At 71.9% G+C, this 215243-nt stretch carries 209 protein-coding genes, 5 pseudogenes and 1 riboswitch; of the genes and pseudogenes, 106 read left to right on the top strand and 108 right to left on the bottom strand.

Annotated elements, in window-relative coordinates:
* Positions 1-600: pseudogene (locus M5362_RS02960) on the top strand (cytochrome P450); the annotation flags it as partial.
* Here M5362_RS02960 and M5362_RS33255 read toward each other — a convergent pair.
* Positions 528-689: a hypothetical protein gene (locus M5362_RS33255; RefSeq protein WP_374214397.1), complete on the bottom strand. Its 162-nt coding sequence runs from the start codon at positions 687-689 to the stop codon at positions 528-530. The pseudogene M5362_RS02960 and the gene M5362_RS33255 overlap by 73 nt on opposite strands.
* Before the next feature lie 474 nt (positions 690-1163).
* Here M5362_RS33255 and M5362_RS02955 point away from each other — a divergent pair.
* A pseudogene (locus M5362_RS02955) lies at positions 1164-1406 on the top strand (transposase family protein); the annotation flags it as partial.
* A 129-nt stretch (positions 1407-1535) separates the two neighbouring features.
* On the opposite strand, the gene M5362_RS02950 reads toward M5362_RS02955, so the two are convergent.
* From M5362_RS02950 to M5362_RS02935, 4 genes are all read right to left on the bottom strand, one after another.
* Positions 1536-2501 (bottom strand): DUF2599 domain-containing protein, encoded by a 966-nt coding sequence (locus tag M5362_RS02950; protein WP_260225665.1) that lies wholly within the window; start codon positions 2499-2501, stop codon positions 1536-1538.
* Between the two features lie 1125 nt (positions 2502-3626).
* Positions 3627-4007: a hypothetical protein gene (locus M5362_RS02945; protein WP_260225664.1), complete on the bottom strand. Its 381-nt coding sequence runs from the start codon at positions 4005-4007 to the stop codon at positions 3627-3629.
* Complete coding sequence (locus tag M5362_RS02940) at positions 4004-4591, bottom strand: TetR/AcrR family transcriptional regulator (RefSeq protein WP_260225663.1); 588 nt, start codon at positions 4589-4591, stop codon at positions 4004-4006. Before M5362_RS02940 ends, M5362_RS02945 begins: the two co-directional genes overlap by 4 nt.
* Before the next feature lie 412 nt (positions 4592-5003).
* On the bottom strand, positions 5004-5648 hold the full coding sequence (locus M5362_RS02935) for a dihydrofolate reductase family protein (protein WP_260225662.1): 645 nt from the start codon (positions 5646-5648) through the stop codon (positions 5004-5006).
* Between the two features lie 720 nt (positions 5649-6368).
* Between M5362_RS02935 and M5362_RS02930 the strand changes: the two genes are divergently transcribed.
* Positions 6369-6896 (top strand): GNAT family N-acetyltransferase, encoded by a 528-nt coding sequence (locus M5362_RS02930; RefSeq protein WP_260225661.1) that lies wholly within the window; start codon positions 6369-6371, stop codon positions 6894-6896.
* Here M5362_RS02930 and M5362_RS02925 read toward each other — a convergent pair.
* From M5362_RS02925 to M5362_RS02910, 4 genes are all read right to left on the bottom strand, one after another.
* Entirely contained in the window at positions 6893-7954 is a 1062-nt protein-coding gene (locus M5362_RS02925) for a hypothetical protein (protein WP_260225660.1), read from the bottom strand. The two genes, M5362_RS02930 and M5362_RS02925, sit on opposite strands and share 4 nt — an antisense overlap.
* Positions 7954-8532, bottom strand: a complete 579-nt coding sequence (locus M5362_RS02920; RefSeq protein WP_260225659.1) for a hypothetical protein — start codon at positions 8530-8532, stop codon at positions 7954-7956. The genes M5362_RS02925 and M5362_RS02920 overlap by 1 nt, the downstream gene beginning before the upstream one ends.
* Positions 8533-8576: 44 nt before the next feature.
* The gene (locus M5362_RS02915) at positions 8577-10958 is read right to left on the bottom strand and encodes a hypothetical protein (RefSeq protein WP_260225658.1); all 2382 of its coding nucleotides are present in this window, start codon (positions 10956-10958) and stop codon (positions 8577-8579) included.
* Between the two features lie 309 nt (positions 10959-11267).
* Positions 11268-11468, bottom strand: a complete 201-nt coding sequence (locus M5362_RS02910) for a hypothetical protein (protein WP_260225657.1) — start codon at positions 11466-11468, stop codon at positions 11268-11270.
* Positions 11469-12201: 733 nt separating this feature from the next.
* On the opposite strand from M5362_RS02910, the gene M5362_RS02905 reads away from it, so the two are divergent.
* Positions 12202-12540, top strand: coding sequence for a co-chaperone YbbN (locus M5362_RS02905; protein WP_260225656.1), 339 nt, complete (start codon positions 12202-12204; stop codon positions 12538-12540).
* A gap of 735 nt (positions 12541-13275) precedes the next feature.
* Here M5362_RS02905 and M5362_RS02900 read toward each other — a convergent pair.
* The gene (locus tag M5362_RS02900; RefSeq protein ID WP_260225655.1) at positions 13276-14283 is read right to left on the bottom strand and encodes a hypothetical protein; all 1008 of its coding nucleotides are present in this window, start codon (positions 14281-14283) and stop codon (positions 13276-13278) included.
* A 53-nt stretch (positions 14284-14336) separates the two neighbouring features.
* Positions 14337-14702, bottom strand: coding sequence for a hypothetical protein (locus tag M5362_RS02895; RefSeq protein WP_260225654.1), 366 nt, complete (start codon positions 14700-14702; stop codon positions 14337-14339).
* 994 nt (positions 14703-15696) lie between these two features.
* Here M5362_RS02895 and M5362_RS02890 point away from each other — a divergent pair.
* Positions 15697-15987, top strand: coding sequence for a cupin domain-containing protein (locus M5362_RS02890; RefSeq protein ID WP_260225653.1), 291 nt, complete (start codon positions 15697-15699; stop codon positions 15985-15987).
* A gap of 105 nt (positions 15988-16092) precedes the next feature.
* Here the strand turns inward: M5362_RS02890 and M5362_RS02885 are convergent, their stop codons facing one another.
* The 3 genes and pseudogenes from M5362_RS02885 to M5362_RS02875 form a co-directional block, all read right to left on the bottom strand.
* On the bottom strand, positions 16093-16419 hold the full coding sequence (locus M5362_RS02885) for a hypothetical protein (RefSeq protein ID WP_260225652.1): 327 nt from the start codon (positions 16417-16419) through the stop codon (positions 16093-16095).
* Positions 16420-17482: 1063 nt separating this feature from the next.
* Positions 17483-17867: pseudogene (locus M5362_RS02880) on the bottom strand (SRPBCC domain-containing protein).
* 5 nt (positions 17868-17872) lie between these two features.
* Positions 17873-18475 carry a CGNR zinc finger domain-containing protein gene (locus M5362_RS02875; RefSeq protein ID WP_260225651.1) on the bottom strand — a complete coding sequence of 201 codons (603 nt, stop codon included), beginning with the start codon at positions 18473-18475 and terminating at the stop codon, positions 17873-17875.
* A 21-nt stretch (positions 18476-18496) separates the two neighbouring features.
* On the opposite strand from M5362_RS02875, the gene M5362_RS02870 reads away from it, so the two are divergent.
* Positions 18497-18949 (top strand): VOC family protein, encoded by a 453-nt coding sequence (locus M5362_RS02870; protein ID WP_260225650.1) that lies wholly within the window; start codon positions 18497-18499, stop codon positions 18947-18949.
* A gap of 223 nt (positions 18950-19172) precedes the next feature.
* Here the strand turns inward: M5362_RS02870 and M5362_RS02865 are convergent, their stop codons facing one another.
* On the bottom strand, positions 19173-19616 hold the full coding sequence (locus M5362_RS02865) for a CBS domain-containing protein (protein WP_260225649.1): 444 nt from the start codon (positions 19614-19616) through the stop codon (positions 19173-19175).
* A gap of 338 nt (positions 19617-19954) precedes the next feature.
* The gene (locus M5362_RS02860) at positions 19955-20134 is read right to left on the bottom strand and encodes a DUF6381 family protein (RefSeq protein ID WP_260225648.1); all 180 of its coding nucleotides are present in this window, start codon (positions 20132-20134) and stop codon (positions 19955-19957) included.
* A gap of 747 nt (positions 20135-20881) precedes the next feature.
* Here M5362_RS02860 and M5362_RS02855 point away from each other — a divergent pair.
* The 3 genes from M5362_RS02855 (at position 20882) to M5362_RS02845 (ending at position 21839) form a co-directional block, all read left to right on the top strand.
* Positions 20882-21070: a hypothetical protein gene (locus tag M5362_RS02855; protein ID WP_260225647.1), complete on the top strand. Its 189-nt coding sequence runs from the start codon at positions 20882-20884 to the stop codon at positions 21068-21070.
* 463 nt (positions 21071-21533) lie between these two features.
* The gene (locus M5362_RS02850; protein WP_260225646.1) at positions 21534-21656 is read left to right on the top strand and encodes a hypothetical protein; all 123 of its coding nucleotides are present in this window, start codon (positions 21534-21536) and stop codon (positions 21654-21656) included.
* 57 nt (positions 21657-21713) lie between these two features.
* Positions 21714-21839, top strand: a complete 126-nt coding sequence (locus M5362_RS02845; protein WP_260225645.1) for a hypothetical protein — start codon at positions 21714-21716, stop codon at positions 21837-21839.
* A gap of 170 nt (positions 21840-22009) precedes the next feature.
* On the opposite strand, the gene M5362_RS02840 is transcribed toward M5362_RS02845, so the two are convergent.
* Positions 22010-22870, bottom strand: coding sequence for an SGNH/GDSL hydrolase family protein (locus tag M5362_RS02840; RefSeq protein ID WP_260225644.1), 861 nt, complete (start codon positions 22868-22870; stop codon positions 22010-22012).
* Between the two features lie 302 nt (positions 22871-23172).
* On the opposite strand from M5362_RS02840, the gene M5362_RS02835 reads away from it, so the two are divergent.
* Positions 23173-23724, top strand: coding sequence for a TetR family transcriptional regulator (locus M5362_RS02835; RefSeq protein ID WP_260225643.1), 552 nt, complete (start codon positions 23173-23175; stop codon positions 23722-23724).
* A 333-nt stretch (positions 23725-24057) separates the two neighbouring features.
* Here M5362_RS02835 and M5362_RS02830 read toward each other — a convergent pair whose 3' ends face one another.
* The gene (locus tag M5362_RS02830; protein WP_260225642.1) at positions 24058-24780 is read right to left on the bottom strand and encodes a dienelactone hydrolase family protein; all 723 of its coding nucleotides are present in this window, start codon (positions 24778-24780) and stop codon (positions 24058-24060) included.
* A gap of 321 nt (positions 24781-25101) precedes the next feature.
* On the opposite strand from M5362_RS02830, the gene M5362_RS02825 reads away from it, so the two are divergent.
* The gene (locus M5362_RS02825; RefSeq protein ID WP_260225641.1) at positions 25102-25665 is read left to right on the top strand and encodes a dihydrofolate reductase family protein; all 564 of its coding nucleotides are present in this window, start codon (positions 25102-25104) and stop codon (positions 25663-25665) included.
* Positions 25666-25721: 56 nt separating this feature from the next.
* Here the strand turns inward: M5362_RS02825 and M5362_RS02820 are convergent, their stop codons facing one another.
* The gene (locus M5362_RS02820) at positions 25722-26324 is read right to left on the bottom strand and encodes a hypothetical protein (RefSeq protein ID WP_260225640.1); all 603 of its coding nucleotides are present in this window, start codon (positions 26322-26324) and stop codon (positions 25722-25724) included.
* Between the two features lie 496 nt (positions 26325-26820).
* Between M5362_RS02820 and M5362_RS02815 the strand changes: the two genes are divergently transcribed.
* A complete protein-coding gene (locus tag M5362_RS02815; protein ID WP_260225639.1) occupies positions 26821-28062 on the top strand; it encodes a globin domain-containing protein in 1242 nt (413 codons plus the stop codon).
* Between the two features lie 78 nt (positions 28063-28140).
* Positions 28141-28812 carry a pyridoxamine 5'-phosphate oxidase family protein gene (locus M5362_RS02810; RefSeq protein WP_260225638.1) on the top strand — a complete coding sequence of 224 codons (672 nt, stop codon included), beginning with the start codon at positions 28141-28143 and terminating at the stop codon, positions 28810-28812.
* 132 nt (positions 28813-28944) lie between these two features.
* Here the strand turns inward: M5362_RS02810 and M5362_RS02805 are convergent, their stop codons facing one another.
* The 4 genes from M5362_RS02805 to M5362_RS02790 all read right to left on the bottom strand — a co-directional run bounded on the left by M5362_RS02805 (position 28945) and on the right by M5362_RS02790 (position 34780).
* Complete coding sequence (locus M5362_RS02805; protein ID WP_260225637.1) at positions 28945-30117, bottom strand: hypothetical protein; 1173 nt, start codon at positions 30115-30117, stop codon at positions 28945-28947.
* Positions 30118-30477: 360 nt separating this feature from the next.
* Complete coding sequence (locus tag M5362_RS02800) at positions 30478-31077, bottom strand: HD domain-containing protein (RefSeq protein WP_260225636.1); 600 nt, start codon at positions 31075-31077, stop codon at positions 30478-30480.
* A 52-nt stretch (positions 31078-31129) separates the two neighbouring features.
* The gene (locus M5362_RS02795; RefSeq protein ID WP_260225635.1) at positions 31130-32596 is read right to left on the bottom strand and encodes a membrane-associated oxidoreductase; all 1467 of its coding nucleotides are present in this window, start codon (positions 32594-32596) and stop codon (positions 31130-31132) included.
* A 237-nt stretch (positions 32597-32833) separates the two neighbouring features.
* Positions 32834-34780, bottom strand: a complete 1947-nt coding sequence (locus M5362_RS02790; protein WP_308354842.1) for a CAP domain-containing protein — start codon at positions 34778-34780, stop codon at positions 32834-32836.
* Positions 34781-34919: 139 nt separating this feature from the next.
* Here M5362_RS02790 and M5362_RS02785 point away from each other — a divergent pair, with 139 nt between their 5' ends.
* Positions 34920-35786: a PhzF family phenazine biosynthesis protein gene (locus M5362_RS02785; RefSeq protein ID WP_260225634.1), complete on the top strand. Its 867-nt coding sequence runs from the start codon at positions 34920-34922 to the stop codon at positions 35784-35786.
* A 16-nt stretch (positions 35787-35802) separates the two neighbouring features.
* Here M5362_RS02785 and M5362_RS02780 read toward each other — a convergent pair whose 3' ends face one another.
* Positions 35803-37551 (bottom strand): serine/threonine-protein kinase, encoded by a 1749-nt coding sequence (locus M5362_RS02780; protein WP_260225633.1) that lies wholly within the window; start codon positions 37549-37551, stop codon positions 35803-35805.
* Between the two features lie 216 nt (positions 37552-37767).
* Entirely contained in the window at positions 37768-38415 is a 648-nt protein-coding gene (locus M5362_RS02775) for an alpha-ketoglutarate-dependent dioxygenase AlkB (RefSeq protein ID WP_260225632.1), read from the bottom strand.
* A gap of 95 nt (positions 38416-38510) precedes the next feature.
* On the opposite strand from M5362_RS02775, the gene M5362_RS02770 reads away from it, so the two are divergent.
* The 6 genes from M5362_RS02770 to M5362_RS02745 all read left to right on the top strand — a co-directional run bounded on the left by M5362_RS02770 (position 38511) and on the right by M5362_RS02745 (position 44200).
* Complete coding sequence (locus M5362_RS02770; protein ID WP_260225631.1) at positions 38511-38762, top strand: antitoxin MazE7; 252 nt, start codon at positions 38511-38513, stop codon at positions 38760-38762.
* Between the two features lie 3 nt (positions 38763-38765).
* Positions 38766-39149 carry a toxin Doc gene (locus M5362_RS02765; RefSeq protein ID WP_260225630.1) on the top strand — a complete coding sequence of 128 codons (384 nt, stop codon included), beginning with the start codon at positions 38766-38768 and terminating at the stop codon, positions 39147-39149.
* Positions 39150-39247: 98 nt separating this feature from the next.
* On the top strand, positions 39248-41503 hold the full coding sequence (locus tag M5362_RS02760; protein WP_260225629.1) for an FUSC family protein: 2256 nt from the start codon (positions 39248-39250) through the stop codon (positions 41501-41503).
* Positions 41500-42033 carry an HAD domain-containing protein gene (locus M5362_RS02755; protein ID WP_260225628.1) on the top strand — a complete coding sequence of 178 codons (534 nt, stop codon included), beginning with the start codon at positions 41500-41502 and terminating at the stop codon, positions 42031-42033. The genes M5362_RS02760 and M5362_RS02755 overlap by 4 nt, the downstream gene beginning before the upstream one ends.
* 108 nt (positions 42034-42141) lie before the next feature.
* Positions 42142-43278: a PI-PLC domain-containing protein gene (locus tag M5362_RS02750; protein WP_260225627.1), complete on the top strand. Its 1137-nt coding sequence runs from the start codon at positions 42142-42144 to the stop codon at positions 43276-43278.
* A gap of 79 nt (positions 43279-43357) precedes the next feature.
* Positions 43358-44200, top strand: coding sequence for a hypothetical protein (locus M5362_RS02745; RefSeq protein WP_260225626.1), 843 nt, complete (start codon positions 43358-43360; stop codon positions 44198-44200).
* On the opposite strand, the gene M5362_RS02740 is transcribed toward M5362_RS02745, so the two are convergent.
* Both M5362_RS02740 and M5362_RS02735 read right to left on the bottom strand, forming a co-directional pair.
* Positions 44163-45662: a tetratricopeptide repeat protein gene (locus M5362_RS02740; protein WP_260225625.1), complete on the bottom strand. Its 1500-nt coding sequence runs from the start codon at positions 45660-45662 to the stop codon at positions 44163-44165. The two genes, M5362_RS02745 and M5362_RS02740, sit on opposite strands and share 38 nt — an antisense overlap.
* Before the next feature lie 111 nt (positions 45663-45773).
* Complete coding sequence (locus tag M5362_RS02735; protein ID WP_260225624.1) at positions 45774-45941, bottom strand: hypothetical protein; 168 nt, start codon at positions 45939-45941, stop codon at positions 45774-45776.
* 25 nt (positions 45942-45966) lie between these two features.
* Between M5362_RS02735 and M5362_RS02730 the strand changes: the two genes are divergently transcribed.
* Both M5362_RS02730 and M5362_RS02725 read left to right on the top strand, forming a co-directional pair.
* Complete coding sequence (locus M5362_RS02730) at positions 45967-46269, top strand: helix-turn-helix transcriptional regulator (RefSeq protein ID WP_260225623.1); 303 nt, start codon at positions 45967-45969, stop codon at positions 46267-46269.
* Positions 46266-46658 (top strand): VOC family protein, encoded by a 393-nt coding sequence (locus M5362_RS02725; protein WP_260225622.1) that lies wholly within the window; start codon positions 46266-46268, stop codon positions 46656-46658. Before M5362_RS02730 ends, M5362_RS02725 begins: the two co-directional genes overlap by 4 nt.
* A 146-nt stretch (positions 46659-46804) precedes the next feature.
* Here the strand turns inward: M5362_RS02725 and M5362_RS02720 are convergent, their stop codons facing one another.
* On the bottom strand, positions 46805-47608 hold the full coding sequence (locus M5362_RS02720) for a GNAT family N-acetyltransferase (RefSeq protein WP_260225621.1): 804 nt from the start codon (positions 47606-47608) through the stop codon (positions 46805-46807).
* 122 nt (positions 47609-47730) lie between these two features.
* On the opposite strand from M5362_RS02720, the gene M5362_RS02715 reads away from it, so the two are divergent.
* The 6 genes from M5362_RS02715 to M5362_RS02685 all read left to right on the top strand — a co-directional run bounded on the left by M5362_RS02715 (position 47731) and on the right by M5362_RS02685 (position 52752).
* Complete coding sequence (locus M5362_RS02715) at positions 47731-48201, top strand: hypothetical protein (RefSeq protein WP_260225620.1); 471 nt, start codon at positions 47731-47733, stop codon at positions 48199-48201.
* 150 nt (positions 48202-48351) lie between these two features.
* The gene (locus tag M5362_RS02710; protein WP_260225619.1) at positions 48352-48666 is read left to right on the top strand and encodes a hypothetical protein; all 315 of its coding nucleotides are present in this window, start codon (positions 48352-48354) and stop codon (positions 48664-48666) included.
* 430 nt (positions 48667-49096) lie between these two features.
* Positions 49097-49567: a cation:proton antiporter regulatory subunit gene (locus M5362_RS02700; protein WP_260225695.1), complete on the top strand. Its 471-nt coding sequence runs from the start codon at positions 49097-49099 to the stop codon at positions 49565-49567.
* 4 nt (positions 49568-49571) lie between these two features.
* Entirely contained in the window at positions 49572-50795 is a 1224-nt protein-coding gene (locus M5362_RS02695; RefSeq protein WP_260225618.1) for a cation:proton antiporter, read from the top strand.
* A gap of 228 nt (positions 50796-51023) precedes the next feature.
* A complete protein-coding gene (locus M5362_RS02690) occupies positions 51024-51167 on the top strand; it encodes a hypothetical protein (protein ID WP_260225617.1) in 144 nt (47 codons plus the stop codon).
* Positions 51168-51504: 337 nt separating this feature from the next.
* A complete protein-coding gene (locus M5362_RS02685; protein ID WP_260225616.1) occupies positions 51505-52752 on the top strand; it encodes a cation:proton antiporter in 1248 nt (415 codons plus the stop codon).
* On the opposite strand, the gene M5362_RS02680 is transcribed toward M5362_RS02685, so the two are convergent.
* Positions 52736-52942 (bottom strand): hypothetical protein, encoded by a 207-nt coding sequence (locus tag M5362_RS02680; protein ID WP_260225615.1) that lies wholly within the window; start codon positions 52940-52942, stop codon positions 52736-52738. The two genes, M5362_RS02685 and M5362_RS02680, sit on opposite strands and share 17 nt — an antisense overlap.
* Between M5362_RS02680 and M5362_RS02675 the strand changes: the two are divergent.
* Positions 52883-53439: pseudogene (locus tag M5362_RS02675) on the top strand (helix-turn-helix domain-containing protein). The gene M5362_RS02680 and the pseudogene M5362_RS02675 overlap by 60 nt on opposite strands.
* Positions 53440-53499: 60 nt before the next feature.
* On the opposite strand, the gene M5362_RS02670 reads toward M5362_RS02675, so the two are convergent.
* Positions 53500-54171, bottom strand: a complete 672-nt coding sequence (locus tag M5362_RS02670; protein ID WP_260225614.1) for a YukJ family protein — start codon at positions 54169-54171, stop codon at positions 53500-53502.
* A 363-nt stretch (positions 54172-54534) separates the two neighbouring features.
* Here M5362_RS02670 and M5362_RS02665 point away from each other — a divergent pair, with 363 nt between their 5' ends.
* The 3 genes from M5362_RS02665 to argG are packed head-to-tail and all read left to right on the top strand — an operon-like array spanning position 54535 to position 58082.
* Positions 54535-55914, top strand: coding sequence for a diacylglycerol kinase family protein (locus M5362_RS02665; protein ID WP_260225613.1), 1380 nt, complete (start codon positions 54535-54537; stop codon positions 55912-55914).
* The gene (locus M5362_RS02660; RefSeq protein ID WP_260225612.1) at positions 55911-56609 is read left to right on the top strand and encodes a phosphatase PAP2 family protein; all 699 of its coding nucleotides are present in this window, start codon (positions 55911-55913) and stop codon (positions 56607-56609) included. Before M5362_RS02665 ends, M5362_RS02660 begins: the two co-directional genes overlap by 4 nt.
* A 27-nt stretch (positions 56610-56636) precedes the next feature.
* Positions 56637-58082, top strand: a complete 1446-nt coding sequence (argG, locus tag M5362_RS02655) for an argininosuccinate synthase (protein ID WP_260225611.1) — start codon at positions 56637-56639, stop codon at positions 58080-58082.
* A gap of 95 nt (positions 58083-58177) precedes the next feature.
* Here the strand turns inward: argG and M5362_RS02650 are convergent, their stop codons facing one another.
* From M5362_RS02650 to M5362_RS02640, 3 genes are all read right to left on the bottom strand, one after another.
* Positions 58178-58660, bottom strand: coding sequence for a DUF6114 domain-containing protein (locus M5362_RS02650; protein ID WP_260225610.1), 483 nt, complete (start codon positions 58658-58660; stop codon positions 58178-58180).
* A 2-nt stretch (positions 58661-58662) separates the two neighbouring features.
* The gene (locus M5362_RS02645; RefSeq protein WP_374214391.1) at positions 58663-59334 is read right to left on the bottom strand and encodes a DUF6230 family protein; all 672 of its coding nucleotides are present in this window, start codon (positions 59332-59334) and stop codon (positions 58663-58665) included.
* 207 nt (positions 59335-59541) lie between these two features.
* Complete coding sequence (locus M5362_RS02640; RefSeq protein WP_260225609.1) at positions 59542-60243, bottom strand: TetR/AcrR family transcriptional regulator; 702 nt, start codon at positions 60241-60243, stop codon at positions 59542-59544.
* Positions 60244-60624: 381 nt separating this feature from the next.
* Between M5362_RS02640 and M5362_RS02635 the strand changes: the two genes are divergently transcribed.
* Positions 60625-61278: a Tat pathway signal sequence domain protein gene (locus tag M5362_RS02635; RefSeq protein ID WP_260225608.1), complete on the top strand. Its 654-nt coding sequence runs from the start codon at positions 60625-60627 to the stop codon at positions 61276-61278.
* A 64-nt stretch (positions 61279-61342) separates the two neighbouring features.
* Here M5362_RS02635 and M5362_RS02630 read toward each other — a convergent pair whose 3' ends face one another.
* Positions 61343-61885, bottom strand: a complete 543-nt coding sequence (locus M5362_RS02630; protein WP_260225606.1) for a hypothetical protein — start codon at positions 61883-61885, stop codon at positions 61343-61345.
* 105 nt (positions 61886-61990) lie between these two features.
* Here M5362_RS02630 and M5362_RS02625 point away from each other — a divergent pair, with 105 nt between their 5' ends.
* The 4 genes from M5362_RS02625 to M5362_RS02610 all read left to right on the top strand — a co-directional run bounded on the left by M5362_RS02625 (position 61991) and on the right by M5362_RS02610 (position 68220).
* Entirely contained in the window at positions 61991-62278 is a 288-nt protein-coding gene (locus tag M5362_RS02625; RefSeq protein WP_260225605.1) for a hypothetical protein, read from the top strand.
* 327 nt (positions 62279-62605) lie between these two features.
* Positions 62606-63589, top strand: a complete 984-nt coding sequence (locus M5362_RS02620) for a LacI family DNA-binding transcriptional regulator (RefSeq protein ID WP_260225604.1) — start codon at positions 62606-62608, stop codon at positions 63587-63589.
* 189 nt (positions 63590-63778) lie between these two features.
* Positions 63779-66838 carry a glycoside hydrolase family 3 N-terminal domain-containing protein gene (locus M5362_RS02615; protein ID WP_260225603.1) on the top strand — a complete coding sequence of 1020 codons (3060 nt, stop codon included), beginning with the start codon at positions 63779-63781 and terminating at the stop codon, positions 66836-66838.
* Between the two features lie 269 nt (positions 66839-67107).
* On the top strand, positions 67108-68220 hold the full coding sequence (locus tag M5362_RS02610; protein ID WP_260225602.1) for an ABC transporter substrate-binding protein: 1113 nt from the start codon (positions 67108-67110) through the stop codon (positions 68218-68220).
* Between the two features lie 76 nt (positions 68221-68296).
* Here M5362_RS02610 and M5362_RS02605 read toward each other — a convergent pair whose 3' ends face one another.
* The gene (locus M5362_RS02605) at positions 68297-69220 is read right to left on the bottom strand and encodes an MBL fold metallo-hydrolase (RefSeq protein WP_260225601.1); all 924 of its coding nucleotides are present in this window, start codon (positions 69218-69220) and stop codon (positions 68297-68299) included.
* A 101-nt stretch (positions 69221-69321) separates the two neighbouring features.
* Between M5362_RS02605 and M5362_RS02600 the strand changes: the two genes are divergently transcribed.
* Positions 69322-70242 carry an AraC family transcriptional regulator gene (locus tag M5362_RS02600; RefSeq protein WP_260225600.1) on the top strand — a complete coding sequence of 307 codons (921 nt, stop codon included), beginning with the start codon at positions 69322-69324 and terminating at the stop codon, positions 70240-70242.
* On the opposite strand, the gene M5362_RS02595 is transcribed toward M5362_RS02600, so the two are convergent.
* Complete coding sequence (locus tag M5362_RS02595) at positions 70229-70573, bottom strand: MerR family transcriptional regulator (RefSeq protein WP_260225599.1); 345 nt, start codon at positions 70571-70573, stop codon at positions 70229-70231. The genes M5362_RS02600 and M5362_RS02595 overlap by 14 nt on opposite strands.
* Positions 70574-70674: 101 nt before the next feature.
* On the opposite strand from M5362_RS02595, the gene M5362_RS02590 reads away from it, so the two are divergent.
* Both M5362_RS02590 and M5362_RS02585 read left to right on the top strand, forming a co-directional pair.
* Positions 70675-71304: a flavodoxin family protein gene (locus M5362_RS02590; RefSeq protein WP_260225597.1), complete on the top strand. Its 630-nt coding sequence runs from the start codon at positions 70675-70677 to the stop codon at positions 71302-71304.
* Between the two features lie 183 nt (positions 71305-71487).
* Entirely contained in the window at positions 71488-72171 is a 684-nt protein-coding gene (locus M5362_RS02585; protein ID WP_260225595.1) for an HAD family acid phosphatase, read from the top strand.
* 132 nt (positions 72172-72303) lie between these two features.
* Here the strand turns inward: M5362_RS02585 and M5362_RS33250 are convergent.
* Positions 72304-73023, bottom strand: a pseudogene (locus M5362_RS33250) (cytochrome b); the annotation flags it as partial.
* On the opposite strand from M5362_RS33250, the gene M5362_RS02575 reads away from it, so the two are divergent.
* Positions 72910-73293 carry a hypothetical protein gene (locus M5362_RS02575; RefSeq protein WP_260225592.1) on the top strand — a complete coding sequence of 128 codons (384 nt, stop codon included), beginning with the start codon at positions 72910-72912 and terminating at the stop codon, positions 73291-73293. The pseudogene M5362_RS33250 and the gene M5362_RS02575 sit on opposite strands and share 114 nt — an antisense overlap.
* A gap of 33 nt (positions 73294-73326) precedes the next feature.
* Here the strand turns inward: M5362_RS02575 and M5362_RS02570 are convergent, their stop codons facing one another.
* The 5 genes from M5362_RS02570 to M5362_RS02550 form a co-directional block, all read right to left on the bottom strand.
* The gene (locus tag M5362_RS02570) at positions 73327-74199 is read right to left on the bottom strand and encodes an endo alpha-1,4 polygalactosaminidase (RefSeq protein ID WP_374214390.1); all 873 of its coding nucleotides are present in this window, start codon (positions 74197-74199) and stop codon (positions 73327-73329) included.
* 214 nt (positions 74200-74413) lie between these two features.
* Positions 74414-74860: an SRPBCC family protein gene (locus M5362_RS02565; protein WP_260225591.1), complete on the bottom strand. Its 447-nt coding sequence runs from the start codon at positions 74858-74860 to the stop codon at positions 74414-74416.
* A gap of 138 nt (positions 74861-74998) precedes the next feature.
* Positions 74999-75427 carry a DUF5990 family protein gene (locus M5362_RS02560; RefSeq protein ID WP_260225590.1) on the bottom strand — a complete coding sequence of 143 codons (429 nt, stop codon included), beginning with the start codon at positions 75425-75427 and terminating at the stop codon, positions 74999-75001.
* Positions 75424-75753 carry a helix-turn-helix transcriptional regulator gene (locus M5362_RS02555; protein ID WP_260225589.1) on the bottom strand — a complete coding sequence of 110 codons (330 nt, stop codon included), beginning with the start codon at positions 75751-75753 and terminating at the stop codon, positions 75424-75426. The genes M5362_RS02560 and M5362_RS02555 overlap by 4 nt, the downstream gene beginning before the upstream one ends.
* Before the next feature lie 89 nt (positions 75754-75842).
* Complete coding sequence (locus M5362_RS02550; RefSeq protein WP_260225588.1) at positions 75843-77009, bottom strand: DUF2254 domain-containing protein; 1167 nt, start codon at positions 77007-77009, stop codon at positions 75843-75845.
* A 343-nt stretch (positions 77010-77352) separates the two neighbouring features.
* Between M5362_RS02550 and helR the strand changes: the two genes are divergently transcribed.
* A complete protein-coding gene (gene helR / locus M5362_RS02545) occupies positions 77353-79524 on the top strand; it encodes an RNA polymerase recycling motor ATPase HelR (RefSeq protein ID WP_260225587.1) in 2172 nt (723 codons plus the stop codon).
* Positions 79525-79674: 150 nt separating this feature from the next.
* On the opposite strand, the gene M5362_RS02540 is transcribed toward helR, so the two are convergent.
* Entirely contained in the window at positions 79675-80259 is a 585-nt protein-coding gene (locus tag M5362_RS02540) for a cysteine hydrolase family protein (protein ID WP_260225586.1), read from the bottom strand.
* A gap of 168 nt (positions 80260-80427) precedes the next feature.
* Between M5362_RS02540 and M5362_RS02535 the strand changes: the two genes are divergently transcribed.
* From M5362_RS02535 to M5362_RS02525, 3 genes are all read left to right on the top strand, one after another.
* On the top strand, positions 80428-81645 hold the full coding sequence (locus M5362_RS02535) for a cytochrome P450 (RefSeq protein WP_260225585.1): 1218 nt from the start codon (positions 80428-80430) through the stop codon (positions 81643-81645).
* A gap of 16 nt (positions 81646-81661) precedes the next feature.
* A complete protein-coding gene (locus M5362_RS02530) occupies positions 81662-81892 on the top strand; it encodes a ferredoxin (protein ID WP_260225584.1) in 231 nt (76 codons plus the stop codon).
* Positions 81893-82043: 151 nt separating this feature from the next.
* A complete protein-coding gene (locus M5362_RS02525; protein ID WP_260225583.1) occupies positions 82044-83411 on the top strand; it encodes a cytochrome P450 in 1368 nt (455 codons plus the stop codon).
* A gap of 42 nt (positions 83412-83453) precedes the next feature.
* Here M5362_RS02525 and M5362_RS02520 read toward each other — a convergent pair whose 3' ends face one another.
* Both M5362_RS02520 and M5362_RS02515 read right to left on the bottom strand, forming a co-directional pair.
* Positions 83454-84164: a permease prefix domain 1-containing protein gene (locus M5362_RS02520; RefSeq protein WP_260225582.1), complete on the bottom strand. Its 711-nt coding sequence runs from the start codon at positions 84162-84164 to the stop codon at positions 83454-83456.
* Positions 84161-84502: a PadR family transcriptional regulator gene (locus M5362_RS02515; RefSeq protein WP_260225581.1), complete on the bottom strand. Its 342-nt coding sequence runs from the start codon at positions 84500-84502 to the stop codon at positions 84161-84163. The genes M5362_RS02520 and M5362_RS02515 overlap by 4 nt, the downstream gene beginning before the upstream one ends.
* Before the next feature lie 82 nt (positions 84503-84584).
* Between M5362_RS02515 and M5362_RS02510 the strand changes: the two genes are divergently transcribed.
* The 3 genes from M5362_RS02510 to M5362_RS02500 all read left to right on the top strand — a co-directional run bounded on the left by M5362_RS02510 (position 84585) and on the right by M5362_RS02500 (position 86579).
* Positions 84585-85049 (top strand): hypothetical protein, encoded by a 465-nt coding sequence (locus tag M5362_RS02510; protein WP_260225580.1) that lies wholly within the window; start codon positions 84585-84587, stop codon positions 85047-85049.
* Positions 85050-85152: 103 nt separating this feature from the next.
* On the top strand, positions 85153-85647 hold the full coding sequence (locus M5362_RS02505; protein ID WP_260225579.1) for an NUDIX hydrolase: 495 nt from the start codon (positions 85153-85155) through the stop codon (positions 85645-85647).
* A 146-nt stretch (positions 85648-85793) separates the two neighbouring features.
* Positions 85794-86579, top strand: coding sequence for an SGNH/GDSL hydrolase family protein (locus M5362_RS02500; protein ID WP_260225578.1), 786 nt, complete (start codon positions 85794-85796; stop codon positions 86577-86579).
* Positions 86580-86619: 40 nt separating this feature from the next.
* On the opposite strand, the gene M5362_RS02495 is transcribed toward M5362_RS02500, so the two are convergent.
* Positions 86620-87024, bottom strand: coding sequence for a DUF5997 family protein (locus M5362_RS02495; RefSeq protein WP_260225577.1), 405 nt, complete (start codon positions 87022-87024; stop codon positions 86620-86622).
* A gap of 58 nt (positions 87025-87082) precedes the next feature.
* Between M5362_RS02495 and M5362_RS02490 the strand changes: the two genes are divergently transcribed.
* Together M5362_RS02490 and M5362_RS02485 are read left to right on the top strand one after the other, a co-directional pair.
* Positions 87083-87892 carry a LysR family substrate-binding domain-containing protein gene (locus M5362_RS02490; protein ID WP_260225576.1) on the top strand — a complete coding sequence of 270 codons (810 nt, stop codon included), beginning with the start codon at positions 87083-87085 and terminating at the stop codon, positions 87890-87892.
* A 70-nt stretch (positions 87893-87962) separates the two neighbouring features.
* Positions 87963-88970, top strand: a complete 1008-nt coding sequence (locus M5362_RS02485; RefSeq protein ID WP_260225575.1) for an MBL fold metallo-hydrolase — start codon at positions 87963-87965, stop codon at positions 88968-88970.
* Between the two features lie 120 nt (positions 88971-89090).
* On the opposite strand, the gene M5362_RS02480 is transcribed toward M5362_RS02485, so the two are convergent.
* From M5362_RS02480 to M5362_RS02455, 6 genes are all read right to left on the bottom strand, one after another.
* Positions 89091-90275 (bottom strand): cytochrome P450, encoded by a 1185-nt coding sequence (locus M5362_RS02480; protein ID WP_260225574.1) that lies wholly within the window; start codon positions 90273-90275, stop codon positions 89091-89093.
* Positions 90265-90972: a tRNA-dependent cyclodipeptide synthase gene (locus M5362_RS02475; RefSeq protein ID WP_260225573.1), complete on the bottom strand. Its 708-nt coding sequence runs from the start codon at positions 90970-90972 to the stop codon at positions 90265-90267. Before M5362_RS02475 ends, M5362_RS02480 begins: the two co-directional genes overlap by 11 nt.
* 205 nt (positions 90973-91177) lie before the next feature.
* A complete protein-coding gene (locus tag M5362_RS02470) occupies positions 91178-92203 on the bottom strand; it encodes a LacI family DNA-binding transcriptional regulator (RefSeq protein WP_260225572.1) in 1026 nt (341 codons plus the stop codon).
* Between the two features lie 27 nt (positions 92204-92230).
* Positions 92231-93148 (bottom strand): carbohydrate ABC transporter permease, encoded by a 918-nt coding sequence (locus tag M5362_RS02465; protein WP_260225571.1) that lies wholly within the window; start codon positions 93146-93148, stop codon positions 92231-92233.
* On the bottom strand, positions 93145-94131 hold the full coding sequence (locus tag M5362_RS02460) for a carbohydrate ABC transporter permease (protein ID WP_260225570.1): 987 nt from the start codon (positions 94129-94131) through the stop codon (positions 93145-93147). The genes M5362_RS02465 and M5362_RS02460 overlap by 4 nt, the downstream gene beginning before the upstream one ends.
* Positions 94128-95429 carry an ABC transporter substrate-binding protein gene (locus M5362_RS02455; protein WP_374214396.1) on the bottom strand — a complete coding sequence of 434 codons (1302 nt, stop codon included), beginning with the start codon at positions 95427-95429 and terminating at the stop codon, positions 94128-94130. The genes M5362_RS02460 and M5362_RS02455 overlap by 4 nt, the downstream gene beginning before the upstream one ends.
* Positions 95430-95632: 203 nt before the next feature.
* Between M5362_RS02455 and M5362_RS02450 the strand changes: the two genes are divergently transcribed.
* Entirely contained in the window at positions 95633-97654 is a 2022-nt protein-coding gene (locus M5362_RS02450) for a beta-galactosidase (protein WP_260225568.1), read from the top strand.
* A gap of 106 nt (positions 97655-97760) precedes the next feature.
* Positions 97761-99359: an arabinogalactan endo-1,4-beta-galactosidase gene (locus M5362_RS02445; RefSeq protein WP_260225567.1), complete on the top strand. Its 1599-nt coding sequence runs from the start codon at positions 97761-97763 to the stop codon at positions 99357-99359.
* A gap of 65 nt (positions 99360-99424) precedes the next feature.
* Here M5362_RS02445 and M5362_RS02440 read toward each other — a convergent pair whose 3' ends face one another.
* The 5 genes from M5362_RS02440 to M5362_RS02420 form a co-directional block, all read right to left on the bottom strand.
* A complete protein-coding gene (locus tag M5362_RS02440) occupies positions 99425-100885 on the bottom strand; it encodes a serine hydrolase (RefSeq protein WP_260225566.1) in 1461 nt (486 codons plus the stop codon).
* Positions 100886-101037: 152 nt separating this feature from the next.
* Entirely contained in the window at positions 101038-101844 is an 807-nt protein-coding gene (locus M5362_RS02435; protein WP_260225565.1) for a L,D-transpeptidase family protein, read from the bottom strand.
* Between the two features lie 132 nt (positions 101845-101976).
* Complete coding sequence (locus M5362_RS02430; RefSeq protein WP_260225564.1) at positions 101977-102321, bottom strand: hypothetical protein; 345 nt, start codon at positions 102319-102321, stop codon at positions 101977-101979.
* Between the two features lie 105 nt (positions 102322-102426).
* A complete protein-coding gene (locus tag M5362_RS02425) occupies positions 102427-103908 on the bottom strand; it encodes a carboxylesterase/lipase family protein (protein ID WP_260225563.1) in 1482 nt (493 codons plus the stop codon).
* A 112-nt stretch (positions 103909-104020) separates the two neighbouring features.
* A complete protein-coding gene (locus M5362_RS02420; protein ID WP_260225562.1) occupies positions 104021-106726 on the bottom strand; it encodes a SpoIIE family protein phosphatase in 2706 nt (901 codons plus the stop codon).
* A 177-nt stretch (positions 106727-106903) separates the two neighbouring features.
* Here M5362_RS02420 and M5362_RS02415 point away from each other — a divergent pair, with 177 nt between their 5' ends.
* On the top strand, positions 106904-108268 hold the full coding sequence (locus tag M5362_RS02415) for an NAD(P)/FAD-dependent oxidoreductase (RefSeq protein ID WP_260225560.1): 1365 nt from the start codon (positions 106904-106906) through the stop codon (positions 108266-108268).
* A gap of 4 nt (positions 108269-108272) precedes the next feature.
* On the opposite strand, the gene M5362_RS02410 is transcribed toward M5362_RS02415, so the two are convergent.
* Together M5362_RS02410 and corA are read right to left on the bottom strand one after the other, a co-directional pair.
* Positions 108273-109475, bottom strand: a complete 1203-nt coding sequence (locus M5362_RS02410) for a Cmx/CmrA family chloramphenicol efflux MFS transporter (protein WP_260225559.1) — start codon at positions 109473-109475, stop codon at positions 108273-108275.
* 317 nt (positions 109476-109792) lie between these two features.
* Positions 109793-110881, bottom strand: coding sequence for a magnesium/cobalt transporter CorA (gene corA, locus M5362_RS02405; RefSeq protein ID WP_260225558.1), 1089 nt, complete (start codon positions 110879-110881; stop codon positions 109793-109795).
* A 176-nt stretch (positions 110882-111057) separates the two neighbouring features.
* On the opposite strand from corA, the gene M5362_RS02400 reads away from it, so the two are divergent.
* Entirely contained in the window at positions 111058-112407 is a 1350-nt protein-coding gene (locus M5362_RS02400) for a serine hydrolase domain-containing protein (protein ID WP_374214389.1), read from the top strand.
* An 80-nt stretch (positions 112408-112487) separates the two neighbouring features.
* Entirely contained in the window at positions 112488-113081 is a 594-nt protein-coding gene (locus tag M5362_RS02395; protein WP_260225557.1) for a hypothetical protein, read from the top strand.
* A 24-nt stretch (positions 113082-113105) separates the two neighbouring features.
* Here M5362_RS02395 and M5362_RS02390 read toward each other — a convergent pair whose 3' ends face one another.
* From M5362_RS02390 to M5362_RS02380, 3 genes are all read right to left on the bottom strand, one after another.
* Positions 113106-114059, bottom strand: a complete 954-nt coding sequence (locus M5362_RS02390) for a tellurite resistance/C4-dicarboxylate transporter family protein (protein WP_260225556.1) — start codon at positions 114057-114059, stop codon at positions 113106-113108.
* Positions 114060-114203: 144 nt separating this feature from the next.
* Entirely contained in the window at positions 114204-115115 is a 912-nt protein-coding gene (locus M5362_RS02385; protein WP_260225555.1) for a PfkB family carbohydrate kinase, read from the bottom strand.
* 92 nt (positions 115116-115207) lie between these two features.
* A complete protein-coding gene (locus M5362_RS02380) occupies positions 115208-116509 on the bottom strand; it encodes a GDSL-type esterase/lipase family protein (protein ID WP_260225554.1) in 1302 nt (433 codons plus the stop codon).
* Positions 116510-116891: 382 nt separating this feature from the next.
* Here M5362_RS02380 and M5362_RS02375 point away from each other — a divergent pair, with 382 nt between their 5' ends.
* A complete protein-coding gene (locus tag M5362_RS02375) occupies positions 116892-117449 on the top strand; it encodes a GNAT family N-acetyltransferase (RefSeq protein ID WP_260225553.1) in 558 nt (185 codons plus the stop codon).
* 13 nt (positions 117450-117462) lie between these two features.
* On the opposite strand, the gene M5362_RS02370 is transcribed toward M5362_RS02375, so the two are convergent.
* Both M5362_RS02370 and M5362_RS02365 read right to left on the bottom strand, forming a co-directional pair.
* Positions 117463-118131, bottom strand: coding sequence for a class I SAM-dependent methyltransferase (locus tag M5362_RS02370; RefSeq protein WP_260225552.1), 669 nt, complete (start codon positions 118129-118131; stop codon positions 117463-117465).
* A 142-nt stretch (positions 118132-118273) separates the two neighbouring features.
* Entirely contained in the window at positions 118274-119251 is a 978-nt protein-coding gene (locus tag M5362_RS02365) for a teichoic acid biosynthesis protein C (RefSeq protein WP_260225551.1), read from the bottom strand.
* Positions 119252-119534: 283 nt separating this feature from the next.
* Here M5362_RS02365 and M5362_RS02360 point away from each other — a divergent pair, with 283 nt between their 5' ends.
* The 3 genes from M5362_RS02360 to M5362_RS02350 all read left to right on the top strand — a co-directional run bounded on the left by M5362_RS02360 (position 119535) and on the right by M5362_RS02350 (position 122600).
* Complete coding sequence (locus M5362_RS02360; protein ID WP_260225550.1) at positions 119535-120728, top strand: serine hydrolase; 1194 nt, start codon at positions 119535-119537, stop codon at positions 120726-120728.
* A 70-nt stretch (positions 120729-120798) separates the two neighbouring features.
* Positions 120799-121566 carry a ribonuclease H gene (locus M5362_RS02355; RefSeq protein WP_260225548.1) on the top strand — a complete coding sequence of 256 codons (768 nt, stop codon included), beginning with the start codon at positions 120799-120801 and terminating at the stop codon, positions 121564-121566.
* Between the two features lie 68 nt (positions 121567-121634).
* A complete protein-coding gene (locus tag M5362_RS02350; protein ID WP_260225547.1) occupies positions 121635-122600 on the top strand; it encodes an LLM class F420-dependent oxidoreductase in 966 nt (321 codons plus the stop codon).
* A 94-nt stretch (positions 122601-122694) separates the two neighbouring features.
* On the opposite strand, the gene M5362_RS02345 is transcribed toward M5362_RS02350, so the two are convergent.
* The 3 genes from M5362_RS02345 to M5362_RS02335 all read right to left on the bottom strand — a co-directional run bounded on the left by M5362_RS02345 (position 122695) and on the right by M5362_RS02335 (position 124996).
* Positions 122695-123003 (bottom strand): hypothetical protein, encoded by a 309-nt coding sequence (locus M5362_RS02345; RefSeq protein WP_260225546.1) that lies wholly within the window; start codon positions 123001-123003, stop codon positions 122695-122697.
* A 125-nt stretch (positions 123004-123128) separates the two neighbouring features.
* Positions 123129-123971, bottom strand: a complete 843-nt coding sequence (locus tag M5362_RS02340; protein ID WP_260225545.1) for a class II aldolase/adducin family protein — start codon at positions 123969-123971, stop codon at positions 123129-123131.
* On the bottom strand, positions 123968-124996 hold the full coding sequence (locus M5362_RS02335; RefSeq protein WP_260225544.1) for a C-terminal binding protein: 1029 nt from the start codon (positions 124994-124996) through the stop codon (positions 123968-123970). Before M5362_RS02335 ends, M5362_RS02340 begins: the two co-directional genes overlap by 4 nt.
* Positions 124997-125204: 208 nt before the next feature.
* Between M5362_RS02335 and M5362_RS02330 the strand changes: the two genes are divergently transcribed.
* Both M5362_RS02330 and M5362_RS02325 read left to right on the top strand, forming a co-directional pair.
* Positions 125205-126104: an Lrp/AsnC family transcriptional regulator gene (locus tag M5362_RS02330; protein ID WP_260225543.1), complete on the top strand. Its 900-nt coding sequence runs from the start codon at positions 125205-125207 to the stop codon at positions 126102-126104.
* Positions 126105-126146: 42 nt separating this feature from the next.
* Positions 126147-127082 (top strand): universal stress protein, encoded by a 936-nt coding sequence (locus M5362_RS02325; protein ID WP_260225542.1) that lies wholly within the window; start codon positions 126147-126149, stop codon positions 127080-127082.
* Positions 127083-127262: 180 nt separating this feature from the next.
* Here M5362_RS02325 and xylB read toward each other — a convergent pair whose 3' ends face one another.
* Positions 127263-128750 carry a xylulokinase gene (gene xylB / locus M5362_RS02320; RefSeq protein ID WP_260225541.1) on the bottom strand — a complete coding sequence of 496 codons (1488 nt, stop codon included), beginning with the start codon at positions 128748-128750 and terminating at the stop codon, positions 127263-127265.
* A 143-nt stretch (positions 128751-128893) separates the two neighbouring features.
* Between xylB and xylA the strand changes: the two genes are divergently transcribed.
* The 16 genes from xylA (at position 128894) to M5362_RS02240 (ending at position 148018) form a co-directional block, all read left to right on the top strand.
* The gene (xylA, locus tag M5362_RS02315; protein ID WP_260225540.1) at positions 128894-130078 is read left to right on the top strand and encodes a xylose isomerase; all 1185 of its coding nucleotides are present in this window, start codon (positions 128894-128896) and stop codon (positions 130076-130078) included.
* Positions 130079-130281: 203 nt separating this feature from the next.
* Positions 130282-130923, top strand: a complete 642-nt coding sequence (locus M5362_RS02310; RefSeq protein WP_260225539.1) for a GntR family transcriptional regulator — start codon at positions 130282-130284, stop codon at positions 130921-130923.
* 4 nt (positions 130924-130927) lie between these two features.
* Positions 130928-131836: a dihydrodipicolinate synthase family protein gene (locus M5362_RS02305; protein ID WP_260225538.1), complete on the top strand. Its 909-nt coding sequence runs from the start codon at positions 130928-130930 to the stop codon at positions 131834-131836.
* A gap of 86 nt (positions 131837-131922) precedes the next feature.
* Positions 131923-133638, top strand: a complete 1716-nt coding sequence (gene araD, locus M5362_RS02300; RefSeq protein WP_260225692.1) for an L-arabinonate dehydratase — start codon at positions 131923-131925, stop codon at positions 133636-133638.
* Between the two features lie 90 nt (positions 133639-133728).
* The gene (locus M5362_RS02295; RefSeq protein WP_260225537.1) at positions 133729-134682 is read left to right on the top strand and encodes a carbohydrate ABC transporter permease; all 954 of its coding nucleotides are present in this window, start codon (positions 133729-133731) and stop codon (positions 134680-134682) included.
* On the top strand, positions 134682-135605 hold the full coding sequence (locus M5362_RS02290; RefSeq protein WP_260225535.1) for a carbohydrate ABC transporter permease: 924 nt from the start codon (positions 134682-134684) through the stop codon (positions 135603-135605). Before M5362_RS02295 ends, M5362_RS02290 begins: the two co-directional genes overlap by 1 nt.
* Complete coding sequence (locus M5362_RS02285) at positions 135602-136783, top strand: Gfo/Idh/MocA family protein (RefSeq protein ID WP_260225534.1); 1182 nt, start codon at positions 135602-135604, stop codon at positions 136781-136783. The genes M5362_RS02290 and M5362_RS02285 overlap by 4 nt, the downstream gene beginning before the upstream one ends.
* The gene (locus M5362_RS02280) at positions 136780-137619 is read left to right on the top strand and encodes a PmoA family protein (RefSeq protein WP_260225533.1); all 840 of its coding nucleotides are present in this window, start codon (positions 136780-136782) and stop codon (positions 137617-137619) included. The genes M5362_RS02285 and M5362_RS02280 overlap by 4 nt, the downstream gene beginning before the upstream one ends.
* The gene (locus tag M5362_RS02275) at positions 137616-139301 is read left to right on the top strand and encodes a glycoside hydrolase 43 family protein (RefSeq protein WP_260225532.1); all 1686 of its coding nucleotides are present in this window, start codon (positions 137616-137618) and stop codon (positions 139299-139301) included. The genes M5362_RS02280 and M5362_RS02275 overlap by 4 nt, the downstream gene beginning before the upstream one ends.
* The gene (locus M5362_RS02270; protein WP_260225531.1) at positions 139298-140638 is read left to right on the top strand and encodes a sugar ABC transporter substrate-binding protein; all 1341 of its coding nucleotides are present in this window, start codon (positions 139298-139300) and stop codon (positions 140636-140638) included. Before M5362_RS02275 ends, M5362_RS02270 begins: the two co-directional genes overlap by 4 nt.
* A gap of 56 nt (positions 140639-140694) precedes the next feature.
* Entirely contained in the window at positions 140695-141468 is a 774-nt protein-coding gene (locus tag M5362_RS02265) for a rhamnogalacturonan acetylesterase (RefSeq protein WP_261365524.1), read from the top strand.
* Entirely contained in the window at positions 141465-142757 is a 1293-nt protein-coding gene (locus M5362_RS02260) for a polysaccharide lyase family 1 protein (protein ID WP_260225528.1), read from the top strand. Before M5362_RS02265 ends, M5362_RS02260 begins: the two co-directional genes overlap by 4 nt.
* Before the next feature lie 122 nt (positions 142758-142879).
* Positions 142880-143995 (top strand): pectinesterase family protein, encoded by a 1116-nt coding sequence (locus tag M5362_RS02255; protein ID WP_260225527.1) that lies wholly within the window; start codon positions 142880-142882, stop codon positions 143993-143995.
* A 387-nt stretch (positions 143996-144382) separates the two neighbouring features.
* Positions 144383-145921, top strand: a complete 1539-nt coding sequence (locus M5362_RS02250; protein WP_260225526.1) for a cellulase family glycosylhydrolase — start codon at positions 144383-144385, stop codon at positions 145919-145921.
* Entirely contained in the window at positions 145918-147657 is a 1740-nt protein-coding gene (locus M5362_RS02245; protein ID WP_260225525.1) for a glycoside hydrolase family 6 protein, read from the top strand. The genes M5362_RS02250 and M5362_RS02245 overlap by 4 nt, the downstream gene beginning before the upstream one ends.
* 148 nt (positions 147658-147805) lie before the next feature.
* Positions 147806-148018, top strand: a complete 213-nt coding sequence (locus tag M5362_RS02240; protein WP_260225524.1) for a DUF4287 domain-containing protein — start codon at positions 147806-147808, stop codon at positions 148016-148018.
* A 115-nt stretch (positions 148019-148133) separates the two neighbouring features.
* On the opposite strand, the gene M5362_RS02235 is transcribed toward M5362_RS02240, so the two are convergent.
* The 5 genes from M5362_RS02235 to M5362_RS02215 form a co-directional block, all read right to left on the bottom strand.
* Positions 148134-148400: a hypothetical protein gene (locus tag M5362_RS02235; RefSeq protein WP_260225523.1), complete on the bottom strand. Its 267-nt coding sequence runs from the start codon at positions 148398-148400 to the stop codon at positions 148134-148136.
* A 53-nt stretch (positions 148401-148453) separates the two neighbouring features.
* On the bottom strand, positions 148454-149860 hold the full coding sequence (locus tag M5362_RS02230; RefSeq protein ID WP_260225522.1) for an FAD-binding oxidoreductase: 1407 nt from the start codon (positions 149858-149860) through the stop codon (positions 148454-148456).
* A 113-nt stretch (positions 149861-149973) separates the two neighbouring features.
* Entirely contained in the window at positions 149974-150486 is a 513-nt protein-coding gene (locus tag M5362_RS02225) for a DinB family protein (RefSeq protein ID WP_260225521.1), read from the bottom strand.
* A 106-nt stretch (positions 150487-150592) separates the two neighbouring features.
* A complete protein-coding gene (locus M5362_RS02220; protein ID WP_260225520.1) occupies positions 150593-150865 on the bottom strand; it encodes a hypothetical protein in 273 nt (90 codons plus the stop codon).
* 117 nt (positions 150866-150982) lie between these two features.
* Positions 150983-151747, bottom strand: a complete 765-nt coding sequence (locus M5362_RS02215; protein WP_260225518.1) for an alpha/beta fold hydrolase — start codon at positions 151745-151747, stop codon at positions 150983-150985.
* 232 nt (positions 151748-151979) lie between these two features.
* Here M5362_RS02215 and M5362_RS02210 point away from each other — a divergent pair, with 232 nt between their 5' ends.
* Together M5362_RS02210 and M5362_RS02205 are read left to right on the top strand one after the other, a co-directional pair.
* Positions 151980-154478 carry a SpoIIE family protein phosphatase gene (locus M5362_RS02210; RefSeq protein ID WP_260225517.1) on the top strand — a complete coding sequence of 833 codons (2499 nt, stop codon included), beginning with the start codon at positions 151980-151982 and terminating at the stop codon, positions 154476-154478.
* A 153-nt stretch (positions 154479-154631) separates the two neighbouring features.
* Entirely contained in the window at positions 154632-154889 is a 258-nt protein-coding gene (locus M5362_RS02205) for a type B 50S ribosomal protein L31 (protein ID WP_260225516.1), read from the top strand.
* A gap of 119 nt (positions 154890-155008) precedes the next feature.
* Here M5362_RS02205 and M5362_RS02200 read toward each other — a convergent pair whose 3' ends face one another.
* Together M5362_RS02200 and M5362_RS02195 are read right to left on the bottom strand one after the other, a co-directional pair.
* Positions 155009-155506, bottom strand: coding sequence for a peptidylprolyl isomerase (locus tag M5362_RS02200; protein ID WP_260225515.1), 498 nt, complete (start codon positions 155504-155506; stop codon positions 155009-155011).
* 57 nt (positions 155507-155563) lie between these two features.
* Positions 155564-155782, bottom strand: a complete 219-nt coding sequence (locus M5362_RS02195; RefSeq protein ID WP_260225514.1) for a hypothetical protein — start codon at positions 155780-155782, stop codon at positions 155564-155566.
* Positions 155783-155954: 172 nt separating this feature from the next.
* On the opposite strand from M5362_RS02195, the gene M5362_RS02190 reads away from it, so the two are divergent.
* Positions 155955-156476 carry a hypothetical protein gene (locus M5362_RS02190; protein WP_260225513.1) on the top strand — a complete coding sequence of 174 codons (522 nt, stop codon included), beginning with the start codon at positions 155955-155957 and terminating at the stop codon, positions 156474-156476.
* A gap of 48 nt (positions 156477-156524) precedes the next feature.
* Here M5362_RS02190 and M5362_RS02185 read toward each other — a convergent pair whose 3' ends face one another.
* The 5 genes from M5362_RS02185 to M5362_RS02165 all read right to left on the bottom strand — a co-directional run bounded on the left by M5362_RS02185 (position 156525) and on the right by M5362_RS02165 (position 160786).
* A complete protein-coding gene (locus tag M5362_RS02185) occupies positions 156525-157025 on the bottom strand; it encodes an NUDIX domain-containing protein (protein WP_260225512.1) in 501 nt (166 codons plus the stop codon).
* Between the two features lie 148 nt (positions 157026-157173).
* A complete protein-coding gene (locus M5362_RS02180) occupies positions 157174-158055 on the bottom strand; it encodes a YihY/virulence factor BrkB family protein (RefSeq protein ID WP_260225511.1) in 882 nt (293 codons plus the stop codon).
* Positions 158056-158218: 163 nt separating this feature from the next.
* Entirely contained in the window at positions 158219-158587 is a 369-nt protein-coding gene (locus tag M5362_RS02175) for a luciferase family protein (protein ID WP_260225510.1), read from the bottom strand.
* A gap of 188 nt (positions 158588-158775) precedes the next feature.
* The gene (locus M5362_RS02170) at positions 158776-159384 is read right to left on the bottom strand and encodes an antibiotic biosynthesis monooxygenase (RefSeq protein ID WP_260225509.1); all 609 of its coding nucleotides are present in this window, start codon (positions 159382-159384) and stop codon (positions 158776-158778) included.
* A 211-nt stretch (positions 159385-159595) separates the two neighbouring features.
* Positions 159596-160786, bottom strand: a complete 1191-nt coding sequence (locus M5362_RS02165) for a PP2C family protein-serine/threonine phosphatase (RefSeq protein ID WP_260225508.1) — start codon at positions 160784-160786, stop codon at positions 159596-159598.
* Positions 160787-161141: 355 nt separating this feature from the next.
* Here M5362_RS02165 and M5362_RS02160 point away from each other — a divergent pair, with 355 nt between their 5' ends.
* From M5362_RS02160 to M5362_RS02150, 3 genes are all read left to right on the top strand, one after another.
* Positions 161142-162011: a MoxR family ATPase gene (locus M5362_RS02160; protein WP_260225507.1), complete on the top strand. Its 870-nt coding sequence runs from the start codon at positions 161142-161144 to the stop codon at positions 162009-162011.
* Positions 162008-163399 carry a VWA domain-containing protein gene (locus tag M5362_RS02155; RefSeq protein WP_260225506.1) on the top strand — a complete coding sequence of 464 codons (1392 nt, stop codon included), beginning with the start codon at positions 162008-162010 and terminating at the stop codon, positions 163397-163399. Before M5362_RS02160 ends, M5362_RS02155 begins: the two co-directional genes overlap by 4 nt.
* Positions 163400-163600: 201 nt before the next feature.
* Positions 163601-163969: a hypothetical protein gene (locus tag M5362_RS02150; RefSeq protein ID WP_260225505.1), complete on the top strand. Its 369-nt coding sequence runs from the start codon at positions 163601-163603 to the stop codon at positions 163967-163969.
* 52 nt (positions 163970-164021) lie between these two features.
* Here M5362_RS02150 and M5362_RS02145 read toward each other — a convergent pair whose 3' ends face one another.
* Positions 164022-164225, bottom strand: a complete 204-nt coding sequence (locus M5362_RS02145; RefSeq protein ID WP_260225504.1) for a cold-shock protein — start codon at positions 164223-164225, stop codon at positions 164022-164024.
* Positions 164226-164303: 78 nt separating this feature from the next.
* Here M5362_RS02145 and M5362_RS02140 point away from each other — a divergent pair, with 78 nt between their 5' ends.
* Positions 164304-164888 carry a nucleosidase gene (locus M5362_RS02140; RefSeq protein WP_260225503.1) on the top strand — a complete coding sequence of 195 codons (585 nt, stop codon included), beginning with the start codon at positions 164304-164306 and terminating at the stop codon, positions 164886-164888.
* Here M5362_RS02140 and M5362_RS02135 read toward each other — a convergent pair.
* Positions 164885-165913, bottom strand: a complete 1029-nt coding sequence (locus M5362_RS02135; protein ID WP_260225502.1) for a helix-turn-helix domain-containing protein — start codon at positions 165911-165913, stop codon at positions 164885-164887. The genes M5362_RS02140 and M5362_RS02135 overlap by 4 nt on opposite strands.
* A gap of 52 nt (positions 165914-165965) precedes the next feature.
* On the opposite strand from M5362_RS02135, the gene M5362_RS02130 reads away from it, so the two are divergent.
* Positions 165966-166379 (top strand): cupin domain-containing protein, encoded by a 414-nt coding sequence (locus M5362_RS02130; RefSeq protein WP_261365461.1) that lies wholly within the window; start codon positions 165966-165968, stop codon positions 166377-166379.
* 326 nt (positions 166380-166705) lie between these two features.
* Entirely contained in the window at positions 166706-167545 is an 840-nt protein-coding gene (locus M5362_RS02125; RefSeq protein ID WP_260225501.1) for a hypothetical protein, read from the top strand.
* Here M5362_RS02125 and M5362_RS02120 read toward each other — a convergent pair.
* From M5362_RS02120 to M5362_RS02110, 3 genes are all read right to left on the bottom strand, one after another.
* On the bottom strand, positions 167542-168651 hold the full coding sequence (locus M5362_RS02120; RefSeq protein WP_260225500.1) for a PP2C family protein-serine/threonine phosphatase: 1110 nt from the start codon (positions 168649-168651) through the stop codon (positions 167542-167544). The two genes, M5362_RS02125 and M5362_RS02120, sit on opposite strands and share 4 nt — an antisense overlap.
* 69 nt (positions 168652-168720) lie before the next feature.
* Positions 168721-170124 (bottom strand): MFS transporter, encoded by a 1404-nt coding sequence (locus tag M5362_RS02115; RefSeq protein WP_260225499.1) that lies wholly within the window; start codon positions 170122-170124, stop codon positions 168721-168723.
* A gap of 35 nt (positions 170125-170159) precedes the next feature.
* A complete protein-coding gene (locus M5362_RS02110) occupies positions 170160-170762 on the bottom strand; it encodes a TetR/AcrR family transcriptional regulator (RefSeq protein WP_260225498.1) in 603 nt (200 codons plus the stop codon).
* 366 nt (positions 170763-171128) lie between these two features.
* Here M5362_RS02110 and M5362_RS02105 point away from each other — a divergent pair, with 366 nt between their 5' ends.
* On the top strand, positions 171129-171713 hold the full coding sequence (locus M5362_RS02105; RefSeq protein ID WP_260225497.1) for a TMEM165/GDT1 family protein: 585 nt from the start codon (positions 171129-171131) through the stop codon (positions 171711-171713).
* Between the two features lie 66 nt (positions 171714-171779).
* Here the strand turns inward: M5362_RS02105 and M5362_RS02100 are convergent, their stop codons facing one another.
* The gene (locus M5362_RS02100; protein WP_260225496.1) at positions 171780-172583 is read right to left on the bottom strand and encodes a uridine kinase; all 804 of its coding nucleotides are present in this window, start codon (positions 172581-172583) and stop codon (positions 171780-171782) included.
* A 130-nt stretch (positions 172584-172713) separates the two neighbouring features.
* A complete protein-coding gene (locus M5362_RS02095) occupies positions 172714-173055 on the bottom strand; it encodes a DUF5713 family protein (protein WP_260225495.1) in 342 nt (113 codons plus the stop codon).
* A gap of 175 nt (positions 173056-173230) precedes the next feature.
* Here M5362_RS02095 and M5362_RS02090 point away from each other — a divergent pair, with 175 nt between their 5' ends.
* The gene (locus M5362_RS02090; protein ID WP_260225494.1) at positions 173231-173548 is read left to right on the top strand and encodes a cupin; all 318 of its coding nucleotides are present in this window, start codon (positions 173231-173233) and stop codon (positions 173546-173548) included.
* Positions 173549-173566: 18 nt separating this feature from the next.
* Here the strand turns inward: M5362_RS02090 and M5362_RS02085 are convergent, their stop codons facing one another.
* Positions 173567-174151 (bottom strand): tetratricopeptide repeat protein, encoded by a 585-nt coding sequence (locus tag M5362_RS02085; protein WP_260225493.1) that lies wholly within the window; start codon positions 174149-174151, stop codon positions 173567-173569.
* A 184-nt stretch (positions 174152-174335) separates the two neighbouring features.
* On the opposite strand from M5362_RS02085, the gene M5362_RS02080 reads away from it, so the two are divergent.
* Both M5362_RS02080 and M5362_RS02075 read left to right on the top strand, forming a co-directional pair.
* Positions 174336-175946, top strand: coding sequence for a PHB depolymerase family esterase (locus M5362_RS02080; RefSeq protein WP_260225492.1), 1611 nt, complete (start codon positions 174336-174338; stop codon positions 175944-175946).
* 301 nt (positions 175947-176247) lie between these two features.
* Entirely contained in the window at positions 176248-178746 is a 2499-nt protein-coding gene (locus M5362_RS02075; RefSeq protein WP_260225491.1) for an ATP-dependent Clp protease ATP-binding subunit, read from the top strand.
* A gap of 176 nt (positions 178747-178922) precedes the next feature.
* On the opposite strand, the gene M5362_RS02070 is transcribed toward M5362_RS02075, so the two are convergent.
* From M5362_RS02070 to M5362_RS02060, 3 genes are all read right to left on the bottom strand, one after another.
* A complete protein-coding gene (locus M5362_RS02070; protein WP_260225490.1) occupies positions 178923-179228 on the bottom strand; it encodes a CU044_2847 family protein in 306 nt (101 codons plus the stop codon).
* Positions 179229-179460: 232 nt separating this feature from the next.
* Entirely contained in the window at positions 179461-180024 is a 564-nt protein-coding gene (locus tag M5362_RS02065) for an MBL fold metallo-hydrolase (RefSeq protein WP_260225489.1), read from the bottom strand.
* A 212-nt stretch (positions 180025-180236) separates the two neighbouring features.
* A complete protein-coding gene (locus tag M5362_RS02060) occupies positions 180237-181031 on the bottom strand; it encodes a metalloregulator ArsR/SmtB family transcription factor (RefSeq protein ID WP_260225488.1) in 795 nt (264 codons plus the stop codon).
* Positions 181032-181367: 336 nt separating this feature from the next.
* Between M5362_RS02060 and M5362_RS02055 the strand changes: the two genes are divergently transcribed.
* The 6 genes from M5362_RS02055 (at position 181368) to M5362_RS02030 (ending at position 185791) form a co-directional block, all read left to right on the top strand.
* Positions 181368-181937 carry a PadR family transcriptional regulator gene (locus M5362_RS02055; protein ID WP_260225487.1) on the top strand — a complete coding sequence of 190 codons (570 nt, stop codon included), beginning with the start codon at positions 181368-181370 and terminating at the stop codon, positions 181935-181937.
* A gap of 95 nt (positions 181938-182032) precedes the next feature.
* Positions 182033-182488 (top strand): peroxiredoxin, encoded by a 456-nt coding sequence (locus M5362_RS02050; protein WP_260225486.1) that lies wholly within the window; start codon positions 182033-182035, stop codon positions 182486-182488.
* Positions 182489-182619: 131 nt separating this feature from the next.
* Positions 182620-183021, top strand: a complete 402-nt coding sequence (locus M5362_RS02045; RefSeq protein ID WP_260225485.1) for an SHOCT domain-containing protein — start codon at positions 182620-182622, stop codon at positions 183019-183021.
* 92 nt (positions 183022-183113) lie between these two features.
* The gene (locus M5362_RS02040) at positions 183114-183956 is read left to right on the top strand and encodes a hypothetical protein (RefSeq protein ID WP_260225484.1); all 843 of its coding nucleotides are present in this window, start codon (positions 183114-183116) and stop codon (positions 183954-183956) included.
* 73 nt (positions 183957-184029) lie between these two features.
* Positions 184030-184479, top strand: coding sequence for an Rrf2 family transcriptional regulator (locus M5362_RS02035; RefSeq protein WP_260225483.1), 450 nt, complete (start codon positions 184030-184032; stop codon positions 184477-184479).
* A gap of 124 nt (positions 184480-184603) precedes the next feature.
* The gene (locus tag M5362_RS02030) at positions 184604-185791 is read left to right on the top strand and encodes a globin domain-containing protein (protein WP_260225482.1); all 1188 of its coding nucleotides are present in this window, start codon (positions 184604-184606) and stop codon (positions 185789-185791) included.
* A gap of 31 nt (positions 185792-185822) precedes the next feature.
* Here M5362_RS02030 and M5362_RS02025 read toward each other — a convergent pair whose 3' ends face one another.
* The 5 genes from M5362_RS02025 to M5362_RS02005 all read right to left on the bottom strand — a co-directional run bounded on the left by M5362_RS02025 (position 185823) and on the right by M5362_RS02005 (position 190322).
* The gene (locus M5362_RS02025; protein WP_260225481.1) at positions 185823-187361 is read right to left on the bottom strand and encodes a helix-turn-helix domain-containing protein; all 1539 of its coding nucleotides are present in this window, start codon (positions 187359-187361) and stop codon (positions 185823-185825) included.
* A gap of 96 nt (positions 187362-187457) precedes the next feature.
* Positions 187458-187826: a peptidase inhibitor family I36 protein gene (locus M5362_RS02020; RefSeq protein WP_260225480.1), complete on the bottom strand. Its 369-nt coding sequence runs from the start codon at positions 187824-187826 to the stop codon at positions 187458-187460.
* A complete protein-coding gene (locus tag M5362_RS02015; protein WP_260225478.1) occupies positions 187823-188524 on the bottom strand; it encodes a hypothetical protein in 702 nt (233 codons plus the stop codon). Before M5362_RS02015 ends, M5362_RS02020 begins: the two co-directional genes overlap by 4 nt.
* A gap of 431 nt (positions 188525-188955) precedes the next feature.
* Positions 188956-189747 carry a polysaccharide deacetylase family protein gene (locus M5362_RS02010; protein ID WP_260225477.1) on the bottom strand — a complete coding sequence of 264 codons (792 nt, stop codon included), beginning with the start codon at positions 189745-189747 and terminating at the stop codon, positions 188956-188958.
* A gap of 206 nt (positions 189748-189953) precedes the next feature.
* Positions 189954-190322 carry a hypothetical protein gene (locus M5362_RS02005; RefSeq protein WP_260225476.1) on the bottom strand — a complete coding sequence of 123 codons (369 nt, stop codon included), beginning with the start codon at positions 190320-190322 and terminating at the stop codon, positions 189954-189956.
* A gap of 185 nt (positions 190323-190507) precedes the next feature.
* On the opposite strand from M5362_RS02005, the gene M5362_RS02000 reads away from it, so the two are divergent.
* Positions 190508-191029 carry a DUF6328 family protein gene (locus M5362_RS02000; protein WP_260225475.1) on the top strand — a complete coding sequence of 174 codons (522 nt, stop codon included), beginning with the start codon at positions 190508-190510 and terminating at the stop codon, positions 191027-191029.
* Between the two features lie 28 nt (positions 191030-191057).
* Here the strand turns inward: M5362_RS02000 and M5362_RS01995 are convergent, their stop codons facing one another.
* The 3 genes from M5362_RS01995 to M5362_RS01985 all read right to left on the bottom strand — a co-directional run bounded on the left by M5362_RS01995 (position 191058) and on the right by M5362_RS01985 (position 194393).
* Complete coding sequence (locus M5362_RS01995; protein ID WP_260225474.1) at positions 191058-192605, bottom strand: ATP-dependent DNA ligase; 1548 nt, start codon at positions 192603-192605, stop codon at positions 191058-191060.
* A gap of 232 nt (positions 192606-192837) precedes the next feature.
* The gene (locus M5362_RS01990; protein WP_260225473.1) at positions 192838-193905 is read right to left on the bottom strand and encodes a DUF6397 family protein; all 1068 of its coding nucleotides are present in this window, start codon (positions 193903-193905) and stop codon (positions 192838-192840) included.
* 83 nt (positions 193906-193988) lie between these two features.
* Positions 193989-194393, bottom strand: a complete 405-nt coding sequence (locus tag M5362_RS01985; RefSeq protein WP_260225472.1) for a roadblock/LC7 domain-containing protein — start codon at positions 194391-194393, stop codon at positions 193989-193991.
* Positions 194394-194637: 244 nt separating this feature from the next.
* Between M5362_RS01985 and M5362_RS01980 the strand changes: the two genes are divergently transcribed.
* Complete coding sequence (locus tag M5362_RS01980) at positions 194638-195063, top strand: PPOX class F420-dependent oxidoreductase (RefSeq protein WP_260225471.1); 426 nt, start codon at positions 194638-194640, stop codon at positions 195061-195063.
* A 6-nt stretch (positions 195064-195069) separates the two neighbouring features.
* Here the strand turns inward: M5362_RS01980 and M5362_RS01975 are convergent, their stop codons facing one another.
* The 5 genes from M5362_RS01975 to M5362_RS01955 form a co-directional block, all read right to left on the bottom strand.
* The gene (locus M5362_RS01975) at positions 195070-195687 is read right to left on the bottom strand and encodes an ATP/GTP-binding protein (RefSeq protein WP_260225470.1); all 618 of its coding nucleotides are present in this window, start codon (positions 195685-195687) and stop codon (positions 195070-195072) included.
* On the bottom strand, positions 195668-196084 hold the full coding sequence (locus tag M5362_RS01970) for a DUF742 domain-containing protein (RefSeq protein ID WP_260225469.1): 417 nt from the start codon (positions 196082-196084) through the stop codon (positions 195668-195670). Before M5362_RS01970 ends, M5362_RS01975 begins: the two co-directional genes overlap by 20 nt.
* Positions 196085-196097: 13 nt before the next feature.
* Complete coding sequence (locus M5362_RS01965) at positions 196098-196532, bottom strand: roadblock/LC7 domain-containing protein (protein ID WP_260225468.1); 435 nt, start codon at positions 196530-196532, stop codon at positions 196098-196100.
* Positions 196529-199432 (bottom strand): nitrate- and nitrite sensing domain-containing protein, encoded by a 2904-nt coding sequence (locus M5362_RS01960; protein ID WP_260225467.1) that lies wholly within the window; start codon positions 199430-199432, stop codon positions 196529-196531. Before M5362_RS01960 ends, M5362_RS01965 begins: the two co-directional genes overlap by 4 nt.
* Before the next feature lie 90 nt (positions 199433-199522).
* The gene (locus tag M5362_RS01955; protein WP_260225466.1) at positions 199523-200440 is read right to left on the bottom strand and encodes an MHYT domain-containing protein; all 918 of its coding nucleotides are present in this window, start codon (positions 200438-200440) and stop codon (positions 199523-199525) included.
* A 151-nt stretch (positions 200441-200591) separates the two neighbouring features.
* Between M5362_RS01955 and M5362_RS01950 the strand changes: the two genes are divergently transcribed.
* The 4 genes from M5362_RS01950 to M5362_RS01935 all read left to right on the top strand — a co-directional run bounded on the left by M5362_RS01950 (position 200592) and on the right by M5362_RS01935 (position 204207).
* Positions 200592-201194 (top strand): class I SAM-dependent methyltransferase, encoded by a 603-nt coding sequence (locus tag M5362_RS01950; RefSeq protein ID WP_260225465.1) that lies wholly within the window; start codon positions 200592-200594, stop codon positions 201192-201194.
* 182 nt (positions 201195-201376) lie between these two features.
* A complete protein-coding gene (locus M5362_RS01945) occupies positions 201377-201682 on the top strand; it encodes a hypothetical protein (protein ID WP_260225464.1) in 306 nt (101 codons plus the stop codon).
* Between the two features lie 66 nt (positions 201683-201748).
* Positions 201749-202693 (top strand): hypothetical protein, encoded by a 945-nt coding sequence (locus M5362_RS01940; protein WP_260225463.1) that lies wholly within the window; start codon positions 201749-201751, stop codon positions 202691-202693.
* A 113-nt stretch (positions 202694-202806) separates the two neighbouring features.
* Complete coding sequence (locus M5362_RS01935; RefSeq protein ID WP_260225462.1) at positions 202807-204207, top strand: tannase/feruloyl esterase family alpha/beta hydrolase; 1401 nt, start codon at positions 202807-202809, stop codon at positions 204205-204207.
* Between the two features lie 72 nt (positions 204208-204279).
* On the opposite strand, the gene M5362_RS01930 is transcribed toward M5362_RS01935, so the two are convergent.
* Entirely contained in the window at positions 204280-204459 is a 180-nt protein-coding gene (locus M5362_RS01930; RefSeq protein WP_260225461.1) for a hypothetical protein, read from the bottom strand.
* 16 nt (positions 204460-204475) lie between these two features.
* Positions 204476-205555 carry an acyl-CoA desaturase gene (locus M5362_RS01925; protein WP_260225460.1) on the bottom strand — a complete coding sequence of 360 codons (1080 nt, stop codon included), beginning with the start codon at positions 205553-205555 and terminating at the stop codon, positions 204476-204478.
* A 376-nt stretch (positions 205556-205931) separates the two neighbouring features.
* On the opposite strand from M5362_RS01925, the gene M5362_RS01920 reads away from it, so the two are divergent.
* Together M5362_RS01920 and M5362_RS01915 are read left to right on the top strand one after the other, a co-directional pair.
* On the top strand, positions 205932-208961 hold the full coding sequence (locus M5362_RS01920) for a DEAD/DEAH box helicase (protein ID WP_260225458.1): 3030 nt from the start codon (positions 205932-205934) through the stop codon (positions 208959-208961).
* Complete coding sequence (locus M5362_RS01915) at positions 208958-210253, top strand: SWF or SNF family helicase (RefSeq protein ID WP_260225457.1); 1296 nt, start codon at positions 208958-208960, stop codon at positions 210251-210253. The genes M5362_RS01920 and M5362_RS01915 overlap by 4 nt, the downstream gene beginning before the upstream one ends.
* Before the next feature lie 10 nt (positions 210254-210263).
* Here M5362_RS01915 and M5362_RS01910 read toward each other — a convergent pair whose 3' ends face one another.
* Complete coding sequence (locus M5362_RS01910; RefSeq protein ID WP_260225456.1) at positions 210264-210914, bottom strand: hypothetical protein; 651 nt, start codon at positions 210912-210914, stop codon at positions 210264-210266.
* A gap of 121 nt (positions 210915-211035) precedes the next feature.
* The gene (locus M5362_RS01905; protein ID WP_260225455.1) at positions 211036-211890 is read right to left on the bottom strand and encodes a bifunctional 5,10-methylenetetrahydrofolate dehydrogenase/5,10-methenyltetrahydrofolate cyclohydrolase; all 855 of its coding nucleotides are present in this window, start codon (positions 211888-211890) and stop codon (positions 211036-211038) included.
* A gap of 28 nt (positions 211891-211918) precedes the next feature.
* Positions 211919-212025: riboswitch (ZMP/ZTP riboswitch) on the bottom strand.
* A gap of 320 nt (positions 212026-212345) precedes the next feature.
* Here M5362_RS01905 and M5362_RS01900 point away from each other — a divergent pair.
* A complete protein-coding gene (locus M5362_RS01900; protein ID WP_260225454.1) occupies positions 212346-213626 on the top strand; it encodes a GAF domain-containing protein in 1281 nt (426 codons plus the stop codon).
* A 45-nt stretch (positions 213627-213671) separates the two neighbouring features.
* Positions 213672-215195 (top strand): aldehyde dehydrogenase family protein, encoded by a 1524-nt coding sequence (locus M5362_RS01895; protein WP_260225453.1) that lies wholly within the window; start codon positions 213672-213674, stop codon positions 215193-215195.
* Positions 215196-215243 lie beyond the last annotated feature (48 nt).

Here is a 215243-nt window from a genome sequence, read left to right as displayed (position 1 = left end):
CACCACCGACTGAACACCACCAACCACCGACCCGGTGGGTCACGATTCGACCGCCCAAACTGGGTCAGGATTAAGCCGCCGTCGACAACGCCTACCACCACGATCCGTCCCACCTATGCACGCCTGCGCGCCATGGGCGCCGTGCACCAGGTGGCTCTCCCCGATGGTTCCCCGGTCTGGCTCGTCACCACCGAGGCCGAGGGGCGTGCAGGTCTGGCGAACCCCGTGCTCTCGGTGAACAAGGACCATGCCGGTTCGGGATACAAGGGTTTCTCCCTGCCACCCGCGCTGGACGCCAAGCTCCTCAACATCGACGCCCAGGACCACCTTCGCCTCCGCAGGCTGGTATCGAAGGAATTCACCCCACGACGGGTCGAGAACCTCGGCAGCACAGTGCGGCACACCTGCGAACTGCTCGCCCGAGGCCTCATCGATCGCGTGAAGTCACGCGGTGCGGCCGACCTGGTCGCCGGCCTGGCAGCGCCCTTGCCTCTCACCGTCGTCGGCGACCTGCTCGGCGTTCCCGATCAGGATCGCGGGCCCTTCGCCTCGTGGATGACACGGACGGTCCGTCCGATCAGCCGGACGGGGACCGAGTAGCGGTTCGTCCGGAGGCAGATCTGGCTGTAGCGGTCGACCCGCGGGTGGAGAGCCGGCCAGTCTCGAACGGCCCTTCGGCAGGGCGCCAGCAGCGGCTGCTCGGCCGCGAAGTACTCGCGAATGGTGCGGGGACGGGACCGGATTCGGCGGGCGTCGTCCTCTTGGTCCCACCGGTCGATCCTTGCGTTGAGCTCAGCGAGCGCGTCGACGTCGGGGACGGGGACCAGGTGGTCGCGGCGGCACCAGCCGATCTGGCCCTCGACTCCGCCCTTTTCGTGGGCGCCGCGGATACCGGGCTGGCAGTGAGACTGCGCGCTCTGCCTGCCCGGACGATCGAGACGCTGGCCGGGGATCCGGAGCGGTATTTCCGGACCGATTCCTCCGGACGCCTGCTCCCGCTGGCGAAGTTCGCCGAATCGCTCACCACTCGACTCTGACTCGGTCAGTGAGCTCTTTCAGAGTGGCCACTGATCGGGTGACGGGCCAGCGTTCCGCAACTCACGAGGCTCCGGTGCCGTTGAGAGGGATGCTCGACGTCTCAACTCAACAGCAGAGGAGCCTCGTTGGTGCCCGGTCCTGACGCACTCGACCTGCCTCATGCTCTGGTCGAGTGGGTATCGATGCTCATCGTCACCCGTGAGGGTGACCGACGCTGCAAGCTCCCGCCCCACCAGCGCGCCCTCGTCGGCCTGGTCTACCTTCGCCAGCACGACACGCTCACGCAGATCGCCGCCGGCTTCGGCATATCCGTCGGGACCGCCCACGCCTACGTCACGGCCGTCGTCGGTCACTGGGCGGCAAGCGCTCGGCCAGAGCAGCTTTCCCTGTGTCCGGGTCCACGTGGCTGCCGTCAGGCAACCGGTCCTCGAGTCACTGGCCGCGAGAAGGGAGTCCCGCCGGCGTGCTGTCGGCGGGACTCCCCTCGGTGCTGGGTCCTACCAGTTGCACTGGGTTCGCAGAGCCTCCGCGGAGTCCCAGGGGATGTCCGCGCGCCAGGCTTCCAGGTCCCATGTCGGGCCGCCGAAGTGCCCGCCCCCGGGCTTGGGGAAGGCGAACGCGGCGTGACAGTAAAGCTGCTTGGATACGGAGTTGATCTCCCTCTGGTTGGTGTTCCGGAGGGAGGGGGTGTTCGCCCACACCTGCCGCCAGTTCTCCTGCAGGTCGTCGTCCGCGTCCTCGAACGCGGCGTCGGTCGGCGTGACGTGGACGGAACGCTTGTCGCTGGTCAAGCTCATGTACACCTCGGTCTGGACCACCCACGGCTCGTTGGTCAGACCGAGATAGCCGACGCACTCGTTGTGGCAGGTCTCGAAAGCGCTGGGCTGGCCGGGGCTCCACAGGAGGAACCGGTCGTTCTCAAAGCGCTGGCGCACGCCCGTGTTCTCGGAGAGGTTGCCTCCGACTTTCACGGCGTTGTACTCGTCCGTCACCGGGTAGCCGAAGGCGCCTCTCTCATACCCCCACTGCCCCCACAGCTCGCCGATCCGGCCGCCTACCGCGTGCGCCCCGTTCGTCTTCGTAGGGTGCCAGTAGTAGGTACCGCCCTGGAACTGTTGCCGCTTGCCCTGCCCGTCAGGGTTGGTCAGCTCGTCGCTGACGGGGTAGCCGAGCTTGCCCCTCTCCCACCCCTGGCCCGCCCAGCTGTCGCGGATCGCCCCCCACACCGGGTGCGCACCCGTCGAGGCGGTCCAGTAGATGGAGCCGCCGGCGAAGTGCTGGTACGCGCCCTGGCCGTCCGGTGTCGGGAGCTCGTCCGTGGTCGGGCAGCGGAGCGGCCCGCCTTCGCGGCCCAGCTCGATGTACTTGCCGAGGATGGCCCCACCGACGTGGCGCCCACAGATGTCGTCGGCCGCAGCCGGTCCGGCTGTCGTCATCAGCGACGCCACCGCGGCGAGCGCCACACCCAGCGCCTTGGCCAGGGCACCCCTTCGCTTTCGCGGTAATGGCCGAGTCCTTGCCGTCAAGACGCTTCCCCCTGTCTCTGCCGTGTGCGCGGCTACGCACACAGATCCGGTAGTGAGTCGCCCACTCTAAGGCGCAGTCCCGGGCTAGTTGAGAACCCGCACTTGTCCTTCACCAAATCGTCGGCCACCTCACGGAGGGACCTCCGCGGCTGCGCGCTGTGGGGCGCGTGGGCTCGGGTTGCGGCGACACCGCATGCTCCAGGGAGGCAGGCGCCGACAGCCGTGATGGCGGTGCGCCGGCCTGGCAGGCTCGATGGCATCTCCGAACGGCTTGACGGCGACGCAGCGCCGAACGATCCCATGCACGAGTACGTGACGCTCTACCCCGAGGTAGTCCGGGCGGGTTCCCTGCGGAACGCCCTGCAGGAGATGGCCGATATGCCGGCCACGGGCTGACGGTCGAGCTGACGTCCTCACCGGGCTGGCGCTGTGTGGCGGCGAAGGTGGAAGCCGACGGTCATGGGGCGAACGTCCTGATGGCCTCAGCGAGCGCTGCTTCATCGTCAGCTGCTGGATCGGCGGTGTCCGTTTGGCTTCCGGCAGCACTCCGGATCTGTCAGTGGTTGTCAGAGCGTTGCACTCGTGGCTGCAGGCTTCCAGGGACCGGGCACTCGTTACACAGTGGCCCTTCCTGGAGACCTGGGAGCTCGCCGAGGCTCATGAGCGTGGCGAGGCGGTGGCGCGGGCAGTGGCGGCGCGGTGGCGCCGGCTGCGCGAGTCTGCCGCGCGCACGCCGGATGCCCGGGCCATGCCGATCGGCGACGGCCGCTTCCGGGTGCGATTCGCCGACGGCCGACTGCGGGAGCTGAACGGTGCGGCAGAGGCCGTTGCGGTGATTATCGCGGGACTCCCCGACGACGCTGTCCCACGAACGTGAAGGTCAGCGGCGTTCCGGAATGGGTCCGACCAGATTCGTCCGGCCCTCCCCGCTCTCCGCTCCCCGCTCCCGGTGCGTCCCACGGACTGGTCGACTGGACTGGGTCGACTGGACTGGGCGACGGCTTCGAGGCCGCGGCCTCCGTGGCGGACAGCGGGGGTCGCGGAAGCTTTCCGGGCGTGCGGCTACGCGGCGCCCGCCGCTGCCAGCACCGCGACTGGAAGGAGCAGAATCCACTGCGGCATGCGCAGTAGCGGTCTGGGCCAGCCGACGGACAGCGTGACGACCAGAAAGGCTGCCGCGTACGCGATGAAGTGCGCGGCCACGAACCATGCCACCAGGCCAGTACCCGACGTACCGTCCGTCAGGGAGAGGTAGAGCAGAGCCAGTCCAGAGAGCGCCAAGTCGACGCTCACCATGTGCCACACGGCGTGCAGGACACGCTTGGGTTCGTCCGCGAGCCCGCAGGACAGCAGCGGCCGGACCACGTCGCGGTGCCCGCCGACGATGTGCACCGCGGCCACGCCGAGAGCGGTGATCCCTGCCGCGAGAAGCCAGCCGTTCACCGGACCTCGATTCCTTTGGCCACGACAGCGGCCAGCAATGCGGCCAGGTGCGGGTCAGGGTGCTCCCCGACCAGCCCGACGTGGAAGAACACGGATCCTGCCAGCGTGTCCAGGACCAGGTCCACAGGCGTTTCGGCCGCGATCTCCCCGCGCAGCACGGCGCGTTCGAAGACGACCAGCAGACGCTCCTTCGACGGGGCCAGGAAGTCGCCGCGGATGCGCGCCTTCAGCTCCGGATCGGCGGCGAAGTCGGCGAGCAGCCCGGGGAGCGCCGCCGCGGCGGCAGGCGCGCGAAACTCGTCGACCAGACCCTGCAGCAGGATGGTCAGGTCCCCGACCAGCGTTCCGGTGTCCGGGGGCGGAACATCGTCGGTGGTCGTGAAGACGGCCTCGAAGACCAGCTCCGGCTTGCCCGGCCACCGCCGGTAGATCGTGTCCTTGCCTACACCGGCCCGCGCGGCCACTGCCCCGATCGATGTAGCGGCGTAGCCGACCTCGACCATCAGCTCCGCCGTCGCGCCGATGATCGCCTCGTGCGATCGGGGATCCCTGGGACGCCCTCTGGAGGGCGGAGAGGAACTCATGTATTTACCTTACGGGACGACCCGTATGGTAATCAACAGGCTGGCCTGCCCTTCAGGACCGGAGTCGGCGGCGCTCCTCGAGGCCTGAGGTCCACCAGCGGTGAGGTCAAGGTGCGCCCCTACAGCGCGTCACCCCGCCCCTCGCGCCGGGGCGACGAGACACACGGCAGCAGGCGTGGCCGGCTGGCCCGTTGCTGCTGACGGGCCCTGTCGCGTCAGGCGACAGGGCTTGATTCCCGGTCAGGTGGTACGCGACGTCGATGCCGAAGCCGTTCCTGGCTATACGCGGAAGCGCACGTTCGTGCCTCTTCTGTTCCGTATCGGATCACGCCAGCGCTGTGGGCTCTCAGCACCCCTCGGCTGCAGCCCCGGGAGCCAAGACGGCCGGCCGGGGCTGCCCTGAGGTGACCGGCTACTTTCGCCAGAACAGGTGGTGCGTCACCCCGCTCGGGCTGGGAACGACCTCCAGGTGGAACCGGTCGAGCAGTTCATCTGGGGAATCCCAGAGGCGTACTCCGGAGCCGAGCTTCACCGGCGAGACCGCCACATGCATGGTGTCGACGAGGTTGGCGTCGAGGAACTGCCGGATGGTGGTAGCCCCGCCGCCGAGGCGGACGTCCTTACCCTGCGCCGCCTCCCGCGCCTGCTCGAGGACCGTGGCAGGGTCGCCTTCGACGAAGTGGAACGTGGTGTCGGAGAGCGTGAGCGAAGGACGCTTGTGGTGGGTCAGGACGAATACCGGGGTGCGGAACGGGGGCTCGTCCCCCCACCAGCCCTGCCACTCATGGTTGCGCCAGGGCCCGCGCTGAGGTCCGAACTTGTTCCGGCCCATGATCTCGGCGCCGATGTTGCGGGCGTAGTCCCGCGTGAAGTAGTCGTCCAGGCCCCGGCTGCCCCCGGGGTCGGTGCGCATGGGCCAGCTTGCCGTGGCGCCGGCCCAGGAGAACAGCCTCTCGGGATCGACATGGCCGAACGGCCTCTCAAGGGTCTGGTCCTCACCGGCACCGATCCCGTCACTCGAGACGTTGAAGTTCTGGACTCTCAGCAGCTGAGCCACGTGCTCCTCCTGTGTTGTCGACAACGATGGTGAGACTTGCCGGGCCTGGAAAACTCATCGCTGCGCCCGTGACCGGTCACAGACCCCGAGAACCTTGAGGCTTCAAACGTCACCTGACGCCCGAACCGATGCGTAGACACTGCCGCTTGAAGTGAACGAAGCCACTCCACTTCGGTCACACGTCGTCGTCGCCGCATGGCCACACGAGCGCCGGTCAGCTCAGGCCGGCCAGCGCATGCGGTTCATTTCGGTCGGCCGACCCTACTGTCCGCCATGGCCAAGCCGATCAGAAGGATCGCTCGGCCGTCGGCTTTGCGGTGGTGTGTCGATGGCGCGGCCACGGTCGTAGCGAAGGGTGGCCTCATCGGGGTTGACGTCCCAGACGTGGTTGCGCGGTCCTGGACATCTACGACCACAGACACAACATCCTCTTCCTCCCGTGGCGGGCGAGGGGCCGGGACGGTCGGCGGCTCTTCGGCCTAATGCGGCATCGCTGGGGCGCAGCAGAGGTCGTTCCCGGTCAGGCCAGTGAAGACGTGAACTCCCCGACGGGGGGCGTCCTGTCGGTGCATTAGCAGGAGGCGCTATCTCCCATCACTTCTCCCTCTGCGGAGCTCCAGAAGGACCGCTCGACGGCCAGCAGGCGTAGAGTGCGGCCGGCACGGACCACCTCGCATAGGCTGGCCGCCTCATCTGACGCACTGCGACGAGGATCAGCTTATGGGGAGCAGCACCAGGATCCGTCTGATCGAGCCCAGCGACGCCGCTCCGATCGCTGCGCATCGAGTGCGGGACTTCGAGGCCTTCCGACCGTGGGAACCGGCCCAGTCGGCTGACTTCTTCACCCCGGAGGGCCAGGCGGAGCGGATCGACGGCCTGCTGGCCGGATACAAGGCCGGCACGGTCTGGCCAGGTGTGGTGCTCGCCGACGACCAGGTGATCGGGCAGGTCACCGTCGGAGGCATCCTGCCGCAGCCGCACCTGCGCCGCGGCTCCGTCGGATACTGGATCGCCAGCGTCGCCCAGAATCAAGGCCACGCGGGGAACGCCGTCGGACTTGTACTCCGGGTGATGACGGACGAACTCGGGTTGCACCGCGCCGAGGCGTCCACCAATCTGGAGAATCTGCCGTCGCAGCGGGTGCTGCGACGAAACGGGTTCAGTCCGTACGGCGTCGCACACTCCTCGATCTTTCTCGACGGGCTTTGGCGGGACGGGCTGCTGTGGGAGCGCCTCCTCAGCGACTAGCTGATCATTCCAGGATGCGTTCGCTTGTCAGGCCTGGCAGTTGGCGTGGGGTGGCGGCAGAGTTGTACGGGTACCGGATGATCTTGTGCCTCAGGGCCTGTGGGAACAGGTAACCCCATCGCCGCGTACGCGGCGAGCCGGTGATGACCGTCCAGTACCGCACCGACCAGCCACCGCTCCCAGTGCCCCGCCTCCACATACCGGTCGTCGATCCAGCCCAGGACCACAGCGGCGGGCCGCTCCCCCGCCGCTATGGCGGCCGCGTGGCGGGCGACGGTCGACGGGTCGAGCGCCTCCGGCGGCTGCGAGGGCAGGATGGCGCCGTACGTGCACGGCACCCGGCCGCCCGGAACGGGCGCGGTGAGCTGGAAGTGCGCGACGCCGGGCCAGTAGTCCTCGGGACGGTCCTCGTCGTATTCGGAGTCCTCGCCGTCCCCCTCCACGCGGGCGGCCGCACGGCGGTACCACCACGACTGGGCCGGCTCGACCACCCGCTCCAGCGGGAGGTCGAGCAGGAGGGCACGGTAGTGACCGGTCTCCAACTCGCCGAGCACGGGGCTCCATTCGGCGAGCAGCGCGGCGTCGAGCCGGTCCAGGGCGGCCAGCCGCCCGCGCATACCGGCCGCGATCCGGGTCGCCTCGTCGGCCGGCCAGTCCAACAACGTCACGCCCAGCTCGCACGTGTCGCAGAACGAGCCGAGCCGGTACAGCGGCTGCCCGTCGAATGTCAGGGACCGGTTCCAGCGCGGCCAGGAGGAGCCGGGGGACGGCGGGTCGAAGGCGACCCTGATCCGGCCCGCGCCGCCGTCGACGGAGAACCGGGCCAGCGCGCCGGACTCTACGACGAGGTCCCGCACCATCGCGGGCGTGCGCTCGGTGCGGCCGTCGGCCCAGGCGGCGCGCACGGCCGCCGCGTACACCGCCCCGCTCGCCCGCTCCGGCAGGAGGGGGTCGCATCCGGTGAGCCGTTCGAGCGCGTGGTGCACGTCGTAGACGCGCTCCTCGCCGCTCTCGGCCAGCCAAAGAAGCAGGTGCGGTACGGCGGCGGGGTCGCCCATCAGCTCCAGGGCGACGGCGACGCGGTGTGGTCGAGCCCGGTCACCTCGGAGAGCCGCCCGGCGATCGGTGCCGTCCACTCGCGGGCACCGAGGCGGCTCAGCGCGAGCGCGGCGCGGCCGCGGGCTGCGTCGTCCTCGAGGAGAGCGCCGAGGCGCGGCACGAAGGACGGGTCGCCGCAGAGCCCCATGGCATCGACGAGTTCAGGTGCGGGGAAGCCGGCGTGAGCATTTCCCCACCGGGCGCCGGGGTCTCCGCCGTACCTGCGCAGCAGCTCGGCGGGGAGCCGCAGCCCGCGCTCCACGGTGGCCCTCAGCAGGTCCCGGCGGTCGTCGGCGGCGAACGCAGGCTCAGCGCACAATCGGAGCAGCACCGCGTCGCCGGGCTCGCCGAGGCTCCGCAGGTACCAGCTGAGGTGCGGGCGGAGGGCCGCCCTGTCGGCTTCCGATCGATACAGCTCCTCGACCACCTCGGCGAGGCGGCCGGGCCGGTCGGTGTGCAGCGCGTACAGCGCGGTCCACGGGTCGTCGGCACACAGAGCGGCGCGGAGACGCACCCGGATGGTGTCGTGATCCCCCATACAGGCAGTATCAGCCACGAACGGGGTGGCAGGGGCGGCGTCTGTCATGCCAGTGGGGCCGCCGGGAGCCAGTCGGCGAAGATCTCGGCGAGGCGGTCCAGTTCGGCGGCCGTTACGGTGACGAGCCGCAGCCCGGACAGGGCGGCCAGCTCCCGCTTCCGCTCCACCTTCGCCGCGTACGCCTCGCGCTCCATCAGGCCCAGCGCCTCGACGAACGTGCCGTCGGCCAGCCGCCAATCCGCACGAAGGCCCGTGGTGTTGAGCTCCGGATGGTGCGGGTAGTGCGGCTCCGGTTCGTGCACGATGCCCCGGTGGTGCAGGAAGTCGTCGATGTGCCGCTCGAAGAGCGACCGGCACAGGTGGCCGTCCGTCGCCGTGGTGACCGTACCCATCGCCGTGCGCACACCGTCGCCGAGCACCCCGGCCAGCTGGAGCCACTCCGTCCAGGTGCGGGCCCTGCGCGCCGGACGGGTGCTCAGGAGCGTCGACCCGGGGCGGGGCAGCAGGAACCGGCAGAGCAGGGCCTCGTCCACCAGCTCGGCGTCGGTGTACGGCACCGAGACCCGGCCCAGCTGCGAGAGGGACGGCGGCCCGGAGAACTCGATCTCGGCGAGCCGCCGCAGGCCGTACGTGATCGCTTCGGTCCACTCGCCGTCCGCCCCGTTGTCCCGGAGGACCCCGCCGAGTGCCAGACCGCAGCAGCGGTGGCAGTAGAAGAGGCCGGGGCTGGCGGACTGGGCGGAGCGCCCGCACAGCCGGCAGGGCCCGCGGCGGTCCGGGTCGACGGGGGCACCGAACAGCCCTTCCAGGGCGCGCCGGTAGTACGGGTTGTCCGTGGCGTCGTCGACGAGGGGCGACAGCAGGCTGCCCGGCTCCGCTTCGGCGGGCTCGACCGGCACCGCCGGCTTGGCCCCCAGCCACGTGCGGTACCGCTCGGGCAGCAGCCGCTGCGGGCCGGCCGCGACCTGGCTCGAACCGTAGAACGGGCTGATCTCCGAACGGACTGAGAATGCCCGGGAGTTGTGCCCCTCGACCTCCTCGCGCGGCGTGGCGTACGTGACGAGGAGGGGCCGCACGCCGTGCCGGCGCAGCAGCACCGTCAGCGGCTCGGCGTGGGGGCGGGCGTAGACGGTGAGGGTGCCCGAGTCGGCGTCGAACCATCCCGCCTCGGGGAGACTCGTCAGCGGGACGCCCTCCCGCACCAGCCGGATCGACCAGATGCTGTCCCGGACGACGACCGAGGCGTCGGGGAACCCGTCGAGTCCCGCCACGTGCTCTGGCGCGTCCACTTCCATCCCGTGCACCTGAAGCGCCACGAGGGCGTCGGCGCGCACCCGTTCGTCCACGAGCGTCAGCGGACCGTCGGGCAGGTGGTACTGCCCCACTTCGACCCCGGACCCGTCCAGAACCAGGACCCGGGTGTGGTGGAACACCGACCGGGTGATGGCACGCAGGCCCGTGAACCCGTGCGGGCGGGCGCGGAACGCCTCCCAGGCCGCGAGGTGCGGCAGCGACTCGGCGTCTCTGCGCAGCCGCGCCCGGTCCCGGTCGGTTTCCCTGCCCCAAGCGCCCTCGGCGGCACGGCGGCCGAGGCCTCTCCTCATCAGGACGGCGAACCGTTCCGCCAGGGCGCGCCGCAGCTGGCGCTCCACGAGCGACGGCGCCTGCGCGGTTTCCGGTCGCGGGGCGGGGTGGGTCGCCGTGACTGCCGGGGCCGTCGGGGCCGCCGTGACTGCCGGGGGCGCCGTGACTGCCAGGGCGGCCGTGACTGCCAGGGCGGCCGGCGCGCCGCTCGCACGCCGCTCCCGCTCCCGCTCCCGCAGGTGCCGATCGACGAGTGCGCGCACGGTCTCCCGGGCCGGCAGCAGGATCCGTACGCGTCCGATGTGATGGCCGAGTTCCTTCTGCTCCGCCCAGGAGAAGGGGACCTGGTGGTCGGCCGCCCAGCCCTCGTCCCCCTCTTCGTCCCTCTCCTCGTAGTAGTAGCTGTCGGGGTCGAGCCGGTTGAGCTCGATCCAGCCGTGGCAGCCCACCGGCTTCCCCGTCAGGTCGGTGAGCCTGCGGATGCTCTCGCTCGTGATGTAAAGCCCGCTGCCGTACATGTAGCCCATGTGCCGGTCGAGGACCGAACCACCGTGCGTGGGCGGTGCGGCCACGGATATCGCGCGGGCGTCGTAGTCGTTGTCGGGCCGGGGCACGAGGTTCAGCGTCACCGGGACGACGGCGTCGCAGTCCGACCGGGCGGGCGGCGGCACTCGGGGGCCGGGTGTCCGCAGCCGGCCGAGGACGAAGCTCCGAAGGGCCGGGACCGAGTCGTCGAACACCGCGAACCCCGGCGCGAAGTCCTTCGCGGGATCGCCCGGAATCATGAGCATGCCAGTGGTGGGCTCGTACTGGATCGACGCGGAGGGCGGAGAACTCGACATGGCCGGATTATGCCAACGGCATGTACAGCGGCGGGATGGCGGGTGGGCGGCAGGTAGCTCGGGCCCTCGGCAAGACGGTGCACCGCAGGCCGTTCGGGAGGCAGCTCGGCGGTGATGGTGGGTATGACGCCGCCTGTTGCCCGTCGGGAGTCGGCCCGCGGCGTACCGGGCACCCTGCCGGCCGCGGTTGGCCCCTGGCCGGGAGGGCAAGCCCGGCCCTGGCGGGGAGGGCAAGGCTGGCTCTGGCGGGGAGGGCAAGCCCACCTTCGCCACCTCGACCGCGACCGATCGCGACGGCCGCCCGCTCAGCTACGGCCGGAGGTTGTGCCGCAGGAACTCCTCCCGGCTGATGGCCCTGCTCCGGTCGGTGTCGGCGCTCATGAAGTTGCCGACGGGGCTGTTCGGCCCCTGATCGGCGTGGGGGCGCCCCAGCCACTCCCCGAGCGTGATCATGCCTTCGGCATCAGTGTCGATCTGGTCGAAGAGCTCGCTTGCTTCTTGTTCGGTCATGGCTGCGTTCCTGGTCAGCACCCTGCCGCCCACGCAATCCCTTCCGCAGCTTGTTCCGGTCGAAGCCTGGCCTACCTCGAATGCCTCGCCTGGGAAGCAGCGCAGATCCTAGGGGCTGGTTACGGGTGCAGGTGGCGGTGGCCGTAGCGCCATGGCCGCATCAGCGCCGCCGATGGCGTGCCCCCCTCTGTGTCAGCGAATGCTCAGACGTTCGGACCGCACGGGAGGCTGCTGCCCTCACAGCCCGCCTCGACTTCCGGTCCTCAAGGGAGGACTGGGCGCGCGCTGATGCTTGCTGTTCGTCCCGCGCCGAAGGCTTCGGCAACGGAGGCAAGCGCCGTACCGGCAACACCGATCAAAGCCACCAGCGTCACCGAATCCATGCATGAGGTGCGGGGCCGCGGTCATTGCACAGACGAATGACGACGGCCTTCGCCAGCGCCCACCCGACTGGCCGGTGTGCAGTGGCTTTGAGCAGCTCGCCCCGGCCGTTGCCGCCGGATCCGAACCCGGTTTCCGAATCCGGCGAAGCCGGCGTCCAGTATCCGCGGCTGCTGGACGACGGCGACTGGCGCGTCGCAGCGTATCCGTTCGCAACGGTGGCTCCTCTCCCAGGGAGCCCGCACTCCCCCAGGGACGCGACGAGGACGGCCAGTGCCGCCAGACCGACGCCTAGCGCACCGCGCGGGGGATGATGGGGAGGCAAAGACGGAACACGAGGTCAGGAGCTTCCATGGCGAAGCGGGTTCACCAACCCCGCGAGGACGCGGAGTTCGATTTCATCCTCAAGATGAGTGGAGTCCCGGTCCTCGCATACTTCACCGGGACATGGCCCAAGGCAATCGAGCCCTGCCGGGCGATGGACCTGGTCATGAGCGGCATCACCGACGAGTACACGGGGCGCCTGACAGCCGTCCGTACCGACATGACGCGCTGCCCGGCCGCAACCGAGCGATACAAGATCACTGGAGCACCGTCCTTCATCCTGCTGAAGGAGGGAGAGGTGGTGGCGCACGGCACCGGACCCACGACCACCGCCGAGCTACGTGAGCTCCTGGACAGCCACCTCTGAGTGGGTGCCGCGGCGCAGGGAGCAGTACAGCAGCGCCGAACGTCGCACGTTCCAAACCACCTTGGACGACGTCCGCGTGAATGGTGCCGCGTGAGGGAAGCCGCCTCCCCCACCGGCTGACCAGCAAGCCGGAAAGAGAGGCAGGGCACAAGCAAGGGCGCTTCTGGTGGACGGCGCGCTGGCGACCCTTAGGTGGACCCGGCCGCCTGGCCGGTGGCCGCGCCAGCGTGCCGGCCGCTGCGGCCCGGGCCCCAGATGGCGCTATGGCGCTCTGGGCCGCCCATTCGAATTCGTCGCAACCGGCGGGAACATCACGACTGCACCCAGTTCACCGCCGCGATGGAGGCGATACGAGCCCCCGCAGCGGACCCCTCCGGCCTGGGGATCGCCCCGCCCACGTCGTGGGCGACAAGGGTTACGGCTCGAAGGCGATCCGCACCTGGCTCCGTCGGCGAGGAGTCGCCCACACCATCCCCGAACGGGCCGTCAGGTCCGCAACAACCTCAGGCGCGGCAGCCGTGGTGGCCGGCCGCCGGCCTTCGACCGGGACGTCTACAACAGCGCAACATCGCGGAACGGTGCTTCAACCGCTCCAAGAAATGACGCGGTTTCGCAACCCGCTACGACAGGACCACCGAGTCCTACGGGCGGCGAAGCCTCGACACCTCCACCACACCGGAGATCGTCGCCATGATCAAGACCAACAAGTGTCAACAACGCTCGTGATCAATACGCCTAGCGCCCGAGCAGACGGTTCCAGAGGCCGGGCTTCTTCTCCTCCGCGGGGCGAGCGGGCCGGACTTCGAGCGACCAGTCGCCGTCCCCTTCGACGATCGCCAGGACCAGGGGCCCCTCGGGGAGCACCCGTGCGTCCTTCGGGCGCCGGCCCGTCTCGCTCGCCAGCGTGTCCGGGTACCGGGCGGGGGCGCCGGGGCGACGCGGCTTGTGGCCCTCGACGCGCAGCCACCCGCCCCCGTCCTCCGAGACCATCCGGGAGACCAGTTCGCCCGCGGGCCCGGTGTGGAGCAGGACGTCGGAGCCCCGCCCGTTGGCCCCCTCGCCGAGCGCGCGCACCGCGCTGAGGGGCCGGATCACGACCACCCACTCGTCCCGGCTGTCGCACCGGACGCGGAAGCGCAGGGGGTACAGGTTGTCGCACCACATCACCCTCCGGTCGAACCGGTCGGGCGGGAAGCTTCTGCCGAGGTGGACGGCCTCCCTGCCGTTCCAGTCGAGGGAGTCCATCCAGAAGATGCCCGAGCCCGTCCGGGCGACGTCGACCAGGACGTAACCGGGCGGAGGCGCCTCCTCCATGGCGAACTTGGCGTCGCCCCTGCCGACGTACACGATGTCCTCGAACTCCCCGCCGAGGATCCCGGCGGCCGCGGCCGTCCCGGCGGACGGGGCGGGCGAGGGGGCGATCAGCCCCGCCCACCGTCCTCCGTCCGCGAGGTCGATCCGGCGCGGGGGCCGCGCGCGGTCCTCCCCCTGCGTGCCGGACCCGGACCCGGCCGACGCGCCGTCCGAGGCGGATCCCGCACTCCGGTGCGTACCCGTAGCCGTGCCCGAACCCGGTCCCGCACCGGCGTCCGGCCCCGGGGCCGGACTCGACCCCGAACCCGTGTCCGACCCCGTGCCCGACGACTTGCCGACGGCTCCCTGCGGGATCTCCAGCGGGACCGGTCCGGCCTGCCCTGACTGTCCGGGGGCCGGCAGGTTCTCCCCCTTGCTGATCTGCGTCACGGCGTCATGCTGGCACGCGCCGCCCGGCCTGCCCAGGGCTTTCGACACACGCCCTAGCCGTCGTGACGGCCCTGGGACAGGTGCACGTTCGAGTCAGACCCGTTCATCCACAGAGCGGTGTCCACCTCCAGGTGGACGGTGCTGTCCACGGTGTAGCCGAAGCAGCCCCGCGTCTGTCCTGGCAGGAGGTCCTCGAACCTACAGGTGCCGTAGGACTGGCGGAGAACGCCGCCGGGCGTGTACCCGTACACCGAGACCTCGCCGCGGATGTTGGCCACCTTGGTGCCGCTGTTCTGCACCACCAGCACCCCTTGCGCATCGTTGTTCGCGTTGCGCACCACGCACGTCTTGAACTTGATGTTGTTCGAAAGTCTGTGGGGCACGTAGTCGTCGCAGTCCCAGTTCGAGTTGGTGGACACGGTCTGCCACGTTCCCGCCGCAGCCGCCGGCCCAGCAGTGAATACACCGGCCCCCGCCACCGCAGCCGCTATGCCGAACATCTTCAAAGCTCGCTTCATCGCGAAGACTTCCTCACGTGTTGATCGAAAACGTCGCGCTGAGCGTACTCACCACCGCTCGGAAGATCACCGCCGGGAGCACGCCCACCGGCTGAGGGCCTGACGTCGCCTCAGGATCGGCGGAAGCCTTGTTGTTCAGGGCGAGTTGGGAGCACGGTCAAGCCGTCCGTGCCCTCCGAGGGAGCGGGTGACGACCCTCGTGGACACCATGGGAAGGGGCCAGTCAGGCCTTGGAGTACTCCGGGCCGACCAGACCAGGGGCAGGCGCGGGGGCACGTGTCGCCAGCGGGGTCAGTGCGAGGGCGAGAGAGGCGAGGGCGAGGGAGTCGGGTGAGAGCATGAGCGGAGTCGTGATGTCGACCAGGCGGCCGGCGGCGATCTCCCGGCCCCGCTCCCACGGCGGGACCGGCCGCCTGGGGGGGGCACTGCACGGTCGGTCGGCCGGCGGCCCGGTGGCGGATGGAGGGGAGCAAGCCCGCGATGTCGTAGCCGTCGATGCCGACGGCGAATGTCGCCAGGGCCAGGGGAAGGAGTCGCGCTTTAACACGGACCGTTCCGCCTTTCGGAGTGCCCGTGTAGGTAGGTGATCGGCGCACCGCAAGCAATCCATGGACGTTTATCCATGGATCAACGAGTGGATAAGCTTCGGTCCTGGCACGGACGGAGGGGAGCGATGCGCGAGGTGTCCCAGCCGGCGACCGAGGCAATTCGGCTGGTGGAGGGTGCCGGGTGCGCTGGCCGATCCGGTGCGACTGGAGATCATCCAACGGCTCGCCACGACCGGCGAGGAGAGCTGCAATGCCATCGGCGGCGACCTGGACGTTCAAGCGAAAGGGCAGAAAATGTCTCGCCCGTCCGCGCCACCGGTGCCGCAACGACAACAAGGAGACCGGCCATGACGACGACGGCCCGCGCAAGCGTGCAGCACGAGGATGAACGGGTGCGGGTCACCCGCTGGGACTTCGAGCCCGGCCAGAGCACAGGCCGCCACGTGCACGAATACGACTACGTCGTCGTCCCCGTCACCGACGGCCTCACCGACGTCATCACCCCCGACGGCACCGTCACCTCCTCGCAGCTGCGGGCGGGGCAGTCCTACGCCCGCCCGGCCGGCGGCGAACACGAAGTCGTCAACGCCGGCACCACGCCACTGGCCTTTGTCGAGATCGAGATGAAGAACAACTAGCCGCACCCCAGGCGACGAAGCCTTACTGGTCTTATCTCCGCCAGAGGCCAGCCCACAGCCCCGGCACGAACACCGCACCGCTCGCACCGGGGCGTAGGAGATGAGTCAGCGGAAGTGCACCGAGAGACCCTTGACGTCGTCGCCAAGCGTCGCGCCAGGGTCCATCTGCACATACGCGTCGCCCTCGCAGTCGGCTGCTGCGAAGAAGGTGGCGATGCCGTTGGTCGCGTTCTGCGGGGCGTAGGCCGGCGAGGCTTCGGTGGCTTCCGGGATGTTGGTGCAGTTACTGGTCTCGGGGTCGAGCATCCTGCCTGCCGAGCCCGACCCGTACTTGTAGGCGAATTCGCCGTCGGCGGCGGATGCTGAGCCGGGGAGGGTAAGGACGAGCAGGAGTGCACCGGCCGCAGCGGCCATGGTGTGACGAATGCGCATGTGGGGCTCTCTCTTCTGTGCGGACGTCGGCCGGCGGCCGACCACCCAGCGAGCAGCATGCTCCCGAGGCGTCGGCCCACCCAGGAGGTCGTCTCGGCGCATCGAGGTGATCTTGGGGCGTACAGAAGCGAAACCACACATGCCTTGTTTCAGGCACAAGCTCCGCCATAGGGGTGTCGAGGGCTTCCGTGAAGTACCGATCCTGCCCGTTGACCGTCGGCCTTCTGCGATGTCGCCTATCGCGTGTGCTGCTTGGGCGGCTGCGACATGATTCCGGCGGGTCGGTGCGTCGGTGTGAGGGGGGAAGCAGTGGCACATGTGGGGAGAGAGGCTGTGCGTAATGAGCTTCTCGGTGGCCGTTACCGGCTGGTGCGACAGCTCGGCGAGGGCGGCATGGGGGAGGTATGGGTCGGGGGGAGAGGGGGCCCCGTCCTCCCACCTGTTCGCCTACGTTGTCGGTCCATCATTGGCCGCTGCGGCGGTCGGTGCCGTGGCCATGGCCGTACGCGCCCCGACTAGCCGTTGGTGCCGGTCAGCTGCAGCGTGGGCAGACGCCACCCCGGTCCTGCCGCCCTTGCGGCCTTCGGCCCGCACATCGATTGTTTTGACGGCGCTGGTATGCCGTCTCACGATTCTGAGCATCCCGTTCGCGACCGGCCAGGCCATCGCTGTCGGTGGGGCCTAAAGCGACTCTCGATCGGCGCAGCTGACACTGTTCGGCGTCCAGACGGCCATTCTCGCCATCGGCTTGCTGCTGCTCTTCGTGCGGAACCCGGCTGGCCGATGGCTGATCGCGACGGGCAGCGTCGGTCTGGCTTTGGAGGCATCGGGCGCCCTGTACTTCCAGGACAGCATGGGCTACGTCCCGCGCGTGGTTCTCTCAGTGGCCACCGTCGCCGCCCCTCTCCGCCGACCTGGTCGTACTATCAGTCGCCGGAAGGCCACGTCGACAACTGGGCTGAAGCCTCTTGCAGAGGGCTGTGGCTCCAGCCCCGACGCCGCCCGTTTTGCGGCGAACACCGGAGCCGGCAGGCAGCCTCCAGTCAGGTGTCGCGCGCCGTCGTCACTGTCCGTCGAGGGCGGTAGCGACCTGGTCCATGACGCGCTGCCAGTGCGCCCGTTGCCGTTCGCGCTCTTCGGCGCTTGCCAGGTGCTCCTGGTGGAAGCGGAGCATCGTCCGGGCCCCGTCGGCGGCGGGGGCCAGGGCGACCTGAACCGTGGTGGTGCCGTGGGCGACGCGGATGCAGGCTCCGGGGCGGTAGCCGCGCACCTCGCCCGTCATGCCTTCGGTCGTCCGGTAGGGGGCGCCTCGTTCCGGGGTGAGGAGCGCGCCTGGGCCGAGCCAGAGGTCGAGCCCTTCAGGGCTGCTGATGAAAGTCCCAGACGTTGGCTGCGGGATGGGTCACGCCGATCTGCCAGCCGGCGTCCTTGGTGAGTCCTGTGGACATGGTGGTCATCCTTCCTCGGTGTGACGGGCGCGCAGTGCCCTGACCTTGTGGCGGTTGCCGCAGTGCTCCATGGAGCACCAGCGGCGGCTGCCGGGCCGTGAGGTGTCGACGTAAATCAGGTGGCAGTCCTCGGCGGCGCAGGTACGGATCCGGTGCACGAAGGGGCCGGTCAACAGCTCGACGGCATCCCGGGCGACGGTGGCCGCCAGATGCGTACCGCTGGGGGATCCGGCCCACTGCCGCTGCCCGGTCGGCGTGATGGCGGGGGCCAGGGCCGGGCGGGCGGCCGCCTCATTGACGGTCTCCAGGTCGCGGGACGGGTGAGGCTCGCTGCGCGTGTGGGCGATGACCACCCGGAACAGCGCGTCGCGCAGGCCCCGCATGTCGGCCACCTCTGCTTCGGAGATCTCCAGCACGGGCGTCGGCGTCAGCCGCGAGCGCTCTGCCCAGGCAGCCAGGTCGGCGGGCTCGTGCAGGACCTCGTACCGGCTGTAGGGGCCGGGGCCGCCGGTGGTCAGCAGCTCCAGGCACAGCGCGCCGGGGTCGAACCGGTAGGCGACGCCGGTACGGGAGTGCAGCGTCAGCCCCGTGGTTGCGGAAGAGTCCATGTAACCACTATAACCAGTTACATGGCATTGAGTTGGAAACTGGTCATCGACAGTACGAACGCCACCGCCCTTGCGGACTTCTGGGCCAGGGCGCTGGAGTACGAGGTGGAAGACCCCAGCGCTCTCGTCGAGCAGCTGCTGGCCGCCGGCCAGATCGGCGGGGAGGCAGTCACCGAGCACCGCGGCCGCAAGACCTTCCGCGGCTATGCCGCGATCCGCCACCCCGAGGACCCGTTCGACGAAACCAGCGGCGTCGGCCGCGGCCGACGACTGCTCTTCCAGGACGTGCCCGAGGGCAAGAGAGGCAAGAACCGCCTGCACCTCGACATTCACAGCGAACCCGGCGGCCTCGACAAGTTGCTGGCCGGGCTGGAGGAACTGGGGGCGACTCGTGTCAGAGAGGTGAACAGGGGGCCGGCCGGGCGCTGGTGGATCATGCAGGATCCGGAGGGCAACGAGTTCTGCGTGGCGTAAGTCCCGGCCCCCCGGTCCGTTGCGGAGCATGGGCTCTCCGGGAGCGAGGGACGGGTCTCATACGCTGCTCAGGGCGCCGATCCGGCCGTACGGTGCGGCGTCGTCCGTCGGGGGCGGCGACCTCGGCCTGAACTGGGACTGAGAACGCTGGTAGACGCACGGAGGCCCGCCCCGAGGGGCGGGCCTCCGCCGGTGCCCAGCCTGCAAGCCGGAACCGCGGGCGTCAGTGGGCACCCGCGTACACACGGCTGGCGAACTCGGCGATCTGCTTGTCGGTGAGGTTCTGCGCCAGGTTGGCCTCCGAGATCATCCCGCAGAGGCGGTGGCCGTTCTGTACGTCGATCACCGGCAGGCGCTTGACCTGGTGCTCCTCCATGAGGTGCAGGGCATCGGTCGCCGACGCGTCCGCGTCGATCCAGTGCAGCTCGCCGCCGAGGGAGCCACACTCGATCCTGGCCGGGTCCTTCCCGTCGGCCACACACTCGATGACGATGTCCCGGTCGGTGATCATGCCCTGCAGCTTGTCGTCATCACCGCAGATGGGCAGCGCACCGACCTGCATTTCGCGCATCATCTTCGCCGCGTCCTGCAGAGACTCGTGCTCACCGACGCACTGTCCACCCGCCGTCATGATGTCGCGGGCCTTGAGCGGCTTGTCCTGTGCCATGATCGCTCCTCCCGTCGTGGTCACACAGTTGCCTGTAGGACCGCCTTCCCAGTCCTCCCATCGCAACACGCATGACCGCCGACCGCCACGCTGCCGCCCCTGGGACGGCAGGACTGGAGGAAGCCTCGCCGTGGCAGCGCAAGGAGCCTGCTTGAGCCGGGCCAGTGCCCGGCGAGGGGTGGCAACGCTGTCAGGACCGAGACCGTCGGGCCCACCGGTGCTCCAGCCGTCACCCCCGTCGTTCGCGGCGACCTCGACATGGCGGGGGCCGTCAGCCTGGACGGGGCCAGCGGCAGAACCTGGGCGGCCGCCGGATCTGGGCGGTCGGCGTGCCGCCGCTACATGGGGTCGATGCCCTCGCTGCTCTCCCGGTCGCTCTGCTGCTTCAGCCGGCGGGCCTTGTCCGTCAGCCGCTGACGTTCCTGCGGGTCCGTGGTCTGCTCCGCGTCCTGTTCCATCTTCTGCGCCTTGGCCCGCATCTGCCGGATGCGGTCACCAAACTCATCTGCAACGCTCATGATCCACTCGCTCTGGTATCGGGCAGCGCCTGGCTAGGCGGGTCATACCCAGCGAAACAGCACCCTCGGCTACGCGCATCCCGGGCAGGCGGGTTTCCACAGGATGGCCCGCCGGCCGCCCCGGCCTGGGCGGCCGGGACGTGCCGCAGGGAGCGACCGGCCAAGGCTGGCGGCCCAGTGACGGTCGGCTGATCCGCCCGGCATCGGGGGTGAACGCAGTGATTGCCTGACGTGGAGTGGGAGCGGCTGCGGCCGCTTCTGCGTGATCACTGGCAGGTGATCGACGGAGTTCGTGCGTGGTCAAACGGAACTCCATCCGCGCGGGCGAGGGGAACCGCTGGCCAGTTCCCCAGCGCCTGTGGAGACGTCGATGAACCGAGCACCGCGCGCCTGGCTCCTCCCGGCCGCCCTGTACGGGTTGTCCACGCCGGACAGGGCAGCCGGGGCGGGGGCCGCAGAATGCGGCAGCGAAGCTTCGCCTACGGCGGGCCCCGGGAAGGGCTGCCGGTCCTGACCGTGCTCAAGTCGCTGCCGCATCCCATGGGCCGCGAGAAGGTCGGCCTGGCTGAGATCGACCAGTCGTCGTGTGCGATCGAATCTGCATCGTCTGCCATCGGAGCCTGGGCGAGGAGAGACACTCCCGTCGCGGCGCTGCATTGCGGGTGGGCGACAGTGTCCTTCGACGGCAAGTGCCGTTAACGGATCATGAAGCGAACCCTCATCACCTCTGCCGTTCTCGCTGTCGGTATGGCTGCCATGGCCGCCGCACCCGCACACGCGGGACTCCTCGACGGCAGCCTCAACAACCTTGACCTCCTCGACCACATCTCCGTACTGGATTCCAACATCAACAGCGACCCGGAGACCGTCGAGAACAGGAACGCCAACACCCGCGCCGACGGCCTGCTCGGCAACGCCGTCGGCCTGCTCCGGTAAGGCGCTCACCACGACGACCACCGTCCGGTCTCCAGCCTGGACAGACCGGACGGTGAGGCACGATGCGCTGCGCCAGTGCCCTCTGCACTGCACTTGAGACGGCCTTGGTTCCTCGTGCATCCTCCCGCCACAGGAACTCCGCCTGCCCGGTCACGCCGCGCTGTCAGCTCTTAAGGGGTGACCGAGCGGCAGGTGTTGCTCCGGGCGGAGATGCGAGGGCGCCGCCCGGCGGTGGGCCTGGACGGGGGAGACGCACGGGTTCTGTCGTAAGAGTGGCACGGCCGACCCCGCGTACGTGCGAAGGAACGCGGGACCGGCCCACCGGCCGCACCCGTCAGGGGTGCCTGCGCCAATCGCCGACGGGTGACGGGCTACGACGCTGCCGGCGGCGCCGTGAAGGCCGTTCTGAAGACCGCGCTGAAGCCGCTGGGACTTCGGATGTGAGGAGCACACGGGTGGCGAGGTGCTCGTCACGCACGACCTGTGCGGCGACGACTGGAAGGGCGGCACCCACCGGGTCGGCCACCACGACCCTTCGACCGGCAAGGCGACTTGGCGCTGCACGACCCTCGCCACCGACGCCTGAATCGCGTCCGCCTCTCCGCTGATCGTCGGCCCCAACACCGGCCCGTACGAGCAGGATGTGCCCGACCAGCCGCACTCCCTCTCCGCCCAGGGCAAGGTCCAGGCCAGCCGGAAGGGCAAGGACATCTATGACACCGGCCGCCGGGGCCAGCACCGCCGCAGCGGGCCCATGCCTGGCGGCTGACCACCGCGCTTCACGGCCGAGGGCCGACCTCCCGTTGACGTCCGGGAGGTCGGCGCCTTCTCGCGTGCCCTGGGCCGCCCCTGACAGGCGTACAGCGCAGGTGACGGGGCCCCGCCGCTGTGCGCGTCACGGGCAGTCGGGCTGCCCGGCGTTCTCGACGCTTGCCGGCGTCAGCCGAGGCCGAGAACGCTCATCGTGCGCTCCGCCATGCGCTTCTCTCCCAGCGCGTTGGGGTGGACGGGCACGATGCTCTGTCCGAACAACAGCGGCTCGATCCACCGGGTCCCGGCCGGCTTGCACGCGTCGTGCCCCTCGGACACCTGCGAGAAGTCCACGTAGATGGCTCCGGTCTCCCGGGCCGCGCGCTCGATCGCCGAGTTGAGGTGGGCCTGGATGGAGCGCATGTAGGGGACATCGCCGGCGGCGATCGGCAGCTTCGCGAAGCAGGACGCATCGGCGGTGGCCGGCGTGATCCAGGGGTAGCCCAGGGCGGCGACTCGGGCGCCCGGTGACTTGGCCCGGATGTTCTGCAGGGCCTTCTTGAGCGCGGGGTAGGTGTTCGCCTCGATCTGGTCGTCGAAGCTGGTGCCATTCCTGTCCTTGCAGGGGCTGCCCTTACCTCCGCTCAGGAGACCCGCGGTGCCGCAGGCGGTCAGGGCGTTGATGAACGTGTTGTTGTCGTTGCCTCCCATCGTGAACGTCACCAGGTCGGTGCCGACGCTCAGCGCGTCCAGCTGCGGCGCCACCCCCGGGTACTGAGACGCGGTGAAGTCTTTGGTCTGGGCCGCTCCGCAGGTCACGTCCTTGAGTCGGGCGCCGGTCCGGGAGGCGAGGACGTGGGGGTAGTTCGCGGTCGACCGCAGACACAGCAGGTTGCTGGTGTCGACGGGCAGCACCCCCGAGCCGGCGCTGTAGCTGTCACCGAGGGCGACGTAGTCCACCGGCGACTCGGCGTGTGCGGTGGCCCCGGTGAAGCCGACCGTCAGCAATCCCGCCACCGTTGGCGCGATCATGACATTACGAGTGGGCATGGCTCTCTCTTCTCAGCAGAGTGGGGATGGGGGCCCGGCCGCAGCGACACGGTCGGGTTCCACGAGAATGAGGCGGCTCGAGCAGACAGCAGGGGGTAGGCACAGGCGCGCACCGACGCATCGGAGGACCGAAAACGGGGTTACCGCTTGGTGCTACCGATAGGTAATGTGGGGCCTCGGCGCCCCGGGGTCAACATAGTTGACAGCAGTTCTTGAAACGCCGGACGGCATGCGGCCCGCATCTGGCTCATCGGCGGTCCTGCACCGGCCGGGCATGCAGGCGGCCACTCGGGAGGAATTCGGTGCAGGGCAAACCGGGAACGAGCACACGTCAGGCCATCCACGCGGCAGCCGGTGCCCTGTTCCGTCAGCAGGGGTACGCCAAGACCACCGTCCGTCAGATCGCGGCAGCGGCCGGCAGTGACCCTGCGCTGGTCATCCGCCACTTCAAGAGCAAGGAGCTGCTGTTCCTGGAGACGATGCAACTGACCATCGACGACGAACCGCTGCTCGACGTCCCCCCGGAGCACCTGGGTGAACGGCTCGTCGACCTCGTCCTCGGCCTCGACGGCGGCGCCCGCGGCGTCTTCCTCGCTCTCGTCCACGGCAGCAACGAACCCGAGATACGCAAACGCCTGACAGACACACACGAGAAGGTCCTCATCGAACCCCTGCGCCGCCGTCTGAGCGGACCCGACGCCGACGTCCGCGCACGCCTTGCGGCCTCCGTGACAGCAGGACTCCTGTACTCCCTGTGGATCGCCCGGGACGAGACCCTCCTCGCCACCGACCGCGCCAGACTGATCGCCCGCTACGGCGCACTCATCCAGCACATCCTGACCCCCGCGGCGTAGCCGCACGGCTCGATGCCACGTGGTGTCGGCGTCGGTGTCGGCGTCACCGACTTCTTCACCTCGTGCGGCGAGGCACCGGGCGAGCCATCGCGGGATGGTGAACGCCTCGCTGCGTACCCAGCGCCCTGGCGCTGACGGTCTGTCGGTCGCCTGACCGTCGATCCGCGACGTACTGGCCAAGATCCCACTGGCGGGTGAGGGCCGCCCCGGTCGGCCCGCACCGCTGATGGGCGTTACCGGCGCGGTCGGGGCGGCTGTGTATCTGGCGGCCACCGCCGGGCGGCGTCCCGGCTGACAGCGCCTACCGGCTGCTGTCGGCCTGGCGGCCGGGTCTCACGTCAGGTGCCGGGCGAAGAACCGGTTGCCGTCCTCCACCTCGAACCACGGGGTGCCGGTGTGTCCGCCCAGGTTGGCGTGCAGCGTCTTCTCCCTGGTGCCGAAGGCGTCGAACAGGTCCAGGGCCCGCTGACGGGGGTTGCCTTCGTCGTCCCACTGCAGCAGGAACAGGAGCGGAATGGTGACCTGCCGGGCCTCCTCGCGTTGGGCGCGGGGCACGTAACCCCCGGCGAAGAAGCCGGCGGCCGCGATGCGTGGCTCGGCCACCGCGAGGCGGATGCCGACGGCGGTCCACCCCGAGTACCCGACCGGGCCGCCGATCTCGGGCAGCGAAAGGAGGGCGTCCAGGGTGGTCCGCCATTCCGGGACCGCGTTCTCGACCAGCGTACCGACGACGGATTCGAAGATCTCGTCGACCGGCTCTCCGGCCTGCATAGCCCGGCGGAGCTCGGCGCGGGCCTGCTCGTCGTCGGCGGAACGGGGCCGGTCACCGCACCCGGCGGCGTCGATGCTGGCCACCGCGTAGCCGGACGCCGCGGAGTGCCGGGCCCTGGCCACCAGCCGGGCTGCCCCCTTGGGCAGGCCGTTGTTGTGGGCCATCAGGATCAGCGGAGCCGGTACGGCGGATCCGGGCGTCCACAGGGTGCCGGGGATCTCGCCGAGAGTGAATTCACGCTCGAGGACACCGTCATCGAGGCGTTGTTCAGAAGTGAATTGCATGGTCGTGCCTTTCGGGAGTGCTCTTGACGGCGCTCCCGGACGACCTATCGCCCGACCGTGTCCCCGGAGGAGAGCACCCATGTCCATACTGTGTTCACGGGTACCACCTCCTTGTTCTCTCGCACGGCCGCCGGAAGATTAGCAGTGGCCGCCGTGGTCCGCCCAACCTTTTTTGCACCGCATTTCCGCTGCATCGGGGCACCCGCGGCGGGCATCCCGTCGCGTTGACGCGTGAATCGGCCCAGGAGGCCCGCGAGCCGCGATGATTCCTGCGGCGGCCGGCGGTCATACTGTCGAACCCGTTCCCGAGGAGGACCTCTGATGCGCAGCGTGACCTATTCGATGGGCGTCTCACTCGACGGTTACATCGTCGGCCCGGACGGCAACTTCGACTGGACGACCCCCGACGAGGATGTCTTTCGCTTCTGGATCGACGAGATCCGACAGGTCGGCGTCCATCTGTTGGGACGGCGACTGTACGAGACGATGCTGTACTGGGAGACCGCCGACGAGGATCCCACACTCGACGACGCGGCCCGCGAGTGGACCGCGCTCTGGAAGCCGCTCCCGAAAGTGGTGTTCTCCACCACACTGTCGGAGGTGCAGGGCAACGCCCGCCTTGCCTCCGGCAGCGTGGCGGAGGAGATCGAGCGGTTGCGAGCCGCTCCGGGAGAGGGCGACATCGCGATCGGCGGTGCGACTCTCGCCGCCGAGGCGGCCGAGGCGGGTCTGATCGACGAGTACCAGGCCATCGTCCACCCCGTGCTGGTCGGCGGTGGCATTCCGTTCTTTCCCCGACGCGAACGGCGGGTGGATCTCGAACTCGTTGAGACACGCACCTTCAGCTCGAAATTCATCTACCTTCGCTACCGCGTGGCGCGTTAGTCGCCTCGTCCGCCGAGTCCTGTGGAGGGAAACGCGGGCCAGTAGCTCCCAGTAGGTCAGTACTTGGCGGCGAGACTCACCTGGGTGTCGCCTCCAGCCCCTTCGAGCCGCCAGCGCAGCCACTTGCGGTCCGGCGCGTTCGTGCTCGCGGACAGCCAGTGTCCGGGGACGACGGCGCCGTGCCAGTTCTCCACCCAGAAGCATTCGTGGCCGCCCAGACAGAAGGGGCCGACGCAGATGCACTCCCACACGTCGACGAACAGGGTTCCGTTGCGCGAACCTTCCGCTCCGACCATCGCGATCCCGGTCCCGTAGCCCACGGCGTGGTCCGTGCCGCAGATCGCCCAGTCCCAGCCCTGCACACAGGCCTGGGCGCCGTTGCAGAAGTTGTTCTTGAACCAGATCTGTTCGTCCGTGGTGCGGACGGCCGCCTCGCTGTACCCGGCCGGATCACCGGCCGACTGCAATCCCGCCTCGGGCGGGGCCGCGAGGTCGCCCGGGGTGGCGGGGAGTTGGTGGACGGCCCGTCCGCCTTCCACGATCGCCCGCATTCCGGAAGGAAAGTCGAGGATCTGCAAGGCGTGGTCGTCCCCCAGATCCATGGTGGTGCTGGCTCTCGGCGGGAGCCCGCGCTTGACGCGGGTGTTGGTGCTGGTCATCTCAGCTGTCCTCCTTGTGACACCGAGAGCGCGCCGGTGAGCCGGTGACGCGTGCGGCAAAGGTGGGTGTGCTGGAGGGAATTGGGGAGATCGCTGGGGGTCCGGTCGGGGACTCTCGCCCGTACGTCTCCATTCCCCTTCAGTCTGGCACGGTGTCCGCCGACTGTCGTGTCGGCCCACGCCGTCCGTCGCTCCCCGCCGTAGCGGTCGTGGACGGCGGCGACCTCACGGACCGAGACAAGCAGGAACCATTGGGGACCCCCTGGGCAAACCGTTGCAGGTTCCCCTTTGCTACTTCTGAGTCACCTACGTGATCGGGTAGCGTCCGGAGCTGATCAGTCCGCTTCGATGTCTCCGCCCTGTCTCGAGGATCTATGCCTGCCAGTGAAGTCGACGTTCGTCGTGCCCATCGGGGGCGCCGCTCCGTCAACGCGGCCACCCAGCGGTCCTCCCCAGTGCGCCCGTCTCGAATACCTGGCGCCGGAGCTCTGGTCCCTTGAGATTCCGCATAAGACGCCCGGGCAACACCGCCGATCTTCCCCACCCGGAGGATCCGGCACCCGCCCCGGCCGTACACACCGCTGAGCCGGAGGTCGTCGAGCCGCCTCTGTCGCCCCACGAGATCGAGCTCATACGCGCCTCCGCCTCGGTGGTCGAGCCGCTCGCCGCAGACATGACGGTCTACTTCTACGCGATCCTCTTCGCCCGCTATCCCGAAGTGCGGCCGATGTTCCCGCCGGGGATGGACACCCAACGCGGCCGCCTGTTGCGTGCGCTGCTGCGCATCGTCGACCTGGTCGACGATCCGGAGAACCTGGTCCGCTTCTGCGGACACCTCGGACGCGACCACCGCAAGTTCGGTACGCTCCGCGACCACTTCCCCGCGGTGGGCGAATGCCTCCTCGCCTCCCTGGCCCGCTACGCCGGTCCCGCCTGGACCCAGGACATCGCAGCCGCATGGACCAAGGCGTACGGAGCCGTCGCCGATGCCATGATCAGCGCCGCCGAGCAGGACGCGATGACGCGGCCCGCGCTCTGGCCCGCCACGATCGTGCACCTCGCCCCCCGGGGTAACGGCATCGCCGAGGTCACCCTGCATCCCCACATGCCCTACGAACACGCCGCCGGACAGTACGTCAGTGTCGAGACCCCGTGGCATCCCAAACAGTGGCGCTACTACTCCCCCGCCAACGCGCCCCGCGAAGACGGCACCCTCACCTTCCATGTACGGGCCGTGCCTGGTGGAGCGGTCAGCAACGCGCTGGTACACCGGGCCGCGGTGGGCGACGTCGTCCACCTGGGCGCGCCGATGGGCGACATGGTGCTCGACGCCGCCGTCCACAACGACCTGCTCTGTGTCGCCGGCGGCACCGGTCTTGCCCCCATCCGTGCGCTCATCGAAGAGGTCGCCCGCCGCGGCGGCCGGCACCAGGTGGATCTCTTCCTCGGGGCCCGCACCGGTGCCGAGCTGTACGGGGTGGACGACATGCTGCGCATGGCACAGCGGCATCACTGGCTGACGGTCAGGGGCGCGGTCTCCGACGAGTACAGCCCGGGGATCCGGGGGTCTCTCCCGCAGGTCCTGGCCGAGTTCGGTCCGTGGTACCAGCACGACGCCTTCCTCAGCGGCCCCGCTCCGATGGTCGCGTCAGCCACGCAGGCGCTCACGTCGGGCGGCACGCCCCCGGACCGCATCCATCACGACCCGTTCGACACCCCCGTCCTTGCGACTCCTTGAGTCGTCGCCCGGCCGGCCGCGCGCTCGTTTTCGCTCCTTTCCCCTGTCTCCCTTTCCTCCCTGCCAGGAGAACAGTCCGTGTCTTCGCACCCGACGTCCTTCGGATCAGCCGGTGAACACCTTCTGCAGCAGCAGCTGGGCACCGCCGACCGCGCCCACAGGTTCTACGACCAGCAGGTGCGCTCCTGTCTCACCCCGCAGATGCGGGATTTCATCGCTCGCCAGTCCATGGTCTTCCTGGCCACCTCCGACTCGCGGGGGGAATGCGATGCCAGCTTCCGGGCCGGGCCGCCGGGATTCGTCCTGGTGATCGACGAACGCACCCTGGTCTATCCGGAGTTCCGGGGCAACGGGGTACTCGCCAGCGCCGGCAACATCACGGAGAACCCCCATCTCGGCATGCTCTTCGTGGACTTCACCCACGACCGCATCGGCCTTCACGTCAACGGCGTGGCACGGCTGTACACCGACACGGACCTGCGCTCACTCCACCCCGAACTGCCGTCCGACGTCGCCCCGGGGCGCGGCCCTGAGCTGTGGGTGCACCTCAGCGTCGAGGAAGCCTATATCCACTGCTCCAAGTACATACCCCACCTGGCGCAGGTCCCCCGCCGCCCTGCCCTCCATGACCCCGCGCGCCCCAAGGACGCGCAGTACTTCACCGAAAGCTCCTCCATCAAGGGCTCCTCCCCCGAGCGCGCGGACACTGATGTAGCCGTCTACAGCCCCGCCGCACATCCAGGAGAGTAGAAGGCATCCACCGCGGCCGGCTCGTCGGCCTGGGGCCGCCGCCGTCGCCGTCGGCCTCCTGGCCCCTCACCTGACCCCTGCCTGCCCCGCCCGCCCGACCGCAGCCTCGCGGCAGGGCTTGACCGGGAGGGACTACGGGGTGTCGAGGAGGGCGACGGCCTCGGCGAAGTCGGTGTACGCGGGCTCGAAGGTGCGGGCGGCGACGAGGAACATCGAGCGGTCCGTCAGGGCACGGGCGAGGCGGGCAGGGTCGTCGGGCAGGCGGCGGGCGAGCGCCACGCCCTCGTCGAAGTACGGTTCGAGCCGCTCCCTGAGCCGATAGGGGTGCTCGCCTTCGCGCAGGGCAACGCGGATGGTGATTCTGCGCTGGACATCCATGAGTTCGGGCAGTCGGCCCGCCTCGCGCAGTCGCGCCGCCTCCGTTTCGAGCACGGGCAGGTCGCCGAGAAAGGCCTTCCGCGTGTCGCTCGACCATCCGAGGTCGACGCCGAACGGCGGCATCGGGGAGTCGGCGGTCGCAGCCGGCTCGTCAGCCCGGCCGGACAGGACGAACAGGGTGACCCACCAGCCGAGGATGCAGCTCCAGTTCTTCGGCTCGCCCGTCGTCGCCAGCTCCTCCAGCACGCTCAGGGCCTCCCGTCGAGTGGCCGCTGCGTCCACCCCGCGCCCGGCGGTCTCACGCATCCGGGAGAGGTGCACCAGCTCCCAGGTGAGGATGGCCAGCGCCGTGCGCTGCCCGGCGGCCTCGCGCGCGGTGTGGTCGAGGAGTTCACCGAAGACGGCCAGTGCCTCGTCGTGCAGGCCCGCGCCCTCCAGATTCGCCGCCCACTCGACCATGTTCCAGAAGGAGTGCTCTCGTACGCCGTTCCTGACCGCCTTCTCGTTGAACTCCGCCGCCTCCCGGAACCGCCCCTCCTCAGCCAGGACGTTCGCCAGCCGCCCGCTGCTTCCGGCCTCCGCCATCTCCTCACAGACCGCGCGTCCCTCGGCTCGGCGCCCGAGGGCGAACAGGGCCGCCTGGTACACGTCCAGGGCCCTGCACAGCCGTTCGGCCCGGGCCGACCCCGCCCCTGCGATCCCCCGCGCGGCCTCGACGGCCTCGGCGCCCAGCACGAGGTCCACCTGGGGGTCCCGGCTGCTGTAGCTCATCGACAGGAGCGCGTCGACGAGCTTCGGCAGATACGCCTTCGGGCTCACCTCCGCCAGAACCCGATAGGCGTGGACCTGTTCGGCCAGGCGCAATCGGCCGGACCCCAGCAGCAGCACTCGGGCCCGCAGCACCGCGTCGTGATCGATCTTCCCCATGTTCCCCCTGCTCTCCGGGTGATTCACGAAGGAGATTGTGGGAGTCGGGACGCGGACCGGACAAGGCTCGCGAACTGTGCGTTCCGTCCTACGAAAAACGCCCCTGACCTGTCATGATGGACATGCTCTCGGCCAAGTGCCCGCCCTCGACCGGCCGGTTGCGCAGGCGGCCCGTCGACAGTCCATGGGACGCCGTGCATGGAATGAAGGTTCGGGGGCACACGGGCCGGGAGCGAATGGGACCGCTCGAACGGCCCGCCCGCGGCCTCCCCCACGCCGCGGGCCGGCGACATACGAATGGCCTGCACCCACCTGAGGTGCAGGCCATTCGCACGTGCCCGAAGAGAGGGGGAGAAGCTACTAGTCCGTGAGGGCGTGTCCGTACGACACAGCCAGATCCCTGATCTCCGGGTCGCCGAACGTCGAGCGCAGCGCTCCGAACGCCGCCACCTTGTCCTGGCCGAACCGGCCCACGTACGTCGCGTACGCGTCCGGGCCGACGAACCTCGGCGGTGTGGTCTTGCTGTGGAACTTGTCGGCGTACATCACCAGCCGCTCCTCCGGCGAGACGGCCAGATAGTCCCCCGGCGGCAGAGGCAGCCCCTGGGACAGAACGTCCTCCCTGCTCAGCCCCACCCCTGTGTGACACGAACAGAACCGGCACAGCAGGTCTGGCAGGCCCTCCCCGCGAAGGAGTTCGTGACCCAGCACTCCGTGGCGCACATAGTTCCGGGTGTCCAGCCGGCCCTCGGCGTCGTAGAGGCGGTACACGCCGATGTCGTGCAGCAGACAGCCGGCACGAACCAGCTCGGCGTCGACGTCAGAACCGGACAGAGCAATCAGACGCTCCGCTACCTTCCACACGATTTCACAGTGCGTGAAAACGAGATCGAAGGCCTCAGAGCTCGGAGCGTACTTCACGTGCAGCGCACGACTCTCATCCACCGAAGGAACATCCACGCGCCCAACCTAGCCGCCGCTCCAGCCCACCAGCGCCTCAGGCCCCCGGCGGTCATGGGCGGTTGACCGTGCGGGTCACGCCCGCGACGATCGTCGTCGCCAGGATCCAGCCGGTGATGATCAGCGTGTACGACAGCCACTGGTGCCAGCCCTCGGGGGCGAATGCCGACTCCTGGCCGAAGTTGATGACCGGCAGGAGCAGGTCGAGGGTGTAGAAGACGGGGTTGAAGTCGGGCGACTCGTCCGGCTTGATCGGGCGCGGGTGGTCCAGGCCGTACGCGAGGGAGCCGACGGCCATGAGGGACAGCAGCCAGACGGCGGCGCGCAACGGGCGGAAGCCGTAGCCGACGGTGGCGTCCTGGACGTACCCCCACAGTCGTCCGTACCAGGTGAGCGTGGTGCGCCGGCGGCGCTGTTTGGCGAGCTGGACGAGCCGGGCAGCGTCGTCGTCGCCGACGTGGCGGTAGGCGGCTGTCAACTGCTCGTAGCCGTACGGCTCGTACCGGTCGCCGTCCCGCTCCAGCATCGGAAGGCGGCTCTCGGCGGGCTCGTGCGGGCTGAGTACGGTGTATGCGAGATTGCTGAGGTACACCTCGTCCGGCAGCATCTCCGGTCCGAGGGTCAGGATCTCTATCTGAGAACGCCGCAGGTTCAGTGCGCCCTCGATGCGATCGCCACCCCGCAGCCAGAGTTCGCCGATGACACAACTGCTCGCCCGCAGCGCCGTGTCGCCCGGATGCGACAGGCGGGCGTGGAGCAGGTCGAGTCGGCCCGATATGCGCGAGCCTCGGAGCTCGACCCGGCCCTGTGTGCGGATGCACCGTGCCCGGACGTGGGCTCCGACGTTGAGGTTCTGTGCGTCCAGCGCGGTGTGGCCCGGGTTGTCGAATTCGGCGTCCTGGACGTTGATCCGCCCGGCGATGGTGGCGCCGGTGAGTCGGACCTGGCCGTGCGCGCGCATCTCCGGCGCCCACCAGTCGGCTCCGATCGTCGCCTGGTTGAGCTGTAGCACCGGCTCGGAGTCGTCCGTGGCCGTGAACCGCGCCTGCTCCATGAACAGTGCCCCGGAGATCTGCGCCCCGCCGAGCCGCACCGGCCCCCGCACCTGGCAGCCCGTCATCCGCAGCACCCCCTCGACCCTCAAGGTCGCCGAGGCCAGGCCCGGCAGGGCGGACCCGCTCAGGTTGAGCTGGCGCAGCTGGGCACCGTACAGATCGGGAACGGCATCGAAGTGGCAGTGGCTCAGTCGGATCGCGGCGTCGATCGTCGCGTACTTCAGGTCCAGTACGCCGGTGATCCGCGCCCCCGTGATCTTGAGCGCGGCAATCTCTCCCTCCTCCTGCGGAGCCTTGATCAGGAGCGCCCGCAGCACACTCGCCCGTACGGTGCGCTCAGCGCCCCAGGCGCTGCCGAGTGCCGGATCCTCGTCCTCGGCGGCGCGAAAGTCCACGGACTCGCCTCGCGGAAAGGCCCGCCATATGCGCGACTCCGTCGGTGTCAGGTCGTTGATCTCGCTCACTCCGGGACTCTGACGTGCCGGGTTCGCGCTGTCAATTGCCTTACGGAGCAAGCGATGTCGACGCGCGGCCCCGGCTCCGGGCGGGTGTCCGTCGGTGGGCCGGGACCTCGGTGGCGGCGGCCCTCGACGGGCTCCTCCCGTCGGGCTTCCGCTGGAGTCGTGGCCAAGGGCGCACGCCTGGCCCACGGCGCCCGATGGCACGTCCGTGGGAGACCGACGGGCGCCCTGGGGCCGGTGTCACCCTCGCCGTGCGCCGAACACCTGGGTCCAGTAGGGGCCGCCCTGGGAGTGGACGCCGATCCCGATCTCCTTGAAGTCGCAGTTGAGGATGTTCGCGCGGTGGCCGGGGCTGTTCATCCACGCCTCCATGACCTGCTCCGGGGTGCTCTGCCCCATGGCGATGTTCTCGCCGTACGTCGACCAGGGGTACCCGGCGGCCGTGACGCGCTCGCCCGGCCCGTCGCCGTCAGGGTTGGTGTGGTCGAAGTAGTCGCGGGCGGCCATGTCGTCGGAGTGGCCCTGGGCCGCTCTGTTCAGGGTCGAGTTCGCCGTCAGCGGGCCGCATCCGGCTTTGGCGCGCTCGGCGTTGACGAGGCTGACCACCTGGTCGGCGACCGAGCCCGAGCCGGAGTCGCCCTGCCTGCTCGCACCTGAGCCCGAGCCGCTGCCGGATCCGCTGCCGGTGCCGGTGTCGGCCCGAGTGGGCTTGGGCTTGGGCGACGCGGTGCGGGGGCTGGAGGTCTTCGTCGGATCGGGCGCCGCGGTGCGCGTCGGACGAGTGGACGTCGCGGTGGCCTTGGCGCTGGGTGACGCCGAGGCCGAGGCGGAAGCGGAGGCCGACGCGGTCGAGGGAGTCGGGGTGAGTCCGGCCGCCTCCTGCGCGGACGGCAGGTCCGGGGCAGGGGCCGCCGCGCGGTTCACTTCGAGGACCTCCCCCTCTCCCCCGCGTCCGCCGCTCAGGTAGAAGGACCCGCCGGTGAGCGCGACGACCGCCATCCCCGCGGTGACGACGACCCTGCGCCGGTTGCGCTCCCGCTCCTGGCGGCGGCGACGGCGGGCGTTCCGTGCGCCGCGCGGTCCGGGAACCGCCGCCCAGGCGGCGGCGCTCTGGGAGCCGAGAGCCGTGGGGGGCTCCTCCGGCATCACCGGGGCGTACGGTCGCGTCAGATCGACCGAACCGATGAGGTCGGACCGGTCGAGCTCGTCGGTCTGATCGCTCCAGTCGGCTCCGCCCGCCGTCGCGTACGGCCACGGGTCATCGTGCGGCGCGGGCGTCTCGTACGCGCCTTGAGCCTGAGTCGTCGCCTGCGGGGTCATGGTCGCGTGGGGCGTCATGGTCGCGTGGGGCGTCATGGTCGCCTGGGGCGTCACGGGCGTCGCCGTCAGCGCCCACGCGGCCGTCTCCCGGACGCCGGCGAGCAGCGACGCGGGCGGGGGCACCAGGGGCAGTCCCGCCAGCAGCGACTCCAGGGGGACGAGGCCCCGCCAGCGGGCGGAGCAGTGGGCGCAGCCGCCGGCGTGCCGGGCGAGGTGCTCGCGCCACGGGGCGGAGGGGCGGCCGTCCCAGGTCCCTGCCTCGTACCCGAGGGCCGGGCAGAGCGGGTTCGCCGAGAGCGCGCCGACGACGGCCCTGGCCGCGTCGAGCCGCGCCCGCAGGCTCTCCACCCGTACGGCCACGTGCTCGGCGGGCCATTGCAGAGCCGCGGCGACCTCGTACCGGGTCAGCTCGCCCGCGCACTCCAGCCACCACAGGGCCAGCAGGTCCCCGTCGTCGGGCTCGATCCAGCGGGCCGCCTCCGCGGCTTCGCGCTCCTGCCCGGACAGGTAGAGCCGTCCCACGGTCAGGTCCGCGAAGTCAGGCCCGGGCGTGGGGAGGCCACCGGCATCGCCGAGGTGCTGGGACCGCTGCGTGCGCCTGCGGACGCCGTCCACGGCGATGGCCACCAGCCAGGGCCGGAACTCGTCCGGGTCGCGGAGGCTGCCCAGTCCGTCGAGGGCGCGCAGCATCGTCTCCCGCACGAGGCCGTCGACGTCGTGGTGGCCGTTCAGCGCGCGGCCCACGACGTTGTAGACCAGGGGCACGTGGGCGGCGATCATCGGGTCCCGTGCCCACGGGTCGCCGCTCATCGCCGCCCTGACCAGCTCCCGACCCTGGGCCTGCTCCGTGCCTATGCCCTGATTCACGCTGCCTGTCCTGCCTGTTGACGATGCCGACACATGGGAGACGTCGGAGGGGACACCGGATAACGGAATCCTGACCACCCTTGACGTGACGTGGGTCACGTGACGGAACAATCCGCCGGGCAGCGCAGTTGCGCCGATCATGACGACACAGCCCGCAGTCCTGCGCTACACCGCCTTCTCCACCGATCCCGAAGGCGGAAACCCCGCCGGCGTCGTCCTGGACGCGGCCGGGCTCGGCGACGACGCCATGCTCGCCATCGCCGCGGGGCTCGGGTACAGCGAGTCGGCGTTCCTGACCTCCCCGCCCGCCGACCTCGGCGGCGAACCGGGAAGGGCTTTCACCATCCGGTACTTCAGCCCCAAGGCCGAGGTCCCGTTCTGTGGTCACGCGACCGTGGCGACGGCCGTCGCGCTCGGCGAACGCATCGGCCCCGGCGACCTGGTGTTCGCCACCCGGGCGGGAACCGTTCCGGTGAGCGTGAGGGAGGAGGCGGGCGTCATGCGGGCCATCCTCACCACCGTCGAACCGCGTGTCGAGGGGGTTGCCGACGCGGATCTCGCCGAGGCGCTCGCCGCCCTCGACTGGCCGGCCGGCGACCTCGACACCACCCTGCCCCCGCGCATCGCCTTCGCGGGCGCGCGCCACCTCGTCCTCGGTGCGGCGACCCGGGAGCGTCTCGCCGATCTCGCGTACGACTTCGCACGGCTGGAAGCGCTCATGCACCGGCTCGACCTGACCACCGTGCAGCTGGTGTGGCGCGAGTCCCCGACTGTCTTCCACGTGCGCGACCCCTTCCCGGTCGGCGGAGTCGTGGAGGACCCGGCGACGGGCGCCGCGGCCGGCGCCTTCGGCGCCTACGCCCGGGAACTCGGCCTGGTCCCGGGCGCCTCGGTCCTCACCCTCCACCAGGGCGCCGACATGGGCCGCCCGAGCCTGATCACCGTGGAACTGCGTGAGGGAGACGCCCGGGTGCGGGTGAGCGGGGCAGGGACTCGCATCGTCTGAGCGGGGCCACCCGGCGTCAGGAAGCCGGGTAACTCGACACGACCTTCCCGGAGGTGTCGGCGGCGAGGTAGCCGACAGCGCTGTACTCGTTGATGAGGTAGAACCGCAGGGTCGGGCGGTCCTCGTTGAACGTCCAGCGGTCGACGATGACGTAGCGCATCGTCGGGCTCTCCACCTTCAGTTCCTTCTCGCCACGCTTCATCAGCGCGGGAAGGCCGTCCCAGGGCATGGCGGCGGCGTCGAACGGCTGCTCGTCGGCGGCGTCGGCGTCGATGGTTCCGCCGGGGCCGGTCTTCCGGGCGATCCCGCCGCGGTACTCGTACGCGTCGTAGGTCTTCGCGCCGGGCCGGGTCGGGATGGAGGCCAGTGCATAGCCCTCGTAGATCGTCAGTTCCTTCATCGTGGTGGAACCGCTGGCTTTGCGGAACGACTCGATGACGGTGCGGACGTTGGCCGTCGTGAGGAGGGTGCCACGGGGCGCGACGGCCTTGGGCGTGGTGGTTCCGGGCTGCGTACCGCCGCCGCTTCCCGTACTCGCCCCCTGGCCCGGGGTGCGCTCCGCGCTCGTCGGGGCGTCGCCGCCCTTGGCCCCGGTGTCCGTGCCGCCGTCGGGGAGCAGTTTCACGACGCCCACGACGGCCACGGCGGCCGCCAGCGTGAGGGAGGCCGCGAGGACGGCGGTCCGGCGGCGCGGTCGGGGAGCGGCGGAGGGCTGGCCGGGCCGGACGGGCGCGCCGAACGTTCCACCGACAGCCGGGGCGGCGTAGGACGGGGCGGTGGGGGCGGACGAGGCGTGGGAGGGGACGGTGGGGGTGTGCCAGGGCTGCGACGCGGCGGGCGGAGGCCCATACGCGGGGTGGGCGTGCGGCGGACCGAACGCGCCGCGGGCCGCTTCCGCCGGGGCCTGGGTGGTGCCGGACTGCCGCGTGGCGGCGTCGGTCAGCAGCTGTTCCAGTCGTGCCGCGTCGGGTCGCGCGGACGGGTCGCGCACGAGGAGTTGGGCGAGTACGGGTGCCAGCGCGCCGGACCTGACCGGCGCCGGGATCGGGTCGTCGAGCACGGCGACCACGGTCGCGAGGCTGGTGGCCCGGCGCAGCGGGTGGTGGCCCTCCGCCGCGACGTACAGGAGCATGCCGAGCGACCACAGGTCGGAGGCCGGGTTGCCCTCCTCGCCGCGCACTCGCTCGGGGGCGATGAACTCGGGCGAGCCGATCAGGTCACCCGTGGAGGTGAGCCGTGACGTCGCCTCGCTGAGCACCGCGATGCCGAAGTCGGTCAGGACGGCGCTGCCGTCGGGGCGGAGCAGCACGTTGGCGGGCTTCACGTCGCGGTGCTGGATGCCGGCGGAGTGGGCGGCGCGCAGGGCGGACAGGACCTCCCGCCCGAGGGCGAGGACCTCGGGGACGGCCATGGGGCCTTCGGCGAGACGGTCGTACACCGAGCGTCCCTCGACGAGCTCCATGACGATCCAGGGGTGCGAACCGTCCTGGGGTTCGACGATGTGGTGGATCGTCACGACGTGCGGATTCGAGAGCCGGGCCAGGGCCCGTGCCTCGCGGACGGCCCGCTCGCGCATCTGCGCGGCGAGTCCGGGGTTCGCGTCCTCGATGGCCGGGTCGGGCGGACGGACCTCCTTGAGCGCGACATCGCGCTCCAAGGCGATGTCGCGTGCTCGCCAGACGGTGCCCATGCCGCCGCTGCCCAGCCGGGAGATCAGGTGGAAACGCCCGTCGACCAGGGGTCTTCGGTCCTCGCTCGCGCTCATGAGCGGACATCGTAGGCGGTGTCGGTGACACACCGGCCCGTGGGCCGTGCACTGTGGCCGGGGCGTGGAGGGCGGGTCGCCCACGGCGCTCCGGCGGACCGCCCGCCCCCGCGGCGTGGGGAAGGCTCCCGCGTGAGGGGACGAGCGCCGTTCACGCGCTCCCGCCGTCGGCGGCTGACGCGCCGTCCGTCCGCGCCGCCGCCGGAGGAGAGATGGTCAGCCCACGCCTCTGGGCCGGAACTGGATGCTGATGCGGGGCCCGACGGCGCGGCTCGTCTTCGGGACCGCGTGTTCCCAGGTGCGTTGGCAGGAGCCGCCCATCACCACGAGGTCGCCGTGGCCCAGAGGGAGCCGGAGGGCGACGGGGCCGCCGCCGCGAGGGCGGAGGGCGAGGTCGCGAGGGTCTCCGAGGGAGAGGATGGCGACCATGGTGTCCTGCGTGGCGGAGCGTCCGATGCGGTCGCCGTGCCAGGCGACGCTGTCGCGGCCGTCGCGGTACAGGCAGAGGCCGGCGGTGGTGAACGGTTCTCCGAGTTCGGGGGCGTAGTGGGCGCTCAGGGCCTCACGGGCTTCGACGAGGGCGGGATGCGGGAGCGGGGCGCCCTCTCGGTAGTACGCGAGGAGGCGGGGCACGGCGACCACGTTGTCGTACATCGTGCGCTCCTCGGCTTGCCACGGGACGCCTGCGGCAAGCTCCTCGAACAGCGCGTCGGCTCCGTGGAACCACCCGGGCAGATGGTCGACCCACGCTCCTTCGTCGAGCGCGATCCGCCGTACGCCGTCCAGCGGGCCCGGGCCGATGTCGGCGCCCTGGTCGAAGAGGGAGCCCTGCAAGGCGGGCATGTGGGGTCGCGTCGCGGTCATGGTTCCAGCGTAGACCAAGAACCGAACACGTGAGCGAATCACCTTCCCGTCCCAAGCGGTAGCCGCGCCGGTATACCGCGCGGCATACTCAAGGCATGGCTGACACCACCGTCAAGATCGACGAGCCGACACGGGACCGCTTCAAGGCGCTGGCCGACGGCGCGGGGATGTCCATGAAGGACTACCTCGCGCAGGTGGCCCTCGAGAAGGAGCACGAGCAGCTCCTGGACACGGCGACCGCCGCCTTCCGCCGCGCCATCGGCGCCCCGGGCGTCATGGAGATGTTCGACGCGGAGTTCGGCGGGCTTCCGCAGGTGACCAAGTCCGAGACCTCGCGGGCGGCCTGACCCGTGGAACTGCGCGTCGACCACCGATGGCTCCTGGCGCGCCAAGAGGACATCCTGCGCAAGGACCTCACCGTCAACGACCTTTCGGTGCTGGCCGGAATGTCCGCCCGCCACCGGGTGAACACCCCCCGGCTCGACCACGCCGATCCCGACGCCTTCTGGCGCGCCGCCGTGTTCCTGGAGGAGTGCGTCCTGCTGCGCCCGCTCCCGGCCCGGAACGAGCTCTACGGCTACGGCATCGCGATCTGCTACCTGGAGGCGTCCGGGCACCGGGTGGACACCTCGTTCGAGCCGTGGCGTGACCTGATCAACGAGATCCGGGCGCTGCGCCTGGACTCGTACGACATCGCCGATCGCCTGAGGTCCTGGCGCATCTCCTCGGACTGACGCCGACGGCGCACCGTCGCGCGCAGACCCCGGCCGGCCAGCCACCCGGACACCCCGCCGCCCGTGCCGGAGGGCGCGCGTCGGGTGATGCTGTTGACATGGGTCGCCTTCCCAGGGTGCGGCTGCCGGCCGCCTACGCGGCGGCGGCACGCCGGTCGGTGCGGGTCACGCTCGCCGCAAGCGCCGGTTTCTACCTGTTCCTGTACGGCTTCGACTCGGCCGTCGCCGCCACGTACGCGCTCTTCGCTGCGGTCTCGATGGCCGGCCTGTCGCACATCCCCGGAACAGGACGGCAGCGGGCCGCGGTGCTGCTGCCGTCGGTGCCCGCCTGCTGGGTGCTCGTCACGATCGGCACGTACCTCTCCGTACGCACGTGGAGCGCCGCTCTCGGCATGCTGGTCGTCGGCTTCGTGCTGGCCTTCATCGCCGCAGGCGGCCCGCGCACGGCCGGCGCCGCGCCCGGGCTGCAGCTGATGTACATCCTGCCGTCCTTCCCGCCCTACGACCCCGGCTCCCTCGGCGAACGGCTGGTGGGCGCGACGGTCGGCCTGGCCCTGCTGATCCTCGCCGAGGCGTTCCTGCTGCCCGATCGTCCGCCGACCGTCTCGTACCGGGAGCTGGCCGCCCGGGCCGCCGACTGCGCGGAGCGGTGTGCCGACGCGCTGGCCTCGCCCCCGTACGTGCTCTCCGACGCGCCGGTCCTCACTGCGGCCCGGGCCGCCGGCAAGGCGCTGAGGTCCTCGCGGGTCCCTGAGGCCGAGCGGCCGGCGGGGCCGGGCCTACGGGACCGCGCCCTGGCCCAGACCGGGCTCGGGGCGCGCACACTGCTGGCCCGGCTGGCGCTGCTGCCGCCGATGCCCGGCGGCCCCGCGTCGGAACACGCCGGGCTGGACGCGCTGCGCGCCGTGCGGGCCTGCTCGGCGGAGACCGCCGCCCGGCTGCGTGGCCGGGCGCCGACGACCGGCGCGCATGCCGAGCTGTGGCGGGTACGGCAGGCTCTGGCGACGGCTCCGGAGGAGGACACCGCGCCCGCCGTGCTGCGCCGCCATGCGGCGGTCCTGGAGGTGGCGGACGCGGCGCTCGCGATGTCCACGGCGGCGGACCTGGCCGTACGGGGCCGGGCGGCCGCGGCGACTGCGGCGGCGGGGCGGTTCTGGTACGCGGGGATGCGGGCGCCGGCGTTGTGGTGGCGACGGCTGACGGGGCACGTCGGACAGCGGTCCGTGTTCTTCCAGAACGCGGTACGCATCAGCCTGGCTCTCGCGGCGGCCCGGACGATCGCCGGGATCGACACGCTTCCGCACGGCTTCTGGCTGCTCCTCGCCACGCTCAGCCTGACCCGTACGACGGCGCGGGAGACGAGGAGCACGGTGCGGGTGGCGCTCACCGGGACCCTCGTCGGAGCGCTCGTCGCCGCCACGCTGCTGACGCTGGTCGGGACGGACATCGAGGTGTACGCGGCCGCGCTGCCTCCGCTGATGCTGGTCACCTTCGCCTTGGGGCCGGTGAAGGGCGTGGGCTGGGCGCAGGCCATGTTCACGGTGGTCGTCGCGCTGGTCTTCGCCCAGTTGGCGCCCGCGACCTGGCAGCTCGCGGAGTTCCGTCTGCTGGACGTGCTGGCCGGCAGCGCGATCGGCGCCGTGTTCGGGCTGTTCGCCTGGCCCCGGGGCGCCCATGACGAGTTGCGGCGGTCGGTGGCGACGCTGCTGCGCCACACCGCGGAGACGGTGGTGGACACGACCGCCCAGGTCGCCGATGGCGGGACGCGCGTGCCGGTCGTGACCGCCCCCGGGCACCGGTCGCTGCAGCACGCGCTCATCATGGCGGAGGCCGCGTACGCGCAGTACCAGAGCGAACCGAGAGGGCTGGCGGTGCCCTCCGGCACGTACGACTGGCAGGCCTCGCTCATGGCCGGCCACCACGCGCTGTGGGGCGCGGACCGGTTGCTCGTACCGCCCGAGCCGGCTGTCGTCCCGCCCCTGGACCAGGAGCCGACCGAGGCGCTCACCCGGATCGGCGACCGGGTGGCGGCGGGCATGCTCCTGGTCTCCGCACGCCTCGACCCGAGCGGCGACACCCCTGACACGTCCGTGCCGCTGCGCGCCCGGGCCTTCGACGACTTCTCCGCGGAGCCCCCGGGCGCGCCACGGCTGTACTACGCAACCGCGTCGTGGCTGGATTCGCTGATGACGGACCTGGAACGCATCACCGGCGAGTTCGCGGAGAGCCGGGGCAGGGTCGGGGGCGCGACCGGGCCAGGGACGGGGAGGGGAGGCGGGCCCGGGGAAGGGAGCGGGCCGGGGACCGGGAGGGGAGGCGGGAGCGGGAGCGGAGGCGCTAGCGTGGCGCCGTGACCGGCTCCGTACTCCCCCTGCTCTACCTCGACGTCGACGGACCGCTCATCCCCTTCGGAGCACCGTCGCAGGAGTATCCGACGTACCCGGCCACTCCCGGGGCGCCGGAGGCTGACGCGAACCCGCTGCTGGCCAGGATCGACCCCGGGCTCGGAACCCGGCTGGCGGCGCTGCCGTGCGAGCTGGTCTGGGCGACGACATGGATGTCCGAGGCGAACGCGTACATCGCGCCACGCCTGGGTCTGCCCCCGTTGCCCGTCGTGGACTGGCCGGATCCGACCGCTGTCGACGAGCACGACGAGTGGAGCGGCTTGCACTGGAAGACACGCGGACTGGTCGACCAGGCAGCGGGACGGTCCTTCGCCTGGGTCGACGACGAGATCACCGACACCGATCGCCACTGGGTCGCCGCACACCATCGGGGTCACGCGCTGCTTCATCGTGTCGACCCGCGTCGAGGGCTCACGGATGCCGACTTCGCCGCCCTCGGCGTGTGGCTGAGGCACGAGAGCGCGCCCGTCGGCACCTGATCTCCACTCCGCGACGGCGTCATGGCCCGTCGGATGCCGACTGTCGGATACCGGCCAGTCACGTCCGCAGGGCGGCGAATCGACGACCCGCGCGCTACCCTCCGGCGCATGATTGGCATGAACATGCAGCGGCTGGCCCGTGGGCGCCTCCGCGCCGCACCGGTATCCGGCCCGCGGACCGCTCGCGCCGCGTCCGTGCGAAGATCCGGACGGTACTCCTTCGTGCTCCTCCTCCTGGTGACCCTCCTCGGCACGCCGGCCCTCGCGACCGCCTCCGCCCCGGCCGCGGCCCCTCCCGCCGGACCCACGTCCGTCGGATCCGCATCCGCCGGAACCCCCCTCGACGCCGACTCGGCCACCGCTCGCTGGGGCGACCGCCGCCTCGACGAGGTCTCCTTCCTGACCACCCACAACGCCTTCACCAACTACGAGGACTCCCGCTGGAGTTCGGTGAACCAGTCCGAGTCCGTGCGAGCCCAGCTCGACAACGGCGTACGCGGGTTGAGCCTGGACACCCACTGGTACGAGCGCAGCACCTGGCTCTGCGTCATCAGCTTCGGCAGCGACTGCTACCCCAGCGACGTGTACCTGTGCCACGGCGAGTGCAAGACCTTCGCCGGCGCCACGTACGCGCTTCCGCGCCAGTCGTTCCACGGCACGATGCAGACCGTCGTGGACTTCCTCGCCGCGCACCCCGAGGAGGTCGTGACCGTCTTCCTCGAGGACTACGTCGGCGCCGACCAGCTAGGGAACTCCCTCAGCAGGGTCAGGGGGCTGTCCGAGCTGCTGTTCCTGCCCGACGCCTGGGACGTACGGCAGCAGGGATGGCCCAAGGTGGCCGACCTCGTCACCGTCGGGAAGCGGCTGCTGGTCTTCTCCGACCGCTCGGACCGCGAGCACCTGGGCGTCATGTACGACAGGTCCTGGACCGTCAGCAACTTCTGGAGCCTCGGGGACATGGGCAACGACCTGGCGTGCGTCAGCCGCTGGTCCGACCTGCCTCTGGACCGTCAGGAGCCCGGATTCCGGCGGCTGTTCACGATGAGTCACCACCGCAACGTGCCCACCGTCCTCACGGCGGCCCTCGACAACGGCACCAAGTTGAGGGATCGGATCGCCGAGCGATGCCGGCCCGCGGCCGGAGGCCGCGACCCGAACTTCGTCTCCGTCGACTTCCACCGGTTGGCCGACGGCAGCGGTCACACACCCGCCTCGATCGTCGCCGAGCTCAACGCGCGGTCCTGAGGCCCGGGGGCCGCACGCCCGGGGCCCTCGCACCGGGTTTCCGCCCGAAGGCCCCGACCAGGGGGTTCCAATCCCTCGAATGGACCCCTCGGCCCGCATCGCGCAATCTGGAGAGGTGAAGACCGAGGCACCCACCACGGACCGCGGTGCTGTGGCCGGATTCCTGGAGAACCCGGTCGTCGGGATGGCGCCGTGGATCGTGTTCTCGCTGCTCGTCGGACCCGGCCGGTTCGAGATCGCGGTCGCGCTCGCCCTGGCGACGACGATCGCGCTCGTCGCGGCCGGGCGGATCGTCAACCGGGGAAGTTCCTGGAAGTTGCTGGAACTCGCCGACATGGTGTTCTTCGCCGTGCTGGCCGTCGTCGGCATCCTCGCGAGCGACGGCACCCTGCGCTGGCTGGAGACGTACGCCGGGGAGGTGTCCAACCTCGCCCTCGTCCTGATCGCGTTCGGGTCCATGGCGTTCCGTATGCCCTTCACCCTCCAGTACGCACGAGAACAGGTCGAGCCGGCGTACTGGCACAAGCCCCCCTTCCTGCGGACCAACTACGTCATCACCGGGGTGTGGGGGCTGGCCTTCCTGATCGCCGCCATCGCCGGCGCGTACGGCGACCTGGTACTGCACAACGCGAACAACATCTGGACCGGGTGGATCATCCAGATCCTGGCCATCATGGCCGCCCTGCGCTTCACCGACTGGTACCCGGACGTCGTACGCGCCCGGGCCCGGCACGAGGCGGACAGCTCCGCGCCCGAACCACCGCACCTGGCAGGGATGCTGCTGCCGCTGGCCGGGCTGCTGGTCCCCATCGGAATCGCCGTCCTCATCTTCGCGAGCGATGTGTGGTGGCTGGGCGTGGCCCTGATCGTGGGTGGCGCATACCTCACCAGGGCGCTGTCGGGCCGCCAGGCAGACCGGTGACGCCAGGGCCGTTCGACGGCGGGAACGGCGGGCGCCGGTGCAGTGCCTTCGCGGCGGAGCCCTCCGCCGTGCGGGCGCGGTCACGGGCCACGGCGGCCTGGGCCGCGTCCCCCAGGGCGTCCGCGAGGTCGGCCCGGGTCAGCCAGTTGTAGGTGCTGTCGGGCCGGAGGCCGATGCGTTCGCTGATCAGGGCACGGGTCAGGTCGTGGCGGCCGGCCCGCAGCGCGGAGTCGACCAGCGTCCTCTGCACCGCGTCGCGTTGGGCGTGGCTGCCGCCGAATTCGTGGAACCGGCGGCGCAGCGGCAGGAGCAGTTCCACGACGGTCCGGTGGCGCCCGCGCGCATGGGCGATGAGGGCCTCGCAGACGGGCAGACCGATCTCGGCCGTCATCCTGTGGTTGGTGACGGAGTCCGCACCGCCCCTGCCGGCCTTCGCGAGCCACTGTCGACGGTCGGCGACGAGCCGTTCCGCGGCATCCAGCCTCCCGGAGCCCGCGTACGACATGACGGCGTGCACGTCGTTGAACGCGTAGTAGGGCGGGTCGGCCCGCGCGGCCCACGCGTCGGCCAGCGTCTCCCAGCGAGCCGCCTGGCCGATGCCGGCGAGGTGGAACCGCCACAGCAGCGCGGACGCGTCCAGCAGTTCCATCGCGAGCCCGGAGGAGGCCTCGTTGTTGATCGCGGCGTCGTAGATGCGCAGCGCCGTGCCGGTGTCACCGGCCTCCAGGGCGTACAGCGCGTAGTGCCACCAGTTGTGCACGTTGAGGTAGTTGCCGTCCGCCCAGTCGCCGAGCCGGGCGTCCAGATAGCCGATGCCGTCGGCGACACGGCCCTGCATCTCATAGGTGTGGACCACCGCGTGGATCGCCCAGACGTCGCGGGGGTTCTGTTCGACGGCGGCGAGTCCCGCCTCCTCGGCGAGGGCGTAGTGCCCCGATTCCTCCAGGCCGAAGGCGTACATGCCCAGCACCATGCCGCGATGGGGCTCGGCCGTGTCCCACTCCGACAGGGCGGCGCCGATCCTGTCGCGCAGGCGCACCGCGTCGCCGGTGAAGAAGTCGAGCTGGTGGCCGACCGCGAGGGCGAGGGCATCTCGGGGGTACATCAGGGTGAGCTCTTCGAGATGCGCGCCCGCCCGCTTCAGGTCGCCCGCCAGCCATGCGCCGGCCGCGGCCATGTGCAGCCGGTCCCGTACGGGAAGGGCCGAGCCATCGGTCCCGGTCGCGAAGTGGTGGAACCGGCGGCGCGCCTCGGCGGCCTCGCCGGGCTCGGTCCCCAGCAGCCCGAGATAGGCGGCGAACGACTGGGCCACGGGTGAGGTGGGGGCTGCCGCGACGGCATCCTCGACGGCCGGAGCCACCTCGGGGCTGAAGTGCAGCAGGGCCGCCACGGCGCGGTCCAGGTGCCCGGCCGCTTCGGGCGTGCACGCGTGCAGGGAGTTGCCGTACCGGTCCTTCGCCATCACGGATCACCTCGGCGCGGTTCTCGACGGTGTGCCGTACGCGTCGCGGCGGAGCCGTGGGGCGCCACCGGACCCGTACACCACCATGAAGCCACGCGGAGGGGGTCTCGGTCACCCGGACCGTGCCCGATCCGGCGAACTGCCATGATCCGCCATGATCCGGTACGCGGCGGGAAGGCAGGGGCGGCCGCTCGCTCCGCCTCCGGCGCTGTCGGCGACGGCGCTGGTGGCGCCGGCGTGGAAGTAGCCGCCGATGGCGAAGCCCGACTTGATAGGCAAGTGGTTGCTTGCCTATCCTGAGGTCGTGGCCGACGACCTTTTCAAAGCCTTGGCCGACTCCACCCGCCGCACCATCCTCGACGAGCTCACGGAGAAGTCCGGACAGACACTGTTCGAGATCTGCTCGCGGCTGAGCATGAGGCATCAGCTCGGCATCTCTCGCCAGGCGGTGTCCCAGCACCTGGCCGTGCTGGAGGCCGCCGGGCTCGTCGAGACCAGGCGGGAGGGCCGCTACAAGTTCCACGACCTGAACACGGCCCCGCTGCGGCAGATCGCCGAGCGATGGCTCGTGACCGACCCATCCGGACCGGAGAAGAGCACCCCATGAAGATCCATCTGACCAGCGTCTTCGTCGACGACCAGGCCAAGGCCCTGCGCTTCTACACCGAGATCCTCGGCTTCGTGAAGAAGCACGACGTCCCGCTGGGCGAGACGGACCGGTGGCTGACCGTCGTCTCGCCCGACGAGCCCGGCGGCACCGAACTCCTCCTGGAGCCCGCCGGCCACCCGGCCGTCAAGACCTACCGCGACGCGCTCACCCAGGACGGCATCCCGCTCGCCCAGTTCGCCGTCGAGGACGTGCACGCGGAGTACGAGCGCCTGAGCGGCCTCGGCGTCCTCTTCGTCCAGGAGCCCCTGGAGATGGGCCCCGTCACCACCGCGGTCTTCGACGACACCTGCGGCAACCTGATCCAGATCGCGACGGAGCCGCGGTAGGGGGTGAGGGCGCGGGTGGGCCGCGGTAGGCGGCACGGCGCGGGTGGGCCGTAGGGAGGTGGCCGCGAACGGGCTACAGGCTCTGCCTCGCCGGGCACCGAGCGCTGCCGGAGGCGTTGCCGGCGAGTTCCTGGCTGTCCGGGTGGTCAGCCGGCCGTGCCCTGCGGGAGTGCCGTGAACGTGGCCTCGGTGAACTCCGTGACCTCGGAGAAGCCGAGCCTGCGGTAGAGCCCGACGGCCGTGGCGTTGTCCGCCCGGACGTTCAGCCCGACGTGGTCCACGGTCTTTCCGAGCCGTCGGCACAACTCGGCCACGCAGGCTCCGCCCGCGCCCTGCCCGCGCACCTCGGGGTGGGTGGTGACGTTCCCGATCGCGGCGACACGGTACGTGGGCGAGTAGACGTGCACCCCCGCAACGGCGACCAGCCGTCCGTCGCGCCGGGCGCCCACGTACTGGCCGGTGTCCAGCATCCGGTCGTCGAACCAGTTGCCCGGGTACGCCACCGCGAACAGCTCCAGCAGCTCCGGCAGGTCGGCCCGGCCCAGCGGGGCGGGCTGCCACGGGCCGGCCGGGTGGGCAGCGGCGGGGCCGGGATCGGTGAGCGCCATCCGCAGCAGGACGCCGTGGCGCTGCACCTCGTACGCCGACTCCAGCACCTTGGCGGCTTCTCCGGTCAGGTGGCCGAAGAAGCGACGGGGAAGGACGGGCAGCAGCGCACCGGTCAGCTCCTCCAGCTCCGCCGCCTGGCCGGGACGGGAGAAGGCGAGCAGGGTGGGAATGTCGCCGACCGCGTAGAGCAGCGCGACCGGACCGCCCTCAGAGACCGTGTACCAGCTGGTGTGCGGCCACAGCAGATCGTCGAGGTCGCCGAGTTCCATCAGGTGCATCGCCGGGTCCCGGTCGAAGCGGTCGGCCAGGGCGGATCGGTCGTGCAGAGCGCGCAGAGTCACCCGTAGAGCGTACGGCGCCGCCGGCGCGGCCATGGGGAGGGGCCCCGCACATGATCGCGTCGGTGAGACAACCTGCCCCCGCCGTCCGCCCTCTCACAAGGCGAATCCCGAGGGAGGCTGCGATGACGACCGGTTTCGCGAGCACGGGCCCGAAGCGCCCGGGACAGATCGAGGCCGCCTGGGCGCTCACGCTGGCAGCCGTCGCGGCGGAAGTGCTGGTCTGGCTGCTGGGCGTCTTCGTGGTGCCGCCCACGGGTCTGGACGAGCTGACCGAGTTCTCCGGTCGGAGCTCGGCGGTCGGCCAACTCGCCGTGGCGGCCGCTGTGCTGGCCCTTCTCCTCGGTGCTTGGCTGGCCGTGGCGGCACGCATGCGGGCCGGACGCGGATGGGCACGGGCCGTCCTGACCTTCGCGGGCGTGCTGCTTCTGCTGTTCCGGGTCGGCGACTTCAGCATGGACGGCGTGGAGCCTGGCTGGTGGGCGGCCGTCAACTGCCTGCCCGACGTGCTGGCCGCGGCCGTCGTCGTCGCGATGTACTTCCCCGAGGCCCACGCCTACTTCTCCCGCTCGTCCCGCTTCCGCCCCACTGCCTGACCCCCGGCCGACGGATCGCCGCGGCTGTGGGGGTCGAGCTGGGCTACGAGCTGGGCGGCACGTGGGCATCCCGTCGATGGGATACGTTCGTGCGGGTCGGACCGACCCCGCCCCGTCAGGGACCGCAGCCCCGGAAGGCAGCAACTGACCGTGACAGACCGCCTCGACCAGGACACGCTCCAGCAGATCTACGCCCGCGGAGGCTCCGAGGCCGTGAAGCGCGCGCTGGAGGACTTCGCCCTCGTCGCCGGCGACGAGGAGTTGGACGCCGCCGTCGACCGGGCGTGCGCCGTGATCGCGGCGGAGACGGCGCGGATCACGGCGGTGGCCGACCAGCGCGAAGCCAGGATCGCGGAGCTCGAAGTGCAGGCTCGGGCGCTCCAGGCCGAGATCGACGCCCAGGGCGACCCGACGACCGCCCCTGCCCCGGACAGTGCCGCGCCGCAGCCGGACCGGCAGCGCTAGCGGGACCGGCCGGCGCGATGGCGCAGGCGTCGCCGTCCGGAGACGTGTTCAACCCCGTCGCCGACCGCGACCGCGCGCCCGTCCGCCGTCCGCCGGGGCGTTCCACCGTACGGCGGAGGCCTCGGCTTCACCAGGTCGGCTCGCACGGGTGGCGGTACGCGGTCGGCCGCGTGGTTGATCTGGAGCAGGGCGGCGGTGAACGTCTGACCGACCTCGTCGTGCAACTCGCGCGGTTCAGCCGTGCCTTCCCCGGCGCATCCTCGCGCGGTCGGCGGGAGTGGGTCCATCCGTGCCGACACTCATATTCCGCCCCGCCCGGCAGGTGGCACCATGGGGCCTCGCCGCGCCGGACCGTCCTCGGGTTCCGGGGCGCGCCCGTACCGTCGTACAGATCGACCATGAGAGGGATGGGCTTGTGCCTGCACCACGGATGCGTACGACGCCGCTGCCCGGCATCGGTGTCCAGTACGACCTCACCACGCGCGAGCACCGCCATCTGTCGGTGATCGCCCATCGGGACGGCACCCGGTCGGTGAATGTCTACCGGGCGGACGATCCCGACGCCTGCGCGCAGTCCCTGCATCTGACGGGTGCGGAGACGGCCTCCCTGATCGACGCGCTGATGCCCGCCCACCACAGCCCGAACGTCTTGCACACCACCGACCTGGGGCTGGTGGCCGAGAGGATCGAACTGTCCGCGCACGGCCACTGGAACGGGCGGCTGCTCGGCGAGATGCGGATGCGCACGGAGACCGGCGCGTCGATCGTCGCGGTACTGAGGCGGGCGGAGGCGATTCCCTCGCCGGCGCCGGACTTCCGTCTGGCGGGCGGGGACACCCTGATCGTCATCGGTACCCGTGAGGGTGTCGACGCCGCCGCTTCGATACTCGGACGGGAGTGACCGGGTGCATTCCGCTCTCTTTCTCATCGAGTTCGGGGCGATCATCCTCGGGCTCGGTCTGCTGGGCCGCTTCGCCGGCCGGTTCCGGTTCTCCCCCATCCCGCTCTATCTTCTGGCCGGGCTCGCGTTCGGCGAGGGCGGTCTGCTCCCGTTGGGAGCGAGCGAGGAGTTCGTCGCGATCGGCGCCGAGATCGGCGTCATTCTCCTGCTGCTGATGCTGGGGCTGGAGTACACGGCAAGCGACCTCGTCTCCAACCTGAAGACCCAGTACCCGGCCGGACTGGTCGACTTCAGTCTCAACGCGCTGCCGGGGGCCGCGGCGGCCCTGCTGATGGGCTGGGGTCCGGTCGCGGCCGTGGTCCTGGCCGGTGTCACGTGGATCTCGTCCTCCGGCGTCATCGCCAAGGTGATGGGCGACCTCGGCCGGCTCGGCAACCGTGAGACGCCGGTCATCCTGAGCATCCTGGTCCTCGAGGACCTGGCGATGGCCGTCTACCTGCCGATCATCACCGCCCTGCTGGCCGGTGTCGGTCTCGCCGCCGGCAGCCTGACCCTGGCCATCGCCCTGGGCGTGGCGGGGGCCGTGCTGTTCGTCGCGGTCCGCTACGGCAGGCTCATCTCCCGCTTCGTCTCCAGCGACGACCCCGAGAAGCTCCTGCTCGTCGTCCTCGGTCTCACCCTGCTGGTCGCGGGCATCGCGCAGCAGCTCCAGGTCTCGGCCGCGGTGGGGGCGTTCCTCGTCGGCATCGCGCTGTCCGGGGAGGTCGCCGAGGGTGCCCATGCCCTGCTGAGCCCTCTGCGCGACCTGTTCGCGGCGGTGTTCTTCGTCTTCTTCGGGCTGCACACCGACCCCGCCAGCATCCCGCCGGTGCTCCTTCCGGCCCTCGCGCTGGCGGTCGTCACCGCCCTCACGAAGATCGCGACCGGGTACTGGGCGGCCCAACGGGCGGGCGTCGGCATCAAGGGACGGTGGCGTGCGGGCGGGACACTGGTCGCGCGCGGGGAGTTCTCCATCGTCATCGCCGGACTGGCCGTCAGCGCGGGCATCGAACCGGCCATGGGACCGCTCGCCACCGCCTACGTCCTGATCCTGGTCGTCATCGGCCCGCTGTCCGCCCGCTACACCGAGCCCTTGGCAGCGCTTCTCGCCCGGCGCCGAGGTCCCCGCACACCCGCGTCCGGAAGCGACGCCCCCATGCCCGTACCCCTGGGCGGCGAGCCCCGATGAACAGGGCCTGAGGCGGAGCGTCGGCCTTGCTGAATTGCCATCCCCGGCCTCGCCGTCACCGGCCGGCCTCCCTTTTCGGCATGCATGCAACGGGTCATACGGTGAGCGGCATTTGTCATGCGCTAGAGTTCTTTACCAAGCCCTTGCGCTCTGTTGAGCGGAAAGGTGCTCAATCTTGGGGGCGAGGGGCCGTCCGATCCGGACGACAGGGGGAAGGGGAGACAGGACATGGGTCGATACCTCCACACCTCGATCCTGCGCTCCGCCCCGTCGCTGCTCCCGGGCCTCGGGCCGGCCGCCAGGACGGCGCGTATCGACAACTCGCCCCGCGACAGCGTGCCTGATACCGGCCGCACCGCTTTTCGCGTCTGACGACGCCGTCCACGCGACGCGTCGCCCCATTCCCCACGGCCTCGGCCGTAAGTCCGGCTTTCGGCGCGCCCGGAACGGCGAATTGAGCCGACTCCCCGGATTCGGGGGCGATCCACGATTCCGTTGCGCCCTCCCGTGCCGAAGGCGGGAGCACAGGCGACGCTTCGCCGGGCCGCTCCCTCAGTACCCGAGAGCCACCCGGTCACCCGTTCAGCGAACCGACCGGGCGCCGACACACGCCTGCCGCACCGCCGACCTCATCGGGCACCCGCACCGGGCCGCTCGTACCCGAGAAGGCACTGACGCCGTCACCGAACCGACCGGAGGACCGACGCCCGTGCACCACACGACCGCCCTGCTCATCGAACTCGGAGCCATCATCCTGGCCCTGGGCCTGCTCGGCCGCCTCGCCGGGCGCGTGGGGTTCTCGCCCATACCCCTGTATCTGCTGGCCGGACTCGCCTTCGGTCACGGCGGCATCCTGCCGCTCCAGGCGAGCGAGGACTTCGTCGCGACCGGCGCCGAGATAGGCGTCATCCTCCTGCTTCTCCTGCTCGGCCTGGAGTACAGCGCCTCGGAACTCGTCACCAGTCTCAAGACCCAATACCCCTCCGGCGCCGTCGACTTCGTCCTCAACACCGCACCCGGTGCCGGCGCCGCGCTGCTGCTGGGGTGGGGTCCCGTGGGCGCGGTGGCCCTCGCCGGCGTCACCTGGATCTCCTCCTCCGGCGTCATCGCCAAGGTCCTCGGCGACCTCGGCCGGCTCGGTAACCGCGAGACGCCCGTCGTCCTCGGCATCCTGGTCATCGAGGACCTCGCCATGGCCGTCTACCTGCCCATCCTCACCGCCCTGCTGGCCGGTGTGAGCCTGGCCGGGGGCGCGGTCACCCTGCTGATCTCCCTCGGGACCGTGGGCGCCGTCCTGTACGTGGCGCTGCGCCACGGACGGCTGATCAGCCGTGCCGTCTCGTCCGACAACGCCGAGATGCTGCTGCTCGTCGTCCTCGGCCTCACCCTGCTCGTCGCCGGCCTCGCGCAGGAGCTCCAGGTCTCCGCGGCGGTGGGTGCGTTCCTCGTCGGTATCGCCCTGTCAGGAGAGGTCGCCGAAGGCGCGGCCAGCCTCCTGACCCCGCTGCGGGACCTGTTCGCCGCGGTGTTCTTCGTCTTCTTCGGCCTCTCGACCGATCCGGCCGACATTCCCCCGGTCCTGCTGCCCGCCCTCCTCCTCGCCGTCGCCACCGCGCTCACCAAGGTCGCGACCGGCTGGTACGCCGCCCGCCGTGCCGGGATTCGGGGAAAGGGCCGCTGGCGAGCGGGCGGCACCCTCGTCGCCCGCGGTGAGTTCTCCATCGTGATCGCCGGACTCGCCGTCGGCGTCGAGCCGCGGATCGGGCCGCTGGCCACCGCCTACGTCCTGATCCTGGTCGTCGTCGGCCCGCTCACCGCCCGCTACACCGAGCCACTGGCCGGCCTCCTCACGCGCCGCCCGAAGTCCCGCGTCCCCGCCGCCCCCTCCCCCGCTGCTCCCTCTCCCGTTCACGCCGAGGAGGACGGCCAGTCCGTGACCGTCACCGTCGACGCCTGACACCAGCCGGCTGCGCCGCGCGCTCGGCGCCGAAGCGGCCGCGAAGGGGTACGGATGGCGCGCCCTGGTCCGCGAACACCACGCCGCCAGCCGCACGGGCCGGCCCGCCAAGGCCTCCCCCGACAGCGTTCTGAGCGTCATCGAGCAGGCTGTCGACGCCTTCGCCGACGGTGACGAGCACGCGCAGCACAGCGTCATCCGTCAGGAGGAGGCGTCCAGACGCGAGTTCATCGACGATCTCCTGCGCGGGGGCGGGCGGCCCGGGACCTCTCGCCGCACGTGCCGAACGGTTCGGACTGCGGCTCTCGCGCGCCCACGCGGTCGCCGTTGCCGAGGACCCCGCCAAGTACGACGAGGCCGACCCGGTCCCCCGCCAGGTGGAGACCGCCGTGTTCACGCGCTTCGAGAACCGCCGCATCCTGTTGCACAGCACGCTCAGCCCGCTGGAGCAGGCACGCGGGGGAGCCCAGCCGCTCCTCGACAGCCTCACCGCGTACTTTCGCGGCCGGCTGCGTGACTGCCGAAGCGGCCCGCCGACTCTCGTCGAGCGTCAGGGCGATGACGTACCGCCTGGAGCGCATCCGTACGCTCACCGGCACCGATCCCGCCCACCCGGTGCACCGGTACAGGCTCCAGACCGCCGTCATCGGAGCGCGGCTGCTGGACTGGCCGAACAGACCCCTGTGAGGCGCCGCCCCGCGCTGTGGGCCCGGTCGGTCGTGAACCGGGGCCGGCGGGCTCACGGGGTCACGCGACGGGGTGGCCCGCGCCGTCGGTCTGTGCCGACTGGCTCGAGAACTTGTTCAGGAAGACGTCGTACCGGCCGTCGGCGCGCTGGGTGATCGTCGCGCCGTCCTGCCAGATCCCGTTCTCGGCCCACCACTGGGAGCCGGCCGGGTCGCCCTGGTTCTGGTGGATGTTGTGCATGCCGAGGTCCCCCTCCGGGTCGTCGTCGAACGGCTCGCCGAACACGAGGATGCGCTGCCCGGTCACCAGGATCGCCTCCAGCTCGGCCGCGGCGTCGATGTTGGATCCGGCGTGCCACGGCCGTGAACCGAAGAGGTCGAGAAGGTCTCGCAGCCAGGACGGCGGGCGGCGCTGGAACAGGACGCCGGAGTGGTCCACCAGCGCCGGTTGGCGCAGATAGTCCACGGCTCCGGAGGCCGGCGTGCCCGCGAGGTCGTGGTAGCCCGGGGCGAGGACAGCCGCCGGGCCGAGGTCGCCGGCGTCGAGAGTGAGGGTCTTCCACTGCACCCCCACGTTGGACTTGTGGCTGTCGACGTCGACCGCGCAGTGGTAGCGCCCGGCGGGCGCGTCCACCTCCAGGTTGATGTGGAACCAGCGGCCCTGACTGTCCGGCTGGTCGCGGTGGTGACGGTACAAGGTCCCCGAAAGCACGCCGTAACGTTCGAAAGGCATGCCGTCAGTGAACCACCCATGCCCGCCCGCTTGCCCGCCCGCGCAGTCCGGCCACGGTCCCGCTGGGCCGATCGGCCGACCAGATCGGCTCGACGGGGTGAGAGGAGTGACCCGAGCGGTGTCGGGTACGTGTGCGGAGCAGTCGGACGGCGAGCCGCGGACGTTCCGGTCGGCGGCTCGCGCTCCTGGTGTCCTTGGGCATCAGGGTGGTCCGACCGGCACACTTGAGGCAGGCGTGCGGCCCTTGCGGGGCGGCGTGCGGGCGTCACCCGGACGGGTCTGTCGGGGCGTCGCCGGAGTGCCGGCGCGGGAAAGCTGACGTGATGACGATGCGGTGGCCTGGCGGCCGGTGAGGTGGGGACGATGGCTGTGGGCCGAAGTGGTGACGACGCTGCGACGCATGCGCGGTTGTGGGCCCGGTGCGCCGTGGTGGCCGTCGTGGCGGCGGTCGTCGTCCTGATCCTCGCGTTCGGCGGCGGTGGGCTGCTGATCGTCCTGAGCGGTCTGGTCGGACTGGTCGTCTCGGCTGCGGGCATGTGGTGGATACTGGCCCACCGCGGACCGCCGCGATGGCTCGGCGCCGTCCTCATGGTCGGCGCACCCGTGGGTCTGCTCGTGCTGTTCGTACGCAGCGGTCTCTGGGTGACGGCGCTCATCGCGGTCTGTCTCTGGGGTGTGGCGCTCGCCTGCGGCCGGGCGGCCCTGCGGCGGCCGCACGCGAAGCACGTCATGCGGGCAGAGCCCCGTCGGCCTCCGCGGCAGCCGGTCATTCTCATGAACCCCGCCTCGGGCGGCGGCAAGGTCGGCCAGTTCGACCTGGTGGAGAAGGCCGAACAGCTCGGTGCCCGGGTCATCCTGGTGGACGCCTCCCGCGGCTTCGACGCCACGGCCCTGGCCCGCGAGGCCGTGTCCGGGGGAGCGGACCTGCTGGGCGTCGCGGGCGGCGACGGCACGCAGGCCCATGTCGCCGCGGTCGCCGCCGAGCACGACCTGCCGTTCCTGGTCGTCCCCGCGGGCACCCGCAACCACTTCGCGATGGACCTCGGCCTGGACCGCGCCGATCCCTCCCTCGCTCTCGACGCCCTCACCGACGGCGAGGAACTCCGTGTCGACCTCGGGAGCGTGGCCGGCCGGACGTTCGTCAACACCGTGTCGTTCGGGGTGTACGCGCGGGTCGTGGAACGCCCCGAGTACCGCGACGCCAAGGCCGGGACCGCGCTGGACGCCATGCCCGACCTGCTCCACGAGTCCGGACCGCGCTTCGACGCGACCGTCGGCAGGACCCGTCTCGCCTCCCAGCAGGCGCTCCTGGTCAGCAACAACATCTACATCCGGCCGGACCCCCTCACCGGCGGCCGCAGACCGCGCCTGGACGAAGGGAAGCTGGGGGTCATCGGCGTACGCGTGGAAGGCGCGACGCAGGCGGCGGACATCGCGCTGCGCGGCTCGGCCTCCGACAGCCTGAACGTCCTGACCGCGCACCGCGTCCAGGTCACCTGCGACGACGACACCATGCCGGTCGCCGTGGACGGTGAAGCACTGACCCTTCCCCCTCCGGTGACCTGCACCGTTCGACGACGCGCCCTGCGGGTACGCGTGCCACGTGACCGACCCGGCGCGCCGCCGTTCTCCCCTCCGCTCGACTGGCGCCGCATCCTCACCCTCGCCTTCCAGGGGAAGGGGAGGGACGGGAAGGAGCGGCGGGACGGAGACGGAGTCACCAACGAAAGGAGCGGTCGATGAGCGACCCGCACGAGCAGGAACCGGGCCCGGCCGACGAGCCCCGGCGCGCCGGACGGCGGTACGCCGGCGGTCTCGCCGCCGTCTTCAGCGACCTGAGGGCCATCGACGGCGCCCTCTACGCCGCGGTCGCCGCGACACCGACACCGACCCTCGACACCGGACTGCGGCGGCTCTCCGCCGCCGCCGACCACTCCAAGATCTCCTTCGCCGTCGCCGCCGCGCTCGCGCTGGTCCCGGGCCGGCCCCGGCGCGCCGCCGCACTCGGCGTCGGCTCGATCGCCATGGCCTCGGCCGCCGCGAACCTGCTCGGCAAGCGCCTCGTACGCCGCTCCCGGCCCGACCGCGAAGCGGCCCGTGTCGTCATCGACCGGCACGTCCGGATGCCCACCTCGGCGTCCTTCCCCTCCGGGCACACGGCCTCGGCGGTGGCCTTCGCCTCCGCCGTCGGCTACGCCCTGCCCCCGGCGGCCCTGCCGCTGACCGCGCTCGCCTGCGCCGTCGGCTACTCCCGGGTCCATACCGGCGTCCACTACCCGGGCGACGTCCTGGCGGGCGCCGTCCTGGGCGCCACCACCGCCACCACCGTGCTCGCCCTCTCCCTCTCCCTCAGTGAGCGGCACAGCATCGGTGGGCTCGGTCGGCTCGGTGGGATCGGCCGGCTCGGGCGGATCGGTCGGGGAGGTGACTTTGCATGATCATGCGAGATTATGCATACTCTTCCTATGTCTAAGGTCCTCACCTCCCTTCCTGCCGGCGAGCGCGTCGGAATCGCCTTCTCGGGCGGGCTCGACACGTCGGTCGCCGTCGCGTGGATGCGCGACAAGGGCGCCGTCCCGTGCACGTACACCGCCGACATCGGCCAGTACGACGAGCCCGACATCGCCTCCGTGCCCGGTCGCGCCAAGACCTACGGCGCCGAGATCGCCCGGCTGGTCGACTGCCGCGCGGCGCTGGTCGAGGAAGGCCTGGCCGCGCTGACCTGCGGAGCGTTCCACATCCGTTCCGGCGGCCGCGGGTACTTCAACACGACGCCGCTCGGCCGCGCCGTCACGGGCACCCTCCTGGTGCGCGCGATGCTCGAGGACGACGTGCAGATCTGGGGTGACGGCTCGACCTTCAAGGGCAACGACATCGAGCGGTTCTACCGGTACGGGCTGCTCGCCAATCCGCACCTGCGGATCTACAAGCCCTGGCTCGACGCGGACTTCGTGACCGAGCTCGGCGGCCGCACGGAGATGTCCGAGTGGCTGCTCGCCCACGGTCTGCCCTACCGGGACAGCACCGAGAAGGCGTACTCCACCGACGCCAACATCTGGGGCGCCACCCACGAGGCCAAGATCCTGGAGCACCTCGACACGGGCGTGGAGACCGTGGAGCCGATCATGGGCGTCCGGTTCTGGGACCCGTCGATCGAGATCGCCGCCGAGGACGTGACGATCGGCTTCGACCAGGGCCGGCCCGTGACGATCAACGGCAAGGAGTTCCCCTCCCCCGTCAGCCTCGTGATGGAGGCCAACGCGATCGGCGGACGGCACGGCCTGGGCATGTCCGACCAGATCGAGAACCGGATCATCGAGGCCAAGAGCCGCGGCATCTACGAAGCCCCCGGCATGGCCCTGCTGCACGCGGCGTACGAACGTCTGGTCAACGCCATCCACAACGAGGACACCCTCGCGCAGTACCACAACGAGGGCCGGCGCCTCGGCCGGCTGATGTACGAGGGCCGCTGGCTGGACCCGCAGGCGCTGATGATCCGCGAGTCGCTGCAGCGCTGGGTCGGCGCGGCCGTCACCGGCGAGGTCACCCTGCGGCTGCGGCGCGGTGAGGACTACTCGATCCTCGACACCAAGGGCCCGGCGTTCAGCTACCACCCGGACAAGCTCTCCATGGAGCGCACCGAGGACTCCGCGTTCGGCCCGGTGGACCGGATCGGCCAGCTCACGATGCGCAACCTCGACATCGCCGACTCGCGCGCCAAGCTGGAGCAGTACGCCGGGCTCGGCCTGATCGGCACCGCCAACCCGGCCATCGGCGCCGCTCAGGCGGCCGCGACCGGGCTGATCGGCACCATGCCGCAGGGCGGCGCCGAGGCCATCGCCTCGCGCGGCGAGGTCTCCGCCCACGACGAGCTGCTGGACCGTGCCGCGATGGAGTCCGGCACCGACTGACCGTCCGGCGACCGGCCCCTGCGTGGCGGCCGGCCGCGGTGAGGCCGTTCCGGCGCCATCGGCGCGGGGACGGCCTCGTCGCGTGGCCGCGGGGTCTACTCCTGCGTCTCCTTTCGGCGGCGCGTACGGAAGAGGTGCCTGCGCCGGCGCGGGGGCTGGTCCGGGAGCCAGCCGAAGGCCAGCGAGCTGCCGACGAGGCCGAGGAGCATGCCGACGAAGAACCCGCCGAGGTTCGAGGTGACCCAGGTCGCGAGCGAGGCCAGGACGGCGACGATCGAGTAGAACAGGCGCTGCCGCGGGTTGAGGACGATCAGCGCCCCGCACACGATCATGATGACCGGCAGGACGTAGCCGACCAGGCTGTCCGCTCCCGCCGCGAGGATCACGGAGATGCTCGCCTGCTGGGTGAGGAGGATCTCGGCCCCGCCGAGCACGATCATGACGCCGGGGGCGAAGGGGCGGCGGTGCCGCCACCTGCCGAACGCGCGCCAGGGATGGCGTCCCCCGGCTCCGGGCCGGCCGGCCGCCGGCGAGGGCGTCGCGCGCGAAGCCGAAGTGGCCGGTGTCGCCGCGGTCACCGTCAGCAGCCCTCGGACTCGAAGCTCATGTGCAGGTCGGGCAGGGTGAAGCGGGTCGCGGTGGTGGCGTAGTTGGTCTGCCGTACGTCGGTGATGGTGACGGTGTCGGCCTGCTGGCCGAAGACGCCGAGCGGGCCCTTGACGGGGGGCTTGTCGAAGGTACTGGCGTCCCCGCCGATCTCGATGTTGTCGAAGGCGGCGAGCTTGCCGGAGATCTCGGTGGAGTCCGTGGTCAGGCCGGTGGCCTTGACCGGGGTCCCCCTGTTGCCCGCGGTGATGTGCAGATGGGTGCCGCCGATTTCCACGCTCTGGCAGAGGTTGGTGAGTTCGGCCTGCCGGATGGCGGTGACGATCACCAGGATCTGACCGCCGGTGTCACCGGCGTTGGGGCTGCCCTCGGGCATGGTGTCCAGCGCACCGAACTGCCCGAAGCCGGTGCCCTTGAGGGTGTCGGCCTTCACGGTGAACGGCATCCCGGAGATGGCGAACTGGGCGGCCAGGGCGCCCTGGGCGGTCAGGACGACGAGGGTCGCGGCGATGGCGCAGGCGGGCGCGGCCATCAGACCGGCGCGTCGGAAGCGGACCCGGCCGCGGCGCCGGAGTTCCTCACCCGGGGGTAAGGAGCGGGCGGGGGCGGGCTCTTCGGGCAGGGCGGGGCCTTCGGACAGGGCCATGAGGTGCTCCTGACAATGATGAGGAAACAGACCTGTTGGCGGCGGTGTCCTGGCGCGGACGGCTCCCCGACCCGCCCGGGGTTCTCCTCGTGTGCTGTGACGAGGCGGCCGCGTGACAGGGAACCGCCTGGAACGTAAACCCGTCGTTACTCCCCAGTCAACTACCGTGCAGTAGATAGGTGTTGGCGGGGCGCGAGGTACGGGATGTCAGGCCTCGGTCACCGTGTCGGCACCGCCACCGGCCCCCGTGAACGGTGACACCACCACGTGCACCAACGTGTCCAGCAGGCGTGGCAGCTGCCCGGTCCGGCCCTCGTCGACCGCGCGGTGCACCGCCGCGTGGACGGCCCCGACGACGGTGTCCACCAGCTCCGCCCGCTCCACACCTGGCGGGGCGGGCGGAGCGTCGACGAAGAACCGGCGGAAACTGGCCAGAAGTTCCGCCCGTGCGCGGCGCCCGGCCGGCCCCGTGGACTCGATCTCGACGACCATCCGCGCGAAGGCCGGGGTCTGCGACAGGAGCGCCAGCATCGTACGCAGTCCTGCCCGCACCGCCGTCGGCCACGAGGCCGCGCCGCCCGCCTCCTCGTACGGCCTCTGCATGGCCCGCACGACCATCTGCGTACCGCTCCGGTACGCGGCGAGAACCGCGTCCTCCTTGCCCGTGAACAGGGCGTAGAACACCGGCCGGGTCACTCCGGCGGCCCGGCAGATGTCGCTGATCCGGGCGCCGGCGTACCCGTGTGCCGCGACCATGCGGGCGACCCCGTCCAGCAGCCTCTCGCGCTGCCTCGACGCCACCTGTTCCGGCGTCAGCCGACGGGGACCGGGGCGCAGGGAGCGCTCCGGGTCGCGGCCCGTTCGCGCGCCGGGCAGCGCCTGCCACTCCTCGGTCGGACGAGCACCCATCACCGGCCACATCCCCCCAGGGCTGTTGACGTCACATACTCGAGAGGATTACAACCCTGATGGGTTTTCCTCTCGTGTGTGCGGTCGGCGGCCCGGTCCCCCGGGGACACGGACCCACCCGGCACCGCACACCGGACAGCACCGCACACAGCACCGTGTATCACGCTCTCGTCGCGTCCCGCGACACGTTGGGCCGATCCGTGGCGCCGGACCGGTCCGACAAGTGAACCCCACCGCTCTGCTCGTCCCCTTCGAGCCGCACTCTTCCCTCGCCACCGGCTGCCCCGGGCCACCCACGCGTGCCCGCACCGGGGGGTGTCCCCGCATCCCCCGGGCAGAGCCGAGTTCCGCTCCGCCACCCTGGTACGAAAGGACCCCACCATGAACAAGCGTGCCGTCTTAGCCTCCGCCGGAGCCGCCCTCGCCGCCGTCCTGGCCGTCACCCACCCGGCCACCGCGGCCGGCAGCGTCCTGACGACCGGCAGCCCCTCCGGGCCGTCCGTCGCCGTCGGCGACGTCCTCGCCGCCTCGCTCGCCTCCGGCAGCACCGCCAAGATCGCCACCACTTCCGGCGGGAGCAGCGGCATCACCTGCAACGCCTCCGCCTTCAGCGCCACCGTCACCAGCAACCCGGCCTCGCCCGGCACCGCGACCGAGACGCTCACGTCCCACACGCTGAGCACCTGCACGACCAACATCGTCGGAGCGACCGGCGTCCAGAGCATCACCGTCAACAACCTGCCCTACACCACGGCCGTGACGTCCGGCGGCACGCTCACCGTGACCGCCGGCAGCGCGGGACCCATCCAGACCACGCTGAAGATCAACACCATCCTCGGCGTGACCACCTGCGTCTACCGGGCGACGAGCCTGACGGCGACCCCCTCCAACGCCGACAACTCGCTCGCCTTCGCCAACCAGCAGTTCACCAAGGCCAGCGGACCCGGCACCTGCCCCGCCAACGGCTTCTTCACGGCCAAGTACGGCCCGGTCAAGGACTCGACCCAGGCCGGCGCGCCGGTCTTCGTCAACTGACCGGGGCAGCCTGACACCCCAAGCCCGTCCGGAAGCGCACCTGCGCTCCCGGACGGGCCTTCGGTCATCCCCCCGACGTCGGGCTCCCGTGCTTCGGCTGCCGGACCGACGGCCCGGGCAGCCGGGCGACTGCCCACCGGGCTCGGGAGGACTCGTGATCGCCGAGGTGCTCCAGTGCGCGGCTCAGCTCCCGAAGCCGGTCCGCATCCGGGCCGGTGTCGTCCAGCATGCGGATCAAGGCGGTCCTGGCGTTCTCGACGCGGTCCTGCCGCTGAGCCAGGTCGACCCAGGTGAGGTCGTTCTCGGGCCGCCGCGCCTCCTCGGCACGGGCCCACCGCACGGCCCCCGCGCTGTCGGTGATCTGCCCGGCGGTGGCCTCGCGCAGCAGCGGAACGTCGCCGTCCTGGCCGTGCGACGCCACCGGCATCGCGGCCGGCCACCGCTCCTCGTACCTCTCGGTCCGTACCGCGTTCTCGCGCTCCAGCAGGAATCGCAGCAGCGGCAGATCACCCTCGCGCCGATCGGACCGCGCCGCCCGCAGCACCCCCGAGCGCAGCACCGGATCCGCGGCCGTCTCCTCCTGCGCGGCGGATTCGCCGGAGCGCATCCGATCCAGCGCTTCCCGTCCCGGGGCGAGGACGACGTCCCGCAAGGGCTGCCGGTAGCGCTCCTCCAGCCGGTACGCGCACAGCTCCTCGGAGTTGAGCAGGAGGTGGTCCGGCTCGGTGCGCCGCGTGGCCGACTCCGACAGGGCGAAGAGCTCGACGAGCGGCCGGTCCGGGAGTCCGAGGCCTCGATCAACGCCGCCCTCTGCGCGTCCAGTTCGGGGGCGAACTCCTCCCGCGCCTCGGCGTCCCCCTCGCGTACCGCGGCGAGCAGCCCCTCCTCGTCCAGCCCGGCGGCGACGTTCTCGCACCACCAGGGCAGCCGGACGAGGATCTCCAGCGCCTCGGCGACGGTGTCGCCGAGCAAGGACGCGTACCCGTCGGAGGACGCGTGAAGCACCGCCGTTCCCCCGCTCAGGAAGTACGTGCCGCCCGTGTCGTCACCGGCGATCGCCTCCAGTGACGCGCCGGACGCCAGGTGGACCGGCTCCACGTGGTACGCCCGGTCGATGTCGAGGGCATCGAGCCGGCCGTCAAGGCCTCACGCATTCATATCCTGAACACATCAGGTGAGTTGGCGGGCCCTGAGGGGAGTTCGGGACATTGATGGCGTGAACTCTTGACGGCTGCGCGGGCTGGCGGTTGACTCGCCGCACCGTGCCCGGAACCGGTTCCGGAAACGGTTCCGACACCGATGTCACTCCCCCGACGCGGAGGCCCCGATGCGTGTCACGATCGCCGACGTCGCACGTCAGGCGGGCGTCAGCAAGACGACCGTCTCCCGCGTCCTGAACACCGGGGCCGAGGTGGACTCCACCACCGCGGCACGCGTTCGTGAAGTGATCGACGTACTCGGTTACGTCCCCAGCTCGGGAGCCGTCGGCCTGGCACGCGGCAGCAGCCGCACCATCGGCATGCTGACGCCGTCGCTCACCTGGCCGTGGATGAGCGAGGTGCTCCAGGGGGTCGTCGACACCGTCGAGGCCGCCGGCTACGGCCTGTTGCTCTTCACCTGCCACCGGGGCGCTGACTCCGTCCGCCACTTCGCCGGCCAGGTCTCGGCCCGCGCGTTCGACGGGCTGCTCGTCGTCGAGCCGGAGAACACCCTCGACACGATCACGGCGATGCACCGTCGGGGGCTGCCTGTCGTGCTGATCGACGACCGAGGCCACCAGCCGGCGTTCCCCTCGGTCGCCACCACCAACCGGGCCGGAGGCGCGGCCGCGGCGGGGCATCTGCTCGCCTCGGGCCGGGGCCGAGCGCTCGTCGTGACCGGTCGCCGCGACTTCGGCTGCGTACGCGAACGGCTGGACGGGTTCCGCGAGATCCTGCCCACCGATCTGGTCGCCGAGGGCGAGTTCACCGAGCAGACGGGCCACTTGGCCGTCCGGCGGGCGCTCGCCGAGGGCAGGGACTTCGACTGCGTCTTCGCGCACAACGACCTGATCGCGGCGGGCGTGCTACGGGCGCTGCGGGAGGCTGGTCGCCGCGTTCCCGAGGACGTGGCCGTCGTCGGCTTCGACGACATCCCCATGGCCCGGCACACCGAACCGCCGCTGACCACGATCCGCCAGCCCATGCGCCGGATGGGCGAGACCGCCGCCCGGCTTCTGCTCGCCGGGCTGGCGGGCGAGCCGATCCCGCACGAACCGGTCGTCCTGCCGACCGAACTCGTCGTACGACGCTCCGCCCCCGCACACGGATGAGCCGACTCAGGCCGCCCTTGTCCCGGAAGGCCCGGGCCCCAGACGCCCCGCACAGCCCGGGCCCCCTTCGTCCCGCCCCGCACGCCGACGCGCGCAACGCGTACCCCATCGCGACCGGAGCGCGCCCGAAGCTCCCCTGATCCCTCTCACCCCGTCCCGGCACGTCCCTGTCCCGTACAAGGAGCCGCAATGCCACGAACGACAGCGGTGATCGCCGTCACCGCTCTGCTCGGCACTCTGCTCACCGGAGCCCTGCCGAGTGCCGCCGCCGACGAGCCTCCGGGCGCGCCGGTCGCCGTCGACCGGTTCGAAGGGGAGATCCCCTTCGCGAACCCGCCCGCCGAAGGCCTCTTCACGTGGGGCAGCGACGCCGACGACCCGCCGAAGCTGCGGATCGCCGAGCGGGCCGACGCACCCGAGGGGGCGAAGGTCCTCGAAGGCGACTACGACATCAGCGGCTGGGGCGGGTTCAGCCACGACTTCGCCTTCGACAAGCCCGCCCACGACTGGACCGCCTCGAAAGGCATCCGATTCTGGTGGTACGGCCAGAACACCGCACCCCTGCCTCCCGGTTCGGGCAAGCGCATCCACTTCGAGCTCAAGGACGGCGGGGCCAACGGCGAGGCGTCCGAGCTGTGGACCACGTCGTTCACGGACGACTGGGAGGGCTGGCACCTCGTCGAGATCCCCTTCTCCGACTTCCAGTACCGCGCCGACTACCAGCCGGTGGGCGGGATCGACCAGATCCTCGGGCTCAACGAGATGTGGGGGTACGCGCTCACCCTGCCGCCCGGCTCCCCCGGCACCTTCGCCCTGGACGGGGTCGAGCTCTACGGCACGGCCGAACCGGCCCTGAACACCAAGGTCGTCACGGACGCCGCCGTGTACCCGGTCGGCGAGGGCGGCACGGCCGAGGTGAAGCTCTCCGTCGCCACGACGGGCTCCACCCCGCTCACCGAGCCGGTCACCGTCACGTACACCACCGAAGGCGGCAGCGCGCAGTCCGGCGCGGACTACACACCGGTCACCGGCTCCCTCACCTTCCCGGCCGGCACTCCCTCGGGCGCGTCCCGCTCGATCGCCGTCGCCACGAAGAAGGACCGTTCCGCCGAGTCGGCCGAGACGATCCCGCTCACGCTGGGCGTCACGGGTGCCAAGGCGCCCACGGAGAATCCGCTCGTCGTCGTGGACGCCCATGGGCTGCCGTATCTGGACGCGAGGCTTCCGGTGAAGAGGCGCGTCGCCGATCTGCTCGGGCGGATGACTCTCGCGGAGAAGGCCGGTCAGATGACACAGGCCGAGCGCAACGCGCTGCGATCGCCGGGCGACATCGCCTCCTACGACCTCGGCTCGCTGCTCTCCGGCGGCGGGTCGGTGCCCTCCCCCAACACGCCCGCGGCCTGGGCGAAGATGATCGACTCCTACCAGCTGCGCGCCCAGACGACCCGGTTCCAGATCCCGCTGATCTACGGCGTCGACGCCGTGCACGGGCACAACAACGTCATCGGCTCGACGATCATGCCGCACAACATCGGCATCGGAGCGTCGCGTGACCCGAAGACGGCCGAGCGGACCGGTGCCGTGACCGCGAAGGAGGTGCGCGCCACGGGCATCCCGTGGGACTTCGCTCCCTGCCTGTGCGTCACGCGCGACGAGCGCTGGGGACGCTCCTACGAGGCGTTCGGCGAGGACCCCGCGCTGGTGACCGCCATGGAGACCGTGATCAACGGGATGCAGGGCGCGCGTGACGGGCGTGACCTCGACCGTAACGACAAGGTGCTGACCAGCGCCAAGCACTTCGTCGGTGACGGCGGGACGGAGTTCGGCTCCTCGACCACGGGCTCGTACACGATCGACCAGGGCGTCACGAAGGTCACCCGGGACGAGCTGGAGGCGGTGCATCTCGCGCCGTTCGCCGAGGCCGTGAAGCGCGGGGCGGGCACGGTCATGCCCTCGTACTCCTCGCTGGACGTGCTGGGCGACGACCAGGGCCCGGTCAAGATGCACGCCAACGCGGAGATGATCAACGGTGTCCTCAAGGAGCGCATGGGCTTCGAGGGGTTCGTGATCAGTGACTGGCAGGCCATCGACCAGATCCCCGGCGACTACCCCAGCGACGTGCGGACGTCGGTCAACGCCGGTCTCGACATGATCATGGTGCCGACGAACTACCAGGACTTCACGCGGACCCTCAAGGACGAGGTGACGGCCGGACGCATCGGCCAGGCGCGGATCGACGACGCGGTGGCGCGGATCCTGACGCAGAAGTTCAGGCTCGGACTGTTCGAACAGCCCTACGCGGACACCTCCCACCTGGGCGAGATCGGCTCCGCCGCACACCGTGCGGTGGCGCGCGAGGCCGTCGCCAAGTCGCAGGTCCTGCTGAAGAACGAGGCGGGGATCCTGCCCCTGAAGAAGTCCCAGAAGGTGTACGTCGCCGGTTCCAACGCCGACGACATCGGCAACCAGGCGGGCGGCTGGACCATCAGCTGGCAGGGCTCGTCCGGCCGGACGACTCCGGGCACGACCATCCTCGAAGGGATGCGGAAGGCCGCGCCCGAGGCGGAGATCGCGTACTCCAAGGACGCCTCGGCCGCCACGGACGGCTTTGACGTCGGCGTGGTCGTCGTCGGCGAGACGCCGTACGCCGAGGGCTTCGGGGACGTGGGCAACGGCAACGACCTCGAACTGACCGCCGCCGACAAGACGGCCGTCGACAAGGTCTGCGCCGCGATGAAGTGCGTCGTCCTGGTGGTCTCCGGCCGGCCGCAGCTCATCGGCGACCGCCTCGGCGCGATCGACGCCCTCGTCGCCTCCTGGCTGCCGGGCACGGAGGGCGACGGTGTCGCCGACGTCCTCTACGGCGCGCGTCCGTTCACCGGGCAGCTCCCGGTCACCTGGCCGAAGTCCGAGGCGCAGCTGCCGCTCAACGTCGGTGACACCTCGTACGATCCGCAGTTCCCGTACGGCTGGGGTCTGACGACGCTCGCCGCGCCCCCGGCGGGCGGGGACACCGCCCTGCGGGCCATCGGCCTGGCCGCCAAGGTCCTCCAGGCGACGGGGCACGGCACGTCGGCCGAGGGCCGGCAGCTGGTCGCCAAGGCTCGGATCATCGTCCAGCAGAGGATCGGACAGCGCATCACGGAGGCGACGGCCAAGCCCTTCGCCGAGGCCGACCACCTGCTCCTCACGGGAGACCTGACGGGCGCGGTGGCGAAGCTGCGGACCGCGTACGGAGCAGCGGGCTGACCCCTGCCGATCCCTTCGGCGGCCGGTGCCGTGACGTGGACACCCACGTCACGGCACCGGCCGCTGGTTGGGGGGCGCAAGCGCACGAACCCGACCGGAGCGGCCCGCGTAAATGGGTTGCCCTTCGGCGATCGTGACGGATCGAATGACCGGCGTGGTCCCCCGGGCCCGCACGCCTACCACGCACCATGACGACGAGGCGGGCCGTCGGCCCGGCCGGTGTGTGACCGTCCAGCCCGCAACCACCCACCCCAAGGAGACGCCGCCCGATGTACACGCCGCCATCGCCTTCCGGAGAGGTGTCCACCGACGGTTCGCCCGTCCGGCTGGGCGCTCTCGTCCCGCTGACGCGGCCCGGCTGGGTCGAGGCGGGCCTGCACCTGCACGCCGGGCTCGAATTGGCCGTTCGCGAGGTCAACGACACCGGCGGGATCGACGGCCGGCCGCTGGAGCTGGTGGTACGGGACACGGCGGCCGATCCGGAGCGGGCGGCGGCGGCCGTGGAGGAACTGGCCGGCATGGGGGTCGCCGCCGTGGTGGGCGAGTACCACAGCGTCGTGGCCCGCGCGGCCGCCGCCAGGGCCGACGCCCTCGGCGTGCCGTTCCTCTGCTCCTCGGCGGTGCTCGACGCGCTGACCGAGTCGCCGACGGAGTGGGTCGCGCGGCTGCCCCCGGCGCAGTCGCACGGCTGGCGGATCTACGCCGACTTCCTGCTCGGCGCGGGCCGGAAGCGGGTCGCAGTGGCGTCGCAGGCGAGCGTCTACTGGGCCTCCGGGACCCGCGTGCTGCGGGAGCATCTCGCCGCCCACGGCGGCACGGTGATCGAGCTCGATGCGAACGCGCTCTCCCCCGAGGCCCTGTGCGACGCGCTCGCCGACCGGGGTGCGACGGCCCTCCTCCTGCTGGTCGGCCACCCCGAACCGGCGGTGCCCGTCGTCCGGGCCGTCCGGCGCGACCGACGGCTGGCGAACCTCCTGATCGGCGCTCCCGCCGGACAGCCCGAGTTCGCCGGATGGGCGGCGGCGCTGGGTGAGGACGGCACCGGGATCCCGTTCCTCCGCTACCTGCCCGAGCGCCTCGGCCCTCTGGGCGAACGCGTCGCGGAGCAGCTCCGCGATCGGCTCGGGGAAGCACCCTCCTTCGTCGCCTTCGAGGGCTGGGACACCGTCGCGGTCATCGCCGAAGTACTGCGCTCCCACGGCACGGGGCGGGCGGCGGTCGCCGCGTCATGGCCGCGTGTGGAGGTCGAGGGGACGCGCGGTCCGATCCGGTTCTCCCGTGCGCCGGGCATCGGGGTGTGGCAGTGGGTGTGGTCTCCGGTGAGCGTCGTCGACCGTGACCCGGCGGAACCGGGTCGGTTCCGCGTGCTCCACTCGGGCTGAGGGAAAGGCGTCTAGGGTCCGGACGCCCCAACCCGTGACACATCAAGGCGACTTGCAGCCCTGGCGGGCCCTGCCTCTAGCGGGTGCCGCCCGGCCGGGACGGCCACATGGCGGCGGTGAAGGCGTCGCCGTTCCGCCCGACCTCCAGGATGCCGGTGCCGCCGACATGGGCGGGGATCACCAGTTCCCCGACGGTGGCGGCCCTTTCGAGGATCCGTCGTCGGCTCTTCGCCGCGGAGGCGGGGTCCAGGCAGAAGCAGCTGTTGCAGGACGGCCCGAGGACCTGCACGGGGCTGTGCAGGACGTCGCCGACGAAGACGGCACGGTCGCCGCGGGACTCCAGTCGCAGCACGGCGGATCCGGGGGTGTGGCCGGGCGCCGACTCCAGGACGAGGTGCTCGTCGATCCGGTGGCCGCCGTCCCACAGCACGCTCCGGCCGGCGCGGTGCACGGGCGCGATGCTGTCCTCGTACACGAGTATGTCGTCCCCCTTCCTGCCCGCGCCCCCGGCGCTTGCCGGTCCGAAGTGGGCGTCGTCGGCTGCCGGGACGAGGTACTCGGCATGAGGGAAGGTCGGGACCCACTCCCCGTCGGCGTCGGTCGTGTTCCAGCCGACGTGGTCGGCGTGGATGTGGGTGTTGACGACGACGTCGACGTCCTCGGGCCGGATTCCGGCCCGTGCCAGGCCGCCCAGGAAGTCGCCCTGCCAGTGGTGGAACTGGGGCGAGCCGGGCCGCTCGCGCCCGTTGCCCACTCCGGTGTCGACGAGGACGGTCCGGCCCGCGCTGCGGAGGACCCAGGTCTGCAACGCCATCACGGCGTGGTCCGTGTCCGGCTCCCAGTGGTCCGGGGCGAGCCACTCCTCGTTGTCACGCCACACCTCGGCTCCGGACTCCGGAACCAGGCCTCGGGCCGGGGCGAACGCGCCCCGCCACTCGACGACCCGAATGACCTCGACGTCTCCCAGCATGATGCGCTGCGGGCTCTGTGTGTTGTTCATGCCCACGACCCTAGGAAGGTATGACTGAGGCTCTCAATGCCTGTGCTGCTCCTGTGGATACGCGGACGTCTCACTGGTGATCCCGGAGATACCCTTCCGTCGTGGATGTGGTGAGCGACGCGATCGCGACCGTACGCATGGGGCAGGCGGCCTCCGACCGGGTGCGGGTGAGCGGGAGCTGGTGTGCGCGGTTCGCCCCGTACGACGGCGCCGGCTTCCATGTGGTCCTCCAGGGCGGTTGCTGGCTGCTCCCGGACGGCGGCTCTCCGGTCTCGCTCGGCGTCGGGGACGCGGTTCTGCTGCCGCACGGCACCGGGCATGTGATCGCCGACTCCCCCGCCGACGCGGCGACCGTCGCACGGGCGACGCCGTTCGAGCAATGGAACGGTGGGCCGCCGGGCCCGCCCCGCCTCCCCCCGTCCGCCGCCGGAGGGGTGGAGCTGCTGTGCGGCAAGTACCGCCTCGACCACAGCCGTGTGCACCCGCTCATGGCGGAGCTGCCCGCCCTCGTCCATGTGCCCAACCGCAGGGGGGACCATCCCGAACTGCGCGCCGCCATCGATCTCCTGGGGGGCGAGCTGGCGGCGGGGCTCCCCGGTTCGGGCATCGCGGTCCCCAGCCTCGTCGACCTCCTCCTCGTCTACATGATCCGGGCCTGGGTGGCGCGCGACAGCGAGGGCGCGTGGTCGGCCGTCCTGGGTGACCCCGTGACGGCGGCCGCCCTGCGGGCGCTGCACGCCGATCCGGCCGCCGCCTGGACCAACGACCGGCTGGCCGCGGAGGCGGGCGTCTCCCGGCCCACTCTCGCGCGCCGCTTCACGTCCCTGGTCGGCCGGCCGCCCATGGCGTATCTCACCTGGTGGCGCCTGACCCTGGCCGCCACCGCGTTGCGCGACACCCAGGACTCCCTGACCGCGATCGCCCGCCGGGTCGGCTACGGAACCCCGTACGCGCTCTCGCACGCCTTCAGCCGCGAGTTCGGAACGACACCGGGGCGGTACCGCGCGGTCAGCTCCCGGTGAGGTAGCCGGCGAGTACCTCTCGGCCTCGGCGGAGATCGTCGATGCGTGCGTCGGTGGCGGCCAGTTCGCGGTCCAGGATCGCCCGGACGTCCACGCACCAGTCGAACTCAGGGAGTTCACCGCGCGCGCACGGCAGCACCGCCCTGATCACCTCCGTGGAAAGACCGGCGCTCAGCAGGGCACGGACCTGCCGGACGGTGGTCACGGCCTCCTCCGCGTAGTCGCGATAGCCGTTGGAGCCGCGTCCGGCTTCGAGCAGCCCCTGCTCCTCGTAGTACCGCAGCAGCCGTGCGCTCACTCCCGTACGCCGCGCCAGCTCTCCGATCAGCATGTGACCCGCCTCGCCCCTGTGCCCGCACTTGACCTTCGCATCGGTGTGAAGGCTTAACGTCCTGCCCGGGAACGAACATTCCGCACGACAGGAGAGACCGCATGACCTCGGTGACCCTTGCCGACGAGAACCCCGACGGCCTGACGGCGAGCGCCCGCTCGTTCCTCTTCGTCCTCGGCAGTTCCCGTGCGAACGGCAACACGGAGATCCTCGCGCGGGCCGCCGCCGAGCAGCTTCCGGAGGACGTCGCGCGCCGCTGGGTGAACCTGGCCGGGCTGGAGTTGCCCGATTTCCAGGACGGACGGCACGAGGCCGACGGCTGGGCCGCCGGGGAGACGGAGGAGGCGCTGCGCCGGGCGACCCTGGAGGCGAGCGACATCGTTCTCGCCTCGCCGCTGTACTGGTACTCCCTCTCGGCCCAGACCAAGCGCTACCTCGACTACTGGTCCGGCTGGCTGGCCGCGCCCGACACGGACTTCAAGGCGCGGATGGCCGGACGGACGCTCTGGGGCGTCTCGGTGATGGCGGACCGCGACGACGTCGTCGCCGGCGGGCTGGAGACCACGCTCCACCACACGGCCGCGTATCTGGGCATGCGGTTCGGTGGCCTGCTGTGCGGCAACGGGTCCCGGCCGGGGCAGGTGCGGGACGACGAGCAGGCGCTGATGCGCGCCAAGACCTTCTTCGATCGCGAGGCTCCGCTCGCGCGGTTCCCGTACGAGAGTGACTGAGCGGGGGCAGGTGCCGTGCGCGGGAAGGGAGTTGTGCGTTAACCGCGTGTGAACGAGGAATTTCCTACCGACCGGTAGACATGGCGTCGCGCAGGCCCGAATCTAGTCGCGAACATGCCAAACCGTCGTGTTCGCCCAGGCACGTCCTACCGGGCATGCCCTCGTCCACAGGAGATCCCCCACATGCATCGCCACCCTCTCGGCGTCAGAACCGCCCTGTCCGCCGCCGCGGCCGTCGGCATCCTTGTCGCTTCCCCCGCCACGGCCATGGCCGCGCCCGCAGCGCCCACTCCGGCTCCCGCCGCGACCACCGTCGCCGCCGGCACGGCGCGCACCGCCGCGCCCGCGGGCGGGGTCGCCGACCTCGCCGGTGTCGACTACGGCACCTGGCGGCGCGACGTCAGGGCGGTCGTCGACGCGGCGCGGCCGTACATCGAGCAGCGCAGCGCCGACGCCGACGGCGAGAAGCAGGCGATCGTCCTCGACATCGACAACACCTCCCTGGAGACGGACTTCCACTTCTTCCTGCACCTGCCGACCCCGGCCGTGCAGGACGTCCGCGAGCTCGCCCGCTACGCGCACTCCCGCGGCGTGGCCGTCTTCTTCGTGACGGCGCGCCCGGGCATCATCCACGCCCTCACCCAGTACAACCTGAAGTCCGTGGGCTACCCCGTCTCCGGCCTCTACGTGCGCGACCTGCCCGACCTCTTCGAAGAGGTGAGCACCTACAAGACGGCCAAGCGCGCCGAGATCGAGGCCCGCGGCTACACGATCATCGCGAACATCGGCAACCGGTCCACCGACCTGGTCGGCGGCCACGCCGAGCGGACGTTCAAGCTGCCGGACTACGACGGCAAACTCTCCTGACTCCGCCCGCGCGCCCCGGACCCGCCTGCCTTCACGGGCCCGCGGTCCGGGGCGCGCCCCTGTCCGGGGGCACAGCATCCGCCCGAGGAGCCGGTCCCGCACGGAGAACTGATGGCGCGCCACGAGCCCGACGTGGAGGGCCAGAGCGGTGAAGAACAGCACGTGTGCGGTGATGTGCACACCGGGCAGGTCGTCGCCCTGGGCGAGCAGCCAGAGCCCGGTCGCCGGCACGACGAGGGTGAGGGCGAGCAGCGCGTACTCCGTCCAGTGGGCGAGGCTCCGCTCGAACGGGGTGAGCGTCGGCGCCCACGGCGGCAGCGGCGTCGCGGCGCGCCAGCCGAGGCGGACCAGGCCCAGCGCGAGAACGGTGACGCCGAGCAGGACGTGCGCGGTGAACAGGGGATCGTCGCCGAAGGCCTCGTACTCCCCGCCCCTCCCCCGGCCGTGCCCGCTCCCCGCCCCCGGCCGCGCCCGCGCCCACGGCCGCTGGAGGCGTCCATGAGCAGGTACCCGATCGCGAACTGCGCGGCCATCGCCGCGACGGTCGACCAGTGCAGCACCTTGGTGACAAGGCCGTAGCCCCACGGGCCGTTGCGCAGCCGGGCCGGCCCCTGCGGTGGCGTCGTCATCCGCCCGGTCTGGCAGCGGCGTCGCGCACGAGGCCGCACCTGACCGTGCCCGACCCACGCGTGGCCGGTCCGGTCCGAGGGACGGTCCGGCGTGTGCCAGAGTGAGCGCATGCTCAGCTCTCTGGTCGGTGACGCCGCCTCGCCGTCGTGGTCGGTCAGGGCCGCCGCCGGACGGCGTCTGGCGGCCTACGCGGAGGACGCCGAAGTGGCCGCGGTGCTGCATCGACTGCTTCTGGACGGTCAGGACACGTTCGTCACCCAGGAGACGGCCGAGGGGCTGCTCGAACGGTGGGACGTGGTGGGCCTGCGCCTGGTCCTGGCGGCCGACGCCGTCGCCGACGACGACGCCGGCGATCATCTGCACGCCGCGCTCCTCAACGTCTGCCGTCAGTCCTTCGAGGACGAGGAGCGGCTCGAAGCGCTCTGTACGGCGTTGGCCTCCGACACCGATCCCGCCGTACGGGCGGCGGCCCGGCGCATCTTCGAAGCGTGAGCGGCACCCGGTGCGCCGACCGCGCGCCGGGCGTCAGCAGGTCGAGCGGACGTAGCCGGTCTCGCCCGCGGGGCGGACGCCGGTGTCGCGCAGGACGACGGAGAGGGTCCGGCCCCAGCCCTCGCACGCGCGCGTGAGGCCCGCGGGTTCGTACTCGATGACGAGCACCCGGTTGTCGTAGGCCGTCGCGTACGGGCCGCATTCGTCGTACTGACCGCACTCCTCGGCGACCGCGAAGTCGAAGCCGAGGCTCCGGCCCCGCGGGGCGAGGTCGGCGGCGTTCTTCTGCCCGATCGCGAGTCCGGCCGCGTGGGCGCGGTCGACGAGCAGCCGCGCGAAGGCCAGGTCGTGTTCAAGCGTGAGGCGTCCTCCGGAACGCTCGTACGAGTCGAGGTTGTCCGCCTCGACCGCCTGGTAGCCGGCGGTGGCGCAGCCGTCGATCCATGCGCCTACGACCGCGATCAGGCGCTCGCGCTTGGCCGGCGTGGAGACGTCGAACAGCGCTTCGTCCCAGTCCTCGTCGACGACCGGCTTCCCCGCGGCGTCCCTCAGGAGGAGGTCGGGGTGGTTCTCCTGCCACCAGCCGGTCGCGTCCGGTTGTGCCTGGAAGGCGTTGACGTAACAGATGTTGTAGAGCCCGTCCGCGGGCTTCGCCGTACGGTCGCGGGAGACGGCGCCCACGCCGGGGGGCGGCGGGTACGGCCCGCCGATCTGGTAGTCGAACCCGACGTGGGGTTCGGGCGGGACCACCACGCCGCCGGACGGCGGACGGGAGGTGGGAGCGGAGTCGCCGTCACCTCGTGTGTCGCCGGAGGACACGCATCCGACGGCCGTGGTGGCGAGGACGCCGACCATGGCCAGGGCCGGCAGCGCGCTGCGGAGGGGACGCGGAATGCGGGCGATCACGGTGCGGGACTCCTGGTCGTCGGTTCCTGGGCGGCGCACGACCGTCCGGCCGGGGACGGCCCGGGACCGCCGGGGACGGCCGAGGGCGGTGTGCGGCGCAGGGCCAACGGTACGGGGGCGGCCGGATCCGTTCGTGTCGGCCTGCCGGACGCCACGCGAACCGGTCGACAACACCCGCCTGGCGAGACCCGCGAAGCCCTGTCCCCCTCGGACGCTACGACGCCTCGGCCGCCGCCTTGATGCGGCTCCCGAACGCGTCCGCGTCCTTGCGGGCGGCGCTGAGCGCGAGGCCGACGAGGAGCTTGCCGAGCCCGTGGCCTTCGAGCACGTTGAAGAGCCGGACCCTGGTTCCGCCGTTCGGGAGGGGTTCCAGGTCGTAGCCCCCTTCGCGGGCCATGACGATGTTCTTCGAGACCTCGGCCCAGCGCATCCGGCGCGGTGCGTCGAACTCGGTGATGCGGAACTCGCGCGCCGTCTTCATCCCGGCGTCCTTCACCGTGCTCCGGAAGACGGTGCCCACGGCCGTCGGGCCGTCCGGGACCCGCTCGATCCTCTGCACCCGGGGGCTGAACTTCGGGTCGTTGCGGCCGTCGGCGAGGAACGCGAAGACCTCGTCGATGGGACGGTCGACGTCCGTCGTCGCCTCGAACTGTCCGGACATGCGTCTCCCTGGTGTCTTCGCTGCCGTGAGGGCGACGGTACGGGACGGGAGCGGTCCCCGCGCCGTGGCGGCGCCACTCGGGTGACGGCGGGTCAGGAGGCCCGCCCACCCTCACCTCGGACCCCGGAACCGGGGCCGTCAGGTCCAGCGGATGCGCGGCGGGCGCACCGCCGCGCAGAGCGGCATGCCGCAGGCGTCGGTCAGGCCGAGTCTGCCTTCGGCGGCGCCCCGGTCGAGGGCGGGCTCCGGGAGGTCGTCGAGGAAGAGTTTGGCCCGGCGGAACATCGTGAAGGCGCCCCCGGGCGGCAACTCGCCCCAGGTGAGGTAGAGGAAGCGCGCGCCGCGCCGCCCGTGGACGTACGCGCCCCGGAAGTCCCGCGTCCCGTCCGGTGCGCGCACCGTCTCCACGGTGAACTCCCAGACCGCCTCGGCCGCGTCCGCCGGTACGGCGCCGTCCGGCTCACGCGCGCGCTGCACCGCGACATGGACGTCCCTGTACTCGCCGCAGGCGCGTCCGGGCAGTTCGCCGCCGACGATCCGCAGGGAGAGCTCCGTACGGTCGCTCATTCCCTGCCCACCACTGCCTGGAGGAGACCGGGGAACGCCTCGTCGAACTCCTCGCGGCGCAGTCCGTTCAGGCGGGAGGTGCCGACGTAGTACTGGCGGATGAGACCGGCCTCGCGCAGGACGTGGAAGTGGTGGGTGGCGGTGGACTTGCTGACGGGGAGGTCGAACGCTCCGCAGCTGAGGTCCTGTTCCGCGGTGTGGAGCTCGCTCACGATGCGGCGGCGTACGGGGTCGACCAGGGCTTCGAGCACCTGCTGAAGGTGGATCGTACGGACGTCGGGATGGGGCGGGACCCGCTCCTGCCCGCCGCGCTGTGCTGTCACCATCGGCTGTCGACCTCCCGCGCTCATCGTAGGGCACGTCTGTCACGGTTCGACCTGGATCGAACCTCGGAGGGGGGCGGCGCGTCCAGGGGTCAGCGGACCCTCGGGGGCGACCAGATCAGCGGGTATCTGTCGCTTCCCAGCGCCTCGACCCACTGGAGCCGTTCGCGGACGATGCCCCGCCTGGGTTCGGGGCAGATCGCCAGGAGCCTGTCCAGCATCGTCCGCAGCCGCCGAAGGGACATCGGCGAGGCCGCGGCGACGACGATCAGATCGTCGACGGCCGTGGAGAGGTACTGCCCCCAGTCGGGCGCCCGGACGACGACCCGGACCGCGCCGTCCGCGTCGGCGAGGTGCCCGACGTCCAGATCACGGTCGGCGAGCCGGGTCAGCAGGTCCTCCACCTGGTCCAGGGTCTGTACGGCGGTGGCGGGGTCGTTGACGGCGGGCGAGAGGGCCCTGAGCGCGATGTCGGCGAACAGCCGGAACGCCAGTTCGGGATCCTGCTCGAAGGCCCGTTCCATCCCGGTGACGACAGCGGCGCGGAGCTCCGCCTCGGACATCTCCCCGCCGTGCACGTCCGCGACGACGCTCCCTTGCGCGAGGGTGCCTCCGATGGGGACCCTGAGCGCGACGACGCAGTCGCGGCTCCTCGCCCACTCGATGAGCGCCGAGGCGTCGATCTGCTGGAGGACGGTGGTCGGACGGGACCATCGGACGGGGGTCGCCCCGGCGGCCGTCGGCCAGGGCTTCGCCCCGGCGGCGGGGTCGAACGGCGCGACGTACAGGGCGTCGAGGACCTCGCGGGCCCGCGTGGTGATCGAGGTGAGGGCCGGCGCGAGCTGGATCGAGGTGAAGGCACGAGTCTGCAGGTCGCGCATGAGCCAGAGCGCGACCAGGGCCAGGAGCATGGCGACGGCCGGGACCGAGGTCGAGACGCGGTCCTCGATCCCGATGGACAGGGCCGCGGTGACACAGAAGATGAACACCCCGATGGCGAAGGCGAAGGCGCGCCAGACGACGGGGTCCTCGCGGAACAGGCCGAGGCGGGGCGTGAACATGGTGGAGGAGAACTGGACCACCAGGAAGAGCACCGAGTAGATGATGCTCACCAGGCTGATGACTCCGAAGCCGATGGTGAAGAGCAGGTTGACCACCTGGTCGGCCTTCGCGTCCGGCCCGGCCTCCACCAGCGGGGTCAGCAGACCGAGCAGCACGCCGAAGACCGCGCAGACGAGTTGGGCCAGTTCCCTGCGCATCGCCCGCCTCGGACGGTGGAACCGCCCACCGCCCCGGGACTGGCCTGCACGCACGGTCACTCACCACCTCGCCCACGCCGGAAGGTCGTCCTCACGCTACGGAACACCGAGCGGGTCCGCCTCTCAGGACGGCGGGCACGGCGACGCTCGCGACACGAGTGCGAGCCGGTGTCGCGAGCGGGGGTGAGAGTGCCCGAACGGTGCGGGCGAGGGGTCAAGGAGGAGTACCCACTCCTTTCCACTCTCAACTTATAGCGCACCGGGGGGCTTGCGGCAAGGCCCCTGTGAGGGCGCACAATCGCCCATCCAAGCCTGCAACCTGCGGACATAGGAGATTCACCCCGTGCGTGCGACCGCCCCGACCACCAGTGCGTTCGACCTTCCCGGCCACCTCGCTCCCAAGGCCGACCCGGCGCTGATCGGCCGTGACGAGCAGCACTTCGCGGCCATCGCGGAGAGCCTCGAGCAGACGATCGCCGAACTGTCCGACCGCCTCGACGCCGCGCGCAGGGCGCCCGGTGGCGTCGGCCGTGAGGCGATGGAGCGGGACGCCGAGATCCACCGGCTGACCGGCCGCCTGCGTACGCTGCGCCGCTTCGGCCTCGACCTCTGTCTCGGCCACGTCGTGGGCGCGGACGACCCCGAGCCCGTCTACATCGGACGGCTCGGCCTCACCGACAGCACCGGGCGCCGCCTCCTGCTCGACTGGCGCTCCCCCGCGGCCGAACCGTTCTTCGCGGCGACCCACGCCGACCCGATGGGCCTGGCGAGCCGCCGCAGGTACCGCTGGACGGGCGGCCGGATCGGCGACTACTGGGACGAGGTGTTCACCGCCGACGCGCTCGAAGGGCACGCGGCGCTCGACGACCAGTCCGCCTTCATCGCCAGCCTGGGTGCCAACCGCTCGCCCCGGATGCGGGACGTGCTCGCCACCATCCAGGCGGACCAGGACGCCATCGTCCGGGCGGGGTCCCGCGGCGCTCTCGTCGTCGACGGCGGTCCGGGCACGGGCAAGACGGTCGTCGCCCTCCACCGCACGGCCCACCTCCTCTACTCCGACCCCCGCCTCGGTCACCGTCGGGGCGGGGTGCTGTTCGTCGGCCCGCACCGGCCCTACCTGGCGTACGTCGAGGACGTCCTGCCCAGCCTCGGGGAGGAGGGTGTGCAGACCTGCACCCTGCGGGACCTCGTCGACGAGGGCGCTACGGCGGAGGCCGAGCCCGATCCGGAGGTGGCCCGTCTGAAGGCGTCCGCGGACATGGTGCGGACGGTCGAGATGGCCGTCAGGTTCTACGAGGAGCCGCCCGCCGAGGGGATGACGGTCTCGACCGACTGGGCCGACATCTGGCTGAGCGCCGACGACTGGGCCGAGGCGTTCGAGGCAGCGGGGCGGGGCACGCCCCACAACGAGGCGCGCGATCAGATCTGGGACGAGCTGGTCACGATCCTGATGGACAGGTTCGACGCCGACGTCTCGCCCGAGGCGTTCCGGAGGTCGCTCCTCGGCGACCGGGAGCTGGTCGACACCCTCCACGGCGCCTGGCCGCTGCTGGAGGCGACCGACCTGGTCGGAGACCTGTGGTCGGTCCCCGCCTACCTGCGGATGTGCGCTCCCTGGCTCGGCAAGGACGAGGTCCGGGCGCTTCAGCGGGAGGAGGCCCAGGCGTGGACCGTGTCCGATCTGCCGCTGCTGGACGCGGCCCGGCAGCGGCTCGGCGATCCGGAGGCGTCCCGGCGCAGGCGTCGGCACGACGCCGCGGTCGCCGCCGAACGCGAGCGCATGGCCCGCGTCATCGAGGAGATCGTCACGACCGCCGACATCGACTCGGCCGGCGACGACAGCGAGGGCGCGGTGCGGATGCTGCGCGGTAAGGACCTCCAGGACAGCCTGATCGACGAGTCCGCGCTTCCCTCCGCCGACCGGGACCTGCTCGCCGGGCCGTTCGCGCACATCGTCGTGGACGAGGCCCAGGAACTGACCGACGCGGAGTGGCAGATGCTGCTCCTGCGCTGCCCGTCGCGGAGCTTCACCATCGTCGGGGACCGGGCCCAGGCCCGGCACGGGTTCACGGAGTCGTGGGAGGAGCGGCTCGAACGGGCCGGGCTGAACCGCATCACGATGGCCTCCCTGAACGTCAACTACCGCACGCCGGAGGAGGTCATGACGGAGGCGGAGCCGCTCATCCGGGCCGCTCTCCCCGACGCCAACGTGCCGACGTCCATCCGCAGCAACGGCCTCCCGGTGATCCACGGTTCCGTCGCGGAGCTGCCGGCGATCCTCGACGGCTGGCTGGCCGAGCATGCCGAAGGGACCGCCTGCGTCATCGGCGATCCCGACTTCCGGGAGACCTCCCGCGTCCGGTCGTTGACCCCGGAGCTGTCGAAGGGGCTCGAGTTCGACCTGGTCGTCCTCGTCGACCCGGAGGAGTTCGGCACGGGGATCGAAGGCGCGGTCGACCGCTATGTCGCGATGACCCGCGCGACCCAGCGCCTCGTCGTCCTGAAGAGCTCCTGACGTGGGCGTTCGGTGACGTGACCGGCGCCCGGCACCCCCGGGGCGGCGGTGCGCCGTGGGGCGGTGGGGGCCCGTGGGGCGGTGGGGGCCCGTGGGGTGTCGGGGGCCCGTGGGGTGTCGGGGGCCCGTGGGGTGTCGGGGCCCCGTCGCTCAGGACGGGCGTGAGGGTGGCGCGGCGAACGTGACGGCCGAGGTGGGGGTGGTGGTCTCGGCCTCGCGACTGAGGGCCCAGGCCGCCACCCGGGAGACCGTGGCGGCCGGGACCGCCTCGCCCGCCCCGGTGCCGGCCGGGATGTCGTGGGTGGCGTGGGCGTCGGGCGGGAGGACGACGCGATAGCCCAGTTCCAGGGCCGTGCGGGCGGTCGCCTGGACGCACATCTCGGACATCATTCCGCAGACGACGAGCGCGCGTACCCCCGCGTCGGTCAACAGACCGCCCAGCGCGGTGCCTTCGAAACTGTCGTCCCTGACCTTGCGGATCACCACCTCGGCGGGACCGGGCTCGACGCGGTGGTGCAGTTCCCAGCCGGGCGTGTGCGGTTCGCAGTCCGCTCCGGGCGGTCCGTCGTTCTGCACATGGACGACCAGTGACCCGCTCTCGCGGGCCCGCGCGATCAACTCGCCGGTGCGTTCCAGGAGTCGGTCCGCCGCCGGTACGGCGCCGGGGCCGGTGACGAAGGCGGACTGGACGTCCACCACCAGCAGAGCCTCTACGGGATGCGCGCGCACGGTCATGACCTCATCTTCACCGTCAGCGCGGGGCCCCGGCACGCGATTTTGGCTCCAGCCCCGGTGGCCGAAACTCTTGCACGATGTTCAATCCAGACTTGCACGCCGTGCAAGTCTTCTTTTACGTTGTTCAAGCGCAAGGAGTTGTACACCGTTGAAGTCAGGGGGAACACCATGACCACCGACCGTTCGGCGCCGGCGTCGGAGCACGCCTCGCTGTCCACCGCCCGACCCGCCGGCTGCCCCTTCGACCCCCCGGGCGGGCTGGCGGAGCTGCGCGCGCGGCAGCCGCTGAGCCCGATGACCTATCCCGACGGGCACGAGGGCCGACTGGTCACCAGCCATGCGCTCGTACGCGCCGTCCTGGCCGACGAGCGGTTCAGCTCGCGGTACGACCTGATGCACTACCCCTTCCCCGGCGGGCCCGCCGGAACGCTGCCGCCCGCGCCCGTCGGCGACATGACGGGGATGGACGCTCCGGAACACACCCGGTTCCGGCGGCTCCTCGCGGGCCGTTTCACCGTCCGCCGGATGCGTCTCCTCACCGAGCGCGTCGAGCGGATCACCGCCGAGCACCTCGACGCGATGGAGCGTCAGGGCCCGGGGGCCGATCTCGTCGAGGCGTTCGCGCGGCCCGTCCCCGCGCTGATGATCTGCGAACTGCTCGGTGTGCCGTACGCCGACCACGAGACGTTCCAGGGTTTCGTGACCGACCTGATGAGCATGGACGCCACCCTGGAGAGGCAGACGGCCGCCATGCAGGGGCTGCAGGAGTACATGCACCGCCTGGTGCTCGCCAAGCGGGCCGCGCCGACCGACGACCTCCTCAGCGACCTGACGAGCAGCGATCTGACGGACGAGGAGCTCACCGGCCTGGGGGGCTTCCTGCTCGGCGCGGGCCTCGACACCACGGCCAACATGCTCGCGCACGGCACGTTCGCCCTGCTGAGCCACCCCGACCAGCTCGCGGCCCTGCGCGCCGATCCGGGCCTCGCCGACCAGGCCGTCGAGGAGCTGATGCGCTATCTGAGCATCGCCCACACGACGGTCCGTGTGGCCCTGGAGGACGTCGAATTCGACGGGCACGTCGTCAGGGCCGGTGAATCGGTCACCCTCTCGATCGAGGCCGCCAACCGCGACCCCGAACGGTTCGCGGATCCCGACACCCTCGACCTGACCCGCAAGGCCACCGGTCATGTCGGCTTCGGGCACGGGATCCACCAGTGCCTGGGCCAGCAGCTGGCCCGCGTGGAGATGCGCGTCGCCCTGCCCGCGCTCGTCACCCGGTTCCCGTCCCTGCGGCTGGCCGTCCCCGCCGAGGACGTGCCGCTGCGCACGGGCATGAACATCTACGGGGTGCACAGCCTGCCCGTCACCTGGGACGAGGCGTAGACCCGTGGGACCGGGCATGGAAGTGAGCGTGGAGCGCGAACGCTGCCAGGGCGCCGGGATGTGCGCCCTCACCGCCCCCGAGGTGTTCGACCAGGACGAGCACGACGGGCTGGTCGTGCTCCTGGAGACCCGGCCGCCGTACGCGTCGCACGCGGCCGTGCGCGAGGCCGCCACGCTGTGCCCCGCCGGCGCCATCGCGATCGCCGGCGCCGACGGCGACGGCGACGGCGACACCAGTCAGGCGTGACGGGCGCCGGCCCCGCGCGTCGCGGGGCCGGTTCCCCTGGGCCCTGCCGTCAAAATGGCCCCCACACCCCTTCCGGCCTGCGCGGATCCCGACGTGATCCGCCGCACAGACCGCGCGGTAGGCATACGGCCGCGTGCTAGCGTCCGCGAGCGTGACTTCCGCCCTCGGCGGGCCCGGGCCCGCCTCCCCGACGGGTCCGGCCGGCCCCTGTCCGTACGGTGGGGCGACCGGCTCCGCCTCGCCGACCCGGCTTCTCGACCGGCACGGGCCGCTCGACCGGTTCGACGGGCTCGATCTGTTCGGCGCGGACTTCGTCGCCGACCCCTATCCGTGGCTGGACGCGCTCAGGGCGGACTCCCCGGTCCATCACGACGCCGCCACCGGACTGTGGCTGGTCAGCCGGTACGAGGACATCCGCCAAGTACTGCTCGATCCGGAGGCGTTCCGGCCGGACAACGCGCAGCACGCGGTCACCCCGATCGGCGTGCCCGCCCTCCGGACGCTCGCCCGCGCGGGATTCCGGCTGCGGCCCGCGCTGGCCAACAACGCGACCGAGAGCCATGCCGGGCTGCGCCGCGTGGTCACTCGTTTCTTCAACGGCCAGCGGGTCGCGGCGGCCGTGCCGGTGATCGAGCGGGTGGCCGGCGAACTGCTGGACACCGTACGGACGGAGCTCGGCCAGCGGGGGGACAGCGACCTCTTCGGGGCCTTCGCGCACACGCTGCCCTGCCGGGTCATGATGGAGCTGCTGGGGATCGACGGTCTCGACCCCGTGACCCTCGTGCGCTGGAGCGACGCCTCGCTCGAACTCTTCTACGGCCGGCCGGCTCCGCGACGCCAGCTCGAACTGGCCGTGCTCGTCGGCGAGTTCCACCGGTGGCTGACCTCGGTCGTCGCCGACCGGTCGGCCCCGGCGGACAGCTTCGTCGGAGCACTGGCCCGCCACCGCCTGCCCGACGGCCGGCCGGTGGACGTGCACACGGCGGTCGGTGCGTGCTTCTTCGTCTTCATCGCGGGGCAGTCCACGACCGGCCAGCTCATCGCCACCGTCCTGCGCAGCGCGCTCGCCGAACCCGGCCTGTGGAAGCGGGTGGCGCACGAGGAGGGCCTGGCCGAGGCGTGGGTCGAGGAGGTGTTGCGCCGGGAGCCGCCCGTGACGACCTGGCGCCGGGTGACGGCGGGGCCGGTGGAACTGGGCGGCGTACGGCTTCCCGCCGGCGCCGAGTTGCTGCTGATGCTCATGGGAAGCGGCTCCGACACGGACGTCTTCGACGCCCCTGACCGGCTGCGGCCCTTCCGGTCCAACGTCCGCCACCACCTGTCCTTCGGCGCGGGGCGGCACCGCTGCCCGGGCGCGTCCCTGGCCCGTACGGAGGCCGCCGTCGCCCTCAGGGCGGCCGCCCGCGGCCTTCCCGGACTCCGCCTCACCCCGGGTGCGCCGCCTCCGCCCGTGCTTGACCTCCTCTCGTTCCGGGCGCCGCTCGAAGTGAGGGTGAGCGAGGGCTTCGCCGGGTCGTAGGCCGGCGGCCGGGCGGCTTCCGAGGGGCCTTGAGGCCCGAGGTCAGGCGGGCAGCCGGGCGCAGCGGCGGCAGGCGCGGGCCGAGGGGGCCGTCAGGGCGTGGGAGACCGCGGCCAGGGTGCACGCCAGGGCGATCAGCGGCCACTGGGCCGTCATGAAGGAGGCCACGGCCAGGGAGAGGGCGGCCAGGGCCATGGACGCGCTGGCCGTCGTACCCGTCCAGGCGACCAGGAGGGGGAGCCTGTGCGGGGTGGGCAGCCGGGGGGCGAGGGCGCCCGTGGCCGCCAGGGCGGTCGCCGCGAGGACGGCGGCGGCGCCCGCGACGGCCGCCAGGAGCTGGGCGGTGCGAGGCAGCAGCCCGTCCTGGCCGGTCCCCGTGGTGACGAGGGTGTACCAGCAGGCGAGGAGCAGCGGGGCGACGAGGACGACGGACCGTGCGGTGTGGCGGGCCTGGGCGATCGTCAGTTCTCGCTGGCAGGCCGGTGCGAGCTCGGCGGGTGTGCCGAAGTCGCGTACGGCCTCGCGGACCGCGTCCTCGTAGGGCGTTCCCTCGTGGGTGTACGCCTCCGCGGTGTCGGCAAGGCCGCCACGCACCTCCTCGATCAGGCGCGCCGTCATCCGGGGCGGGCCGTGCAGGATGTCGCGCAGCTCGGCGACGTACGCGTCGATCGGGTCCGGGTGGTCCGCCGGGTCCACGGGGGCCGGGCGGTCCTCGGGCGTCTTCGGGGCCGTGGGCGCCCCGGCGTCGCTCATGTCGCGGGCCGGGGCGGGGCGGCCGGGTTCAGGACCGAGCCGATCGCCGTCGTGAACTCGCGCCAGGCCGCGCGCTCGCCCGCGAGTGCGCCGCGTCCCGCGTCGGTGAGTTCGTAGCAGCGCCGACGTCGTTCGCCGACCGCGTCCCAGCTGCTGCTCAGCAGCCCGACGCGCTCCAGCCGGTTGAGCGCCGGATAGATCGTGCCCGTGCGCAGGTCGAGCACGCCTCCGCTGCGCTGCTGGACCGCGGCGATGATCGCGTAGCCGTGCAGCGGTCCCGGCTCCAGCACGGCCAGCAGCAGTCCGTCGAGGTGCCCTCGCACCGCATCCGCCCTCATAGGTAGGCAGCCTACTCAATCAAGGCGTAGACATGCTATCTATTGGCAGCCAACATATAGCTCACGGCTGGAGGAGCCCGCAGTGACCAAGCTGCTGCTGTCCATACACGTACTCGCGGCGATCCTGGTGGTCGGGCCGATCACCGTGGCCGCGTCGCTGTTCCCGCGTTATGCGCGGCAGACCTCCCCGGTCGCCGCGCTGCTGCACCGGATCTGCCGGGGGTACGCCGTCGCGGGCGTGGTCGTCCCGGTCTTCGGGCTCGCCACGGCGATCCAGCTCGGCGTCCTCACCGACGTCTGGCTCATCACGTCGCTGGTGCTGACCGCTGTCGCCGCGGCCGTCCTGGCCCTGGCGATCCTGCCCGGTCAGCGACGCATGCTCGACGACGCGGCCGGCGGCGGGGCGCGTGCCGCCGACGAGGACGACGGCGGAGCCGCAGGCGCGACGGCGTCCCGACTGGCCATGCTCACCGGGGTCTTCAATCTCCTGTGGGCGGTCGTCGTCGTCCTCATGATCGTCCGTCCCGGCTCGACCACGGGGGCGTGACGACGCTCGCTCCACGCAGACTCCGGCGCAGCCGCCAAGACCCTTAGGCGCAGATGGTGTTGGCTGGCGGGCGACACACGTCCCGTCCGTACGAGGAGTCGCCATGCGCCCCGCCGACCAGCCGCCGCCCCATCGCAACGCACAGCCGCCGACCGCCCAGGCCTCGCTCGGCGCCGGTGTCGTGGTGACCGACGAGGCCGGGCGGGTGCTTCTGGGGCTGCACCCCGGCGGCACATGGGAACTGCCCGGCGGGAAGGTCGATCCGGGCGAGTCCATCGAGCGGGCCGCCGCCCGTGAACTCGCCGAGGAGACCACGCTCCTGGCCGACGTGGCCGATGTCGAGGTCATCGGGATCCTCTTGGACTCGCCGGCGTCGACGGAGGTCACCCGGCTGACCGCGGTGGCGGTCGTACGGGCCTTCAGCGGCACCCCGGCCGTCGCGGAGCCGGACAAGATCCTGCGCTGGGAGTGGACCGCACTCGACCGCCTCCCCCGGGAGCTGTACACGCCGTCCGCTCAGGCGCTCAGGACCTGGCGCCCGGAACTGCCCATCGAGGAGGCGCCGTTCCACCGCTATCAGGTGGTGCGCACGCGCTGACGGGTCACACGTCGGCGATCAGCGCGTACCGCTCGCCGTTCCCCTGCCTCCAACCTAGTCGCGGAATTGAATAGGTACGGTGTTGAATAGCCTCGAAGGGCGTGCCGCCTCAGGCGCACCCGGTCGCACGGAGGAGCAAGAGGCTCATGCACACCGGCCCGTACACGCGTTACGTCGCCCTGGGCGACAGTCAGACCGAAGGCCTCGGGGACGGGGACGACGTCACCGGCCTGCGGGGCTGTGCCGACCGGCTCGCGGAGCTGATGGCGGCCACGAGCCCCGGTCTGGTCTACGCCAACCTGGCCGTCCGGGGCCGCCTCGCCGGACAGGTGCGCGCCGAGCAGCTCGGGCCGGCTCTCGCGCTGCGGCCCGACGTGGCCACCGTGGTCGCGGGGATGAACGATCTGCTCCGCCCCCGGTTCGACGCCGACGAGACGGCCGGGCACCTGGGGGCGATGTTCGCCGCGCTCACCGCCCAGGGCGTGCGGGTGGCGACGGTGACGTTCCCGGACACCGGGCGGATCATCCCGCTCGCGCGGCCGCTCGGATCCCGCGTCACCGCGCTCAACGAGCGCATCCGCGAGGCGGCGGCACGGCACGGCGTCGCGGTCGCGGAGACCTTCCGCCATCCCGTGGTGACGGACGCCCGGCTGTGGAGCCCGGACCGGCTGCACGCCAGTCCGCTCGGTCATGAGCGCATCGCCGCCGCGGTGGCCGACGCGCTCGGGCTTCCCGGGAGCGACGACGCCTGGACCCGCCCGCTGCCCGCGCTCCTGGGCACTCCTCCGTCCGGTGCCCGGAGGGCGCTCGACGAGGTGCGATGGGTCGCGGGCTTCCTGGGCCCGTGGATCGGCAGACGCCTGCGCGGCCGCTCCTCGGGGGACGGCCGCACGGCGAAGCGTCCCGAGCTGGTGCCGGTCCTGCCCGGGTGAGGGCTCGCGGGACCGGGCGACCGTGCTCGGAACGGGTGGGTCAGGAGCGCGAGCGGTCGGCCTTCGCGGCCTTCTCCGCCTGCTTCTCCTTGATGCGGGCCGTCTCCTTGCGGACCTCGGCCTGGGTGGCGCGCTCCTTCTGGAGCCACTCGGGGTCGTCCTTCTTCAGCGCCTCGATCTGCTCGGTGGTGAGGGCGTCCGTGATGCCGCCCCGCGCGAGTCCGGAGATGGAGATGCCGAGCTTCGCCGCGATCACCGGGCGCGGGTGGGGGCCGTTGCGCCGGAGCTCGCGGAGCCACTCGGGCGGATCGGTCTGCAGGGCGTTCAGCTCGGTGCGCGAGACGACACCCTCCCGGAACTCGGCGGGGGTGGCCTCGAGGTACACACCCAGCTTCTTGGCCGCGGACGCGGGCTTCATCGTCTGGGTGGTCTGGTGCGACGTCATGGTGTCCAGGGTATCGAGCGTGTGAGCTACCTCTGACCACGACCGGTAACCTGGCGGGGTGACTGGCCAGGAAGAACCCTCCTCGTTCCGGCTCGCGTACGTACCGGGAGTGACGCCCACGAAGTGGGTGCGGGTCTGGAACGAGCGCCTGCCGGACGTCCCGCTGACCCTCCTCCAGGTGCCCGCGGCCGAAGCGTTCGAGCTGCTGCGGTCCGGCGGCGCGGACGCGGGCTTCGTGCGCATGCCGGTCGACCGCACGGACCTCAGCGCGATCCCGCTCTACACCGAGACGACCGTGGTCGTGGTCCCGAAGGACCATGTGATCGCGGCGGTCGAGGAGGTGTCGCCCGCGGACCTGGCGGACGAGATCGTGCTGCATCCGCTGGACGACACCCTCGACTGGGAGCGCCCGCCGGGGCTGCCGGCCATCGAGCGGCCGGAGACGACGGCGGACGCCATCGAGCTCGTCGCGGCGGGCGTGGGGCTGCTCGTGGTCCCGCAGTCGCTCGCGCGGCTGCACCACCGCAAGGACCTCACCTACCGCACCCTCTCGGACACGCCCGAGTCGCGGGTCGCCCTGTCCTGGCCCCAGGACGAGACGACCGACCTGGTGGAGCAGTTCATCGGGATCGTCCGCGGCCGGACGGTCAACAGCACCCGGGGCCGCCCCGCGACCCCGCCTCAGCCCAAGGACAAGGCCAAGGCGAAGACCAAGCGGCCGGAAGCAGGCGGCGGGCAGCGGAAGACCGCGAGCGGCAAGGCGTCGGGCCAGGGCCCCCGCGGCGGCTCCGGCGGCGCGAAGGGCGCCAAGGCGGCCAAGGGCGGCGTCAAGCGAGGGAAGCCCGGCAAGCCCCGCCGCCGGTCCTAGGCACAGTCGTCACCACGTCCCTCCGGCCGGGGTCTTGAACCGGGTGCGCCACTGCTGATCTTCTGGCGTCATGAGCGATGACGTGATCACGAACGGCCGGGGCGGCCACGGCTTCGGCCGGCGATCGGTGCTGCGGGGCGCCGCGGTCGGTACCGCCTTACCGTTCCTGCCGACCCCGGCCCAGGCCCGCACCCCCGAGGGCTCCCCCGCCACCGCCCCCGCTCCCGGCTCGGTGTCGCTGCGCTGGCTGGGCACCGCCGGCTGGCGGATCGACGTCGGCGGGCGGACGGTGCTCTTCGACCCGTATCTGACCCGGTTCAGGACCGGCCTCTTCGAGAAGGCCTTCGACCCGGCCACGAAGATCGCGCCCACCGATGCCGCCCTCGTACGGGAGTACGCCGGGCGTCCCGAGCTGATCCTCGTCAGCCACTCGCACTGGGACCACATCGCCGACGTCCCCCATCTCGCGAAGACGACCGGCGCCCGCGTGGTGGGGACCGAGACCACGTTCCATCTGCTGGTCGCCCTCGGTGTGGATCCGCTCCAGATCTCCGTGGTCAAGGGCGGCGAGGTGCTCGACTTCGGCGACGGTCTCACGGTGGAGGTGGTGGCGAGCCTGCACAGCCGCAACAAGAACCACGCCTACTTCGCCCCGGGCACGCTCACGGCGCCACCCGCCGCCCCCGCGACCATCTCCGACCTGCCGGAGGGCGACACGCTCGCCTTCCAGGTCAAGGCGGGCTCGGACGGTCCGGCGCTCTTCCTCATGGGCGCCAGCGACATCGCCGACCGGCCCGCCGAGGGACTGCGTCCCGACGTGGCGATGGTCGCGGTCCCTTCCAGCTCCGCGACCCACCGCTACGTACCTCGGCTGCTGCGGGCACTGGGGCACCCGCCGGTCGTCGTTCCGGTCCACTGGGACAACTTCGAGACACCGCTGCGCGGGCCCGTGGTCCCCGACCCGGCGATGGACCTGTCCGGACTGATCGGCCAGGTGCGCCGGGAGTCGCCCGCGAGCCGTGTCGTCGTGCCCGACTACCGGACCGTCTACGGCGGAGACCTGCGCCCGCGCCGCTGACGCGTCACGCGGGGCGGGCGAGGACGCACGCGGCTCGGTCGTCCGGCCGGGAACGCCGTCGCCCCCGGCGGGTGGCCGGGGGCGACGGCGGTCGGCGTGACGGATCGGGTCACATGGAGGTCACCAGGCGACCGGCAGGCGTTCGGGGATGCGCTTCATGAAGCGGGTGCGCCAGACGAGTTGGTCCACCGGGACCGCGAGGTGCAGGTCGGGCACCCTGTCGAGCAGGACCTCCAGGGCGATCTCGGTGTGCTTCTTCCCGAGGGCCGTGGCCGGGCAGTAGTGACCGCCGCCGCCGAAGGAGAGGTGGGTGCCGGCGTTCGGCCGGTCGATGTCCACGGTGTGCGGGTCGGGGAAGACGGCCGGGTCGGTGTTGGCCGCCTCCACGAGCACGAGGAGGAGTTCGCCCTTCCGTACCTCGACGTCGCCGAGCGTGACGTCCTCGAGGGCGAGCCGTGGCAGCCCGTCGGCGATGGAGAGGTTGATGCGGAGAAGCTCGTCCACGGCGTCGGGGATCCGGTCCGGCTCCTTGCGGAGCCGCTCCCAGACGTCCGGATTCTGGAGCAGGGAGAAGAGGGCCATGGTGAGGAAGCCCATGGTGGAGATCACGCCCGCGCCGAAGAAGGTGACGCCGACGGTGGCGAGCATCTCGTCGGTGAGGTGGGCGTAGTCGGGATTCCCGCGCAGGGCGGCGAGTTCGGCCATCAGCCCCGTGGTCGCCGGGTCGTCGAGGCGCTCGACCATGTAGGCGATGTCGCGGTCCCAGTTGAGCCGGGCGCCGGTGACGGGGCAGGCCGAGTTCATGAACGCGATGTCCAGGCTGGCGGCGAGGCGCGGTGCGTCGGACTGGGGTATGCCGAGGATCCTGCAGTGCAGGTGTTCCGCGTACGGGCTGGTGAACCAGGAGCGGAGGTCGACGGGCGGTCCGTACGCGAGGAGTTCGCCGACGAGCTCGGAGGCGTGGCGGCGCATCCATTCGGTGAGGCCGTCGGTCTTGGGGTTGATGGCCTTGAGGACGGCCTTGCGGAGCCCCGCGCCGGTGATGTTCCCCATGTTGTTGACCACCTCGGGCGGGATGGTCAGTGCGTACTGCCGGGGTACGCCGGGCGCCGAGGTGTCCTTGAGCGAGAACCTCGGGTCTTCGAGGACCTGCTTGCAGAGCTCGTAGGAGGAGACCAGCCATGCCTCGTCGCCGGCGATCGTGCGGACCCGTTTGACCGGCTCGGCGCGCAGGGCCTCGATCTCGGGCGGCAGCCGGTCGCCGCGGGCGGAGAACGGGAAGTCGATCAGCGTGTCAGTGGTCATCGTGGTCTCCGAGGATCGCGGTGACGATGGCGTGGCCCTGGTTGCGGGAGGCGCGCAGTCCGGAGCCCCGTGAGTAGAGGAGTTCGGCCATCGGCAGGAGCTGGTGGTAGCAGTTGAGCGAGGAGGGGACACCGAGGATCGCGGGGGTGTCCAGGAAGAGCGGTGCCTCGGCGCAGATGTACTGGAGACAGACCTCGCGCTGGCGGGCGCTGGGTGCCTGTCCTTCGAGGACCTTGGAGGAGAGGAAGGCCGTGACGAGCTTGTCGCAGGTGGCGAGGAACTCGGCGTCGGTGGCGAGCAGATCGTCCAGGTGTGTGCGCAGGTGCCGATAGGCGGGGATGTCGAGGAGCGCGGACATGGGGCGCCCTCGGAGCCGTTCGCCGCCGGGGTCGATGGCGGCGACGGCGTTGTTGACCTTGGCGCGTACGCCGCGGAGGTTCTTGACCGTCTTGCGGCGGGCCTCGTCCGGCGGGTAGCCGAGGGCCTCGAACATTTCGGCGACGTGCAGGTCGGTGTAGATGAGGTCGACCTGCTCGAAGTTGCGGAGTCCCCAGGCGGCGAGGTCGGCCACCCGCTGGGCGGAGAAGTAGCCGTTTCCCGGGGAGATGCCGATGACCGCGTGCGCGCCTTCGGTGTGGATCACTTGGCAGTGCTGCGTGTACGGCTGGACCTTGAAGCTGTCGGTCGCTGTCGTCAAGTGAAGAGTTGTCCTTCGTCGCCGCTAGTCCCGACGGGGCCGTGTGCTCCTGGTGTGGCGGCGACGGCATGAAGTTACCGGCGATCTTCGGAGAGTGACGATTCTGGTCGCGAGGTGGCGTGAAATCGACGGCACCTGACGTGAATTGATACGCCACCCCGGTTTGGAGCGGCATATTCCGGCCGCTGTCTCGCGTGTTGGACAGTCAGCTCGACTCGCGGGGCACCAGTTCCGTGGGCAGGATGACGGCCGACGGTTCCTCGCCGGCTATGCGGGCGAGGAGCATCCGTACCATCTCGGTGCTGATGCGGTCCCAGGGCTGACGGATCGTGGTGAGCGGCGGCCGGGAGGACAGCGCGGCCGGCGAGTCGTCGAAGCCGCCCACGGCGATGTCCTCGGGGACCCGGCGGCCGGCGCGGTAGAGGGCATCGAGCACCCCCTGGGCCATCAGGTCCGACGCCACGAACACGGCGTCGATGTCGGGGGCGCGTTCCAGGAGCAGGGCCGCGGCACGCTCGCCGCTCGCCCGGCTGTAGTCGCCGGTGGCGATCAGCGCGTCGTCGGCGGGAAGTCCGTACTCGGCCAGCGTCTCGCGGTATCCCGCGAGGCGTTCGACGCCGCCCGGGGTGTCCTGCGGGCCGGTGACGGTGGCGATCCGGCGGCGGCCCGTCTCGTACAGATGGCGCACCATGTCCCGCGCGCCGTCCCGGTCGTCCGCGGCGACATAGCCGATCTTGGCGGTCTGACCGAGCGGCTTGCCGCAGGCGACGACCGGGACTCCGGCCGCGTGCAGCTGGGCGACCACGGGGTCGCCGGAGTGGCTGGAGACCAGCAGGACGCCGTCGACGTGACCGGCCTCGATGTAGCGCAGATTGCGCCGCCGTTCGTCCTCGGTGCCCGCGATCATCAGCAGCAGCGGGATGTCCTGGGCGGCCAGCGCCTGTGTGCAGGCCCGCAGCAGCACGTTGAAGTTCGGGTCCTCGAAGAACCGCTCCTGCGGCTCGGTCAGCAGGAACGCCACCGAGTCGGACTTGCCGGTGATCAGCGAGCGGGCGTGCCGGTTCACGACGTAGCCCGTTCTGCGGATGGCCGCGTCGACGGCCGCCTTGGCGGTGGGGCTGACGTAGTGCCCGCCGTTGAGGACGCGGGAGACCGTGCCGCGCGAGACCCCCGCCTCGCGCGCCACGTCGTGGATGGTGGCCGGGCGGCGCCTGCCCGCTGGAATGCTCATGCTCGTCTTCCCCTTGTTCCCCGGTCCTCAGGACTTTACGGCGCCGGACAGCAGATCGAGGCTCCAGAACCGCTGAATGACCAGGAACAGGGCGATGAGCGGGACGATCGCGAGCAGCGCGCCGGTGATCACCAGCGTGTAGAGGGCGGGCTGGCCCGCGCCCTGTTTCAGCAGGGTGAACAGACCGACGGTCATGGGGAACTTCTCGTCGTCGCCGAGCATGATGAACGGCAGCAGGAAGTTGTTCCAGATCGCCACGAACTGGAAGAGGAAGATCGTCACCAGGCCCGGGAACATCATCGGGAGGGCGATCCGGAGGAAGATCCGCCACTCCCCCGCGCCGTCCATCCGGCCCGCCTCCACGAGCTCCATGGGGATCGCGGCCTCGGCGTAGATCCGGCCGAGGTAGACGCCGTACGGCGACAGGACCAGCGGCAGCAGGACGGAGAGGTACGTGTCCGTCAGGTCGGCCTCGGCCATCAGCAGGTACTGCGGGATGGCCAGGATCACCGGGGGCATCAGCACGCCGGTGAGGATCAGGTTGAAGAAGGTCTCGCGGCCGCGGAAGCGGTGGACGGCGAGGGCGTACCCGGCGAGCGCCGAGACGATCGTGGAGAGGACGGCGCCCAGGCCCGCGTAGAACACGGAGTTGCCCATCCACCGCCAGTAGAGCCCGTCGCGGTACGCGGCGAGGTCGGCGAGGTTGTCCCCGAAGCCGTCGCCGGGGAGGAAGGTGAAGGTGGAGAAGAGGTCGGCGCCCGACTTGGTGGAGGCCACCAGGACCCAGGCGATGGGCAGCAGGCAGTACAGCGCGCCGAGGACCAGGGCGGCGGTCGGCAGCAGCGCGACGCGGCGGGGGCGTGGCGGCGCCTGGGGCGTTCCGGGGGTGGTGCCGGCGGCCGGGGCCGCCTTGCGTACCTCCGGCGGGGAGGCGAGCCCGCTCATCGGGTGGCTCCTTGCTTCGTACGACGGCCCTCGGCCCTGAGCAGGCCGAAGGAGAGCAGGAAGGTGGCGGCGGCGAGGACCACGGCGGTGGCCGAGGCGGCGTGGATGTTCCCGCCGGTGAAGGCGTCGTTGTAGACCTTCATCAGGGGGCTCCAGGTGGTGGGGATGCCGTTGGTGAGCGGCCGGAGCGTGGTGGGCTCGTTGAAGACCTGGAGGGTGGCGATGATCGAGAAGAAGAACGTCAGGACCAGTGAGGGCGCCACCATCGGGATCTTGATCCGGAGGGCGATCTGCAGCTCGGAGCAGCCGTCGAGCTTGGCCGCCTCGAAGACCTCGGCGGGCAGCGAGCGGAGCGAGGTGTAGATCACGATCATGTTGAAGCCGGTGCCGCCCCAGACGGCGATGTTCGCCATCGCCAGGTACAGCGCGCCGCCGTCCATCAGCTCCGGTTGCGGCATCCCGAGGGTGTCGAGGAGGGAGAAGAAGGGGCTGACGTCCGGAAGGTAGAGGAAGCCCCACATGAGGGCGGCGATGACGCCGGGTACGGCGTACGGCAGGAAGATCGCGAGGCGGGAGAGGGAGCGGGCCCGAACCCGCTCGGAGTCGAGCAGCAGCGCGAAGAGCAGCGCCAGGCCCAGCATGACGGGGACGACGATCGCGCCGTAGCCGAGGATCCGCAGGGCGCTGTGGCCGAGTTCGGAGTCGGTGAGGGCGGCGGTGTAGTTCTCCAGGCCTGCCCAGACCTCGCTCCTGGCTCCCTTGCCGAGGCCGAGGCCCTTGACCTCGATCTTGTGGACGCTGAGCCAGAGGGCGTAGCCGATGGGCAGCGCGAAGAAGAGGACGAAGAGGACGGCGGCCGGAAGGAGGAAGAGGTAGGGGGCGCTTCGCGCTCGGTCGCGGGTGGTGGTGGTGGGCGACGGGTGGGGGTACGGGGCCGCCTTGGCCCCGTACGTCCGGCGCACGCCCCTGGAGGGGTGCGTCACCGGGCGACCTCGAAGCCCTGCTTCTTCAGGTCGGCGACGGTGGCGCCCTGCATCGCGGTGAGGGCGGCGCCGAAGCCGGACCTGGCCTTGGCCGCCTTGCCGAACTCGTCCTTGAAGAAGGTGTAGGCCACGTTCACGTTCGGTCCCCACGCGGCGGGGGCGGTGGTCTTCGCGATCTCGGCCGCCTTGGCGTAGAAGTCGGCCTGGCCTGCGAAGAAGTCCGGGGACGCGGCGAGCGCACCGCCGGTCTGGGCGGCGGTGGCGGCCGGGTAGACGCCGGCCTCCTTCACCAGGGCCGCGAGCGCCTCGGGGTCGGTGTTGAGCCAGGTCGCGAACTCCGCGGCGGCCGCCTTGTGCTTCGAGTCGGTGGTCACGGCGGTGGTGGAGCCGCCCCAGCTGCCGGTGGCGGGCTTCGCGGGGTCCCACTGGGGCAGCCGGGCCATGGCCCACTTCCCCTTGGTGTCGGGTGCGGCGGTGGTCAGGACGCCGGGGGCCCAGACGGCGCTGACCCAGGCGAGCTGCTGCCCGGTGTTGAGGGCCTTGTTCCAGGCGGGGGTGTACATGGGCTGGTTGTCGATGGCGCCCTCCTGGACGAGTCCGCCCCAGAAGTCGGCGACCTTCCGGGTGGCGGAGTCGTCGATGCCGACCTTCCACTTCTGGTCCTGGGCGGTCCACCACTGGGCACCGGCCTGCTGGGCGAGGCCGGCGAAGAGGCCGGAGTCGTTGGAGGAGAAGGTCGTGAGCGCCTTGTCGGGGGCCTTGGCCTTGAGCGCCTTGGCGGTGGCGGCGAACTCGTCCCAGGTGGTGGGGACTTCGAGACCGTACTGCTGGAACAGGTCGGTACGGTAGAAGAACATCAGCGGCCCCGAGTCCTGGGGCACGGCGTAGACGGCGTCGGAGCCGAGCGTGGTCTGCTGCCACAGGCCGGGGGCGAAGGCGTCCTTGGCGCCGCCGACCTCCTTGGATATGTCGGCGAGGGCGTCGTTGGAGACGAGCGTCGGCAGGGCCTGGAACTCGGCCTGGACGAGGTCGGGGGCCTGGTGGGCCTTGGAGGCCGTGATGATCTTGGTGACCAGGTCGTCGCCGGAGGCCTGCTTCTGGACGGTGACCTTGATGTCCGGGTTCTTCTTGTTCCAGATCGCGGCCACCTTGTCCATGTTGGGCGCCCAGGCCCAGTAGGTGAGCGAGACGGGCCCCGAGGAGCCCTGCTCGCCGCCGCCTCCGGACGAGCCGCAGGCGGTGAGTACGGCCGCGCCGAGGGCGACGGCGGAGACGGTGGCGACAACACGGTGGCGCATAACGATGGGCATGGAGCCTCTCCCCTGACGAGCGGTCCTTCCCGTCGTGGAAGGACCTGCCATGCATCTGTGAGCGTTCACAGTAGAGAAACGTTCCGGACACTTGTCAATGGTGGAACCTGTGCGGTTATGTTGCGTTGCCACATCGAGATCTGGTGTGTGTACGTTCCCAGACAGTTGCGTTCGACGTTCAGGAGAGACCCATGCCGGACACCGCTCCCCGAGGCCTGCGCCGCCTCGCTTTCGGCGGGGACTACAACCCCGAGCAGTGGCCGGAAAGCGTCTGGCAGGAGGACGTCCGGCTGATGCGCGAGGCCGGCGTCACCATGGTCAGCGTCGGGATCTTCTCCTGGGCCCTGCTCGAACCCGAACCGGGCGCGTACGACTTCGGCTGGCTCGACAGGGTCCTCGGCCTGCTGCACGAGAACGGCATCCGGGTGGCCCTGGGGACACCCACGGTGGCGCCGCCCGCATGGTTCTACCGCGCCCACCCCGACGCGCTGCCGGTCGGCCGCGAGGGCGTGCGGTACGCCTTCGGCTCGCGCGGCGCCATCTGCCACAGCTCACCGGCGTACCGGGCGGCGGCGGCCGGGATCACCACGAAACTCGCCGAGCGGTACGGCGCCCACCCCGCGCTCGCCCTCTGGCACGTGCACAACGAGTACGGGGTCCCGGTCAGCGCCTGTTACTGCGAGAACTGCGCCGCCCACTTCCGCCGCTGGCTCGCCACCCGGTACGGCTCGGTCGAGGCCGTCAACGAGGCGTGGGGCACCGCCTTCTGGGGCCAGCACTACACCTCGTACGAGCAGATCGACCCGCCGCGCCTGACCCCCACCGTGGGCAATCCGGCGCAGCAACTCGACCATCGCCGCTTCGCCGACGCCACCATGCGCGAGAACTTCCGCATGGAACGGGACATCCTGCACCGCCTCTCGCCGAGCGTCCCGGTGACCACGAACTTCATGACGGCGCTGAGCCAGTGCGACTCCGTCGACTACTGGGCCTGGGGCCGCGAGGTCGACCTCGTCACCAACGACCACTATCTGATCACCGACGGCCGCCGTACCCACGTCAACCTCGCCATGGCCGCCGACCTCACCCGCTCCGTCGCGGGCGGCGCGCCCTGGCTGCTCCTGGAACACGCCACGTCCGGGGTCAACTGGCAGCCCCGCAACCCCGCCAAGCGCCCCGGCGAGATGGCCCGCAACTCCCTCGCCCATGTGGCCCGCGGATCCGAGGGGGCGATGTTCTTCCAGTGGCGCCAGTCCCGGCGCGGTGCCGAGAAGTTCCACTCCGCGATGGTGCCGCACGCCGGCACCGACTCCCGGGTCTGGCGCGAGGTGGTCGGGCTCGGCGCCGGCCTCGACGCGCTGGCGGCCCTGCGTGGCACCCGTACCGTCCCGGACGTCGCGATGGTGTGGGACTGGGAGTCCTGGTGGGCGCAGGGCCTGGAGTGGCGGCCGACGCAGGACCACGACGCGCGCGAGCGCGCCGACAGCTTCTACGAGACGCTCTACGACCGGCATCTGACCGTCGACTTCGCCCATCCGGAGGGGGATCTCTCCGCCTACCCGCTGGTCGTGGTCCCCGCGCTCTATCTGACCACCGAGGCGGCGGGGCGCAATCTCAAGGAGTACGTCGAGAACGGCGGCACGCTGGTCGTCTCCTACTTCTCCGGGATCGTCGACGAGCACGACGCCGTGCACGAGGGCGGGTACCCCGGTGCCCTGCGGGACGTGCTCGGTCTGGGCGTGGAGGAGTGGTCCCCGCTCGGTGAGGGCGAGACGGTGACCGTCACGGGCCCGGACGGGGCGACGCTGACCGGTGACGTCTGGACCGAGTTCGTGGTGGAGCGTGGCGCCCGGGCGGTGTGGACGTACGCCGACGGGCCGGCCGCCGGGCGCCCCGCCGTCACGCGTCACCGCCTGGGCAGGGGCACCGCCTGGTACGTCTCCACCCGGCTCGACGCGGGCTCGCTGGGCACGATCCTGGGCGCGGCCTGCGAGGACGCCTCCCTCGCGCCCCGCGGCGACCTCCCCCGTGACGTCGAGGTCGTACGCCGCTCCGGCGAGGGCGGCGAGTACCTCTTCGTCCTCAACCACACCGCGCACGACGCGAAGGTGCCGCTGTGCTCCCCCGGCACCGAACTCCTCGGCGGCGAGCGCGTCTCCGGTCACCTCTCCTCCCCGGCGGGCTCGGTCCGCGTCGTACGGCTCGACGCCTGACCGTCCCTCATGACTCCCCGGGGGCGGGCGTCCCGCACGCGCGCCCCCGGGTGAACGGCACCACCGCAGCACCTTCCCTCCCTCCACCGTCGAAGGGACACCGACGATGCACGCCGTTCCCCGCACCCTGCGGGCTCTCCTGTCAGGTACACGCCTGAAGGTGGCCGTGGCCTCCGCGCTCGGCGCCCTGCTCCTCACCGCGCTGCCCGCGGCACCCGCCCGGGCGGCCACCGCCCTCTCCAACACCGGTTTCGAGGCCGGCGGCACCGGAACCGCCTCCCCCGCCGGCTGGTCCACCTCCTCCGCGACCGGCCAGAACGCGGCCTCGTTCACGGAGGCCGGCGGGCACAGCGGCAGCTACCGGCTGAGCCACTGGGCCGCGACCGCCTACCAGGTCGAGACGTACCAGTACCTCTCCGGGCTGACCGACGGGAATTACACCCTGAGCGCCTGGGTGCGCTCCAGCGGCGGCCAGAGCTCCGCCTATCTCGCCCTGCGCGACTGCGGCTCCGCCGAGCAGCGCACCGACCTGCCACCCACCCCGGACGGAGCCTGGATACGTCTGGTCACCTCGGTGAAGGTGACCGGCGGCCGGTGCACGATCGGCGTCAGCTCCCGGGCTTCGGCGGGACAGTGGCTCAACGTCGACGACCTCGCCTTCACCCCGGGCTCGACGGGACTGACCGTCAAGGGCGTCGACATCTCCTCGCTGAAGAAGAGCGAGGACCTCGGCGGTGCGTACCGTACGAGCGCGGGAACGGCCGGGGACCCGGTGGCGATCCTGAAGTCCGCGGGCGCCACCTACGGGCGGCTCAAGGTGTGGGTGGACCCGGCCGACGGCTACAACGGCAAGGCCCGCGTCCTGGCGACGGCCCGGCGCATCACGTCACAGGGCATGAAGCTGCTGGTCGACTTCCACTACTCCGACATCTGGGCCGACCCCGGCGCCCAGACCAAGCCCGCCGCCTGGTCCGGCCACTCGTACAGCCGGCTCACGGCCGACGTGTACGACCACACGTACGACGTCCTGAGCGCCCTGAAGGCGCAGGGCACCACGGCGGACATGGTGCAGATCGGGAACGAGATCAACACCGGGATGCTGTGGCCGGAGGGCTCGACGGACAACTGGTCGCAGCTGGCGGGCCTCCTGAAGGCGGGCGTCTCCGCCACCAAGGCCGTCTCCGCCTCCACCCGGGTCGCGCTCCACCTCGCCCACGGCGGCGACAACGCCCTGTACCGCTGGTGGTTCGACAACGCGACCGCGCAGGGCGTCCCGTACGACGTGATCGCCCTGTCCTTCTACGGCTACTGGCACGGGTCGCTGTCCGCGCTCCAGGCCAACCTGGACGACATCTCGGCCCGCTACGGCAAGAACGTCATGGTCGCCGAGACCGCTTACCCCTTCCGGCTGGACAGCGAGGACGCCCACGAGAACATCATCGACACCACGGCCGAGCTGGTCTCCGGCTACGCCGCGAGTCCGGCCGGCCAGTCGGCCTGGCTGCGGGACGTGATGAGCGTCGTGGAGGCGGTGCCGAACGGCCGCGGCCTCGGGGTCGTCTACTGGGAGCCCACCTGGACGGCCGTGACCGGGAACGGCTGGGACCCTGCCGATCCCTCGTCGGGCAACGGCTGGGAGAACCAGGCTCTCTTCGACTACGACAGCCGACTCCTGCCGGCGGCCTCCTGGCTGGCGCATCGCTGACCGGACGCCACGCCGACCGGCCCCGCCCTCCCTTCGGGGGCGGGACCGGTCGTCCGGGTGGGCCGTCATGCCGATGCGGCAGGGACCCGGCTGAAGAGGCGCCCCCCGAGGTCGATCCCGGCGATGGTGCCGCCCGCGTCGCGGGGATCAGGGGAGTCCTGGGAGTCGCGGGCACCGTCGGAGGTACGGGCGTCGCGGGAGAAGAACCCTCGCTGGCCTTCCAGTCCCCCGGCGGTCACGATGAACTCGTCGCCGTCGCCGGGCAGCAGGCCCATGGAGGCCGGCTCGTAGTCCGCGGGCATCTCGAAGTCCGCCGCTCCACGGATCTCCGGCTTGATCGCGGCCCCGAGCGTCAGCTCCGCCCCGTCGGTGGCGACGGTGAGGACCATGACGTCGTTCTCGTACACCCCGGCGACCTCCCGGGCCCGCGCCTCGTCGTACGGAAGCGGCACCGGGTCCTTGTCGACGACGCCGAGGTAGTGCTCCAGGGCCCAGCGGACGGCCGTCCGGTTGAAGGGGATCCCGTCCGGACCGGAATTGGACAGGGCGACGACGGCGAAGTTCCGCTCGGGCACGAGCAGCAGCTCGACGAACTGGCCGTTGACCGAACCTCCGTGCTCGATCGTGCGCACCCCGTCCACCTCGCGCAGGAACCAGCAGATGCCGAAGCCGTCACCGAGGTTGCTGCCGCGCAGCTCGACCGTCTGCTCCCGCATCCCGTGCAGCAGCTCGGCCGGCAGAAGCCTCTCGCCGTTCTCCGTGAGGCCGTCGCCGAGCTGGAACCGCGCCCAGGCGAGGACGTCCGACGCCGAGGAGGCGAGACCCCCGCCGGGGTTGTTGGCCCGGGTGAGCTTCCACTCCCTCGCGACAGCGAGATCGCCGTCCGCGTCGGGGTTGTGGCCCACGGCGAACCGCCTGGTCATGACATCGGCGGTGTGGAAGAAGCTGTGAGACAGTCCCAGCGGCTCCGTCAGGAGCGAGGCGACGGCCCGCTCGTACGTCAGACCCGTGACGTTCTCCAGAACCCGCCCGAGCAGATTGAACCCGGCCTGGCTGTACGAGGCGCGGGCGCCGGGCTCGCCGATGAGCGGGAGCTCGGCCATCCTCGCCACGAAGGCGGTCAGGGCGTCGTCGCCGTCCCCGGTGTCGACGACGATGTTCCAGTCGAGGCCGGAGGTGTGGTTGAGCAGGTGGAGGACGGTGATCTCGGCCGCCGCCTTCTCGTCGAGGAGCACGAGTTCGGGAACGTACCGGCGCACCGGCGCGTCCAGCTCCACCCGGCCGTCGGCCACCAGCCTCATCAGCGCGGTCGCCGTGAACGTCTTGGTCGCCGAGCCGAGCAGGAAGAGCGTGTCCTCATCGACCGGGAGCGGGTTGTCGAGGCTGGTCACACCGTGGTTCGCGAAGGTCTCGCGGCCGTCCGCCCACACGCCCACGGTGACACCGGGGATGCCGAGCTCGGTGGCCGTCCGCTCGACGAACTCGGCGAGGGCGGTGGGGGACTTCTCGGTGGTGTCGGCGTTCATGGTGGGCTCTCCGTATCGGGTGTCGTCGTTCTCGATGACCACGACGATGCCCGGGCGCGCTGACAGCGTGCGGATTTCCCGCTGACAGGCGCTGAAGAAGGCTGTCAGCGCGTGTCGGTGGACCCGCACGCCGGGTCAGGGGCGCCGGGGGATCACCGCCCGATCTCGGCGACCGGCCCCATGACGATGACCGGTTCCTTGGCGGGGTCCAGGGTGCGCAGGAGGTGCCGCATGGCCTCGGGGGTCAGGGAGATGCAGGCCTGGGTGGGGCCGCCGTGGTCGACGTGGACCCAGACGCCTCCGCCCCGGTCCTCGCCCATCGGGCGCTCCTTGTTCAGCGGAGTGGTTCCGGGGACGCGGTTGTAGTCGATGGCGACGACGTAGTCGAATGAGCCCTCCAGGGGTTCGCCGAGGAAGCCGGTGCCCGGGGAGACGAACTGCTCGTCCTGGTCGTACGGCAGCTTCGAGCCGGGGTCGGGCAGCCGTCCGCCGGCGTCACCGAGCCTGAACACACCGATCGGGGTGCGCAGATCGCCGGCCCAGTGGTCGGTCGTCCAGCCGCGCAGGGCGTTGTGCGCGGGCCAGGGGCCGCCCGTACGCTGCCATTTCCCGGCCGCGTCCCGTTCGTAGAGCACCGCCGTGGCCTTGCTGGTCTCGAGGGAGCCGCCCGTCACCACGAACGCCTGCCGTGTGGCGTCCGGGATCTGCGACAGGGTCTCCGGTCCGACGCCGGGCGGGCCGACCCGCGCCTTGGTCGCGGACGGCGTGGGTGTCCCGGCGGGCCCGGGCGATTTCTCCGGGGCCACCGGGCCGGCGTTCTTGGCCGCGGCGCGCGAGCCGGGTGCGGGGCTCGGAGCGGTTTCCTCCGTCGACACCGTCATGTAGCCGATGACCGCGAGTGTCGCGCAGAGCGCGGCGGTCAGCGCGCGCGGGCCGGGGCGGACGTTCCTGACAGGCATGGGGCGGCATCCTCCGACGGTGGGACGGCAATGCGGCGATATGTACCCGGTCCGGGTCCACGCCTGTCGGGTGAGCCCCGCACTCACCCGACCGGGGCAGAGCCCACGGCGTGTCGGGCCCCGTGCCGGGTGTCAGGCGGTGGCCGTCGGGGTCTCGTCGAGTTCCCAGGCATGGCGCTTGAAGTCGCGGACGAAGTCGGGGTGGTCCTCCCAGTTGCGAGCGACCCCGCGCAGGACGTCCCAGTTGTGTTCGAGGGCCTGGTCGATGATGTGGCGGAGCGCCGGGTCGGCCGCCGCCCGCTGTTCAGCGAGGCCCTTGACCGCCGCGGCCGCCTTCACGGCGTTGAGCAGGGCCCGCAGCGCGCGGGAGGTGTCGTCCATCCCGAATCCGTGGTCGCTGCCGTTCTCGGGGTCGAACAGCGGCCGGAGGCGGTCCTCGATGAACGCGGTGATCCGCTCGAAGTGCTGGACGTCCATCGGGTTCTCCCTCTCCTGCCGCTCCACCGCGGGGCAGCCGGCCTGTCGCGTGCTTCTGTCGTCGGCGCGGTGCTTCGTCCGCGCCTGGTGATTATCCCGTGCGCTCTACGGGAGCGACGGCGGGGCCATCCGTGCGCCGTGCCACAGGGCGTGCGCGGCGCTCACGCCCTCGGTGCGGTCGTCGGGCACGTCCCAGACGTGGACGGTGGGCGCGGCGGACGCGGTGAGCGGGGCCCACCCCGCGTCTCCGTCGGCCGCGAAGGCGGCCCAGGCGTCGACCATCCGCCGGGACAGCGCGCGGTCGTCGGCGTCGGCGGGGCCACCGGTCAGGAAGTCGACGCCGGTGGCGTCCAGGGTGCCGAAGGCGAAGGGCACGTCGGCGGCGTGCCAGGCGCGCACCGGGCTGCCGTCGGGTCGGGTACGGCGGCGGTCGAAGCGGGACAGGAACGTGCGGCCGCCCGCCCGGGCGTGGGCCTCGGCGAAGCGGACCGTGGGGACGGTGAAGACCGCGTCGCCCGCGAGGGCCAGGAAGACGTCGAGTACCGGCGCGTCCGGCATGAGCGCACGGTAGGCGGCGACGAGGTCGGCGGGAAGGCCGTAGTCGGTCGCGAACCGGGCGAGGCCGTCGTCGGTGGTGACCGGCGGCATGCTGCCCACCTGGTGCATCAGCCAGTACTCCTCGGTGGTGTGGCAGACGAGGAGGTCGACGAGTCCGGTCGCGCCCTCGGCCCCCGGGGCCTCCACCGGGTCCCTGGTGAGCAGCACGCCGTCGAGGACGGGGCCGTACAGGACGGTGTCGTAGTGGAGGAAACCGGAGGCGGGATCGCCGGCGTACCGTGCCACCACCCGGTCCGAGGCTTCGACGAGGGCCCGCGGGGTCGCGGCGAGCAGGCCGTGGGCGGTGGGGGCGACACCGGCGGCCTCGGCCACCTCGCGGGCCAGGCGCTCGGCGAGCTCCGGCGGGAAGAACGCGTCGGGGACACTGTGGATGATGGCGCGCCGGAAGAGTCCGTCGGTCCGCGCGCTGCTCATCAGGGAGGCGATCGAGCCGCCGCCGGCGGACTGCCCCGCCACCGTGACGTTCTCCGGGTCGCCGCCGAAGGCCGCGATGTTGTCGCGCACCCACTCCAGCGCGGCGATCTGGTCGAGCAGTCCTCTGTTGTCGGGAAATCCGGGCACGTGCCCGAAGCCCTCGAAGCCGAGACGGTAGTTGCAGGTCACCACGACGGTGCCTGCGTGGGCCAGGGCGGAGCCGTCGTAGTCGGGCTGGGCGGAGGAGCCGAAGGTGTAGGCACCGCCGTGGATCCAGAAGAGCACCGGAAGCGGCCCCGAAGTCTCCGCCGGTGCCCAGATGTTGAGCGTGAGGACGTCCTCGTCGCCGGGGCGCCAGGCCGGGGAGCCGGGCAGCTCCGCCGACTGCGGGGCGACCGGGCCGAAACGGGTGCACTCCCGAACCTCGTGCCAGGCCTCCGCGGGATGCGGCGCCTGGAAGCGTCGGGCACCGAACGGAGGCGCGGCGTACGGGACGCCCAGGGTGATCCGCAGGCCGTCGGCGACCGTGCCGCGCACCGGTCCCCGCCTCGTCACGGCTGTGTGGTCCACGGTGCCCGCACGCACAGGTCGGTCTCCCTCTCGACGCCGCCGGCCTCTCCGGCGCGGCAGCACACCCTGGCACGCGGCTCGGGGACCGGACAATCCATTAACGATCTTCGGCGGGGTCCTGTGGAGCGGGCGGTGTGGCGGGGTCCTGGTCCTGTCCAGTGGGCGGTGCGGGGGGCGCCTGTCGAGTGGGCGGGGCCGTGCTGTCGCTGTCCAGGGGCTGTTCGGCCCAGATGACCTTGCCCTCGGCCGTGTAGCGGGTCCCCCAGCGCCGGGTGAACTGGGAGATCAGGAAGAGGCCGCGGCCGCCCTCGTCGGTGGTGCGCGCGTGACGGAGGTGCGGCGAGGTGCTGCTGGCGTCGAAGACCTCGCAGATCAGGGTGCGTTCGAGGATCAGCCGCAGCCTGATGGGTCCGGAGGCGTGCCGGATGGCGTTGGTGACGAGTTCGCTGACCACCAGTTCGGTGGTGAAGGCGAGCTCCTCCAGCCCCCAGGCCGCGAGCTGGCGGGCGGCCATCACCCGGGCGCGGGCGACGACGGCCGGGTCGGCGGGCAGTTCCCACACGGCGACCTGTCCGGCCGCCAGACCACGGGTCCTGACGAGCAGGAGGGCCGCGTCGTCCGTGTAGGGCCTGCTGGGCGCCAGTTCGTCGACGACACTGCGGCAGAGCTCGTCGAGCGGCAGGTCTCGGGATTCCAGGATCTGACGGAGCCCTTCCACGCCGGCCCCCGGCGCGGCGATCAGCCCGTCGGTGAAGAAGGCGAGGACGGTACCCTCCGCCAGGGGCAGCTCGACGGATTCGAAGGGGAGTCCGCCGACGCCGAGGGCCGGCCCGGGCGGGAGTTCCGGGAAGGTGACGGTCCCGTCGGGCGCCAGGACGGCAGGCGCGAGATGACCGGCGCTCGCCAGTTCGCAGCGCAGGCTGACTGGATCATAGACGGCGTAGAGGCAACTGGCTCCGACACCCGCGGGGTTGGCCGGGCCGAGGTCGGACTCCGCCCCTTCCCGGGTCACCTGGACGACGAGGTCGTCGAGATGGGCCAGGAGTTCCTCGGGTGAGAGGTCCAGATCGGCGAGGGTCCGTACGGCGGTGCGGAGCTGGCCCATGGTGGCGGCGGCATCGATCCCATGGCCCAGGACCTCTCCGACGACCAGGGCGACCCTGGCGCCCGACAGGAGGATGACGTCGAACCAGTCGCCGCCGAGACCGGACAGCTCGTCGGCCGGCCGGTAGAAGGAGGCCGCGTGGACGGCTTCCTGCACCGGTACGCCGTGCGGCAGGAGGCTGCGCTGGAGCACGAGCGCGGCGGCGCGCTCGCGGGCGTAGCGGCGGGCGTTGTCCAGGCAGACGGCGGCGCGGGCGACGATCTCCTCCGCGAGCCGCAGATCGTCCTCGTCGAAGGCCTCGTCCCGACGGGTGCGGAAGAACGTGGCGACGCCGAGGGTGATGCCGCGGGAGAGGATCGGAACGACGATCGCCGTGTGCGGTTCGGAGTAGGCGGCGGCCGACTCCTCCGTCAGCCCCGCCGGATCCACGGGCTCGGTGGATGCCGCCGGCTCGGTGGACTCCGCGAACTCGGTGGCCTCCGAGGGCTCGGTGGGCCCTTTCGCTTCGGTGGGCTCCGCGAACTCGGTGGGTTCCTTCGGCCCGGTGGGCTCCGACGCTCCCGTGGGCCGCGCCATCGGCAGCGGCAGGCCCGCTTCCCGTGTCGAGGCGTCCAGATGGGCCGCTCGCCAGGAACGGCCGTGGGCCAGCGAGCCGATCTGGGGCGAGGACGGCAGATAGCCGCAGGGCTCCCCCGGCTCCACGAGCACCTTGACCCCGCCGGGGCGTACCGTCTGCACGCCCGCGCGCACCAGTCGTACGGCGGTGGCGCCGGCCGTGGGCCCGGGGGACGGCTCGGCGCCTCTGAGGACGGTGTCCAGCAGGTCGACGGCGACGAAGTCGGCCAGTCCGGGGACCGCCACGTCGGCCAGGTCCTGGGCGGTGCCGAGGACGTCCAGGCTGCGGCCGATGCGCTCGCTGGCCCGGGCCATGAGGGCCAGGCGCAGGCGGGCCCGGTAGCGGTCGGTGATGTCGACGACCGCGTAACAGACGCCGAGGGCACGGCCGTTGTCGTCGTCGAGCCGGACGAAGGACATGGCGTGGGCGTGATCCCGGCCGGGAAGGGAGCGGGTGCGGCCCACGTGCTCGTATCCGACGACCGGTTCGCCGGTCGTCAGCACCTGGCGCATCTTCGACTCGACGAGCTCGGCGTTGATCCCGGGCTGGATCTCCGCGAGGCGCTTGCCGCGGCGCTGCTCGACCGTTCCGCCGCCGAAGTGTTCGAGCGCCGTGTTCGACCACACGCAGCGCAGTTCGGTGTCGACCAGGCAGAGGCCGACGGGCATCTGGGTCACCATCCGCTCCAGGAGCGCGGGGCCCATGGTCCACTGCCGGGACGGCGCCGCGCCCACGGCGACGACGAGCCAGCGGGCCGGGCCGGTGTCGCCGGGCAGCGGCAGGACGGTGACGTCCACGGCGACGGCGCGGCCGTCCCGGTGACGCGCGAGCAGTACGCCGGACCAGCCGCCGTCCCGTACCGCGGTCTCGAGGATTCCGGGGAGCCTGGCGGTCTCGTCGCCCGCGAGCAGGGCGTCGACGCTTCGGCCGCCCAGCTCCGCCGCGGGGTATCCGAGCAGCCGCTCGGCCGCGTAGGGGCGCCCGACCACCGCTCCGCGCTCGTCGAAGAGAAGAACGACGGAGTCCGCGACGCCGAACACCGCCTCGTGCGCGGTGCTGTCTGTGTCCTCGGGTCTCCCCACGGCCGTCGGCTCCGTTTCTCACACTCCCGCCCAGTCTTTCCCTTCTACCACACTATGGCCGATTCCCAACTGGTATGTCGCGATGTGCTGTCACTCATTCGGCGGACAGGACGGGTTTCCGATCGGCCCGAGGGGTTAGTGAGGTCTCAAGGACCGACGATCCGGGAGGCGGGCACCGTGACGCGACCGAAGATTCTCGTGGTGGGTTCAGGCTTCGCCGGGATCGCCTGTGTGCGGCGGCTCGAGCGCAGGCTGACCGCCCGCGAGGCGCGTATCTCGCTGCTCTCACCCTTCTCGTACCAGCTCTATCTGCCGCTGCTCCCCCAGGTGGCGGCGGGCGTGCTGACCCCCCAGTCGGTCGCGCTGTCACTGCGACGCAGCGAGCGTCACCGGACCCGGATCATCCCCGGTGGCGCCATCGGTGTGGACACCAAGGCGAAGGTCTGCGTCGTACGGACCATCACGGGTGAGCTGATCGACGAGCCGTACGACCATCTGGTGCTCGCGCCCGGCAGTGTGACCCGCACCTTCGACATCCCGGGCCTGCCGGAGCACGCGCGCGGGATGAAGACGCTCGCCGAGGCGGTCTACATCCGTGACCACGTGATCGCCCAGCTCGATCTCGCCGACGCGGGCGTCGACGAGGCGGAGCGTGCGGCGCGGTTGTGCTTCGTGGTGGTGGGCGGCGGGTACGCGGGCACCGAGACGGTCGCCTGTCTGCAGCGGCTGACCCACAACGCGGTCAAGCGCTATCCGCGCCTCGACCCCAAGCTGATCAAGTGGCACCTGGTGGACCTCGCGCCCAGGCTCATGCCCGAGTTGGGCGACAAGCTGGGCCGCGCGGCGCTGGACATTCTGCGGCGGCGCGGGATCGAGGTCTCCCTCGGGGTCTCGGTCGCCTCCGTGGACGCCGAGGCCGTGACCCTCACCGACGGGCGGGTGCTGCCCAGCCGCACCCTGATCTGGACGGCGGGTGTCGCCGCCAGTCCGCTCATCGCCACGCTCGGCGCGGAGACGAACCGGGGCCGGCTCGTGGTCGGGCCCGACATGGTCGTCCCCGGCGTGGACGGTGTGTACGCCCTCGGCGACGCCGCGGCCGTACCGGACCTGGCCAAGAAGGAGAAGGACGCGATCTGCCCGCCGACGGCCCAGCACGCCCTGCGGCAGGGCAAGCACGTCGCCGACAACGTCGTCGCGGCCCTGCGCGGCGAGCAGGCGTACCCGTACCACCACCGGGATCTCGGCCTGGTGGTGGACCTCGGCGGGCGGGACGCCGTCTCGAAGCCGCTCGGCATCGAACTGCACGGCATGCCCGCTCAGGCGGTGGCCCGGGCCTACCACTGGTCGGCGCTGCGGACCAATGTCGCCAAGACGCGGGTGATGACGAACTGGCTGCTCAACGCCGTGGCAGGGGACGACTTCGTCCGTACGGGATTCCTGGCGTCCCGGTCCGGCACGCTCGCCGACTTCGAGCACACGGACGCCTATCTGACGCCCGAGCAGGTTCGGGCCCACACGGCCGCTCTGAACGCCCGGGTCTGAACGCTCACGTCGGGGTGCGCACCGCAGGGGGCTCCTCGGTGGCCGTACGGCGGCGCGCCGCTCGGGCGCCGGCGACGGTCGCCGCCGCCGCGGTGGCGAGCGCCAGGGCGGTGAGCAGCGCGCTGGTCCACAGCGGCGCGCGATAGCCGTGCCCGGCGCCGATGACGGCGGCTCCGAGCCACGGACCGACGGCGGCGCCGATGTTGAGCGCGGACACCACGAACGCCCCGGCCAGGGTCGGGGCTTCGGCTGCCGCGGCCCTGAGCGCGCGGGTGATCAGGGTGGAGCCGAGGGCGAACGACAGGGCGCCGAGCAGGACGACCAGCGCGACCGTGGCCGCCGCGTTCCCGGCCGTCAGCGCGAACAGGCTCCAGCCGGCTGCCGCGCCCGTGCCACAGCCGGCCACCAGCGCCAGGGGCCGTGCGTCGGCGAGGCGGCCCGCGAGCACGACTCCGGCGAACGAGCCCGCGCCGAACAGGGCGAGCAGGGCGGGGACCCAGCCGGAGGCGAGGCCGGTGACATCGGTGACGACCGGTGCCAGGTAGGTGAATCCGCAGAACATGGCGCCGTTCGCGAGGGCGCAGACCAGGAGCGTCACCAACGGACGGGGACGGCGGAGCAGCCGCAGTTCGGGCCGGGCGCCGCGGACGGCGGGGCCGGGGCCTGTGTTCGGGACCGCTCGGGCGATCGCGACGAGGGCCGGTACGGAGAGCAGGGCGACGGCCCAGAAAGCCGTGCGCCAGCCCCAGAGGTGACCCAGCAGCGCTCCGCCGGGCACGCCCACGACACAGGCGAGGGTGGTGCCGCCGAGCAGTACGGCGGTCGCCCGCCCTCTGGCCTCGGGGCCGACCATGTCGGTGGCCGCGACCAGGGCGACCGCGAGGAACCCGGCGTTCGCCAGGGCCGCGACCACCCGGCCGGCGAGCAGGACACCGAAGTCCGGGGTGAGCGCGCCGAGCACGTGCACGAGGAGGAAGGTGCCGAGGAGGACCGTCAGGGCGGTCCGTCGCGACCAGCGGCTCGCCAGGAGCGCGGTCAGGGGCGCTCCCACGATCATTCCGACCGCGAAGGCGGAGGTCAGCGAGCCCGCGAGGGGGATCGAGACCCCCAGGTCCTGGGCGATGTCCGGCAACAGGCCGGAGAGCATGAACTCGGAGGTTCCCTGGGCGAAGACGGCCAGTCCGAGCAGGTAGAGAGCGAAGGGCATCGAGGGACTCCACAACCGGGCAGCAGCGTGAGCCGCACCCCGCGTCGCAGGACGGGGATGCGGTGGGGCCTGCGCGATGTCACGCGCGGGAAGGGGAGACGGCCGGTCCGGTGGCCACGGTCACGCTCACGCCCAGCACGGCGAACGGCCTCAGGGGCCGCGGTGCTTCAGCGGGTCGACTCGGCGGGCCACCGGAGGACCGGTGGCCTGAGTCTGTCCGACTCGGGGCTCGACATGACGCCACCGTACGCGACGGCCTCGCGGCCGGTCCACCCGATGACGCCCCCGGCCTGGCCACCGGGCGGCGTCCGGGGGCGTCAGAGCCAGCCGTTGCGCCGGAAACTGCGGTGGAGGAGGAAGCAGGTGACGACCATCGCGCCGATGACGAGCGGATAGCCGTAGGTCCAGCGCAGTTCGGGCATGTGGTCGAAGTTCATGCCGTAGACACCGCAGACCATCGTGGGTACGGCGACGATCGCCGCCCATGCCGTGATCTTGCGCATGTCCTCGTTCTGGGCGACCGTCACCTGGGCCAGGTGGGCCTGGAGTATCGAGTCGAGGAGGGCGTCGAAGGACGTGACCTGTTCGGTGATCCGCGAGAGGTGGTCGGCGACGTCACGGAAGTACGGCTGGATGTCCGGCGTCACCAGCGGCAGCGGCTGCGCCGCCAGGGCCTGCAGCGGTCGGTCGAGCGGGGCCACGGCCCGCTTCAGTTCGAGGAGTTCCCGCTTGAGCTGGTAGACGCGGCCGGCGTCGCCGCGGGAGGCCTGCTCGCTGAAGACGGCCGTCTCGACGGCGTCGATGTCGTTCTGCACGGCGTCGGCGACCGCGAGGTAGTCGTCCACGACATGGTCGGCGATGGCGTGCAGCACGGCCGCGGGGCCCTTGGACAGTTGCTCGGGATCCGCTTCGAGTGCCTCCCGCAGCGGGCCGAGGGAACCGTGCCGGCCGTGGCGGACGGTGATGACGAAATCCGCTCCGGTGAAGACCATGAGCTCGCCCGTGTCGACGACCTCGCTGGTGGCGGTGAGCTCCTCGTGCTCCACGTAGCGGACGGTCTTGAAGACGGCGAAGAGCGTGTCGTCGTACCGTTCCAGCTTGGGGCGCTGGTGCGCGTGCACGGCGTCCTCGACGGCGAGCGGATGCAGCCCGAACAGCTCGGCGAGCCCGGCGATCTCCTCGTCGGACGGCTCGTGGAGTCCGATCCAGACGAACCCGTCGCCGGACTTGCGGACCCGTCGTACCGCCTCCTCCGCGGGGCAGGCCCCGCGCTGCCGGGCACCGTCCTCGTACAGCACGCAGTTGACCACCGAACTGCCCAGCGGCGAACGCGCCGGGTGGCTCAGGTCGACGGTCCGGCGGTAGGCACGGCGGACGGTGCGCCTCAGGTTGCGGATGATGGGCACGGCGGGGCTCCTCGGGACGATCAGCGGCCAGTGTGCCATCGCCGGGCCGTGGACGGGACTCCTGACAAATGTCACAGGTTCCCTGTGCGCAAGATCCTCCCGTGGGTGGAAGGCATGCCGGGCGACCGCGACAAGGATGGGACGACCGCATCCACCGAGGGAAGCAGGTTCCACCCATGTCCATGTCCTCGTCCCGCAGGGCCCGCCTCTCGGCCGTCGCCGCGGCCACCCTGATCGCACTCTCCGCCCCGGCGTTACCGGCGCAGTCCGCCGTCGCCGCGGAGACCGGCTCGCCCGCGGCCGCGTCCGCCGCCGCGGCGGCTCGCACCGGCCTCGGTCTCGATCGTGCGGCCCTGCGCGGCTCGCTCGACGCCTTCCGCGACGCCGGGATGTACGGGGCCTATTCGGCGGTCCGCGACGGCTCGGCGCAGTGGCGGGGAGCCACGGGCGTCGCCGACGTCGACAGCGGCCGTCGTACGCAGCCGAACTTCGAGCACCGCGTCGGCAGCATCACCAAGACCTTCACGGCCGTCGCCCTCCTCCAGCAGGCCGAGGCCGGCCGCATCGACCTCGACGCTCCCGTCGGCCGCTACGTTCCCGACCTCGTCCCCGGCGAGCGGGGCCGGCTGGTGACCGTTCGGATGCTGCTCAACCACACCAGCGGCATAGCCGACTACGTCCTGCCCGCCTTCCCCGGCATCCTCGAGAACCCCGGCAAGGCCCTCGACGAGAACCGCCTGCGCCGCATCGCCCCCGAGGAGCTCGTCCGCCTCGGTCTCGCGGCGCCGCCCGTCGTCGCACGCGGGACGCATGCGTACTCCAACACCAACTACATCCTGGCCGGACTGCTTCTGGAGCGCGTGACCGGCCAGAAGGCCGAGACGTACATCGCCCGGAACGTCATCCGCAAGGCCGGGCTGCGCCACACGTACTTCCCGAGCTCGCCGTCGATCAAGGGCCCGCACGCGCGGATGTACGAGTCGTTCTTCGGTCTGATCGACCCGCCGCGCGACTACAGCGTCGTCGACATGTCGTGGGCGGGCACGGCCGGCGCTCTCGTCTCGACGACGAGCGATCTCAACGACTTCTACCGCAAGCTGCTCGGCGGCCGGCTGCTCGGCGCGGCGCAGCTGCGCGAGATGAAGACCACCGTCCCCGCCTACGAGACCGCGCCGGGCGAGGAGGCGAAGATGCGCTACGGCCTCGGCATCTACACCTTGGAGATGCCGAGCGGTGGGTGGTACTGGGGCCACGACGGTGGCGTCTTCGGTGCCGGTACCTGGGCCCTCTCCACCGAGGACGGCCGTCGCCAGGTCGCCATCGGCTACAACCTGATGAAGTACCAGCGCTTCGACGACCAGGGCCGTCCGCTGCCGGATCCCGTCACCGACGCGCTGTACGCCCACGTGGACGGTGCCCTCGCCGGCACACCCGCTCCCCCGCGCGGTGCGGCTCCGCTGGGCGCGCAGGCGCTGCCCGGCATGCCGATCGGCCCGGACGCCCTGTACCAGGCGTCCCTCCGGTAGACACCTCCTTCCTCGGGCACGGACCGACCACGATCGGCTTTTTTCGCCAAGGCCGGAAACATGCGCCATCATCTGCGCTCATGAGAGCTCTTGTTGGTGTCGAACTGCCGGGATTCCGACTCGTGGAACCCGATGTCTGGGTCAGTGACGCGGGCGACGTGCTGTCGCTGCACTTCTTCGCGCTCCGCCCCGATCTGCCCGCCTCGCTGGACGACGGCCCGTCGTTGCGCGCCGCGCTGACCCGCTTGACCGCGGACGCCGGCGGCGGGCTGATCGAGGCGTCGGTGAAGTCGCTGGGCGGGCTGCCCGCGCTGCGGCAGATACTGAAACTGCCGCTGCCCGGGCAGGCCCATGGGCAGGTCTTCATCGGCAGTTTCACCGTTCCCCGGGCGGAGTGCAGCACGGTGGTGAAGATCCAGGCGCCCGAGCGCGGGACGACCGGGATGCGCGAGGCGATGGTGATGGCCCAGGTCGGTCCGGACGCCTTCTTCCGGGCCCATCCCTACGCCCCGGAGGTCCGCGGTGGGCTGCCGTTCCACGCCGCCGACCATGCGCGGTACGACGCCGAGTTCCCCGATCACCCGCTGACCCGGGTCAGGAGCGTCCTCACCGCGCTCGCCGAGGGCGCCGGGGTGGCCCCCGAGTTCGCCGCGCTGCCGCCGTTCGCGGTCTGAGAGGCGTACGGAGCCCTGGGCCGCCTAGGCTCCTCGCGCGGCGGCGGGCCGTCTTCGGGGAATCGTGCGGATCGTTCCCACCAGGGTGACGACCCACGCGGCCGAGGCGATCCACAGCAGGGCCTCCCCGAAGCCGTCGAGCCAGACGATGGCGGCGGCCGCCGACGTGGACAGGCAGGCGGTCGCCGTCATGCCCATGGGGAAGACGGTGGCCCAGCGCCGTACGTCGTAGCCCAGGCGGGGCCGCAGCAGTTCGCCGACGACCAGCACGACGTACCAGACGAGGTCGACGGAGAGCAGGAAGACGGTGGTGTTCCGCAGTGAGGTGTGGGTGACGCCCGTCCATACGCCGGTGGCGAGGAGCTTGGAGCCCGCCAGGGCGGAGATGGCCATGGCCCCGCCGGCCACCCACTGGTCGCCTGCCCCCTCGACGACCTGCCGGAAGTCGAAGCGGAGCAGCGCGGCGAGATACAGCAGCAGTCCGAGGAGGAAGAAGACCAGCGCCGTACGGGCGAGCCAGTCGCCCGCCGAGGGTGTGAGGGCGGCGCCCAGGACCGCCAGAGCTTCGGTGGCCACGCAGATCAGGAAGACACCGCCCGGCATGCCGGCCCGCAGGTGCCGCAGGACTGCCGTGAGCAGCACGGCCCAGAGCACGGCCGAGACCACGAGGAGAACCGCGGCCGGTGTGGTCCAGCCGAGGAGAGCCACCCGGACCCCGAGCACGGTGGTGGCGGCGACGGCGGTCAGCGCGGGCGGTGTGTCGGCCTCGGTGACCCAGCGGCGCCGGCTGCGCAGCAACCGGGTGGCGAAGTCGAAGGCGAGCAGCAGCCACAGTGCGCCGGCGAAGGCGAGCAGCGTACGCGACAGCACCTCGTGGCCGGTCAACTGGAAGCCGACCGAGATGATGCCCGCGGCCATCACCGCCGCGCCCGCGGCGGGCGGCAGCTCGGCCCACCAGCGGGCAGTGCGCTCGTTCATGATCCCCATCGCAACGGCTCTCCACCCCGTCCGCCACTCGGCGGGGTGCGTCCGGGCAGAGCGCCGTGACGCGGACGCCGGAGCGGTACGGCCGTGGCGGGCCGATCCCGGTGGGCGGACGCGGGGCCGTCCACCGGGCGGGGGTCAGCTCACGGCGGTGGCCAGGAGGGCCTCGGGGGTGATGAGCGCGGTGGAGCCCGGCGCCGTACAGGCATGGGCTCCGGCCACCGCGCCCAGGCGGGCGCAGTCCAGTACGTCCCGGCCGGCGAGCATGCCGTAGAGGAAGCCGCTGACGTACGCGTCACCGGCGCCGTTCGTGTCCACGACGGGGGCGCGCGGGGGAACCGCCGGAACGTGGCGAGGCGTGGGGCCGCCGTCCCGGGTGAGGACATGGGAGCCCTCCGCGCCCGCCGTGGCGACCACGGTCCGGGCGCGGCCCTCGCGCAGGATCTCCCGCATCAGCGCAGCCGTGCCGTCGCCCGCGCCCTCCGCGCTGAGGAAGACGAGATCGGAGCGGAGCGCGAACTCCCGGTGATGGTCGTTCAGCCCGTCCCAGTCGTGCAGATCGGTGGAGACGGGGACGCGGAGCGCCTCGATGTCGTCGAGGACGAAACGCGCGAAGTTCATGATGGAGACGTGGACATGGCGCGCGCCGCGCAGCCTGGGCAGGTAGAACTCCCTCGGCATCCGCAGGTCGGCCGGGTCGCGGGCGTCGTAGAAGGACATCCGGCGCCCGGTCGCGTCCACGAGGTTGACGGCGCGCCGCGTTCCGGCGGGCGAGGTCAGCGGGTGGAACTCCACGTCGCCCTCGGCCATGCGCTGCCGTACGAGCGTGCCGATCCAGTCGTCGCCCACGCAGTCCAGGAGGGCGACCCGCAGGCCGAGGGCCCGCGTTCCGAGGGCCACGTTCCCGCCGGTGTGCCCGGGCCACTCCTCGATCGGTCCGACGTGGACCGAGTCGGCGAGGGGGACCGGCAGGGCGTCGACACGGATGACGGTGTCCACACCACTGCCGCCGACCACCACGACGTCGTACCGGTCGTCTTGTTGACTCACTGCTGCCGCCTCTCAGGTCCCGCCGCGCCCAGTATGGCGGGCGGTGATCAGCGTCCCCTCGTCCGACCCCCGTCCAGGGCGCGGCCTCATACCTACGGAATGGTCAGCGCGCACACGCGGCTGGCGGGGTCGAAGACGCGCAGGTCTCTGATCATCTTCTTGGCCAGCAGAAGGTGGCCGCGCTGGTCCGGGTGCAGCCCGTCGCCGAGGAGGCCGAGAGGCACGGTGCCGCCGTTGGTCGCCAGCCAATGCGCGTGGTGGTCGATGAGTACGACGTTCAGCTCCGCCGCGACCTCGCGCATGATCTGAACGTAGTCGGCGAGGGCGGCGTGGTCGGGCCACCGGTCCACGTCGACCGGATTGGGGCTCTGGAGCAGGGGTACGGCGCCGCCGGGCAGTGCGCGGACGTTCGCCACGAGCTTGCGCAGGTTGGCCCGGTAGACGCCGGGGCCGGTCGAGGCCGTGGCGACGTCGTTCGTCCCCAGCATGATCGACACGACCTTGGGCCCGAACGCGGAGACCCGTTCGGTGAACTTCGCCACCAGGTCGTTGGTGGTGCTGCCGCTGACTCCGGTGTCGATGACGAAGTCGCTGTTCTTCGGCCTGCCGAGTTCCCAGCGCACCCGCTCCTGGAAGTGTTCGGAGTAGCTGCGCCAGCCGTTGGTCCACAGCGCGCCGTGGGTGATGCTGTCCCCCGTCGTCAGCCAGACGGCCGGAGTCCCGGAGTTGAGGATCGAGGAGATCGTGCCGAGGTCGGCGAGGTCGACGCGCACACTCTCGGCGGCCACCTCCTGCATCGACAACGCGCGGTTGTAGACGGCGACGCGCTTGATGGTGCCGGTGTAGAACGACTCGCCGCCCGGATGCTCGCTGTCGAGATTCCGGGCGATGTTGAGCGCGGTGAGCGGGGAAACGCTCCCGAAGAAGTTCGACTGCCCCGTGGTGAGGACGGGGCGGCCGTCGGCGTAGAAGGTGGTCCCGCTGCCGGTGACGGTGATCGCGACGGTATGGAACGTGCCGTCGTCGTACATGGTGCGCGTGAGGTGGTTCTGCTTGACGACGCCGTTGTCACGCACGGAGAACTGCAGCCTGCCCGCACTGACGCAGACCGTGACGTCCGTGGCCGGCTTCGTCCGGTCCGAGGCGCTGACCAGCGTCATCGCCGGATTGCGGCTCGTCGTGCTGAAGGTGGCCAGGATGGTGCCCGAGGGGAGCCCCCGGACCTTCGCGATCTTCGCGGACAGATCGGTGTACGACTGCCCGTCGTAGACCCGTTCGACCCGGTGGTCCAGTACGGGCACCGCCGGCGCCGCGGCGAAGGCCCGGCTGAACGGTGTGGCCAGCGTGGCGGTCAGGGTGGTTCCTGCGGCGAGGAGGACGGATCGTCTGCGCACAGTGATTCCTCTCCGGTGGGAGTGTCGCTCGCGCCCTTGGCCGGGGTGCGATCCGGTGGTGTACGTCGTCGCCGTGCCTCATCGGTCACGGGATGACGTGGTGCGACCGAGCGTTTGCCGGGACTCGGTGCATACGGCCGCGCGACACAGTGGAACCCGGCTCTCCCGCGTCACCGCAGCAGGACGCTACGACAGCCGGAGGTGTGTCGGATGGCGAGCGGGCGTCCCGTAGGCGTACGGCATGCGGACGCGCCGAACTTTCCGGGCACAGGCAACCGGCATCTCGTCGGAGGACGTCTCGACGTGTGGCGACGTCAGAAGCCGTTGCCGGTACAGGCCATAAGAACCGGACCGTGTGGCCGAGAGGATCAGGAGCCGTTCCATGCCGGACGAGATCACGGTGCGCCCCGTCCCCTGGCCGCCTGCCCCGATCAGAACCGAGCGGCTCGTGCTCCGCGAGTCCGAGGCCCGGGACCGCGCGGCGTTCGTCGACTTGTTCGCCTCACCGGAGGTGGGTACCTACGTCGGCGGCTCTCAAGCGCGTGATCAGCTCGAGCGGGCGATGCCTGAGGTGCCCGGGCGGCGCCCTGGCCTCTTCGTGGTCGATCTCGACGGAGCGATGATCGGCATGATCACGCTCGATCCGCGCGGCGCGGAACGTCCGGGTCACGTACGTCCCGATGCCGGCGAGGCCGAGCTCGGCTACATGTTCCTGCCGGCGGCGTGGGGACGCGGATATGCCGTCGAGGCGTCTGCGGCGGCACTCGAATGGTTCGCCGACGCGGCGCCCGGTGAGCCGGTGGTCGTCACCACCCGGACAGCCAACGCCCGGTCGATGCGCGTCGCGGAGAAGCTGGGGTTCACCGAGGTGGAGCGGTTCGAGGAGTACGGTGCCGCGCAGTGGTTCGGCGTGTGGCCCTCGGCCATGTCGTCCGGTTGAAGAGGAACACCCTCTAGGCAGGGCGTTCGGCCATGATGACCACGCCCGGCCCGCTGTGTTCGTCTGCGGGGAGCCGGAGTTCGGCCACCGGGCGCAGTCCGGCCTGCTCGATCAGGTCCCTGAGCTGTTCCGGTCGCCACTTGTGGGTGGTCCACCGAACGGGCACTCCTCCGTAGGCCTCGGTGCGCACCACGTCTTCGTCACCGACGTGTGTCGCGGTGATGAAGTGGCCGCCCGGTTTCAGGGCGCGCCTGAACGCGGCGAGGACCTGGGGAAGGACCTCGCGCGGGAGGTTGAACAGTGACCACCACCCGAGTACGCCTCCGAGTGACGCTTCTCCCAGGTCGAGCTCGGTGGCGGAGGCGACGCTGAAGCGGCAGTGCGGATGAAGGCGGCGCGCGTTCTCGATCATGCGGGGTGAGAGATCGACTCCGGACACGTCCAGGCCGCGTTCGGCGAGGTACGCGGTCACGGTTCCGGGCCCGCAGCCGACGTCGAGGACGGGTCCGAGCTCGCTCACCGTGTCGGCGAAGGCGTCGATCGATGCCTTGAGCCATGGGTGGCGACGGATGTCACCGACTCCCGTCGTCAGCACCATGTCGGCGTAGTTGTCGGCCACCCGGTCGTAGGAGTCACGGACGACGTCGAGGTCTGCTGGGCGGTCGACATGGTGGGTACGCATCGGCCAACCATAGGGCAGCGGTCTCGAAGCAGGGAGGCGATATCGGCAGCTCCCCGACCGCACGCGGTCGCTGACCACGGATCAGACTTCTGCCGGCGGCGCCGCCCGGGCTCGGCCGGGCGGCGGCTGCTGCGGCGTGGGATCAGATCAGCGCGTTCTTGTAGAAGATGCTGGAGCGCCGGTCGCCTTCCTCGCCCGTGGCGAAGCCGATGAACAGGCGGGCCTCCCCCGCGTCGGTGCGGTAGACGGCCAGACCCTCGGGCTCGCGGTGGTGGAGGGTGGAGCCGGCCTTGGTGAGGACGGGGCCCTGCTTCACGGCTCCCGTGTTGATGTCGACGCTGGTGACGTAGGTGTTGCCGTCACCGACGGGAGTGCCGGGCTCGGGGTACGCGTCGCCCGTCAGGTAGTACATGTACGAGCCGTAGAGCGCGTAGCCCTGCGCCGTACCGGAGATGGCCGGCTGCTTGAAGTCGACCAGCGGCGAGCCGAAGTTGCGCGTCTCGAAGGCAGAGAGGGGGTACACGGCGATGCGCTTGCCGGCACTGGTGTGGTAGCGCACGATCATGCGCTGGTAGACCGGGTCGACGGAGCAGGTGTACTCGGTGGCCCCGGAGATGGGCTGGTAGGCGGCCGAGGCGGCCGGCGAGCCCAGGGTGGTGTCGGCGGCGTAGCGGACGGGAGCGAGCGCGGTGCCGTACCCGTTGCCGTTCGCGGCGCATTCGACCCACAGCTCGGTGCCGGAGCCGCTCGGCAGCGCGGCGAAGGCGACGCCGTGACCGAAGCCGTTGAGGTGCATGTACGAGAGGTAGTTCCCGTCGAAGTCCATCTTGTTGATGCACAGGTCACCGGCGGACTCGGGGCTTCCGCTCCGCTTGGTGGCCACGAACAGGAACTTGTTCACCCAGTCGAAGGCGAAGCTCTGCTGTACCCGCGCACCGTGCGTGTCCTTGGAACGGAACAGGTCGTACGACGGCTGTGTGAGGTCGAACCGCTTGGTCGCGGCCACCGCCGCCGAGGCGGTCTGCGCGCCGAGCCCCAGCCCGAGCGCGGCGAGCGAGGCGCCGGCACCGGTGCGTATGAGGCTGCGGCGGGAGAGGGGGAAGCCCGGGTTGCGGGTCAAGGTGGGACTCCTGAGGCATGAGTTGGCGGAAGGGACAGGTGATCCTATCTGCCCTGGAGTGAGGGCGGCTTCGGCCACGGAACGCGGTGCGCGGCTCGGCGGAGGTGGTGGCGCATCGGGGTGACACCCTGCGGGCCGGGCGGTCGGCTTCGCGGGGGCCGGGTGCCCGGTGTCTGGGCCGGATGGAGCATCGGACAGGCAGGCACCGGCGGTGCGTCCGATGCTGGGTCGGACCCCGTTCGCCGGGTGCCGTCGGCCCGGCACCGCCCGAGAAGGAGCCCCTGTGTCGGTACGCACCGCAGTCCGTGCCCGCCCGCTCGCGCGCCTGCGCCTGCGCCTGCCCGTGGCCGCCCTGGCCGTCTCCGCGGCGCTCGCCGCCGTGGTCCAGCCGGCGGAGGCGACCGGAACGCCTCCGCCTTCGGACAAGGCGTTGCAGCGGGAGCTGAACGAACTCGTCCGTACGGCCGGAGGTCCGCCCGGGGTGATCGCGCTGCTGCGCCGGGGCGATCGCACGGCGGTCTACCGGGCGGGCGTCGCCGACACGAGGACCGGCCGACCGCCCCGTACGACCGACCACATGCGGATCGCGAGCGTCGCCAAGGCGTTCAGCGGAGCGGTCGCCCTGCGTCTGGTGGACCGGCAGAGGCTGGACCTCGACGACACGATCGGCGAGCGCCTGCCGTCACTGCCCTCCGCCTGGCACAGGGTGACGCTGCGCCAGTTGCTCAACCACACCAGCGGGCTGCCCGACTTCTCGACGGCGCCCGCGTTCCTCGACATCCTGCGGGAGGACCCCCGGCACCGCTTCGACTCCCGCCGCCTTCTCGAATTCGTCGCGGAGAAGGATCTCGACTTCCCTCCGGGATCGCGGTACGCGTACTCCAACTCGGACAACATCGCCGTCGCACTGATGGCCGAGGCGGCCACAGGACAGCGGTACGAGCGGCTGCTGGAACAGCTCGTGTACCGGCCCCTCGACCTGCGGCAGACGAGTCTGCCCGAGGGCTACCGGCTGCCCCGGCCGTACCTGCACGGATACGACGTCACGCCGCCCGCCCCGCCGGAGGACATCAGCGAGGTCCTCAGCGCGTCGGGCGTCTGGGCCTCGGGCGGCATCGTCTCGACGCCGAAGGACCTCAACGCGTTCGCCCGCGCCTGGGCCGGCGGACGCGGCTTCCTGTCGGAGGAGACCCGCCGCAGTCAGCGGACCTTCATCCCCGGCGCCGCCTCGGAACCCGCGGGTCCCGGTGCCAACGCGGGCGGGCTGGCGATCTTCCGTTACACGACGCGGTGCGGCACGGTCTACGGCCACACCGGCAACTTCCCTGGCTACACCCAGCTCGCGGTCGGCACGGCGGACGGCAAGCGCTCGCTGACGTTCTCGATCAACACCCAGACCAGCAAGAGCGTCAAGCCGGAGCTGCTGGCCAAGGTCCGCGCCGTCCAGGAGGACTTCGTCTGCGCCCTGCTGCGGTGACGACCGGGGAGCTGTCCGGGCAGGTCCCGGGTGTGTCCGGGCTGCCTCGGCGGCATGTCAGGATCGGGGGATGACGGAAGCAAGGATCATCGCGGCGTGCGACGGCGCGTCGAAGGGCAACCCGGGGCCCGCGGCCTGGGCGTGGGTCGTCGCCGGGGCGGACGGCGACGTCGGCCGCTGGGAGGCGGGCCCGCTGGGCAGGGCGACCAACAACGTGGCCGAGCTGACCGCCCTGCTCAAGCTCCTGGAGCACCTTGACCCGGGTGTGCCGGCGGAGGTGCGGATGGACTCCCAGTACGCGATGAAGGCGGTCACGACCTGGCTGCCGGGCTGGCGCCGCAAGGGCTGGAAGACCTCGGCCGGTACCCCGGTCGCCAACAAGGACCTGGTCGTCCGGATCGACGAGCTGCTGGCCGACCGGCGCGTCGACTTCGTGTACACCCCCGCGCACCAGGTCGACGGCGACCGCCTCAACGACGCCGCCGACCGCGCGGCCAGCCACTCCGCCCGTACCCAGCAGCCCCTCGGCTCGGTCGCGGGGAGCGACCTGCCGCCGCCGGAGGCCGCCCCCTCGGGTGGGGCGAAGCGCGGCGGGACGGCGGTCCGCGGGCGGGCGGGAGGCTCCTCAGGGGCCTCGGGCGCGGGGTCCTCGGGCGGGTCCGCCGGCGGCCGGTCCTCGGGCGGGTCCGGCGGCCGGTCCTCGGGCGGTTCGGTCAAGGCGAAGTTTCCGGGCCGGTGCCGCTGCGGAACGCCGTACGCCAAGGGCGAGACGATCTCCAAGAACCCCGACGGCTGGGGCCACCCCGCCTGCGTCACCTCGGCGGGCGGCTCCGCGTAACGCACGGATACGCAGAGTCAGGGCGAAGTGGTCGGTTTCGGTCGGGCGGTCGCGGCAAGTCGCCCGGTATGACGCACTTCGGCTACACGATGATGACCGAGCAGGCCGGGCCGCGTGACCTCGTGGGGCATGTGGTGGAGGCGGAACGGGCGGGCTTCGACTTCGCGGTGATGTCGGACCACTCGTTCCCCTGGCTGGAGTCGCAGGGGCACGCCCCGTACGCGTGGAGTGTCCTGGGCGCCGCCGCGCAGGCCACCAGTCGGATTCCGCTGATGACCTACGTCACCTGCCCCACTTTCCGCTACCACCCCGCGGTCGTGGCGCAGAAGGCGGCGACCGTGCAGCTCCTGTCCGAAGGCAGGTTCCGCCTCGGGCTGGGATCCGGGGAGAACCTCAACGAACACATCGTCGGTTCCGGCTGGCCCTCGGCCGGCGTCCGCCTGGACATGCTGGAGGAGGCCGTCGAGATCATCCGAGCCCTGTTCGGCGGGGAGTACGTCACCCACCACGGCACGCACTTCCAGGTCGACAACGCCAGGCTGTGGGACGTCCCCGAGACACCGCCGCCGCTGGGGATCGCGGTCTCGGGCCCCCGTTCCTGCGAGGTCGCCGGGCACCACGCTGACCTGGTGATCGCCACCGAACCGAGGAAGGAGCTGCTCGACGCCTTCGACGCCCACGGCGGTGCGGGCAAGCCGCGGATCGGCCAGCTCCCCGTCTGCTACGACCCCGACCGGGACACGGCGGTCAAACGTGCCCACGACCAGTTCCGCTGGGCGCTGGGCGGCTGGAAGGTCAACGCGGAGATCCCGCTCCCGGGCGGGTTCGACCAGGCCGCCCAGTACACCCGGCCGGAGGACGTCGCACAGACCATCCCCTGCGGCGACGACGTGGACACCTTCGTCGACGCCGTACGCCCCTACGTCGAGGCGGGGTTCAGCGACGTCGCCCTGGTCCAGGTCGGCGGAGAGCACCAGCAGGCCTTCACCGACTGGGCCCGCACCACACTGCTCCCCGCCCTGCGCGAGCTGTGAAGAGTTCCCCGGGGAGCCCTGGGGAGCTGGGGGAGATCCTGAGAACTCCTGGGCATCGGCCGCGCCTCTCGGGGGCCGTCCGCGGCCGGAACGGTCAGAGGTCACTGTCGATGCCGGTGACGGCCGGCGGGCCGAGGGGGGCGTCGGCCTCCGCGATCCCCGCCTCCTCCAGCGCGGCCGAGACGAGCTCCGTGGCGTTCAGTTCCGCCGCGTACCGGTCCGGCGCGTCGACTTCGAGGCGGATGGAGAAGGTGCCGCCCTCGTTGAGCGTCAGAAGGTTCAGCCCTTCGTTCTCGCTGACGTCGGTGTGCTGGGAGGCCAGCTTCCGTTCGAGGGCCGCGCGCGCGGAGTCGGTGATGTCCGAGAGGAACGTGCCGGGAACGGTGATGACGAAGGTGGTCATGGGTCGACTCCTCGGATGGAACGGAGTGTGGGTGTCGCTCTGCTTCCCCCATCCTCGGTACTGAACCCGCCTCGGTCACCGCTGGCGCGCCATCAGCGCTTTCACTTCCTCTCTCGTTCGCACGGTCAGTCCTTGTATTCCGGGCAGGTCCGGTCCAGGAGGCGGAGCATCGCGGCCCACGCCAGGTCGTACGCGTCGTCGTCCGCGAAGTCGGACGATGCCGTCTCACCCGTGAGCTGCCGGGCGGTGTACTCGCAGACGTCGGCCGGGGGCACGACCAGAGGGACGCCGCTCGCCTGGGCGGCGATCTGGATCTCGCAGGCGCGCTCCAGGTAGTGCATGCGCAGGAACGCCTGGGCGGCGCTCTCGCCGACCGTCAGCAGGCCGTGGTTGCGCAGGATGAGCGCGGGGTGGGTGCCGATGTCGGCGACCAGGCGGCGCTGCTCGTCGAGGTTGAGGGCGACGCCCTCGTAGTCGTGGTAGCCCACGCGGTCGTGGAACTCCATCGACATCTGGTTGAGCGGGAGCAGTCCGCCCTCCTGCGCGGCGACGGCGCAGCCCGCCTTGGTGTGGGTGTGCAGGACACAGTGCGCGTCGGACCGGGCCGCGTGGATCGCGCTGTGGATGACGAACCCGGCCGGATTGACGGGGTACGGGGTCGGCTCGACGGGGTTGCCGTCGAGGTCGATCTTCACCAGGTTGGAGGCGGTGATCTCCTCGAAGAGCAGCCCGTAGGGGTTGATGAGGAAGTGGTGCTCGGGGCCGGGCAGCCGCAGGGAGATGTGCGTGAAGATCAGGTCCGTCATCCGGAAGTGCGCCACGAGCCGGTAGACGGCGGCGAGTTCGCGGCGCAGCCGGAACTCCTCGGCGGTCCGGACCGGCGTTGCCGAGGGCGGTGCCGAGGTCGTGGCCGAGGACGTTGCCGTGGTCGTGCTCGTGCTCGTGCTCGTGCTCGTGCTCGTGGTCATGATGCGAGTCCTTCGACGGAGGCCGGAGAGGGGACGGGTACGCGGAGAACAGGGGTGGGGTCGACGACGGGGGTCAGCGGGCGGCCGGTGCGGTGCCAGGCGATGACGTTCTCGGCGGGCCCGCAGACGTACGCCCGGCGTGAGGTGTCCGACAGGAAGGCGCTGTGCGGGGAGAGCTGGATACGGGGGTGGCGACGCAGCGGGTCCTCCGCGGGGGGCGGTTCGACGGGGAAGACGTCGAGCGCCGCGCCGGCCAGACGACCCCCGTCCAGGGCGCTCAACAGGGCTTCGGCGTCGATGAGTTCGCCGCGCGCCACGTTGACGAGGAAGCCCCCGGGACGCATCCGCCCGAGCAGCGCGCCGTCGACGAGGCCGCGCGTGGGCGGCGTGAGCGGGACGTGCAGGGAGAGGACGTCGCTCGCCTCGGCCAGTCCGCCGAGGTCGTCGTGGCGTGCGACGCCGGCCGGCCAGTGGGCGGGGTCGGCGTGCGGGTCGTAGGCGGCGACGCGCCCGAACACGGGGGCGGCGAGCCTCGCGAAGGAGCGGGCGATCCTGCCGAGTCCGACGAGCCCGAGGGTCAACTCGCTCGCACGGCGCGGGAGTCGGGGCTGGGCCGTGAACTCCGCGTTCCAGCCGCCCGAGCGGACGAGGGCGTCGGCCTGCGGGAGCCGGCGGACGAGCGAGAGCGTGGAGGCGAGCGCGTGGACGGCGACGTCCTCGGTCGCGGCGTCGGGAAGGTTCGCCACCCACACGCCGCGCCGCCGGGCTTCGGCCGTGTCGACCATGTCGTACCCCGCGGACATGGTGGCGAGGATCCGCAGTTCGGGGAGGCGGGCGAGGAGCGCGGCGTCGATCCGCGCGTAGCCGACGATCAGGGCGACCGCGTCCCGGGCCGCCTCGGCGAGGGCGTCGGGGTCCCGCGTCCCGGCGACGCGCACCTCGAAGCCCGCCTCGGCGAGCAGCCGGGCGCCCGGCTCGGGGTCCAGGTCGTCGGTGTCGGTGAATACGGCGACGGGCTGGTTCACCCGACCCCCTTCCGGTCGAACGGTTGATTCGTCGGTCAATGACGAGACGAACTTACGTTTCATCCGTGCAGGCTATCTACTGACGCATGGCTCGCTCGCCCGTGACCCATGTCACGAACGGATCCGCTTCCCCGGCGGGTACCCGAGAATGGCACCGGACCCTGGGCTCGGCCGCCGACCCGGGCCGCCGAGCGGAGGAGATCACGGGGTGGACCTGGACGCCATCGACCTGGCCGTCGTACGCGCGCTGCAGGAGGACGGACGCCTCGCGTACGAGACGCTGGCCCAGCACGTCGGCCTGTCCCGGCCCGCGACCCGCGCGCGGGTCCAACGCCTCCTTGAATCGGGCGCGGTTCGGGTCGTGGCGGTCGTCCACCCCTCGGTCCGGGGGCTGACGGCGTCCGCGCACCTCTCGATCGACGTCGACGGCGCGGCGGAGCCGGTGGCGCGGGCGATCGCCGAGCTGCCCGAGGCCCCGTTCGTCAGCCTCACGGCCGGGCAGCGCGCGATCATGGCCGAGCTGCGCACCGAGGGCTTCGAGGCGCTGGAGCGGACGATCGAGCGGGTGCGTTCGGTACCCGGCGTCGCGGCGGTCGACCCGCTGATCGGCACGCGCCACCTGAAGGACCCGTACCTGCTCGCGGACGAGCCGACCGCACCGGCTCCCGACGACACCGACCTGCGGATCCTCGACGCCCTGGAACTGGACGGCAGGCTCCCCTTCGCCGACCTGGCCGAGCGCGTCGGGCTCTCCCCCGGTGCCACCCGCGCCCGCACCCTGCGCCTCCTGGACGGCGGCGTGGTGAAGGTGCTCGCGCTGGTCCGCCCGGAGGTGCTGGGAATGGGTTACGCGTGCGGTTTCGCGGTCCGCGTCGAGGGCGCCCGGGAGCCCGTGGCGCGGGAGCTGGCCGCCTGCGGGGAGGTGACCTTCCTGTCGGCCTGCCTCGGACGCGCGGAGCTGGTCGGTACGGTCACGGCCGGCTCCCTGGGGTCGGTACGGGCGGCGCTGGACGCGATGCGGGCCCTGCCGGGGGTCCGGGGCGTCGAGAGCTGGCTCCATCTGGAACTGGTCAAGGAGCGGTACGACCTCGGCACTCCGGCGGCGTAGGTCCGCCGGGCGCCGCGCCCGGCGACGGGCGATCATGCCCCTATGAACGAGAAGCCGGTTGTCGTCGGTGTGGACGGGTCCGAGCACAGCCACCTCGCACTCGAATGGGCCCTGAACTCCGCGCAGCGCCTGGACGCTCCCCTCGTCGTCGCCCATGTGCGCTCCGAGGCGCTCCAGCTGGGGGAGGCGAGGATCGCCTCGCTCGGCGAGGCTCCCGACATCCCCGACACCGTTCTCGACGGCGCCCGCGCCTGGGTCGAGGAGCAGGGCACGCGGGTGCCGGTACGGTACGACTCGCTCGACGGCTCCGTCTCCGACGCCCTCCTCGACGCGGCCCGGACCGCGCGCTTCCTGGTGACCGGCTCCCGCGGCCGCGGCGGGTTCGCGAGTCTGCTGCTCGGTTCCGCCGGCCGGGCCCTGGCCGCGTCCGCTCCGTGCCCGGTCGTCGTGGTGCCGCACGAGGCGCGGACCGCGCCGCTGGAGGGCGACACCGAGGCGGGCAGGGTGCTCGTCGGGCTCCACCCGGAGGAGACCGGGGACGAGGTCGTGGACTTCGCGTTCCACGCCGCTCAACAGCGTGGGGTGGCTCTCGAAGTGGTGACCGCCTACCGGTTGCCGCCCTCGCCGATCATGCTCGTCGGCCCGCCGGCGCCCGCCCTGCAGATGCCGCCGCCGGTGCCGGTGGACGAGACCCCGGAGCTGGTCAACGAGACCGCGGGCCTCCAGGAGGGCCGGCTGCGGCGGTTCAGCGAGCGGTATCCGGACGTCGAGGTCGTCCCCGTCGTCGTACCGGCGGACGCGGCGGGGCGGCTCGTCGACGACTCACGGCGGGCCGCCCTCGTCGTCGTGGGCCGGCACCGCAGACACCGGGTCGCGACCCTCCTCATGGGGTCGGTCGCCCACGCCGTGCTCCACCACGCCCACTGCCCGGTCGCGATCGTCCCGCCGACTCCGCCGACTCCGCCGGAGCCCTCCTGAGCGGCCCGCGGACCGTCCGATGCCGAGGCCTACAGTCGCAACCCTCCGCGGCTCGGCGAGCAGCTCGCGCGGGAGAGGGCTACCCGGCCACCGTGCCGACGGCCGCAACGCTCCGCGGCTCGGCGAGCCGCTCGCGCCGGAGACGGCCACCGTGCGGACGGCCGCCGGCCACCAGGACGTTCAGGCGAGCAGGCTCGGGGCGGCCCGCTCCAGGGTGCCGGAGATCCGGTGCCAGGTCTCCTCGTCGCGGGCGACCGGCGCCAGGGTCTCACCGTGCCCCGTGCCCCACGCGGTGGCGAGCGCGACCGGGTCCTCGCCGGTCGCGGCGGAGGCCGCGAGGGCCGCGGCTCCGAGGGCGACGAGTTCGGTCGCTGCGGGGACGGTCACGGGGCGGCCGGAGAGACGCCGGACCGTCTCCCTCCAGACGGCTCCCTGGGCGCCGCCGCCGATCAGGCGCAGCGGACGGTCCCGTACGGCCGGCGCCGTGGGGTCGAGGCCGCAGGCGCCGAGGAGGTCGTCGAGGGCGCGCAGCACGGTGAAGGCGGCGCCCTCGTAGGCCGCGCCGAGGACGTTCTGCGGCGTGGTGGTGTGGCGCAGACCCGTCACGAGGCCGGTGGCGTGGGGCAGGTCGGGGGTGCGTTCGCCGTCGAGATACGGCAGGACGACGACCCCGTCGCCGCGCGCGGCGTCCTCACGGTCGAGGCCGAGCAGGCCCGCGAACCGGTCGACGGCCAGGCCGCAGTTGAGGGTGCAGCCGAGCGGGAGGTACGTACCGTCGGCCGCGGCGAACCCCGCGAGCCCGGGGGCGGCGGGGCGGGTCCGGGTGGCGGCGAAGACCGTGCCCGAGGTGCCGAGGCTCACGACGGGATGGTCCAGGAGCCCCGCGCCGCCGAGGCCCAGGCCGACGGCCGCGGCCATGTTGTCCCCCGTACCGGCGGCGACGGCGACCCCGGGCGGCAGTCCGAGCGCGCGGGCGGCGGCCGGGGTGAGCGTGCCGACGCGGGTGGCGCCGCTCGCGGCGACGGTGGGCAGCAGGGCCTGGTCGAGGCCGAGATGCCGGAGGATCCCGGGGTCGTAGGCGTCGGTCGCCGTGTCGTACCAGCAGGTGCCGGAGGCGTCCCCGGGGTCGGTCACGGCCGCGCCGGAGAGCCGCTCCGTCAGGAAGTCGTGGGGCAGCCGGACGGCGGCGACGGAGGCCGCGACGGCGGGTTCATGGGCGCGCAGCCACTGCCACTTGGCGGCGGTCATGGAGGCGACGGGCACCGAGCCGGTCCGGGCGAGCCAGCCGTCCTGGCCGCCGAGCGCGGCGGTGAGGTCGGCGGCTTCGGGCGCGGAGCGGGTGTCGTTCCAGAGGAGGGCGGCGCGCAGCGGGCGGCGCGCGGCGTCGAGGACGACGAGGCCGTGCTGCTGGCCCGCGACGGCGATGCCGGTCACCACCGAGGCGGACACGCCTGCTTCGCCAAGGGCGGCCGCGACCGCCTCGCGCAGCGCGGACCACCACTGCTCCGGATCGCTCTCGCGGGCCCCGTCCTCCCCCGTGACCGTGTGCGGAGCGCGTCCGAGGGCCCGGACGGCGCCGGTCTCCGCGTCCACGACCAACGCCTTCGTGGACTGTGTGGAGCTGTCCACGCCGATCACGACCGGGGCCGCGGAACGCGTCGCCACCATGAGCCTCACCTTTCGTCGGACCGCGTGACCACTCTGGCGCGGAGTGGCGCCGTGGCGTATTAGTTATCTCAGAAAACAAATAGGGGGGCCAGGCCCTGCCGCGCCCTTCTTTCCCCCGAGAACGGCAAGAAGAGGGACAGACCATGACGGAACGCTTCTCCCCCGCGCGCTTCTCCCCCACTCCCGAGGACCGGTTCACCTTCGGCCTGTGGACGGTCGGCTGGCAGGGCCGCGACCCCTTCGGCGAGGCCACCCGCCCCGCGCTCGACCCCGTCGAATCGGTCGAGCGGCTCGCCGCGCTGGGGGCGTACGGTGTCACGTTCCACGACGACGACCTCATCCCCTTCGGCTCGTCGGACGGGGAGCGCGAAGCCGTGGTCAAGCGCTTCCGGTCGGCGCTCGAACGCACCGGCCTGAAGGTGCCGATGGCCACGACCAACCTCTTCACCCACCCCGTCTTCAAGGACGGCGGCTTCACCGCCAACGACCGTGACGTGCGCCGCTACGCCCTGCGCAAGACGATCCGCAACATCGATCTCGCCGTCGAGCTCGGCGCCACCACCTACGTCGCCTGGGGCGGCCGCGAGGGTGCCGAGTCGGGGGCGGCGAAGGACGTCCGGGTGGCTCTGGACCGGATGAAGGAGGCCTTCGACCTGCTCGGGCAGTACGTCACCGAGCAGGGCTACGAGCTGCGCTTCGCGATCGAGCCGAAGCCGAACGAGCCGCGCGGCGACATCCTGCTGCCGACGATCGGCCACGCGCTCGCCTTCATCGAGCGCCTGGAGCGGCCCGAACTCGTGGGCGTGAACCCGGAGACGGGCCACGAGCAGATGGCGGGGCTCAACTTCCCGCACGGCATCGCGCAGGCACTGTGGGCGGGCAAGCTGTTCCACATCGACCTGAACGGCCAGTCGGGCATCAAGTACGACCAGGACTTCCGCTTCGGCGCCGGGGACCTGCGTCAGGCGTTCTGGCTGGTGGACCTCTTGGAGACGGGAGGGTACGAGGGTCCGCGCCACTTCGACTTCAAGCCGGTGCGTACGGACGGCTTCGACGGGGTGTGGGAGTCGGCGAAGAACTGCATGCGCAACTATCTGATTCTGAAGGAGCGTGCCGCCGCCTTCCGCGCGGATCCCGAGGTGCAGGAGGCCCTGGCCGCCTCCCGGCTCCCCGAGCTCGCCGCCCCCACGGCCCCCGACGGTCTCGCCGGCCTGCTCGCGGACACCGGCGCGTACGAGGACTTCGACGTGACGGCTGCGGCGGAGCGGTCGATGGCGTTCGAGCGCCTGGACCAGCTGGCCCTGGAGCACCTTCTCGCGGTCCGCTGACCACCCCACCTCCACCCGCCGACGGGCGCCCGGTCCACGACCGGGCGCCCGTTGCCGTTCTCCCCTTGCCAGAGAAGACAGCAAGCGCTTTCCAAGAATCCTGCGCGAAGCATTGACGAAACATCAACGCCGCCATAGCTTCATGCGCGTTGCACTTCGTACGTCATATATGAGACGCGATACATGAGATCTGAGAGTGCGTCATGACCTTCGCCCCCAGCCCCATCCCCTCCCGCACCCAGTACGTCCTGGAGGCGATCAAACACGACATCCTGACCGGCGGCCTGAGCCCCGGCCACGCCTTGGTCGAGACCGAGCTCGCCGCCCGTTTCGGGGTGTCGAAGACTCCGGTGCGCGAGGCTCTGAAGACACTGGCAGGCAGCGGGCTCGTGGTGATGAGCCAGTACAAGGGCGCGACGGTGCGCATGGTCGACGCCGACATGGCCCGCTCCGTCTACGACGTACGGCTCCTCCTGGAGCCGGAGGCGGTGCGCCGCACCGTCGCCGCCGGGGCGCCGCTCGACGAGGCGCGGGACGCGCTGAGGCGCGCCGACACCGCGGAGGATCCGGCCGAACGCTCTCTGGCCAACCGGGACTTCCACCGTGCCCTCTACCTGCCCTGCGGGAATCCGCTGCTCGGCCACATGCTGGACGAGGTCCGCGACCAGGCCGCTCTGGTCTCCACGGTGGCGTGGGCCGCGACCCCCTCCTGGGAGCGCGAGGCGGCCGAGCACGAGGAGATCCTGCGGCTCGCGGTGGCCGGCGACTCCGCCGGCGCCGGCCTGGCCGTGCACGACCACATCGCCTCGTTCGTCGAGCGCGCCTTCCCCGAGGACGGTGAGTGACCGAGTGACCAGGAACTTCGAGACCGAGAAGGCCGCGCTCGCCGATGTGGTGGCGATCCCGGTGACGCCGTTCGCCGAGGACGGATCTGTGGACACCGTCGCCCATCGCGCGCTGCTGCGCCGACTGATCGACGGCGGCGTCCGCACCCTCACACCGAACGGCAACACCGGCGAGTTCTACGCCCTCACGCCCGAGGAGCGCCGGCTGGTCACCGAGATGACCGTCGAGGAGGCCGGCGACCGCGCCGTCGTCCTGGTCGGCGTGGGCCACGACGTTCCGACCGCGATCGCGGCCGCCCGGCACGCCCGGGAGACGGGCGCCCGCATGCTGATGGTCCATCAGCCCGTGCATCCGTACGTCTCCGAAGGCGGCTGGGTCGACTACCACCGGGCGATCGCCGAGGCCGTTCCGGAGCTCGGCATCGTGCCGTACATCCGTAACGCGGTGCTCGGCGGCCGGCGGCTCGCCGAACTCGGTGCCGCCTGCCCGAACGTCATCGGTGTGAAGTACGCGGTCCCGGACGCGTCGCGCTTCGCCGGCTTCGCCCGCGACGCGGGGCTCGACCGCTTCGTCTGGGTCGCCGGACTCGCGGAGCCGTACGCCCCCTCGTACTTCGCGAGCGGTGCGACCGGCTTCACCTCGGGTCTGGTCAACGTCGCTCCCTCGGTGTCACTGGAGATGCTCACCGCCCTGCGGGCCGGCGACTATCCGGCGGCGATGAAGGTGTGGGAGCAGATCCGGCGGTTCGAGGAGCTGCGGGCCGCCAACGGCAGCGCCGACAACGTCACGGTCGTCAAGGAGGCGCTGGCCGCGCTCGGACTGTGCCGCCGCGACATCCGCCCGCCGAGCCGTGAGCTGCCCGAGCAGAACCGGGCCGAGGTCGCGGCGATAGCCGCCGGGTGGCAGGTATGAGCGCGCACGGGCACCAGGACCCGCGCCCCGGCGACGGGGGAGGTTCCACGGAGAACGCCGAAGGTCCCGGGCAGCCGCGGGGCGGCATGCGCCCCGACGAGCTGCGCAGTCACCGCTGGTACGGGACCGAGGGGCTGCGCTCGTTCAGCCACCGGGCCCGCACCCGGCAGCTCGGGTATCTGCCCGAGGAGCACCTGGGCAAGCCGGTCGTCGCGATCCTCAACACCTGGTCCGACATCAACCCCTGCCACGTCCATCTGCGCGCGCGCGCGCAGGCGGTGAAGCGCGGGGTGTGGCAGGCCGGCGGCTTCCCGCTGGAGTTCCCCGTCTCCACGCTCTCGGAGACGTTCCAGAAGCCGACGCCGATGCTCTACCGCAACCTCCTGGCGATGGAGACGGAGGAGCTGCTGCGCTCGTATCCCGTCGACGGGGCCGTGCTGATGGGCGGCTGCGACAAGTCGACCCCGGCCCTGCTGATGGGCGCGGCCACGGTGGACCTGCCGACGGTGTTCGTCCCCGCGGGTCCGATGCTGCCGGGCCACTGGCGCGGGGAGACCCTCGGCTCGGGCACGGACATGTGGAAGTACTGGGACGACCGGCGGGCCGGTCTCATCGGCGAGAGCGAGATGGCCGAGCTGGAGAACGGGCTCGCCCGCTCCCCGGGCCACTGCATGACGATGGGCACGGCCTCCACCCTGACCGCCGCGGCGGAGACGCTCGGGGTGACGATGCCGGGCGCCTCGTCCATCCCGGCCGTGGACTCCGGCCACGACAGGATGGCGGCCTCCTCGGGGATGCGGATCGTCGAGCTCGTGCGGCAGGACGTGCGGCTCTCCCGGATCCTCACCCGGGACGCGTACGAGGACGCGGTCGCCGCCGTCCTGGCGCTCGGCGGGTCGACGAACGCGGTCATCCATCTGATCGCCATGGCCGGGCGGTCCGGCGTGAAGCTGACCCTGGACGACTTCGACCGGATCGCACGGTCGGTACCGGTGCTGGCCAACCTCCGCCCCGGCGGGCAGTACCTGATGGAGGACTTCCACTTCGCCGGTGGCATGCCGGGCTTCCTCTCCCGCCTCACGGACGTGCTCCATCTGGACCGGCCGACCGTCGCCCACACGACGCTGCGGGAGCAGCTCGACGGCGCCCTCGTGCACGACGACGAGGTCATCAGGGAGCGTACGCGCCCGCTGGCGGAGGAGGGCGGGGTCGCGGTGCTGCGCGGCAACCTGTGTCCGGACGGCGCGGTGATCAAGCACATCGCCGCGGAGCCGCAGCTGCTCAAACACACGGGCCCGGCGGTGGTCTTCGACGACTACCGCACGATGCAGCGGACGATCGACGATCCGGAGCTCGGGATCACCCGCGACCATGTCCTGGTCCTGCGCAACTCGGGGCCGAAGGGCGGTCCGGGCATGCCGGAGTACGGCATGCTGCCGATCCCCCGTCACCTGCTGGAGCAGGGGGTACGGGACATGGTCCGGATCTCCGACGCGCGGATGAGCGGCACGAGTTACGGCGCCTGCGTGCTGCACGTGGCACCGGAGTCGTACGTCGGCGGGCCGCTCGCCCTCGTCCGGACCGGGGACCTCATCACCCTGGACGTGGAGGCACGCACGCTCCATGTGGAGGTCGACGAGGAGGAATGGCAGCGTCGACGGGCTGCGTGGACTGCCCCTCCGAAGCGGTACGAGCGCGGCTACGGCGCGCTGTACACCGAGCAGATCTCCCAGGCCGACACCGGTTGCGACTTCGAGTTCCTGGCCAGGCCGGGGACGACCCCGGATCCGTACGCGGGCTGAAGCCCGAGCCGGTCCGCCCCCCCAGCCCCCTGTTCGGCATTTCGAACACCGTCTGCGAAGCGCTTCGCGCCCGAGAACGGAGCCGCCGTCATGGCCACAGCCGTGACCCCACCGCCCAAGGCACCCGCGCCGGCACCCCCGGCACCCGCTCGTCGCCGCCGTACGGGAACGGCGCCACGCCGTCTGCCGTATCTGCTGATCGCCCCGGCCGCGCTGCTGATGCTGGGCTTCATCGCCTACCCCGTGCTCAGCGTCTTCTACTACAGCCTGCAGCACTACAACCCGACCAAGCCCTGGCGGAACGGCTTCGCCGGCTTCGAGAACTTCACCCGGATCTTCACCGAGGACCCGCACTTCTGGGGCACGCTGACCTTCAGCCTGAAGTGGGTCGCCGTCGAGGTGACGCTTCAGCTCCTCTTCGGGCTCGCCCTCGCCCTGATCGTCAACCAGACCTTCGTCGGGCGGGCGCTCGGCCGGGCACTGGTCTTCTCCCCCTGGGCGGTGTCCGGGGTGCTCACCTCGGCGATCTGGGTCCTGCTCTACAACTCGCAGACCGGCATCACCCGATATCTCGCGGACATGGGGCTCGGGGAGTACGGCACGTCCTGGCTCTCCGACACCTCCACGGTCTTCTCCGCGGTGGTCGTCGCCGATCTGTGGCGCGGGGTGCCGTTCTTCGCGATCCTCATCCTCGCCGACCTCCAGTCCGTACCGAAGGACCTGTACGAGGCGGCCGAGGTCGACGGGGCGGGACGGATACGGCAGTTCGTCCACATCACGCTGCCGCACCTGAAGGACGCGATCATCCTCTCCACGCTGCTGCGCGCGGTGTGGGAGTTCAACAACGTGGACCTGCTCTACACCCTGACGGGCGGCGGTCCCGCGGGCGAGACGACCACGCTCCCGCTGTACATCGCCAACACCAGTGTCGACGCCCACAACTTCGGATACGCCTCCGCCCTGACGACGGTGGCGTTCGTGATCCTGCTCTTCTGCTCGATGGTCTATCTGCGCCTGAGCAAGTTCGGAGGCGAGAGCAAGTGATGGTCCAGGACGCCACCTCCACGGCGCCGGCGGTGCCGGCCACCGAGGCCGGGACGGCCGCCGCACCCCCGACCCGTACCCCTCCGACCCGCGGCCGCAAGCGGCGGCGCGCCTGGGACGAGGCCCCGCGCTGGCAGATCTACCTGCCGCTCGGCATCTATCTGCTCTTCACCCTGATCCCCTTCTACTGGATCCTGCTCTTCGCGGTCCGCCCGGCGGGTTCCACCTCGCTCCTGCCGTGGCCGATGACGACGGCGCACTTCGAGAAGGTGTGGACGGAGCGCAGCTTCGCCACCTTCTTCCAGAACAGCCTGCTGATCGGCCTCGCGACGCTGGTGATGACCACCGTCGTCGCGCTCGCCGGCGGCTACGCGCTGGCCCGGTTCGACTTCCGGATCAAGAAGGGCTTCATGCTGGCCCTGCTCTGCTCCCAGTTCGTGCCCGGGGCGTTGCTGCTGGTCCCGCTGTTCCAGATCTTCGCCAACCTGAGCATGATCAATTCGCTGGGCAGCGTCATCATCGCGGAGACCGTCTTCCAGCTGCCGCTCTCGATGATCCTGATCAGCGGCTTCATCAGGAACGTGCCGTACTCCCTGGAGGAGGCGGCCTGGGTCGACGGCTGCAGCCGGTTCAGCGCCTTCCGCATCGTGGTGCTGCCGCTGCTGCGCCCGGGTCTGGTGGCCGTCGGCTCGTTCGCCTTCGTCCACTCCTGGAACCACTTCCTCTTCGCGCTGATGTTCCTCAGCAGCCACGAGAAGCAGACGATCCCGGTGGGTCTCAACACCCTGATGGGCGCGGACAGCGTGGATCTCGGAGCGCTCGCGGCGGGCGGTGTGATCGCGGCTCTGCCGGTGGTGGTCGTGTTCGCGTTCATCCAGAAGTGGCTGGTCACCGGCTTCAGCGCGGGGGCGGTGAAGGGATGACCACCGTTCCCGGCAGGGCCCCTCGTGAGCCCTTCCCCGTCGTCCTGGCGGGCGCCCGCGGCCACGGCCGCTCCCATCTGGTCAACATCCGCAGGCTCGAACGTCTCGGACTGGTGCGGCTCGCCGGTGTCTGCGAGCTGCGTCCGCTGGACGCCGGGGAACTGGACGGCTTCGGTACCCCCGAGCAGTCCGACGACTTCGGTGCGCTGCTCGCCTCGACGGGCGCCCGGATCGCGGTCGTCTGCACCCCGATCCAGACCCACACCGGCCTGGCCCTGACCGCCGCCCGTCACGGGGCGCATCTGCTCCTGGAGAAGCCTCCGGCGCCGTCGTACGCGGAGTTCGCGCGGATGACCGACGGGGTCGCCGCGGCCGGGGTGGCGTGTCAGATCGGCTTCCAGTCGCTCGGCTCCCATGCCGTTCCCGCGATCCGGAGGCTGGTCCGGGAGGGCGCGATCGGCGAACTCCTGGGCGTCGGCGGGGCCGGCGCCTGGGTCCGCGACGAGGCGTACTTCCGGCGCGCTCCCTGGGCGGGCCGGCGGCGGATCGGGGACACCGACGTCGTCGACGGCGCTCTGACCAATCCGCTCGCCCACGCCGTGGCGACCGCGCTCGCCCTGGACGGCTCCACGCACGCCGAGGACGTCGATTTCATCGAGACCGAGCTGCTGCGGGCCTACGCCATCGAGGCCGACGACACCTCGTGCGTACGGGTCCTCACCACCCGCGGAAGCCAGGTCAGCGTGGCGGCGACCCTGTGCGCCGAGTCGCCCTCGGAGCCGTACGTGGTCGTGCACGGGAGCCGGGGCCGGATCACCTTCTGGTACAAGCAGGACCGGGTGCTGCTCCAGCGGGCCGGACACGGCCCGGAGGAGTCCGTCCACGGGCGGACCGACCTGCTGGAGAACCTCGTCGCCCATCTCAACGACGGCACCGAGCTGCTCGTACCGCCCGAGGCGACCGGCGCGTTCATGCGCGTCGTCGAGGCGGTCCGGCTCGCTCCCGACCCGGTGGAACTCCCGGCGGACGCCTGGCGTTCCGAGCCCGGGCAGAGCGGGCCGCGCCGAGTGGTGCCCGGGATCGGGGGGCTGGTCGCCGCGAGCGCCGACACTCTGAGCCTCTTCTCCGAACTCGCTGCGCCGTGGGCACCGCCGGTCGCGAAGGCGGTGTCCCGATGAACGCCCCGCCGGTCCTGCGCTGCGCGGGCCGCACGGTCGCCCGGTACGTCCTGCGGCCGGAGCCCGCCGCCGGCCATGCGCCGCGCCCCTATCTGCACCCCGTCTGCACGCTCGGCGGCGTCACGGTCACCGAGGTGCAGCCCCCGGATCACCGGCACCACCTGGGCGCCGGGGTCGCGGTCCCCGACGTCGCGGGGTTCAACTTCTGGGGCGGGCGGACCTTCGTCCGCGGCCGGGGGCCGACCGAGCTCGACAACCACGGCGTGCAGCGGCACGAGGGGTTCACGCTCGTGGACCAGGACGGCTTCGTGGAGGAGCTGAGCTGGGTCGCCGGGGAGCGCGTCCTGCTCCGTGAGCACCGGACGGTCGCGGCCACCCCGCTCGACGGCACCGCGTGGGCTCTGGACCTCACGTTCTCGCTGGCCAACACCGCGGGCGGGGAGCTGTCCTTCGGCAGCCCGGCCACCAACGGCCGGCCCGGTGCCGCGTACGGCGGTTTCTTCTGGCGGGCGCCGCTGGAGGACTCCGCACCGGAGGTCTTCGGCCCGGAGGCCACCGGCGAAGGGGCCGTGCACGGCGCGCGCGCCGACTGGGTGGCCCTCGCCGGCCGGAACTGGACCCTGATCTTCGCCGGGGCCACCGAGGAGACCCGGCGCGACCCGTGGTTCGTGCGCGCCGCCGAGTACCCGGGGGTCGGATCCTCCCTCGCCTCCGAGCGGCGCCTGGTCCTCGCGGCCGGCGGGACGGCGGTACGCCGGGTGGTCACGGTCGTCGCCGACGGCCGGCTCGACCGGGACAGGGCCGCGGCCCTGGTGCGCAAGGCGGTGACGGCATGAGCGGGACCGCCCGCGCGGGGCACCCGAAGAACGACACGGCCCGCCCCCGGGACCCGCGCGAGGGGACGCCACACGCGAGGGACCCGCGCGAGGGCACAGCCCGCCCCCGCGACCTTCGCGACGAACCGGCGCGCACCGGGGATCTCGGGGACGGGACGTACCGCAATCCGGTGCTCGCCGCCGACTGGTCCGATCCGGACGTCGTGCGGGTCGGCGAGGACTACTACCTCACCGCGTCCAGCTTCGGCCGGGCCCCCGGGCTGCCGATCCTGCACTCCCGCGACCTGGTCAACTGGACGCTCGTCGGTCATGCCCTGGAGCGGCTCACCCCGGAGGCCTCCTTCGCCTCGCCGCAGCACGACCGGGGGGTGTGGGCTCCCTCGCTGCGCCACCACGACGGCCGGTTCTGGATCTTCTGGGGCGACCCCGACCACGGGATCTGGCAGATCAACTCCCCCTCCGTACGGCGGGGATGGAGCGCTCCGCACCTGGTGAAGTCGGGCCGTGGGCTGATCGACCCGTGTCCGCTGTGGGACGAGGAGAGCGGCGAGGCCTATCTCGTGCACGCCTGGGCGAAGTCCCGCTCGGGGATCAACAACCGGCTCACCGGCCACCGGATGAGCGCCGACGGCACCGAACTCCTCGACGGCGGAAGGACGATCGTCGACGCCGACCGCCTCCCCGGCTGGTTCACGCTCGAAGGACCCAAGGTGTACCGGCACGACGGCTGGTTCTGGATCCTCGCCCCCGCCGGGGGTGTGGCCACCGGCTGGCAGGGCGCCTTCCGCTCCCGTGGCTTCTTCGGTCCGTACGAGGAGCGGGTGATCCTGGAGCAGGGCCGTACGGACGTCAACGGACCGCACCAGGGTGGCTGGGTGCGCACCCAGCGGGGCGAGGACTGGTTCCTGCACTTCCAGGAGCGCGGGGCGTACGGCCGGGTGGTCCATCTCCAGCCGATGCGCTGGGGCGACGACGGCTGGCCGGTCCTGGGCGACGCGGGCTCCCCCGTCCTCGTCCACGCGAAGCCCGCGCTGCCGCCGCAGCCGCCCTCGGCGCCCGCCACCGACGACGACTTCCCGGGCGGTCGCTTCGGCCGGCAGTGGCAGTGGACGGCCAACCCGAAGGACGGCTGGACGACCCGTCACTCCGCCGACGGACTGTGGCTGAGCTGCGGCCGTACGGAGGAGACCGAGGATCTTCGCCGTCTGCCGCATCTCCTCACCCAGCGGCTGCCCGCCCGGCCCTGCTCGGTCGAGGTCGAACTGCGCCTGGACGGCGAGGAGCCGGGCGCCCGCGCCGGACTCGTCGTGCTGGGCGACGCCTACAGCTGGATCGGGCTCCGGCGCGAGAGGGACGGGACCGTCCTGCTGGTGCACCGGTTCGCTCCGGTCTCGGCCGACCGGGAGCGGGACGCGGCGTTCACGCGACCGGTCCCGGACGGCCGGGTCCGGCTGAGGGTCGAGGTCGGCGCGGGTGCCCGCTGCCGTTTCTCGTACGACACGGGCGAGGGGTTCACCGACTCCGGCCAGGTCTTCGCGGCCACCCCCTGGCGCTGGGTGGGCGCCCTGATCGGACTGTTCGCCGCCGCGCCGCCGGGCACGGGCCCCGCCGGCACGGCCGTCTTCACCACGTTCCGCATCACCCCGAACGACATTCCCCCGAGAGAAGAGAGCCGACGATGACCATCTTCCGCAACGGGCGGCGCAGAGCCGCCGGTGCCCTCGCCCTGACCACCGTCCTTACGCTGACCCTGACCGCCTGTGGCGACGACGGCACCGGCGCGGCCGGCGACAAGGGCGACGAGGGCTCGGGCAAGGGAGAGATCACCTTCTGGGACAACAACGGCGGTGTCCGCACCGACGTCTGGAAGGAGATCATCCAGGACTTCGAGAAGGCCAACCCCGACATCAAGGTGAACTACGTCGGGATCGCCTCCACCGAGGTGCAGTCCAAGTACGACACCGCCATCCAGGGCGGTGGCCTCCCGGACGTGGGCGGGGTCGGCGCCGCCATGCTCGCCGGCATCGCCGCCCAGAACGCCCTGGAGCCGCTCGACGCGCGGATCGAGTCCAGCGCGCTGAAGGGCAAGCTCAACGCGGGCATGGTCGACAGCGTCACCTCGGCGGGCGGCCAGGACAAGCTCTTCACCGTCCCCACCTCCGCGAGCAACGGTGTGCTCTACTACCGCACCGACCTCTTCACCGCGGCCGGTCTGGAGGAGCCCACCACCTGGTCGAAGTTCTACGCGGCGGCCGACAGGCTGACCGCGAAGGACGACAACAGGTTCGGCTACACGATCCGGGGCGGCGCGGGCTCCATCGCCCAGGCGCTGGACGCGATGTACGGCCAGAGCGGCATCAAGGAGTTCTGGAACGGCGACAGGACCACCGTCAACGATCCGAAGAACGTGGCGGCCCTGGAGCGGTACGCCGGTCTGTTCAAGAAGAACACCCCGGCGGCCGACGTCAACAACGACTTCACCAAGATGGTCGCCCAGTGGGACAGCGGCGAGATCGGCATGCTCAACCACAACCTGGGCTCCTACAAGGACCATGTGAAGGCGCTGGGTACCGAGAAGTTCCGCGGCATCCCCAACCCGACGACGGACGACGGCACCCGGGTGCAGGTCTCGAACCCGGTGGACGGGCTCGGGCTCTTCTCCTCCAGCAAGAACAAGGCGGCGGCCTGGAAGTTCATCGAGTTCGCCGCCTCGCACCAGTCCAACAGCAAGTGGAACGAGTCGGCCGGCGCCATCCCCGCCAACACCGAGGCGGCTCAGGACGCCTGGATCCAGAAGGCGGAGCCGACGAAGCTCGCCGCCGAGGTCCTCTTCAGCGGCAAGGCGACCATCGTGCAGCTGCCGTACTACCTGCCCGACTGGAACACCATCTCCAAGGCCGACAACGAACCCGCCTTCCAGAAGGTGCTCCTGGGGAAGTCCACCGCCAAGGGGTTCCTCGACAGCCTGGCCGAGCAGCTCAACACGGCGCAGGCCGAGTGGAAGTCGCAGAAGAAGTGACACCCGCGCCCACGCGCCGTCGGGCGCTCGCGGCCGGGGCGGGCCTCGCGCTCGCCCTGGCCGCGGCCCCCGCCGCGGCGCGCTCTCCCCGCCTCCCCCGAGGACACCACCGCATGCGCACGCTCCACATCGCCGGTGACTCCACCGCCGCCCAGAAGTATGCCGGCGCCGCTCCCGAGACCGGCTGGGGCATGGCGCTCCCCTTCTTCCTCCACCCGCGCGTCGCGGTCGCCAACCACGCGGTCAACGGCCGCAGCACGAAGAGCTTCCTCGACGAGGGCCGGCTGGACGCGATCCTGGAGGTGATCCGGCCCGGCGACCTGCTGCTGATCCAGTTCGCCCACAACGACCAGAAGGTCACCGACCCGAGCCGCTACACCGAGCCGTGGGGCGGCTACCAGACCAATCTGCGCCGGTACGTCGCCGGGGCGCGGGGCCGCGGGGCGCTGCCCGTCCTCGCGACCTCCGTCGAGCGACGCAGGTTCGACGCCGACGGCACGGCGCTGCGGACCCTCGGGGAGTACCCGGCCGCCATGCGGGCGGTTGCCCAGGAGGAGGGTGTCGACCTGCTCGACATCCAGGAGCTGTCGCTGGCGCTGTGGCAGAAGCTCGGACCCGAGAGGTCCACGACGTACTTCAACTGGACGCCGGACGAGCAGGACAACACCCACTTCAATCCGCCGGGTGCGATCGCCGTCGCCCGGCTCGTCGCCGCCGAGCTGCTGCGCCTGCGGGTGCTCCCCGCACGCGACACCCGACGACTCGACGCGGAGATCCCCGCCGAGTGGATCACCTGGCCCGACACCGACCCCGAGGAGAACCGAGCATGAGTGGACGAAGAAACCTCTGCCTGACGGGAGCGACCGCGCTCGTCCTGGCGCTCACGGGCGGCTTGGCGGTGCCGGCCACCGCCCAGGCCGCGTCCGACCCCGCCCGCCGGACGCTGCCCGCCGGGGACGGCTGGGGCTCGGCGGGGACGGGGACGAGCGGCGGCGCGGCGGCGGTCGCGTCCCGGGTGTTCACCGTCACCACCTGGGAGGAGTTCCGCGCGGCCCTCGCCGTCCCCGGCACGGAGCCGAGGATCGTCAAGGTCAGGGGGACGCTGAACGCCACGGCCGCGGGCTGCTCGGCGTTCGAGGCGCCCGGCTACGACTTCCAGCGGTACCTCGCCGACTACGACCCGGCCGTCTGGGGCCTCGACACCGTGGTCAGCGGTCCGCAGGAGGATCTGCGGGCGGCCTCCGCGAAGGCGCAGGGTCAGGCGATCAAGGCGTACGTCCCCGCCAACACCACCGTCGTCGGCGTCGGCGAGAACGCCGGAATCGTCGGCGGGAGTGTGCAGATCCAGGGCGTCGACAACGTCGTGATCCGCAATCTGACCGTCGAGAGCCCGCTCGACTGCTTCCCGCAGTGGGACCCCACCGACGGGGCCACCGGGGCCTGGAACTCCGAGTACGACAGCATGGTCGTGTACGGCTCCACGCACGTCTGGATCGACCACAACACCTTCACCGACGGCGCCCACCCGGACAGTTCGCTGCCCAGGTACTACGGCGAGGTGTACCAGCAGCACGACGGCGAGCTGGACATCGTGCGCGGCGCCGACCTGGTCACGGCGTCCTGGAACGTCTTCGCCGACCACGACAAGACGCTGATGATCGGCAACAGCGACAGCGCGGGCGCCACCGACCGCGGCAAGCTGCGGGTCACGCTGCACCACAACCTCTTCAGGAACGTGATCGAGCGGGCGCCCCGGGTCCGCTTCGGCCAGGTCGACGCGTACAACAACCACTTCGTGGTGCCGGCCACGGGATACGCGTACAGCCTCGGCATCGGCCAGGAGTCCCAGCTCGTCGCCGAGAAGAACGCGTTCACCGTGCCGGCGGGCGTCGGCGTGGGCACGATCCTCAAGAAGTGGAAGGACGCCCCGGTGACGACCGCGGGCAATCTCGTCAACGGCAGGCCCGTGGACCTCCTGGCCGTGCACAACGCCGAGTTCCCCGGCGAGTTCCTGCGGGACGGCGCCGGCTGGACGCCCACGCTGCGCGGGCGCGTCGACAACCCACGGGCGGTCCCGTTCCTGGTCGCCCTCGGCGCGGGGCCGGGCAGGGGCTGCTGACCGGGCCCGGGGCGGTGCGGCCACCCGCCCGGCCGCACCGCCCCGGTCTCCGCGCCCCCCTTCTTCTCAGCACCCCGCGAGGGGTCTCCTCTTCATCAGCACCCCGCGAAGGGATCTTTGTCATGCCTCCGCTCAGTCGCCGTGTCCTGCTCACGGCGGGCTCCGGCGCGGCGCTCTCGCTCGGCCTGCCGGCCGCCCCCGCGCTCGCACGTGCCCGACGTCCGTTCGGCCGTTACGGATCGCCCGCCGCCCGGCTCACCCCGCGCACCCTGTACGTCCACCCCGGCGGTCTCGGCGACCACACCACGGTCCAGGCCGCGGTGGACGCCGCCGACGGGCCCGACCGTACCCTGGTCATCGCCCCGGGCACGTACCGCGAGACGGTCGCCGTCGGCCCGGACCGTACGGACATGACCTGGATCGGGGCGAGCGATGACCCGTGCGACGTCGTCGTGGTGTACGACAACGCGGCCGGCACCACCCGTCCCGACGGCACGGCGTACGGCACGTCCGGTTCGGCGACGACCACCGTCCAGGCGGACGGTTTCACCGCGTGGTGGATCACCTTCGCCAACGACTTCCTCCGCACCGACCTCCCCGGGAACCCCGGCACCCAGGCGGTCGCGATCAAGGTGCAGGGCGACCGGTCCGCGTTCCTCCACTGCCGGTTCCTCGGCCATCAGGACACGTTGTACGCCGACTCCGTGTCCGTGTCCGCCGTCGCCCGCCAGTACTTCGCGCACTGTTATGTCGAGGGCGACGTCGACTTCGTCTTCGGGCGGGCGCGCGCGGTCTTCGAGCACTGCCATTTCCGTACGCTGCTGCGCACCGACCTCGCGAGCGCCCCGCACGGCTTCGTCTTCGCCCCGTCGACCGCCGGGGCCAACCCGTACGGGTTCCTGGCCGCCCGCTGCCGGGTGACGAGCGAGGCGCCCGACGGGTACTACAAGCTGGCCCGTCCCTGGGTGCCCAGCTCGGACCCGACGGCCCGGCCCTCCCTGGTGGTCCGCGAGAGCGTGCTCGGCGCCGGGATCGACGCCGTGACGCCGTACGCGAACATGCGGGACGCCTACCCCTGGCAGGCACAGCGCTTCGCCGAGTACCGCAACACCGGTCCCGGAGCGACGGTCACCGACCCCGGGAGCCGCCCCCAACTCACCCCGGACGAGGCCGCGTCGGCGACCCGCAGCACCTACCTCGGGAACTGGCTCCGGCCCTCCCCCGCGCAGGCGAACTGATCGGAGCCGCCTCCCGCGGGGCGCTGCTGTTCGTCGGGCCGACGCAGGGGCCGGACATGGTCAGGCCCAGGGGTACGGACAGCGCCGCGACCGGCGCGGTCAGCAGCCGGCGGGGTCTTCGTGGTGGCATGGGGTGGTTCTCCTCGCGGCTCGGCAGGGGCGTGCGGAGGCATGGGCACAAGCTCTGAACCAGTGGGAGCGCTCCCACAATGCAGAAGCGACGGAAGCGCGTCAAGGTGCCCGAAGAGTCGAACACATTCGACGTGCGACTTCTTCAACGCCTCTTTTCCTTGGCGTCAGTTGGCGCTACGGTCTGGCCCCACCAGTGGGAGCGATTCCGTCAGTCGGCGCGTCGTCAGGGCGTGCCCTCGCTGCAAGGAGTCGCTCATGCGACATCCCCCACGTCTGTCTGCGCTGCTCGCGGGAGCGGCGCTCACCATGGCGAGCACCGCTCTCGCCGTCGTCGGTACGGCCTCAGGAGCAGTGGCCGCACCTCCGTGCACGGTGACGTACGAGGTCGTCGGTGAGTGGACCGACGGCTTCCAGGGTTCCGTCACCGTGACCAACAACAGTGCCGCGCTGCGCGGTTGGAGCCTCGGCTTCGACTTCCCGGCCGGTCAGAAGGTCCGCCAGGGCTGGGGCGCCACGTGGTCCCAGTCCGGCGCGACGGCGACGGCCGTCAACGAGAGCTGGAACGGGTCCCTCGGTACCGGTGCGAGCGTCACGACCGGATTCATCGCCTCCTGGTCGGGCGTCAACACCTCGCCCGCGTCCCTCTCGCTCAACGGGAAGGTCTGCGACGCCGATCCGGGGCCGGAACCCACCCCGACGCCCACCCCGACCCCCACCGATCCGCCCGGCCCCACCGATCCGCCCGATCCGCCCGACCCCGTCTCCGGCGCGCCCGAGCTGAGCGTCGCCGGCACCCGGCTCATCGACCAGAACGGCGCGACCCGCCGCCTGCTCGGGGTCAACCGCTCCGGTGGAGAGTTCATGTGCGTCCAGGGCCACGGCATCTTCGACGGCCCAGTCGATGACGCGGCCGTCCGCGCGATCGCGGACTGGAAGGCCGACACCGTACGCATCCCGCTCAACGAGGAGTGCTGGCTGGGCCTGGACAACATCAGGCCCGAGTACCGGGGCGCGCCCTACATCGACGCCGTGAAGGGGCTCGTCGAACGCGTCCTCGCGCACGGAATGACCCCGATCGTCGAACTGCACTGGAGCTACGGGCTGTACACCGGTAACTCGGCGGGCTGTTCGGACGTCCACGCCTCCTGCCAGAAACCGATGCCGAACGCCTGGTACACACCGGCTTTCTGGACCTCGGTCGCCGACACCTTCAAGAACGACCGCAGGGTCGTCTTCGACCTGTTCAACGAGCCCTATCCGGACCGGGCGACCTCCACCGCCGCGCAGGCGTGGACCTGCTGGCGCGACGGCGGCACCTGCCCCGGCATCGGCTACGAGGTCGCCGGTATGCAGGATCTGGTGGACACGGTCCGGGCGACCGGCGCCCGGAACCTCGTGCTCGTCCCCGGAATCGCGTACTCCAACGACCTGAGCCGGTGGCTCGCGCACCGCCCCACGGACCCGGCGGGCAATCTGGCCGCCGCCTGGCACGTCTACAACTTCAACACCTGCTCCGACGAGACGTGCTGGAACAGCACCCTCGCCCCGGTCGCGGCACAGGTGCCCCTCGTCGCCGGCGAGATCGGCGAGAACACCTGCGGCCATGCCTTCGTCGACCGCGTCATGAAGTGGTTCGACGACCGAGGGCTCTCGTATCTCGGCTGGACCTGGAACACCTGGAACTGCTCCTCGGGACCGGCCCTGATCACCTCGTACGACGGCACGCCCACCCCATTCGGCATCGGGCTGCGCGACCATCTGCGCGCCCAGAACGGAAAGGCACCCACGACATGAGCCGCACAACGAGCCGTACCGCCCTGCTGGCGGCCATCGGCCTGATCACGGCCACCGGCGCCACCGCCACCGTCATGGCCAGCACGGCCGGAGCAGCCGCCGCCGGCTGCCGGGTCGACTACCAGGTCACCAACCAGTGGAACACCGGCTTCGGAGCCAACGTCACCGTCACCAACACCGGTGACCCGCTGAGCTCCTGGACCCTGGAGTGGTCCTACGCGAACGGCCAGCAGGTCACCCAGGGCTGGAACGCCACGCTCACCCAGTCCGGCGCCGCGGTGAGCGCCAGGAACGTCTCGTACAACGGCGGCCTGACCACGGGCGGTTCGACCTCCTTCGGCTTCAACGGCTCCCACACGGGCACGAACGCCGTCCCCGCGACCTTCACGCTCAACGGAGTCGTCTGCAACGGCGCCACCCAGCCGCCGACGACCCCGCCGACCACTCCTCCGACGACTCCCCCGACCACCCCGCCGCCGGCCGGCTCCAAGGCCGACAACCCGTACGCGGGCGCCAAGGTGTACGTGAACCCGGAGTGGTCGGCCAAGGCCGCCGCCGAGCCGGGCGGCAGCAAGGTCTCCGGTCAGCCGACCGGCGTGTGGCTGGACCGCACGGCAGCGATCGCGGGAGTGAACGGCGGCATGGGCCTGCGCGACCACCTCGACGAGGCCCTGGCCCAGAAGGGCAGCGGAGAGCTCGTCGTCCAGCTGGTGATCTACAACCTGCCCGGGCGGGACTGCGCCGCGCTCGCCTCCAACGGCGAGCTGGGCCCGAGCGAGATCGACCGGTACAAGACCGAGTACATCGACCCCATCGCCGCGATCCTCGCCGACCCCAGGTACGCGGGCCTGCGGATCGTCACGACGGTCGAGATCGACTCGCTGCCGAACCTGGTGACCAACGTGTCCGGCCGCCCGACGGCCACCGCCAACTGCGATGTGATGAAGGCCAACGGCAACTACATCAAGGGCGTCGGCTACGCGCTGAACAAGCTGGGCTCGATCGGAAACGTCTACAACTACGTGGACGCGGGCCACCACGGCTGGCTCGGCTGGGACGACAACTTCGGCGCGTCCGCCGAACTCTTCAAGGCTGCCGCCCAGGCCGAGGGCTCCACGCTCGCCCGTGTGCACGGTTTCATCGTCAACACGGCCAACTACAGCGCGCTGAAGGAGGACCACTTCACGATCGACGGCTCCGTCAACGGGGTCTCGGTGCGCCAGTCCAAGTGGGTGGACTGGAACCGGTACACGGACGAGCTGTCCTACGCCCAGGCGATGCGTTCCAAGCTCGTCTCGCTCGGCTTCGACACCAACCTGGGCATGCTGATCGACACCTCCCGCAACGGCTGGGGCGGCGCGGCGCGGCCCACCGCACCCGGGGCCCTGACGGACGTCAACGCGTATGTGAACGGCGGCCGTTACGACCGGCGCATCCACCTCGGCAACTGGTGCAACCAGTCGGGCGCGGGCCTCGGCGAGCGACCGCAGGCGGCGCCGGCCGCAGGCATCGACGCGTACGTGTGGATGAAGCCGCCGGGCGAGTCGGACGGCGCGAGCAAAGAGGTCCCGAACGACGAGGGCAAGGGCTTCGACCGCATGTGCGACCCGACGTACACGGGTAACGCCCGCAACGGCAACAGTATGTCCGGCGCCCTCGGGGACGCCCCGCTGTCCGGGAAGTGGTTCTCGGCCCAGTTCCAGGAGCTGCTGAAGAACGCCCACCCGGCGCTGTGACACCGGGCGCCGGCCGGAATTCCGGGTTCCGGCCGGCGCCCCTCGGTCGTATGACCCACGTCACACGACCGAACCGATCACTTCGCGGAACCCGTCCGGTCATACGTACAGGAACACACCGCACCGACGACAGGACAGGACACGCGCCATGGCTGACGCAGTGAAGGGCCCCGCGAGCTACTTCCCCTCGATCGAGAAGAAGTACGGACGCCCGATCGCCGAGTGGAAGGAGCTCATCCTTTCCTCGCCGCTGACCAGGCACATGGAGCTCGTCTCCTGGCTCAAGGCCGAGCACGGCCTCGGGCACGGCCACGCCAACGCCCTGGTCGCGCACACCCTCGCGGAGGCCGGCGGCAGGTGAGCGGGCGGCCCGGTTCGCTGCCTCGCGCGCGTCGGCCGACCGGCAGCTCCCTCGCGCGCGCCCGGCCGGGCCTGACCCGGAGGAGGTCCGGCCGGGCCTGATCCGACGGGTGTGGCTAGCGGGTGTCGCCCTCCCAGTCCCAGTGGACCGCGTCGCCCTCCCGGGGCCCGTACCGGGCGTGGCCGCCGGGGCCGTAGGCGCCGATCTCCGTGGCCAGCGCGGCACCCTCTTCGAGCTGTCGCGCGGTCCACCCGGTGACGTCGAGCAGGAGGCCGTCCAGGGGGCCCGCCACCAGCTCGCGGTAGACGTGCCCGGGCCGGGGGCCCGGGTCGGGATCGTCGTGGTCGGCGCCGTAGACACGGCCTCTCATCAGCTCGTCCATACCCGGCAGCATCGCACCCGGCACTGACACTCGCCCGGCCGCGACGGCGCCGGTCAGGCGGCCGGGGAGATGTTCTGGTTGGAGCGGAAGACGTTGCCGGGGTCGTACTCGCGTTTGAGGGCGCGCAGCCTACGGAGCTTGTCCGCCCCATAGGCCTCCTGCACGCGGGCCGGGCCCTCCTCCATGAGGAAGTTGACGTAGACACCGGCGTGGTAGGGCTCCAGGGCGGACCACCATGCGCGCGCCCACGCACGCGCTTCGGCGAACCCCTCGGCGTCGAAGGCGTTCCCGTTGATGTTGAAGGTGTGACCCACTCCCCGCCCGCTGCACGCGGTCTCGTCCTCACCCACGCGGGCGACGGCACCGCCCAGATGGAAGATGTTGCACGTCGAGAGCGGGGAGGGGATCTCCAGGGCGTGTGCGGCGCTGATCCCGATGACCTCGTCGTCCAGCCGCCGGATGTCGCAGGACCGGACGTGGTACCACCAGCCGTGGCGGAACGACGGGTCGAACATGGACTGGTGCGCCAGATAGGACTTGGGCACGCACAGGTCGAGCAGCGGCGTCCCGAACGTCCGCAGCGGCCGCAGGACCTCCTGGCCGGCCTCGATGTCGCCCGCGTAGCAGCTGACCACGGCGATGACGGGCCTGCCGTGCAGCTCGGGCGGGATCGCGGGGAGCGGTGGGGCCTTGCGGTGGACGACGATGGTGGTCAGCTCGTCGGGGACGCCGGTGATCCAGTCGCGGTAGAAGGCGAGGACGTGCGGTGCTTCCTCCACCGGCCACAGGATCGGCCCGGCGAGCACCGTGGGACCGACGGGGTTGAGCCGGAACTCGAACTCGGTGACGACCCCGAAGTTGCCGCCGGCTCCGCGCAGGCCCCAGAAGAGTTCGGGCTCGTGGCGCGCGCTCGCCGTGACGAAGGTGCCGTCGGCGGTGACCATGTCGGCGGAGAGCAGCTGGTCGACCGTGAGCCCGTACTTCCGCATCAGCCAGCCGATGCCGCCGCCGAGGGTGAGCCCGGCGAGGCCCGTGTGGGTCACGATCCCGGCGGGCACGGCCATTCCGAAGTGCTGTGTCTCACGGTCGAGCGCGCCGAGCAGGACCCCGGCCTGGGCCCTGACCGTGCGGTTCACCGGGTCCACGCGGATGCCGTTCATCGCCGACAGGTCGACGACGACGCCACCGTCGACCAGCGACTGGCCCGGGAAGCTGTGGCCCCCGCTGCGGACCGCGAGCGGCAGACCACCGCGCGTGGCACAGTCCAGCGCGGCGGCGACGTCGGCGACGCCGGTGCAGTACGCGATGAGGGCGGGAAGCTTGCTGACGGAGCCGTTCCAGATGCGCCGGGCCTCGTCGTAGGCAGCGTCGTCGGGGCGTACGAGCCTGCCGGAGAAGGATCGCTCCAGCTCCTGGAAGACTGCCTCGTCCATCCGCGCGGCTGCGGGGGCTGCGCCCATCGCCACTCCTCGGCCGATCCGCCCCTCCTGTTCAGAGTCCCACCGGCCGCGAGCCGGTGCCAGCCCGGGCAGCCGTGCGCGGCGGAGCCCTCCCGCCACCCTCGTACGACCGCTCAGGCGCCGACGGTCCCGTCGACGCCTTCGCGGAGGAAGTCCGCGTGCCCGTTGTGGCGGCCGTACTCGAGCAGGACGTGCACCATCACCATCCGCAGGGAGACGTCCTCGCCCCAGCGCGGCTGGCGTCCGGTGAGGTCGAGGGAGGCGGCCTCGCGCTCGATCCGCCGGGAGTGCTCCACCTCGGCCTCCCAGGCGGCGAAGGCCTCGGCACGGGTCGACCGGCTCGCGTCGTAGGCGGCCTGGAAGTCGATCTCGTCCGACCAGACCATCGGCGCCTCGCCGTCCTCGAAGACCCGGCGGAACCAGGCGCGTTCCACCTCCGCCATGTGCCGGACCAGGCCGAGCAACGACAGCGTGGACGGGGGCATCGACCTCTCGCGCAGCTGCTCGTCGCCGAGTCCCCGGCACTTCATCGCGAGCGTGGCCCGGTGGTAGTCGAGAAAGGCCCGGAGGGTGTCGCGTTCGCCGCCGACGTGGGGCGGGGCGATGCGCGGGTCGTCGGTGGTCACGGGTGTTGCTCCTCTTCAAGATCCGTCGTCCGGACCGAAGTTACCCGCCTCGGCACCCCGGCGGGTACCGAGGCTGTCGGCGTCCGCGGGCGGGAGGTGCCGACCCTCACTCTCCGGGTGGGGGGCGGCGCTCGGCTGTCAGGGAGGCCACGAGGATTCCGGCCAGCACCGCCCACGCCAGCACCGCCGCGCCGCCGACCGTGGCCCATCCCACGGCGCCGAGCGCGAGCCCCGCGCCCGCTCCGGCGCCCAGCGCTCGCCGGTCGGTGGCGAAGGCCCAGGCGCGCCGGCCCGCTCCGGGCGTACGGATCTCCAGCACCGCGGCACGGCACACCAGCACGGCGGCGGCGACCACCGCGGTCATCACGGACGCGTCCATGCCCCACCTGCCCCTCTCCCGTCCATGCTCGCGCAGAGCCGCTGGGCGCGCACGACCGACGACGGAACGGGGGGATCGTGTCCGAGGCCGCCACACTCCCCTGGCCGGCCGCTCCTCTCACCCGGCGAGGAACGCCTCGATCGCCGTCGCGAGTTCGCGCGGCGACTCCTCCGGCGCGTAGTGGCCGGCCTCGGCGAGGACCGCGAGGCGTGCGTTCGGGTACCACTGGAGCCAGCCCGCCGCCATGGCGTCGGCGCCGAGCGCCGGGTCGTGGGCGCCCACGACGAGCAGCACCGGAGTCCGGTTGTCCTTGACGCGGTGGTGGAAGTCGGTCCGGGACCAGGAGTCCAGGTACGCGCGGAAGGCCGTGGGCGACGAACGTTCCGTCGAGCGCTTCACGAGCGCGGCCAGCCAGGCGTCGTCGTACCGGCCGCCTGTGGTGGTGTCGATGATGACCCGGCGGTTGCCCGGCTCGTCCGCGGCCCCTGCGAAGAGCTCCCAGCTCTCGGGGTCCATCGGGAACCCCGCCGCCGAGACGGGCGAGATGCCGATGAGCGAGCGGACCCGCGTGGGCGCGTCGAGCAGCATCAACTGGGCCGCCTTGCCGCCCATCGAGTGGCCGATCACCGAGAACGAGTCCCAGCCGAGGTGGTCGGCGACGGCCAGCGCGTCCGCCGCGACCTCCTCCATGGTGAACGCGCCCTCGGCGTCGATCGCCTCGCCGTAGCCGCGACAGTCGAGGAACGCGTACGTGCCGGTGTCGCCGTTCAGGTGCGGGCGCAGCGGATCGAAGCTCGTACGGTCGCCGAACCAGTTGTGCAGCACGAGCGCCCTTCGGGGTCCGCTGCCCACCACGTCGTACGGAAGAACCTGGCCCGTCATCACGCCCCCTGGTCATGTACCGCCACGGTCGTTTCGGCGCGTCGCTCGGATGCCCTCGCGTCGGTGCCGACGCTCGAGTGTCGCCGTCCGTGACCGCTCGGTCAACGGTGCGTGTCCCCGTCCGGGCCGGGCGGGCGAGGGCTCGACGGGCCGCGACCTCGTGCGACGGGCGGCTACGGGGCGCGACCGCCCCGAGATGCGGGGCCGCGCGGGCCTGGAGCATGCTGGCCTTGTGACGTCGCACGGCGTGGCCGGCCCAGCCCCGTCTGCCGGGACCGGGGACGTCCCCGGGAACGCGGAGACCGACGGGCGGCTGCTCGACGCCCTCCCTCTGGTCCTGTCCGAGGGCGCGCTGCGGACGATCGAGGCGGTCGGCGGTTACGCGGGCGGGGTCTATCTGCGCTCGGAGTCGCCGGACCTTCTCCGTATGGCGGTGCTCGCCGGGCTGCCCGGCCCGCTGTTCCGTCCCTGGTGGCGGATGCATGTGAACCGTCCGTTCCCGGTGGCCGAGGTCCACCGCTCGGGCCAGCCGGTGCATCTCGCCGACGTAGAGGAGGCGATGCGCCAGTTCCCCCAGCTCGTGGCGAGCCTCCCTTTCCCCTTCGGATCCCTGTACGCGCCGATCGTCAGCGGCAGAGAACGCTTCGGGGTGCTCGTCGTGCTGCGCGCCCCGACCCCCGGCGTCCCGGTGAACACCCGGGACCGGATGCGCCTGGCACGGGAGGCGCGACGCCTCGGCGACGCCCTCGCGGAACTCTCCGAGAGCGGAACCCTCGTCGAGTGGCCCGGGGAGCCGGTCTGCGTCCAGCTCCCCTCGGGGGGTACGAAGCCGGTTCGGATCGGCTACTTCGACTGGGACCTGACCAGCGGAACCGTGACCGCCGACGCCGGGCTGCGGGCGATCATCGGCGAGGGCGACAGCAGCCCGTTCCCCGGGACCATGGAGGCTCTGACCGCACGCCTCGCGCCGGAGGACAGCGCCGCGCTGTGGACCATGGCCCGCCGCGCGGCCGACTCGGGTGCGCAGGTGGCGCGCCGGATCCGGCTCAAGGGCCCCGACGGAGGGCTCCACCTCCTGGAGATCTCCGCCCGCGCGGCGGGCGACCGCCCAGGGCGGCTGAAGGGCTCCCTGGTCGACCTCGGCACCGGCCTGGTCGGCTCCGACGCCACCGACCGGCTGCCACGCGCCATCATCGCGATCGACCGCCTGGGACGGGTCACGTACGTCAACCACCTGACCGAGGCCCTCCTCGGCAGACCCCGCGCCTCACTCGCCGGGCTGAGCATGTGGGAGGCCCTGCCGTGGTTCGGCCATCCCGCGTACGAGGAGCATCTGCGGGCGGCGCTGCTCTCCGACGAGCCCGTGCACTTCCTGGCCCACGAACCCGACGGGGAGTGGCTCTCGGTCTCGCTGTATCCCGGCCACGACGGCGTGACACTGGTACTGCTCCCCGAGACCGACCCCGCCTACACACCCGGATCGGTCACCAACCCGGACACCGGCCTTGGCTCTCCGGCGGACCGGGCGTCGGCGCTCTACCGACCGGTGGCGCTCGCCATCGCGCTCACCGAGGCGGTCACGGCCCGCCAGGTGTCGGCGGTGGTGACCGACGAACTGCTGCCGGCGTTCGGCGGCCGACAGCTGGCGATCTATCTGCTGAGCGAACGGCATCTGTACCTGGCGTGGGAGACCGGGTTCCCTCCGGGGTTCCTGGAGCCCTTCGACGGTGTGGGGCTGGACGCCCCCCTGCCGGGTGTCGAGGCGCTCACCACCGGCCGCCCGCTGTTCTTCGAATCGATCGAGCAGATGAGCCGGGCCTATCCGGGGCTCCCCGTGGACGCGCCCTCGGGCGCCCGGGCCTTCCTGCCGCTGATCGCCTCCGGCCGGCCGGTCGGCTCGTGCATCCTCGGCTTCGACCGGCCGCGCGGTTTCAGCCCGGAGGAGCGCACGGTCCTGACGGCGCTGGCCGGCCTCATCGCCCAGGCCCTGGAGCGGGCCAGGCGGTACGACAGCGAGTCCGCCCTCGCCCGTGGGCTGCAGGACGCGCTGCTCCCGGCGCGACTGCCGGTCCGCGACCACGTCGACACGGTGGCGCGCTATCTGCCCGGTACGCAGGGCATGGACGTGGGCGGCGACTGGTACGACGTGGTCGAGACCGGGCGCGGGCTGCTGGCCCTCGTGGTCGGCGACGTCCAGGGGCACGGTGTCGCCGCGGCGGCGACGATGGGTCAACTGCGCAGCGCGGTACGGGCCTTCGCCCTCGCCGGTCATGCGCCGGAGGATGTCCTGATGGGCACCAACCGGCTGCTGATCGACCTCGATCCGGGGCAGTTCGCCAGCTGCTGCTACGTGGTGCTCGACCCGGCGACGGGGGTGGCGGAGGCCGTCCGGGCCGGGCATCCGCAGCCCCTGTTGCGGCGCCCGGACGGTACGGCGGAAGTGCTGGACCTGGCGGGCGGTCTGGTCCTGGGGATCGACGCCGACGCCACGTACCCGGTCACCGAACTGCACCTGGAACCGGGCGCGGTCCTCGCCCTGTACACGGACGGTCTGGTGGAGCGTCCGGGCCACGACATCGACGAGGGCGTCGAGTGGCTGCGCCGCACCTTCTCCGTCGCGGGGCAGATCCCCCTCACGGAGACGGCGGACCGGCTGATCCGCGATGCCCGTCAGGCGCCCGACCGGCCGGACGACATCGCCGTCCTGCTCGCCGCGCGCTGGATGAACTGAGCGGCCGTACCGAAGCCGCCGGGGCGGCGGCCGTCGCTCGTGGTGGGCGGCCCGTCGGCGGGAACTTCCTCACCCGGTCGGCCCCCGGCGCTGGTCGGGCGGGCCGGGCCCGGAGAGGCTGGGGGCATCAGACAGGCAGCCCGAGGAGGACGTGTGCAGCAGGACAAGCAGCCGGAGTACGGCCCCGTGGTCTTCCGTGACCGCTCCGCCGGGTTCGCCTTCCTGACCCGGTCGACGGCGACGAGCGAGCAGACCATCGAGTGGGACGACGGCAACTCGTATCCCGTGGTCGACGTCGAGATCTCCTCCGAGAGCCACCCGTTCTACACGGGCAAGGCGCGGAAACTGGACTCCGAGGGCCGCATCTCGCAGTTCGAGCGCCGGTACGGGGAGGCGGCCGAGGGGTCCTGACCCGGCGTCGCCGGTACCGGCCCGCCGCGAATCGGGCGCTCGCCGGAGGTCTTTCGCCGGAAACGGCCGACCGCCCCCGCGTCGTGCTCTGCGAGGGCGGTCGCGCGGATCGGTTCGGCTCAGGCCTCGACGACGCCCGACGCGGCGACGGCGATCTTGGCGCTGGTCGCGCCCGAGCGGGAGCCCAGGCCCTCGATCTTCTTGACCAGGTCCTGGCCCTCGACGACCTCACCGAAGACGACGTGCTTGCCGTCCAGCCAGTCGGTGATGATGGTCGTGATGAAGAACTGGGAGCCGTTGGTGTTGCGGCCCGCGTTCGCCATGGAGAGCAGGTACGGCCGGTCGTGCTTCAGCGTGAAGTTCTCGTCCTCGAACTTCTCGCCGTAGATGCTCTTGCCGCCCGTGCCGTTGCCGTTGGTGAAGTCGCCACCCTGGAGCATGAACTCCGGGATGACGCGGTGGAACGGGGAGCCGGCGTAGCCGAATCCGTGCTCGCCCGTGGCGAGCTCACGGAAGTTCCGCGCCGTCTTGGGGACGACGTCGTCGAACAGCTTGAAGACGATGCGCCCCGCAGGCTCGCCGTTGATCGTGATGTCGAAGTAAACGTTGTTGCTCATGAGGATATCCTGTCATTCCCGCTCACGCGACGCGCGCACGGGCTGCCCATCGGAGGGTCACACCAGTCCGCCGGCGTCCGGGGCCTGGGGGAGGCTGTCGGCCACCAGCGGTGCGGCCCCGTCCAGGAGGGGGGCGACCGGGTTGTCGTTCTGCAGGAGACCGGTGGTGCCGGTCGCGCCGTGTTCGGCCGCGGAGGCGTGCGGCGGCGGGGTGACGAGGGCCGTGACGACACCGGCGGCGAGGGAGGCGATGGCGAGCATGCTGCGCTTCTTCATGCCCTGGTCAACTGTCCAGGAGCCCAGGGGTTACGGTCTGCGGCCCAGGCGACCGGAGAGCGCAGTTCATATCACCTCAAATCCTATCGAAACTACTGCAACCGTATGGTTGTGGTGGATGTCTTTCCCAGTGACACCACTGTCCCCGTCGCAGCAGAAATCGGGGGACCTCATGCTTCATCGTCAGAGCCTCGCGGCCGTCGCCGCCGGCATCCTTCTGGCCGCCGGGATCGGTGCCACGATCCCCGCCGGCGCCGCCACGGAGCGGTCCCGGGCGGCGGCGCCGCCCCCGACCGCCCTGGTGGTCAACGCCCGCTGGGGCGGCCACGCCTCCTTCGACCGGCTCGTCATCGACGTCAGGGGCGCGATGCCCCCGGTCACCGTGACGCAGGTCGGCGTACTCCATCACGACGGCTCGGGCCAACGGGTTCCGCTCGCGGGAAGGTACTTCCTGGAGATCAGGCTCTCCCCCGCCGCCGCGCACGACGAGTCCGGCCGGTCCGTCTACCAGGGCCCCCGGCTCCTGAAGATCCATCTGCCCACGCTCAAGGGCGTCGCCCTGACCGGCGACTTCGAGGGCGTGGTGACCATCGGGGCGGCCTTCGACACCAAGCCCGGCTACAAGGCCTACACGCTCCACACCCCCGAGCGCTTCGTGATCGACATCAACCACCCGGCCGGCTGCCGGGCCTGAGGAAGGAGGCCGGGCGGGGCCGTCCAGGTAACGTCCCCGCCGGGCCGCTCAGAGGTCGGCGCAGGTCTCCACGTACACCACCGTGCCCGAGCGCCGGGCACGGTCGATCTCGGCGAGCCGGGCGAAGCTCCCCGGCGTCATCTCCCGCTCCCATTCGGCGAGGGTGCGCAGACGGAACTCGCTGTGCTCGTCCGGGTCGAGGACGACCCCGGCGAGCTGCTCGTCCGTCAGGACGCCTCCGTCGAAGATGAATCCGATGTGGTTGGCGGGCCACTCCTCGCCCCGGTCGGTGACGAAGTGGGTGCCGAGGAGCCTCGGCTCGCCCTCGAAGACGATCCCCGTCTCCTCGTGGCACTCCCGGACCGCGGTCTGCCACGGGGTCTCCCCCGGGTCCATGTTGCCCCCGGGCCACTGCCACGACTCCGTGCTGTAGGTGGCGCGCAGCTGGAACGGCCGGCCGTCGGTGTCGGTGAAGTAGAGGCATGCGTACGCCGTCGCCCTCGGCAGCGTCGCAATGTACTCGGCGGGCGGCAGCCAGGTGTTCGCCATGGGTCAGCTCTCTTTCGACGGGCCGGGTGGATCGCCTCCCATCCAACCGGTCACGGCACCCCGGCCCGGTGGAGCGCGATCATCTCCACCGGATCGTGTGATCACCGTGCCGGCGGCCCACCGTCGGCACCCGTGGGCCCGGGGCGTCTCATGCGAGCTCGTCCGGCAGTTCGGCCGGCAGGCGGTCGATGGTGCGCCGGATCAGGTGCTCGTGGATGAGACGGCCGACGAGCGCGGCGCCGTAGACCACGAAGCCGACGCCGACGAGCCAGGACTGGAGCACGAGGACGGTGCCGAACGGTCCGTAGGTGACCGCGTTGGAGGCGATCAACGGCGAGAAGACGAACTGGGAGAAGACCCGCAGCCCGAACAGCCCCAGGGCGGTGCAGAGCGCCCCCGGGGCGAGCGCGCGCCAGCGGATCCGCCCGCAGAGGAGGAAGCGCTGCGACCACCAGAAGAAGAGGAAGGCACCGGTGACGTCGCTGACCGCGACGAGGAAGGTGACGGCCGGGGAGGACTCCGCGGGGACCGGTGCGGTGACGAAGAGGAGGAGGGCGACGATGAGGACGCCGAGCCAGACGACGTGGCGCCACATCGTGTGCCAGCGGGCGGTGGGGAGGTCCCACACCCGTTCGTAACCGGTCTGTACGGCGGATCCGAAGGTGACACCGAACGCGGCGAGGGCGGCGAGACCGAAGGCGGTGGTGCGCTGCAGGGCCTGCCCCGGCTTGCCGAAGAGCATCTCGACCTCCTCCTGCGACACCTCCGAGACGCCGAGTCCCTGGATCAGCCAGCGGGCGAAGCCCTGGCCGCTGGCGAGGTCGGCGGCGGCGACGACGATCAGCAGCGGGACGAGGGTGAGGAGGCTGAGCGCGGCGAAGCCCATCGCGCGGTGCATCAGCTCCACTTCGCGGCCGCGGTTCCAGGCGAGCCCGACGACCGAGGTGAGGAGGGACCGGTGGAGCCGCTGGAACCAGTGGCCGTGCTCGGCGGGGGCACCGTCGTGGGGCGCACCGGAAGTGGGGGGCATGCCACGGGGAGTACCCGCCCGGGCGGTGGGACCCCTCCGACACGCGGCCGAACGGGGGGTTCGGGCCCGTACCCGGCGCGCCCAGGAACCGTGAGCGGGCACGGGGGCGCCCGGCGCGCTCAGGGCTCAGGAACCGTGAGCGGCGCGCGGGCGTCCGGGGTGTTCAGGGGCGTGCGGGTGTGAGGCAGGTACGGGTGCAGCCGTCCGGAGCGTTGTCCGGGTGGCCGGAGGAGGCCTGGAGCGCGGCGCTCACCAGCGTCGCGAGAAGGTCGATGTCGGATCCCATGTCCAGACGGACCGTCACCCACCCCGATCCTGCGCGCAGTCGCACGGCGCTCGACCCGAGGAGGGCGGGGCGCAGCTTCGCGATCATGGCGCGGGTGAGGTGGACGTCGGCCTCGTGCTCGCCGTGGAAGTGCACGATGTCGTGCGTCGCGCTACGCAGCCCGAGCTCGGCGCCGCACTGGGCGCGGCCGGGGGCCAGCGAGGGCCAGCTCATCAGGCGTTCACTGGCGTGCCGGGCGGTGTTCATACCCAGGAGCGTGCCGGGACGGAGGGCCTTGCACAAGCGTCCGGCGGAAAGAATCCCGCCGGGGCGTGAAAACCGGCCTGCCCTGGTGACACACGGCGCGCGGGGGCTCACAAGGAGCCTCGAACAGACCGGTTTTCGAGCGTGACGGGAGGGGCCCACGGGACGCGTCGACGGCCGCGCCGCCGACCTCAGGAGGGCGGGGCGACGCCGGCGAAGACCACCTCGAACTCCTCGAGGCTCCTCGTGGTCACCCGTGTCTCCGTGGTGGCGTCGCCTCTGATCGCCGCGACAGCGCCGCGGGAGGCCACCAGGGCGTCGCGGTCGTTCCAGACGATCCCCACGCTCGCCCGGCCCGCGGCACGGTCCACGAGCAGGGATCCGCCCACGAACCCGGAGAGGGCCTCCAGCCTCGGCATGGCCATGTCGCGGAAGGTGTCGACCAGAAGGTCCGTGCCGGAGGGATCGAACTCCAGGCGTGCCAGCCGGAACCACGCGCCGGGTCCGACGGAGCGCGGGGGCCGCGCGACCGCGGCCTCCCAGTTGTCGACGACCGCGGTCCGGGCGAAGGGCGTGAGCTGCGCGGCCCGTCGCTCGCGGAGCTGCTCGTCGCTGTCCTGCCGGGACTTCTCGTCGTCCCACCACGTCGCCGTGAAGAGCTTCCCGATTTCGCGGTCGACGAAGAGCCCCATTCCCCGGAATCCCGGGAGCTCCGACACCAGGGCCCGGCCCTCGGAGGCGGTCGCCTCGACCGCGGCCTCGAGTTCGGCCGGATCTCCTGTCGCGTACAGCGTCCGCACGTACACAGCGGTCCCTTCGTCCTGCCCGGCGTCACGCCCACGGGGCTCGCCGGCCATGGGGCAGGACCCGGGTGGACCCGCCTCCCGGACTCCATGCGACGGCCTGGACCGGCGGACGGCAAGGGGGCCGGGGCGTCCGGGTGACCCCACCGCCCCGGGCGGTCGCGGACACCGGGTTCCCCCCACCGCCCCGGGCGGTCCCGGACACCGGCTAGGCGCCGGAGCGCTCGCGGATACGGGCCGCGAGGACGGCGACGTCGTCCTCGGCGTGATGGGCGTCGAGCCGCTGGAGGACCTCCTCCACGAGCTCCTCGGGACCGGAGCCGGGGCGTACGCGGAGGGAGGACAGCCGGGCGAGCGAGACGTCGATGTCCTCGCCGCGGCGCTCCACGAGCCCGTCGGTGAAGAGCACGAGCGTGTCGGCCGGTGCGAGGGCGCGGGTCACGGGTTCGTAGCCGCCGACACCGGTGCCCAGCGGGGGGCCGACGGGGAGTTCGACGAGATCGGCCGAGCCGTCCGCGGCGAAGACGACGGGCGGCAGGTGGCCGGCGCTGGCGAAGGTGGCCGATCCGCGCGCCGGGTCTACCTGGACCAGGAGGCAGGTGGCCGGCCGCAGGCCGCCGTCGCCGGCGATGACGGAGTCGAGCTGGCGCAGGACGCGGTGCGGCGGCAGGTCGGTGGAGGCCACGTCGCGCAGGGCGGAGCGGTACGCGTTCATGTCGACGGCCGCGTCCAGGCCGTGCCCCATCACGTCGCCGACGACGAGCAGGCTGCGGCCGAAGTGGAGCCGTACGCTCTCGAACCAGTCGCCGCCGACGAGCGTCCGGGCCCCGACCGGGAGGTAGCGTCCCGCGACCTCCAGATTGGGGTGGGGCCGGCCCGGCTCGGCGACGAGGGCCTGCTGGAGGTGGAAGGCGGTCCGCTCGGTGGAGGCGAGCCGGCGGGCGTGACCCAGGTGGACGGCGGCGAGCCGCGCCGCGTCGTGGACGGTGGCCGTCTCGTGGGCGTCGAGACCGTGGGCCCGGACGCTGACGGCGCTCACGGACCCGACGACCCGGCCCTGCGACTCCAGGGACACGGACACGACCCGTACGGGCACGCCGCCGGGGGCCACGTCCGCATAGCTGTGGGGAGGCCCTTTCTCGTGCCGCGGCTCCACGCGGTCGAGCAGCTTCGGGTCCCCCGCCACGGCGGTACGTGCCCAGCCGGGCCCGTCCTCGGGACGGACGTCCACTGCGGCCGCCTCGAATCCGTGCCGGCAGAGGAACCCGGCCAGGTCCTGGCAGACGCCCTGCTCGTCGGGGTGCGAGCCGATCTCCGCGATGGCGTCCGTCGCGGCTCGCAGCCGGGCCAGGACGGCCGCATGCTCCTCGGCCAGGGAGTCCCCCGCTCGCTCCGACAAGACACCTCCACTGCCGCTACGGCCCCGAGCAGCGCACACATCCCATGGGACCAGCGGGGTCACGTGCCCGCGCGCCCACCGGCCGGACCAGCAGTCCATCACATTCCGTGATCCCGTAGCCAGACCTTTCCGCCCCCACGCTACGCCGCGCCGGTGTTCTCGTCCGATCTTCACGACTTCCCCCCGGCGCCCGCCGCCGTAGAGCCCGTCGTGCTCCCTGCGCGTCTCCCGTAACGCCCGTGACCTTGGCCGCACTTGCGGTCCGCACGGTTGTGGGGAACGGCCGGAACTGATCCAGTACACCCATGGCTACCGGCCAGTACGGATGGATGGCGCGGCTCCGGGGAGAACAACGATGACGACCGGGTACTTCAGCTCCGTCGACGACGTCGCCGAGCGGCTCGCCGCGACCGGCTATCTGGCCTCCCCCGCCGTCGCGACCACCGTCTTCCTCGCCGACCGGCTGGGCAAGCCGCTCCTCGTCGAGGGGCCGGCAGGCGTGGGCAAGACCGAACTGGCCAAGGCCGTCGCCCAGGTCGCCGACGCCCGGCTCGTACGGCTCCAGTGCTACGAGGGCGTCGACGAGTCGCGCGCCCTGTACGAGTGGAACCACGCCAAGCAGCTGCTGCGGATCACGGCGGGCCGCGACGAGTCCTGGGACGAGACGCGCACGGACATCTTCAGCGAGGAGTTCCTGCTCCCCCGTCCCCTCCTCACCGCCATCCGTTCCGCCGATCCGACCGTGCTGCTCATCGACGAGACCGACAAGGCCGACATCGAGGTGGAGGGGCTCCTCCTCGAAGTGCTCGGCGACTTCCAGATCACCGTGCCCGAGCTGGGCACGATCACCGCGGCCCGGCGCCCCTTCGTCGTCCTCACCTCCAACGCCGGCCGCGAGCTCTCGGAGGCGCTGCGCCGCCGCTGCCTCTTCCTCCACATCGGCTTCCCGGAGGAGGAGCTGGAACGCCGGATCGTGACGACGAAGGTGCCGGGGCTCGACGCGGCGCTGGTGGCGTCCGTGGTGCGGGTGGTCGGCGCGCTGCGGGCGATGGACCTGCGCAAGGTGCCGTCGGTCGCCGAGACCATCGACTGGGCCCGGACGCTCCTCGCCCTGGGCGCCGAGGCCCTGGACGAGACGGTCGTACGCGACAGTCTGGGCGTGATCCTGAAGCACCAGGACGACATCCAGAAGGCGGCGGCCAAGCTCGACCTGGACGCGGTGTGACCACGGCTCCGGCCGGGGCCACCCTCCGGCTCACCGGACTGGTGCAGGCACTGCGCGCGCACGGCCTGTCCATCGGTACGGGCGAGAGCGTGGACGCGGGGCTCGCGCTGGAGGCGGTCGGGTTCACCGACCGGGAACGGGTCCGGGAGGCGCTCGCCGCCACGCTGCTCCACAAGGAGGGGCAGCGCCCGCTCTTCGACCGGGTCTTCGACCTGTACTTCCCGCTGACCGCCGACGACCGGGGCACGGAGCCTTCCGGCGCGGACGCGGGCGCCGGGGAGTTCGACACGGCGGCGCTGCGGGAGCGGCTCGCCGCCGCCCTGGCCGCCGACGACCGCTCGGCGCTGACGCGGCTCGCGGGCGAGGCGGTGGGCGGCCTCGGCGGCTACGGCTCCGCACCGGGCTCGGACGGCTGGTCCTCGTACCAGACCCTCGCCAGGCTCCGGCCCGAGACGCTCCTCGCCCGGGTGCGGGCGAGGCTCCTCGACGCGGCCTCCGGAGGACCGGAGTTCGCCGACCGGCTGACGGACGACGAGATCCGGCGGCGCATCGAGGCGTTCCGCGAGCGGGTCCGGACGGAGGCCCGGCGCCGGGTCGCCGAGCGGCAGGGCCGGGACCGGGTCGCGCGGCGCGCGGTGGCGGGCACCCCGGACAGCGTCGACTTCCTGCTCGCAGGCCGGGCCCAGCTGGACGAGCTGCGTACGACGGTACGGCCGCTGGCGCGCAAGCTCGCCACGCGCCTCGCGGCACGGCGGCGACGTGCCGCGCGCGGGCGGATCGACCTGCGGCGCACGCTGCGCGGCTCGCTGTCGACCGGAGGCGTACCGATGCGGCCGGTGCTGCGGCGGCGCCGTCCCGTCCGCCCGGAACTGGTCCTGCTGTGCGATGTGTCGGGGTCGGTCGCGGGGTTCGCGAACTTCACCATGCTCCTGGTGCAGGCGCTGCACGACCAGTTCAGCAGGGTGCGGGTGTTCGCCTTCGTCAACCGGGTCGACGAGGTGACCGACCTGATCGCCCGGGGCGCGGCCGACCCGGCGGGCCTCGCCGCCCGCATCCTCGACCAGGCGGAGCTGACCGGCTGGCACGGGCAGAGCGACTACGGGACCGCGTTGGGCGAGTTCGCCGAGCGGTACGCCGACGCCGTCGGCCCGCGCACCGTGGTCTTCGTCCTCGGCGACGCCCGTACGAACATGAGCGACCCGAACCTGCCGGCGCTGAAGGCGATCGCGGACCGCGCGCGCCGCGTGCACTGGCTCAACCCGGAGCAGCCCGCGTTGTGGTCGACCGGAGACTCGGTGGCGCTCGCCTATGCCGAACTCGTCGACATGCGCCCGTGCCGGAACGCGCGACAGCTGGGTGAACTGATCGGCCGGCTCCTGCCGGTCTGAGCGCCCGCAGGGACCCCGAGGGTGGCCACGCCCGACGGAGCTTCTGCCGCGGAGCGTCCGTGGCAGCCCTCGGGCACCTCCGCCGCCGCTCAGGCATGCGGCTGCCTCCCCTGGCCCCGCCTGGCAGCCGCCCGTGCGCGGCCCGACCATGGACGAGATGTCCCGATGCGGGCGGACGACAGGAACGGTCGGTGAACTGCGATGGCACGGGTGACGGTGGACGGGACGGACCTCGTCGTCCGGCTGTCCCTCCGCGAGCGGCTGGCCGCGCGCCGGGGAGACGTACGGGTGCCGCTGACGGCCCTGCGCGAGGTCCGGGTCGAGCCGGACTGGTGGCGCGCGCTGCGTGGATCGCGTGGCCGGGGCCTTTGGATCCCCGGCCGGATCTGCGTGGGCACACGCGTCCTGCCCGACGGCCGGGACTTCGCCGCGGTGAAGGCGGGCACACGGGTGCTCTGTGTCGAGCTGCGTCGCGACGCCGCCTTCGGCCGACTGGCCGTCTCCGACCCCGATCCGGAGCGGGCGGTACGGGAACTCGGCCCGTACGTCCCCACGGACCTGCTGGAATGAGGCCGTCCCGTCAGGTGGATGTGCCCGACCGCAGGCCGGGCGACCTTCCCGGTCAGGTCGGGGCGACGTTCTCGGCCTGGGGCCCCTTCGGGCCCTGAACCACGTCGAACGCGACCTTCTGTCCCTCGGCGAGCTCGCGGTAGCCGGTGCTGGCGATGGCCGAGTAGTGGACGAACACGTCCGGGCCGCCGCCGTCCTGCTCGATGAAGCCGAAGCCCTTCTCCGCGTTGAACCACTTCACTGTTCCGGTTGCCATGGTGATCTCCTCGGCAATGGCGAACACCTCCATCCTCTCTCGGCACGGCCCAGAAGTCCCGGCGGGTAGCGTGTCCGCATGGAACTCATCGGAGACATCACCGCCGACCGGCCCCTGCTCGTCCTTGCCGTGAAGGAAGAGGCCCAGTTCCTCGACACGGACCTGCCGGTCCTGCTCACGGGCATGGGCAAGGTGAACGCAGCGACCTCGCTCGCGACCGTCCTGGGCCGGGGCCCGCGCCCGTCGGGCGTCGTCAACCTGGGGACCGCCGGGGCGCTGCGCCCGGGGTGGGCGGGGACGTTCGTGGTGGGCACGGTGATCCAGCACGATCTCGACAGCGAGCTGCTCGCGTCGCTGACGGGCGAGACGTACGGGGCTCCCCTGGCCCTGCCGGACGGCGGCGACGTGACCCTGGCCACGGGCGACGCCTTCATCTCGGACGAGGCCGCCCGGGCCCGGCTCGCCGCCCGCGCGCCGCTGGTCGACATGGAGGGCTACGCCCTCGCGACCGCCGCCGCTCTTGCCGGGGTACCGATCCGGATCGTCAAGCACGTGAGCGACGAGGCGGGCGACGGAGCGGCCAGGACCTGGCGGGAGTCGGTCGCCGAGTGCGCCCGGGCGCTCGCGCAGTGGGCGGCGGAGAACACTCCGTACCGCTCCTAGGAACCGGCCGCGACCGGTGCGGTCGCCGGGGGCGCCTCGCGCCCTGGGGGTGCCGTCGGTCCGAAGCGCCGGCGGTACGCGGACGGGGAGAGGCCGGTCTCGCGGTTCATGTGGGCGCGGAGGTTGGCGGCCGTGCCCAGCCCGCTGGCGCGCGCGACGACGTCGAAGCGGGATTCGCCGCGCTCGATCAGCCGGCAGGCCAGGGTCACACGCTCTCCGGTGAGCCAGGCGAGCGGCGTGGTGCCGAGCTGCGCGCGGAACCGGCGGTGCAGCGTGGCCGGGCTGACCGCCGCCCTGACCGCGAGGTCGGCGACGGTCAGTGGGGAGCCGAGGCGCTCCTGGGCCCAGGCGAGGAGCGGGGCGAGGGACTCGTCGGGGGTCTCGGGGACCGGGCGCTCGACGAACTGCCGTTGCCCGCCGTCCCGGTGGGCGGCGAAGACGAGCCGGCGGCTGACCGCGTTGGCGACCTCGGCGCCGTGGTCGCGGCGGACGACGTGGAGACCGAGGTCGAGTGCGGCGGCGCTGCCGGCCGCGGTGAGGATGTCGCCGTCGTCGACGAACAGGACGTCCGGTTCCAGGTGTACGGAGGGGAAGCGGGCGCGGAAGGAGTCGGCCCACTGCCAGTGGGCGGTGGCCCGTCGCCCGGCGAGGACGCCGGCCTCGGCGAGGGTGAAGGCGCCGCTGCAGAAGCCGATCAGTCGGGTGCCGCGCGCGTGGGCGCGGCGGATCGCGTCGAGCACGGCGGGGCGGCGCGGGACCTCGACGTCGGGGCGGTTGGGGACGATGAGCGTGTCGGCGCGGTCGGCCGCGTCGAGCCCGGTGACTCCGGTGAGGGTGAAGAAGCCGTCGCGCATGAGGGTCCGGGGCTCGGGCGAGCAGAGCCGGAAGTCGTACAGGTCGCGCCCGAGCTCGGGGCGGCGCAGACCGAAGACCTCGGTGGCGCAGCCCAGTTCGAAGGGGTTGGAGTTGGCGTCGACGATGATGACGACGCGGTGCGCTCCGGCGTGCGAGGATCCTTGCGGCATATGCTATTTCTAGCACTCACGCCGGGTGACGGGGTGGGACGAGGATGGCTCCATGAGCCGGAACACCGCTGTGAACAGCACCCCCGTCGCCCTTGCCACCGCCCTCGCCTCCTTCGAGGACCTGTGGAGCCCGCGCATCGTGACGCGGGTGAACGACTACGACGTCCGTGTGGCGAAGGTGGCGGGCGAGCACCTGTGGCACGCCCACGACGACACCGACGAGTTCTTCCTGGTGATCGAGGGCGAGCTGCGCATCTCGCTGCGCGAGGAGGGCACGGAGCGCACCGTGGCCCTCCCCAGGGGCTCGGCCTTCACCGTCCCCAAGGGCGTGGAACACCGTCCGTACGCCCCGTCCGGAGCGTCGATCCTGCTCTTCGAGCCGACGGGCACCCTCACGGTCGGTGACCGTCATGAGGAGATCCCCGCCCACGTGGACGTGACGACGGGGCACGTGCTCGACGTGTGAGTCCCCGGCCGGAGTCCGCCCGGAACGGCCCGTGCACCTGTTCAGAGAGCGCATGAGCAGCGCACGGCGCAGCGAACCCGGTCAGGAACGACACCCGTTGCCCGGTTCTCCACGTTTGGGACGGGCGGGCCCCGGCGCCACGGGCGCGTGCCCGCCGCCGCATGCCGAGCGGGTGGCCGACACCCGGACCATCCTGGAGGGGTGGGCCCCGCCCGGAGGCCGCGCGGCGGTGCGGGTGGTGCGCCGTGCGCCCCCGATGCGGACGCGAGCGCCGGGTCGCGTTCCGCGCACGATGCGCACCGGGGGCTTCGAGGGAGGCGGGACGCATGAACGAGTCCGGGGCAGAGTCCGACAGGGCCGGGACGGGCGACAGGAGCGCGACGGCCGGCAAGGCGCGGTTCGAGGACATCTACGACCAGCCCGACCCGCGGGCGTACTTCCGGCGCCTCGCACCGCTGGAGTACGAGATTCCGCAGCAGGCACAGGCCGCGTTCCGGCGCGCGGCGGCCGCGCGCGACGGCGGGGCGGTGCTGGACCTGTGCTGCTCGTACGGGATCAACGCGGCCCTGCTCAACCACGAGGTCACGCTCGCCGAGCTGTACGCGCGCTACACGGACCCTGCGGTGGACGGGCTGACCGCCGCCGAACTCGCCGTACGGGACAAGGAGTTCTACGCGTCCAGGCGCCGCGCGGACGCCGCCCCGGTGATCGGTCTCGACGTCGCGGGCAACGCCCTGCGGTACGCGCGTGAGGTCGGTCTCCTCGACGACGCGTTCGCCGAGAACCTGGAGGAGGGAGCGCCGCCGAGTCCACGGCTGCGGGCGGCGATGGCCGACGTCGGGCTGATCACGCTGACCGGCGGCGGCAGCTACCTCACCCGGCGTACCTTCGCGGCGCTCCTCGAATGGGCGGGGCGGCCTTTGCGGGTCAGTGCGTTCGTCCTGCGGACGGTCTCGTACGGGCCGGTCGCCGAGTGCCTCGCCGGCTACGGCCTGCGGACCGTCGCCGACCCCTCGCGGACCTATCCGCAGCGGCTGTTCACCGACGCGCGCGAGCAGCGGTACGCGGTCGAGGCGGTACGGGCACGGGGTGAGGACCCGACCGGGCGGGAGTCGGCCGGCCGGTTCCACACGGTGCTGTACGAGTCGGCTCCGGAGCGGCTCTAGCCTTCGGGCCGGCGTACGACGAGCATCGCGGCGACATCGTCGTCGACACCGTGGTCGGCGTAGGCGTCCAGCTCGCGGTGGAGCAGGGCGGGGACCCGCTCGCCGGGCTCGTCCACCCAGCGGCTCATCCGCTCCTCCAGGGGGTAGAAGGTGCCGTCCCGGTCGCGGGTCTCGCTCACCCCGTCGGTGTAGAGCAGCAGCCGGTCCCCCGGTACGAAGGGGACCACCTCGACGTGATGGTGGGCGGCGAGGAGGCCGGACAGGTTGACCGGAAGGGACGGATCGGCGAAGGGGACGGGCCGTACGCGGGTGCCGTGCTGGAGGAAGGGCGCCGGATGCCCGCAGCTGAGGAGACGCGCCACGGCTTCGTCGTCGGGGATCTCGACCAGGACGACGGTGGCGAAGCGCCCGGCGGCGTCCGAGTCGGGGTCCCAGGCCCCGTAGCGCCCCAGACCCTCCTCCAGACGGTCGGCGAGGGCCGGCAGGTCCGGCGCCTCGTCGGCGGCGGCACGGAACGAGCCGAGCAGGACGGACGCGGTCTCCACGGCTCCCAGGCCCTTGCCCTGGACGTCGCCGAGCATCAGGCGTACGCCTCCCGGGACGCGCACGGCCTCGTAGAAGTCGCCGCCGATCCGGGCCTTGGCCGCGGCCGCGACGTACAGCAGATGGAGGTCGACGGGGCCGAGCCGGGGCGGGAGCGGACGGAGCACGACGCGCTGGACGACCTCGGCGACCGCCGTCACCTCGCGCAGCTCGCGCTCGTACCGGAGCCGGGCGTGGCTGATCCAGGCGGAGGCCGCGGTCACCGCCGCGAGAGCCAGCTCGTTGGCGGCGATGTCGGGAAAGAACGCGTCACCGCTGTGCACCCCGAGCAGCCCGCCCAGCACCATGGCGATCACGCCGATGACGACGGTGCCCCGGACGCTCCAGGTCACCGCTGCCAGGGCCGGTGCGGCGGCCAGGAGCCGGTCGTAGCGTTCCTCCTCATCGGTGAGGCGGTCGGCGAGCACCGTCAGGACCATGACGAGGAAGGGCAGGAACCGGCCGATGTTGATCTGCGTGCGTGACCGTCCCCGGGGGCGGCCGCGGTGAGCACCGGAGGGCATCTGGTGATCGTACGCAGCGGGGGCGCCGTGACCTGGGCGTCCGCACCGCCCTGGCGTGTCCGGACCGGTTCAGGGCCGCGCCCGAAGGGAGGCCGGGGATGCAGGCGCCTCCGGGGCTTGCGCGGGTGCGCCCCGCCCGGGCAGACCGAGTGCGGCGGCGGCGCCGAGCGCCGCGACGCAGGCCAGGGCCAGGAGGGTGGTCCCCATCCCGGCGACGAAGCCCGCACCCGGGTCGAGCGTCATCAGCAGGGTCGCGGCGGCGACGCCCAGCGCGGGACCGACGTTCATCGCGGTCTGCTGGAGTCCGCCGGCGACTCCGGCGTCGGCCACGGAGGCCTCGTGCACGACGACGGCGGTGGCCGTCGCCATGACCGTGCCGAACCCGGCGCCCACCAGTGCGAAGCAGACGCCGGTCGGCAACGCCGTCGCGGAATCGTCGAGCCGCGAGAGCAGCAGCACGCCGACGGCGAGCAGGACCCCGCCCCCGACCGTCGTACGACGGGGACCGAACCGGCGTTGCAGCAGGGCGGCGGCGGGCGCGCCCAGCACCATCATCACGGCGAGGGGCAGCACCCACAGGCCGGTCGACAGGGGGGCGAGTCCACGGACGTCCTGGAGGAAGTACGTCGCCACGAAGAGCGCGCCGAACAGGACGGCCGACGAGGTCAGCAGGGTGGTGAGGCCCGCCACGACGGGCCGGGAGCGCAGGAGGGCCGGCGGCAGGAGGGGACGGGCGGTACGGCCCTCGTGCCGGGCGAAGGCGGCTCCCGCCGCGACGGCGGCGAGGAGGGCGAGGCCGGTCCCGGGCGTCCAGCCCGATTCCGGCACGGCGACGAGCACATGGACCAGGCAGGCGAGCGTCACGGCGAGCAGGACGGCCCCGGGCAGGTCCAGCGCCGACCCGTCCCGCTTCCCCGCCCGCGGTGCGCCGGCCGTGGTGGCGGCTGGCGTCCTCGGTCGCGCCGGAGCGGCGACGGCCGCGAGGAGGCCGATGGCCAGGGCCGGCACCGCCGTCAGGGCGAACACCGAGCGCCAGCCGAAGGCCGAGACGAGCGCGCCGCCCACGAGCGGCCCCGCGGCGGCCGCGAGACCGATCGCGCTCATGCGCAGCGCGATCGGCATGGCCAGACGGTCGGGCGGGAAGGCCGCGCGGAGCATGCCCAGGGTGGCCGGTTGCAGGAGCGCCCCGAACACCCCCTGGAGGACCCGCAGGGCGATCATCCAGCCGATCCCCGGTGCGAGGGCGATCGCGGCCGAGGTGACGGCGAAGCCGAGCGTGCCGAGGACGAAGAGTCTCCGATGGCCGAAGGCGTCTCCGAGCCGGCCCGCGAAGACGAGGAGGCTCGCGACCGCGACGAGATACCCGGTGCTGGTCCACTGGACCTGACCGAAGTCCGCGCGCAGATCGTGCTGGAGCGTGGGCTGGGCGATCGTGAGCAGGGTGCCGTCGAGCGCGACGACGGCGGCGCCCACGACGCTGCAGGCGAGGGTGACCCTCCGCTGACGTATCACCGCGTCCGCCCGACGGGTCCGAGGTGGGCGTCGAGTGCGGCCCGGAGAAGCGGCTCCGGGTCGTCGGTGCGCGCGGCGAGCTGGAGGCTGCCCCAGGCCCAGAGCTGGGCGATGCCGTGCAGGTTCGCCCAGAACGCCGCCGCGACGGACGCCGGGTCGGGGGCGGCCTCGGGAAGGGCGCGGCCGACGAGCCGGACCAGCAGCTCGAAGAGCGGCAGGCTCGTTCCACGCAGCCCGAGCCGGCCGCTCTCCAGCAGGTCGTGCCGGAACATCAGCTCGTACATGCCGCGCCGGTTCAGCGCGAAGTCGAGATGGACGCGGGCCAGTGCGTCGAGCTGGGCACGTGCCCCCGCCCAGTCCCCCGCCTCCTCCCCGACCACCGCCGCGATCCGTTCCGCGAGTTCGGCGAAGCCCTGGCGGGCGATGGCCGACAACAGGTCGAGGTGGGTCGGGAAGTAGCGGCGGGGCGCCCCGTGGGAGACCCCGGCTCGCCGGGCGATCTCCCGGAGGGACAGCGCCTGGGCCCCCTCCGCGTGCACCAGCTCGACACCGGCATCGATCAGTCGGCCGCGCAGTCCGGCCTGGGTCTCCTGGGTCATAGACACTCTCTACCAGGCACGGGTAGACAGTGTCTACACGGATCGTGCCCGGTCTGGCGCCGTCGCCCGGCGATCACCGTGTCCGGTCGGGCCGTCGTCCGGCGATCAAGGATCGACAGGGTGTCCGCTACACTGTTCGACAGCGAAGGGGAGTAGCCCTGCGAACCGGTCGTCGACACACTGGAGCCCTCGGGTTCCCGGTGGCCGGGTCCGCGCGGAGCGCGGACGGGCGAGACCTTCGGCCAGGCATTCGCCATGTCCGCGTCTCGTGGGTGTGGTCCGTCATGCCGGGCCGAGTGGTTCTTCCCGTCGCCCGCCGTGGTGCCGTGCGGATCCCGGGCCCGGACCGAACAGAGAGCCCCCGGTATGCACCTCGACCCCTTGGCGATCCTCACCGCCTTCGGGCTGATCTTCCTCGCCGAGCTTCCCGACAAGACGATGTTCGCGTCCCTCGCCATGGGCACGCGGATGCGTCCGCTGTACGTCTGGTTCGGCACGTCCACGGCGTTCGTCGCGCATGTCGCCATCGCCGTGGGAGCCGGCAGCCTCATCGGTCTGCTGCCCGACTGGCTCGTCAAACTGATCTCGGCCCTGCTGTTCGCCTTCGGCGCCTTCATGCTGCTGCGCGGCGGGGGCGACGACGACGAGGACGACACGGGCGGCAGGACCGTCACCGGGTTCTGGCCGGTCTACTCGACCGCCTTCATGGCCGTCTTCATCAGTGAGTGGGGCGACCTGACGCAGATCACCACGGCCAACCTCGCCGCCACCAACGGGACGTGGTCCACGGCGATCGGCTCGGCCGCCGCCCTGATGTCCGTCTCGGCGCTCGCCCTGGTCGCGGGCCGGTTCATCGCCAAGCGTGTCCCGCTCAAGACGGTCCAGCGCATCGGCGGTGTGTGCATGGCGGGCCTGGCGATCTGGTCGCTCACCGAGATCTTCGTCGGCTGACGCGTCGACTCGAATCGTCGACGTGAGAGCGCGCCCCCTGGATCGGCCGGTCCAGGGGTCGCGCTCTCACGCGAAGTCCCGGAAGGCCCGGTCCGGATCGCCGTGCGCGTCGGATTCCGCCCGATCACCCACGGGCGGGCGGCGCCTCGGGGCCAGTACGCGGGGACGGGCGAAGTCCGTGTTGTCGACGAGGACGTCCGTGCTCGGCAGCGGATCGACCTCGGCGAGGTAGATGCGCTCCGCCACCAGGTAGCGGTCGCGGTGGACGGCTTCCGCGTCCGATCCCGCCCAGCCCTGGTCCCGCTCCGCTCCCCGTCGTACGGAGAGTTCGGCGTCCACGTCGAGCCAGACGCGGTAGTCCCAGTAGCCGTCGATCTCCGGCCGGAAGGCGAAGACCCCGTCCACGACGAGCACGGTGTCCGGCGCGAGTGGGGTCCGCCGCGCGGAATGGTCGAGCTGGGTGAGCGGATCGATGCCGCACAGGGCGCAGGAGTCGGCCTCGGGCGACCGCGCGGGGTCCAGGAGGAGGCTTCGGACCCGCTCGTAGTCGTACGCGTTGCGGTAGTAGCCCTCGCCGGACTCCCGGTCGTAGAGATGCCGGTCCTTCCAGGGGTTCTTGAAGTCGTCGAGCGTCGCCCGGAGAACGGGCCGGCCCGTGCCCGCGATCCACTCGGCCAGCTCGTGTCCGAAGCTCGTCTTGCCCGCCGCTGTGAGGCCGTCGATCCCGACGAGGAGCCGTCCGGTGCCCCGGGCCAGGATCGCCCGTGCGATCTCCTCGATCAGGGCGGCCCGTTCGGCGGAGGCCGAAGGAGGGACCGGCTGCTGCCAGGTCGAGGACGAGTGGTGGACTACGCCAGGCTGAGCGGTCATGGGCCCGAACCTACCGACCGGGCCCACGCGGCGGACGGCCGGGCCGTGTTCCGCACGGGGAGCCGCGCCAGGTCAAAAACGTCGTCCACGACGAGCGTCGGCTCCTACGGAGAGAGCGCGGTCGACGCCGTCACCACTCGCGGGCGGCGACCAGCTCCTCCACGTCGGCGTCCGCGAAGCCGTAGGCCGTGGCGACGAACCAGAAGTTCTCGGCGATCTCCTCACGGGCGACGGTCTCGATCTCGCTGCCGGCCTCGTCGAAGTCCGCCTCCAGCGCGTTGAACTCCTCCGTGGCCCCTTCCGTGAGCGCGTAGAGCGCCGTCAGGTCGGCCGGTCCCTCCGCCTCGATCCGCTCGCAGAGCCGCAGCAGGATCGCCCGTCCCTTGTCGACGACGTGGTCCGGGTAGTACCCGTCCTCGTAGAGCGCCTTGAGAAAGGCGTACCCCGCCACCTGCTCGTTCGTGATCGCCATCTGTGTCCCTTTCCCCGCATGATCATCAGACGTCCCCATCGTGCACCACGCCACTGACAACGCCGCCCGGTCGGAGCTCCCGCGCCCTCCCGCCCGCCGGAACCCGTCCCGAGTTGCGGCGCGCGTGTCAGGCGAGAGGCTGGACTCACACGCGCGTACCCCGCAGGGAGAGACGATGAGTGACCTCGCAGCCCTCAGCGACGAGCATCTGGCGGCCGCGCGCAGCGCCCCGCACGGCCGGAGCGCCCAGGTGGTGATGCACGACGGGGTGCTCCGGCAGAGCGTGATCGCCCTGCTCGCCGAAACGTCGCTCGACGAGCACAACGCCCCTCCGGCGGCGAGTCTGCACGTGCTGCGGGGACGGGTGAGGCTGACGGCCGCGGGCTGGTCCGAGGAGCTGACGGCGGGAGAGCTGAAGATGATCCCCAAGGAGCGGCACGGCCTCGTCGCCGTGGAGGACGCGGTCGTCCTGCTGACCGCCGTCAACGACTGAGCCGAGCCGCGCGAGGGCTCACACGGTCTCGTCCAGGTCCTCGGCGTAGTACTCGATGGCGCGCCGGTACCTGCCGACCCGGGGATCCTCGCTGGTGGCCGCGACCAGTCGCAGCAGCAGGCGCGTCGACTCGTGATGGTCCCCGGTGTTGAAGAGCGCCATCGCGAGGAAGGTGCGCAGGGCGCCGTCGTCGGGGAACTCCTCGACGCCGCCGCGCAGGGTGGCGACGGCCTCCTCGTACCGACCGAGGACGCGGAAGGTGCTGCCGAGGCCGAGAAGCGCGCCCCTGCGGTCCTCCTCGGACAGCCCCGGTTCCGCGCCGGTCGTCTTCAGTGCCCTTTCGTAGTAGGGCACGGCCTCGGCCTCCAGGCCGAGCACGTCGTGCGCCCAGGCGGTCTGGTAGGCCACCTCCACGTCGTCGGGGTGGCGGGCGGCCAGCTCGGTCAGGCGGTCCCGCGCCTCCTCCTGACGGCCCTGCTCGCGCAGCCCGACCGCGGCCGCCAGCAGTCGGTCCCGCTCCCCGTCGTTCCCCGTGCCGCCGTCGTGTCCGGTGCCTTCGTCGTTCGGCGAGTCGTTCAGCGAGTCTTTCGGCGAGTCGTTCATGGGCGCATCGTCGCAGGTCGCCTCGGAGGGCGGAGCGGCGGCTGCCAGATGACGGAACGCCATACTCCAGCCCGATGGTTGTGGCGGCCGGGCCCATAGGCCGGCCGTGTGCACCGCCCCTAATCTCCCGGCCATCAACCCGACATGCCCGCCCCTGGGCATGACCGAGCCGCCGGGAGATCCCATGCGTCCACCCCACCGCCTCCGCCCGCGCGGGCCGCGCCGGCTGACAGCCCTGCTGCTGTTCGCCGCCGCGGCCCTCTTCCCCACCGCGACCCCCGCGGCGGCCGCCGCCCCCGCACCCGTCCCCGGTGAGCTGCGGCCGTACGACGTCGACGCCGTCTACAGCTCCGGCATATCGTCGGGCGGCTACATGGCCACGCAGCTCCATGTGGCGTACTCGGGCACCTTCGACGGCTCGGCGGTGTTCGCCTCCGGCCCGTACAACTGCGCCCAGAACATGCTCGCCACCGCCCTCAACGCCTGCATGAACACCGTCCAGGACCTTCAGCTCGCGCAGTTGGAGCAGACCACGCGGAACTGGTCGGCGCAGGGATTCGTCGACCCGGTCGCGAACCTCTCGGGCGACCCGGTGTACGTCTTCAGCGGCTCGGGCGACTCGACGGTGAAGCGGCCGGTGGCGGACGCGCTCGCCGACTACTACGGGCGGTTCGGCGCGCGCGTCCAGTACAACCGGAGCACGGCGGCCGGTCATGCCTGGATCAGTCCGCTCGGCCCCAACTCCTGTACGGTCACGCAGAGTCCGTTCATCAACAACTGCGGGTTCGACGCGGAGCGCGACCTCCTCGGCCATCTGCTGGGCTCCGTCGCGGCCCCGAGCACCACCCCGGGCGGCACGCTGATCCGGTTCGATCAGAACGCCTACGCCCCGGGCGGATCGGCGGCGGCGCTGTCGCTGGACGACAACGGCTTCGTGTACGTGCCGAAGTCCTGCTCCGACGGCGCGACCTGCTCCCTGATGGTGGCGCTGCACGGCTGCAAGCAGGGGTACGGGTACCAGGGCTTCGGGACGCAGTTCGTGGACAAGGCGTACCTCAACGAGTACGCCGACACGAACGACATGATCGTGCTCTACCCGCAGGCCGAGGCGACGACGACGCTGGAGAACCCCAACGGCTGCTGGAACTGGTGGGGTTATCAGGGCGACTCCGCGTACGCCCGGCACGGGGGCAGGCAGATCGAGACGATCATGGGGATGGTGGAGGCGCTGCGCGGCTCGGGAACTCCCCCGCCGGTGACCGACCGGGTCACGCTGGCGAGCGTCGACGCGCAGGACGGTTACGTGAAGGCGGCGGCCGACGGCACGGGCGCGGCGGTAGGACCGCTGGAGGATTCGTACGGTCTGGCACTGGGCCGTGGCACGGACGGCAGGATCAACCGGACGGTGCTCTCCTTCGACACGTCGAAGATCCCGGCGGGCAAGGAGATCACCCGTGCGTATCTGACGGTGGCGCGCAGCAGCGGTTCGGGCGATCCCTGGGCCTCCCCGGCGGGCAACCGGCTTCTGGCGGACGTGACGACGGGCTGCTTCGGCGGGTGCGTGGTCGAGGCGTCGGACTGGTCCGCGCCCGCGACCGTGGCGGGCGGCGCGCAGGTCGCCTCCTTCTCGTCGGCCTCCGCGACCTCGACGGATCTGTCGGCCCAGGCGCTCGCGGCCCTCGACCGCAGCGGCACCACGCAGATGCGGCTGCGCTTCGAGGCCGCCCCGGCCTCGACCGCGTACCTCTTCGTGAACAAGGACACGCCGGTCACGCTGACGGTCGAGTACCGCTGACCTGGCCCCGCGTCACCCGGATCGCGGCCCTCGCGCGTCCTGGCGCGGGGGCCCTTCCGTAGGCCGCGCACTCCTGGAGCCGCGCTGAACGGCAGCTCAGGGAGAGGCGGCCCGCTCACCCGATCGGCGCACAGGACGGCGCGGCCGTCTCGAGGGTGTGGAGCGGCTCGGACCGCGTCCCGGGGCGGCGGGAGCCCTCGGCGGCCACGCTCCGTAGCCGGTCTCGACGGGTGGGCACGGTCGGCAGCTGCTCCAGTGAGGGGAGTACGGCCCGGACGTCGACGCACCTGGACGGCACCACATGACCATGTCCCCCTTCGGTTCCCTCGGTGGATCGGATCCGTTCAACGAGCTCCTCAACCGCTTCTTCGGCATGTCACCCGCCGCCTCTCCGCCGGCTGTCCAGCGCGTGCCGATCGGCAGGCTCCTGACGGACTCGGCGCGGGAACTGATCGGTCGTGCGACCGCCCGGGCGTCCGAGGACGGCAGCGCCGACCTCGACACCGAGCATCTGCTCTGGGCCGCCGCGCAGGTCGACCCGTCCCGCAGTCTGCTCGCCCAGTCCGGCGCCGACCCCGACCGGCTGGCCGCCTCGGTCGCCGAGGTACTGCCCGGCGAGAGCGGTGTCCCCTCGGCGGAGCCCGGGCTCACCCCGGCCGCCAAGCGGGTCCTGCTGCGGGCGTACGAGCGCTCGCAGGAGTCGGGGGTCTCGTACATCGGCCCGGAACACATCCTCGGCGCTCTCCTCGACGATCCGCACTCGGCGGCCGCGAAGCTGCTGACGACGTACGGGACGGATGTCGGCGGTCTGCGGTCCACCGCCGACCGCGCGGCGCGGGCGGACGGCACGCCGACGGCCAAGCCGGAGAGCAGGACGCCGACGCTCGACGAGTACGGGCGGGATCTGACCGAGGAGGCGAAGGCCGGGAAGCTCGACCCCGTGGTGGGACGGGCCGAGGAGATCGAGCAGACGGTCGAGATCCTGTCCCGTCGCTCGAAGAACAACCCGGTGCTGATCGGTGAGCCCGGCGTGGGGAAGACCGCGATCGTGGAGGGGCTGGCCCAGCGGATCGTGGCGGGCGACGTCCCCAATACGCTGGAGGGCAAGCGGGTCATCGCCCTCGACCTGTCCGGGCTCGTCGCGGGCGCCCAGTACCGCGGCCAGTTCGAGGAGCGGCTGAAGAGCGTCATCGACGAGGTGAAGGCCGACGCGGACTCGACCGTGCTGTTCATCGACGAGCTGCACACCGTCGTCGGCGCGGGCGCGTCCGGCGAGGGCGCGATGGACGCCGGCAACATGCTGAAGCCGGCGCTGGCCCGCGGCGAGCTGCATGTCGTCGGCGCGACCACGATCGACGAGTACCGGCGGTACGTGGAGAAGGACGCCGCCCTGGAACGGCGCTTCCAGCCCGTGCTGATCCCTGAGCCCTCGGTGGAGGAGACCATCCAGATCCTGGAGGGCCTGCGGGACTCCTACGAGGCCCACCACCAGGTCCGCTACAGCGACGCCGCACTCGTGGGCGCCGCCGAGCTGTCCGACCGCTATGTCGCCGACCGCTTCCTGCCCGACAAGGCCATCGATCTCATGGACCAGACCGGTGCCCGGGTGCGGCTGCGGTCGCTGGGCAAGTCGACCGAGGTGGTCGACCGTGAGGACCGGCTGGCGAAGCTGCGCCGTGAGAAGGACGAGGCCGTCGCCGCCGAGGACTTCGAGAAGGCGAACGAGTACAAGAACGACATCGCCGGCCTGGAGGGCGAGCTGGCCGGGCTCGGGGAGCGGCGCGAGGGCGTGATGGAGGTGACGGTCGACGACATCGCGGAGGTGCTGTCGCGTCGTACGGGCATCCCCGTGGCGCAGATGACCCAGAGCGAGAAGGAGAAGCTCCTCAAACTGGAGGACGCTCTGCACAGCCGGGTGGTGGGGCAGGACGAGGCCGTCACGGCCATCGCCCAGGCGGTACGCCGCAACCGGGCCGGCATGGGCGACCCGAACCGCCCCGTGGGCTCCTTCCTCTTCCTCGGCCCGACCGGTGTCGGCAAGACCGAGCTGGCGAAGGCGCTGGCGGAGCTGCTGTTCGGCGACGAGAGCCGGATGGTCCGCTTCGACATGAGCGAGTTCCAGGAGAAGCACACGGTCTCCCGGCTCGTCGGCGCCCCGCCCGGATACGTCGGCCACGAGGAGGCGGGCCAGCTCACCGAGAAGGTGCGCCGCCAGCCGTACAGCGTCCTGCTCTTCGACGAGGTGGAGAAGGCGCACCCGGACGTCTTCAACACGCTGCTCCAGGTCCTGGACGACGGCCGTCTGACGGACTCACAGGGCCGGACGGTCGACTTCCGCCACTGTGTGGTCATCATGACGTCGAACATCGGCGCCCAGCGGATCCTGGCCCACCACGGCGACGTCTCGGAGATCCGGGACGACCTGAAGCAGGATCTGCGGGGCTACTTCACGCCCGAGTTCCTCAACCGCATCGACGAGACGATCATCTTCCACGGTCTGGGTGAGGACGATCTCGGCGACATCCTCGATCTGCTGCTGCGCCAGAGCGAGCGCCGGGTCCGCGCCCAGGGCCTGGAGCTGGAGGTGACGGAGGCGGCGAAGAAGCTGCTCGTCGCCCACGGGCACCAGCCGGAGTTCGGTGCCCGGCCGCTGCGCCGGACGATCCAGACGGAGCTGGACAACCGGATCGCGGATCTACTCCTGGGCGGTGAGGCCGACCCCGGCGACACGATCGTGGCGGACGTCGTGAAAGACGCCCTGGTGTGCCGGGTGCAGCACCAGGAGGCCGCTGCGGCCTGACCCTCGAACCCCGTGGGGCCTGAAGAGTGCTGTCCTCCGCTTCAGGCCCCGCGGCCATGCCCGGACGCTTCCGCCGGACGGCGGGCCGGACCGCGGGCTGAAAATGGCGGGCCGAACGCCGGGCTGGACGACGGGCTAGACGACGGGCTGGACGGCGGGCTGAACCGTGGCTGGAGTCAGGGCGACTTGGTCCATTCGAGTGTGACCCGCAGATTCGCACTGCTGCTGCCCTTGACGATGAGCGCGGTCAGTCCCCCCGCGTCCAGGCCGAGTTCGCAGCCGAACTCCACGGTCGCCCGGTCCGGCGCGGCCTGGTGCAGCGCCTGACCGAGCTGGCCCGCGAACGAGGACAGGGCGCGGGTGATCCCCGAGAGGTCCGGGACGCGGTCGCCCAGGCCCTCCAGCTCCGAGTCGGGGCCGATCCGCTCCGCCTCCACGTAGAGCACGGCGCCTTCGACCTCGACCCTGGTGACGTCCCGCATCACGGCTCCCTCCGGGGTGGCTGGCGAGCAGAGCGCCAGTATCACCGAGGGGCGGTCAGAGTGCGGGCAGCAGGGCTCCCGGGGCGTGGCGGGGACGGCCCGCGGTGCCCAGGGAAGCGGCGGCGGACCGCGGGTGACGGGGCATGGCGGGGGCCCGGAGACGACTCGAATGAACCAGCTCGGATGAACCGGTCGGGGGGCGCGTGACCGTTTCCGGCGTGCGCGCCCCTGGTCAGCGCGGGGTGTCGGCGGTGGGGGCGAAGGCCACGCCGTGGCCTGGGACGATCAGCGCCGGCTCCAGGTCGAGGACGGCCCGTCGCGAGGCGTGCAGGGCGTCCGGGTCGGTGGCGTAGGGGTCTTCGACGGGGCCCTCGGCCGACCACCAGAGGTGGGTGAGTACGACGAGGCCGTCGGCCGTGTCGGCGAGGGTGCTGATGTCCTCCACGGTGTGCCCTGGCGTGGCCGCGAGCCGGATGGAGGGCGAGATCTCGAAACCGTCGGCGGGGCGGTCGATCCAGAGGTCGTCCTCGTAGATGGCCCAGTGGTCGTGGTAGCGGGCCGCGGGGAAGAGGGCGGCGTTGATGGTGTGGTCGGGGTGGTGGTGGCTGAAGACGACGTCGGTGACCTGGTCCGGCCGTATGCCGGCCTCGGCGAGCGGGTCGAGGATGAGCTTGCGGTCGGCGACCGTCCCCGGATCGACGACGACCACCGTGTCCCCGTCACGGAGGAGGCTCACGGTGGAGGCGGTGCGCGGGCCGACGTAACCCGCTGTCAGGATGGTCAAGGAGGCGGTCATGGGCGCACGTTAGCGCGAGGGATCTTGCGTGACGCACGGTTTTCCGCCAAGGCCGCAGGCCTTTTCTCGCCACATCCGTACGCCGCAGGTGAGGCCGGGGCCGCGGGTCGGACGGGCGCTGCGGGTCAGAGGGGCGCTGCGCGGCAGGCCGGTGCCGCGGGTCAGGCCCGGGGGACCCGCCCGGCCGGGCCCCCTGCGACGCTCCGGCCGTCTCAGCGCGGCGGCTCCGGCAGCTCCTCACCCGTCTCCAGCAGGGACTTGAGGCTGGAGAGCAGGGCCGGCCAGCCCTCGCCGATCATGCCGCGCATCGTGCCGCCCGGCTCCAGGTCGTCGTGGACGACGGTGAGCTTGACCATGTCCCCGGCCGGTTCGATCTCGAAGCTCACCTTCGAGCGCCGCTCCTTCGCGAGCCTCGCGTACACCTCGTCACCGATCCCGACCGCTTCGGCCCACGCCGGCGTGAAGGTGTGCCAGGTGTACGAGAGACGGCGGCCGGGCTCGGCCGCGAGGACGACCTGCTCGGGGTCGCTCGTCTGGCGCCCGCCCTCGTCCCAGACCATCGGGGATCCGGCGGTCCAGGTGGTCTCGAAGGCCACGCCCCAGTAGCGCCGGGTGAAGTCCGGATCGGTCAGGGCCTGCCAGAGCTCCTCGGGGGTGGTGCGGATGTAGGTGGTGTAGACGAACGCGTTGCTGTCCATCGGGTTCTGCTCCAATGCTGACTTCAGGTCGGCGAGCGCGCTGACGCGCCCGCGGGCGTACCGGCTGATCCAGCGGTCCCCGATGGCGTGGATCGGAGCGGCGTTCAGGTAGTGCAGCTTCTCCCTTCCCCGCCGCACCGTGACCACCAGCCCCGCCGCCTCCAGGAGCGCCAGATGCTTGCTGACGGACTGCCGTGCCATGTCCAGGCCCGCGCAGAGTTCGCGCAGGGTCTGGCCGTTGCGGGCGTTCAGGCTGTCGAGCAGCCGTCGCCGACTGGCATCGGCCAGCGCCTTGAACACCTCATCCATCGCCCCACCTCAACATGCAGCCTTTTAGCTGCCTCTACGATAGGCAGCCGATCGGCTGCACGTCAAGGACCGACCGCCCCGGCGGGCCGTAGGGCCGCCACCACCAAGTCCTTCCACCTCCTCCGCGGAGAGACCCCTGGGCGGTGAGGGAGCGGCGGACGACCTCGCGCCCCGACTTCTCCCTCGGAACCAGGATTTCGCGGAGTCCGGGGTCCCGCACGCTCTCGACGGTGCAGGCGGGCGGGCGAGCGAACAGAGCCGGCCCGGCAGCACCGGCGGATCATCCGGCGAATAGGTACGAAACCACCTGATCAAGGGTGCTGCTAGCGTGTCCGGATGTCCCTGAAGCACGCGGTCCTCGCAGCCCTCCTGGAGGGCGAGGCGTCCGGATACGACCTGGCCAAGATCTTCGACGTGTCCGTCGCCAACTTCTGGGCCGCCACGCCCCAGCAGCTCTACCGCGAGCTCGACCGGCTCTCCGACGCCGGCCTGATCGCCGCCCGTGTCGTCCAGCAGGAACGGCGCCCGAACAAGCGCATGTTCTCCCTCACCGACGCGGGCCGGCAGGACCTCCTGGTGTACACGGCCCAGCCGCCCCGCCCGACCGCCATCCGCGACGAGCTGATGGTCCAGGTGCAGGCGTGCGACGAGGGCGACACCGAGGCGGTACGCGGCTTCGTGCAGGAGCGGATGGAGTGGGCGCGGGGCAAGCTCGCCCGGTGGGAGAGGCTGCGGGAGTGGATGCTCGCCGGCCGCGACGAGGCCACGTACCTCCGCGAGGCCGAGCGGATCGGACCGTATCTCACGCTCATGCGCGGCCGGTACCTCGAAGAGGAGAACCTGCGCTGGGGCGAGCAGGTCCTCACCATCCTGGACCGGCGACTGGCCGCCCGACAGCGGGCCTGAGGCGTACGGCGACCGTCGGTGACGCACTTACCTACCCTGCGGTAGCGTCACCCGTCGACGACCGGACGGACCGGTCGGAGACAAGGGCGGGCCGGATGAACGTCGGTGACATCGTCGAGGACTTCACTCTTCCGGACGAGACGGGGACACCCCGATCTCTGGTCGACCTCCTCGCGGACGGGCCCGTCGTCCTGTTCTTCTACCCGGCGGCCATGACCCCCGGCTGCACGGCCGAGGCCTGCCACTTCCGCGACCTCGCCGCCGAGTTCCGGGCGGCGGGAGCGCACCCCGTCGGCATCAGCTCCGACGTCGTCGAGCGGCAGCGGGAGTTCGCCGACCGCCACTCGCTCGGCTACCCGCTGCTCTCGGACGCGGAAGGCGCGATCCGCGACCGGTTCGGGGTGACCCGGGGCTTCTCGCTCGCGCCGACCAAGCGGGTCACGTTCGTCATCGACGAGAACCGTCGGATCCTGGAGGTCGTCCGCAGTGAGCTGCGGATGAGCGTCCACGCCGACCGCGCCCTGGCGGCGCTGAGGACACGCACGGCCTGAACCGCCGGCGGCGGACGACGCGCATGTCTCGCCCACCCCCCGCCCGCCCGACATGCGGGCGGACGGGGGGTGGGCGAGACTCACTCGTATGCGCGGCCCGACAGCGGCCACCGCCGGAACGGAGTGCAGGAATGGACGACTACCCTCTCCTCAACGTCTTCTGGACCATGCTCTGGTTCTTCCTCTGGGTGATGTGGCTGTTCCTGCTGTTCAAGGTCATCACCGACATCTTCCGGGACCACGAGATGAGCGGCTGGGGGAAGGCGGGCTGGCTGATCTTCTGCATCCTGCTGCCCTTCCTCGGCGTACTGGTCTACGTCATCGCCCGGGGCAAGAGCATGACCCAGCGCGACCTCAAGCAGGCCAAGGAGAACGAGGCCGCGTTCCAGTCGTACATCCGCAAGACGGCGGGCGCGGGTGGCGACGGCAAGGGAAGCAGCGCCGATGAACTCGCCCGGCTGGCCGAGCTCAAGGACAAGGGCGCCATCACGAACGAGGAGTTCGAGAAGGCGAAGGCCAAGGTCCTGTCCTGACGAACGGCGACATCGGCCCCTCGGCTTCCACCCTCTCCCGTTCGCTCCTGCGGGAGGCGTGGGCCGAACCCGGCCGACTGCCGGAGCTGCTCGTGGCGTTCGCCCTGCGCCACATGGGCCCGGTGGCCGGCCGTCGCGTGGAACGGCTCCGCCGCAGGCATCCGGAGGCGACCGCCGCCGAACTCCGGGCGCTGGTCGCGACTGGTGGCCGGCGAACGGTCACCAGTGAAGGGGCCTTCGTCGGCGGACCGTTCATCCTGCTCATCCCCGTCGCGTTCTGCGGCGCGCTGCTCCTCCAGGCACGGACGATCCTCGAACTCGCGGGTCTGGACGGCCGGGACACCACCGCCCCCGAACGGGCCGCCGAAATCCTGGTCCTGCAAGGGGTGTACGCGGACACCGCCGCGGCCGAGGCCGGTCTGCGGGCCCGCCCGTCACCCTCCGACGACACGAGCCCCCGCCGCGGGCGGATGGCCGCGCTGTGGAGACTGACGCTGCGGATGGCCCGCCTCCTCGGCCTGGTCACACCGGACGGCGGCGGCCGGGGCAGACTCGCCCGGACCGGCCAGTGGGTGCTCGTGGGTGCGGTCTTCCTGGTCGGCCTGGTGGCGCCGCTGGTGTGGCTGCCGTACATGGGCGTCTCGTACCACCGCGCCACGGGCAGGCTGACGGACCGGGCCATCGTCTTCTACTTCGGTACGCGGGACGCGCCGCCGCCCCGCAAGGGCCGTATCCAGCCGGACATGGTGCTGGCCGGGCTTCGGGCACTGGTGTCGATCCTGATCCCGTTGGGGGTGGTGATCCTGGTCCTCTTCACCGACCTGGAGCTCGGCGGCGCCCGATGGCCGCTGCTGGCCCTCCTCCTGGTGGCCTCGCCCCTGGTCGTCGGCGGCATCTGGCTCTGGCGCCACCACGCGCCACGCCGCTTCCGCTGACCCCACGTGCTCCGATGCGGTACCGCCACCCCCTTAATAAGCTTCAGAAATACTCATTTGATACGGTCGCGATGTGCGGCTGACGAAATTCACCGACCTGGCGCTGCGTGCCGTGATGCGTCTGGCGGTCCCCGGGACACCCGGCGAGGAGCCCTCGGCCACGACCCGCGAGGTGGCCGAGGTGATGGCCGTGCCCTACGCCCACATGGCGAAAGTGGTCACGCGCCTCCAGCACCTCGGCGTCGTCGAGGCGCGACGTGGACGCGGCGGCGGCCTCGCCCTCACGGAGACCGGGCGACGCGCCTCGGTCGGGTGGCTGGTCCGGATGCTGGAGGGCGAGGAGGAGGTCGTCGCCTGCGAGGGCGAGACCCCGTGCCCACTGCGCGCGGCCTGCCGGCTGCGCGGAGCGCTGCGCCAGGCGCAGGAGGCGTTCTACCGCACGCTCGATCCGCTGACGGTGACGGATCTGATCGAGTCACCCACCGGGCCGGTGCTCCTGTCCCTGAGTACCCGGCACGACTGAGCCGCCCCGCCCCTTACGACGAGCCGCACCTTCCTACGAGCCACCCTTTCCTGCGAGCCACCCCGCCGCCTCTGCCCTTCTGACGTTTTAAATACGTAAATGATCTACCACAATAGGAGTCTCGATGCTGTCCGAGCAGGCCACTCCCGTCGTCCGAGCCACCCTCCCCGTCGTGGGAGCCGCGCTCGGCGAGATCGCGGAGCGCTTCTACGCCGGGATGTTCGCGGCCCGGCCCGAGCTGCTGCGGGATCTGTTCAACCGTGGCAACCAGGCCAACGGCGACCAGCGACGCGCCCTGGCCGGCTCGGTAGCCGCCTTCGCGGGGGCGCTCCTGAAGAACCCGGACACGCGGCCGGACGCCATGCTCGCCCGGATCGCGCACAAGCACGCCTCGCTGGGCGTCACGTCCGAGCAGTACAAGGTCGTCCACGAGCACCTCTTCGCCGCGATCGTCGACGTGCTCGGCGACGCCGTCACCCCCGACGTCGCTCAGGCCTGGGACGAGGTCTACTGGCTGATGGCCAACGCCCTCATCGCCCTGGAGGCAGGGCTCTACGAGGAGATCGGCGTCGCGGAGGGCGAGGTCCGCCGCCCCATGGAGATCGTCGAACGGCGCCAGGAGACGGCCGACACCACCTCCTTCGTCCTGCGCCCCGCCGACGGACGTCCTGCCGGCCCGTTCCGGCCGGGCCAGTACGTGAGCGTGCGCGTCGAGCTGCCCGACGGCGCCCGACAGATCCGCCAGTACAGCCTCTCCGCCGCACCGGGCCGGCCGCAGTGGCGGATCACGGTGAAGCGGATCGAGGGCGACCCCGCGGGCGAGGTGTCGACCTGGCTGCACGAGCACGCGCGGGTGGGCGACACGATCGAGGTGTCCGCGCCGTTCGGCGACCTCGTTCTGCCGGAGGGCGAGGGGCCGCTGCTCCTGGCCTCGGCGGGGATCGGCAGCACGCCGATGCTGGCCATGCTCGACCACCTGGCCACCACCGGCTCCCACCGCCCGGTCACCGTGGTCCACGCCGACCGCTCCCCCGCGGACCACGCGCACCGCGAGGAGCTGCACCGACTGGTCGACGCGCTGCCGAACGGCTCCCTCCACCTCTGGTACGAGGAGCCGGGCGCGGCCTCCGCGCGCCCCGGCCGGGCAGACGTGACGACGCTCGATCTGCCTCCGGGCGTGACGGCCTACCTCTGCGGCCCGCTGCCCTTCATGCGCCAGGTGCGCGGTGACCTGCTGGCCGGCGGGGTCGCCGCGGCGGCCGTCCACTACGAGGTCTTCGGTCCGGACCTGTGGCTCGGCGCCGAGAGCTGACGCCCCTGCGTGGCGCAGCCGCCTCAGCGGCTCAGCGCGCCTCGCGCGCGGTGTAGACGTCCTTCACCTTCACCTCGGTGACACCCCGGCCCTCGGGGAAGACCTTGCGCCAGTCGCCGATCACATGGAGCTCGTCGGTGCCCATGGCCCGGACGACGGTCAGACCCGCGCCGTGAGCCTTGTAAGCCTTCATCCAGAGGTTGGCGAAGGCCTGGGAGCGGATGATGTGCATCCAGTCGGGGCGGTAGAGCTCCCGGTTGTAGTTGGACTCCCCCATGGTGGCGACGAACTTCGAGTACATCGCCTTCACGTACTCGAGCGTCACGTCGTCCTCCGCCTCGACGGCGGCGGCGCGGGCGTCGCGGAGCGCGTTGCGGAACTTCTCCAGGAGGTTCTCGGTCGCTCCCGAGGTGAACGACTCGTGGACGACGGGAGGGTCGCACAGCCCGTACGCGGGTGAGGACAGGCGCAGCAACAGGCGCAGGGTCGGCTCGGTGACCCAGAACGGACCGGGTTCGTCGCGGGCGCCGAGCGGGTTGGGAAGGCGGTCCTCGTGCTCCCACTCCGGCGGCGTGATCAGGTGGAGGCCGGCGCGGCGGCGGTCATGGGTGCCGCCGGTGTGGTGTTCGAGGGCGCCGAGCGGGAGATGGGTCTTGAGGGCGCTGAGGTAGGCGCCGTTGATGTCGAGCGCCGTGATCTCGTGCGGGCCGGGGGGCAGGGCGTCCCGGGTCCACTTGGGGCGCGCCTCCCAGATCTCGTCCGCTCCGCGGGAGGTCTTCTTCCGCAGGATGGCGGGGAGCGGCGGATGGGCGACGACCTCGTAGCGGGCACCCTTGCGGCAGGCGTCGAGCAGGGCCATCGCGTCGGGGATCGCGGTACGGACCAGCGCGGCGGTCGCCGCGTCCGCGTCGCCCTCGTGTTCGGCGAGGGCCCTGTGCACGGCGTCCTCGATGAGTCCGACGGGGGTGGGCGCGGGGTCCTGGAAGGCCCGGCGGGTGGGGGCCTTCGCCTCCCGGGTGCCGGCGACGGGGGTCTTGGCCTCCGGGGCGCCGGCGACGGGGGTTTTGCCCTCCGGGGCGCCGACGGCCGGGGTCTTGGCCTGCGAAGCGCCGACGGCCGGGGCCGCCGCGCGGTCGCAGTCCTCGGGGGTGAGGTGCTGGGCGAAACCCGCGACCTGGTACCGGGCCGGCCGACCGCAGAGGACACAGGGCTCGGGGACGGGCAGCTCCGCGACGTCGTCGTCGACCGTCGCGTGGGCGGCGGGCTCGGACGCGGGCCCGGGCTCCGTCTCGGGCACGGCCTCGGGCTCGGGCTCGGTGGCAGGCTCGGGGGTCAACTTCTCGCGGAGACCGTCCAGGAGGTATGCGTACCGGTTGCGGGGCTCGCCCGACGGTTCCCGGCCGGCCTCCCACGCGCCGAGGGTCGTCGGGCTCACACCCAGCGCCTTGGCCACCTGCGCCTTGGACAGCCGGGCCGCCTCCCGCAGCCGTACCCGCTCCTCGGGGGCCGGGAGTTCCGCCTCGGGACCGACGGCCGCGAGGAGCGCGTCGACCGCTTCGAAATCCGTCACTGCCGCCCCGCCTCCACAACCCGTCGCACGTCGCCACCCTACCCGGCGGCCCCGCACCCGGTGGGGTGCGGGAGCGCGTCGTGGCAGGGGTGGGGATCAGCAGCTCATCGCCCAGGTGTGGGAGTCGCCGCGGTCGTTCGCGGCGCCGTTGTAGCCGACCTCCTGCCCCGGAGTGAGGCAGATCGTCATGGAGCCGCCCTGATGGGCGCTCTCGTAGACGCGGACGTGATCCTTGATTCCCGGTCCCGAGATGCCGTGGTTGGCCCAGGAGGAGTCGGTGTCGGCGATCCAGCTCTCCCACCAGCCGTCGTCGCCGCTCCAGTTGGCGCGCTGGCCGCCGAAGTTGGCCTCCTGCCAGGTGCAGAAGTTGCCGCTCGGACAGTCGGCCGCCTGTGCGGGGGCGGTCAGGGCGAGCCCGCCGGTGAGAGCGAGCAGGGCGGCGGCGGTGGTGAGGATGCGCTTCATGAAGCGTTGTTGCCTTCCTGTGCGGTGAGAGGTGCGGACAGTTCGGCTGCCCGCCGCAGTGCGCGGGTGCGCAGCTGCTGGTAGGTGGTGAGCTGGCCGCCGCGCAGGGCGCGCACCTTCGCCAGCTCGGTGGGTTCCAGCCGCGCCCGCAGCGCGGCGAGTCCGCTCTCGGTGTCACAACGGGCGACGACGGCGGGTTCGGGGCGTTCCGGGCGCGGGCGGCCTGGCGGGCCTGCGCACCTGTTCCAGCGCGCGAGGGCGGCCCTGTGGGCGGGGTCGTCCTTCATCCGGTGGTGGGCCTCGGCGCGCAGGTTGTCCACGGTCACCTGCGCGCGGAACCAGCGTTTCTGGTCTCCGTAGAGGGTCTGCCGGGCGGTGGCGAGGCAGCCGTCGGTGTGGGCGGTGACGGTGTGGCCGGTGGCGAGCGTGAGCGACAGTTCGCGGGGGCCGGTGCCGAAGAGCGCCGCCTGGAGGCGGTGGTCCGCTTCGGGTGTCTCCGGCCGCCGGGCGAGGGTGAGTCCGCGGTCGCCGAGACAACGGTCGACGAGGGTGCGCTCGACGGTCCTGAGCAGCTCGTCCTGCGCCCGGGGCGTCGGGGGGACGGCCGGCCCGGCGTCGGTCGTGACGCAACCGGTGAGCAGAACCGCGGCCGTGAGGGTGCAGACGGCGCGACGGATGTGCGCGGGCGTGAACGGCATGGCGGCCCCCTCGTGACATCCCTGGTCAGCGGGCTGGTGACGGGTGTTCGTCACAGCCCGTGACGATCACTGCCCGGGTGCGGAACGGGCATGCGTGGAGTCACTCGAAGGGGTCGAACGCGCCGGAGTGTGCGCCGTTCAGGAGCGGTACGCGCCTGGGAGACGGACAGGGGGGCGACAGCGGGAACCACGAGGGAACGGACCACGGGACGGGTCCGGGGAACGACAAAGCCCCGGCTGGACGGGGGATTCCAGCCGGGGCCGATTGCCGCGACGACGAAGAGCGGTCACCTCAAGGGGGGGACCTGGGGACCGGGCCCCTTCACCGTCACACATTGATGAACGATAAACCTTCACACCGAGTTCCGCCGCGCTCGGGCTGCCCGATGTGAGACACCTCACCCCCATTTTCACCGTTCGTGCGTCTCACATTACGGACGGTAGACAGCGCCCGGTTCCGCCTTGCCTGGCGCCAGGAGCTGGGGGACCGTCACGAAGGTGAAGCCCCGCTTCTTCAGCTCGTCGATGATGCCCGGCACGGCGGGGACGGTCCCGTCGTAGATGTCGTGCAGCAGAATGATCCCGTCACCCTGCGCACCGTCGAGCACCCTCTGCCGTATCAGCGCCGAATCGGTCGTGGAGTAGTCCTTCGCCGTCACGCTCCACAGGACCTGCGCGAGACCGAGGTCGCGGCTCACGTCGGAGACCATGTCGTCGGTGCGCCCCTGCGGGGGACGCATGAGAGTGGGACGGCTGCCGGTGATCTTCTCTATCGCGTCCTGGGTGCGGGACAGTTCCTCGCGCACCTCGTCGGCCTCCAGGTCGGTCAGGATGCGGTGGGTCCAGGTGTGGTTGGCGACCTCGTGACCTTCGTCGGCGATGCGCTTGACGACCTCGGGATAGCGATCGACATGCTTCTTGCCCAGGAGGAAGAACGTGGCGGGGACCTGCTTCTCCTTGAGCACGTCGAGGAGGTGCGGCGTGTCCTTGCCGGGGCCGGCGTCGAAGGTCAGCGCTATGCACTTCACCTTGGCACAGTCCACCGGTCCGGCCCCGGTCGCCCGCTCGGCGCCCGGCTTGTCGTCCGAGCCTGCGGCCTTGCCCCTGGCGTCGCCCGGCGTGATCGGATCGACCCCGCAGCCGGTGAGCGCGAGCAAGAGAGAGGCCGCCGCCAGAAGGGCGACGGCCGATCCCCCGCGCTTCCCCGTACCGGTTCGGAACATGCTGCAACCCGCTTTCCCCGTAGATGGCTTCGAATGGCGACGCGGCTGGTCAGGGCGTTGCGTCGCGGCATGCGGAGCACTCTACACATGGTGTATACACGCCATGCATAGGGGGTGCGGGGCAGACAAGTGCGGGCAGACGTATGCCCCGGACGGCGCCCGTCCGCTCCGTCCGGGGCGTCAAGGGACCGGCGAGGGCCGACCGGTCAGCGGGAAGCGAGCAGCAGCCGGGCCTCGGTCTCCTGGTCACCCGATACGGACTCCTGGGACTGCACCTCGAAGGCGGCGGCGAGCGTCCTCTCGACCTCTTCCACGGCCTGGTAGCCGCCGGTCAGCAGCGCTGCGACCCTCCCGGTCAGCTGCACGGTGCCGGCGTCCTCCTGACGGCCCCCGGCCGTGTCGAAGGTGGCCATCCAGACGGTGGGGGCGGGCGCGGTGGCCGCCCGCGGGCCGGGCGCGGTCATGTCCTCGAGCTTGTAGGCATGGTCGAGGACTGCGAAGACCGCCTGAGCGTCCTCCCTGTCACAGTCGCTCAGCTGCACGGTGACATCGGTGTCGATGTGCGCGTCGTACACGGTCCCTCATCTCCTCGCTGCCTGGAGTCCTGTCGTCCTGCCACGCTTCCAGCATCCCTCTCTCCGGGGCGCCCCGCGACGTTCCGGGGCGCCCCGGCCGTCCGCCAGCGGCGCGTACCCACACGGCCAGGATTGAAGCCGCTCCGCGCGGTTACTCGCCAAGAGGGACGACTACAGGAGGTTCCGTGTCCACGAGACCACAACAGGACCAGCCGGACGCCGGAGATCAGGCCCGCGGGCGCCGCGAGACGTCGGACGAGCGGGCGGACCGGCGTTGGGGCGAACTGATGCAGGAGATCAGGGTCGCCCAGACGGGCGTACAGATCCTGTTCGGCTTCCTGCTGACGGTCGTCTTCACACCCCGCTTCTCCGATCTGTCGACGACCGACACGACCATCTACATCATCACGGTGTCGCTCGGCGCGGCGGCGACGGGCGCGCTGATAGGGCCGGTGTCCTTCCACCGCATCGTGGCGGGTCGGCGGATCAAGCCCCAGGCCGTCGTCTGGGCCTCCCGGCTGACGTTCCTCGGGCTGCTGCTGCTGCTCGCCACGTTGACCTCGGCGCTCCTGCTCGTCCTGCGGGTGGCGACGCACGACGACTACGTGCCCTGGCTCGTTTCGGGGCTGGTCCTCTGGTACCTGCTCTGCTGGTACGTGCTTCCGCTCTGGGTGCGCCGCCGGTACACCAACGGCGACGATCGGTGAGCCGCGACAGCGGGGTCAGGCAGGGGGGTCAGGCTCCGCCGACCACCCGCTCGACGGTGTCGGCCTCGGCGGCGGACTTGTCCGGCCGGTGCCGTACGACGCGGGCGAAGCGCAGCGTGACACCGGCGGGGTAGCGGGTGGAGCGCTGGAGGCCGTCGTAGGCGATCTCGACGACGAACTCGGGCCTGACGCGCACGGTGAACCCGTCGTCGTCCACGGCGAGTTCGCCCAGCTTCTCGGTCTGCCAGCGGAGCATTTCGTCGGTGAGGCCCTTGAACGTCTTGCCGAGCATCACGAACGTCCCGTCAGCGGCCCGGGCGCCGAGGTGCAGGTTGGAGAGCAGCCCGGTGCGGCGGCCGTGCCCCCACTCCGCGGCGAGGACGACGAGGTCGAGGGTGTGCACCGGCTTGACCTTGAGCCAGGTGCGCCCGCGGCGGCCGGCCACGTAGAGCGCGTCCAATGCCTTGACCAGGACTCCTTCGTGGCCCCGGGACAGGGTGTCGTCGAAGAACCGCTCGGCCGCCGCCACCTGTTCGGACGCGTCGGGATCGTCGACGACGAACCGGCGGACCCTCCGGTTCTCGGGGAGCAGTCGGACGAGGGCGGCGTGGCGTTCCCGGCCCGGCCGGTCGATGAGGACCTCGCCGTCCACGGCGAGCACGTCGAAGAAGACGGGTGAGAGGGGCAGCGCGGCGCTGGCGGTCTCGACGTCGACGCGGGATCCCACCCGGGAGGCGATGTCCTGGAACGCCAGCGGCCGACCGGTGGCGGGGTCGAGGGCGATGACCTCACCGTCCAGGATGAACGAGCCGGCCGTCGTCTCCCTGGCGGCGGCGACGACGTCGGGCAGCCGCCCGGTGATGTCGTCCAGCGACCGGGTGAACACCCTCACCTCGTCGCCACTGCGGTGGACCTGGATCCGGAAGCCGTCGAGTTTCTCCTCGACCGCGCAGGGTCCGAGGCCCGCGACGGCCTCGCCGACCGAGGCCGCCGTGTGGGCGAGCATCGGCAGCACGGGGCTGCCGACCCGCAGCGCGAAGCCGCCCAGGGCGGCGGGCCCGTCGGCGAGCACCGCCTGGGCGACGCGCGGCAGTGACCCTTCGAGCATCACGGCGCGACGGAGCTCCGTGGAAGGCACGGTCGCGGCCCGTGCGACCCCTTCGAGGGCGATGGCGTCGAGAGCCCCCTGACGGACCTCACCGGAGAGCAACCGGATCAGGAACTCCTGCTCCGCCAAGGTCGCGGTGGCCATCAGTCCGTGGACGAGCCGCGCGCGTTCGGCCTGGGACCCGGCGCCGGAGACGGCGGCGAGTTCGGTCATGGCGGCATCGGTGCCGGCGAGCGTGAGGGCGGGGTGGCCGGCGGGCGGTACGGCGGGCGGGATCACGTTCTTGAGCACGCTCCACCCCACGCCGATGCGCCCCTGGGGAAGCCGTCCGGAGAGGTAGGCGATCACGAGCGGGCTCTCCTCGGGCGCGGCCTCCGAGAACAGGTCCGCCAGGACCGCGATCTTCCGGGAACGGGCCGAGGTGGCGGCGACCTGCTGGGACGCGTCCGCGAGTCGTGCCAGGAGCATGCGCCCATCCTCCCCCGCACAAGCCCGCAGCCGCACGTCGGGTGCGGGTTCGGGAGTACGGGGGCCGGTGCCCCCCTGCCCGCGCCGCCGGCGGACGACGCGCATGCGGGGCCCGGCCCGCCCGCCCCTGCCATCCCGTCCGCCCCGTGCCGCGCCGTCCGCCCTGTGCCGCGCCGTCCCACCCCGCGCCGCCTCGTGCCGACACCAACCGCCCCGCGACCCCACGCCCTCCCTAGCGCCGGGCCAACGTCTCCCCCTCTCCTCCGGCCGTCGCCTTTCGGCGCCTCAGGCGGTCGAGGAGTCCCCGGCGCGTACGACGGACGGGTGGACGGACGAGCGTCGCCGCGCGGGGTGGACGGGCCACGGCCGCCCCAGGTAGGCCAGCAACGCCTGGTCCGCCGGCGGCCCAGGACACGGCGGCCGGACGCGGGGCGGGCCGGTCCACTCGGGCCTCCTCGAGGGCCAGGGCCAGGCTCATGCGGTGCCAGAGGATCTCGTCGGGGTCGTCCACCACCGTCAGCCGGTCCGCGATCTCGCGCGCGGCCGGCGACTGCGGCCATCCGGAGGGCGGTTCGGGGCGCAGCCGGTCGAGATGGGTGCGCTCGTACGGGTCGTCGACGACCTCGGCCAGCTGGACGGGGTCAAGGAGCGAGGCGATGGCCGCCGCCCGCACCCACGGATCCTCGGTCGACCGGAGCAGCAGCCCGAGACGGCGGGCCCGCCAGTTGCGCGGCCGCCGGTCCTCGCCCTCGCCCAGGCGCTCCCTGACCTCCTGCGGCAGCCGGCCGGTCAGCAGCGCGGGCCGGGTCAGGGCGAACTCGCCCAGTTCACCGGCGAGATAGAGCCAGACCACCGCGCGGTACCGGTTGAGATAGAACCGCACCGGGCTGAAGTGACCCGTCCTGGCCAGCCTGGTGAAGCGGTCCGGCGGCACGGAGAGCAGCTCGGCGGCCTCCGTCGTACCGACCGTACGGACCCGGTCGCGCAGTCCGTCCGGAAAGTCCGGCGCGGCTCTGAGCCGGTCGATCTCAGCCCACTCCACCCGGCGCCGTACACCTCGCGCGCCCGGAACTCCCGGTGCGACGCCCGGAACTCCCGGTACGGCGCTCGAGACTCCCGGTGCGGCGGCCGGGACCCCTGGTGCGGCGCCCGAGGCCCGGGACGTGCCGGGCGCGGTGCCCGGCACCGTCCTCACCAGGCCCAGCTGCACGGCGAGCTGGAACTCGTCCCGCCGCAGCTCCAGTTCCTGCGCTGCCCGCGTCGGTGCCAGCGCGACGCGAGCGCCTTCTTCTCCTGTCATGACGGTCTCCCCCGTGAGCGACGATTACTCTCGGTGACGACCGTACTCCGAAGCGGCCCCTGCCCGCTCGGCCTGTGGAAAACTCAGAGACCGGCGATGCCCGGCTGCCGCGCCGCCACCCCGAGGTGCTCGCCCACCCGGTTGACCAGCAGCGTCATCTCGTACGCCACCTGGCCGACGTCGGCGTCCGCGCCACTCAGCACGCACAGGCAGCTGCCCTCGCCCGCCGCCGTGACGAAGAGCAGCGCCTCGTCGAACTCGACCATCGTCTGCCGCGCGCGCCCGGCCTGGAAGTGCCTGCCGGAGCCGCGTGCCAAGCTGTGCAGGCCGGAGGAGACGGCGGCCAGGTGCTCGGCGTCCTCCCGCTCCAGACCGCTGCTCGCTCCCGTGACCAACCCGTCGTTGGACAGCACCAGCGCGTGCCGTATGTACTCGACCCTCCGGGTCAAGTCGTCCAGGATCCAGTCCAGTTCCTTGTCCAGCGCCATGCGTCGGTCCTTCCCCCTGTGTGTGGCGTCCCCGTCGACCCGAAGTCCCCGCGGTCCGCGTGTCGCGGCAAGCCTTACGCACTGTCGTGGACAGAGCAAGCACCCCTCGGCGCCTCGTGTGCCGCCCGTGCCGAAGCTGCCGTCCGTGCCGAAGCTGTCGGGTGTGCCAGCGGCGGGCGGATGTGCCGGAGCCGGCGGGTGCGCCGGGGTGCTACGGGTGTCCGCGGTGTCGCACCATGGGGGCATGCCAAAGATGACCGAGGAACAGTGGCGGGCCTTCGTGTCCGAGGGAACCCGCACCGGGAAGCTCGCGACGGTCCGCGACGACGGCACTCCGCACGTGGTGCCGGTCTGGTTCGTGCTCGACGGCGACGACATCGTCTTCAACACCGGCAAGGACACCGTGAAGGGCCGCAACCTGGCCCGCGACGGGCGCGTGGCACTCTGCGTGGACGACGACCGGCCGCCGTTCGCCTTCGTCACGTTCCGGGGCCGCGCCGAGATCAGCGAGGACCCGGCGGAACTGCGCCGCTGGGCCGCCCGCATCGGTGGCCGCTACATGGGCGAGGAGCGCGCCGAGGAGTTCGGCGTGTGCAACGGGGTGCCGGGCGAACTCCTCGTACGCGTAAGGATCGAGAAGGTGAGCGCCGAGGCCGGCGTCGCCGACTGACCGCTCTCACCCGACCGAGTCGAGCAGCCGCGCCGTGTGCATCCTCCCCGCGTACTCGACCAGTCTGATCAGCACTTCCTTGCCCGAATCCCGGTCCCGCGCGTCGCACAGCACCACCGGGGTTCCACGGTCGAGGTCCAGCGCACGCGAGACCTCGTGCGCTCCGTAGTTGCGTGCGCCCGCGAAGCAGTTGACCGCCACGACGAAGGGGATCTTGCGGTGCTCGAAGTAGTCGACCGCGGGGAAGCAGTCCTCCAGACGTCGGGTGTCGGCGAGGACGACGGCCCCGAGCGCCCCTTGGGAGAGTTCGTCCCAGAGAAACCAGAACCTGTCCTGCCCCGGCGTACCGAAGAGGTAGAGGGAGAGCCCGGAGCGGATGGTGATCCGGCCGAAGTCCATGGCGACGGTCGTGGTCGTCTTCTGGTCGACGCCTCCGGTGTCGTCCACCGACTCCCCCGCCCGGCTGAGCTGTTCCTCCGTGCGCAGGGGCCGGATCTCGCTGACCGCGCCGACCAGGGTGGTCTTGCCGACGCCGAATCCACCGGCGACAAGGATCTTCAGTGCGAGGGCCGTGGTGTCCACGCCACCGCCCGCACTCGTGCTCTCAGAGCGCTCGTAGGCCATCGATGACTTCCCTCAGGATCCGTTCGTCGGGCAGCTGCGCGGGCGGTACGGGTCGGCTGACCTTGACGAAGCCCGCTTCGAGGAGGTCTCCGAGAAGGACCCGGACGACCCCGACAGGCAGATCGGCGTCGGCGGCGAGTTCGGCCACCGACTGCGTCTCCGCCCGGCACAGGGTGAGCAGCGCCCGGTGTTCCGGGCCGAGGAGCGACTCCTCGGCCCGGCCGGGCGGGTCGTCGTCGACGACGACGAGTGCGATGAGGTCGAACCGTACGTTGCTGGGCCCCGGCTTCGTACGGCCGCCGGTCATGGCGTACGGCCGGACGAGCGGCCCGGCGTCCGCGTCGTACCACCGACTGCCCGGCGCGGCCTGGCCGTCGCCGGGGCTGTCCTGGTTCATGGGGTGTCTCCGGTCAGCCGGCGGCCGGCGGGGTCGTGGTGAGCCGCGGCGGGGTGTGGAGGTGTTCGCCGACCCGCTTCACGAGGCGGGCCATCTCGTAGGCGATCAGGCCGATGTCGGCGTGGACGGAGCTGAGGACGGCGAGGCAGGATCCGTCACCGGCGGCGGCGACGAAGAGGAATCCGTCGTCCATCTCCACCATCGTCTGGCGTACGCCTCCGGTGTGGAACTGGCGGCCCGCGCCCTTGGCGAGGCTGTTGAAACCGGAGGCGATGGCCGCCAAATGTTCGGCGTCCTCGCGGCTGAGGCCGCTGGAGGAGCCGACGGCGAGTCCGTCGTTGGACAGCACGACCGTGTGCCGGACTTCGCGGACCCTCAGGACGAGATCGTCGAGGAGCCAGTCGAGTTCACCGGAGCGGTGGTGGGACATCCTCTCGTGGTCGATCATGCGTGGTCTCCTTCACTGCCGAAGTCGCGGCCGAAGTCGCGGCCGTGGTCTGGGTCGTTGCCGAAGTCACGGCCGGAGCCGGTTCCGAGGGGCCGTCGGGTGCCGGGTGCCGCGCCGCCGCCCCGCGCCCAGCCGTCGCGGTAGGCGGTCATCCGGTCCCTGACCTGTTCGGGGGTGCGTTCCTCCGCGCCCTGCACGGCAGGGGTGGGCGGAAGGTCGGCGGGCGGTGCCTCGCGCAGCTGCGGTACGAGGCTGGCCTGGCGCACACGCCGGGGCAGGTCGCCGGAGTCGTCGCCGGGCGCTCCCGCCGGGCCGGAGCCCGTGGGGGCTGAGTCCGTGGGGGCGGAGTCCGTCGGGCCGGAGCCCGTGGGGGCGGGGGCGGCGGACGGTGCCTGCGGCGGCGTTGCCGACTGGCCGCGCCGGCGCAGCGTGGTGACTCCGGCCGGCGGCTGCTCGGGGGAGGCGGGACCGTGGTCCGGCGGCTCCGGCTGCCCTGCGAGGGCGGGGATGCGGGGCGGGCGTGGCAGTGACTGCGGCCCGGTGGGCGACGGGGACGTGGACTGGGAGTGGGGGGAGGCCTGGGACGGGGAGTGGGACGAGGCCGGGGAGTGGGACCGGGACGGTGGCAGGGACGGGGCCGGGGACTGGGAAGGCACGGAGGCCATGGGGCCGGACTGCTGCGCACGGTGTCGCGGGTAGGGCGCCTCCTCTGCGCCCGGACGCTCCCGGTGCGGCGCGTGTCCCTGCGGGCCGTCCCCGCGCGTCGCCTCGGACGTCCGCCCGTGCGCCGCGCTCCTGCCGGGTGGCAGCGCGCCCTGCAGCACGTCGGTGGGGAGCAGGACGACCGCCGTGGTGCCGCCGTAGGGCGAGGTCCGCAGATGGACCTTGATGTCGTGCCGGGAGGAGAGCCGGCTGACCACGAAGAGTCCGAGGCGGTCGCTGTCGAACAGGTCGAGGGCCTCGGACTGCGCGATCCTCGTGTTGGCCTCGGCGAGGGTCTCCTTGCCCATGCCGAGACCCCGGTCCTCGATCTCCAGGGCGTAGCCGTTGCCGACGGGCTCGCCGCTGATCCGCACCTTGGTGTGGGGCGGGGAGAACTGTGCCGCGTTCTCGATGAGTTCGGCCAGCAGGTGGGTGAGGTCGGCGACGGCGCCGCCGATGACGGACGTCTCGGGGAGCTGGCGCATCTCCACGCGCGCGTAGTCCTCGATCTCGGAGACGGCGGCCCGTACGACGTTGGTCAGCGGTACGGGCATCCGCCAGGCACGGCCGGGGGCGGCGCCGGAGAGGATGATCAGGCTCTCGGCGTGGCGCCGCATCCGCGTGGTGAGGTGGTCGAGCCGGAACAGATCCCCGAGTTCGCCGGGGTCGTCGGCGCGGCGCTCCATGCTGTCGAGCAGGTTGAGCTGACGGTGGACCAGGACCTGGCTACGGCGGGCGAGGTTGACGAAGACGCCGGAGATGCCGCTCGCGAGCTCGGCGCGTTCCACGGCGGCGGAGAGCGCGGCCCGGTGGACGGTGGTGAGCGCCTCTCCGACCTGGCCGATCTCGTCCTGCGGGGCGGGGCCCGGCGGAGCCTCGGCCCGTACGTCGATCTCCTCTCCGGCCCGCAGCCGCAGCATGGCCGCGGGCAGCTTGCGCCGGGCGATCCCGAGGGCGGTGTTGCGGAGGCTGATCAGCTCGATGACCAGGGCGCGGCCGATGCGTACGGAGATCACGAGGGAGGCGGCGACGGCGGCGAGGCCGAGCAGTACGGCGGCGCCACCGGCGGTGAAGACGCCTCCGCCGAAGGGATCCGCGCGGTCGGCCGCGGCGCGGCGGGCGTCGGTCTCGATGTTCGTCAGCCCGTTCCGTACGACGGCCATGGCGTCGTCCCAGGTGGCGGCGGGCACGGCCTGGAGGGCCTTCTTCCCCGGGGCGGCGGCTCCGATCCGGTCCTCGGCGGTGGTGAGCTGCTGGTAGCCGCGCTGGTCGGCGAGTTCCTGCCAGGCGGCGCGCTCGGGTCCGCGCAGGTCTGCGGTGGCGGACTCGACGAGCGCGCGGCGGGTCTCGACCGCTCCGGTGAACTGCCGGAGCCGCTCCGTGCTCAGCTCTCCGCCGAGGTGGGCGGAGCCGAGCAGGGCGTCCTCACGGGCGAGCATCTCGCCTGCGCGGCCGAATTCGAGGAGCACGCGCGCGTCGGCGCCGATCTCGGCGTCCTGGATGCCGGTCAGGGCTCCGCCGACGGCGAAGGCGGCGGTGATCGTGGCGGTGTACTGCGTGTACACCTCGTCCCAGTCGGCGCCGCCGTTCGCCGCGGCGGTGCGCAGGCGGCCAAGACCTTCGGCGCTCTCGACGAACCGGCCGATCCGGTCGGCGACTTCACGGGGGAGGTCTCCCCTGTCGCCGATCGTGTGCTCGTCGTCGAGACGGAGCCGGGCGACGGCGGCGTCGGTCCGCCGCGTCTGGTCCTTGAGCTCGGCGGCGCGCCCGGTGCCGGGCGAGGAGACCTGGCGTACGGCGGCGCGGCGTTCGGCCTGGAGCGCGGCGACGGCGGCGGCGACGGGTTCGCGGATGTCCGCGTCGACCCGTTGGAGCTGGCGCAGCCGGGCGATGTCCTGGGCGGTGGTGACGGTGGCGAATCCCCACAGGGCCAGCAGGGAGACGACGGGGACCATCAGCAGCGAGACGATCTTGGCGCGGACGGTACGGGGACGCAGTCCGCGACGCCCGAGCGGGGCGGACGGTGCGGAGGGCGCGGACGGTACCGAAGGCCGCGGCCGTTCGGTCGCGCCTGGCGGGGCTTCGGGGGCGTGCTCGGGCGGCTCGTCTGCGGGCGGCCCTGCATGCGCGCGCCGTCCGCGCGCCGCCTGCGGCGGCGCTGTCGTCCCGGCGTCCTGGGTCTTGCGGGGAGTTCGCATGGCCTCCTCGTTCCGGCTGCGTCTGTCCTGGTGCGATGTGCGTGCCCCGCGCCGGCCCGCGCGTCGGGCCCTGGGACAGGAGGTCGGGCTTCAGCTGCGGGCGGGACCTGTGTCCACCGGGCCCGCCGGGTAGGCGTAGGAGGGCGGGCCGTGGCCTGTCCTGGTGTGGGTCGTCCCCTCGCCCGGGTCGCCTTCGGGGCTCTGGGTGCGGAAGCCGGGGGGCGCCACGTCGACCGCGCGCTCGTCCGGTTCCGTGAGCCGTTCGGCCGAGGCGTACGCGGCGCGCTCTTTGGCTGTCGGGGAGAGGGCGACGAAGGCGGAGGTGATGAAGAGGTAGGAGCCGAGGCCGACGGCGAGGGGGAAGATGAACTGCATGGCGGTCACGCCGGGGAGCCCCGCCGTGGAGGGGACCACCTCGACCTCGACGGCGAACATGCCCGTGTAGTGCATGCTGGTGACGGCCGCTCCCATGACGAGCGAGGCGAGCGCGACGGCGGTCGGCGCGTGGATGTTGAGTGCGGCCCACAGTGCGGCCGTCGCGGCGACGACGGCGATGCCGACGGACAGCGCGACGAGCACCGGGTCGTACGTCACCCGCCCGTGCAGGCGCAGGGCGGCCATCCCCATGTAGTGCATGCTCGCGACGCCGATGCCGGTCGTCAGGCCGCCGATCAGCAGCGAGCGGCCCCGGTCGCCGCCGTGGCCGACCGCGAAGACACCGACTCCGACGACGGCTATGGCGATGAGCAGGCTGAGGATGGTCAGCGGAACGTCGAAGCGGACGTCGGTCCCGGTGACACCGAAGCCGAGCATCGCGACGAAGTGCATCGTCCAGATTCCGGTGCCGATGGCGGACGCGGCGGTGAGCAGCCAGTTGCGTCGCGATCGGCCGGTCGCGTCGAGCGCTCGTACGGTGCAGCGCAGCCCGAGCGCGGCGCCTATGCAGGCCATCGCGTACGACAGCACAGGTGTCAGCCAGCCGAAGGCGGCGTGGTCCAGGTGTCCCATGACTCAGGGACGCTAGACCGCACAAGGGGGCGCATCAGGGGCGCATTTCGAAAGCTGATGGAATATGACGCAGAGATGTTCCAGAACGATCGAGCCGCGCTCGAACGTGCACACAGGGCGTTCACCCCTGAGGCTGAGGCATCATGCACACATGAGCGATGATCCCACTCGTGTCCAGGAGTTCTTCGGTCCCCGCGCCGCCGGCTGGGACTCCCGCTTCCCGGACGACGGTCCCGCGTACGCCGCCGCGGTCGCCGATCTCGGCCTGCGCCCCGGCGCCGCCGTGCTCGACGCGGGGTGCGGGACGGGCAGGGCGCTGCCCGCGCTCCGCTCCGCCGTGGGACCGACGGGGACCGTGATCGGCGCGGACCTGACCCCCGAGATGCTCGGCGAGGCGGTGCGGGCCGGGCGTGACAAGGCCGCGGCCCTGGTCCTCACCGACGTCGCCCGGCTGCCGCTGCGTGACGGGGCGCTCGACGCCGTGTTCGGCGCGGGACTCATCTCCCATCTGGCGGACCCGGCCGCCGACCTGCGCGAACTGGCCCGGGTCGTGCGCCCCGGCGGTGGGCTCGCCCTCTTCCATCCCATCGGCAGGGTCGCCCTCGCCGCCCGCCACGGACGGCAGATCACCGAGGAAGACCTGCGCGCCGAGCCCAACGTGCGTCCGCTTCTTTCCGGTTCTGGGTGGCGGATGGTCAGTTACGTGGACGAGGACGACCGTTATCTCGTACTCGCCGTACGCGAGGACCGGTGAGGGCCTGGCGCCGTCGGGCATGAGGGCGCGGAGGGGCGCACACCCGGACGCTGCGTCCGGGCGGTGCGTCCGGACGGGGGTGTCGACCGCGTGGGGAGACGCCCGACGCACCCTTCTTTCCCGGCACTTCCCTGTCTACCGTGGAGGTGCCGGGCAGCCGTGTCCGGGGAAGGCGGCAGGCCATGGCCCGTGTGCGAGCGATCTTCAACGCCCTCCTGCCGGCCGCGCGACGCGCACCGGACGCACCCCGCAAGCCCGCCCCGGTGCGACGGCAGCACAACATCTTCGAGGCCGCGGCGACGTACGTCACGGGCTGCGTGGAGGACGACCAGGACCGGATCGACGAGGCCGTCACCTGGGTGTCCCCCGAGGCCCTCTCCTTCGGGATCAACGAACTCGCCTGCCGGGCGGTGATCGCCCTCGCCCGTGAGCGCGACGAGTCTCCCGAGACCGTGGCGCGCTCGCTGCTCGGACTGCCGCCCGTCTGATCCGTACGGAACCGGCCGTGCCAGATTCCTGCCGGAGACTCTCGACGCGCGGGTTACCCACTGGTTATGGTGCGCCGACGACCAGATGGGGAGGCTGCTGTGGCTACCGCCGACGACGACGCGCTGTATGTGCTGACCGCCGTGCTGCTCACGCCCGCGCAGTTTCCGAGCGTGCTGGGCGACGACTACCCGGCCGCATGCGCGGCGATGGGGCTCGAACCGTACGCCGAGGGGTACGGACTGGTCCTCGGCCAGGACGGCGAGGGCGCCCGGTGGACCGTGATCGTCGACGACGTGTCCCTGGTCGCCGTGGCCATCGCCTCCTGGGACTGCGGGATGGAGTACGACCTCTCCCCCGACGAGCGTTCCGTCGTGGCGGCTCTCCCCGGCTGGCCTCTCGCCGTGGCCACGGCCGCGCCCGGCCTGCCGGCCCCGCACGACCCGGAGCCCGAGGAGGGCGACCGCGCCCCGCTGTCCCCGCCGGACGGCGACGGCTGGGGCGCGCCGCAGCGCAGGCTCGGCGCCGACGAGGTGGCGCTCCAGTGGGCGGCCTGGCGGGCGCAGATGGACGAGGACGGGCCCACACCCACCGGCACCGGCACCGGCACCGGCACCGAGAACGCGGAGGCCGCAGAGGTCCAGGGCGCCGGCGCGGGCGCGGAGGCCGCAGAGGTCCAGGGAGCTCGCACGGGCGCCGAGGGAGCTCGTACGGGCGCGGAGGCCTCCGATGCGTCGCCCGACCCCTACGACGGTGTCCGCCGCGCCCTCGCCGAGCTGCGCGGCTATCTGGAGGACGCCCCGCCGGTGGGCCGGGTGCGGTCCAGTTTCGCGACCGGTGAGGCGCGGATGCTCCGGGCCGACGGCCCCGGCTGGTCCCTGGTCGCGCGGACCGACGACATGGCCTTCGTCCTGCTGGACGACGAGCCGCGCGAAGTCCTCCCCGTGGCCCGCGGCCCCAAGCTGCCGGCCCTCCTGGAGGCCCTGGACGCGATCGCGGTCCGCCCCACCTGATCCCACATGGGCCCAAGGCCCGAGGTGTGGCGCGGAACCATGGCCGTACGGAAGGCGGCGACCCCACGATGTGGCGGCGCACCCCCTTCCCGTCGTCCCACCGGAGGCCGTCCATGCCGTCCACGCGCCTGTTCCGAGGCGTTCCGCTGCTCGCCGCGCTCCTGACCGGCCTCACCGGCCTGACCCTCGTCGGTCCCGCCGTTCCGGCCGGGGCCGAGCCCGGTCCCCGGCCGCCCGGCTGCGCGAGCGCGCACCGGATCCATGTATCGGGCGCCGAGTACCAGGAGACGGCGTGCCTCGCCGACCTGACGACCGCGGGTCTCGCGGGCACCCCGTACACCGATTGGGCCGACCAGGCCGGGCTCGCGGCGAAGGGGACCCGGAATCCCTCCGGCGTTCCCGGCGTCCAGATCGACGGCTACTTCCCCGACGACTCCCGTCTCAACGCCACGCACGGCTGGGCCCACGACGCCCAGTTCGTGATCCGGCTCCCCGAGAACTGGAACGGCGGTCTGGTCGTCACCGGCGCGCCCGGCACCCGGCGCCAGTACTCCACCGACGCCCTCATCTCCGACCACGTCCTGGCCCAGGGCTTCGCCTACGCCGCCACCGACAAGGGCAACACCGGGCCGGACTTCTTCACCGACGGACGTAAGCCCGGCGACGCGGTCGCCGAGTGGAACCGGCGGGTGACCGAGCTGACGAAGGCCGCCAGGAAGACCGTGCGGCAGCACTACGGCCGGGCGCCCCGGCACACGTACATGACGGGCATCTCCAACGCCGGCTACCTGACCCGCTGGCAGCTGGAGAACCACCCCGAGCTGTACGACGGCGGGGTCGACTGGGAAGGCGTCCTCTGGACGACCCGCGGGCCCAACCTCCTCACGAGTCTGCCGGTCACCGTCGCCCGCAGCCTCGGGCAGGCCTCCGACGAGGACCTGATCGACGCCGGTTTCGCCCCCGGCTCGCGCTTCCTGTGGCCTTACCACGAGCAGGCGTACTGGGGCCTGACGCAGAAGATCTTCCGGGCCGAGTTCGACCCGACGTACGACCCCGCGTGCCCCGGCACGACGGCCGGTACCACGATCGAGCAGATCCTCGCCCCGTGCGCCTCCGACGCCTCGTACGACTACGCCTCCCGCCCCGCCTCCGTACGCCGGGCGGTCGCCAGGGTCGCGCTGACCGGGCGCATCGGCAAGCCGCTCATCACCCTGCACGGCGATCTGGACACGCTGCTGCCGATCGCGACCGACTCCGACGTGTACGCCGGGATGATCGACGCGCGGGGCCGGTCCGGGAAGCACCGGTACTACACGGTCGAGGACGGCACCCACACCGACGGTCTGTACGACACCTACCCGGACCGGCTGCGGCCCGTCCTGCCCTGCTACCGCTCGGCGTTCGCGGCGCTGCGCGAGTGGGTCGAGGAGGGTACGGCTCCGCCCGCGGACCGTACGATCGCACGGCCGGCGGGCGGTGACCTGGTCAACTCCTGCGCGCTGAGGACTCCGTAGGGCAGGGGGCCGCAGGCCGGAGGGTCAAAGCGGCCCGCCGACCGTCGTGGATCTCCCCTCGACGGTCGGCGGTCAGCGGAGCTCCTTGCGGGAGATCCGCCGCAGCCGGCGCCGCTGGCTCGGGTCCAGGGCCAGGTATGCCACGGCCGGGACTCCGAGCACGATCAGCAAGGAGAACCAGAACCCGATGAGGGGCCACAGGAGGAGGCCGACGGCCACTCCCCCGATCACGATCTTCGTCCGTGTCGTCATGTCCGACGCCTCCTTGTCACGCTGCCGAGCGCAGCGGCTCCCCGACCTCGTGCAGATGTCCGAGCGCCTGTCGGTAGGACTCGACGAAACCGGTCTCTGTGTACGGGATACCCACCGTACGGCAGTGCGCACGCACGGCGGGCTGGGCGAGTCGAAGATGCGGCCGCGGCATGCTCGGGAAGAGGTGGTGCTCGATCTGGTAGTTCAGCCCGCCGAGGAACCAGTCGGTCAGGAGGCCGCCGCGGATGTTGCGCGACGTGAGGACCTGGCGGCGCAGATGCCCCCAGGTGTCGCCGTCCGGGTGGGCGTCGGGCATCTCCATGCCCTTGTGGTTGGGGGCGAAGGCCATGCCCAGGTGCAGCCCGAGGAGCATCTGGTGGATCAGGGCGAAGACGAGGGCCTGACCGACGGTGAGCGTCGACAGCAGCAGCGTCACGTAACCGACGACATGGGCGAGGAGGAGGGCGCCTTCGACGAGCCGCTCGCGCCGGGACCGGAAGGGCCCGTCCCCGGAGAACAGGGCCTGGAAGCCGTACACCTTCAGCGCGATGCCCTCCAGGGTGGTCAGCGGGAAGAAGAGCCAGGCCTGGTGGCGTGTGAGCCAGCCGCGGAAGCCGGCGCGGCCGGTGGTCTGGTGCTGCGCGAACACGAGGATGTCGGCGACGACGTCCGGGTCCTTGTCGAGGTGGTTGGGGTTCGCGTGGTGGCGGTTGTGCTTGTCGTTCCACCACTCCTGGCTCATGCCGAGCAGCAGGTTGGCGTGGACGAGCTGGATCATCCGGTTCCGCCGCCGGTCCGCGCTGATCTGGGCGTGTCCGGCGTCGTGGCCGACGAAGGCGACGCGGGCGGAGAGCAGGGCGAGCGGGACGGCGAGCAGGAGTGCCCACCAGGAGGGGCCGAACAGGAGGAGGCCCGTGACGACGGCGGCCAGTCCCAGGAAGTTGACCGCCATGCCGCGCGCGTACCAGCCGGCCCTGCGCTCCAGGAGGCCCTGCTCCTTGACGGCGCGCAGGAGCGGTGCGAACTCGCTGCCGCCGCCGCGCCGGGTCGCGGCGCTCCGATCGGGCGCCGTGAGCGTTGCGGTGGCCTGGGGCATGGAGGTCTCCGGTGTCCGTGGGCGGTGACCCGGGCGCGGGCCGCCCGGACTCCCTCGAACGTACGGATCGGTCATCCTCCGCAGCCATGGCGTCACCCCCCGAGGCCCCAGGGGGATGCCTTGGGGGCGGGGGTGGGGCTGGCCCGACCCCTAGGGGGCGTAGGGGTCGTAGCGGGTCGGGGGTCGTGGCTGGTCGGGCGGCGTAGGGGTCGGGCGGCGTAGGGCTCGGGGGGCGTAGGGCCCGGGGGCTCTCCCGCCACGCGTGCGCGCGGAGGTACGGGACGTGAGGCAGGTCACGGCGATTCCGCTCACGGGCGTCCGGACGGTTCCTGTACCCTCGGCCGCTCGGCCCCAGTAGTCAAATTTGAGGAATGCGTTGTCGTCGTCCAGAAGACTCGATGAACTCGCCCGCTGCTCCGCCGTCTTCCTGCCCGCCGACCCGCCCCGGGCCGGCCGCATCGCCTTCTGGTCCCCCGACGGGGCCCCTCCCGCCGACGACCTTCCGCCGATGGACGACCGGCTGACCGTGGTCGCCGACGACGTGCGTCCGCGGACGGTTCCGGCCGTGCTGCTCCCCGTACGGGACGCCCTGCCGCTCCTCACTCGCGCCCGGTTCTCCGACTCGGCTTCGCCCGCGGCCGCGTTCTGGGGCGCCGCCTCCCTCGTCGCCCTGCATCTGGCGGCCCGGGGGCTGCTGCTGCCCGGCCTGACGGCCACCGACCGGGACGCGTGGCGGGCCGGACCCCTGGGCCCCGAGGAGCTGGCCGAACTCCGGGCGCTCGCCGCCTCGATGCCGCCGACCGCCCACGCCGTACCGCTGCTCGGGGTCGGCGAGCCACCTGTGGACGGCCCGCTGCCGGCGGACGGCCCTCCGTCAGGAGACGAGCCGCTGTACCTCCCCGAACCCGAGGGCCTGTTGCGTGCCTTCGTGGACGCGGTCGTCGACGGCCTCCCCCGTACCCCGGCCGCCCCGCTCGCCGCGGGCGGACCGGCCTTCGCGGCCGAGGAGCCGCAGGAGCTGCCCGCACAGCGGGCCTGGGCGGCGGACGTGGCGGCCGGCCATGACGCGGGCGTACGGCTGTCGTTGCGCCTGGAGCTGCCCGGGCTGAGCGAACGGGAGGCGCCCGGCTTCCGGGCCGTGCTCCAGATCCACAGCGTCGCCGACCCGACACTCGTGGCGGACGCGGCGGAGGTCTGGGCCGGATCGGGCGCGGCAGGGGCGGCGTTCGGACCCCGGGCCCGCATGGACGCCCTCCTCGCGCTGCGCCGCGCCGCCCGTGCCTGGGCACCACTGACGCCGCTGCTCTCGGCGGCCGTCCCGGACGCGGTCGAACTGGCCGACGACGAGGTCACCGACCTGCTCGGCCAGGCGGCCCGATCGCTCACCGCGACGGGCGTCCGGATCCACTGGCCGCGCGACCTGGCCCACCGGCTCACCGCCCGCGCGGTGATCGGCCCGCCGGACGGCGACGACACCAGCACCAGTACCGGCACGGACACCAGCACGAGCATGAGCACCGGCACCAGCACCGACGCCGACACCGACACGGGCATCGGTTCGCTCGGCCGGCGCTCCTCCGCACTGCCGTCCTTCCTCAACGCCGACGCCCTGCTCGCCTTCAACTGGCGTTTCGCCATCGGTGAGCAGCAACTCACCCGCGCCGAACTCGACCAGCTCGCCGAGGCCGGACGCCCGCTCGTCCGGCTGCGCGACCAGTGGGTCCTCGTCGACCCGGCGGAGGTGCGCCGTGCCCGCGCCGCCCAGGACCGCAAGGTCACCCCCGTCGACGCACTCGGCGCCGTACTCACCGGGACCACCGAGGTCGACGGCCGACAGGTGGAGGTCCGGGCGACCGGCTGGCTGGAGCAGTTGCGTGCCCGCCTCGACGAACCGGAGGGCGGCCCCCAGGAGGTGCCCCAGCCCACCGCACTCGCCGCGACGCTCCGCGACTACCAGCTGCGCGGCCTCAACTGGCTGCACCGGATGACCTCGCTCGGCCTCGGCGGCTGTCTCGCCGACGACATGGGTCTGGGCAAGACCATCACCCTCATCGCGCTCCATCTGCACCGGCAGAGCGAGCCGTCGACGGCCGGGCCCACCCTCGTGGTCTGTCCGACCTCACTGATGGGCAACTGGCAGAGGGAGATCGAGAGGTTCGCACCCGGCACACCCGTACGCCGGTTCCACGGTCCGACGCGCAGCCTGGAGAACCTGGCCGAAGGCGAGTTCGTCCTCACGACGTACGGCACGATGCGCCTGGACACCGACCAGCTCGCCGCCCGGACCTGGGGAATGGTCGTCGCGGACGAGGCCCAGCACGTCAAGAACCCGTACTCGGCCACCGCCGGGCAGCTCCGTACCATCGGGGCCAAGGCGCGCGTCGCGCTCTCCGGCACCCCGGTCGAGAACAACCTCTCCGAGCTGTGGGCCATCCTCGACTGGACGACACCGGGCCTCCTCGGCCGGCTCGGCACCTTCCGGTCCCGCTACGCATCCGCCGTCGAGGGTGGCGAGGATCCGGCCGCGGCCGAACGCCTGGCCTCGCTGGTCCGCCCCTTCCTGCTGCGCCGCCGCAAGTCCGACCCGGGCATCGCGCCCGAACTGCCGCCGAAGACCGAGACCGACCGGGCCGTCTCCCTGACCAAGGAGCAGGCGGGTCTCTACGAGGCGGTGGTGCGCGAGACCCTCGCGGCGATCGCCGAGGCGGACGGCATGGAGCGGCGCGGGCTGGTGATGAAGCTGCTGACCGGGCTCAAACAGATCTGCAACCACCCCGCCCAGTATCTGAAGGAGGAGCGGCCGCGGATCGACGGCCGTTCCGGCAAGCTGGAGCTGCTCGACGAACTCCTGGACACGATTCTCGCCGAGGACGCGAGCGTGCTCGTCTTCACGCAGTACGTGCAGATGGCGCGGCTGCTGGAACGTCATCTGGCGGCACGGGGCGTGCGGACGCAGTTCCTGCACGGGGGCACCCCGGTGGCCGAGCGCGAGGCGATGGTCGCGCGGTTCCAGGCCGGGGAGGTACCGGTCTTCCTGCTGTCGCTGAAGGCGGCGGGCACGGGGCTCAACCTCACCCGGGCCGGGCACGTCGTGCACTTCGACCGCTGGTGGAACCCGGCCGTGGAGGCCCAGGCCACCGACCGTGCGTACCGGATCGGGCAGACCCAGCCCGTGCAGGTCCACCGGCTGATCGCCGAGGGCACGATCGAGGACCGGATCGCCGAGATGCTGCTGCGCAAGCGGGCGCTGGCCGACTCCGTGCTCGGCGCGGGCGAGGCGGCGCTGACCGAACTGACGGATGCCGAGCTGGCGGATCTGGTCCGGCTGCGTGGAGACGGGGACAGAGACAGATCCGGGGGCGCTCGCACCGGCACCGGCGACAGGAACGGGGATGACGGGCGATGAGCGGATACGCACACGGACACGACGACGAGCGGACCTTCGCGGCGCTGCCGCCCGCCCGCGGCTCGGCCTTCGCACGGACCTGGTGGGGGCGGGCCTGGCTGAAGGCCCTGGAGGACACGGCGCTCGAGGGCGAGCAGCTGAAGCGGGGTAGGCGCCAGGCGAGGGCGGGCGCGGTGGGCGCGGTGTCAGTGCGGCCCGGCCGGATCACGGCGGTGGTCAAGGACCGTGACGGCTCCTCGTACCGCAGCGACGTGCTCCTGCAGGAGCTGTCGGAGGCCGACTGGGACCGGCTGATCGACCTGGCGGTGGAGAGCGCGGGGCACATCGCGGCCCTGCTCGACCGTGAGATGCCGCCCCACCTGGTGGAGGACGCGGCGGCGGCCGGGCTCGAACTGCTGCCGGGCATCGGCGATCTGGACCCCGAGTGCGGCTGCGAGGCCTGGGACCACTGCCCGCACACGACGGCGCTCTGCTATCAGGTGGCGCGGCTGCTCGACGAGGATCCGTTCGTGCTGCTGCTGATGCGCGGGCGTGGTGAGCGGGCCCTCCTGGAGGCTCTGGAGAAGCGCAGCGCCGCCCGGGCGGCCACGGAGGAGTCCGCCGCCGAGAAGGCCGTGCCGGTGGGTGGTGTGCCGGCCGAGGAGGCGTTCGCCGCGCGCGACATCCTGCCCCCGCTGCCGCCCCCTCCGGTGCTTGCCCCGGCGCCCGGCGAGCCGCCGTCGCTGGACACCGAGACGGTGCCGGAGCCGGGGATCGATCCGGCGGCGCTGGAGTTCCTCGGTGCGGACGCGGCCGCCCGGGCCCACCGGTTGCTGGCCGAGGCGCTCAGCGCGCCCGGTCGCGAACGCGTCGGGACAGAACCGCCCCTGACGCTTCATCAGGACACGGTGCGGCTGGCCGCGGGGTCTGCGCCCTCGTGGGTCGTGGCCCGTCTCGCGGAGGGGTCCGGTCGGCGTCGGGCGGAGCTGGACGCGGCCACGCGCGCGTGGCGGTTCGGGGGCGCTGCCGCCCTCTCCGTACTGGAGGAGGAGTGGACGCCGGGGCCCGAGGCGCTGGCCCGGGCGAAGGCGGTACTCGCGGAGGCCTGGGAGGACGACGACCGGCCTGTGCTGCGGCAGGCCGGGGCCGCGCGCTGGACGGTGGTCGGCGCGGAGGCGCAGCTGCGCTGCGGAGAGGACGGCCGCTGGTGGCCCTTCCGCAAGGAGGGCGGCCAGTGGGTTCCCGCCGGTTCCGCGGACCAGGACCCCGCCGCCGCGCTGGCGTGCCTGTCGGCGCGGGAGGAGGAGCTGTGACGGTCGGGGATCACAGCAGGGGCGCGGTCAGCCTCCCGGGCGCGGTGGCGCCGGTGCCGTTGTACGCCGCGAGGCTGCAGGCCACGGTGTCGGAGCCGAGGAGGTAGCCGGAGCGGTACGGGTACTGCACGAACGTGGTCCAGCGCGTGCCGGGCGGCTGCCCGGCGGCCTTGCGGCGCAGCGGCTCACGGCACAGGGCCGCGGCCGCGTCCCGTATCTCCCGGTCGCTGCCGAGGTCCCCGGCGAGCCGGAGCACGGCGACGAGTTGGGCGTCGTGGGGCCGGTCGCAGCCGCGCCGTACGACGGTGCCGGGAGCGGCACGGTCGATGTCGAAGCACTCCCCCGCCCTGAGCCGCTGGTACGCGACGGTGGCGGGGGTGCTGGTCGTGCCGCCCTGCGGTACGAGCCGTTCACCCGCGGCCGGCGCGACGTCGACGGTCGCCTCGTCCGATCCGGTCTGCCCGCGCGACGCGGCGGACCCGCCCTGCGCCGCGGGCCCGCCCTGCGCCGCGGGCCCGCCCTTCTGCGAGGTCCCGGAGTTCTGGGACAGCCGGCTCTCGCCTCCGTGACGGGACGTCAACATGACGGCCGCGACCAGGAGCAGCAGTGGCACGAAGAGGTACCGAAGGGGCGACGACAGCTCACCGAGGAACGGGGACATGGTGCTCAGGGTCGCCCGGGAAGGTCCGACACACCGGGTATGCCGTCGAGTTGAAGCACGGCCCGTACAGAACTGTGACACTTCCCGTGCCTGTACGGGCCGTTCACCGCCGCTCGGTGTGCTACAAGCCGAGCTGGCGCTCCGCGCCTTCGACGGTCTGCGCGAGGAGTACGGCGATCGTCATGGGGCCGACTCCGCCCGGTACGGGGGTGATGAGGGAGGCGCGCTCGGCGGCGGTCTCGAAGTCGACGTCGCCGATGTTGCCGGGGTTGTAGCCCGCGTCGACGACGACCGCGCCGGGCTTGATGTCCTCGCCCTTGATGAAGCGGGGCTTGCCCACGGCGGCCACGAGGATGTCGGCCTCGCGGACGATCGAGGAGAGCTCGGTGGTGCGCGAGTGGCAGTACGTGACGGTGGCGTCGCGGCCGAGCAGCAGCAGGCCGGCGGGCTTGCCGAGGATCGCGGAGCGGCCGACGACGACGGCCCGCTTGCCGCTCAGCTCGACGTCGTACGCGTCGAGCAGCCGCATGATGCCGCCGGGCGTACAGGAGACGAAGCCGGGCAGCCCGAAGCCCATGGCGGCGAAGGAGGCCATGGTGACGCCGTCGACGTCCTTCTCGGGCGCGATCGCCTCGAAGGCCGCGCGCTCGTCGATGTGCGGGCCCACCGGGTGCTGGAGCAGGATCCCGTGGACCTCGGGGTCCTGGGAGAGCGCGGTGATCGCGGCGACGAGCTCCTCGGTCGTCGTCCCGGCGGGCAGCTCGACGTGCTGGGAGCGGATTCCGGCCTTCGCGCAGCGGTTCTGCTTCATCTTCACGTACGTGACGGAGGCGGGGTCCTCGCCGACGAGCACCGTGGCGAGGCAGGGCGTGACGCCGGTGCGGCGGGTGATCTCGGCTGCACGGGCGGCGGTCTCCTCGACCGTGCGCCGGGCGAGCGCGGTGCCGTCCATGAGGGAAGCGGTGCTGGTGGACATGGCCACTCCTGGGCGTCGTCGATGACAGGGTGATCGCCCAGGCGCACGGCAGCGTCGGTTCCGCGCGGGTGCGCGGTGTCCGCGGGGCCGCTCCCCGGTGGTGATCCACCTCAAGCGCCAGTCACGGCCCGAGCCCTACTCTACGTGAGGCCTGCGCGCGGCCACAGGGGCGGTGTCCGGACAGCGCGCGCATGCCGGGGCGTCCAGGCGCTTGTCGGCGACCTCCCCGCGCACGACGATGACCACGAAGGACGGCGGGGCGGCCGGGACGGACGACGAGGCGGGACCGGCGACGGTACGACCACCGCCGCAGACCGGCGCGGCCGGAAGGCGACCGCCGTGGGGACGGCAGCCGGGGAAGCGACCGCCGTGGACCGGCACGGCCGGGAAGGCGACCGCCGTGGGACCGGCGGCCGGGGAAGCGACCGCCGTGGGACCGTGAGGTGGAGGCCGAGTTGAGCGATGCGTGGGTGGCGACGGAGCCGAACACCGGAGCGCTGCGGCGGGCGCACGAGGTGTTCACGAGCGGCGGTCAGGTGGAGCTCCCGCCGGTGCGGCCGCTGGTCGCGGAGTCGTGGCGGCGGTCGGCGCGGGCCCGGGTCAGCCCGGACGGTGCGGCCCGTGTCGAGCTGGCCGACGACGAGCTGGCCGGGCATCGCGAGGAGCATCCCCTGTCCGCCGCGATGCCGGTGATCCGTGAGCTGATGGGCACCTACGCGACGGACGGCGAACATCTCCTGGCCGTCTGCGACGCGGCGGGCCGCATGCTGTGGGTGGAGGGCCATCCGGGAACCCTGCGGCGGGCGCGGGAGATGAACTTCGTCGCCGGGGCACGCTGGTCGGAGTCGGTGGCCGGGACGAACGCACCCGGGACCGCGATCGCCGTGGACCGCCCGGTCCAGGTGTTCAGCGCCGAGCACTTCCAGCGGCCGGTGCAGGCGTGGACCTGTGCCGCCGCCCCCGTACACGATCCGCACACCGGGCGGCTGCTCGGCGCGGTGGACATCACCGGCGGGGACCGGCTGGCGCATCCGCACAGTCTGGCGTTCGTACAGGCCGTGGCGCGGGCGGCGGAGTCCCAGCTGGCCCTGCTGGCGCCCGCGCCGGCCGCGGACCGGGTCCGCCTCGCCGCGCTCGGCCGGGACGAGGCGGTGCTGACCGTGGCCGGCCGCCGGCTGCGGCTCAGCCGCCGGCACAGCGAGATCCTGGTCGTCCTGGTCCATCGCCCCGAGGGGGTGAGCGGGGACGAGCTCATGACGCTGCTGTACGAGGACGAGTCGGTCACCCCCGTCACACTGAGGGCCGAGTTGTCGCGGCTGCGCGGGCTGCTCGGCCGGGAGCTGCTGCGCTCGCGCCCGTACCGGCTGGCGGGGGCGGTGGACGCGGACTTCGCCACGGTGGACCGGCGCCTCGGCTCGGGGGCGCTGTCGGCCGCGCTCGCCGACTACGCGGGTCCGCTGCTGCCCGCGTCGCGCGCCCCCGGGGTCGTACGGCTGCGGGAGCGGCTCGCGGACCGGCTGCGGGCGGGGCTTGTGGACCGGCGCGATCCGGCGCTGCTCGCCGACTGGACGTACAGCGCGTGGGGCGAGGACGACGTGGAGATGTGGCGCGCGCTGTCGGAGGCGGTTCCGGCTTCTGGCAGGCCGCCGGTGCTGGCGCGACTGCGGGCGCTGGACGCCGAACTGTCGGCGGGCGCAACGGGGTTGCAACGTCCGGCTCCGCACACTCGGCGGTGAGCGCCGGCCAGGGACGGTCGGCGCGGTCCGAGGGAGGCCATGTCCATGACCCGTTACGCCGCACCCGGTACCGAGGGCGCGATCATGTCGTACCAGGCCCGCTACGATCACTGGATCGGTGGTGAGTACGTGGCTCCGGCCCGGGGTCGGTACTTCGAGAACCCGAGCCCGGTCGACGGCCGTCCCTTCACCGAGATCGCCCGCGGCACCGCGGAGGACGTGGAGCGCGCCCTGGACGCGGCCCATGCCGCGGCTCCGGCGTGGGGCCGTACGGCGCCGACCGAGCGGTCGAACGTCCTCCTGCGGATCGCCGACCGGATGGAGGCGCATCTGGAGGAGCTGGCGGTCGCGGAGAGCTGGGAGAACGGCAAGCCGGTCCGTGAGACGCTGGCCGCCGACATCCCGCTGGCGATCGACCACTTCCGCTACTTCGCGGGGGTGTTGCGCGGCCAGGAGGGCGCGCTGAGCGAGATCGACGACGACACCGTCGCGTACCACTTCCACGAGCCGCTCGGGGTGGTCGCGCAGATCATCCCGTGGAACTTCCCGATCCTGATGGCGGTCTGGAAGCTGGCTCCCGCGCTCGCGGCGGGCAACGCGGTGGTCCTGAAGCCGGCCGAGCAGACCCCGGCGTCGGTGCACTTCTGGATGGGCCTGATCGCCGATCTGCTGCCGCCGGGCGTGATCAACATCGTGAACGGCTTCGGGGTCGAGGCGGGCAAGCCGCTCGCCTCCTCGCCGCGCGTCGCGAAGGTCGCCTTCACGGGAGAGACGACGACAGGCCGGCTGATCATGCAGTACGCCTCCGAGAACATCAAACCGGTGACGCTGGAGCTGGGCGGCAAGTCGCCGAACATCTTCTTCGACGACGTGTGGGCGGCGGACGACGACTTCCGCGACAAGGCGTTGGAGGGCTTCACGATGTTCGCCCTCAACCAGGGCGAGGTGTGCACGTGCCCCTCGCGCGCCCTGATCCAGCGGGGCCACTACAGCGAGTTCCTGGAGGCGGCGGTCGCCCGCACGGAACGGATCGCGCCGGGCCACCCGCTGGACACGGAGACGATGATCGGCGCCCAGGCCTCCAACGACCAGCTCCAGAAGATCCTTTCGTACCTGGACATCGGGCAGCAGGAGGGCGCGAAGATCCTGACGGGCGGTCAGCGGATCGAGTACGACGGCGAGCTGGCGGGCGGCTACTACGTCCAGCCGACGATCTTCGAGGGCGACAACCGGATGCGGATCTTCCAGGAGGAGATCTTCGGCCCGGTCGTCGCGGTCACCTCGTTCACGGACTTCGACGACGCGATCCGCACGGCGAACGACACGCTCTACGGCCTCGGCGCGGGCGTCTGGACCCGCGACGCCAACACGGCCTACCGCGCGGGCCGCGCGATCCAAGCGGGCCGAGTCTGGACGAACTGCTACCACGCGTACCCGGCGCACGCGGCGTTCGGCGGCTACAAGCAGTCGGGCATCGGCCGGGAGACCCACAAGATGATGCTGGACCACTACCAGCAGACGAAGAATCTGCTGGTCTCGTACTCGCCGAAGAAGCTCGGCTTCTTCTAGAGAGCGAGCGTGGCGCCTGACGTGGAAAGGATCCACGTCAGGCGCCTT

The sequence above is a fragment of the Streptomyces sp. Je 1-79 genome (assembly GCF_025195125.1).
GTDB lineage: Bacteria > Actinomycetota > Actinomycetes > Streptomycetales > Streptomycetaceae > Streptomyces.
The sequence above is the reverse complement of the archived record's forward strand: the minus strand, read 5'-3'. Positions and strand labels throughout refer to the sequence as shown.

Coding starts and splice junctions, on each gene's coding strand:
- M5362_RS02430 (WP_260225564.1), bottom strand. CDS start 102,321: ATGGACGTCCAGCACTTCGAGCGGATCACCGCGTTCATCGAGGACCGC.
- M5362_RS02855 (WP_260225647.1), top strand. CDS start 20,882: ATGGCTGCCATGGCCGCCGCACCCGCACACGCGGGACTCCTCGACGGC.
- M5362_RS02885 (WP_260225652.1), bottom strand. CDS start 16,419: ATGCGCATTCGTCACACCATGGCCGCTGCGGCCGGTGCACTCCTGCTC.
- M5362_RS02445 (WP_260225567.1), top strand. CDS start 97,761: ATGCACGCCGTTCCCCGCACCCTGCGGGCTCTCCTGTCAGGTACACGC.
- M5362_RS02110 (WP_260225498.1), bottom strand. CDS start 170,762: ATGACCCAGGAGACCCAGGCCGGACTGCGCGGCCGACTGATCGATGCC.
- M5362_RS02310 (WP_260225539.1), top strand. CDS start 130,282: ATGACCTTCGCCCCCAGCCCCATCCCCTCCCGCACCCAGTACGTCCTG.
- M5362_RS02760 (WP_260225629.1), top strand. CDS start 39,248: ATGGGTCGCCTTCCCAGGGTGCGGCTGCCGGCCGCCTACGCGGCGGCG.
- M5362_RS02390 (WP_260225556.1), bottom strand. CDS start 114,059: ATGAACGAGCGCACTGCCCGCTGGTGGGCCGAGCTGCCGCCCGCCGCG.
- M5362_RS02915 (WP_260225658.1), bottom strand. CDS start 10,958: ATGTCGAGTTCTCCGCCCTCCGCGTCGATCCAGTACGAGCCCACCACT.
- M5362_RS02465 (WP_260225571.1), bottom strand. CDS start 93,148: ATGAGCGGGCTCGCCTCCCCGCCGGAGGTACGCAAGGCGGCCCCGGCC.
- M5362_RS02805 (WP_260225637.1), bottom strand. CDS start 30,117: ATGGGGAAGATCGATCACGACGCGGTGCTGCGGGCCCGAGTGCTGCTG.
- M5362_RS02075 (WP_260225491.1), top strand. CDS start 176,248: ATGACCATGTCCCCCTTCGGTTCCCTCGGTGGATCGGATCCGTTCAAC.
- M5362_RS01995 (WP_260225474.1), bottom strand. CDS start 192,605: ATGCTCCTGGCACGACTCGCGGACGCGTCCCAGCAGGTCGCCGCCACC.
- M5362_RS02130 (WP_261365461.1), top strand. CDS start 165,966: ATGAGCCGGAACACCGCTGTGAACAGCACCCCCGTCGCCCTTGCCACC.
- M5362_RS02135 (WP_260225502.1), bottom strand. CDS start 165,913: ATGCCGCAAGGATCCTCGCACGCCGGAGCGCACCGCGTCGTCATCATC.
- M5362_RS02840 (WP_260225644.1), bottom strand. CDS start 22,870: ATGCCCACTCGTAATGTCATGATCGCGCCAACGGTGGCGGGATTGCTG.
- M5362_RS02030 (WP_260225482.1), top strand. CDS start 184,604: ATGCTGTCCGAGCAGGCCACTCCCGTCGTCCGAGCCACCCTCCCCGTC.
- M5362_RS02120 (WP_260225500.1), bottom strand. CDS start 168,651: ATGCCCTCCGGTGCTCACCGCGGCCGCCCCCGGGGACGGTCACGCACG.
- M5362_RS02575 (WP_260225592.1), top strand. CDS start 72,910: ATGCTCAGCTCTCTGGTCGGTGACGCCGCCTCGCCGTCGTGGTCGGTC.
- M5362_RS02875 (WP_260225651.1), bottom strand. CDS start 18,475: ATGGACTCTTCCGCAACCACGGGGCTGACGCTGCACTCCCGTACCGGC.
- M5362_RS02690 (WP_260225617.1), top strand. CDS start 51,024: ATGGGTCGATACCTCCACACCTCGATCCTGCGCTCCGCCCCGTCGCTG.
- M5362_RS02325 (WP_260225542.1), top strand. CDS start 126,147: ATGAACGAGAAGCCGGTTGTCGTCGGTGTGGACGGGTCCGAGCACAGC.
- M5362_RS02700 (WP_260225695.1), top strand. CDS start 49,097: ATGCGTACGACGCCGCTGCCCGGCATCGGTGTCCAGTACGACCTCACC.
- M5362_RS02245 (WP_260225525.1), top strand. CDS start 145,918: ATGAGCCGCACAACGAGCCGTACCGCCCTGCTGGCGGCCATCGGCCTG.
- M5362_RS02045 (WP_260225485.1), top strand. CDS start 182,620: ATGGACGACTACCCTCTCCTCAACGTCTTCTGGACCATGCTCTGGTTC.
- M5362_RS02100 (WP_260225496.1), bottom strand. CDS start 172,583: ATGACCGCTCAGCCTGGCGTAGTCCACCACTCGTCCTCGACCTGGCAG.
- M5362_RS02500 (WP_260225578.1), top strand. CDS start 85,794: ATGCACACCGGCCCGTACACGCGTTACGTCGCCCTGGGCGACAGTCAG.
- M5362_RS02270 (WP_260225531.1), top strand. CDS start 139,298: ATGACCATCTTCCGCAACGGGCGGCGCAGAGCCGCCGGTGCCCTCGCC.
- M5362_RS02745 (WP_260225626.1), top strand. CDS start 43,358: ATGGACCCCTCGGCCCGCATCGCGCAATCTGGAGAGGTGAAGACCGAG.
- M5362_RS02590 (WP_260225597.1), top strand. CDS start 70,675: ATGACCTCGGTGACCCTTGCCGACGAGAACCCCGACGGCCTGACGGCG.
- M5362_RS02285 (WP_260225534.1), top strand. CDS start 135,602: ATGACCACCGTTCCCGGCAGGGCCCCTCGTGAGCCCTTCCCCGTCGTC.
- M5362_RS02770 (WP_260225631.1), top strand. CDS start 38,511: ATGGCTGACACCACCGTCAAGATCGACGAGCCGACACGGGACCGCTTC.
- M5362_RS01965 (WP_260225468.1), bottom strand. CDS start 196,532: ATGATCGACCACGAGAGGATGTCCCACCACCGCTCCGGTGAACTCGAC.
- M5362_RS02645 (WP_374214391.1), bottom strand. CDS start 59,334: ATGGCCCTGTCCGAAGGCCCCGCCCTGCCCGAAGAGCCCGCCCCCGCC.
- M5362_RS02515 (WP_260225581.1), bottom strand. CDS start 84,502: ATGAGGGCGGATGCGGTGCGAGGGCACCTCGACGGACTGCTGCTGGCC.
- M5362_RS02665 (WP_260225613.1), top strand. CDS start 54,535: ATGGCTGTGGGCCGAAGTGGTGACGACGCTGCGACGCATGCGCGGTTG.
- M5362_RS02125 (WP_260225501.1), top strand. CDS start 166,706: ATGAACGAGTCCGGGGCAGAGTCCGACAGGGCCGGGACGGGCGACAGG.
- M5362_RS02725 (WP_260225622.1), top strand. CDS start 46,266: ATGAAGATCCATCTGACCAGCGTCTTCGTCGACGACCAGGCCAAGGCC.
- M5362_RS02615 (WP_260225603.1), top strand. CDS start 63,779: ATGCCACGAACGACAGCGGTGATCGCCGTCACCGCTCTGCTCGGCACT.
- M5362_RS02560 (WP_260225590.1), bottom strand. CDS start 75,427: ATGAGCGACCGTACGGAGCTCTCCCTGCGGATCGTCGGCGGCGAACTG.
- M5362_RS02860 (WP_260225648.1), bottom strand. CDS start 20,134: ATGAGCGTTGCAGATGAGTTTGGTGACCGCATCCGGCAGATGCGGGCC.
- M5362_RS02080 (WP_260225492.1), top strand. CDS start 174,336: ATGCGTCCACCCCACCGCCTCCGCCCGCGCGGGCCGCGCCGGCTGACA.
- M5362_RS01960 (WP_260225467.1), bottom strand. CDS start 199,432: ATGCGAACTCCCCGCAAGACCCAGGACGCCGGGACGACAGCGCCGCCG.
- M5362_RS02555 (WP_260225589.1), bottom strand. CDS start 75,753: ATGGTGACAGCACAGCGCGGCGGGCAGGAGCGGGTCCCGCCCCATCCC.
- M5362_RS02435 (WP_260225565.1), bottom strand. CDS start 101,844: ATGCCTGTCAGGAACGTCCGCCCCGGCCCGCGCGCGCTGACCGCCGCG.
- M5362_RS02400 (WP_374214389.1), top strand. CDS start 111,058: ATGTCCATGTCCTCGTCCCGCAGGGCCCGCCTCTCGGCCGTCGCCGCG.
- M5362_RS02190 (WP_260225513.1), top strand. CDS start 155,955: ATGCTTCATCGTCAGAGCCTCGCGGCCGTCGCCGCCGGCATCCTTCTG.
- M5362_RS01895 (WP_260225453.1), top strand. CDS start 213,672: ATGACCCGTTACGCCGCACCCGGTACCGAGGGCGCGATCATGTCGTAC.
- M5362_RS02610 (WP_260225602.1), top strand. CDS start 67,108: ATGTACACGCCGCCATCGCCTTCCGGAGAGGTGTCCACCGACGGTTCG.
- M5362_RS02505 (WP_260225579.1), top strand. CDS start 85,153: ATGCGCCCCGCCGACCAGCCGCCGCCCCATCGCAACGCACAGCCGCCG.
- M5362_RS02195 (WP_260225514.1), bottom strand. CDS start 155,782: ATGAAGAAGCGCAGCATGCTCGCCATCGCCTCCCTCGCCGCCGGTGTC.
- M5362_RS02785 (WP_260225634.1), top strand. CDS start 34,920: ATGACGACACAGCCCGCAGTCCTGCGCTACACCGCCTTCTCCACCGAT.
- M5362_RS01980 (WP_260225471.1), top strand. CDS start 194,638: ATGCCAAAGATGACCGAGGAACAGTGGCGGGCCTTCGTGTCCGAGGGA.
- M5362_RS02715 (WP_260225620.1), top strand. CDS start 47,731: ATGACGACCGGTTTCGCGAGCACGGGCCCGAAGCGCCCGGGACAGATC.
- xylB (WP_260225541.1), bottom strand. CDS start 128,750: ATGGTGGCGACGCGTTCCGCGGCCCCGGTCGTGATCGGCGTGGACAGC.
- M5362_RS02200 (WP_260225515.1), bottom strand. CDS start 155,506: ATGAGCAACAACGTTTACTTCGACATCACGATCAACGGCGAGCCTGCG.
- M5362_RS02520 (WP_260225582.1), bottom strand. CDS start 84,164: ATGAGCGACGCCGGGGCGCCCACGGCCCCGAAGACGCCCGAGGACCGC.
- M5362_RS02070 (WP_260225490.1), bottom strand. CDS start 179,228: ATGCGGGACGTCACCAGGGTCGAGGTCGAAGGCGCCGTGCTCTACGTG.
- M5362_RS02440 (WP_260225566.1), bottom strand. CDS start 100,885: ATGAACGCCGACACCACCGAGAAGTCCCCCACCGCCCTCGCCGAGTTC.
- M5362_RS02370 (WP_260225552.1), bottom strand. CDS start 118,131: ATGCGTACCCACCATGTCGACCGCCCAGCAGACCTCGACGTCGTCCGT.
- M5362_RS01910 (WP_260225456.1), bottom strand. CDS start 210,914: ATGTCCCCGTTCCTCGGTGAGCTGTCGTCGCCCCTTCGGTACCTCTTC.
- M5362_RS02890 (WP_260225653.1), top strand. CDS start 15,697: ATGACGACGACGGCCCGCGCAAGCGTGCAGCACGAGGATGAACGGGTG.
- M5362_RS01985 (WP_260225472.1), bottom strand. CDS start 194,393: ATGGCGCTGGACAAGGAACTGGACTGGATCCTGGACGACTTGACCCGG.
- M5362_RS01975 (WP_260225470.1), bottom strand. CDS start 195,687: ATGGCCTACGAGCGCTCTGAGAGCACGAGTGCGGGCGGTGGCGTGGAC.
- M5362_RS02180 (WP_260225511.1), bottom strand. CDS start 158,055: ATGCCCCCCACTTCCGGTGCGCCCCACGACGGTGCCCCCGCCGAGCAC.
- M5362_RS01930 (WP_260225461.1), bottom strand. CDS start 204,459: ATGACGACACGGACGAAGATCGTGATCGGGGGAGTGGCCGTCGGCCTC.
- M5362_RS02355 (WP_260225548.1), top strand. CDS start 120,799: ATGACGGAAGCAAGGATCATCGCGGCGTGCGACGGCGCGTCGAAGGGC.
- M5362_RS02410 (WP_260225559.1), bottom strand. CDS start 109,475: ATGCCCTTCGCTCTCTACCTGCTCGGACTGGCCGTCTTCGCCCAGGGA.
- xylA (WP_260225540.1), top strand. CDS start 128,894: ATGACGGAACGCTTCTCCCCCGCGCGCTTCTCCCCCACTCCCGAGGAC.
- M5362_RS02290 (WP_260225535.1), top strand. CDS start 134,682: ATGGTCCAGGACGCCACCTCCACGGCGCCGGCGGTGCCGGCCACCGAG.
- M5362_RS01950 (WP_260225465.1), top strand. CDS start 200,592: ATGAGCGATGATCCCACTCGTGTCCAGGAGTTCTTCGGTCCCCGCGCC.
- M5362_RS02530 (WP_260225584.1), top strand. CDS start 81,662: ATGGAAGTGAGCGTGGAGCGCGAACGCTGCCAGGGCGCCGGGATGTGC.
- M5362_RS01935 (WP_260225462.1), top strand. CDS start 202,807: ATGCCGTCCACGCGCCTGTTCCGAGGCGTTCCGCTGCTCGCCGCGCTC.
- M5362_RS02090 (WP_260225494.1), top strand. CDS start 173,231: ATGAGTGACCTCGCAGCCCTCAGCGACGAGCATCTGGCGGCCGCGCGC.
- M5362_RS02605 (WP_260225601.1), bottom strand. CDS start 69,220: ATGAACAACACACAGAGCCCGCAGCGCATCATGCTGGGAGACGTCGAG.
- M5362_RS02550 (WP_260225588.1), bottom strand. CDS start 77,009: ATGCGCAGGGAACTGGCCCAACTCGTCTGCGCGGTCTTCGGCGTGCTG.
- M5362_RS02670 (WP_260225614.1), bottom strand. CDS start 54,171: ATGCCTTTCGAACGTTACGGCGTGCTTTCGGGGACCTTGTACCGTCAC.
- M5362_RS01905 (WP_260225455.1), bottom strand. CDS start 211,890: ATGTCCACCAGCACCGCTTCCCTCATGGACGGCACCGCGCTCGCCCGG.
- M5362_RS02820 (WP_260225640.1), bottom strand. CDS start 26,324: ATGACCAGCACCAACACCCGCGTCAAGCGCGGGCTCCCGCCGAGAGCC.
- M5362_RS02350 (WP_260225547.1), top strand. CDS start 121,635: ATGACGCACTTCGGCTACACGATGATGACCGAGCAGGCCGGGCCGCGT.
- M5362_RS02375 (WP_260225553.1), top strand. CDS start 116,892: ATGCCGGACGAGATCACGGTGCGCCCCGTCCCCTGGCCGCCTGCCCCG.
- M5362_RS02565 (WP_260225591.1), bottom strand. CDS start 74,860: ATGTCCGGACAGTTCGAGGCGACGACGGACGTCGACCGTCCCATCGAC.
- M5362_RS02920 (WP_260225659.1), bottom strand. CDS start 8,532: ATGGGGGATCACGACACCATCCGGGTGCGTCTCCGCGCCGCTCTGTGT.
- M5362_RS02585 (WP_260225595.1), top strand. CDS start 71,488: ATGCATCGCCACCCTCTCGGCGTCAGAACCGCCCTGTCCGCCGCCGCG.
- M5362_RS02150 (WP_260225505.1), top strand. CDS start 163,601: ATGGCACGGGTGACGGTGGACGGGACGGACCTCGTCGTCCGGCTGTCC.
- M5362_RS02865 (WP_260225649.1), bottom strand. CDS start 19,616: ATGGCACAGGACAAGCCGCTCAAGGCCCGCGACATCATGACGGCGGGT.
- M5362_RS02140 (WP_260225503.1), top strand. CDS start 164,304: ATGGAACTCATCGGAGACATCACCGCCGACCGGCCCCTGCTCGTCCTT.
- M5362_RS02085 (WP_260225493.1), bottom strand. CDS start 174,151: ATGAACGACTCGCCGAAAGACTCGCTGAACGACTCGCCGAACGACGAA.
- M5362_RS02255 (WP_260225527.1), top strand. CDS start 142,880: ATGCCTCCGCTCAGTCGCCGTGTCCTGCTCACGGCGGGCTCCGGCGCG.
- M5362_RS02060 (WP_260225488.1), bottom strand. CDS start 181,031: ATGGATGAGGTGTTCAAGGCGCTGGCCGATGCCAGTCGGCGACGGCTG.
- M5362_RS02280 (WP_260225533.1), top strand. CDS start 136,780: ATGAACGCCCCGCCGGTCCTGCGCTGCGCGGGCCGCACGGTCGCCCGG.
- M5362_RS02905 (WP_260225656.1), top strand. CDS start 12,202: ATGGCGAAGCGGGTTCACCAACCCCGCGAGGACGCGGAGTTCGATTTC.
- M5362_RS02930 (WP_260225661.1), top strand. CDS start 6,369: ATGGGGAGCAGCACCAGGATCCGTCTGATCGAGCCCAGCGACGCCGCT.
- M5362_RS02055 (WP_260225487.1), top strand. CDS start 181,368: ATGTCCCTGAAGCACGCGGTCCTCGCAGCCCTCCTGGAGGGCGAGGCG.
- M5362_RS02635 (WP_260225608.1), top strand. CDS start 60,625: ATGAACAAGCGTGCCGTCTTAGCCTCCGCCGGAGCCGCCCTCGCCGCC.
- M5362_RS02160 (WP_260225507.1), top strand. CDS start 161,142: ATGACGACCGGGTACTTCAGCTCCGTCGACGACGTCGCCGAGCGGCTC.
- M5362_RS02145 (WP_260225504.1), bottom strand. CDS start 164,225: ATGGCAACCGGAACAGTGAAGTGGTTCAACGCGGAGAAGGGCTTCGGC.
- M5362_RS02750 (WP_260225627.1), top strand. CDS start 42,142: ATGATTGGCATGAACATGCAGCGGCTGGCCCGTGGGCGCCTCCGCGCC.
- M5362_RS02215 (WP_260225518.1), bottom strand. CDS start 151,747: ATGACGGGCCAGGTTCTTCCGTACGACGTGGTGGGCAGCGGACCCCGA.
- M5362_RS02235 (WP_260225523.1), bottom strand. CDS start 148,400: ATGGACGAGCTGATGAGAGGCCGTGTCTACGGCGCCGACCACGACGAT.
- M5362_RS02345 (WP_260225546.1), bottom strand. CDS start 123,003: ATGACCACCTTCGTCATCACCGTTCCCGGCACGTTCCTCTCGGACATC.
- M5362_RS02480 (WP_260225574.1), bottom strand. CDS start 90,275: ATGACCACTGACACGCTGATCGACTTCCCGTTCTCCGCCCGCGGCGAC.
- M5362_RS01915 (WP_260225457.1), top strand. CDS start 208,958: ATGAGCGGATACGCACACGGACACGACGACGAGCGGACCTTCGCGGCG.
- M5362_RS02295 (WP_260225537.1), top strand. CDS start 133,729: ATGGCCACAGCCGTGACCCCACCGCCCAAGGCACCCGCGCCGGCACCC.
- M5362_RS02830 (WP_260225642.1), bottom strand. CDS start 24,780: ATGCAATTCACTTCTGAACAACGCCTCGATGACGGTGTCCTCGAGCGT.
- argG (WP_260225611.1), top strand. CDS start 56,637: ATGTCTAAGGTCCTCACCTCCCTTCCTGCCGGCGAGCGCGTCGGAATC.
- M5362_RS02050 (WP_260225486.1), top strand. CDS start 182,033: ATGAACGTCGGTGACATCGTCGAGGACTTCACTCTTCCGGACGAGACG.
- M5362_RS02105 (WP_260225497.1), top strand. CDS start 171,129: ATGCACCTCGACCCCTTGGCGATCCTCACCGCCTTCGGGCTGATCTTC.
- M5362_RS02015 (WP_260225478.1), bottom strand. CDS start 188,524: ATGCCGTTCACGCCCGCGCACATCCGTCGCGCCGTCTGCACCCTCACG.
- M5362_RS02010 (WP_260225477.1), bottom strand. CDS start 189,747: ATGTTCCGAACCGGTACGGGGAAGCGCGGGGGATCGGCCGTCGCCCTT.
- M5362_RS02775 (WP_260225632.1), bottom strand. CDS start 38,415: ATGACCGCGACGCGACCCCACATGCCCGCCTTGCAGGGCTCCCTCTTC.
- M5362_RS02095 (WP_260225495.1), bottom strand. CDS start 173,055: ATGGCGATCACGAACGAGCAGGTGGCGGGGTACGCCTTTCTCAAGGCG.
- M5362_RS01990 (WP_260225473.1), bottom strand. CDS start 193,905: ATGACAGGAGAAGAAGGCGCTCGCGTCGCGCTGGCACCGACGCGGGCA.
- M5362_RS01970 (WP_260225469.1), bottom strand. CDS start 196,084: ATGAACCAGGACAGCCCCGGCGACGGCCAGGCCGCGCCGGGCAGTCGG.
- M5362_RS02825 (WP_260225641.1), top strand. CDS start 25,102: ATGCGCAGCGTGACCTATTCGATGGGCGTCTCACTCGACGGTTACATC.
- M5362_RS02260 (WP_260225528.1), top strand. CDS start 141,465: ATGAGTGGACGAAGAAACCTCTGCCTGACGGGAGCGACCGCGCTCGTC.
- M5362_RS02020 (WP_260225480.1), bottom strand. CDS start 187,826: ATGAAGCGCATCCTCACCACCGCCGCCGCCCTGCTCGCTCTCACCGGC.
- M5362_RS02925 (WP_260225660.1), bottom strand. CDS start 7,954: ATGGGCGACCCCGCCGCCGTACCGCACCTGCTTCTTTGGCTGGCCGAG.
- M5362_RS01940 (WP_260225463.1), top strand. CDS start 201,749: ATGGTGCGCCGACGACCAGATGGGGAGGCTGCTGTGGCTACCGCCGAC.
- M5362_RS02065 (WP_260225489.1), bottom strand. CDS start 180,024: ATGACCGCCTCCTTGACCATCCTGACAGCGGGTTACGTCGGCCCGCGC.
- M5362_RS02220 (WP_260225520.1), bottom strand. CDS start 150,865: ATGGACGCGTCCGTGATGACCGCGGTGGTCGCCGCCGCCGTGCTGGTG.
- M5362_RS02910 (WP_260225657.1), bottom strand. CDS start 11,468: ATGACCGAACAAGAAGCAAGCGAGCTCTTCGACCAGATCGACACTGAT.
- M5362_RS02540 (WP_260225586.1), bottom strand. CDS start 80,259: ATGACCGTGCGCGCGCATCCCGTAGAGGCTCTGCTGGTGGTGGACGTC.
- M5362_RS02870 (WP_260225650.1), top strand. CDS start 18,497: ATGGCATTGAGTTGGAAACTGGTCATCGACAGTACGAACGCCACCGCC.
- M5362_RS02175 (WP_260225510.1), bottom strand. CDS start 158,587: ATGAACACCGCCCGGCACGCCAGTGAACGCCTGATGAGCTGGCCCTCG.
- M5362_RS02485 (WP_260225575.1), top strand. CDS start 87,963: ATGAGCGATGACGTGATCACGAACGGCCGGGGCGGCCACGGCTTCGGC.
- M5362_RS02470 (WP_260225572.1), bottom strand. CDS start 92,203: ATGAGCATTCCAGCGGGCAGGCGCCGCCCGGCCACCATCCACGACGTG.
- M5362_RS02455 (WP_374214396.1), bottom strand. CDS start 95,429: ATGCGCCACCGTGTTGTCGCCACCGTCTCCGCCGTCGCCCTCGGCGCG.
- M5362_RS02450 (WP_260225568.1), top strand. CDS start 95,633: ATGCCGGACACCGCTCCCCGAGGCCTGCGCCGCCTCGCTTTCGGCGGG.
- M5362_RS02185 (WP_260225512.1), bottom strand. CDS start 157,025: ATGGCGAACACCTGGCTGCCGCCCGCCGAGTACATTGCGACGCTGCCG.
- M5362_RS02640 (WP_260225609.1), bottom strand. CDS start 60,243: ATGGGTGCTCGTCCGACCGAGGAGTGGCAGGCGCTGCCCGGCGCGCGA.
- M5362_RS01945 (WP_260225464.1), top strand. CDS start 201,377: ATGGCCCGTGTGCGAGCGATCTTCAACGCCCTCCTGCCGGCCGCGCGA.
- M5362_RS02395 (WP_260225557.1), top strand. CDS start 112,488: ATGAGAGCTCTTGTTGGTGTCGAACTGCCGGGATTCCGACTCGTGGAA.
- M5362_RS02240 (WP_260225524.1), top strand. CDS start 147,806: ATGGCTGACGCAGTGAAGGGCCCCGCGAGCTACTTCCCCTCGATCGAG.
- M5362_RS02340 (WP_260225545.1), bottom strand. CDS start 123,971: ATGACCACGAGCACGAGCACGAGCACGAGCACGAGCACGACCACGGCA.
- M5362_RS01925 (WP_260225460.1), bottom strand. CDS start 205,555: ATGCCCCAGGCCACCGCAACGCTCACGGCGCCCGATCGGAGCGCCGCG.
- M5362_RS02250 (WP_260225526.1), top strand. CDS start 144,383: ATGCGACATCCCCCACGTCTGTCTGCGCTGCTCGCGGGAGCGGCGCTC.
- araD (WP_260225692.1), top strand. CDS start 131,923: ATGCGCCCCGACGAGCTGCGCAGTCACCGCTGGTACGGGACCGAGGGG.
- M5362_RS02275 (WP_260225532.1), top strand. CDS start 137,616: ATGAGCGGGACCGCCCGCGCGGGGCACCCGAAGAACGACACGGCCCGC.
- M5362_RS02595 (WP_260225599.1), bottom strand. CDS start 70,573: ATGCTGATCGGAGAGCTGGCGCGGCGTACGGGAGTGAGCGCACGGCTG.
- M5362_RS02620 (WP_260225604.1), top strand. CDS start 62,606: ATGCGTGTCACGATCGCCGACGTCGCACGTCAGGCGGGCGTCAGCAAG.
- M5362_RS02780 (WP_260225633.1), bottom strand. CDS start 37,551: ATGAGCGCGAGCGAGGACCGAAGACCCCTGGTCGACGGGCGTTTCCAC.
- M5362_RS01955 (WP_260225466.1), bottom strand. CDS start 200,440: ATGGGACACCTGGACCACGCCGCCTTCGGCTGGCTGACACCTGTGCTG.
- M5362_RS02940 (WP_260225663.1), bottom strand. CDS start 4,591: ATGAGTTCCTCTCCGCCCTCCAGAGGGCGTCCCAGGGATCCCCGATCG.
- M5362_RS02230 (WP_260225522.1), bottom strand. CDS start 149,860: ATGGGCGCAGCCCCCGCAGCCGCGCGGATGGACGAGGCAGTCTTCCAG.
- M5362_RS02630 (WP_260225606.1), bottom strand. CDS start 61,885: ATGCGCTCCGGCGAATCCGCCGCGCAGGAGGAGACGGCCGCGGATCCG.
- M5362_RS02535 (WP_260225585.1), top strand. CDS start 80,428: ATGACCACCGACCGTTCGGCGCCGGCGTCGGAGCACGCCTCGCTGTCC.
- M5362_RS02740 (WP_260225625.1), bottom strand. CDS start 45,662: ATGGCGAAGGACCGGTACGGCAACTCCCTGCACGCGTGCACGCCCGAA.
- M5362_RS02660 (WP_260225612.1), top strand. CDS start 55,911: ATGAGCGACCCGCACGAGCAGGAACCGGGCCCGGCCGACGAGCCCCGG.
- M5362_RS02495 (WP_260225577.1), bottom strand. CDS start 87,024: ATGACGTCGCACCAGACCACCCAGACGATGAAGCCCGCGTCCGCGGCC.